Origin of the sequence: Ferrimonas sediminum, assembly GCF_900100175.1 — a bacterium.
GTDB lineage: Bacteria > Pseudomonadota > Gammaproteobacteria > Enterobacterales > Shewanellaceae > Ferrimonas > Ferrimonas sediminum.
Map to the genome: position 1 here is coordinate 115,344 of NZ_FNEM01000004.1, position 227,447 is coordinate 342,790.

Below are 227,447 nucleotides of genomic sequence, written 5' to 3' on the forward strand. Positions count from 1 at the left end.
AATCATCTGCACGCCGAACTCTTCCAGGACGCCGTGTTTCTCCAGCTCCAGGGCACAGTTCAGTGCGGTCTGGCCGCCCATGGTGGGCAACACGGCGCAGGGGCGCTCCTTCTCGATGATTTTGCGCACCACCTCCCAGTGAATGGGTTCGATGTAGGTGGCATCGGCCATCTCCGGGTCGGTCATGATGGTCGCCGGGTTGGAGTTCACCAGAATGACCCGGTAACCCTCTTCACGCAGGGCCTTACAGGCCTGGGCGCCGGAGTAGTCGAACTCACACGCCTGGCCAATCACGATGGGGCCCGCGCCCAGAATCAGAATGCTTTTTAAGTCGGTACGTTTTGGCATTGTTCTATCTCTTAACGCTCTGTTATTGGGCCGCGTTGCGGTGCTGCATCAGTTCAATGAAATGATCGAACAAGGGTGCCGCATCGTGGGGTCCCGGGCTGGCTTCAGGGTGGCCCTGGAACGAGAAAGCCGGCTTATCGGTTCGGTGAATTCCCTGCAGGGAACCATCGAATAAGCTCTTATGGGTGGCTTTCAGGTTGGCCGGCAAACTGGCTTCATCCACGGCAAAGCCGTGGTTCTGGGCGGTGATCATCACCTTGCCGCTGTCCAGATCCTTGACCGGGTGGTTACCGCCGTGGTGACCAAACTTCATCTTCAGGGTCTGGGCGCCGGAGGCCAGGGCCAACAGCTGATGCCCGAGGCAGATGCCAAACAGAGGGGTATCGGTTTCCAGCAGCGACTGAATGGCACTGATGGCGTAATCGCACGGCTCCGGGTCTCCCGGGCCATTGGACAGGAACACCCCATCCGGATTCATCGCCAGTACCTCGGCCGCCGGCGTCTGGGCCGGAACCACGGTCACGTCACAGCCACGATCCACCAGCATCCGCAGGATGTTCTGCTTAACACCGTAGTCGTAGGCCACCACCTTGTACTTCAGTGCGTCTGCCGGGGTATCGCTGGGCAGTCCGCCCACCAACTTCCAGCTGCCGTTGCGCCAGTGGTAGGGGGCACTGACGGTGACTTCCTTGGCCAGGTCCATGCCTTTGAGGCCGGGAAAGCCCTGGGCCTGTTCCAGCGCCCGGGCCGCGTCGGCCGCGACCCCGGTCATGATGCAACCGGCCTGGGCGCCCTTTTCACGCAGAATGCGGGTCAGTTTACGGGTATCGATATCCGCGATGCCAACCACATTGTGCTGCTTCAAGTACTCAGACAGAGACTGTTCATTACGGAAGTTGGATGCCAGCGCCGGCAGGTCACGAATGATCAGGCCGGTGGCGTGGATTGCAGAGGATTCAACGTCTTCGGAATTGGTTCCGGTGTTACCGATGTGAGGGTAGGTAAGAGTAACTATCTGACGTGAATAGGAAGGATCGGTCAGGATTTCTTGATAACCAGTCATAGAAGTGTTAAAAACGACTTCTCCGACAGCAGATCCGTCGGCACCTATGGAAGTACCGGTGAAAACTGTGCCATCCTGGAGCATTAATAGGGCAGTTTTGTTCAACTTGACCTCCCACCAGAAGAATTATAAGTTATTGTTTTACAATGATTTAGGGTAAATCTCTCCAACTCGCCAAACTCAAAAAGTGAATTTTTGACAAATTCCGGCGATTATAGCGACCAAAGTCACATTTGTATATAGGTAATCAATAAAAAAGGGCTAAAAAGCCCTATTTTTATTTTAAATCCAATACTTGGTGCATGTCGTACAGGCCGTTGGGCCTCTGAAACAGCCATTGCGCCGCCCGCATGGCGCCATTGGCAAAGGTCATTCGACTCGAGGCTTTATGGGTGATCTCCAGTCGCTCACCGATGTCCGCAAACAGCGCCGTATGCTCACCGACGATGTCGCCGGCCCGAATGGTGGAGAAGGCGATGGTGTCGCGGTCACGCTCGCCGCTGATGCCTTCGCGGCCATAGATGGCACACTGCTCCAGATCCCGGTTCAGGGTCTCGGCAATCACCTCGCCCATCCGCAGCGCGGTGCCCGACGGGGCGTCTTTCTTGTAACGATGATGGCCTTCGATGATCTCGATGTCGGTGTAATCCCCCATCACCTTGGCAGCGGTTTCCAGCAGCTTGAACAGCAGGGTCACGCCCACCGACATATTGGGTGCCAGCACGATAGGCAGATCCTGCGCCAGCTCGGCGATGCGCTCTTTCTGATGGCTGCTGAAGCCGGTGGTGCCGATGGCGATGGGTTTGCCGTGCTGGGCACACCAGGCGGCCATCTCCAGGCTGGTTTCCGGGTTGGTGAAGTCGATAAGCACATCGAAGTCATCCACCACCAGCTCCAGTTTATCCACCAGGGTCACGCCGACGGCGCCGTGGCCGATCAGCTCTCCGGCATCCACCCCCAGCAAACTGGCACCGCTGCGCTCAATGGCGGCCCCCAGACGAATCTGCGGGTGCGCCAGGGCGGCCTCAATGAGTGTGCGTCCCATGCGGCCGCTGGCCCCGACAATGGCTACTCGGATCTGTTCCATCTGTTACTGCTCCCAATCGGCTCTATGCATCTGGATAATCATATGATTATTGACCGCCGACATAAAGATCTCTGTCCCAATTCGCAGACCAAAAAAAAGGGAAGCAACCGCTTCCCCTTTTTGACTTACTTAATGTCCAGCAACTCGACTTCGAATACCAACGCCGAGAACGGTGGAATGGCACCACCAGCACCACGCTCGCCGTAGGCCAGCTGGTGAGGGATGTACAGTTTCCACTTGGCGCCTTTGTTCATCATCTGCAGTGCTTCAGTCCAGCCGGCAATCACGCCGCTGACCGGGAACTCAACCGGCTCACCACGATCCACGGAGCTGTCGAACACACCACCATGGGTGAAGGTACCGTGGTAGTGACAGCTCACAGTGCTGTTCAGACCCGGCTTGTCACCTTCGCCTTCGGAGACGATTTCATACTGCAGGCCAGATTCGGTAGTGATCACGCCGTCACGCTTGGCGTTTTCAGCCAGGAAGGCTTCGCCTTCACCGGCGGCTTCGGCAGCCTTGGCTTCGCGGGCTTCAGCCAGACGCTGAGAGATAACCGCAAACGCCTGCTGCAGCTCAGCCATTTCAACCAGGCTGTCTTTGCCTTCAAAGGCATCGGCCAGACCCTGCTGAACCGCAGAGATCTCAATGCCTTCAAAGCTGTTGGCGGCCAGTTGCTCACCCAGCTGACGACCTACGCCGTAGCTTGCTTGCTGTTCTACTGTGTCGAACTTCATGATGTGTGTTCCAGTATGGAAAAAACTGCTGCGGAGTGTACCACTTGTGGGGCAATTAATACCAATGCAATTGAGTCTCTTTTGACCACCCCGACCCAGTCAGGGTGGTCAGGGTCAGCGACGGCAGCGTGGTTGAATCCCGGCGCTTTTCGCCTGGCGGTACAGCGGCTGCACCTGCCCCTGCAATCGCTCCAGATCCGAGATACGGGTGCGGTGTGAGGGATGGGTCGACATCAGCTCCGGCGGCGCACTGCCACCACCGGCTTCGGCCATGTTGTGCCACAGGGCCACCGACTGCAGCGGGTCGAAACCGGCCCTGGCCATCAGATCCGCCCCCATCACATCGGCCTCGCTCTCCTGGGTTCGGCCATAAGGCAGGGTGATGCCCACCTGCACCCCCAGCCCCAGGCCGGCCATGTACAGGTCGCGGTTGGCGGTGCCCTGTAGAAACACGTCGGCGATCTGCAGCCCGGCATTGCTGAGCTGGGAGCGGGACACCCGCTCGTTGCTGTGGCGCGCCAGCACATGCGCCACCTCGTGCCCCATGACGGCAGCCAGTTGATCCTGGTTTTCCGCCACCTCCAGCAAGCCGGTGTAAACGCCGATGTGCTTGCCCGGAAGGGCAAAAGCATTCACCTGCTCGGAGTCAAACACCACCACCTCCCACTCGGCCGGAGTATCCCCCAGGGCGGTGATGATGCCGTCGGCCACACACTGCACGTAGGCGATGGTGGCCTTATCGGTGGCGCGGGTTTCCTTCTCCTTGATCGCGGCAAAGGATTTCTCCCCCATCTGCGCCATCTCCGAGCCGGAGAACAGCAACATCTGATCCCGCCCGGTCGGCGACTGGTGGGTGGCACAGGAGGAAAGCAGCCCCAACAGGACCACAGCACCAAGCTTTCGCATAATCTACTCCATTAAAAAAGGGATGCGTGTGCATCCCTTAAGGTTACCCCATTCGCCGGTGGGTTAAAAACTCACAGCGTCAGGTGCTGGTCCAGGAAGCTGAGCATGGATTTGTAGGTGCTTACCCGGTTTTCCTCGTTGAACAGGCCGTGACCCTCTTTGTCCAACTCCAGCCACTGATAGGGGTGTTGACGTTTATCCAGCGCGTCACGCAGCTCCTCGGCATGATCGATGGGTACCCGCTCATCCTCTCCACCGTGAATCAACAGCAGCGGTACTTTCAGCTTATCGACGTTGTACACCGGCGAGAACGCCTTCATATTATTAGTGTCCTCACCGATCACCTCCTGCAGGTAGTTCACCCCGGATTGGTAATCCGGTATGTCGCCCACCTCGTACATCAGCTCCAGATCGTAGACCCCGGCAAAACCGATAGCACACTGAAACAGATCCGGCGCCAGAATGGGCGCCTGCAGGGCGGAGTAGCCGCCAAAGGAGCCGCCGTAGATGCAGACGTTGTCTTTGTTGGCCACACCGGTGTCGATCAGGTGACGGGTGGCATCGATGATGTCGTACTGAATCTTGCTGCCCCAGTTGCGGTAACCGGCCACCTCGTAATCCAGGCCATAACCACCGGAGCCGCGAAAGTTGACCTGCAGCACCGCCATGCCGCGGCTGGCAAACAGCTGCGACTCACTATTGTAGCTCCAGTAATCCCGTGGACCGTGGGGGCCGCCGTGGGGATTGACCAACAGCGGCAGATTCTTGGCTTCCTTGCCTGCCGGCACCGTCAGGTAGCCGTGAATGGTCATGCCGTCACGGGCGGTGAAACTGATGGCCTGCACCGTAGCAGACTGCTTGGGGTCCACCCAGCCACGGCTGTTCAGCAGCAGGCTGACGCTGCTCTTTTCGGTATCAAACAGGTAGTAGCTGCCCGGGTGGGTGTCGCTGTAAGCCAGCACGATGGCCAGCTTGCCATCCAGAGTCTGGCTGGTCAGTGCCACCTGCTGGCCGGGAAAGGCCGCCAGCAGCCCTTTGAGGCGTTGACTCTCCGGCCGGTTCTTGTCGATGAAGACGTAACTGGGGTAACCCGACTCCAGCTCCAGGGCATACAGGGCTCGGTCTGCCACCGACAACCAGGACTGGGAGGGATCCACGGTGTCATCGCGATAGATCAGCGAGCTGGTGCCCTTGGACAAATCCAGTTTCTTCAACCCCTGTATGCTGGCATCGGTGTTATCCAGCACATAGACCTCGTGATCACTGGCAAAGGCCACCGGCATAACACTGCCCCGCCCCCGGTTATTGGATCCAAACAATGTCCACGGTTCACCGCGCTTGTTGCGGTAGTAGATCTTGCCTTCGCCCTGCTTGTCGGTGCCGGTGACAAACCGCACCTCGCCCTTGGCGTCGGTCAGGAAGTTGGCAAAGGACACCGGTGCGTAAGCGATCTTCTTACGTTTGCCATTGTGGATATTGACCCGGAATACGGTGGCCTTCTTGTCCTGTCTGGCGCCCATGGGCACCGAGTTGATCAGCACGTGATCCTCATCTTCCGGAAGGGGATCGATCATGTAGCCCCAGGCCCGAATGGCGCCGCCGCCCTTGTTGAGGCGACCGCCGGTGTTATTAGCCTGCTGAAGACCAAAAAGATACTCAGGATTATCACCGTTATAATCCACCGCCATCATCTCGCCGTAATACTGCGGCGCTTCGCTCCAGCTTTTGAGGTACTGTTTGGTGACCACGATGCGGTCGTTGCTGGCCCAGTAGTAACTGCCCACTTCGGCCCGCATCGGGAAATAGACGGCATGCAGTAACTTTCGGGTCTTCGTATCCAGAATCACCACCCTCTGCTTGCCGTCGACCTTGGTCATCAAGGCCAGATGGTCGCCCTTAGGAGACAACTTAATGGAGTTCGCCTGGCTGGGCTTGGCAAAATCTTCCACCGGAATCTGGGCTGCCAGCGGCAGGCTCAGCATCAGCAGCAGGGTGAGTAACATCCTTGACATCGAACAGCTCCTAAACGGGTATTTTTCAAACGACAACGTTGTCGCAATGTTAATTCAAGGTGGTGAAATGGCAAGCCGATTTTGACAATTGGTTAATTTAAATCACAATAAAATGAGTAACTTCCGAGGAAAGGGTGACTCCTGGAGGGGATCTCTAAGCCCATAAATGCAACAAGGCCGCTGTAAACAGCGGCCTTGACGATAACACTCAGTCTGCGACAGCAGTGTTAGCTGGTCAGATCATCGAAGAACTTCTTCACACCATCAAAGAACCCTTCCGCCTTAGGACTGTGCTTCTTGGAGGAGCCCTCCATGGTCTGGTCGAACTCCCGCAGCAGCTCTTTCTGACGCTCAGTCAGGTTCACCGGCGTTTCGATAATCACCTTGCAGATCAGGTCGCCGACGGCGTGGCTGCGAACCGATTTCACGCCCTTGCCACGCAGACGGAACATACGCCCGGTCTGGGTTTCGGCGGACACTTTCAGGTTAACCCGGCCATCCAGCGTCGGTACCTCGATGTCGCCGCCCACGGCCGCAGTGGAGAAACCGATTGGCACTTCGCAGTACAGGTTGTTGCCGTCGCGCTGGAAGATGGGGTGATCCTTGACGTGCACCTGTACGTACAGGTCGCCCGCCGGCGCCCCCATCTCACCCGCTTCTCCTTCCCCGGACAAGCGAATGCGGTCACCGGTATCGACGCCGGCCGGAATCTTCACCGACAGGGTCTTGGTCTTTTCGACCCGACCCTGGCCATGACACTTGTTGCACGGATCCTTGATTACCTTGCCCTTACCATGACAGGTTGGACAGGTCTGGTTCACGGCAAAGAAGCCCTGGCGCATCTGCACCTGGCCCTGACCGTGACAGGTACCACAGGTCTGGGCGCTGGACCCCTTCTTGGCGCCACTGCCGTGGCAGCTGTCGCAGGAGGTCAGCACCGGAATGCGAATCTCCTTGGTGATGCCCTTAACGGCTTCCTCCAGGGACAGCTCCATGTTGTAGCGCAGGTCATTGCCCCGGCTCGGACCGGAACGGCCACCGCCACGGCGACCGCCACCAAAGATATCGCCAAACACATCGCCAAAGATGTCGCCGAAGTCACCACCACCGCCGCCGAAACCGCCGCCACCGCGGTTAGGATCGACACCGGCGTGACCAAACTGGTCATACGCGGCGCGTTTTTCAGAGTCGGTCAGGATCTCGTACGCTTCCTTAACCTCTTTGAAAGATTCTTCGGCTTGGGTGTCGCCCGGATTGCGATCCGGGTGGAACTTCATCGCCAGGCGCTTGTAGGCCTTTTTAATGTCTCGCTCGCTGGCATCTCTCGCCACACCAAGCACTTCGTAGAAATCGCGTTTGGACATATCTCTAGCCAATAGTTGTTTCGCAAAAAACGGGCGATCGGTGGTACCGAACGCCCGTTGCTTTCATTCAGGTCAAAGGACGTCAGACTTATTTCTTGTCGTCTTTCACTTCTTCGAACTCAGCGTCAACCACGTCGTCTGCTGGCTGAGCCTGCTGTTCACCGGCTTCGGCACCGCCCTGGGCTTGCTGGGCCTTGGCCTGAGCAATCTCCATCAGCTTAGCAGAGGCTTGAATCAGCTCCTGGGTCTTGGCTTCGATGGCTTCCTTATCGGAACCCTTAGTCGCTTCCTCAACCTCGTTGATGGCCGCTTCAATCTTCTCTTTCTCGTCTGCAGGCAGAGCCTCACCGGCTTCTTCAATCTGCTTACGGGTAGCGTGAGCCAGACCATCAGCCTGGTTACGGGCCTGAACCAGCTCTTCGAACTTCTGATCCTCTTCCGCATGGGCTTCGGCTTCGTTCACCATCTTGTTGATCTCGTCCTCGGACAGACCGGAAGACGCCTGGATGGTGATCTTCTGCTCTTTGCCAGTGCCCTTGTCCTTAGCGGACACGTGCAGGATGCCATCGGCATCGATGTCAAAGGTCACTTCAATCTGTGGCAGGCCGCGTGGTGCCGCCTGAATGCCTTCCAGGTTGAAGTTACCCAGAGACTTGTTGGCGCCGGCTTGCTTACGCTCACCCTGCAGCACGTGGATGGTTACCGCAGACTGGTTGTCTTCGGCGGTGGAGAACACCTGCGACTTCTTAGTCGGGATGGTGGTGTTCTTCTCGATCAGTGCGGTCATGACGCCGCCCATGGTTTCGATCCCCAGAGACAGAGGGGTTACGTCCAGCAGCAGCACGTCTTTCACGTCACCGGCCAGTACACCACCCTGAACCGCGGCGCCCATGGCAACGGCTTCATCCGGGTTCACGTCTTTACGAGGCTCTTTACCGAAGAAGTCAGCCACCGCCGCCTGAACTTTAGGCATACGGGTCTGACCACCCACCAGAATCACGTCCTGTACGTCGGACACGTTCAGGTCGGCGTCACGCAGAGCCACTTTCAACGGCTCCAGAGAACGGGTGATCAGGTCTTCAACCAGGGCTTCCAGCTTGGCGCGGGTTACCTTGATGTTCATGTGCTTAGGACCGGTGGCATCTGCGGTTACGTACGGCAGGTTCACTTCGGTCTGCTGAGTGGAAGACAGCTCAATCTTGGCTTTTTCAGCGGCTTCTTTCAGGCGCTGCATCGCCAGGGGATCGTTCTTCAGGTCGATGCCCTGCTCTTTCTTGAACTCTTCAACCAGGTAGTTGATCAGACGGTTATCGAAGTCTTCGCCACCCAGGTGGGTATCACCGTTGGTCGCCAGTACTTCAAAGGTCTTTTCACCTTCAACGTCGTCGATCTCGATGATGGAGATATCGAAGGTACCACCACCCAGGTCGTAGACGGCGATGATGTTGTCACCGGTGTTTTTGTCCAGGCCGTAGGCCAGGGCCGCCGCAGTCGGCTCGTTGATGATGCGCTTCACATCCAGACCGGCGATGCGGCCGGCGTCTTTGGTCGCCTGACGCTGAGAATCGTTGAAGTAGGCTGGTACGGTGATGACCGCTTCGGTCACCTCTTCACCCAGGTAATCTTCGGCGGTTTTCTTCATCTTCTTCAGAACTTCCGCAGACACCTGAGGTGCAGCCATCTTCTTGCCCTGGGCTTCTACCCAGGCATCGCCGTTGTCGGCTTCAACAATCTTGAACGGCATGATGTCGATGTCACGCTGAACGACTTCGTCTTTGAACCGGCGACCGATCAGTCGCTTAATGGCAAACACGGTGTTGTGCGGGTTGGTAACGGCCTGACGCTTGGCGGGCTGACCTACTAAGGTTTCATCATCGGTGTAAGCAATGATAGAAGGAGTAGTACGGTCGCCTTCCGCGTTCTCAATTACTTTTGGCTTGTCGCCATCCAGGATAGCCAAACAGGAGTTAGTGGTACCCAGGTCGATGCCGATGATCTTGCCCATCGAAAGCCTCCAAATGCGTTTAAATCTAATGCGAAAATTTGCGTTAACACCTATTTGGGGTTGCCGTCTCTGCCTTTCAAGGGCGACGGCTAAAAAAATTCCCCGCTGATGTCAGGGATATGGGGGCTGGGTCTGAGATTCCAATGGTCATCGACAAATAATTTGATCTGACGCTTTGCAACCACAGGATTGTATACAATATAATAATCGCCAATCCTGTGGTTTCGTCAATCAAGTTGTGTTTCGAATGGTCAAAAATCAGCGTCGTGCGGTTCAGTACGGAGCCGCGGCGGTGTTTGCCTGGTCCACCGTGGCCACCGCCTTTAAGTTATCGCTGGGTTACATGAGCCCCAGCCAACTGCTGCTGTATGCGGCGCTGTTCTCCTGTCTCGCCCTCGGCCTGATCGTGGTGCTGCAGAAAAAAACCCACCTGCTGCGAACCCAGCTGCAGGCCACCCCCGGTCGCTACCTGCAAAGCGGACTGCTCAACCCCTTCCTGTACTATCTGGTGCTGTTCGGTTGCTACGACCTGCTACCGGCGCAACAAGCGCAGCCACTCAACTACACCTGGGCGATACTGTTCAGCCTGCTGGCGGTGCCGATGCTGGGGCAGAAACTTCGCAGTTGGGATGTGATGGCCGCCATCATCGCCTACGGGGGTGTGGTCGTCATCGCCACTGGCGGCAATCTGCTCGACTTTCAGATGGAGAGCTACCTGGGCTACGGGCTGGCCCTGCTGTCGACCCTGCTGTGGTCGCTGTATTGGATCGTCAACACCAGGGACAAGGGCGATCCGGTGGTCAGCCTGTTGTTGAGTTTTCTGGTGGCACTGCCCTTCATTCTGGTTACCAGCGGTTACCGGGATGGCTGGGCAATGCCTCAGTGGCAGGGGATCGCCGGCGCCGCCTACGTCGGCCTGTTTGAGATGGGGTTCACCTTCGTACTGTGGCTGATGGCCCTCAAAAGCGCCGAGCGCACCGCTCCCATCACCAACATGGTGTTCCTGTCACCGTTTCTGTCGCTGTTTTTTATCGCCACCTTTGTCGGTGAAACCATCGCTCCGGCGACCTTTATCGGCCTGGCGTTGATCGTTTCCGGGCTGGCGACCCAGCAACTGGGGCCGCGACTGGTACGCAAGCCCGCCGCCGGCGAGACCAAACCCAATGTGGAGGATGGCGCCTAACCGCACCATTCCCCGCACGCCGCCAGCAAGGCCGCCTGTGCCGGCTTGGTGCTGGCGCTGGCCGGCAGCGTCAGACCGATGCGGCGGAACATGCGCGGCGCATCGAGCTGGACCTGGGCCAGGTCGGCGGCCGTTTCCAGCACGCCGGTGGGCAGAAACGAGATGCCGATACCCGCACTCACCAGGTGGCGAACCTGGGTTTTGTGCTGCGCCTTGGCCACCAGATTAACCGCAAAGCCTTCACTGGCCAGCAAACTCAGAGTTTGCTGGTGGGCTTCACACACCACACACTCGATAAAATTAAAGTCATTAAGATCGGCGATGCCCACCGACGGCCTTTGCGCCAGCGGGTGGTGATTGGGGACACACAGCACGTAGTCCTCCTCCCACAGCGGTACAAACAGCTCGTCCTCCCTCTTGAACACATCCAGAGTGATGCGGGCCTGAGCCGCGTCATCATCATGATCCAGCAACTCGAAACTCAACTGGGGCGATGCCTGACTGCAATGACCCAGAAAGCGGGCATAGGTGGCCGGGCTGATGTCATGAAAATTGGCCAGTGCCAGTGGCAGAGACGCCTCCTGACTGGCAAACAGCCGGCTCATCTTCTCCATCTGCCCCAGAGATTGCAGCGCCAGCGGATACAGCTGATGGGCCTCATCGGTCAGATCCACCCCGCGCTTGTGACGCACAAACAGCGCCACCCCCAACTCGGACTCCAACTGCTTAATGGCCGATGACAAACTCGGCTGGGACACAAACAAGCGTTGCGCCGCCGCCGTAATGGACCGCTCCTCGAACACCGCCACAAAGCTGCGCAATAACCGCACATCCATACAAAATTCCTATGTTAACCCTCAGTGAATCAGCACGCCCCACGCCGACGGCACCCGTCGTCGCCCAAGCCCGCTCAACGTCGGCCCGCCCCCTGTCATCGCCTTATCATAAGCTTACCCTATATCAGGCAGAGGAAATTAATATTTTAAGACTATAGCTAGCCCCTCTATAGTAATCGCCATCGCAACGGCCAGCGCCTTGCTACCCTTAGACACAGCTTTATTGGAGAACCCCTATGTCTCAGCCTCTGATCGTGATTACCGGCGCCAGCTCCGGCATTGGCGAAGCCACCGCCCGCACCCTGTCCGCCCAAGGCCATCCGCTGCTGCTGCTCGCCCGCCGTGTCGACAAGCTGGAAGCCCTGAACCTGCCCAACACCCTGTGCCGCAAGGTGGACGTTACCGACCGCGACAGTTTTGCCGCCGCCATTGCCGACGCCGAAGCCCAGTTTGGTCCGGTGGACTGCCTGGTGAACAACGCCGGTGTGATGCTGCTGGGCGACGCCGACTCACAGGATCCGGCTGAGTGGCAGCAGATGCTGGACGTCAACGTCATGGGCCTGCTCAACGGCATTCACCTGGTGCTGGCCAAGATGCGTGAGCGCAAGTGCGGCACCATCATCAACATCAGCTCGGTGGCCGGTCGCAAAACCTTCCCCAATCACGTGGCCTACTGCGGCACCAAGTTTGCGGTTCACGGCCTGTCGGAAACCCTGCGCGAAGAGGTGTGTGGCGATGACGTGCGGGTGATCACCATCGCCCCGGGAGCGGTGGAAACCGAACTGCTGGGTCACACCACCCGTCAGGACATCAAAGACGGTTACGGCGAATGGAAAGACAGCATGGGCGGAGTCCTGGCCGCCCAGGATGTGGCCAACGCCATTGAGTACGCCTATCATCAGCCTCAGAATGTGCACATTCGTGAAATCGTGCTTACCACCACCCGCCAGCCGGCGTAATCCCCACTGGCTCCTGCACCGCCTGCTGTTGGCGGTGCTGTTGCTGCTGCCCCCGGGGGCGGCGTCGGCCGCCGGTGATCTGGACGCAGCCCGTCAACGCCTGACTCCGGCACTGCAGCGCATGCCTGAAGGCCGGCTGCCTCAGCGATTGCTGCTGCTGGCGATCAAGCAGAGCTACCGGCTGGAGCTGTGGGGTGGTGACGCCGACGGCCACTGGACCCGGCTACGTACCTACCCGATCATGGCCTTCAGCGGCGGTCCGGGCCCCAAACTGACGGAAGGCGACCTGCAGGTGCCCGAGGGGGTCTACCGCCCGGTGGCCTTCAACCCCAACAGCCGCTACCACCTGTCACTGAAACTCAACTACCCCAACGCCTTTGACCGACGCATGGCGCTGAACGACGGCCGCCAGGATCCCGGCAGTGACATCTTTATCCATGGCCAGGAGGCCTCCAGCGGCTGCCTGGCCATGGGCAATACCGTCATTGAGGAGCTGTATTGGCTGGTCTCGGTCGTCGGCCTCAACGACACCCAAGTGGTGATCACCCCGGTGGATCCCCGTACCACAGTGCTGCGACGCTGGCCCTCCAGCCCCGGTTGGACCGACGACAAGTACCGGCGCATCGAAGCGGCTGTGGCCGAACTACAGCCACAAAAAAAGCAGCCATAAAGGCTGCTTCATCGGGCGGCGGAGCGATCAGGCAGTGGTATCCACGCTGGGCTGCTCGCTGCCTTTGGAGATCATCACCATCGCCGGGCGCAGCAGGCGACCATTGAGCTCGTAGCCTTTCTGCATCACCGCCATCACGGTATTGGCGGCGAACTCCTCGGACGGCTGCATCGCCATCGCCTGATGCTGATCCGGATTAAACGGCTGACCCAGGGGATCAATCTCTTTAATGCCGAACTTATCCACGCTGCTCAAGAAGCTCTTGCGAGTCAACTCAACGCCTTCGATCAGCGGCTTAACCGCCTCATTGTCGGCATCGGCGGTTTGCAGGGCACGCTCCAGGTTATCGATAACCGGCAGCAGTTCCCCGGCAAACTTCTCCAGGGCAAATTTACGGGCTTTTTCCACATCCTGTGCACTGCGACGGCGAATGTTTTCCATTTCGGCATGGGCACGTACTACGCTGTCTTTCTGGCCATCGATGGTGGCTTTGGCAGCCGCCAGCTGTGATTCCAGTTCATCAATGCGGGCGGCCTGTGGATCCTGCTCAGTTTCAACTTGCTCTTGTTCCAGTTCAACCTGTTCTGGCTGCTCCACTTTTTGCTGCTCGTCGCTCATTTCAACTCCGGCTAAAATACTCTGTTACCATTGGCTCTGAGCCTATTATGGGGACTGATTTTGTGACTTCAAGGGCTAACGGGGCAATATCCCTGTCTGCGGAGGGATTCTGTGCTTTCAGCGCCGACGCCGACAGTCCTGAGGTGACAAACCCTCGATCCCCGTATATCGTTGACCTAAGTAGAGTAACCCGTCATTACGGCGCGCCTGGCGGCGCATTCCGACACGAGACCAACATGCAAACAGCATTTAAGACCATCGGCCTTATTGGCAAACCCCGCCACCAGGGCGCCAACCAAACCCTGGCGCAACTGTTTTACTGGCTTAATAAGCAGGGCTATGAAGTGCTGATCGAGTCCGACATCTCCAAAGAGCTGGGCTGCGACAAAGCCGAGGCGGTGGAGATGATCGAGATCGGTGAGCGCTGCGACCTGGCCATTGTGGTGGGTGGTGACGGTAACATGCTGGGCGCGGCGCGAGTGCTGGCCCGCTATGACGTGGCGGTTCTGGGCGTCAACCGGGGCAACCTGGGATTTCTGACCGACGTCGACCCGGAACAGTTCAAAGACACGTTGACCAAGGTGCTGAGTGGCGAGTTTGAGACCGAGCAGCGCTTCCTGTTGCACACCGAAGTGCATCGCCACGGCGAACAGAAAAGCCATAACGTGGCGGTGAACGAAGCGGTACTGCACGCCGGCAAGGTGGCGCACATGATCGATTTCGAGGTCTACATCGATGGCCGCTTCATGTACAGCCAGCGCGCCGACGGTATGATTGTCGCCACCCCCACCGGCTCCACCGCTTACTCGCTGTCGGCGGGCGGCGCCATCCTGACCCCCAACCTCAACGCCAACATTTTGGTGCCGATGTTTCCTCACACCCTCTCCTGCCGCCCCATTGTGGTGGACGGCGACAGTGAGATCACCCTGCGGGCCTCCTGCAGTTCCAGCTCACCGGAGCTGGAGATCAGCTGCGACAGTCAGGTCACCCTGGCCTGTCTGCCCGGCGATGAGATTCGCATTCGCAAATCCCCCTACGCCCTGCGGCTGATTCACCCCAAGGGCTACAACTATTTCGAAGTGTTGCGCAGCAAACTGGACTGGGGCAGCAAGTTGTTCTGATCCCTTTGTCTCAAAACTCGATGGGCTGACCGTCACGCAGAAAGGCACCACTGGGGCCATGATCGTCCAGAGTGGCCGCCCAGGTGATCCAGCGCGCCGAATCGGCCGGCTCCCGGCTGGCCTGAGGCCCGCCCATGTCGGTACGGGCCCAGCCCGGACACACGGCATTGACCTTGATGCCATCATCGGCGGTTTCCGCCGCCAGCACCCGCGTCAACGCATTCAGGCCGGCCTTGGACACCCGATAGGCGGCCTGATGCTCGCCCATCTCCGCCAGCGAGCCGTAACCGGAAGAGACATTGACGATGCGGCCGTAATGGCTGGCCCGCATCAATGGCAGAATCATCTGGCACATCAGCATCGCCCCGGTCAGATTCGTGTCCAGGGTCCGCTGCCATTGTGACAAGCTGATGGCCGACAGCGGCAACCCCTGATCCAGCAGGACGCCAGCGTTATTGACCAGCACCTCGACGCCGCCGAACAACTCAGTCAGCCATGCCGCCAACTCCTGAATCTGCTCCGGATGGGTGACATCCAGGGCAAACGGGCTGGCCTCGCCCCCCTGCTGACGAATGGACGCCGCCACCGCCATGGCATCCTCATGCCGGCGGGCACAGGCCACCACATGATACTCCTGACCGGCCAACTGGTGGGCCACGTGCCAGCCCAACCCCCGGTTACTGCCTGTTACCACCGCAATCATACGGACTCTCCCGTTAGTCACCGCCACCGCGGCTCTTTGAAAACATAGGAAGAGTTGGGCCGCTGTACAACTTTTTGCCGCTGGTGCTTTACTGAACAGGGAAAATACATATACTGTTGTTCTATACAGTATGTCTATTCATACAGGGCAGAGAGATGCTGACTCAACTTACGGTTTCCAATTTCGCCATTGTTAAGTTCCTGGAACTGGATTTTCACCAGGGCATGACCACCATCACCGGAGAAACCGGTGCCGGTAAATCCATCGCCATTGATGCCCTTGGCCTGTGCCTGGGTGCCCGGGCCGAGGCCGCCATGGTTCGCCCCGGCGCCGGCAAAACAGAGATCAGTGCCTGTTTCGATCTCCGGCTTATCGACGCCGCCCGCCGCTGGCTGGCGGACAACGACCTCGATGACAATGACGAGTGCATTCTGCGCCGCAGCATCAGCAGCGAAGGCCGCTCCAAAGCCTGGATCAACGGCCAGCCGGTGCCCCTGGCCCAGCTCAAGGCACTGGGCCAACTGTTGATCACCATCCACGGCCAACACGCCCACCAGGGACTGCTGCAGAGTCACACCCAGCTGTCACTGCTGGATCAATACGCCGGCCACCGGGCCCTGCTGGAGGGATGCAGCGACGGCTACCGCCGCTGGAAACACCTGGATAACGAGCTGGCACGACTGCAGCAGGAGCAGCAGCAACGCCAGGCCCGCCAGCAGCTGCTGGAGTATCAGGTGCAGGAGCTGGATGAGTTTGCCCTTGAGCCCGGCGAGTTCGAAACCATCGAAACCGAGCACCGTCGTCTGGCCAACTGCACCACCCTGATGGAACAGAGCCAACGAGCGGTGTATCTGCTCAGCGACGGCGATGAGGTCAGCGCCGTCGGCTTGCTGCAGCAGGCCATTGCCGAGGTGGAGTCCCTGGCCGGTGACGATAAGGCGCTGGAGCCGGGTCTGGCACTGTTGCACGAAGGCCTGATCCAGTTGCAGGAGGGCGCCAACGAACTGGCTCACTACCACCAGTCGCTGGAGCTGGATCCACAACGTTTCGACGAGCTGGAGCAGCGCCTCTCAAGGGCGATGACCCTGGCCCGCAAACATCAGGTCAAGGCCACCGAACTGGCGCAGCTGCATCAGAGCCTGGCAGACGAGCTGAAAAGCCTCAGTGCCAGCGAGCAGCGGCTGGATGAGCTGGAGGGGGAGCGGCAGCAGGCCATGGACGCCTACCTGCAAGCGGCCCAACGCCTGAACAAGAGCCGCCAGCGCTACGCCAAAGAGCTCAACAAGTTGGTGACCGCCAACTTGCGCGAACTGGCCCTGCCCCACGCCAAGTTCCAGATCGGGGTGCAGTTCGACGACGGCAGCGTGTCTCCGGCCGGCGGCGACCGCATCCAGTTCCAGGTCTCCACCAACCCGGGCCAGCCGCTGCAGCCTCTTGGCAAAGTGGCCTCCGGCGGTGAGCTGTCACGAATCAGCCTGGCCATTCAGGTGATCACCGCCAAGAAGGTCTCAACCCCAACTCTTATTTTTGACGAAGTGGACGTGGGGATCTCCGGTCCCACCGCCGCCGTGGTCGGTCGAATGTTGCGTACTCTGGGAGACGCCACTCAGGTGTTCTGCGTGACCCATCTGCCTCAGGTCGCCGGCAACGGCCACAACCACATGTTTGTCAGCAAATCCACCAAGGGCAAGGTGACCGAAACTCAGATGGCGGCGCTGTCGAACGGCGACCGCCTGGACGAATTGGCGCGTCTTCTGGGAGGCGACAGCATCACCGAAAACACCCTGGCCAATGCTCGAGAGTTGTTGATGGAGCCTCAACCTCAGACCTGAATGCCACTCGGCGCAACTTTCCGCTGATCGGGCGCATCGCCCGATCACACCCCGCCGCCAAAACCCGACCCAGATCACAGCTTTTGCGCACGTTATTCTGATTTTTGCCACCCAAGTCGCCGATATTACTTCTTTTTTTACATCCGTAGTATTCTCGCCATTTTCTGTAATTTTCACACAGAAATAGGTGCCATATCACACAAAACCTACCTGTTTAACGTTATTTTGGCCCCAGATAGAGATTTTATTTCACTTTGATAGGAGACTGGCCATGTCAGTTGCAAAGTTCTTCATCCCATCAGTCAATACTCTGGGCACCGGCGCGGTAGACTCCGCCGCCGACGATATCGCCGCACTGGGTTTTAAACGCGCTTTGGTCGTAACCGATAAGGTTCTGGTTGAAGTGGGCCTGGTTGCCAAGGTGACTGCCAAGTTGACTGCCAAAGGGGTGGAAACCGTGATTTTTGACGGTACTCAACCTAACCCAACCGTGGGCAACGTTAACGCCGGTCTGGCGCTGCTGAAAGAGCACGACTGTGACTTCGTTATCTCCTTGGGTGGCGGCTCCCCGCACGACTGTGCCAAAGGCATCGCCCTGGTCGCCGCCAACGGTGGCAGCATTGCCGACTACGAAGGCGTGGATAAATCTCCCAAGCCGCAAATGCCTCTGGTGGCCATCAACACCACCGCCGGCACCGCCTCTGAAATGACCCGCTTCTGCATCATTACCGATGAAGAGCGTCACATTAAGATGGCCATCGTCGACAAGAACACCACCCCACTGCTGTCGGTGAACGATCCTGAGCTGATGCTGGACAAGCCTAAGGCGCTGACTGCAGCCACCGGTATGGATGCGCTAACTCACGCCGTGGAAGCCTACGTATCCATCGCCGCCAACCCCATCACCGACGCCTGTGCAGAAAAAGCCTTTACCCTGATCGCCGACAACCTGCGTGATGCGGTAAACAACGGTCAGGACATCGCCGCCCGTGATCAGATGGCCTATGCCCAGTTCCTGGCCGGCATGGCCTTCAACAACGCCAGCCTGGGTTACGTACACGCCATGGCGCACCAACTGGGTGGTTTCTACGACCTGCCACACGGCGTATGTAACGCCATCCTGCTGCCTCACGTACAGGCGTACAACGCTCAGGTTGTGCCAGAGCGTCTGGCCAAGGTGGCCCAGTTTATGGGTGTCGACATCAGCGGCATGACCGACGAGCAAGGCGCCGAAGCGGCTCTGGAAGCGATTCGCACTCTGTCCAAGGACATCGGCATCCCTGCCAACCTGACCGAACTGGGTGTGAAAGAGGAAGACATTCCGACTCTGGCAACCAACGCCCTGAACGACGCCTGTGGCCTGACTAACCCTAAGCAAGCCACACACGAAGAGATCTCTGCCCTGTTTAAAGGCGCACTGTAATCCCACTCCTTCCTCATGAGTGAACCCAAGGGCCGGCTTTGCCGGCCTTTTTTTATCCCTGACCGTCACCGACGAAAGAGCGGCGGGGAACCATAGTGACCTTTACGAGTCTCAGTTTGGTAACATTTTCCCTTTGTGCCACTTCAAGGCTGGGGTATCATCGGGGCTCACGTTTAGGGGACAAAAACAAACAGCATGAAGCAGTTCAAACACTTGTTACTGGCGGCAGTGGCCGCAGTAACCCTCAGCGGATGTTCGGTTTTCGACTGGATGGTGTACAAGATTGACATCCCACAAGGCAACTTCATCGAAGACAATCAGGTTGAAAAACTGCGCATTGAGATGACCCGGGAGCAGGTTGAATTCATTCTTGGCCGACCGGTACTGCGCGACAGCTTTGCCGATGACACCTGGTACTACGTGTACCAGTACAAAAATGGCCGCACCAATGAACTGACCCGCAAAGAGCTTGTGGTCAGATTCCACGACGACAAGGTTACCCAGATCACCGGTGACTACACCCTGTCAGAGCAGTTCAATACGCCACTGCACGATTCGGCGCTCACGCCCCCCGGGGTCACCACACCCTAACGAAAAAGCCGGCATCGCCGGCTCTTTTGATCCCGGCCTTTGCAATCCCGCCCCTGATTAATGAGAATTATTCTCAAAGTCATCAATTAAGGGATCCCATGCCCCCCATCTCCATCATTGGCTGCGGCTGGCTTGGCCTGCCTTTGGCCCGACACTTCGCCGAACTCGGCCACCCGGTACTGGGCAGCACCACCCGCAGCGAAAAACTGCCCCTGCTGCAACAGGCCGGTGTCACCCCCCACCTGCTGAAGTTGACCCCTCACAGCGACCTGGACGGTCATCCCCTGCTCAACGCACGGGTGGCGGTGGTCACCATTCCCCCCTCTAAGGGGGACGGTAAACCTCGGTTCTACCTACACCAGATGGCCCACCTGGCGACCGCCATCGAGGCCTCGGCCATCGAAAAACTGGTGTTCATCAGTGCCACCTCGGTGTACCCGCAAAACAACCGCGAAGTCACCGAAGCGGATGCCGAGCGGATTGAGTCCCCCTTTAGCGACTGCCCCTGGCTGGACATCGAAGCCTGCTTTACCTCGCTCAAGCGTGTCGCCACTACCGTAGTGCGCTTCTCCGGCCTGATTGGCGGTGACTACCAGCCAGGGCGCTACTTTTCCGGACGCGAACTTGGCGGCGCCGATGACCCGGTTAATATGATTCACCGCGATGACTGCATCGGCATCATCAGCGCCATCATCGAACAGGGGGCCTGGGGTGAGGTGTTTAACGCCAGTGCCTGCGAGCACCCCAGCCGGCGGGAGCTGTACAGCCGCTCCTGCGAACTGGCCGGGCTGGCGCCACCGATCTTTATCGCCGATCCGCGCCCCTACCGGCTGGTGAACTGCGACAAGCTAAAACGCCAACTCGGCTACCGCTTCCGCCACCCCAACCCGGTGGACGCTCTGGGACTGAACTGGGCCCCATAACCAAAACAGGCTCCCGAGGGAGCCTGTTATCAATGCAATAAAAGCCAGTCTAGCCCGCCTTGGGGGCCTTCGCCTGTTCGGCGCGGCGTTTGCGCACCTCTTTAGGGTCGGCAATCAACGGCCGGTAGATCTCGATCCGCTCACCGGGTTGAACCGAGTAATCGGCTTTAATCTGACGGCTAAACACTCCCAGCTTGTTCTTGCTCAGATCGATCTCCGGGTGACGGGCCAGCATGCCGCTGTCACGCACCAGTTGCTCAGCGGTGTTGTCCGCATGAGCCTGCACCGAAATCACCGTTGCCCCATCCGGCAGGGCATACACTACATCAACAGAAAACCCTTCAACCACGGTAAACCTCCTTGGCGCGTTCGGAAAACGCCATCACCATATTCTGAGCCAGGTCGTTAAAGATCTTACCAAAGGCTTTTTGCGCGACCGGATTGGCAAACTCAAACGACAGGCTCAACTCCACTTTGCAGGCACTGTCGGTCAGTGCCTTAAAGTTCCAATCACCCTGCAGACTGCTGAAGGGCCCCTCCTTTAACTTCATCGACACCTTTTCATTCTGGGTCAGGCTGTTAATGGTGGTAAAACTCTGAGCGATGCCCGCTTTCTTCACCGCGACAGTCGCTACCATCTGTTCGGCTTCGTGGCTGTGCACTTCGCCGCCGACACACCCGGGAAGAAACTGCGGGTAAGACGCCACGTCGTTGACCAGGTCGTACATCTGCTGCGCACTGAATCGAACCAGTGCGCTGCGGTTTATCTGCGGCATTCACTCAATCTCCCATCAATATTCTGCCGCCATTGTACCAATCCAGCGTCTAAGGTCATACCAAATCTATCTAAGACGGGTATAATGGTGCGCCTATGGCTAAGAAAAATTCAAAGAAATCCAAGCCCACCTCCTCAACCATCGCCCTGAACAAAAAGGCGCGACACGAGTACCACATTGAGGAGAAGATTGAGGCGGGTCTGTCCCTGCAGGGATGGGAAGTTAAATCCCTTCGGATGGGCAAGGTAAACCTGACCGAAGGCTTCATTCAAATTAAAGATGGCGAGGCTTACCTTCACGCCTGCACCATCACGCCACTGAACACCGCATCCACCCATGTGGTGGCGGATCCGCTGCGCCTGCGCAAGCTGCTGCTGAAACGCCGTGAGCTGGATCGGCTCATGGGCCTGGTGGAGCGAAAAGGCTACAGCATGGTTCCGATCGCCCTGTATTGGAAGAAAGCCTGGGTGAAGCTGGAGTTTGGTCTGGGCTTCGGTAAGAAGCAGCACGACAAGCGTGATGACGCCAAACAACGTGACTGGGACCGCGAAAAAGCTCGGGTCATGAAGGGTTCAAACCGCTAACCGCTTAAACCTTGTTCAAGCCGGACTTGGAGCCAGCGTGCTTTCGGTGGTATACTGCAACTTCCTGGGGTCGATTTTGGATTCGACGGGATTCTTGAAACCCAAGGTGCATGCCGAGGTGCGGTTGGCCTCGTAAAAAAGCCGCATTTTAATAGTCGCAAACGACGAAAACTACGCAATCGCCGCCTAAATAGCGGTTAGATCGCCTACCTCCAACCCCCCGCCTATTGGGTGAGGAATCAGGTAGTCAAGCCATATAGGATCGCGTGGCGTCTTCTCCAGTAGACAAAGCGTTAAAACTAATCTGGATCGCCCTAGCAAAGCCTGCCGCTCGGCGCTGCGAAGGGTTAACTAAAAGAGTCGGCTAAGCATGTAGTACCGAGGATGTAGGTTTTTCGGACGGGGGTTCAACTCCCCCCGACTCCACCAAACATCACTACTGGATACTCTCCAGTACACTTATAAGAGGCCGTAGCTCAGTGAGTTACGGCCTTTTTTATTCCCCGTCACTCCCCATGACATTGCCATAGACCTGGTCGAATAGGCATAGAATCTGTAGTATATTTTTTATCCATGGCATATCTACAGGGAACCACTATGGGCCGCAGGACGCTTCCACTTACTGATACCCAGATCCGCCTGGCAAAGCCGACCAAGAAAAATCCGACGCTTTACGATGGCCAGGGGCTGGAGTTAAAGCTCGACACCTCTGGATCCAAGCTGTGGCGTCTGCGCTATCAGCACCCCTTCACCCGCAAGCGCAAATACATCTCACTGGGAGCATACCCAGCGGTGACACTGGCCAACGCTCGGGACAAACGTAGTGAAGCCCAAGCGCTACTGGCCCAGGACATCGACCCACATCAGCACTGGAAAAGTGAGAAGGTTCGTCGGCAGCTGGCACACGCCACCAGTTTGAGAGCAGTAGCCGAACAATGGTTCGAGGTGAAGAAGACCAAAGTCACTGACGATTACGCCACTGACATCTGGTCCTCGCTGGAGCTGCACGTCTTCCCCGAGCTTGGCAGTACTGCCATCGGGGAGATCACTGCCCCCCTATTTATCGACGTCCTGCGCCCCCTGGCCACCAAGGGCACCCTAGAAACCCTGCGTCGCGTCTGCAGCCGCGTCAATCAGATTATGACTTTTGCCACCAACACCGGAGTAATTATTGCCAATCCACTGGCAAAGGTTCAGGAAGCCTTCCCGGCACCGAAAAAACAGCACTTGCCCAGCATCCAGCCGGAGCAGCTACCGGTGGTTCTGGCGCAGATAGCCAACACCCAGGTATCCCTGGCCGTGCGCAACTGCTTCTTCTGGTCGTTACACGCAATTGCCCGACCCGGTGAAGCGGCCAACCTGCAGTGGGATGACATCGACTGGGACAATCAGCTGGTGTGCATTCCCGCCGAACGCATGAAACGCCGACGCCGCCATGTGATACCGCTTACCCCACCAATGATCAAAATCCTGGAGACCATGAAGCCGGTTTCCGGCAAGGACCAGTACGTATTCAAAAGTCCAAACAAGCCCACCGGTCCCATCAACAGCCAGTCCGTCAATGCGGCACTAAAACGGATGGGACTAAAAGACACACTTTGCTCTCATGGCCTGCGCTCCATCGCCTCGACCGCCCTCAATGACCATGGATTCGAACCGGATCTGATCGAAACCGCACTGGCCCACCTGGACAAGAATGAGACCCGCGCCAGCTACAACCGCAGCGAGTACGTCCAACGTCGTCGGGCGATGATGGAGTGGTGGAGTAACTTCATCGTCCAGGCTCAGGTGGATGCCATCACCCAGGAAACTGACACCATCGCATAACCAGGGAGGTTACCAATGACCAAAAAACGCCTTAGCTGGATGGCCTACGGAAATACAGACCTGCAGCCAACCAGTATCAGCCCCGATCTGTGCCAGCATATAGAGCAGCAACTGCTGGCCACCACCGATCTGACCTCAATACCGGATCAGTTCTTCTGCGACCTGGAGCGGGCCATCAACTTTTATCAGGGCCAGGAGGAGATCAACCGCACGGACTCCCCGGCACGAGTCTACGCCGAGCTAAAGGGCGTCACCGCCGCCTCAACGGCACTGCACCAAGCGCTACAGGCGCTGTCTCCAATGGCCCGAGAGTGCATTGATTCTAACGTCTCAGACTACCTTGCCAGATCCACCACGCAGGAGATGCTAACGCGGACGGGTGCCTTTGAGGGGCAAGCAATCGAAGCCGAGAATGCAATCGCACCTTATTGTGCCAGGGGCAAATTACCTAAGTCTGCGCTGCATCAGTTAGCCGTGGATATTGCCAACGGCTTGGAGCAACACCTGGGCATCAAGGCCACCACTACCCGAAACGGCCCGTTTGAGGCTGTACTCGCACTCGTCTTAACTGCTATCGATCAGCGTCGGGCCGAGCCTCACCTATTGGTATGCAAAGCCATCGCTTTGAAAAGGGGCGCTAATTCCTAAGAATCGCCATTATTAGCGAGGACACCCTTTTTTTCAGGACATTTAAGGTGTAGCCAGAACCACAGAGGAGTCTGAGCTATGACCGTTCGCTTTATCAAAATCAAAGATATCGTTAACACCACCAGCCTTTCTGAGTCCAACATCTACGCCCGCATGGCCAGCGGAAACTTTCCCAAGAGCATCAAGCTGGGTCCTAGAACCTCAGTCTGGGTGGAGTCCGAAGTCCAGGCATGGATGGAGCAGCAGATCCCCTCCCGCCCTCAGGAGGAGGAGGTCTAATGCTGAAATTCGCCCATCGCTACCGAGAGCTGGGGTACACCCCCATCAAGCTGGCACAGGAATCAAAAATACCTGCCGGTCCCTGGAAGCACTGCCAGGGCCAAAAAATCACCGAAGAGGAGGTCCAGCAGTTTCAGCCCCACTCCGGCAATCTCGGCATAATCACCGGGCAGCCGTCTGGTTTGTTGGTTGTCGACATCGACCAGGCGACGCCAGAGCTGCAGCAGCAAGCCCGGCAACAGATCGACCAGCTTGTTGGCAGCCCCCTCCCCTGGGGTCTGGCCCCCCTGGTACTCACCTGTAATGGTGGCCTGCACTACTGGTTCCGAAGCCCGATCCCTTCTGGCAACCGTGCTGGAGTCGTCGACAAAGTAGACATTCGTGGCGATGGCGGCTATGTGGTAGCTCCCCCGTCCAGAGTCAGGAATCGCCAGGGAGAGTTAAGCCAATATCGGTGGCAACAGAATCCCAGTGAGGCCACACCTCCAGAGCTGACCGAGGCCCAGGTGCAGAAGCTGTGCAATACCCAGAGGGACTCCCGCTTCAGTGACGACCCGGAAACCGATTACAACCACCCGAATCGACAACTGGTGCGTCAGGGTTGTCCGGAGGCCGTTCCCCCTGATGAGCTTACGCAGCTGTATCTGGAGGTAAGCAGTGCCACAGAGGGCGTACGCAACGACACCCTGAACCGCTGCGCTTTCGAGTGCGGCAAGATCGCCTACCGGGAATGCCTCCTCCTTGAACCCATCACGCAGGAGTTAATCACCGCGGCGACGATGGCCGGACTGCCCCCCTCGGAGATCAGCGCCACTGTGGATCGCGCCTTACAGGACGGTAAGGCGGCAGCCCAGAGGGCCGTTCAGCCATCCGAGCTGCCTGAGCAGGGTTGCTTTCCCTTCACCATCGGCTCACAAGGGTACGACTATCAGGCCAATTACCTGATTAAGGGACACCTTCCCGCCGATAGCTTCGGTTTGATCTACGGTCCCTCCGGGCACTTTAAGAGCTTTATCGCCCTATCCATAGCCTGCCACATTGCCGCAGGGCGGGACTGGAACGGCTATCGCACCCAACAAAGCAAGGTCATTTACATCGCCGGAGAGGGGGGGATTGGTGTCCCCCGCCGCATCAAGGCCTGGGAGGAGTCGGTCAACGATGGCCGCCCCATCCAGGATCTGGCGGTTATTACCCAGCCGGTTTACGTCACCGAACCCCATCAGCTGACCACCCTGGTGGAGACAGTAAAGCAGTTTGGCCAGGACGAGCCGGTGGGACTGATCATCCTCGACACCCTGGCCCGCTGCTTCGCCGGTGCCGACGAAAACAAGACCGCCGACATGAACCAGTTCATTGCCAGGTGCGATGAGCTACGCCGCCTTACCGGGGCAGCAGTGCTTGTTATCCACCACAGTGGTAAAGATGCCGACAAGGGAGCCAGAGGCAGCTCGGCGCTTCGAGCTGCTGCCGATTTTGAGTTCTCCGTGTCCCGGTTGGAAGGCTCCCAGCTGGCCGCCACCCTCACCTGCACCAAGATGAAGGATGACTGCGGGGCAACTCAGCTGGCCTATCCGCTGCGCCCGGTCACCCTGTTCGAGGATAACGATGGCGATCCCGTCACCAGCCTCGTCGTCCTCGATGAGGGTTTCATCGTCGAGGAGAGTGACAGCGAGCCGCAACCCCTGACCCAGAATCAGATGGCCGTCTGGCAGGCTGTACGCTCTCGTCAGGCCAAAGGGGACGGCACTGACCGCAAACTCATCATCGACGACTTGAAGAAACTTGGCATGAAAACCGCCAACTTCAGCCGCTGGCTTGAGGCGCTGGTAGTAAAGGGCAAGCTCCGCATCGACGATAACAGCCTGACCGCCATATGACCCCCACCATTTTTGCTCCTCGGCTCGGTCTCTGTGTAGGCAGGGAAGCGAACCGAGGAGATGAACAAAACTCAACTCCGGATTTAAGAAAAACTAACCACAGACAGTGCTACCGGCACCTGTCAACGTGTTAACATCAGGCGATTTCCTCCATTACGAGAACCGAACATGGCCAAAAAGCCAGCGTCCAAGGCCAGCAAAGGCTTTGAAGAGTCCCTCTGGGACAGCGCCAACAAGCTGCGTGGCAGCGTCGAGTCCGCCGAATACAAGCACGTGGTGCTGAGCCTGATCTTCCTCAAGTTCATCAGCGATAAGTTCGAAGCGCGCAAGCTCCAGGTCGTTGACCAGTACGGCGCAGACTTTGTCGATATGGTCGACTTCTACACCATGGAGAACGTGTTCTACCTGCCGCAAGAGTCGCGCTGGAGCCACATCCTCAAGCACGCCAAGCAGGACAATCTGGCGCTGGTCATCGACACCGCCATGAACACCGTAGAGAAGAACAACAAGGCGCTAGTGGGTGCCCTGCCAGACAACTACTTCTCCCGTTTAGATCTGGACAGCAGCAAGCTGGCGTCCCTCATCGACACCATCAACAACATCGACACCATCGCCAACGATTGCCACCTCAGCGAGCAGGACGTGGTAGGCCGGGTATACGAATACTTCTTGGGTAAGTTTGCCGCCAGTGAGGGCCAGCGCGGCGGTGAGTTCTACACCCCTAAGTGTGTGGTCACCCTGATCGCCGAGATGCTGGAACCCTACAAGGGCAAGATCTATGATCCCTGTTGCGGCTCCGGCGGCATGTTCGTGCAGTCGCTCAAGTTCATTCAGGCACACCAGGGCAACCAGAAAGACGTGGCCATCTACGGCCAGGAGTACGCCAACACCACCCGCAAACTGGCCAAGATGAACCTGGCCATCCGGGGCATTGCCGGTAATCTGGGCGACGTGGCGGGCGATACCTTCTTCAAGGATCAGCACCCGGATCTCAAGGCCGACTACATCATGGCCAACCCGCCTTTCAACCAGAGCAAATGGCGCGCCGATGCCGAGCTGACCGACGATCCCCGCTGGGCCGAATACGAGGTGCCGCCGGTGGGTAACGCCAACTACGGCTGGATCATGCACATGATCTCCAAGCTGAGCACCCAGGGCACCGCCGGTTTCGTGCTGGCCAACGGCTCCATGAGTTCCAACACCAGCGGCGAAGGCACCATCCGTCAGCAGATCATCGAAGACGATTTGGTTGAGTGCATGATCGCACTTCCGGGCCAACTTTTCTACACCACCCAGATTCCTGTGTGTCTGTGGTTCCTGACCAAGGATAAGTCCGCCAACGAAGCCAAGGGCTACCGCAAGCGCACAGGTGAGACCCTGTTTATCGACGCCCGTAACATGGGCAGCATGATCAGCCGCAAGCAAAAAGAGCTGACCACCGATGACATCGCCGAGATCGCCCGTACCTACCACGCCTGGCGCGGCGAAGCCAAAGACGGTGTCTACGAGGACCAGGCCGGTTACTGCAAATCCGCCAGCTTCGATGATATCAAGGCCAATGACTTTGTCCTGACTCCGGGCCGCTATGTCGGTGCCGCCGAGCTGAAAGACGACGGCATCCCCTTTGAAACCAAGATGGCAGAGCTGACCGCCAAGCTGGGTGGTCAGTTTGCAGAGTCCGCCAAGCTGGAAAAGCAGATTAGACAAAGTTTGATGGAGTTGGGTTATGATATTTAACTTACCCAAATCTTGGGCCGCCCTTTCCATTGAAGAGGCAATGGAAGCTATTATCGATTACCGGGGAAAGACGCCGAAAAAGTCAGACAGTGGTATTCCCCTTATTACAGCAAAGATCGTTAAAGGTGGGCGGTTAACACCACCGACTGAATTTATCCCCGAAGAAAATTTCGACGAATGGATGGTGCGAGGCTTGCCACAGGTTGGTGACGTTGTATTAACAACCGAGGCACCTCTTGGAGAGGTGGCTCAGCTTGACAGTGCCAATGTTGCTTTGGCTCAACGAATTGTCACCTTGAGGGGTAACCCCAGTGTTGTTGAAAACGACTACCTAAAGTATCTGTTGCAATCTCACTCAGTTCAGCATCAGCTAGAAGCAAGGGCATCTGGCTCAACAGTCAAGGGAATTAAACAGAGTGAATTACGCAAAGTTATTTTGCCATTACCACCATTAAGTGAGCAACGACATGTTGCTGGCGTCTTAAGAGCACTGGACGACAGAATCAATATTAACACCCAAACCAACCAGACCCTGGAGCAGATGGCGCAGGCGCTGTTTAAGAGCTGGTTTGTGGATTTTGACCCAGTGATCGACAATGCCCTGGCGATAGGCAATCCCATCCCTGAGCCACTGGCCAAACGCGCCGCACTACGTCAGGCATTGTTTGCAGGTGACACTCAAACTCAGCCTCGGCGATTGCCCGAGGCCACCCGCGCCCTGTTCCCCGACAGCTTTGAACAGCACCCCGACCTAGGCTGGATTCCGGCAGGCTGGATGACCATGGAGGCAAACAAAATTGCGGATGTCGCTATCGGCAAGACCCCTCCACGCAAAGAGAGCCAGTGGTTTAGTGAACAAGAGACTGGCAACTACACTTGGATATCCATTAAGGATATGGGGAATTCTGGCCCCTTTATTTTGGACAGCAGCGAATACCTGATACCAGAAGCAGTTGAAACTTTTAACGTGCGGACGATACCGGAAGGGGCAGTTTTATTGAGCTTTAAGCTTACGTTAGGGCGCGTAGGTATGACGACGAAAGTGCTAACCACCAATGAAGCTATTGCCCATTTTGTAAACTATGAGCAAGGTTTGAATAAAGAATATCTGTACTGCTATTTGAAGCAATTTAATTATGGCAGTCTCGGAAGTACTTCCTCGATCGCAACCGCTGTCAACTCGAAAATTATCAAAAGTATGCCTGTACTTGTGCCCGATAACGGATTGGCAGATATTTTTTGCTCACAAACAAAAATCTGGTTCGAAATGTTACTTCTTAACTCGAAAGAAATAGAAACACTTTCCCGGATGAGAGATACCCTTCTACCTAAACTTCTTTCCGGTAACTTGCAACCGCCGGAAGTCGAGGCTCATATAGAAGAAGCGCTGGAACACTAAACAATACGGACAGGACGACCATGAAGAAGTTTGACGAAGCCCAACTGGAAAACGCCATTATCGCTCTGCTGGGTGAGCAGGGCTATCCCCATACCCTGGGTGCGGAGATTGCTCGGCGATCTGACAGCGTGCTGTTGGAGGAAGATCTGCGTACCTTCCTGGCCAAACGCTACGGTGATGCCGGTATCACCCAGAGCGAAATTCAGTCGGTCATTCGTCAGCTTCAGTCCCTCCCTGCCAGTGACCTGTACGACAGCAACAAGATATTCTGTCACTGGCTGTCCGACGGCTTCCTGCTGAAACGGGACGACCCCAAGCAAAAGGATCTGCACATTCAGTTGCTGGATTACACCGGACTGGAGCAACTGGGCGCCAAAGTGGGTGAGTCGTTGGCAAAAGTGGCAGGACTTACCTCCAGTGATAATGCAGACACCAACATCTACCGGCTGGTCAACCAACTGGAAATTGAGGGCAAGGAGACCACCCGCATCCCTGACGGCATTCTGTATGTCAACGGCCTGCCTCTGGTGGTATTCGAGTTCAAGAGCGCCATCCGTGAAAATGACGCCACCATCTACGATGCCTGGAAGCAGCTGACCGTCCGCTACCGCCGAGACATTCCGCAGCTGTTTGTGTTCAATGCCCTATGCGTCATCAGCGACGGCGTCAACAACAAGATGGGCAGCCTGTTTGCCCCCTACGAGTTTTTTTACGCCTGGCGCAAGATCACCGGTGACGAGTCGGTAGAGAAAGACGGCATCAACTCCCTGCACACCATGCTGAACGGCCTGTTTGATAAGGCCAGGTTGAGACTGGTGATGCGGGACTTCATCTTCTTCCCCGATGTCTCCAACAAGGAAGAAAAGATCGTCTGCCGCTACCCCCAGTTCTACGCGGTGAACAAGCTGTACCACAGCATCAAGGCGGCCCAGCGCCGGCCTGACGGCACTGGCGGCGACGGTAAGGGCGGCACCTACTTCGGGGCCACCGGCTGCGGCAAAAGCTTTACCATGCAGTTTCTGTCACGGCGGCTGATGAAAAGCCTGGAGTTTGAAAGCCCGACCATTGTACTGATCACCGACCGCACCGATCTGGACGACCAACTTTCGAGGCAGTTCACCAACGCCAAGGGCTACGTGGGCGATAATGTCATCGAAACCGTTACCAGCCGTGCCCACCTGCGAGAACTGCTGAAAGGGCGCAAGAGCGGCGGCGTGTTCCTGACCACCATCCACAAATTCACCGAAGACACCGAGCTGCTGACCGAGCGCAGTAATGTTATCTGCATCTCTGACGAAGCCCACCGCTCCCAGGTCAATCTGGATCAGAAACTGGTGATCACCGACAAGGGGGTCCGCAAGACCTATGGCTTTGCCCATTACCTGCATCAGTCACTGCCCAATGCCACCTACGTCGGCTTTACCGGTACGCCCATTGACGCCACTTTGGATGTGTTCGGCCAGGTGGTGGACAGCTACACCATGAGCGAGTCGGTCAACGATGAGATCACCGTGCGCATTGTCTACGAAGGCCGCGCCGCCAAGGTGATACTCGATGACGCCAAGCTGCAGGAGATCGACAAGTACTATCAGGACTGCGCCGACGCGGGCAGCAATGAACACCAGATCGAAGAGAGCAAGAAAGCGATGGCCTCCATGGGGTCGATTCTCGGCGACCCCGACCGCATTCAAGCCCTGGCCAAAGACTTCGTGGCCCACTACGAGCAGCGGCTGTCGGAAGGCTCCACCATCAAGGGTAAGGCGATGTTTGTCTCCAGTAGCCGCGAGATTGCCTGGCAGCTGTATCAGGAGCTACGGGAGCTGCGACCGGATTGGTTTACCGTGTTGGACTGCGAAGCGGGCAGCAGCCTGACCGAGCAGGAGCGTAAGAGCGTCAAGCCAATGGAACGGGTCAAGATGGTAATGACCCGTGGCAAGGACGACGAAAAGGCGCTGTACGATCTGCTGGGCACCAAGGAATACCGCAAAGAGCTGGATCGCCAATTCAAGAACGATAAGTCCAACTTTAAGATCGCCATTGTGGTGGACATGTGGCTGACAGGTTTCGACGTACCGTTCCTGGACAGCATCTACATCGACAAGCCGGTGCAACAGCACAACCTGATCCAGACCATTTCGCGGGTGAACCGCAAATTTGAGGGTAAGGACAAAGGCTTGGTGGTGGACTACATCGGCATCAAGCGACAGATGAACCAGGCGCTGGCCAAGTTCTCCAAAGCCGACGAGTCCAACTTCGAGGACATTCAGGCGTCGGTGGTGGTGGTGAAAGATCACCTGAGCCTATTGGGCAAGCTGATGCACAAGTTCGACGCCAGCGACTATTTCAGCGGAAAACCTGTGCCACAACTCAACTGCCTCAACCGGGCGGCGGAGTTTGTGCTGAGTGTAGGCAAGCTGGAAAAGCGGTTCATGGCGCTGGTAAAACGCCTCAAGGCCGCCTACGACGTCTGCTGTGGCAGTGACAAACTCAGCCAGAGTGAGCGCGACCAGATCCATTTCTACCTGGCGGTTCGTTCCATCATTTTCAAGCTGACCAAAGGCGAAGCACCTGATACGGCACAGATGAACGCCAAAGTCAGGGAGATGATTGCCGAAGCGATCCGTGCCGACGGGGTGGAGGAGATCTTCAACCTTGGCGAAGACGGGGCCGAAAAGATCGACATCTTCGATGAGGACTATCTGGCCCGGCTGGACAAGATTAAACTGCCCAACACCAAGATCGAGCTGCTGAAAAAGATGCTGGCCAAAGCGCTGGGCGAGTTTAAGAAAACCAACCAGCACCAGGCCATTGAGTTTGCCAAAAAGTTCCGCTCACTGGTGGATCTGTACAACGAACGCAAAGAGGAAGACGCCTTCACCGTCGAGGTGCATCAGGAGGCCGTAGACAGCTTCCTGAGCCTGATGGCCGACCTCAAGCAGGAGATGGGGTCGTTCAAAGATCTGGGTATCACCATCGAAGAGAAAGCGTTCTACGACATTCTCAAAGCGGTAGCGGTGAAGTACCAGTTCAGCTATGACGAAGTCCGACTGCTGAAGCTGGCAACCAAGGTAAAAGCGGTGGTGGACGATAAAGCCAAGTATCCGGACTGGAACAACCGCGAAGACATCAAGTCGGCGCTGAAGGTCGAGCTGATCATGCTGCTGTCCAAAAATGGGTATCCGCCGGTAGCCATTGATGATGTCTACCACGACGTGTTCGAGCAGGCGGAGAACTTCAAGACGCACCATCACTACGCCTGACACCGTAAATTGCCCGTATTTTTTTGCCTCGGTAAAAAATGGGCCTCGTTACGAGACCATATTTAATACCCAGGGGGGGGGGGATGCCCGTTTGCAGCCCCTCCCCCTAGGCATGGATAAATGCCTACACGGCCTCCTCCGGTGAAGAGGGTACTTCCGAAAAATCCTCTCGCCTCGGAATCGGCCCGTAGACTTCCGTCATCAGATAGCTGATGTGGTCCAACGCTTTGGTCAAATCATCGTCAGTCTGATCCAACTTCTTTTCCAATCGTTCCATACGAACCTCCAGACGTTTCATGATTGCTCCTTCAATTTCGCTTCCAGTTGCCCCAACCGACCTTCCAGCTCTACCACTTCACGTATACGCTGCACTGACATCAGTCCCTCAATCAGGGAACGACCTACATCTGCCGGCAATTCACCCTGAGCAATGGCCTGCATCACCGACTGGGCACCGGCCAGAGGGTCCTGTGCGTTATAACTGAAAGGGGTCGGAGGGTAGGCAGATTTGGTTGGAACAGCGACATAACGGGCAGCCAGAGACAGCGCTGTGGTATCGCCTTCAACGATCTTTCGCATTAGAGTTCGATATACCAGCTGAACGTCGTCGTCAGTAAACAACCTGGCCAGCTGACGGCCCCGATCTTTATACCCACGTTTTGCCTTGGCAGCGGTATTTCCTGCACAAAAGCGTCCATTGCTGTCCCTGGCCATCTAACCACCTATACTGGAGCTGGAGATTGTGAATAAATTTGGATGCCACTTTTTTTCTTTTGGCATTTAATTTGGCATATGGCAATAAATAACAAGAACCAAGCAGTATAATTATTAAGCATTTAGCTGCATTATTCAACTCCCCCCGACTCCACCAAACATCTGAAAAAGCCCACCGCAAGGTGGGCTTTTTTTTGCCTGCTTCACTGCCACCCGGCTGCCTTGATACCGAAACCGCCCCATACCCATCCAGGCCTCCGTCACCTTGGGCTGCTGAATCCCCCGCTCCCTCAAAGCTCCCTGACAAGCCGAAAGCCACCAGCGCAATGAGGCCTCACTGTCATTGCGAGGCTGCCGACTCAATGCATCGAAAAATTCATCGCGCCCAGGGGCTGTCTAAGATGGAAAGTCGGCCGAAAAAACGCAATAATGGATGCAAATGATAACCATTAGCGAAATCAGATGTCGTCATCGCTGAAGAAGTTAAAGAAGCTGGCCAAATCGGGCCGCGCTGTCGCGCCTAAGGCGTCGCGCATTCTGCCGCGCCCCTCGTCGGCGGTACGCAGCGAATTACTGTCCATTACCCAGGATGCCGGGCTGTCTGCGGCCCGGGAGTTGATGGGGCCACTGAATCCGCTGCTGTCTTGGTTCAATGAGGGGGCCAACCTCACCTTTCGGCCAATGGCTGCGAACACGCCAGTACCTCAGCCAGGTGCCGCCACCAATAACCTTTCCCTGGCACGGCTACCACTGAAGTCTCCACCCTGTAAACGCTGTCCGGCCAGGATGGGCGGCATCTGCAACTGCGCCCGCAAAAAATTCGCACTGTAATCAAATAAAGAAACAAACAGAAAAGAAAATACGCTGCCGAGCCCCTAACGGCATCAACCTGGGGCAGGGAACAACAAGAGACAGGCATCTGAGAAACCAACCCGAACGGGGTAAATGGTTCGAGGTAGCGTGGTCAGCGAGGAGATGAGGTGCTCAGGCAAACGCCAGTGCGCGCACCACGGTCGGGCCAATAGCACGTTTTAGCGCCATCATCGCCACCCCTTTCACCAGCGTCTTGGAACCGTTCTTCACCGCATTTTCCACAAAGGCGCTGCGCTGCTGACTGCGCAACCAACCGTGGCTCTCGACGGTTTCCAGCAGTGAGTCGGCATCGATCTCATTATGATCAAACACGATGGCCACCGAGCCGGCATAACGCTTGTGAGTTACCCCCAATACCGCATCAATCTCATTAAGCTGCTCAATCAACTCGGCCACCTGCTCAGGATGATTAAGAATGAACTCGGACCGAACCCGCAGTCGACGCTCTGTCTTGTGAATGTAGGTACTCATAACAACACCATGAATGAGATTGATTATCAATTATACTAGCTTGTTTCTTACAGGAAAACAACGGAAATTCTTTGATCCAAAACAGGTTTTTGGATGCTTTTTCGTGTGAGAATCCGCCTTATTCTTCCTGCCACTAGTTAACTGAAATTTATGACCGAATGGACTTCTGAAGTCTTGAAACTGAGACAGTGGGTGCACGTCGCCCACCACATCCCCGGGCGCATAAGACTGAAGTTCAATTCCACGCTGATCACCCAGATGGCGCGGTTTAAAGCCGAAAAAGCGATGGAGCAGGCTACCCAGTTTCCGCCGCTGAAACGCTACCAATTGAACACCAGCAGCAACAGTCTGATCCTGGAATACGACCACGGCGTGATTCAGCCGGATCTGTTGGACCAGCTGTTCAGCCCCTGCGAACAGCAAGCCAGCAACGCCTGCACCACGCTCATCACTACCCTAACCCCAATTTATCAAGCCGGAGTCAATCACAATGAGTAACAAGGACGAGCAAAACATGGCGTACCCTCCCTACGGTTACCCCCATATGCATCCTCACTATCAGCATCCGGCCATGTATCCATACCCGCCGCACATGCACCAGCCGATGTACCCGCATATGCAGCAGCAGATGCCGCCCCAGATGCAGCAGATGCACCAACAGATGCACCAGCAGCAAATGCCCCATGGTCACCACCCCCACTATGCCCAGCCGCCGCACCCGGGCCAGCAGCCTGAGTCAGGCTTCGACCCGCTGATGGCACAAGGCCAGCAGATGCTGGAAGGGCTGATGGGTGACCAGGCCGGTGTGTTCAAAGACCTGATGCACAAGCTGGGCGTCGACGATAAAGAGTTCTGGAAAGGGGCGATGATCGGTGCCGCAGCGGCGCTGATCCTCAGTAACGACAACGTCCGTGGCAACCTGATGAACCTGGTCAGCGGTGCTGGCGACATGCTCAAGACCGGTACCGACAAGGTCAAGCAAACCGCAACCCAGACGGCGTCCAATGTCAGCGACAATGTCTCCATGACCAGCGATGTGTTTAAAGACACCTTCGCCGCCGGCAAGGCCGGATTCAAGGAGTCGGTAGAGCGTCATCGTCATCCCGAGGCTACCGAGGCACCACAAGCCGCCGCGCCACAGGCCGACGCCCCGGTAACCGAAGCGGGCAGCCCCAATGAGTAATGGCTCCAACCAGTTGAGCCCGGCCAGCCGCACCATGATCGCCAGCGCCCTGCTGGGGGGCACGGCATCGGCGGTATCACAGTGGTCCCAGTACCAGAGTGGCGAACTGGCGGTGAACGACATGACCACCAAGGTACTCAAGGATGCGGCCAAAGCCGGCCTGGCCGGTGGCGTGGCCACCGCCGTCGCCGGACAGATGGCCGGCAGACCGGTGCTGTCTCTGGCCACGGTGCTGTGCGCCGGTGCCGCCAGTCTCTACCTAATTGACGAATTAATGGAAAATCGCAATGAACAAAACACCTAATCCCTACTACTACCCCTACGCTCAGCAGCCGGTGGCGCCACAGCCCGCGCCCTACCAGAGCCAGAACTCCCGCACCCACCTGCTCACCGGCCTGGTTGCCGGTGCCGCCGTGGCCTACCTGCTGTCAAACAAGAAAGTACAGCAGGGCGTGGCTAACACCGGCACCAAGGTGTGGTCAACGGTTCGCGGTGAGGTGGAGGAGCTCAAGGAGCGTCTGGAAGACACCCAAGCCGAACTGGAGTACTACCGCAACCTGCATAAGGAAGACTGATGACTCACGTTGTGGTCAAACACCACATTCCCGGACGCGTCCGCTTCAGACTGGGGGCAGCCCAGCCGTTAGACGGCCTGTCTGAGTGGCTGCGACTGGGGTTGTTGTCGGTGCAGGGCGTGCAGTCGGTCCGGGTCAACGAAGCGGCCCAGTCACTGGTGGTCAGCTACGACGCCGACCTGATTCAATACCAGCAGATCAGCGAAAGGCTGCAACAGCTGGACTGGCAACAGGCGGTTGCGGGCGACAGTGAGCACCAGTTTACCCGGGGCGACATCGCGCTCAATACCCTGGGGCTGCTGGCCGCCTGCTTCATCCCCAAAGGCTACGCCGCCGCCTCGACTCTCACTCTGATCACGCCGACACTTGGCGAAGGGCTCGAGCAGCTCAAGGACAAAAAGCTCGGGGTCGAAGTGCTGGACGCCATCGCCATCGGCCTGTCGGCCTGGCGCGGCGACTACAAGACCGCCATGCTAACCCAGACCCTGCTGTCCACCGGCGAGTACATGGAGCAGGAGACCAGCCGCAACAGCGACAACCTGCTGGCGGAGCTGATGCAGCCAAAGCACAGCACCGTATGGGTGGCCCGTGATGGCCAGGAGCAGCAGATCAGTTCTGAAGAGTTGGTGCTCGGCGACGAGGTGTTACTGGGTCCCGGTGACATGGTGCCCGCCGACGGTCACATTGTCGACGGCACCGCCCTGGTGAATCAGGCCAGTCTCACCGGCGAGTCGGTGCCGGTACGCCGGGAAGACGGCGCCTACCTCTATTCCGGAACCGCCATCCACGACGGCAAAGTCAGGATGCGTATCGATAAGGTCGGCAGTGAAACCACCACCGCCCAGATCGCTGCCATCATCGCCCAGTCCCTGGGAGAGAAGAGTCAAACTCAGCTGGCAACCCAGGAGATGGCCGAACGGCGGGTGAAGATCACCCTGGCCATCGGTACGGCGGTGTTTGCCATGACCCGGGATCTGGAGCGGCTGGCATCGGTATTCCTGGTGGATTACTCCTGCGCCCTGAAGCTGTCCACACCGGTCACCTTCAAGTCGATGATGTACCGGGCTGCCAAACAGGGGCTGCTGCTCAAGGGCGGCCGCGCCATGGAGAACCTGGCCCAGGTCGACACCTGCGTGTTCGATAAGACCGGCACCCTGACCTATGGCGATCTGGAAGTGACCGACGTCATCTGCCTGCGTGAGCAGGAGAACGCCAAGGAGTTGCTGGCCATGGCCGCCTCGGTGGAGGAGCACTGCAACCACCCGCTGGCGCAGGCCATTGTCAACGCCGCCAAGCACCACGCCCTGCCCCATATCGAACATGGCGAAGTGGATTACGTCATCGCCCATGGACTAAAAAGCTTCATCAACGAGCACCCGTTGGTGATTGGTAGCCGCCATTACCTGGAAGCCCACGAAGGGGTCGACTTCTCCAGCCTGGAGCAGACCATCTCCCGGCTGGAGTCAGAAGGTAAGCACCTGCTGTTCATGGCCAATGAACATCAGCCCATTGGGGTTATCGGCCTGCGGGATACCCTACGCGAAGAGGTGCAGCAAACACTGCAACAACTGCGCGACAGTGGTATTCGTAATCTGGTTCTGCTTACCGGTGACACCGCCTCCAAGGCTCGTCAGCTCACCGAGGAGCTGGGCTTTGACCTGTACTTCGCCGAAGCCACCCCGGACAGCAAAGCCGAGGTGGTGGACACGCTGCAACAGCAGGGACACAAGGTGTTGTTTGTCGGCGACGGCGTCAACGACGCGCCGGCACTGTCTCAGGCCGACGTCGGCCTGGCCATGGCCACCGGAACCGATCTGGCCCACCTGGCGGCCGACGTTGTCCTGCTGCAGGACAACTTGCAGGGCATCGCCCAGGCCCGTCAACTGGCACAGGAAGCGATGACGCTGATCAACAGCAACATCCGCCTGACCGAAGTGGTCAACAGTGGCATTATGCTGGCGGCAGCCATGGGGTGGCTCAACCCGGCCGCCAGTGCTCTGCTGCACAACGGTACCACCCTGGCTGTACTGACCCGGGCCATGGCCGCCCGCAACGGCTAACCCGGCTTCACCACCCCACAAGCGGCGCTGCGGCGCCGCTTTTTTTATGCCCGTCCCCCACTAGCACCGGCGCAGAAAAATTGTGCGCTGCTGCTGGGTTATTCACCAGCACGGCAACCCGGCTCTCGCCGTCAGCCAGAACCACTGGTCAGACCGACGCAAGCGCATAATGTAGTTGCTTGATCATCTTTAAATCCTTGCGGATGTGCACAAAAACCCACCCAAACACCACCAATGTCACACAAATTACTGATTAAGAAGGCTAAAACTGCCTATCCATTAACAAATCAGAAAAAATGCCCCGCCTGATCTCGTAACTTTACAAGTAAAAACTTTCAATTTGAGTGCCAAAATGTGACATCTCTATCGGAAGTCTGCCCGAGTGTGATTTATCATTTTTCGTCCTATTTCTAACGGTTGATGTTTGCGATGGCGAGTTCCTCAGACCAGGTAAAAACAATAACGAAGGGCCTTGATGTGCCCATTGCCGGCGAGCCCCGGCAAATCATTGAATCCAGCCTGAGCCCATCCCACGTAGCCCTGCTTGGCGAAGAGTACGCCGGGCTCAAACCCACCATGATGGTGGAGGTGGGTGACGTGGTGAAGAAGGGCCAGCCTTTGTTCGAAGACAAAAAGAACAAAGGGGTGATCTACACTGCGCCCGCCAGCGGTGTGGTGACCGCCATCCACCGTGGTGCCCGCCGGGTGCTGCAATCGGTGGTGATCCGCGTCGAGGGCAACGAAGCGATTCAGTTCGATGCCTACGATGATCTGGCCTCGCTGTCCCGCACCCAGGCGCAAACTAACCTGATTCGCAGTGGCCTGTGGACCGCCCTTCGCACCCGTCCGTTTTCCCGGGCACCACAGCCAGGCAGCGCTCCGGCAGGCATCTTCGTCACCGCCATGGACACCAATCCCCTGGCGGCAGATCCCCGAATCATCATCGCTGAACAGTCCAAGGCGTTTGCCGACGGGCTGGCGGTCCTGACAGCACTTACCGACCACAGTGTCCATTTGTGCCATGACGATCAGGGCAGCCTGCCCGGTCACGATCTGCCCGGGATCGAGAGTCACCGCTTCGGCGGCGTCCACCCGGCAGGCCTGGTGGGCACCCACATCCACCACATTCTTCCAGTCAGCCTGGAGCGCCAGGTATGGCACATCGGTTATCAGGACGTCATCGCCTTCGGCAAGCTGTTCACCACCGGTGAGCTGTGTACCGATCGGGTGGTGTCCCTGGCCGGCCCCAACGTGACCCAACCGCGGCTGGTACGGGTCCCACAGGGTGCAGAACTGACGCCGCTGCTGCAGCAGGAACTCAAGCCGGGATTCTCCCGTGTGGTCTCCGGCTCACTGCTGTCCGGCCACACCGCCGCCGGTCCGCGCGACTTCCTGGGGCGCTACCACACCCAGATCTCGGCCCTGACCGAAGACACCCAGCATAAGCTGCTGTCCTGGGCACGCCCCAGCCACCAACGTTTCTCCATTGCCCGGGCAGTGACCTCGCTGTTCACCCGCAACAAGAAATTCGACCTGACCACCCACTCCGGCGGCTCCAAACGCGCCATCGTGGCCTATGGCCAGTTTGAAAAAGTGATGCCGCTGGACATTCTGCCGACGCTGCTGCTGCGTGACCTTATCTGTCAGGACACCGACGAAGCCCAGGCCCTGGGGGCACTGGAGCTGGACGAAGAAGATTTGGCCCTGTGCACCTTTATCTGTCCGAGTAAATACGACTTCGGCAAAGAGCTGCGCACCTGCCTGGACATTATTGAGAAGGAAGGGTAATGACTGATCACAACCAACGTGGCCAGGACGCCTACTACGCCCACGGTAACTCCATGAAGGATTACCTGCGTTCGCTGTTTATCGTTTACGCCCGCCCGACCTCGGGCAAGGTACACGTTCGCGATGGCATCGATGTGAAACGCACCATGCACGTGGTAATGCTGTGCCTGATGCCGGCGATGCTGTTTGGCATGTACAACCAGGGTTTGCAGGCACAACTGGCCCTGCAAGCCGGCGCTGCCGCCGTCGACGCCTGGCAACTGGGGCTGTTCAACACCCTGTTTGGCCCCCTCAATCAGGACAGCTCCGCTGTGGCCCTGTTTAGCTACGGCGCCAGCTTCTACCTGCCTATCTACGTCACCGCACTTCTGGTTAACCTGTTCTGGGAAGTGGTGTTTGCCCGGGTTCGTAACCAGGAGTTGCACGAAGGCTTCTTCGTGACCTCCATGCTGTTCGCACTGGTGTTGCCGATCTCCACCCCATTATGGATGGTGGCCATGGGCATCAGCTTCGGCGTGGTCATGGCCAAAGAGGTGTTTGGCGGCATGGGCTGCAACTTCCTCAACCCCACTCTGGCGGGTCTGGCATTCCTGTACTTCGCCTACCCCACGGTCTTTGGTGCCACCGGCCAGATAGTGGCAGTGGATGGCTTCAGCGGTGCCACCACCCTGGCCCAGGCTGCAGCAGGCAAAGTTTCCTTTGCCGACTACCCCTGGTATCAGGCCTTCAGTGACGCCGCCTGGTGGGATGCCTTCCTCGGCTTCACCCCCGGCGCGATCGGTGAAACCAGCACCCTGGCCCTGCTGATCGGCGGAAGCCTGCTTATGCTGTCCAGCCTGGCCTCCTGGCGCATTGTCGGTGGCGTATTCATCGGCATGGTCGCCACCGCGACCCTGTTTAACCTAATTGGCTCCAGCACCAACCCCATGTTCGCTATGCCGTGGACCTGGCACCTGGTCACCGGCGGCTTTGCCATCGGCATGCTGTTTATGGCCACCGATCCGGTCACCAGCACCTACACCCGTAAGGGGCGCTGGGCCTACGGCGTACTGATTGGTGTGATGGCGGTATTGATTCGCGTCATCAACCCCAAGATGGCCGAAGGCATGATGCTGGCGATTCTGTTCAGCAACCTGTGGGCACCGATTTTCGATTACCTGGTGGCGCGAGCCAACATCAAACGGAGGCAGGCACGCAATGGCCTTTAATAAAGATTCTGTGCTCGGCACCATGACCTTCAGTGTGGTGCTGTGCCTGCTGTGTTCCTTTATGATCACCGGCACCGTCGAAGTGCTGAAAGAGCGCAAGCTGGTCAAAAAACGCAGCGAGCTGAAGCGCTACGTACTGGTGGCCGCCAATATTCAGGGCGACGTCGAGGAGATGTTCGACAAGCACGTTACCCCGATGCTGGTGAACCTGGACAGCGGCGAGACCGCCGACCTGAGCGAAAAAGAGATTCTCGATTTCGATGACCGTATGGCGGCCATCAATCCGGACACCTCGGTCAAACCCAAGAAAGATCTGGCCCGCATCAAGCGACGCGCCAACCAGGCTCGAGTATTTAAGGTGGTGGACGACAACGGCCAGCTGACCAGCGTGGTGATGCCGATTCATGGCAAAGGGCTGTGGTCTGTGGTGTACGGCTTCGTGGCGATTCAGCCCGATCTGAATACCATCGAAGGCATGGTGGTCTCCGAGCACGGCGAAACTCCCGGCCTGACCGACTTCCTTAAAGACCCGCAGTGGCTCAAGGGCTGGCACGACAAGCAGATCTTCGATGACAGCGGCAAACCGGTACTGGCGGTGGTCAAAGGCGGTGCCAAAGCCGGCGACAGCCACGGCGTTGATGGCGTCAGTGGCGCGACCAAAACCGGCCGAGGCCTGCAAAAAGCCGTGCGCTTCTGGTTCGGCCCCGAAGGCTACCAGACCTTCCTGAACACCTTACACAAGGAGGCCTGAGGTGAGTAACGCAACCAAACAGGTTCTGACGACCCCGATTTTCGCCAACAACCCGGTTGCCATGCAGGTGCTGGGGGTGTGTTCCGCCCTGGCGGTCAGTAACTCCATGGAAACCGCCGTGGTCATGACCCTGGCAGTCACCTTTGTACTGGTGTTTTCCAACCTGATTATCTCGCTGATCCGCAAGATGATCCCCAACAGTGTGCGCATCATCGCCCAGATGACGGTCATCGCCTCTCTGGTGATTGTGGTCGACATGGTGATGCAGGATGTGGCCTATGAGCTGTCACAAAAGCTGTCGGTGTTCGTTGGCCTGATCATCACCAACTGCATCGTCATGGGGCGGGCGGAAGCCTACGCCATGAAGCACGGTCCGCTGATGTCAGTGGTGGACGCCCTGGGTAACTCCATGGGCTACGGCGTCATCCTGATCGGCGTCGGCTTTGTCCGCGAGCTGCTGGGCAGCGGCACCCTGTTCGGCCACGAGGTGATCACCACTGCCGAAAACGGTGGTCTGTACCTGGCCAACGAGATGTTCAAGATGCCCCCCAGCGCCTTCTTCCTCATCGGGCTGATGATCTGGGCCATCCACGTGATTCAGCGTAAAAAAGGCTAAGGAGCTCCCATGGAACATTACATTAGCCTGTTTATGCAGGCGGTCTTCATCGACAACATGGCACTGTCCTTCTTTATGGGCATGTGTACCTTCCTGGCCGTCTCCAAGAAGGTGTCCACCTCCTTTGGTCTGGGCGTGGCGGTAATCGTGGTAATGGCACTGGCGGTGCCGGTAAACCAACTGATCTACGTTAACTTTCTGAAGCCAGGCGCCCTGGCCTGGGCCGGCCTGCCCAACCTGGATCTGAGCTACCTGAAGCTGATCACCTTCATCGGCGTGATTGCCGCACTGGTGCAGATTCTGGAGATGGTGCTGGATAAGTACGCACCGGCCCTGTACCAGACTCTGGGGATCTTCCTGCCGCTGCTGACGGTCAACTGCGCCATTTTTGCCGGGGTGATCTTCATGGCCAACCGCGACTACAACATGACCGAGTCGGTGGTGTTTGCCCTGGGTTCCGGCACCGGCTGGGCCATGGCCATTGTGCTGCTGGCCGGTCTGCGGGAGCGGATGAAATTCTCTGCCATCCCGGAAGGGCTGCAGGGGATTGGCATCACCTTTATTTCTACCGGATTGATGGCGCTGGGCTTTATGGCCTTTGCCGGCGTCTCTCTGTAACCGAATCACCAGATTAAGAAGGTAACGTAATGGAAATGGCAATCGGCATCAGCATGTTCACCGTGGTGGTGTGCCTGCTGGTCGCGGTGATTCTGTTCGCCAAGAGCAAATTGGTCGCCAGCGGCGATGTCACCATCGGCATCAACGACGATCCGGACAAAACCGTCACCACCCCAGCGGGTGACAAACTGCTGGGCGCGTTGGCGGGCCAGGAGATCTTTATCCCCTCCGCCTGTGGTGGTGGTGGTACCTGTGGTCAATGCCGGGTAACTGTAAAAAGTGGAGGCGGTGAAATTCTGCCCACCGAGCGCGATCACATCACCAAGAAAGAGGCCAACGAAGGCTGTCGTCTCGCCTGCCAGGTGGCCGTGAAAGACGACATGGAGCTGGAGCTGGAGGAGGAGATCTTCGGCGTTAAGAAGTGGGAGTGCGAAGTGGTCTCCAACGACAACACCGCCACCTTCATCAAGGAGCTGCGCCTGAAAATTCCGGAAGGGGAAGAGGTGCCGTTTAAGGCCGGCGGCTACATTCAGATTGAGGCGCCGGCGCACCACGTGAAGTACAGCGACTTCGACATTCCGGATGAGTACCGCGACGACTGGGACAAGTACAATCTGTTCGAGCTGGAGTCGAAGGTGGAGGAAGACGTACTGCGTGCTTACTCCATGGCCAACTACCCGGATGAGAAAGGCCTGATCATGCTGAACGTGCGTATTGCCACGCCGCCAAGCAATGACCTGCCTCCGGGCAAGATGTCGTCGTTCATCTTTAACCTGAAGGCCGGCGACAAGGTCACCATCTCCGGCCCCTTTGGCGAGTTCTTCGTTAAAGAGGACAGCGACGCCGAGATGATCTTTATCGGCGGTGGTGCCGGTATGGCGCCGATGCGCTCGCACATCTTCGATCAGCTCAAGGGCAAACAGACTAAGCGCAAGATGAGCTTCTGGTACGGCGCCCGATCCACCCGGGAGATCTTCTATCAGGAGGATTTCGATACTCTGGCGGCCGAGAACGACAACTTCGAGTGGCATGTGGCGCTGTCGGATCCGTTGCCCACAGACAACTGGGAAGGCTACACCGGCTTCATCCACCATGTGCTGTTGGAAAACTACCTGAAGAACCACAAGGCTCCGGAAGATTGTGAGTTCTACATGTGCGGACCACCAATCATGAACTCCTCGGTGATCACCATGCTCAAAGAGCTGGGCGTCGAGGATGAGAATATTCTGCTGGATGACTTCGGCGATTGATCTCTGCGGGCAGCCTCATGGCTGCCCCTTTCTCTGTTAAGGAGCGGTTATGACAGCTTTTATTGCCACCTTTTCCCTGATGTTGCTGGTGATTCTGATCATGTCAGTCGGTTACCTGTTCCGGCGTAAATCCCTTGCCGGCTCCTGTGGTGGCCTGGCCGGTGTGGGCATCGACAAAGCCTGCGATTGTCCCGAGCCCTGTGACAAACGCAAAGCCAGAATGGCCGCCGAAGCGGAGCAGCAACGGCATCAACAGTACCTGCAACAACGGATCCTGTAACCGAACATGCCTAGGTAACTGCATAAACATTCAGGCAATTCAATCGCTTGACCTATACTCCCAACGGCTGTTTTTTGCTAACATCCCGACCATCTTTCTTCGCTGTTGCACAACCTGGACTCAACAGTGTTACCAGTCGGGAGTCGAAATGAAACCCTTATTTGCCCTGATGCTGGCCGCCCTGGCCTCTCAGGCATCTGCCGCCACCGTTGACGTCAGCATCGAGCTGTCCCTGCCTGGCAGCGACCCTATGACCCTGCAGGTCAGCCCCGAAGCCAATGAATGGGCCCATTACCCACTGGGCGACTATCAACTCTCCATCCGTCCCAGTACCAGTTCCGATCAGAAAGACGACATCATCACCGTCGACGCCATCCTGACTCAGGGGGCCGGCAACAACACCAATCAGCTGCTGATGCCCGCCATTACCGTGCTGTCTGGCGACAAGGGCGCCATCGAATTGGGCAAGCCTCCCCGCTCGGTCAATTTTGCCGTCAGCGCCACGCTGGCAGACTGATTTCTCACCGTATCTGCAGGACGCGCACGCCATGGCCAAACCCAACAAAAAGGCCCCTGGACGCTCGGTCGATGTGTTTTGCAGCGGCTGTAACCAGAAGTTGTACCGTTATAAAAAGGGCGGTAATGGCGCCCTGGTAAAGTGCTTTAAAGAGCGCATCAGTGAAGACTACACCGTTACCCCCTGTATCTGCCCGGGGTGCGGCGTCACCTTTGCCCGCGACACGCTGATCCGAGGCACTCCGGCATTTAAGATGATCGGTGGCAAAGTGCGGATGAAGTAGGCCGACCGTACCTGCCCCCTCGTAACTGCCGGCTCTTGCTCAACCGAATAAATCTCGCTCAAGTCAATGCATCAGCGATTCCTACTGCCGTCAGCGCCCCCCGCCAGTGACAGCAACGCCCAGCCTCTGAAGTCTGGACAAGCCGTTCATAGTTAACAGAGTGCGTTAGCAGTGGGAGCCAGATCTCACTTTGCGTCAATTGTTTTAATTTTATTACCTGTTTGTAGTTCTTTTCCTTTTTTACCTTTGCCTTGATGAGTCAGTAGTGATAGCGTTTCGCGTCTAATATTAACTTCATGGCGAAACTTTAGAGCCAACTAATTTACATAACTTTAATTGTAATAGGCCTAAAAAAGGTAAACATAATGAGAATTGGCTTACTTTTAGTCGCTCCCATTTTATGGGCTGCGTCTTTTTTGGTGCACGCCGAAAACATTCAGGACCGGTGGGAAACTCCAGAGAAAAGTCGCTGGTCTGGTTTTATTAGCTTTGACTACACGCAAAACAAATACAGCGCAAACGCATATCTATCTGAGCGAATATATTCTGGTACCGCCATTATAAGATACGCACTTAATAAAGATTCTAGGCTCCAGGCGGTTATCTCCGGCTATCATTCAAACGACGGTGATGACTACCGCAGCCAGGGAGACTTCTGGAACGACACCTCCCTGTCATGGTCAGAAAATAACGTTTGGAATCCGTCGGATAGTGTAACAATGAGCACGGAACTGCGGGCCATCTTCCCCACCTCAAGGCTGTCGCAGCGACAGGATCTTGAGTTCTCTGTGCGAGGTGGAGTGCGATTCAGTTTCGACCTCAGTAAATACGTAAAGGGGCTTTATATAGGCAACAATGTAAGACTGAGAAAGAACTTCCATGAATACGAAAGTGCGGGTGGCCAGTTGATGACTGAATATCAACTCAGCAACCTATTCACTGTGGATTACTTTTTTGCAAAACGATTCAATTTCAGTGCCTATATTATCGCTCGCCAGAGCTGGAATTACGACGGTGGAGATTTCTACCCGGATCTGATTCACGGCGAAGAGTTCGGTTATCAGTTATCCGACAATATCGACCTCGCTTTAGGTATGACCAATGGCATTACCTATTACAACCAAGAACGCGGCACGAATCCAATTCACGACCTGATTGACTTGGACAAAATGAACTTTTATTTCGTTGCCAACTACCAGTTTTAAATGAACAGGAAATCACCCATGTTTAAAAGGATAGCGATTGCCGTCGCCATCAGTGCCGCATTGGCGGGCTGTGGCACCGAAGAACGGCCCTATGACGTCTACGAACGACCGGCGGAGGAGATCACCACCGCCTCTCTGGATACCGAGTCGCTGTGGCTGTACATGCCCTCTACCGGCGAAGCCCCGCGCTACGCCATGACCCAGCGCGGGTTCTTCCAGGGCGATCCCAAACTGGTGACGCTAAAGTTTGATAAAAAGAACGGCATCTTCGCCGAAGAGGTGGACCGGGATAAGCTCAGCGCCGACAGCGACAGTCGCTGGGATGCCGACATCAACAAAGCCCCGGTGCTGCGCATTCCCGGAGAGTTCCGTCAATACCGCTGTGCCCTCAACGCCTACGACGAGTGCACCAACAAAGAGGAGGTCAACGAAGACGAGGATCTGCTCTGGAGTGACGCCACCCACTTCGTGCCCGAGTATGAGAAGATCGAGTCCATCGCTCAGGACAGTGTGCGCGCCTGGTTTACCGCCAGCAACGTCGAAGAGACCGCCGATCCCCGTGTGGTGTCCTATGAGTACAATCCGGAAGAGGGGGTGATCAACGTCGAAGTTGAACGCACCTTTACTGCCGATCCCGAAGACCAGTACCAGTTCGGCCCGGACCTGAAAGACTACTCCTTCAAAACCAAGTTCTACTACTCGTTGGTCAAGCTGGATAAGCTGACCACCCCGGGGTATGAGCCGGTCTATTATCAGGGCCGCGATCGCGCCTTCTACGGCTTCTTCAACGACGCCAAAGAAAAGAGCACCGACACTGGCGAGACCAACGTTCAGGGCAGCGTCTACAGCCTGCTGAACCGCTTCGCCCCCGGCAAATCCAGCATCGATTACTACCTGAGCGACAGCTATCACGACGATGGCAACGAGCTGTACAAACAGGTGACGCTGGACAGCATCGCCGACATCAACACGTCGCTTCAGGGCACCGGTGTACCGCCCATTCGCATCGTCAACCCCGACAGCAAAGCCGGCGTGCACACCGGTGATCTGCGCTACAACGTGCTGAACCTGATCACCGATCCTGTGGATAGCGGCCTGTTGGGCTACGGCCCGTCCGCCACCAACCCGCTGACCGGCGAGATCGTTCACGCCCACGTCAACCAGTACGCTGGCGTGATCCGCTCCGCCACCCGTCGCGTCTGGAATGAGCTGGTGATGCGCTACAACCGCCAGGAGATTGTCCGCCCTGACGAATACACGCCAACTGGCAACACCGCGGCCGACGAGGAGAGCGTCAATACCGAAGTCGCCGCCTTCGCAGAGATGCTGGCCGCCGATCGCGGCGCGCCTATCGGTACTCCCGAGTTCAGCAGTGATGAGATCAGCCTGGTCGCCGGCCAGGTACTGACTCCCCAGATGGCAAACCACAACGTCGTCGATGACCATGCGTTCAATACCCGGCACCCGGACCTGGCGATTCAGTCGTTCAACAAGGATCAACAACGCCTGAAGAACCTGTCTGAGCAGAACGCTTACTCCATCGATTTCATGTGGCTGAGCACCCAGTCTAAAGGCTTGATTGACGGCATCGACTACGCCGCCGGTGGCTACTTCGCCGATGACCAGAACCTGACTCTGAAGGACTGGAACAGCCTGAGCAAAGCCCAGCAATCCAGCATCAGCGACGCCGTCGCGGCCCACATGTTCCGCTCCACCCTGATTCACGAACTGGGCCACAACCTGGGTCTACGCCATAACTTCATGGGTTCGGTGGATAAAGCCAACTTCTACTCACAGGCCGAGGCCAAGAGTAAGGGGATGGACAAGGTTCCGGCCTACAGCTCCATCATGGATTACGCCGCCTCGGTGTTCGATGAGCTGCCCAACTACGGTAAGTACGACATCGCCGCCCTGCGTTTCGGTTATGGCCGTCAGGTCGAAGCCAACCTCACCACGGAGCAGGTCAATCCGGAAACCAGTGCCACCGAGCGGGTTACCGAGAAAAAGTATCTGTCACTGTCGAATCTCGACGCCAAACTGGCCCAGGACTTCAACGCCTTCCCTCGTGGCACGGTTCAGTACATGCGGGACAACTACCAGGACAGCGATGAGCTCAAAGAGATCGATCTGGGTGACAACCAGACTCTGGGACTGGCCCTGTACAACTTCTGTACCGACGAACACACCACCACCTCGGTACTGTGTAATCGTTTCGACGAAGGGACCGACATCAAGGAGCTGACTGAATTCCGCATTCAGAAGTACCGTGACAGCTATGACACCATGAACAAGCGCAACGGCCGTCAAAGCTTCTACCAGTTCCACCAGTACAACTACTTCCTCGCCCGTTGGAACGAGTTCCTGCAGATTCGCGATGTGATCGAAAACGTCGAGGAGATCGATTACCTGTTTGCCCGTTACCTGGGGGTCAGCAACACCAATGGCCGGGTCTTCAGCGAGATCTACGCCAACAGCTGTCGCGGTGTCGATCGCAGCACCATGAACAGCAACTTGAAGAATCTGTGTGACACCTACGACGCCGCCGTCACCGCCGCCGACTTCTTCCTTGAGGTCATGACCACGCCCGACATGGTGTGCGAGCTGGAGGAAAAATCCGGTGTCCCCGGCGTCCCTAACCGCTACCGCTTTGCCACCCTGTCCGATCTGTGGCGCACCTATGGCCCTGGCATGTCCGACAACCGCGACATCCCCACCAGTTGCTATGACGATGAGTTGGTCAGCGTATTGGCCAACCAGCAAAATGAGATCGTGGTTCGCTCCCAGACCCGTGATGGCCACATCGAGGCCAGCCTGCAGGCCAACAACCCACATCAGAGCTCGGTCTCCTCGGTGGATCTGCTGGGGACCTGGCCGGACAAACTGCTGGCGGCCCAGATGCTGGTACGCCGGGACAGCCCGTTCGTGGACACGGAGAACTCCAGCCTGGCGCTGATCGACATCGAGGGTAAAGTGGAAGAGATCTTCAGCCACCTGTCTTACCTGACCGGCAACCCCACCTCCCGTCAGCCGGTATTTGTGGACAACAACGGCGACTATGTCAAAACCGTCGATCGTTATGTGCCGGCCTTAGGCAAAATGGTCGATCAGGCGCCGTCCTACCTGTGGCCGATGAAGCGCTTTTTTGGCCTGACTGGCGGCGATCAGTTGAACTACTGGTTTGACGCCTCGACTCCGGATACTCCGACGCCGATGTTGCGCGCCCTGCTGACCAACCTGCATACACACGCCTATGCCCGTGAATACGGCCTGAGTGACAATGCGGTTGGGCTCATCGACGGCATCAGCCTGCGTAAAGCCGGACCCTATGTGGACACCACGGACGCCCTCACCTTCTCCTGGAAAGCCGATAACTTTGTGGCTTCCCGTCGTAACCTGCTGGCCAAGGCGATGGCCACCCGCGCCCTGTACACTGACGATCAGAAAGCCAAAGTCGAGCGCCTGGGTAAGGTCGGCTACCGGGTACGCAACGCCCTGAACGTGTTCCGCGAGACTCATGATCACCATGAGAGCCGTCTGGTCGCCATCGCCGATGCCGACGCCCTGAAGCTGATGAAGGAAACCACCGGGTTCTCCCGCTTCTTCCTGATTCGAAACAGCTTTAAGGAATACACCGATGCCGACACCGGCACCAAGTGTCGTCGCCTGGAGGTGGACAGTGAAACGGAAGCGCAGCGCCTGAGTCGCAAGTGTAATTCACAAGCCAGTCTGGAAAACGCGCTGCAGTCCATCGACCGTGTCGAAGAGGACCGCCTGCCGGCCCTGTACGAACTGGCCACCATTTTTGGCGATGCCATTGCCTCCAACAACGGCATCAGCAGCTACGCCAAGGATAAAGAGGTTTACGACTACGATTCCGAGTTGCTTCGCCTGTGGAGCACCAACAAGTACGTCGAGTACCGCCGTGCCTTCGAGCAGTTCCCTCTGCTTAACTAAGTCGTACCACTAAAACACAAAGCCGGACCCCAGGGTCCGGCTTTTTTATGCCTCGATGACGTTATGCCTATCCTCAATCCGGCTTTCGTGCCCGCACCAACAGGTTTCTCGGGGTCATCTGCCTGTCGCAGAAGGTGCTGATCTCCACCTCATAGCCCTGCTCTTCCAGATAACAGACCCGATCCAGCACCAGCCACAGCTCCAGAGGACGGCGGAACAGCTGACGCACCGTCTCCATCTGCTCCACCAGATGCAGCCGTGACTGGCCCTGATCCAGATAGGACTCGAACTCAAGCCCCTCCACAGGCAACGCCAGCCCTTTGCGCTGCGCCGCCCACTGACAAAACGCCTCAAACCCCTCACCGAGCAGCGACTTGGGCACGTTAGGCAGCGGCAGGTAGCGATCCTGGCCCGTCAACTGGCGCTGCAGGCAGTCAAAGCCGAGGCGATAACTCAGCTCCAGCTGCCGCTGGCGCTTTACATGGCCCGGGGCAGTGACGGTTTCCTGCAGCGGCAGCTTTAGATCCAGCTTACTCAGATCCAGATCCAACCCTTGGGCCGCTTGTGATAACGGCTGATAGCGGTCACTGCGGATCAGGTGATAACAGCAGGGGGAGAAAGAGATCGCTTCGGTGCCGGCCCTGGCCCCGTGGCGCAGCAGCGCCACATGAAGATCGCCGCAGGCGTGCAGGGCCACCGCATGCTGATGTTGCCTAAGGTGGCCGGCCGCCGAGTCGTCGAAGGCATCGCCATTAACGAACGTCATCGGCAGGCCAAAGCGGGTCGCCAGTGCCTGGCCCTCTTCACACAGACCCGCCTGCCACTCCAGGCTGACCACAGGCTGATCGCTGGTGGCCGCCAGGGCGCGCCCGAGGTGCCCCTTGCCGGCGCACCACTCCAGCCAGGGCCGGTGACGTTCGGGCAAGGCATCGGAAAACGCGGTGATCTGCTGCCATTTGCGACCGGGAATCTGCCAGTCGAGCCGGGGCGGATAGGCCTGGGCAGGCTGTTGAACCGGATTGGCCTGAGCCAGCTCGGTCAGTTCCGCCAGCCAGGGCAGCATCGGCGACAGCTGGGCCTGAAGCTGCGAGGCATCCTGGCGCAGTGCCGTTAACTCTGACAACGAGTGCTGCTGCAACCACTGACACAACGCCGGCTCCTGCCACGGCAGCGCCAGGCAATCGAAGGGCACAAACTGCCAATAGGGCTTGAGCTCAGCCAGCAACAGGCTCAGGCGCGTAAAGCGATCAGAATGGGACATAACCAGGGCACAATGAGTGAGAGGGCGACGATTGTAATGGCTTCGAAGGCAAAGATCCTCTGTTGCCTTCGATTGGGTTGAACCGGGTCACCCTCAAAAGCAGACGGGCTCAGGCCGCCTGGCCATAGCGCTGCTCCAGGTAGGCAATGATGTCACCGGACTCCAGCATCCACTGGCTTCCCTGGGCATCATCGATGCGCAGACAGGGCACTTTGACCTTACCGGCATTGTGCTCCAGTTCCTGACGGAACTGAGGGTGGCGATTCACATCCCGGGTTTCTATGGGCAGGTTGAGGCGATGCATGGCCCGGCGCACCTTGATGCAGAAGGGGCAAGCGTAAAACTGATACAGAGACAGCGACTGCAACTCCTCGGCAATTCGGGCCTGCTGCTCCTCAGAGCGTTTCATTTTACTGCCGCGGGTAACGAGGTCCCCAAGGGCAATGGCCCGTCCCAATCCTTCGCGTACAATCTTAACCAGCATGAATGAGTCCTATTCGGTATTTAGCTGGCGCCATTGTACCCCGAACCTGGACAAAAGGGCAGAGATCACAAAAACCACCAAAATCAATCGGGGCGCACAAGGCACCCCGACTCCCGGCCACACCGTTACAGCACCGGTGGCCGCTCCGGCAGCTGCTGAACGTGCAGATCCATCTGCGGGAAGGGGATGCCGATGCCGGCGTCATCCAGCGCCCGCTTGATGTTGGCCATCAGCTGGAAGTAGGCGTCCCAGTAATCCTCACTCTTCACCCAGGGGCGAACCACAAAGTTGACGCTGGAGTCCGCCAGCTCAGACACTTCCACCCGGTAGGCGGGGTCTTTCAGGACATACTCACTGGCTTCCACCACCTGGCTCAGCACCTCCCGAGTCTGGCGCAGATCGGCGTCATAAGCCACGCCAATCACCAGGTCTACCCGGCGAGTGTCCTTGGCACTGTAGTTGACGATGACGCCATTGATCACCGCCGCATTGGGCGCGATGACCTTTTTGTTGTCCGGGGTGATCAGGGTGGTGGAGAAGATGGAGATCTCCTCGACCACACCGGCGGCGCCCGCCGCCTCAACGTAATCCCCGGCCCTACAGGGGCGAAACACCACCAGCAGTACGCCGGCGGCAAAGTTGGACAGCGAGCCCTGCAATGCCAAGCCCACCGCCAGGCCGGCGGCACCGAGTAGTGCCACCAGAGACGCGGTCTGCACCCCCAGTTGAGCCAGTGCGGCGATAAAGGTGAAGGCCATGATAATGGTGGACACCAAGGCGCCGACAAAGCCGACCGCGGTGGCTTCCACGTTGCGCCTTTCCATCATCTTGCGGACCATCGAGGCTACTAATTTGCTGACCCAGCGACCCACCACCACGATCAACAGCGCGATCAGGATGCGCATCCCGTAGGCCATCGCCAGCGCGGGTAACTGCTCTAACCATTGTTCCATATCATCACTCTCCTTTGACTAATTGCAGCCGAATTGGCCGTGCCACCACTTCCACGCGGCGGTTCTCGGCCAAACCGGATTCGGTTTCCAGTTGGGATGCGGGGTCGGTCTCCCCCAGGGCATGAAGGGTCAGGCGGCGGCGACTGATGCTGTACCGCAGGGCCAGCACATTGGCCACCTCGTTGGCACGGGCCAGGGACAAAGCCTGGTTGATGTCGCCACTGCCACGCTCGTCGGCATGGCCCTTGATCAACAACTCATGGCCTTGCCACTTGGCCAGCCAGGGCTCCAGCTTTTGCAACTGAGCGTCAGACAGGCGTGAGGATTGGCTGTCGAACAACAGCACTAAAATTCGATCGGCGGACACCGCATCGGAGGGGCAGCCATTGCCGCTGCCCAGGGTAGCAGGCTGGCGCGGACAGGCATCCTTTCCATCAGGGATGCCATCATCGTCTCTGTCCGCCGCCCAGGCTCCGGCGCTCAGTACGAGGCCAAAACACAAGTATTTGAAATTGATTGTCATCTTTTCCTCCACGTCCCTGCAGAAAAGATAGCTCATGGTAACGCTGTTTGGGTTAAAACAACTGTCCTTGAATGGGTTGACCCGTCGAGTGGTAGGCCGTCACCGAGACGGGATCCGGCAGGCGCTGTGGCATTCGCCCCTGCTGCAGCCAATCCCGGGCAGCAGCGCCTCGCACCAATACCGGCATTCGATGATGATACGCCTTAAGCGACTCGGTGGCCGCCTGGGTCACCAGCACCAGCGCACCGTCTGGCCGAGAGGTCGTTGCCGGCCACCACAGGCCGGCAAAACTGAACAGTGGCCGGGCACTGACAAAGCGATAGGGCTGCTTGCGCCCCCCTTCTGTTCGCCACTCATACCACCCTGAGGCCGGCACCAGACAACGGCGGCTGGCATAGGCCTCTTTAAACAGCGGTTTCTCTGCCAGGGTTTCACTGCGGGCGTTGATCACCGGCCGCGACAACGACGGATGGGACAGGCCCCACTGCAATTGCCGCAACTGCAGCTGGCCCTGGTTCAGGGTAACGCCGCCCAGCAACTGGGAAGGGCGAATGTCGTCGCAGGCATCCAGCAGGAAGCTCAGGCCGTCCATCCCCAGCTGCTCACAGCTGTCAAAGCCAGTGGCCAGGCTGAAAAAACGGCCACACATGGGGTTACTGTCCGAACCTGGGGCCACCATCGGCCAGATACAGGGACTCGGCGGCCGAATTTTGCCGCTTCAGCACCCGGTTGCGATGGGGAAAGCGGCCAAAGCGTTCGATGATCTCCAGATGCAGTTGCTGGAACTTCAGGGTTCCCTGAGCCTCCTGAAGCGCCACTCCATCGAGCCCGTCGCACATCGCCGTCAGCAGGGCCACACCCAGGGCCTGATCCTGGAACGATTCGGAGTGTTGCAACGGCATATAGAAAAACTGTTTCTCGGACAGCTGCAACGCCTGATCCTGGCCGCCCTCTATCCCCGCCTTACACAGGGCCAGTGCCTTCTCATCACCGGCAAAGGCCAGAGACGACCCGCGATAGAGGTTGCGGCTGAATTGATCCAGCAGGATGATCAACGCCAACCGCCCTCGGGGCTCCTCGGCCCAATGATCCAACTCTCCCTGCAGGGCTCGGGCATGCAGATCGCCAAAATGGGTGCGAATCTCTTCGTCGATCACCTCGCCGGCGCCAAACCAGAGTTTGCCTTTCGGCTGTTTTGGCAGCCCCCCTTCCAGCTCTCCAAACCAAAAAAACAGCACCTGACTGATCTCAGGATTCATGCGGCCTCCTTTGCTTGCCGTTCGTCACTGCCCACTTAAAAGCAAAAAACGGGCCGATTAACTCGTCCCGTTTCAGGAGTTACTTCTCTTTGCCCGGTGGATAGCCTTCCAGGATGGCCATCACTACTTTGTTCACATGCTCGGTGCGTTTTTCCGGAGTCAGGTTCTTTTTCAGCGTATCGGTGCCGCTGCCCCGCCACAGCAACTGCTTGCTCTTGGCGTCGATGATGTCAACGATCAGGGTACCCTCTTTGTACTCGCGCACCCGGGTATCCGCCTGAACACCGGTGCCCCAGTAGGAACCGCGACCGTGGTAATAGGGGTAATAGCCGAAATTGGTGTAGAAGGTATCCACATCGATTTTCTTCTCCACCTGGGTCAGATAGTTCACCAGCACCTGGGCATCGCTGACGGCCACCTGCTGCAAACCAACACCGCTCAACTGATCCGCCAACGCCTTGCGAATGCGGCGGTCGTTGAGGCCATCCATCTGATACTGGGCTGCACCCGTATTGGCACTGGCTTCCACCCAGGCCCAGCGGGTATAGTCGGCGAAATTCACCTGCTCATCGTAATCATACTCTGTACTGACCGAGCTACAGCCCGCCAGAACAACGACCGCAAGCATCGCACTCAGTTTTTTCAGCATACAGGGCTCCGTTTCATTACTGTCTTATGTAACAGACCTTAACACACTCAATCCAGTTCCCTAAACCCGCCTCATACCACGGCAAGTTCAGGTTCAGCTTATTGCAACTACACTAACCAGTAGTTTCTGAATCGACACCTGAAATATTCCGATTAGCGACGTAAAACAGCGGAAATTCGCTAGCCAATCAACATCATCGATGGAGAGTCCATAATGACCCGATTCCTGCTCTGGCTGACCGCCAGCCTGACTCTGATCTTCAGCCTGAGCGCCGGCGCGGCCTCCAAGACCGAAATCGACGCCAAGGTCTCCGGTGCCCTGCAGCAACTGTACGCCGACTCTCCGGCTGCCAAGGAGCTGGCAGGCAAAGCCCATGGCATTCTGGTGATGCCAGAGGTGTTAAAGGCGGGGTTTGGCATCGGCGGCGAATATGGTGAGGGGGCGCTGCTGATCAATGGCAATACCCACAGCTACTACTCCACCGCTGCGGCGTCATTTGGCTTTCAGATTGGTGCCCAGATCAAGAGTCAGGTGGTGATGTTTATGACCGCTGATGCTCTGGCCGCCTTTCAGGGCAGCAGCGGTTGGAAGGCCGGTGTGGATGGCAGTGTGGCCTTGGCGACACTGGGCGCCGGAGGCACCTTTGACAGCAACACCCTACGTCAACCTATTATCGGCTTTATCTTTTCCAACAAAGGCCTGATGTACAACCTGACCTTTGAAGGCGCCAAATTCACCCGGATTGAACGCTAGTCCAACAACAAATGGTTCAGGTGTCTCGGCAGATCGGCCACCAGCTCCGGTGTCAGCAATAATCGCTCCCTATCGCCGCTTTCCGCCAGTATCCGGCTGACGGCGGCGGCCATGCCACGTCCGGTGCGGGTCACCTCCGCATGCAGGTAGACACCATCACTGGCAGGCACCAAAGCCAACTCCATCTCCTCGATTCGACCGCTGAACTCGCCGCTGCCGGGCTGATAATGGAACATCTGCAGATAGGGAGCCGAAACCCGGGCCATGGACGACACCGCTTCGGTATGCACCAGCGTCTGCACAAAGCCCAGCTCCTCAACCTTATGCAGCAATTCTGCCGCCAGAGGCTCGGGCACCACCTGCAGGTAATCCCGGTCTTTTGGATCCACCGCCTGGCGAATGTCCAGCCCGGTGGCCAGCCACACCCTGGTTTTCCCCAGGGTCAGCGGAGTAAACTCCGGCAGCACAAACTCAATGGGTAACTCCCACTCCTCTCCCGCCGCCACCTTAAAGGCATCGGCCAGTTGAAAGTGGGCCAACTCCACCTCCAGCGTCTGAGTCTGCCCCTCCGCCACCTGCTCGTAGCTGCAATGCAAAGAAAAATAGACACCATGAATCCGTTGGCCGACATTTCCGGCCTTGATCCGAACCCGTGCAGACACGGTTTCACCAGGAAAGTAGCGCTCTTTTTGCAGCAAGGTATCCACCTCGCATGACCCCATTCCAACGGAAGAAAGCAAACGATTGAACAACGACATGGGCGAGGTTTTTCCTTTTTTAGCGATGAATTTGTTAAACTGGCAGGCCCGTACCTGATAAGCCGCAAGATATGATCTCTAATCAAGACTCGCAACTGGTATATAGCACCGACATCGGCCGCATCGACCAGGAGCAAACCAAAACCGCCCCACCCGCCGGCGATGGCTGGGTGCGTATTCACCTGGATCGCAAAGGCCGCAAGGGCAAAGGAATGATGATCGTAAAGGGACTAGGCTTAGAGGATAAAAAACTCAAGAAGCTGGCCGCGACACTGAAGAAAAAGCTGGGTGTCGGCGGTGCCGTCAAGGAGTTCGACATCGAGATTCAGGGCGACAAACGGGAGCAGCTGAAGCAGCTGCTGGAGCAGCAGGGATTCAAGGTCAAACTGGCCGGAGGGTAAGGAGCAGTCCATGAACAGTCTGAAGAACCATCTGTTGATCGCCATGCCTTCACTGCAGGACAAGTATTTTAAGCGCTCGGTCACCTATCTGTGCGAGCACGACGAGGAGGGCGCCATGGGACTGATCATCAATCAGCCCATCGGCCTGGATCTCGATGACCTGCTGAAAAAGATGAAACTGCAACAGGCCGATTTCGTGCTGCCCACCAACCTGGCCAACCAGGTATTGCTGGGTGGCCCGGTCACCCCGGATCGCGGCTTTGTGCTCCACAGCGGTTCCACCCAGTATGCCAACAGCCGCCGCATCAACGACCAGTTGACCGTTACCTGCTCCAAGGACGTGCTGGACAGCTTTGGCAGCGACCAGGCTCCCGAGCAGTACCTGGTGGCCCTGGGCTACGCCGGCTGGGAAGCCGGACAACTCGAGCAAGAGATTCAGCAAGGCTCGTGGCTGACCATTCCTGCAGAGCCCGAGTTGTTGTTTGATGTGCCCCATAAACAGCGCTGGGAGACCGCCACCAAGCGGCTGGGCATCGACATCTGGCAGTTGTCCGGGGAGATTGGCCACGCATGAACCAGACCATTCTCGGCTTCGATTTCGGCACCAAGGCCATCGGCCTGGCCATTGGCCAGAGCATTACCGGCACCGCCCAGCCCCTGTGCGGCATCAAGGCCAATGACGGCATTCCCAACTGGGATGAGATCGGCAAGATCATCAAGGAGTGGCAACCGCAGTTGATCGTGGTCGGCCTGCCCCTGAACATGGACGGCACCGAACAGGAGATGACCCTGAGGGCACGCAAGTTCGCCAACCGTCTCCATGGCCGCTTCGGCATCGAAGTGGTCACCCAGGATGAACGCCTGACCACCACCGACGCCAAGGCGCACCTGTTTGAGCGTCGCGGCTTTAAAGGGCTGAAAAAAGACAGCATCGATGCCACGTCGGCGGCGCTGATCGTGGAAGACTATTTCGAGTCCCAGTACCAGTAACCGCAAAGACAACAAAGGGGCCAGACGGCCCCTTTTTACTGCTGGCAGCGAACGCTACTCAGGCTTAAGCAGGTAACTCCGCAGCTGATCATAGTCCGCCGCCATGGCATCACTCAGCAGCGGCTTCACCGCCGCCTGTGCCAACGCCTCAGGCAGTGGCAGATCCAGATCCAGCAACTCATCCACCGACTCTTTGAACTTAGCCGGATGCGCGGTACCGAGGAACACCCCCACCTCATCCCCCTTCAGTGAACAGGACAGCGCCCGGCTGGCGATGGCCGCGTGGGGCTCGGACAGATATCCCTGTTGGTGGAGCGCCTGCAACTGCAGTTCACACTCCCGCTCGGACACCGCCGCGCCCTCGATGGTCGCCAGGGGCCAACTGTTGGCTCGGCACAGCGCTTCAACCCGGGGCCAGTTGTTGGGCGCCGACACGTCCATGGCGTTGGAGCGGGTAGCCACAGTGGGGTTCACCTGCCAGTGGCCGGAACGCAGATAGCGGGGCACCGTGTCGTTACTGTTGGTAGCGGCGATAAAACGCTTTACCGGCAAGCCCATGGACTTGGCCAGCAGGCCGGCGGTGAGATTGCCAAAATTGCCACTGGGCACCGCCACCACGGCTTGGCGGCGCTGGGCAGCGGGCAACTGGGCGATCGCCTCGAAGTAGTAACAGATCTGCGCCAGCAACCTGGCGATGTTGATGGAGTTGGCGGAGTTCAGGCCGATGGCCTGCTTTAACTCCTCGTCTTCAAACGCCTGCTTCACCAACGCCTGACAATCGTCGAAGCTGCCCTGCACCGCCACGGTGCGGATGTTGCCACCCAGGGTACAGAACATCTTCTCCTGCAGCGGGCTGATGCGCCCCTGGGGATAGAGAATCACCACCTCAATGTTCTCTAAGCCAAAGAAGGCATCGGCCACCGCCGCACCGGTGTCGCCGGAGGTGGCCGTCAATATGGTCAGTTTCTCATCACCGGCCAGTTGCGACAGCGCCCGGGCCAGGAAACGGGCCCCAAAATCTTTGAACGCCAGGGTCGGGCCATGGAACAGCTCCAGGCAATACTGGTGGTCGCTGGCGGCCACCAGCGGACAGGCAAAGGTAAAGGCATCCCTCACCAGCGACTCGACATTGTCCCGACCCAGCTCATCGGCCAACCAGGCACTGAGAATGGCAACGCTGCGATCGACAAAGTCCATCTCAAGTAAAGCATCGACGTCATCAAATTCCGGCAGCTGAGACGGGAAAAACAGGCCCCGATCACGCCCCAGTCCCTGGCGCACGGCCTGGGAAAAGCTGACCTTCTGCTGTGGGTGTTTCAGGTTATACAGTTCCATTTCAGTTCTCGCTTGTGTAGATGACGCCATCGGATGCCAGTCGGCAGACATGGGCAAAACCCCGGGCATTGGCCAGGTAACAGTGATTCAGATAGTGGTGCGCCCGCTCGGCGCTCTGCGAATCGCGACACACCGCAAACAGGGTCGGGCCGGAGCCGGAGATTCCCACCGCCTCGGCCCCCAGATCCGCCAGCGCCGCCTTGGCCGCCAGAAATCCAGGAATGTGGGGCGCCCGGTAGGGCTCCGCCAGTTCGTCCGTCAGTACCGACAGCGCCTGTTGCTCATCCTGTCGGTAACAGGCGTCCACGAAGGCCGCCAGCTTCTGGCCAAACGCAATGCTGGTGGCCTTGTCATACTGATCCGGCAACAGCGCCCGCATCTTGGCGGTCGACAGGCTGATGCCGGAGTAGGCCACCACCCAATACCAGTTGCTGAACTCCGGCAGCTTGCGGGCGTAGTCTGCCACCATCAGCTGCACTCCCCCCAGGTAGCTGGGGGCCACGTTGTCGTAATGCACCGAGCCGGAGATCTTGCCTTCCAGTTGCCCCATCAGGTGCAGCAGCGCTTTGGGCTCGAGGGCATCGTCAAAATAGCGGTTGAGAGCGGCACAGGCCGCCACCACCGAACTGGCACTGGATCCCAGTCCGCTGCCCACCGGCAAGTTTTTCTCCAACGTCAGCTTCAGTGGCACCGGCGCCAGGCCGCTGGCCTCAAAATAGGCGGCCATCGCCTGATAGACGATGTTGTCCTGCTCATTGACAGGCAGGACATCGGCATAGGGGCCCCGGCACGCCAGACAGGTCCGTTCCGCCGACTCGACGCTGACCCGGTCGCCCAACACGCTGCCGTCCACCGGCTGCAGCGCCGCCCCCAGCAGATCAAAGCCGACGCTGACGTTGCCCATGGAAGCCGGCGCGTACGCAGTTACTCTGGCCATGTTACGCCTCCTTCTGCCAGGCTTGAGTGCGCAGGATATCGGCAAACACCCCGGCGGCTGTCACCGCCGTACCGGCACCGTAGCCACGCAGTACGAAGGGCAGTGGCTGATAGTAGCGGCTGTAGAACGCCAACGCATTCTCACCGCCCTTAATGGCGTAGAGCGGGTGTTCCGGCCCCACGGCCTGAACCGAGACCCTGCAGCCGCCGTCATCATCGATGGCCCCGACGTAGCGCAACACCTTGCCTTCGCTGCGGGCGGCCTCAACCCGGGCGGCCACATCGGCATCGGCCTTAGGCAGGTTGGCCATAAAGGTGTCGGTATCACCGCTGGCGTCAAATACCGCCGGCAGCACACTGTCCACCTGAATCTGGTCCATCTCCAGCTGCAGACCGGCTTCACGGGCCAGGATCAATACCTTTCTGGCCACGTCCAGGCCGGACAGATCCTCACGGGGATCCGGCTCGGTAAAGCCTTTATCCCTGGCCTGGGCCGTAGCCTGAGACAGGCTGATCCCCTCCTCCAGCAAGCCGAAGATGTAAGACAGAGAACCCGACAGGATGCCGCCGAAGCTGTGCAGCTGATCACCGGCGCGAATCAGCCCCTGCAGGTTATCGATCACCGGCAGACCGGCGCCGACATTGGTTTCATACAGGAACTGGCGTCGCTGCTTGCGAGCCACCTGACGCAGCTGCTGGTAGTACGCCATGGAGGCGGTATTGGCTTTTTTGTTGGGGGTCACCACATGCAGTCCGGCGTTCATGGCATCCAGATAGCGCTCCGCCAGGGCATCACTGGCACTGCAGTCCACCAATACCGGGTTGGTGAGTTTGGCATGATGGGCAAAATCGAACAGCGCCTGCAGCGCCATCGGCTCATCACAGCGACCCAGCTGGTCACGCCAGTCTTTCAGATCCAGACCGCGGGCGTTGAGCAGCATGGTGCGGGAGTTGGCGATGCCACACACCCTCAGGGCCACATGCTGGTCACTGAGTACCTGTTGCTGCTGCTGAATCTGGCTGAGCAACTCCGCCCCCACCTGACCGCAGCCCACCAGTAACACATCCACAAACAGGCGGCTGTCGAAAAAGTTCTGGTGGCAGATGCGCATGGCGGCCGCAGCATCCTCATTGGCCACCACCGCCGAGATGGCGCGCTCCGAGCTGCCCTGGGCAATGGCAGCGATGTTGATGCTGGCCTGTGCCAGAGAGCGGAAGAACCGTGCTGCCACCCCTTTGCGGGTCTTCATGCCATCGCCCACCAGGGTGATGATGGCATGGTGGGGCATCAGCTCCAGCGGATCGAGCATGTCGCTCTTCAACTCCAGGGCAAAGGTCTCCTCCAGCGCCTGCACCGCCCGCTCCTGATCCGCCTGTTCAACACAGAAAGAGATGGAGTACTCGGACGAGCTCTGAGTGATCAAACTGACCGAAACCCCCGCCAGGCTCATGGCATCAAACACTCGGGCGGCCATGCCAACCATACCTTTCATGCCGGGGCCGGAGACGCTGATCATAGTCTGATCCGCCAGGTGGCTGACCGCCTTGACCGCATCACTGCCGGCGCCTTCCTGATGGATCAGGGTACCCGGAGCCTGGGGGTTGAGGGTGTTGCGAATGCGGCAGGGGATCTGATGCTGGGCGATGGGGGAGATGGTTCGGGGGTGAAGGACCTTGGCACCGAAATAGGACAGCTCCATCGCCTCCTTGTAACTCATCTCGGTAAGCAGGCGGGCATCGGGCACCAGCCGTGGGTCAACACTGTAGACACCATCGACATCGGTCCAGATCTCGCAGCTGTCGGCGTGCAGACAGGCCGCCAGTGCCGCCGCAGAGTAATCGGAGCCGTTACGGCCCAGGGTCACGGTCTGGCCCAGCTCATTGCAGGCGGTGAATCCGGGCATCACCCAGAAACGGTACTCCCCCACCGGCAGCGATGCCAGTCGCTGACGGCTGGCTTCGATGTCCACCTGGGCATCCAGCGTCTCACCGCGGGCCACCAGGTAACGACGGGGTTCCAGCAGGGCACAGCGCTCACCGGCCCCCTCGAGCAGCGCCATCATCAGGTGCACCGACAAGCGTTCGCCCACCACCATCACCTCGGCGACCACCTCATCGGGGCAGCGCCCCAGCAGTGACACCCCCTGCAGCTTCTGCGCCACCGACTCCAGCTCCTGCTGCCACAATTGCTGCAGCGCTTGTCGGGCATCCAGGCTCAGTTCGGCACCCTGGATCAGCTGACTCAGTTTGTCCTCCACCGGCGCCAGCAGCTGGTCATGGAAACCGGCCACCGCCTGTCGAACCGCTTTCTCCAGGGCGTTGGTCACCCCCTGAGGGGCCGACAGCACCAACGCCAGCGAAAACCCTTCGACGCTGTCTCTTGCCAGCTGTGCCACTTGAGCAAACCGCTCTGCATTGGCCAGGGAGGAACCCCCAAACTTCATCACCTTCATCGTGCCTCTCCTGTATGCCCTAACCCTGAAACGAAGAAAGCCCGCTCAGGGAGCGGGCTTTCTAATATTCGGATGGTGTTTATCCAGATACTATCAGCCCGTCCCGCCACCGGTACCGGTGCCAGTAATCACAGTAATGGTTGTGATTAGAGCTGCGTGAATTAGCATAGTATTCTGAATAAACTCCTAAAACTTGTCCTTTTAACTTGGATCAGATGGCCCCCTTGAGTCAAGGGTTATTTTTTCAACGCCTTGTTGATGTCGCCAATCAGGGTGTGGGCCATGGCCACATCCCGCTGATTCGCCAGCCCCAAGGTGTCCTGAAGCCACAGCCGCAGGGGATCATCTCCATCGAGACTCAAGTCATTCATCAGAGTTATGGCCCGGCGCTTCAATGCCGACAACTGCGGCACCTCTGCCTGCGGCTGTTGCTCGGGCAACGACAACTGCGAAAATTCATAGGCGTACAGCATGGCCGCCTGAGCCAGATTTAACGACGGGTAGGCGTTCACCAGTGGAATGGTGGTGAGACGATCCGCCAGCGCCAGATCCGCATTGCTGAGGCCGGATTCCTCACAGCCAAACACCAACCCGACCCGGGGCGCCGCCGCCCCCAGTTGCTGCACCTGAGTGGCCGCCTGTGCCGGCGTGTACAGCGGCCGCTTATCGCCCCGACGGCGGGCGGTACTGGCAATCACCAGGTCCAGATCCGCCACCGCCTCGGCCAGAGTGTCATGCTGCGTGGCATTGCTCAGAATCTCCTGACTGCCATGAGCCACCCAGCGGGCTTCGTCACTCAAGTGAGCCTGTGAGGCCACTACGCTCAGGCGTTCAAAGCCCATAGTTTTCATCGCCCGGGCCACCGCCCCGACGTTTTCGCCCCTGGCGGGCGCCACCAGAATAAAAGTCAGTTCCACAATCTCTCCTCGCGTTTGCCGCCAGAGTAGCGAAATCCTCACCAGAGGCAAGCCCTAAGCTCGATGGTGTCGCCACAAAAACAAACCAGGCACAGAGCACAACCGAATAGTCATCAACCAATGAATGAGTTAGGTTAAATAGTGGACGATGGACAGCGTCAACTTTGAGTGGGTCACAGGAGTACCAGCATGGATCAGGGAACGCCCAAACGGATCGCCTATCGGATTTTAACCGGCTTTGATCAACATTACCGACTGTTTTCCCGCATCAATGCCGGAGCACCGGAACGCTTCCTCAATGCCGACTGGCATGGGGTTCAGCGGGCGCAGAAGGAGCGGATACGCTACTACAGCCGCCGGGTATCGGAAACCGTGGCGGTATTGATGCAGCAACTGGACAGCCCCACCATCTCCACCGAGCTGTGGCGGGCCACCAAAACCGAGTACAGCCAACTGCTGCAGGGGCACCCGCAGGCCGAGCTGGCGGAAACCTTCTTTAACTCGGTGTTCGCCCGCCTGTTCCGGCACCGGGGCCTGGATAACCAGCACTTGTACATCCACACCAGTTGTGCCCGCCGCTCCCCCTTTGCCCCGCACCTGCTGTGCTACCGGTTTGCCCTGCGCCACGAGCCCAAAGCCGCATTTCGAAAGGCGATCGGCTACGCCCGGCTGCAGCTGAAATTTGCCGATCTGGATGCCGATCTGGCCCGCCTTGAGCAGCGTCTTAGCACGCTGCTGAAGCGCATCGATGCCCACGACGTGGAGTTCCTCAAACCGGTGTTCTACCGCAACAAAGGCGCCTACCTGATTGGCCGCCTCATCGGCCGGCGCGGCGAATCGCCGCTGATTCTGCCGATCCGCCATGGCGAAGGTGGGCTGAGTATCGATGCCGCCATTACCCGTCAGGACGACTGCTCGGTGATCTTCAGCTTTACCCGCGCCTATTTCATGGTTGACACCGATCGGCCGGCGGCGCTGCTGCGCTACCTGCGCCACCTGATGCCCAACAAATCCTGGGCTGAGCTGTACAGCGCCATCGGCCTGCAGAAACACGGCAAGACCGAGTTCTATCGGGATTTCCTCAGCCATCTGAATCACAGCAGTGATCAGTTTGTTATCGCCCCGGGGATCAAAGGGATGGTGATGAGCGTGTTCACCCTGCCCTCCTATGATGTGGTATTCAAACTGATCAAAGACCGGTTTGCCCCACCGAAGGAGAGCAACAAAGAGGAGGTACAGCAGAAATACAACCTGGTTAAGGAGCACGACCGAGTCGGCCGAATGGCCGACACTCAGGAGTTCCGTAACTTTGCCTTTCCCCGCCATCGCTTCAGCCCGGCGCTGCTGGAGGAGTTGCTGGAGGTCGCCCCGTCCGAAGTGGAGCTCGATGGCGACCGGGTGATCATTCGCCACCTGTACATCGAACGGCGCATGACCCCGTTGAACCTGTTTCTGGACAGTGCCGAGGATCTGGAGGTTCATCACGCCATTGGCGAGTACGGCCACGCCATCAAACAGCTGGCGGCGGCCAACATCTTTCCCGGCGACATGCTGTTTAAAAATTTCGGCGTCACCCGTCATGGCCGGGTGGTGTTCTACGACTACGACGAGATCGATTACATGACCGACTGCAACTTCCGGGTCATTCCAGAACCGCGCTATCCGGAAGATGAGATGGCCGCCGAACCCTGGTACTCCATCGGCCCCAAGGACATCTTTCCGGAGGAGTTCGGTCGCTTTCTGCTGGGCCGGCCCGCCATTCGAAAAAGCTTTATGGCCCAGCACCGGGATCTGCTGGATGCCCGCTACTGGCAGGCACTGCAGCAACAGATTCGGGATGGCCAATACCCGGAGATTCGCCCCTATCAGGAGTCCTGTCGACTGTAAATGCCCAGCACACAAGCCTCATAGGCAAAAATGTTGGCTCAATCATGGTGCCGGGGCAGTGAAATCCGTATGATTTGGGCCTTTCACACCGAATTGTTTTGGAGACCCGGATGAAAATTGCTGCGAATACCGTAGTAACCATGCACTACCGCCTGCGTGATGGTGACGGTGAACTGATCGAAGATTCCTTTGATGGCAAGCCTATGCAATACATGCACGGCACCAATAACCTGATCCCGGGTTTGGAAGCGGAACTCAACGATAAGGCCGCTGGCGACAAGATGAGCGTTAGCGTAGCCCCTGAACAAGCCTATGGCCCATACCAGGACGGCCTGAAGCAGGAAGTGCCTATGGCAGCCTTTGCCGGTGTCGAGGACATCGCACCCGGCATGCGCTTTATGGCGGAAACCGATCAGGGTCCGACCCCGGTTACCGTAACCGAAGTCAACGACGACACCGTTGTGGTTGATGGTAACCACCCTCTGGCTGGCGTTACCCTGAACTTCGATGTCGAAGTGGTTGAGGTTCGCGCCGCGACCGAAGAGGAGATCGCTCACGGTCACCTGCACGCCGAAGGCGGATGCTGTGGCGGTGGTTGCTCCGGTGAAGACAAGGGCGACGACCACGAATGCTGCGGCGGTACCGGTGAGTGCGGCGGCGAAGGCCACGAAGGCAAAGGTGGCTGCGGCTGTCACTAAGCCCCACAGACCTGAACAAACGGCAGCCTGGGCTGCCGTTTTTTTATGGGTACTCCGCTGTCATCTAGCTCTCAGACCCAGGCACTACCAGCAGGTGACTGCGCATGCGGTGCAATATCGCTTCGGCGGTATTACCGATAACAAACCCCAGCAATCCCCGGCGCTGCCTGGCACCGATGGCAAAATAGCCAACTCCCAGAGTCGCCGCCAACTGCGGCAGGCACTCGCTGGCGTCACCCACCTGCACATGGATCTGCTCCTTGGGCAAAGCCAGCGACTCTAACAGCAACCCATGCTTGCGATAGACCTCTTTTAGCAGGTGGCGGGTGTCGATGATCTCCAGATCCCTGATAACCCTGGACAAGCGGACCACAAAAGCCACGTGCAACTTACCACCGGTCGCCTTGACCAACTCCCGGGCCGCATGCAGCACCTGCTGATTCAACCGCTGCTTGACCTCATTACTTGTACCAAGATCCAGCGCCGCCAGCACATCCTGGCCCTGAGCCGGCTGGTGATCGGTGAGCAGCATCAATGGCACCCGCGTCTGACGAATAAGGTGCCAATCGGTAGGCAGCAGGTGGTCACTCTGCCGGTAGGCCTTCACCACCATGGTAAAACCGTTGTTCACCAGCTCACTGATATCATCGGCGATGGCTTTGGCCCAGCGCACCGATATCGGTGCGGTCTGTCCCAAGGCCGCCACCCGTTGTTTGAGCTCGGCACTGCGATTGGCCATCAGATCCGACTTAATACCATTGACCACCTCAGTGGGCGTCCCCTCCATGACCGACAGTGGCTCATAGCAATAACCCACCACCTCCGCCTTGGCGTTCAGCGCCTGTGCTAACTCCAATCCCTTTTTAATGGCATCAAACTGCTGCTCCAGCGCCGGTGCAATAATCAATAACTTCTGCATAGTGACCCCGCATCTATTCAAACCAAAAGAGCGATCCCCTACCTTTAGCCTAATGGCTGGATTTCAACTTGCAGAATATTTTACGCTTTTCTTCCAAGCGTCGAGATGAAAGCGGTCCAGGGGACGCCAAATTACGTCCCCCCGGGGATCGGGGCACGCGGTAACGACTTACTCGCCGCGAAGGGTTTTGGCCAGCTTCTCCACCGCCTTGTGGGCATGCTGCTCGCTGGCTTGCTCTCCCGGCTCCAGTTCCAACTCGGCCCGCTTATGCAGACCGGTCATGTCTTCGGCAATGTGCAGCCAGTCCGGGTGCCAGTACAGGGTGGTTTTCTCATCCACCTGCCAGCGATGAACGCCACTGTCTTTGCCCTGATAGTTGATGTTGCCCGGTTCATAATCCATGGTCATGCTCTCCTATTTAAAAGGCTCAAATTAAGCGTAGCGCCATTTTTCACCCTTAAGCCAGATCCACTTCATAAACACCGACCCCGCTGATATCACTGCCACCAAAACGACACAACCCGGCACCAGGGCCGGGTTGTGTTCACTGAGCCAAAGTCGCTATGGGAAGGTCGGCAACATCTTCAGCAGCGCCAAGGATTCGCACAACATCACCAACACCCCAAAGGCCAACACCGAGTACAGACGGGCGTTACCGCCGCCAACCCGAAACGACTGACTCTGACCTCGACGGCGCAGCACCAGGGCGATGGAGCAGGGCAGAATCAGTACAAAGATACTGGCCAACAGGGACGCATAACCAATGGCGACAATAAATCCATCGGGAATGGCCACCCCGAGGATCATCGGTGGCAGGAAGGTGATGGTCCCGGCGATGGCGGTATCACGGTTACTGTCTCCCAGGCCACATTGATCTTTAACGAAATCCAGCAGGCCCAGTGCCACACCCAGGAAGGAGCTGGCCAGGGCGAATTTAGCAAAGAAGCTCAGCAGGGTATCGATAAGGTTACCATCGACGGCATCCCCCACCGCCGCAATCAGGGCACCGACGTTACCGCCGTTGGACACCACCTCACCGAAGTCATCTCTGGAGACGGTACCCAGGATGGCCAGCTGCCATACCCCATAGATGGCCAGGGCCAGCACACTGCCCATCAGGATGGCAGAACGGGATTTTGCGATGTCCTTGTTGTAGTGCTTCACAATGCTCGGCACGGTGCTGTGGTAACCGAAGCTGATGGCCAGCACCGGAATGCCCAGCCAGATGTAGGGCAGGGTTTCCGTCATTCCCGCCGCCGGAAACAGCTTGTCAGTGCTGACCTCCGAGGCCAGCATACCGGTGGAGGTGATAAAGGCGATCACCATGGCACCGATCATGATGGTACTGACCCGGTCAACCGCCCGGGAACCCAGCAATACGATGCCACCGAGTACGGTGCCAAAAATCAGCCCCGCCTGCCAGTTGGCCAGGCTAAGGCCGAAGCCGGCATTGAGGCTGGAAGCCAGCACCGACGACCCGCCGGAGATGTAGGCATAACACAGAATGTAACTGACAAAGCCCACCGAACACAGAGAGGCAATCACCCCCGGCTTACCCAGGGTATCCTGGGCCATGGTGGCGTAGCTGGCACCACTGCGGTAGTTCATGTTGGCCTCCGCCAGATACATGGCGGAGCTGTAGGAGCAGAAGCAACAGATAGCCAGGATGATCATCGACCACCCAAACCACATGCCGGCACTCATCACTGGCAGAGACAGCATGCCTGCCCCTATCGCCGTACCGGCAATGATCATCGCCCCACCCAGAACACTGGGTGAGGCCGGTTTTGTTGATGTCTCTAATACAACTTCTGACATCGGTTACTCCACTTCTTTAATTGTTATGGTGCCGAGAGAATCAGGCTCTGCAGCCGATCCCGCTCCGCGTCGGATAGATTCTTTAATGTGTTTGAGCAACGAGTGATGGTGGCGATGCTGACGTTCAATGTTGCGGCGATCTGGCGTTGGGTCAGTTTTCCGGCCAACAACGCCCGGAACACCGCCAACCGGGCGCCGATGGCCTCCCGTTCATCCAGGGTTAACAACAACAAAAACAACGACGCCAACGATTCCTTTCGGCCTTGCTCAGTGATAAGTCCCAGCGCCTTATCCCAATACTCAGATTCCATAAAATGTTTACTCCACATGTAATGCCGTAGCATTACACCGTTACAGCAGGACAAAAGCGAATGTCATTCTAAAAAAGCGAGAATCAATCGACACTTTCAGACACAAATGAGAGATTGGTCACGGCGGGTATTTGGCGGTATTATTCACATCGGAACAACATACTTAGGGAAAACATAACAATGACAAGATGTTCAATGCTGTTGGCCGCCCTGCTCGTCTCTACCAGTGGCAGCGCCATTGCCGAGGGTGCTTTTAACAGCGCCAACGACGCCATCGCCTACCGACAACACGCCTTTGGGCTGATCAAAGAGAACTTTGGTGACATGTACGCCATGGTCAAGGGGAAAAAAGAGATGGACGCCGACGCGTTTCAGCGCCGGGCTCAGCACCTGGCTCTGTTGAGCCAGATCCCCTTTGAAGCGTTCAAAGTACCAGGCTCCAACCAGGGGGATACCGAGGCTCTGGCCTCAGTCTGGAGTGACAGCGCCAAGTTCGCCCAGATCGCCAAGGAGTTCCAGGACGCTTCCGCCAACCTGGCCAAAGTCAGCACCAATGGCGATGCCAAGGCGATTAAACAAGCCTTTGGCGCGACCGGCAAAGCCTGCAAGAGCTGCCACGATCAGTTTAAGCAGGACTGATAACCACAAAGGGCTGCCCATGGCAGCCCTTTCCCTGTGCATCTTTGCCTTACCATAACGGCAATATCAGCCAATACAGCACCGCCATCCCAACCAGCATCAAGGGCACCAGCCAACAGATGGGCGCCACCGCATTGGATCGCCGCCCGCCAGCGGTCATGCCGTAACCGGTGACCATCGCTTCCACCAGGTTCACCCCATTGAATCGATAAAATACGATGGCGCACAGGTGCATCGCCACGGTCGCCAGAATCAGATTAAATAGCCAGTGGTGCAGACTGGTCATGGTTCCGGCCAACGCACCGCTGACCGACGACGACAACGGCCCTTCCGCCAAAATGTCATCGGTAGCGAACAAACCGGTCATCACCTGAGCCATCAACAGCAACATCATCACCACCACCATATAACCTCCGGCCGGATTGTGGCCAAAGTAGGGGCGCTCATGGGCATGCCAATTAAACAGGTAGTGCAGAACCGCGCCAGGACGGCGGACGAAATGATTGAATCGGGCCGTAGTGGTACCGATGAACCCCCACAACAGGCGCACCAACAGCAGCACCATCAGCAGGTATGCACAGGTCATGTGCCACTCCATCATCCCCTGCTCGGCGGTCAACCAACACAGAGGCAGGAGCGCAACCGAGCCCCAGTGGAACAGCCGAACCATGCCGTCCCAGATCTTAACCTTCACCTTAAACTCCTTGGAATCTGGTCAGACAAGGAGATCTCTAATGCGGTCAATTAACACTCAAACCGCGGCACTCCTTCGCCCTAAATCCCACCCATAATGCGCTTGTTTCGGTTATCCCTCAAGCAGAAAAGTGTGTTTTTTTAACCCCAGTTGAACCGGTTGGGTAAGTTTGCAGCATTCAGCAAAAAGGTGATCCAGATCACTTTACCCGAACCCTGTGGTAGGGGTAGTCTGAAGTTGAACCTGATTTTGGGTTAACAGAAGGGGAACTCTATGAGAATTGAAATTACCAGCAAACAACTCACCGTTACCGACCCCATTCGTGAGCGCATCGAGAGCCGGTTTGAGAAACTGGAGCGTCATGAAGTCAACCTGATTACCCCACACGTCATCATTACCCAAGAAGGACCCGAATTTCAGATTGAAGCCTCAATGGGCATCCCCAGCGGTAAACTGTTTGCCAAAGCGTCTCATGAGAACCTGTACAACGCCATCAACCAGATGGGACAACGCCTGGAACGTCAACTGAATCGACACACCCATAAAGACCAGTCCAAGCGTCATATCAAGCCTGCCGCCATCGATATCGATGTCGATGCAGAAGAGGCGGAATCCGCCGCCTGAACGACCCCGGGTTGAGGTTTCGACCCACATAGGAAAGGAGTGGCGCCGGCAAACAGCTGGCGCTTTTGGTTTATTGACAACCGCCCTAACAAGCCGCTAGTGTAAGCCCATGCAAACTCTGCCACAGCACGACCTGTTTATTTTCTTTTTTACACCCCCCAAATAGGGAGGCGGGACTCGGGTGTCAAAAAGAAAGTAACCAACCCAAGCAAGCCTCCCCAACCGGGGAGGCTTTTTTGTATCAGCCAGCGCCATGGGCTCACTAAACCGAGGATGAGATGGACCTAAATAAAATCAGAACCGACATCAACAACGTCGATGGCGAACTGCTGTCCCTGCTGGCCAAGCGTCGACAGCTGACACTGAATGTGGCCCGCAGTAAAGAGATTGACCTGAAACCGGTGCGGGATCAGGAGCGGGAGCAGCAACTGCTGGAGAAACTGGTTGCCCTGGGTAAAGAGCAGGGGCTGGACGCCCAATACGTCGTCCGCCTGTTTCAAACCATTATCGAAGACTCGGTATTGCGCCAGCAGGCCTGGCTGCAAGGACAGCAAAACACCTCTCAGGATCTGGTGACCGTGGCCTATCTCGGTGCCAAAGGCAGCTACAGCTACATCGCCGCCCATGGCTATTTTGCCCGCCGCGACCACTCACTGGTGGAGTTAGGCTGCGCCAATTTTGATGACGTGATTCAGGCGGTGGAGCGTGGCAATGCCGATTACGGCATTCTGCCCATCGAAAACACCTCCTCCGGCTCCATCAATGAGGTCTATGATCTGCTTCAGCAGACCCATCTGCAGATCGTCGGTGAAACCACCGAAACCATCGGCCACTGTCTGCTGACCCTGCCCGGAGCCGACCTGTCGGCCATCTCCACCATCTACGCCCATCCTCAGGTGATCTCCCAATGCAGCAACCACCTGCGTCAGTATCACGGCGTAAAACTGGAGTACTGTGCCAGCTCCGCCCACGCCATGGCACAGGTGAAAGACAGCCAGGATCCCACTCGCGCCGCCATTGCCAGCAAAGCCGGTGGCGAGTTGTACGGGCTGGAACCCCGTCAGGAGAAACTCGCCAACCAAGCGGAAAATGAGAGTCGTTTCATCCTGGTGTCCCGCAAAGCCAAGGACGTCCCGGTTCAGGTGCCGGCCAAAACCACCCTGATCATGGCCACCGGCCAGAAAGCCGGTGCCCTGGTGGACGCCCTGCTGGTACTGAAAAACAACGGCCTGATCATGAGCAAGCTCACCAGCAGGCCGATTCCCGGAAACCCCTGGGAGGAGATGTTCTACCTGGACATCGAAGCCAACATCAACAGCGATAACATGAAGCAGGCTCTGGCCGAGCTCGTGCCAATCACCCGCTTCATCAAGATCCTAGGCTGCTACCAAAGCGAGCGCATCATGCCCACCGAACTGGAGTGACGCCAGCAACCAGAACAAAAACGCCGCCCTGGGGGCGGCGTTTTTTTATGACGGAGAAAGATCAGGCTTCACTACGATTATCGTTAGCGCTGAGTAACATATTGCCACTCTCACTCTGAAACTGTTTGGCGAAGTCGCCAAACCAGTCGGCGATGTCATTGAACTGAGCCTCAAAGCCGGCTTTGTCGCCATGCTCCAGCATCTTTAGCGCTTCCTGATAGCGATCCATATAGTGCCGCGCTCGGGCCAGGGTATCGGGCTGGGAAAAGATGATGTCGCCATACAATTTGGCATCCTGGGCAAACAGGCGGCCCACCATCGCCAGCTCCAAGCGGTAGATGGGAGAGCTAAACTGCAACAACTGATCCAGATCCGCCCGCTCCCGGCGCAGGTGAGCCCCATAGACAAAAGCGGTAAAGTGACGCATCGCCTGCACCAGTTGCATCGCCTGATCGTGTTCCGACGCCGGGGCCTCGTGCAGACGGGCCCCCCAGATGCGAATCTGCTCCAGCAACCACTGGTAGCGGGCTTCGTCGCGGCCATGACAGACCACCACCACCTGCTTGGCCAGACTGGACAGATCCGGGCCAAACATCGGGTGCAGACCGACCACCGGCCCCTGATGCTTGCTGAGCATGGCCGCCAGGGGGGCCTGCTTGATGCTGGTCAGATCCAGCAGCACACACTCCTTCGGCAGTGTCGGCAATTGAGCGATGACCGCATTGGTATGGTGAATCGGCACACTGACCACCACCACACCGGCACCGTCAAGGATGGCATCGGCATTGGGCCAGTCGTCCTTATCCAGAATCCGCACTTCGTAGCCGGACAGGCGGAACAGCTGGCTGAACAGGGTGCCGAGCTTACCGGCACCACCGACAATGACGATGGGGCCGACATCGGGGTTGATGCATTTGAAGCCGACGTCATTTTCGCTGGCATAAGATTCACGCATGATGCGCCGCAGCAGATCTTCGATCAGTTGCGGCGGCACCCCCATCAGGGTCGCCTCTTCACGGCGCTTCATCAACATCGCCGCTTCCCGTTTCGGGGCATAGATAGGCAAGCCCTGCTCGTGCTTGATGCTGCCCACCTCACCGACCAGATCCAGTCGGCGGCGTAACAACGTCAGCAGGTCTTTATCGACCTCGTCGATGCGGTCCCGCAACCGGTCCAGCTCCTGGCTGCTTCGTTCTGCCATCATTGACCTCCAAAGCGCGTCGGCAAGATCGGCGCCAGTTCCCGGGCGCCCTGACGCAGCAGTTGCTCGGTGTCGTCCCAGTCGATGCAGGCATCGGTAATGGACACCCCGTACTCCATCTCCGCCTTCGGCAGTTCCGAGGACTGGCTGCCCGCTTTCAGGTGGCTCTCCAGCATGATGCCGATGATGGAGGTGTTGCCCTCCTGAATCTGATTAAAGACGTTTTGGGCCACCAGAGGCTGGCGACGGTGATCTTTGGAGGAGTTGCCGTGGCTGCAGTCCACCATCAGGCGGGAGGTCAGCCCCGCCTCATGCAGCTGACGGGTGCACAGCTCGACATTGACCGAGTCGTAGTTCGGCTGCTTGCCCCCCCGCAGGATCACGTGACCATCCGGGTTACCCTGGGTCTGCATCAACGCCACCTGGCCGGCCTGGTTAATGCCCATAAAGCGGTGGCCGCTGGCAGCGGACTGCAGCGCATTCATGGCCACATCCAGCTTGCCGTCGGTGCCATTTTTAAAGCCCACCGGCATCGACAGCCCCGAAGCCATCTCCCGGTGAGTCTGTGATTCTGTGGTACGTGCGCCGATGGCGGACCAGGAGAACAACTCCCCGAGATACTGGGGGCTGATGGGATCCAGGGCTTCGGTGGCGACCGGCAATCCCAGCTCCGCCAACCAGATCAGCAACTCACGAGCATTGCGCAAGCCCTTTTCGACGTCGAAGGAGTTATCCATGTCCGGATCATTGATCAGCCCTTTCCAGCCTACGGTGGTGCGCGGCTTTTCAAAGTAGACCCGCATCAGAATGTACATCTGATCGCTGAGATCATCGTGCAGGGTCTTCAGTTTCAGGGCGTACTCTTTGGCCGAGGCCACATCGTGAATGGAACAGGGGCCGGTTACCACCAGCAGTCGGTTGTCCCGCTTGTGTACGATGTCGGCGACCTTGGCACGGGCGCCGTTAATATATCGATAAGCCTGCTCGGAGAGGGGGAGCTGTTGCTTCAGCTGTTCAGGGGTGGTCAGGACCTGTTCGGACTGAATGTGGATATTGTAAATACTGTCCTTTTGCATTACTGCTTCTCCAAGTAGTACCTATCTGTGGCTTATTAACGATAGGTTTGTGAACCCAACCGGTGCTGCCGGCCTGAGTTCAATGTGCCTTGTCTACTGTGAAGATGCAAGTAAATGCTCATCTGTGAGCGAATTCGAGTTCAAAGGGTTATAAAACGAAAAAAGCCCGCCATAAAGGCGGGCTTTTCCTGCTTCGAGACTAAATAAAATTTAGCCCAGACGCTCGCGGATACGAGCCGCCTTACCAGTACGTGTACGCAAGTAGTACAGTTTGGCACGACGAACGCGACCACGACGCTCCAGCTTGATGCTTTCTACCAGCGGAGAGTGAGTCTGGAACGCACGCTCTACGCCTTCACCATTAGAGATTTTGCGAACTGTGAACGCAGAGTGCAGGCCACGGTTACGCTTAGCGATAACTACGCCCTGGAAAGCCTGAAGACGGGTCTTGTTACCTTCGGTTACGCGAACCTGTACGGTAACAGTGTCACCAGGGCCAAATGCAGGTACGTCCTGCTTCATCTGCTCTTGTTCAAGCTGCTTGATGATATTGCTCATAATGTCTCTCTTCCTAGATTAAACTGAAAACTCTAACGCTCGTCCTGCCCCTGTTGGGCGGCAAACTCTGCAAGCAACTGGGCTTGCTCGTCAGTCAGAGCTAGGTTGTCAAGTAACTCGGGTCGTCGCTGCCAGGTGCGTCCAAGGGACTGCTGCAGGCGCCAACGCCGAATTGATTCATGATTGCCGCTTAATAACACTTGCGGAACCTGTTGACCGTCCAGAACTTCCGGACGGGTGTAATGAGGGCAATCCAGCAGACCTTCCGAAAAAGAGTCCTGCTCTGCCGAAGCTTGCTTGCCCAACACCCCAGGCACCAGCCTGGATACGGCATCGATCAAGTTCATCGCCGGCAGCTCACCACCACTGAGAACGTAGTCGCCAACGGACCACTCCTCATCAACTTCCGATTGGATGATGCGCTCATCGACACCTTCGTATCGACCACACACCAGCACCAGGCGTTTGTTGCTGGCCAACTCCTCCACACCCGACTGGGTAAGGGGACGACCCTGAGGCGACAGGTAGATAACCTTGGCCTCATCACCCGCTTCGGCTTTCGCCGCACGGATGGCATCACGCAGGGGCTGCACCATCATCAACATCCCGGGACCACCACCATAAGGCCGGTCATCCACAGTGCGATGTTTATCATGGGTGAAATCGCGAGGATTCCACGTCTGCACTCCAAGCAAGCCGTTTTTCACGGCGCGACCAGTAACGCCAAACTCGGTTACGGCACGAAACATCTCGGGAAACAGGGTCACGACCCCTAACCACAGTGCGTTCGGTTGTGCCATTAAAAGTTGGGATCCCAGTCAACGGTAATGTGTTTTTCGGATGTGTTCACCTCAATGATGAACTGTTCCGGGACAAAGGGGACCATACGTTCCCGTTTGCCAAAGGCGTCTTTTGCGTTCGCCTTGATCTCCAGTACGTCATTGGCGCCGGTCTCCAGAATTCCGGAAACGGTTCCCATGTCGTAGCCTTGCTGGTTAACAACTTTACAGCCAATCAGATCGCGCCAGTAGAACTCGTCTTCCGGCAGCTCAGCCAATTGGTGAGCGAAGATAGAGACATCGTTGTTGGTGTACAACGCGGCCGCATCGCGGTCCTCAATCCCTTCCAAGCGGACAATCAGGCCGTTATTCTGACGACGCCAATCCACCACTTTCACTTCTTGCTGTTGACCACCATGGTTGATCAACCAAGGACGGTACTCAAAGATACCCTCTTTATCATCGGTAAAGGAGGTGATCTTCAACCAGCCCCGAATGCCATGTGGTGCGCCAAGGCGCCCGACTAACATTAGTTCTTGCTGACTCATCAACTTACCCTACCAATACCCATTAAGCCGCAGCTTTACGGGCGTCCTTAACCAGAGTAGCAACACGGTCAGACAGAGACGCGCCCTGTGCAACCCAGTGATCTACACGGGCCAGGTCCAGACGCAGCTTTTCAGCTTGGCCGGTCGCTACAGGGTTGAAGAAACCAACTTTCTCGATGAAGCGGCCATCGCGCTTCATACGGCTGTCGGCAACAACCACTTGATAAAACGGACGCTTTTTGGCGCCGCCACGAGCTAAACGAATGGTTACCATACGGTAATTCCTCTAATGGTATTTATAGCAATAGAATTGGGGCCGCAGGGGCCCCAAGGTAGAAAGCCCGCCGATTTTACCTGAATGCATCCGCAATGCAACCATTTCGACGGGTTTGTAGCCACCACACTGGAGTGTAGCAGCTGTAAAGACGGGAAATATCAGCGAGGCATCTTCATTCCGGGGGGCAACATGCCGCCCATACCGCGCATCATCTTCTTCAGGCCACCGCCCTTCATCTTCTTCATCATCTTCTGCATCTGGGTGAACTGCTTCAGCAACCGGTTCACATCCTGCAGTTGAGTGCCGGAACCGGCGGCGATGCGGCGTTTCCGGGATCCCTTGATGATGTCGGGGCGAGCGCGCTCACCGGGCGTCATGGAGTTGATGATCGCCTCCATCCGCTTGGTCATCTTGTCGTCCTGCACCTGGGACAGGGCTTCGGTAGGCAGTTGACCGACACCGGGCATCTTCTCAAGCATGCCCATCATGCCTCCCATGTTGTGCATCTGACGCAGTTGATCACGGAAATCGGTGAGGTCAAACCCCTCCCCTTTCTTGATCTTCTTGGCCAGTTTTTCCGCCTGGGATTTATCAACCTTACGCTCCACCTCTTCGATCAGAGACAGTACGTCCCCCATCCCCAGGATGCGTGAGGCCACCCGATCCGGGTGGAACGGTTCCAGGGCGTCGGTCTTTTCACCCACCCCCAAGAATTTGATCGGCTTGCCGGTGATGTGACGGATGGACAGGGCCGCACCGCCGCGGGCATCACCGTCCACCTTGGTGAGGATCACCCCGGTCAGTGGCAGCGCTTCATCAAAGGCCTTGGCAGTATTGGCCGCATCCTGACCGGTCATGGAGTCGACCGTAAACAGGGTTTCCACCGGGTCGACGGCGGCATGCAGCGCCTTGATCTCGTCCATCATGTCGGCATCGACGTGCAGACGGCCGGCGGTATCGACGATCACCACATCGATGAATTTCTTGCGGGCGTGGTCCACCGCCGCACTGGCGATGGCAACCGGCTTCTGGCTGACGTCGGACGGGAAGAACTCCACACCGATGTCATTGGCCAGGGTCTCCAGCTGCTTGATCGCCGCCGGACGATAGACGTCGGCACTGACCACCAGTACCGATTTCTTCTCTCTCTCTTTCAGCAGCTTGGCCAGCTTACCCACACTGGTGGTTTTACCGGCCCCCTGCAGGCCCGCCATCATTACCACCGCCGGTGGCTGACTGGCCAGGTTGAGGGCTTCGTTGGACTGGCCCATGGCCGCTTCCAGTTCACCCTGAACAATTTTAATGAAGGCCTGACCGGGGCTCAGGCTCTTGGACACTTCGGTGCCCACGGCCCGTTCGCGCACCTTGGCAACGAAGTCACGGACCACGGGCAGGGCCACGTCGGCCTCCAGCAACGCCATGCGCACTTCGCGCAGGGTGTCTTTAATGTTGTCTTCGGTAAGACGACCACGGCCGCTGATATTTTTCAGCGTCTGGCCTAAGCGTTCGGATAGATTCTGGAACATCGCCTGCTGCATCGGTTAATGGGGAGTCACCGCATTATAACGGCGTGCCGATTACAAACACAAACCCACCCCGGCAGCGAGGCCACCCGCTCACCGACGCCAGGACCGAGTTTGATCCGGGCCAAACAAAATGCAACTCAGCACCGAAAATGCGATTTCAACCGCTGCCCAAACTTAATAGTGCATGATAAGCTTGAGAAAATAGGGTAATTACCCACTGAATCAACGATGCAATAGGTGAGGAACAAGGCATTATGGAGTTTTTTGCCATCAGCGCGATTTTGGGTTACGGCGTGGCCTTCTATCTGGTTGCCAGCAAGTTGCTGCACTCAGACGGCCCTAACCGTAAGCTGGCAACCATTGCCGGCGCCGTCGGTGTCATCTCTCATGCCGCCGCCCTGGCGCCGATGATTATCGAGAACGGCGGACAGCACTACAGTCTGGTGAACACCGCCTCTCTGGTGATGCTGATGATCACCACCGCCATTACCATGATGCTGCCACGCATCAAGGTGATTGTTGTGGTACCCGCGGTCTACATCTGCGGCATTTTCGGGGCCGCCGGCATGGTGCTGCTGCCTCAGAATGAAGGCTATCTGTTTAACGACCCGGCGCTGTTCACCCACGTGGGCACCTCGTTGCTGTCCTACGCGGTATTTTTCATCGCCGCCCTGTATGCCATTCAGCTGGCCAGCATCAACCGCCGGCTCAAGGATCGCAAACTGATGCTGGAGTCGCCTCTGCCTCCGCTGATGACGGTAGAGAAGCAACTGTATCATCTGATCATGATCGGCTTCGCCCTGCTGACCTTTGCCCTGGCCACCGGATTTATCTTCCTGGAAGGCTTTTTCGGCAGCGGCCAGGCCCACAAAACAGTATTCGCCTCAGCGGCTTGGCTGGTGTACGGCACCATGCTGTATCGGCAACGAACCCGCGGTATGCAGATCCGCAGCGCCATCATCTACAGCATGACCGGCGTGGTCCTGCTGACCCTGGCCTATTTCGGCAATCGCCTGGTGCGAGAGCTGTTCATCGGTTAATGCCTGCGGCCGCCCTTGACACGGGGCGGCCATTTCCTAATTCTAGGACCTTAACCGACATAAAGGATTGCCCCATTTGGACGACATATCCACCGCAGGCCTACTGATTACCCTAGGCCTGCTGATTCTGCTCTCAGCCTTTTTCTCCGGTACCGAAACGGCGATGATGTCGCTCAACCGGTACCGCCTGCGACACCTGAGCCAACAAGGCCACCGCGCAGCCAAGCGCGCCAACACCCTACTCGAGCGCCCGGATCGCCTGATAGGGCTGATCCTTATCGGCAACAACCTGGTCAACATTCTCGCCTCCTCCATTGCTACCGTCCTGGGCCTGCGCCTGTTCGGCCAGTGGGGACTGGCCATTGCCACCGGCTCACTGACCCTGGTGATTCTGATTTTTGCCGAGGTCACTCCAAAAACCCTGGCGGCCCTGTACCCGGAAAAACTGGCCTACCCCAACAGCCTGGTGCTGCGGCCGTTGATGACCCTGTTCTACCCACTGGTGTGGCTGGTGAACCTGATCAGCAATGGCCTGCTGCGCCTGCTGGGAGTCAGCACCCGCTCTTCCGGCGACGACGACCTGTCTGCCGACGAGTTGCGCTCGGTCCTCAATGAAGCCAGCGCCATGATTCCCCGCCGCCACCGGGAGATGCTGGTATCGATACTGGATCTGGAGAAAGTCACCGTCGAGGATGTGATGGTGCCGCGCAATGAGTTGTACGCCATCGACATCAACGATGACTTCAAGACCATGATGAAGCAGCTGACCCACAGCCCCCACAGTAAGGTGCTGTTGTATCGGGATAACATCGATGACGTGGTCGGGTTCCTGCATCTGTCGGATCTGCTGCGACTGATGGCTCGGGAGCAGGGGGTGACCGACAAGGCCACTCTGCTGCGGGAGGTGCGGGAGATCTATTACGTGCCCGAGGGCACGCCGCTGAATGTGCAACTGCTGAAATTCCAGCGCGCCAAGGAGCGACTGGGGCTGGTGGTGGATGAGTACGGTGACATCCAGGGACTGGTGTCTCTGGAGGACATTCTCGAGGAGATCGTCGGCGACTTCACCACCGGGCTGCAACCGGCCACCAGTGAGGAGATCAGCAAACAAGACGACGGCAGTTATCAGGTGGACGCCAGCATCAACATTCGCGACATGAATCGCGAAATGAACTGGCACTTCCCCACCGACGGCCCCAAAACCCTCAATGGCCTGGTCCTGGAAGCGCTGGAGGAGATTCCGAAGGAACACACCAGCCTGTCCATCGGCCCCTATCAAATCGAGGTACTGGAGGCCAACGAAAGCATGGTCACCACAGTCCGGATTGAACCTAAATAGGGCTCAGGCAAACCCTCTAAAAAATCTGAACTATACTGAAAGGCCGGCGCCCCGAAAGGAGCCGGCCTTTTGGTTGCCAGGGAGGATGGAGGATGCAGGGGAATTTACTATTGGGCCACAGCGTCCTGTTCGGGCTAGCGCTGGTGGCGCAGCCGCTGCAGGCCGAGAGCCAGTGGGTTACCGCCCCGACCCTGGCCTACCAGAACCCCAACTTTACCCAGATCCCTCTGACCCTCGAGCAGCGCTGGGGCAATGGCCCCTGGTATACCCAGACCTCGGTCAGCGTGACCGAGTCCCACCTGCCGCAACTGAATCACCCGACAGAGAACGGTCTCGGCGCCCGTATCGGTGGTGGCCTCAGGCTGGGGCCAGTCAACATCTCACTGGATCTGCAGTACCAGCAACAGAAGCAGCAGAGCCTGACCGTATTGGGATTTCGAACTGAAGTGAATTTCTAGCCCGGCAGAGCGCCCGACTAACTGAGCACCACCGTAGCCACGGCATAACGACGCTCATCCGCCAGGCTGATATGAGCGTCGGTCGCCCCCAACGCCTGCATGCGGGCTAAAGCTCCGCCGCTCAGATGCAGAACCGGTGCGCCATCATCGTTATGCCCCAGCTCGATGTGCTGAAACGATACGCCGCGACCAATGCCGGTCCCTAGCGCCTTGCCCACCGCCTCCTTAACCGCAAACCGCTTGGCCAGTAGCCTCGCCGGCGCCTTACTGGCCATCAGCTCATTACGCTCATTATCGGTGAGGATGCGATCGGCAAACCGTTGACCTAGACGCTGAAACTGCGCCTCAACCCGCTCGATTTCGACAATGTCGGTGCCCAGCCCCTTGATAGTCATCAGATCCCCTGACGGCCTTCTAACATCAAGCTGCGCATGTCACGAACTGCGGTTTCCAGGCCATCGATGGCCGCGCGGGCGATGATGGCATGGCCGATGTTCAGCTCATAGATCTCGGGAATGGCGGCGATCGGCTTAACATTATGGTAGTTCAGGCCGTGGCCGGCATTCACCACCAACCCCTGAGCGGCAGCGTAGTTGGCGCCTTCGGCAATGCGGGCCAGCTCCTGCTGCTGCTCCTCTTCGGTGGCGGCATCGGCATAGGCACCAGTATGAATCTCGATGTAGGGCGCCCCAACCTTAACCGCAGCATCAATCTGCGCCTTGTCGGCATCGATGAACAGCGACACCTTGATACCGGCAGCCTTAAGGCGCGATACCGCGTCCAGCATCTTATCCAGCTGACCGGCCACATCCAGGCCCCCCTCGGTGGTCAGCTCTTCCCGCTTCTCCGGCACCAGGCAGACGTAGACCGGCTGCACACCGATGGCGATGTCCAGCATCTCCTCGGTCACCGCCATCTCCAGGTTCATGCGGGTCTTCAAGGTCTGTGCCAACACCTGCACATCACGATCAATGATGTGACGGCGATCTTCACGCAGATGGATGGTGATGCCGTCGGCACCGGCGTGCTCCGCCACCGCCGCCGCATGCACCGGATCAGGGTAGTCGGTGCCCCGGGCCTGGCGCAGGGTCGCGATGTGGTCGATATTGACACCCAGTAAAATGCTCATGATGTGCTTGTCCTTGGTCTGGTTTTTCTTTGAAACAGTTCACGACTGCGCAGTGGTTTGTTGCCCAGCAGCGGCTTCAGCAGGGTTCGTGCCAGGTGCTTGGCTTGTTGCAGGTGCAGAGGGTCGCTCAATTGCTGCTGCTGCAGTGCCAGCAACATCGCCCCGAGATAACCGCGATCCCCGGCCACCGGCATAAACCCCTGCTCGGCGACCAGGCTATAGCGACCATCGGCGTGCAACGGCTCACCACAGGCGTCCTGACCCAGCAAGGGGGCGACACCGAGGTAGTCCAGCAGCATCCATTCAAAATAGCGCAGCACCGCTTCGTTGCTGTCGGCCATAGCCAGGGTTAACAGACTCTGATGGTAGCCTTGGTACAACGACGGGCACTCCTGCAACTCTGACAGTAACCGGACTGTCAGCTCGTTACAATACAAGCCGCAAAACAACTTTTGCCCCTGCAGCGGTACCGGCAGGCTCAGGGTTTCCACCTGTTTGAGGGTTTTCAGTGAACCGCTGCCGGAGAGGAAAATTTTAAGAGGTTGAAAGGGTTGCAAGGCAGCCTTGGTCAGGCCGCCCTGCTTGCCACTGCTGCGGGCCACCGCCGCCACCTTACCGTCCTGCTCGGTCAGCAGGGTGATCAGCTGGCTGCGCTCACGATAAGGGCGGGCGTGCAGCAGATAGGCAGACTGCCAACCCGCGTCCAATCAGTCGTCCCCGTACCCCAGACTGCGCAGCGCCCGTTCGTCGTCCGCCCAGCCGGATTTCACCTTGACCCAGGTCTCCAGGTACACCTTGGTCTCGAACATGTTTTCCATCTCGATCCGCGCCTCGCGGCCGATGGTACGCAACTTGTCGCCCTTGTTGCCGATCACCATCCGCTTCTGGCCTTCCCGTTCAACCAGGATCAGCGCATGAATGTGGAAGGTGCCCTTTTCATCGACCTTAAACTGCTCGATCTCCACCGTGGCGGCATAGGGCAGTTCGTCGCCGAGGAAACGCATCAGCTTTTCACGCAGAATCTCGGACGCCATAAAGCGCTGGCTGCGATCGGTGACATAATCTTCCGGGAAGTAGTGAATCGACTCCTGGATGCTGTCCAGAGACAGCGCCATGATGGGGTCCACATTACCGCCCTTGCCGGCGGCCACCGGGAACACCGCATCAAACTCAAACTTGCTCTGCAGCTCCTGCAAGTGCGGCAGCAGCTCCTCTTTGTCCTTGATCTGATCAACCTTGTTGACCACCAGGGCCACTTTGCGACCCTCGTTGCCTTCACGGCCAAGCTTCTTCAGCACCATTTCGTCGTCCGGGGTCCATTTGGTCCCCTCGACCACAAACAGCACCAGCTCGACATCGGCCAGGGAGGTCGCCGCCGCCCGGTTCATCAACCGGTTGATGGTGCGCTTCTCTTCGATGTGCAGCCCCGGGGTATCCACAAAGATCACCTGACGGGGGCCTTCGGTGTGGATGCCCATAATGCGATGCCGGGTGGTTTGCGGCTTACGGGAGGTAATGCTGATCTTCTGCTTCAGCAGACGATTGAGCAGGGTCGACTTGCCCACATTGGGGCGGCCGACAATGGCAACAAAGCCGCAGTAGGTGGTATCGGTCATACTTTCAATAACTCCAGGACCTTACCGGCTGCGTCCTGCTCCGCCTTGCGTCGCGAGCTGCCTTTACCCAGTACCGGGTCGGCTACCTCGCTTACCAGGCAATGCACGGTAAACTGTTGGTTGTGGGCATCACCGGTAACGGTAACCACCTCGTAATTGGGCAGCGGCTTCTTGCGCGCCTGCAGCCACTCCTGCAATCGGGTCTTGGGATCTTTCTGCCCGGCACCGGGCACAATGGTCTCCAATCGCTGCTTCCACAGGTTCAGCAACAGCGGTTTACACACCTCGATGCCGTCGTCCAGGAACACCGCTCCGAGAATGGCTTCCACCGCATCGGCCAAGATGGAATCCCGACGGAATCCTCCGGATTTCAGCTCGCCGGCGCCGAGGCGAATGTAATCGCCCAGGTTCAGCTCACGAGCGATTTCCGCCAGGGTCACCCCCCGTACCAGCGTGGCCCGCATGCGGGTCATGTCGCCTTCCGCCGCTTGCGGGAAGCGATGATACAGCTCCTCGGCGATCACCATGGATAGCACGGCATCACCCAGGTATTCCAGTCGCTCATTATGGCGACTGCCGGCGCTGCGATGAGTCAGCGCCTGTTGCAACAACTGAGGCTGCTTGAACTCATAGCCAAGCAGTCTCTGTAAACGATTTAAATCAGCCACAGCTAACCTTTATTGTAATCCGCCGATGCGATTAAAGCGCACGCCGGTAGGCACCCATCCGGGCAGAATACTGCTGCTATCGCGGTCAAACTCAAAAGAGATCCAGATTCCGGTGGCCTGGCCGACCAGGTTTTCCTCGGGCACAAAGCCCCAGAAACGGCCATCGGTGCTGTTGTCACGGTTATCACCCATCACAAAGTAGTGCCCTTCTGGCACCACCCATTCACCGGTACGGCGGCCCTGCTGCTGATAATAGTAGCGCAGAGGCTCCGAGCGACGGGGATTGATCAGGGTATCGTGGGTAATGCCCATCAGATCTTCTTTCAGACGCAGCAACGGCGTGCCGTTTTGCGAAAACTCACCACTGTTGACCTTGGCGCTGTTGATGGCGGTCAACTCAGGACAAGGAGAGACCCCAGCCTCACATTTCTGCTGCACGAACAACTGTTTGTTGCGGTACACCACCTTGTCACCGGGCAAGCCGATCACCCGCTTGATGTAATCAATGCGAGGGTCTTTCGGGTACTTGAACACCACAATGTCGCCGCGTTGCGGCTCATTGTTGTCCCAGAACTTATAACGGAAAACCGGGTCGCGCAGACCGTATTCGTGCTTGTTCACCAGGATGAAGTCACCCACCAGCAGCGTTGGCATCATGGAGCCGGACGGAATCTGGAAGGGTTCCCACAGGAACGAACGCAAAATCAGCACGAAGGCGATAACCGGGAAAATGGACTTGGAAGTTTCCACCAACCAAGGCTCCTGGACCAGCTTTTCCTGGGCTTCCTCCGGCAGGTCGCCTGAGGTTTGCTGGCTGGCAAAAGCCAGTTTTTCCTGACGTTTTGGCGCCAGGTAAAAATGATCGAGTAGCCAAACCAGACCCGACCCAAGGGTGATCAACACCAGGATCAGTGAAAACATTGCCGCCATCTGCGCTTATTCTCCTACTTTCAGTACGGCCAGGAAGGCCTCCTGGGGAACCTCTACGTTACCCAGTTGCTTCATCCGCTTCTTGCCCTCTTTCTGCTTCTGCAGCAGCTTCTTCTTACGGCTCACGTCACCGCCATAACACTTGGCCGTTACGTCTTTACGCAGCGCTTTCACGTTGCTTCGAGCCACAATCATGCTGCCGATGGAAGCCTGAATGGCAATGTCGAACATCTGCCGCGGAATCAATTCCCGCATCTTCTCCACCAGCTGACGGCCGCGGAACTGGGCGTTCTCTTTATGGGTGATCATCGCCAGCGCATCGATACGCTCGCCGTTGATCATCACATCCAGACGCACCATCTCCTCTTCCTGGAAGCGGGTGAAGTTGTAATCCAGCGAGGCAAAGCCGCGGCTGGTGGACTTGAGTCGATCGAAGAAATCCAGTACCACTTCCGCCATCGGCAGTTCATAGGTCACTGCCACCTGATTACCGTGGTAGGCCATCTTAGTCTGAACCCCGCGCTTTTCGATACACAGGGTTATCACATTACCAAGATATTCCTGTGGAACCAGAATGTTGGCTTCGACGATTGGCTCGGCAATGGTTTCGATGTTGTTCAGCGGCGGCAATTCGGACGGGTTGTCCACCAGCAGGGTTTCCCCCTTGGTGGTGCTCACCTTGTACACCACGGTCGGTGCGGTGGTGATCAGATCCAGGTTGTACTCCCGCTCCAAGCGCTCCTGGATGATCTCCATATGCAGCATGCCCAGGAAGCCTACCCGGAAGCCGAAGCCCAGAGCCGACGAGGTTTCCGGCTCGAAGAACAGCGAGGCGTCATTCAGGGACAGCTTGTTCAGGGCGTCGCGGAAGGACTCATAGTCTTCACTGGAGATCGGGAACAGACCGGCATAGACCTGTGGCTTCACTTTCTGGAAGCCCGGCAGCACCTCGTCAGTGCCGTGCTTGGCGGTAGTCAGGGTATCACCCACCGGTGCACCGTGAATCTCTTTTATGCCACACACCACCCAGCCGACTTCACCGGTATTGAGGACGGTGGTGTCTTTCTGCTTCGGCGTAAAGATGCCGAGGCGATCGACGCCCCACACCTGGCCGGTACTCATCACCTTGATCTTGTCGTTCTTCTTCAGAACGCCATTTTTAATTCGAACCAGCGACACCACACCCAGGTAGTTGTCAAACCAGGAATCGATGATCAGCGCCTGCAGCGGCGCCTCAGGATCCCCTTCCGGTGGCGGGATCTTGTCGACGATGCATTCCAGCACCTCATCGACGCCGATGCCGGTCTTGGCTGAACAACGCACCGCTTCGATGGCGTCGATGCCGACGATGTCTTCAATCTCTTCCGCAACCCGCTCCGGATCTGCCTGTGGCAGATCGATCTTGTTGAGGATCGGTTGAACCTCGAGATCCATCTCGATGGCGGTGTAACAGTTCGCCAGGGTCTGGGCTTCTACCCCCTGACCGGCGTCCACCACCAGCAAGGCGCCTTCACAAGCCGCCAACGACCGGGATACTTCATAGCTGAAGTCCACGTGCCCGGGAGTATCGATGAAGTTCAGCTGATAAGTTTCACCGTCCTTCGCCGTGTAATCCAGAGTCACACTCTGTGCTTTAATGGTAATGCCGCGCTCACGCTCAATGTCCATGGAATCGAGCACCTGGGCCGCCATCTCACGCTCTGACAAACCACCGCAAACCTGGATCAATCGATCGGAAAGCGTCGATTTACCGTGGTCGATGTGGGCGATGATACTGAAATTTCGAATATGCTTCATCTAGTCCGCTTCTTGCAAAAACTACAGGAATAAATTATCTACGATAGCTATAGGGGGGGGATTTTAACGGATTTTATGCCCGGCGGCTATGCATCCGGGCATTGCAGGCTCAGCGCCCCTGAAAAACCGGCACCGGGCGCGCCATAACCGGCTAATCAGACGTTGTCGACGCCCCCAGCACCCTGAGGATCCGCGGAGTCGGCGTGTAACGGTGCGACACTCCACGAGCCAGTAAAAAGCCACCGATGGCCAAAGCAACCCCGCTCAACAGGGACAGCCACTCAGGCCCGCTCCACAGAGCCCCCAGCCCGGCCCCTAACAATAAGCCTAGCAGCGGCAGCAGATACACCAAGGCCGCGGCGGTTAACAGCTGCTGCTCGGGAATGCCAAGGCTGACCTGAGTCCCCACCGACAACGGCTTGCCATACGCCAACGTCAAGCGCTGCGCTTTGGCCGCCACCGCCTTGGCCACCACGCCGGAGCCACAAGTATCCGCTTCATGGCAGTGGCCACAGGCGCTCTGGCTCTGCCAACTGACGGTCACCTGTCCGTCGGAACACGCTTCCACACGAGCCAGCGCCTCGATCACTGCTCCCCCTTGGCGGGGTAGATGGAGTTAGCCACGTTACTGAGGCTTTCCACCGGCAGTTTGCCTACCGCCACCACCTCGACCTCACCATGGCGAGCCGACGCCAGAGATAAGCCACTGCCGGTCGACAGGTTATCCGGCATCTCAATCTGGCCGGCCAGGCCGATATACACCGACATTTCAGTGAGACCATCACTGAGCGATAGGTATTGGACCGGGTCATTAACGCCAAACAGCCGGTGCTGATCCACATGCGTCACCTCAAAGCCCTTTGGCAACCAACCGAAACGCCACTGTGGCGCGTCTTTCGCTGACGCCGATGCCACTACCGGAGGCCAGATCTGTCCCGCCAACTCCGACAGAATCGGTGGCGGCTCACTGAAGGTCACCAGTTCAATAACCAGATACTGCTCCAGCAACTGACCATCGGCATTGATGGTGTCGATACGAAGCGGCAGACCAGATTTCACATCCAGCCACAACTGATAGCTGTAACGGAAGCGGTCGGTGGAGACAATGCGGATCACTTGGGAGGTGCGCCCGGCGATGCGATCCCGGCCCCCCATGGCCAATTGATAGAAGGGCGTAAACGCTTCAACGCCAGTGCCAAAGGCCGGTGGAATAAAGCCGCTGATGCGGGCACTGCGCACCGAATAGGGTTTGACCTCATGCTCCAGATAGATCACCTGTTCATCCACCCGAACCACGTTTTTCTGCGGACCGTTCAAGTGTTCCAGGTAAGCCACCTGTTGATCATCCACCACCCCGTGCAGGTAGCGCAAAGGACGGATGTGATCCATCTGCAGGTGAATAAGTGAATATTGAAAGTGGGATTGAGAGAGCGCTTGCTGCATCCGTTGCAGCCAGCTGATGGCGGAGTCGCCAGTCGCGGCATGGGCTGGCAGTACCAGCAACCATGCCATCAGGAACCATATTTTACGCAAGCCTTGCCTCGTTACTGTTGGCCTTGGTCATTATCCGCCACATTATGCCCTTTCAGGCGCTGCTGCAACAGGTGGTCGCGCAGATAGGCATTGACCCGACGACGCTGCTCCTGAGCCTGCTGCTCAGAGCTTTGAGCCTGACGGGCAGACGGAGTATTCGCCTGATAGCTGGCCGGGGTCGGAGCCCCCATCACCGGCAGGGTATTCAACACTGGCAATGGGCTGTTTTGCTGCTCGGCACCGTACTGCTGCACTCCCACAACCGCAATGGCGGCCACCGTGGCGGCAATGGCGTATTGACCGAAACGACGGGACAGCTGAACCACTTTGCCCTGTAGGGCCTGTGCTCGCTTGGCCTGTGGTTTCGGCGCCAATACCGTCGGCTCCTGCTCCAGTGCCGCAGCTACGTTTGCAGCGATGTCCAGATCCATTTGCTGAGGCAGTTCGTTTCGCATCGCATCCCCGATGAGATGGTAACGCTCCCAGCTCTGTTGCATCGGTTCATCGTTCAGCCACTGCCCAAGTTCCCGATCACTTCCCTGACCGTCCACCCAAGCCGATACTGCTTCTTTACGTTCTGTACCCATGGTTCACCCTGATTGATGCTACCGTTCTAATAACGGTTGAATACGCTTATCAATTGCTTCTCGCGCCCTGAAGATTCGGCTTCGCACCGTCCCCACGGGACACTCCATAACAGTGGCAATCTCTTCGTAACTCATCCCTTCGAGTTCCCGAAGGGTAATTGCCACCCTTAACTCTTCAGGCAGTGTTTCGATGGTATTGAACACTACCTTCTTAATCTCTTCTGACAGCAGCTGGCGTTCTGGCGACGCGTCTTCCCGCAATGCATCGGCACCGTCGTAGAACTCCGCTTCCTCGGCATCCACGTCACTCGCTGGTGGACGCCGCCCCTGGGATACCAGATAATTTTTGGCGGTGTTGACCGCAATCCGGTACAGCCAGGTGTAAAACGCACTCTCGCCACGAAAATTGGGCAAAGCCCGATACGCCTTAATAAACGCCTCTTGTGCTACGTCGGCGACATCGCCCTGATTCTTCACGTAGCGGCTTATTAAGTTGGCCACCTTATGCTGATACTTCATTACCAGCAGGTTAAAAGCTTGCTTATCACCTTGTTGAACGCGTTCGACTAGCTGCTGGTCGCTGTTTGGCTCACTCACTTAAGAGCTCTCTCCCATAACTAAACTGCTAATTTTGCTTTTACTCGTCTCCGCGCACTTTAATAGACTGCGTCTTTTGGTAAAAGTTCGTAAAAAAATGTGATCCATTTTAAATTTACCCTCTCTGGGACCGATTCTTTGGCCCTGGCCCCCGAAACGAGTAACATAGTGCGCAAATTTCCAAACCCCATGATACCTAATGAAAGCCGGGATTGAACACAGCACAGACGTTTTGGTAATTGGCAGCGGCGCCGCCGGACTGACGCTGGCCCTGAAACTCGCCAAGCAATGCCGGGTGACGGTCGTCGCCAAAGGCAACCTCGCCGAGGGCTCCACCTACTACGCTCAGGGTGGAATCGCCGCCGTATTTGACGAAGATGATACCGTTGAATCCCATGTAGAAGATACCCTTATCGCCGGGGCGGGGTTATGTGACCGACAGGCGGTGCAGTTTACCGCCCAGGAAGCGCGGGCTGCACTGGAATGGTTGATTCGCAAAGGAGTGGACTTCGACGAAGAGGAACACGATGGCGAATCCCGTTACCATCTGACCCGGGAAGGGGGCCACAGCCACCGCCGCATTCTGCACGCCGCCGATGCCACCGGCAAAGAGGTACAGCTGACACTGGAGGAGCAGGCCCACCGCCATCCCAACATCGCTCTGCTGGAACGCTACAACGCCGTCGATCTGATCACCACCACCAAGCTGGGATTAGCGGGTGACAAGCGGGTGGTGGGCGCCTATGTCTGGAACCGTTCGCAGGAACACGTCGAAACCATCCGGGCCCGGTTCGTGGTGCTGGCCACCGGCGGCGCCTCCAAGGTCTATCAGTACACCTCCAACCCGGACGTGGCCTCCGGTGACGGCATCGCCATGGCCTGGCGAGCCGGTTGTCGAGTGGCCAACATGGAGTTTAACCAGTTTCACCCCACCTGCCTGTACCACACCGAAGCGCGCAACTTCCTGCTGACCGAAGCGCTGCGCGGCGAAGGGGCACTGCTGAAGCGCCCCGACGGCAGCCGCTTTATGCCGGATTTTGATCCCCGGGAGGAGCTGGCGCCACGGGACGTGGTGGCCCGGGCCATCGATTTCGAGATGAAGCGCCTCGGTGCCGACTGCATGTTTCTGGACATCAGCCATAAGGATCCGGCCTTCGTTACCAAGCACTTCCCGACCATTTACCAGCGCTGCCTGGATCTGGGCATCGACATCACCCGTCAGCCGATTCCGGTGGTCCCGGCGGCGCACTACACCTGTGGCGGCGTCATGACGGATCTGGATGGCAAGACCGATATCGACGGCCTGTACGCCGTCGGAGAGGTGGCCTACACCGGTCTGCACGGCGCCAACCGCATGGCCAGCAACTCCTTGCTGGAATGTCTGGTGTTTGCCCGGGCAGCCGCCAGATCGATCTTTGCCCAGTTGGACAGCACCGAACTGCTGGACACCATTCCCGACTGGGATGAAAGCCAGGTCACCGACTCCGACGAGCACGTGGTCATCGCCCACAACTGGCATGAGTTGCGGCTGTTTATGTGGGATTACGTTGGCATCGTCCGAACCGACAAACGACTGCAGCGGGCGCTGCGGCGAGTGGAGATGCTCAAGACCGAGATTCACGATTATTACTCGGACTTTAAGATCAGCAACGACCTGCTGGAACTGCGCAACCTGGTGCAGATTGCCGAGCTGATCATTCGCTGTGCCATGAGCCGAAAAGAGAGTCGCGGTCTGCATTACACCCTGGATTATCCCGAGCAACAGCCCGAACCGACCCCCTCTATCCTGACTCCGGATCCCTGAGCCGAGCCGCCAGCACAATGCGACACAACCGGCGCCAGCCGGTTGTGTCCAACTGCGACCGCCGCAGCCACCACAGCCGGCGCTCCGGCCTGACCACCAGCATCACCGCCCCGGGCAACACCAGGCTCCAATGGCTGACTTCGATGGCCTCGCCACTGTCCAGCCGTACCCCCTGCCCCAGCTCATTCAGTGCAAATGACGGCGGCCGCTTGCCAGACCGCAGTAGCGGCAACGCCAGTGCCACCACGGCCACCACCCCCTGCCACAGCCCTTGAGCCGGCAGACGGTTGTCCGGCCACCAGAATAGACTGAGCAGCACCAGGCAACTCAGGCACCACGGCAGCGGCGCCCATTGGGAGCGAGGGGCAGGAAACGGATAGCGAGGAAGGTCGTCCATGACCGGCTTAACGCTGAGAGCCCGGACTCAGTGAGGCCGGGCCGCGTCATCAACGAAGCAGTTCGCGGTTACGCTCAAGGATCAGCGCCACCATGCTGGCCAGCGCCGGATCGTTACAGCGCTCGTGGCCCATGAACCAGGCAAACAATTCGGGGTCATCGCAAGTCAGCAGTCGCTCGAAGTCTGCCTGTTGCTGTGGCGCCAAATCACTGAAATGGTGCTCGACAAAGGGTTCCAGCAACACATCCAACTCCAGCATGCCCCGGCGACAGGCCCATTTCAGGCGCGCCACATATTCCCTGTTTTCGGTCATTTTTTATCCTTAACGGCTTTGGGTACCACGTTTAATGTGTACCAATAATACCCCAAGGCCGCCAGTGAACATACCGCCATGCCGATCAGCATCGGCATCGGCGATTGCGGCTGAGTCAGGCTGAGCAACACCCCGGCCAGGGCACCGGAGATAAAGCGGATGGCGCCACCCAGGGCCGCCACCGATCCCGCCGCACCGTCAAAGGAGTCCAGCGACAACGAGGTGGCATTGGCGGACACCATCCCCAGCGGCCCCACCATCAGCATCACCGGCAGCACCACCAACCACAATGGCGGCGTACTCAACGACGCCGCCAGCAGAGCCAACACCGCCCCTGCCCCGCTGATGGACAAGCCGGTGGCCAACATCTTGAGGGTGCCAAACCGGGCCACGTAACGGGCATTAAAGGAGGTCAGCAGCATCATCAGGATGATGTTGATCCCGAACAGGTAACCAAAGTGCTCCGGCGCCACCTCAAAGTAGCGAATGTAGACGTAGGAGGAGCCGGTCACAAACACAAACAGCGACCCGGACACCAGGGCGCCTATTCCCAGATACATCATGGTTTGCCGGGTCGACAAGATGCGCCGGTACAGCCCCAGTGCCGACCTCAGGTTGAGGTTGTGGCGCTTCGATGCGGGCAGGGTTTCGCCGATGCGGGTAGCGATCAACACCACCAGCAGCAGCGCCAGCAGCGCCAGCAGATAGAAAATCGCCCGCCAGCCGCTGTGGGTCAGCAGGTAGCCACCGACAATGGGCGCCGCCAGGGGAGCGAGATTCATCACCAGCATCACGAAGGACATGGCCCGGGCGAACTGCTCACGCTGGAACAGATCCCGAAGGATGGCCATCACCACCACCGAGCCGCCGGCCCCTCCCAGCGCCTGCAACACCCGGGCGGCAATCAGCCCCTCCACCGAACTGACAAAGGTGGCCAGCACACTGGCCAGGGCAAACACCCCCAAGCCGCCAATCAGTACCGGAATGCGGCCCAATGCATCGGTTACCGGGCCGTAGAACAGCTGCCCCACCGCAAAGCCCACCAGAAAGAAGCTGACGCTCATCTGAGTCAGGGATACGGTGGCATTGAGCTCATCGGCAATGGCAGGAATGGCTGGCAGGTACATATCGATGGCCAGCGGCGTCATGCCAGCCAACGCGCCCAGCAACACAATTAAGGCCAGGCCGGTGGTTTTCGAAGTTTGGGTCATCGATACCGTCTTAGGGACGGGCCCGCGGGCCCGACCATCATTTGAAGCGGCTGAAAGCGGGCTCTTTGCCGGAGAACAGCGCGGTAAAATCGGTTTCCAGGATTCGCTTCACGGCCGGATGCTGAATCATCCGTTCGGCAAACATCACGTGGTATTGTTCAGTGACATCGACCGTTTCGCCAATCAACTTAACCCCCTGGGCCAGAATCTCTTCCCGGTACAGGGTCGGTGCCACAAAGATCCCCTGCCGGTACATGCCAAAGGCCTTCATCATGGCGGCGTCATCGAATTCGCCCAAAATCACCGGTGACACGCCCACCTCGTCGAACCAGCGCAGCAGCTGCTGACCTAGGGCGGTTTTGCGATGAGGCATCAGGATGCGGGAGCCATCCAGATTGGCGGGGAAGCGGCCCTCAACCTCATCTACGGAGAAGAAGCTGATGCCGGTTTCCCCCAGCTTTTTGCTGAGAATTTCCGGGTACTTCAGGGACTCTGACTCACTGCCGGACACCACCATGTCGAGCTTATGCTGCGACAGACGTTCCATCAGATTTTCATCGGTGGACTCATAACAGCACAGGTGGATGGAGCCGTCATCGGGGATCACCGACAACAGCAGCCGGCTGGCCAGCGCCTTGGACAGGGCATCGGAGTTACCCACCTCAAACAGAATGGAGCTGTCCTGATTGTAATTCAGCAGATCCAGCATCTCGTAACTGAGGCTGAACATCTTGTCCGCATAGCGAAACACCAACTCACCGAGGTCCGACGCCACCAGTTGTCGCCCCTGGCGGCGAAACAACTTGCCCCCCAGGCGGTGCTCCAGGTGACGGATCTGACCGGTAACGGTCTGGGGCGTCAAAAACAGCGCCTCGGCGGCTTTAGTGACCGAGCCCTTCTTGCGGACCATCCAAAAGTAGTACAAGTGGTTGTAATTAAGATGCGCCATAACAATCGATTCTGCCCCAACAGGGAGAATCACTCCATAAATAGAAAAACATGTCGAGGAAACGACTCTATATCCAGGCCAGGCACCGTCGGGCACCATGGTAAATCAGGCAGCCTTAACCGGGAGTTAAGGACTCATAAATGCGTATATCAGCCTACCACAAAGCCCCGAACAACAAAGAGCTAAATTTGTAAGTTCCGGTTATCAACTGATAGTCGAATACTGATGAGTCTGGCACAGAATCGGTGTGCCAAAAGCCTGGAGACGAAAAAACGCCTGACAGCGACGCGTCAGGCGAATTTCATTGGCCGGCATCGCTGTGACCGGCACTACACCGAGAACGGATAGGCGATGGGATCGTGGTGCTGATACCCCTCAACCTGAAAATCATCCAGGGTAACCCAGGTCTCCAGATCTTCCAGCGAGCGGATCGCCGGGTTGATGATCAACCGGGGCGAAGCATAGGGCTGCCGCTTCAGTTGCACTTGTGTCATCGGCCCCAGCTGATCTTCATAGATGTGGGCATTGACGATCTTATGGTAGGCCTTACCCGGCTTGTGGCCGGTGATCTGGGCTACCAGCGCCAACAGGGTAAACACTTGCACCTGGTTGAAATTGAGCCCCAACGGCACATCGCAGGAGCGCTGATAGGAGGTCAGGAACAACCGCTCTCCCACCAGAGAGAAGGTGTGGGTATGCATGCAGGGACGCAGGCAGCCAAGGTGGAACTCACCCGGGTTATAAAACGTCAGGATCTCACCGCGGTCGTCCACCCCCTGACTCAGGTCATCGACTATCTTGCGCAGCTGGTCGATGCTGCGACCGTCCGGCCCCTGCCAGGCCCGGCCCTGAACGCCGTAGACCCGGCCCATGTCGTCCTCGCCTCGACGATGCGGATTGGCGAGCCAGGCCGCGTTGTCGTTGGCATTGGCGTTCCAGGTATTGCAACCAATGGCACGGAACTCGGCGGCGCTGCTGTACCCTCTCAGGTATCCCAGCAGCTCAGCAATGGCCGCCTTCCAATAGCTCTTCCTGGTGGTAATCAGTGGAAAGGCATTGCCACCGACGTCGTACTCCAGATCGGCATTAATCAGCGTCAGGCACCGCTTGCCGGTACGGGCGTTGTCCACCCAGGTACCCTCATCGACTATTCGCTGACACAACTGCAGATACTGCTTCATGAATCGACTCGCCCCTCGTGGTTGTATGGGTCGTTAAAAGGTGGAGATCAGTGGCTAGGCTTCACCGGTCTCAGGATCAGGTACAGACCATAGGCCAGCATCGGCACGGTCAGCAGTTGGCCCATGGAGAAGCCCCAGTACAGGCTCATGTGGGCATCGGGTTGGCGTACATACTCAATCAGGAAACGGGCACAGCCATAACCGATGAGGAACATGCCTGCCACCGCGCCCGGCTTGTCGGTACAGCGCTTATACCAGGCCAGCAGGAGGAACAGCACCAGGCCTTCCAGAATCGCTTCATACAGCTGCGACGGATGGCGCGGCAACGGTCCGGCACCGGGGAAGATCATGGCCCAGGGCACGTCGCTCACCCGGCCCCACAGCTCACCGTTGATGAAGTTACCGATGCGACCGGCCCCCAGACCAATGGGAATGGTGGGTGCCACCAGATCCGCCACCTGCCAGAAGGTTCGCTTCTGACGCTTGGCAATAAACACCATGGCCGCAATCACCCCCAACAGGCCTCCGTGGAACGACATGCCCCCTTCGGTAATGCGGAACAGGTACAGCGGGTCTTCCAACAACCATTGCCAGCCATAGAAGAACACATAGCCCAGCCGGCCTCCCAGCACCACTCCGAGAAACGCGTAAAACAGCAGGTCGGAGACCTGGTCACGACTCCAGCTGGAACCGGGTTTGTCGGCATGGCGGTTCAACATCGCCATGGCGCCTAAAAAGCCCACCAGATACATCAGGCCATACCAGCGCAGCGCCAGCGGCCCTATCTCAACGATCACCGGATCGATGTGGGGGAAAATGAAGTAGGACTCAGTCATGATGGGTTCTTCTGTTCGTTCGTCGCCCGGTTAAACCGGAAAAGTGGTCGTTAGAATAAAGGGATGCGCCGGACATTGCCATGCCCGGCCTGAAAAAGGGCTGCATAAGGCCGGCGGCTGTCAGAGATCCTGATACAGTTCAGACAAACCGTGGACATCCATCCACTGGCGGGCCAACTGCCGCACCTCGGTGCACTCTCTGGCCTGCAGCAGTGCCACCTTAAGTGGCTCCAGCTGCTGCGACCGCAGGTGGCGAACCAGGTGGTGAATCCGTCCCAGGCTGCGGCGGTTCATACTCAACTGACGCAATCCCAGAGCCATCAAAATCAAGGCGCCCTCGGGTTCACCAGCCATCTCGCCACAGACGCTCAGTTCGCTGTCGCCCACATTGATGGCCACCTGAGCCAACGCCTGAATCACCGCCGGATGATAGTGGCTGAACCGATCCGCGACCTGGGCGTTATTCCGGTCCACCGCCAGCAGATACTGGGTCAGGTCGTTGCTGCCGACGGAGAAAAAGTCCACCAGGGGACGCAATTGCGGCAACAGATAGATGCTGGCCGGCACCTCAATCATCACCCCTACCTGCACCGGCGACAACTCGCGGTCCAGCTCCTCTTCCAGCTCCAGCCGAGCTTGCTCAATCAGCTTGCGGCTCTGTATCACCTCATCCAGGTTTGACACCATCGGCAACAGAATGCGCAGGTTGTTGGTGCCCACATTGGCCCGCTGCATCGCCTTCACCTGCACCAGAAACAGCTCTGGGTGATCCAGGGTCAGTCGAATGCCGCGCCATCCCAGGAAGGGGTTGTCTTCCCGAATGGGGAAATAGGGCAACGGCTTGTCACCACCGATGTCCAGGGTACGGATGGTCACCGGCTTATCGCCCAGCGCCTGCAGCACCCGCTGATAGGCTCGCTCCTGGGTCTGTTCGGTGGGGAAATGGTTTTGCACCATAAACAGGGTTTCGGAGCGATACAAGCCGATGCCGCCCACATAAGCGGGGTCCAGCTGCTCCCCCTCCGCCACCAGGCCGGCATTGACCTGCAGGCAGACCGCCATGCCATCCTGAGTCTGACAGGGTTGGCTAAGACCACGCTCATAGCGGGCGTCCTTCTTGGCCAACGAAGACTGAAAGCGGTGAAACTCCTGCACCACGGTTTGGGCCGGCTCCACCAACAACTGGCCGCGAACCGCATCGAGAATCGCCCGTTTGCCCGCCAGCGCTTGCATCGGCAGGCCCTCGAGACCAAACAGGGCCGGAATCGACATCGCCCGCGCCAAAATGGCAGCGTGGGAGCTGGCGCCGCCCTCGACACTGACGATGCCCGCCAGTTTACTGCGCGGCACTTCCGCCAGCATGGTGGCGGTAATCTCATTGGCCATCAGAATCACCGGCTTCACCGGTGGCTTGCCGCTTTGACCAGGGCGGGCTAACTGCCCGAGAATGCGCTGGCCAAGATCCTTGAGATCCGAGGCCCGCTCTCTAAGGTAATGATCGGTCATGGCCTCGAACCGGGCCACGTAGCTGACAAAGGTGTTGGCCACCACGGTTTCCGCCGACCAGCCCTCGTCACAGCCGGTCATCAGATCCTGCTGCAGCACCGGATCGGCAATCAGGTATTGGTAGATATCAAAGATGGCACTGATCTGGGATTCCATTTCGCCGCTGAGGCGCCCGCTCAGTGCGGTCATGTCGTCCTGGGTGGCCAACAGGGCCCGCTCCAGCCGCAACCACTCTTTGTCACTGCCCTGCCCCTGCACAGGCTCAACGTCCAGTGACAGTCGCGGCCGGGCCAGCAGAATCTCGGCGTCGGCGATGCCTGGGCTGGCCACGGTAGCGCTCCAACGTTTGGGGGTGGAGCTGGCCAGCTCGGTGGCTTCCCGGCTTTGACGCAGCTCAGGCACCAGCTGGGAGGCCAGAGTCACCAGAAACGCCTCCTCCTCTTCGTTGAATTGACGGGCCACCTTCTGTTGCACCACCAGCACCCCCAGCACCTTGCTGCGGTGGGTAATGGGCGTGGCCAGAAAGGCACGGAACTCGTCCTCTTCGACCTCGGGCAGCCGCTTAAAAGCCGGATGTGACGGGGCGTCGGCCAGGTTGATGGGTTCCTCTCTGCGCATCACCATGCCGACGATGCCCTCGCCGGCATTGAGTCGGGCACGGCCGATGGCCTGGGCCGCCAGGCCATCACTGGCTTGCAGAATCAGCCCCTCACCGTCCACCAGATACAGGGAGCAACAATCGGTATTCATGGCACCACGGGTCTGTCGGACCAGTTCCGCCATCGATTGCTCGATGGAGTCCGCATCCGCTACCCGCTGCACGATAGTACGCAGAGTGGTTATCATCGGTTTCTTCTTCGCCGTCTTGCCCTAAAGTTTCCATCCCGGTTGCGCTTAGTATGGTCGCTGCGCTCCTGAAATGGCATGGCGACAGGTGAAAATTCCTTCATCACCTTTCTGTACACGTCCCGCTTGAAAGAGACAACCTGCCGTACTGGATACCAATAGCTTACCCAGCGCCAGTCATCAAATTCCGGGTGGCCGCTGCGGCGCAAATCAATGCGCTTTTCATCTGCAACCAACTGCAAAAGGAACCATTTCTGTTTCTGGCCAATGCAAACAGGTTTGGAGTCCTGTCGCACCAGGCGCTTGGGCAACCGGTACCTTAACCAGGAACGGCTGCTTGCCAGCACCTTTACATCCTCTTTCTGCAATCCGACCTCTTCATAGAGTTCCCGGTACATCGCCTGTTCCGGAGATTCTCCCTGGTCGACTCCTCCCTGAGGAAATTGCCATGAATGTTGGCCAAAACGACGGGCCCACATAACCTGGCCGCGTCGGTTGCAGATGATGATCCCGACATTGGCCCTGTAGCCTTCATTGTCGATCACGTTGTCATCCGATTGAATTTTAACTTGATGTGATTGTTCCACAGATTACCCCATGGGGGCAAACCGGAAGCCGCTGAGACGGACAGTGGGTAACTTGTAAAATTATTCACAGTTATAAACAGCCCAAACCAGTGACAGGGCCGCTCGACAAAAGTTATCAACCGCATCTGTGGATAAAGCTGTTTGTAAATCGGTATGCGGTGGAGATATCCGCCAAAGGCGCCCAATTCTTGCACCACCGAAACAATTCGAACGCCATTTAAATTCATAAAAATCAAATATATAAATCAACAGCAAAACGATCTACCGACAAGATTGAAACGATCGCTTAAAAAATGCACGACCCCGCTATTGACGACAGTTACCCACTTATGGGTCGGCTTTCGATCCTCAAACCGGCTCTGCCTCGACGGTTCATTTCACTGCCTGTGGATCAATCTAAGAAAGTTATCCCACCAATCTGTGCATAACTCTGTTAAGAAAAAACGAGTAACTCAGGGATAACCTGAATAACTTGGTTCACCAACCGCCGGCAACTCCAACTATTATTTTTTATTTTCATGAACTTAGCCTCATTTAGGCCGGATTTGTGTTGGCTGTATTACCGCGACCAAAATATCTGTACAAAAAATCGCCCCCGATAATTATCCACACCGTGAACCTCAATTGAGAGCCGCTGTCATTAAAGGTACAATCCCGCCATGATTACCGTTCCCTTTATCCCCGAATCCGAATCCCAGCTGCTCGAGCGTGCCGAAGCCATCGCGGGCTGGTCCCTGGGTGAACTCGCCGACGCTCTGGGTGTGGCAGTTCCCGCCAACCTGCTGCATCACAAAGGCTGGGGCGGACAACTGCTTGAACGCTACCTGGGTGCCGATGCCGGTTCCAAGCCAGAACCGGACTTCTCCCGTCTGGCGATTGAGCTTAAGACCATTCCGGTGAACAGCAGTGGCAAGCCGCTGGAAACCACCTTCATCAGCGTCTGTCCGCTGACCCGGTTGCGGGGCCTACGCTGGCAGGAGAGTCCGGTTTTCCACAAGCTGCAAGCCATTCTGTGGATACCTATCCTGGGAGAGCGGCAGATTCCGGTGGCCAACCGGTTGATCGGTATGCCGGTGCTGTGGCGACCATCCCCTTCAGAGTGGCAGCTGCTGCAGCAAGACTGGGAAGAGATCATCGAGCGGGTCGCCCTCGGCGAGGTGGAATCGATCACCGCCCGCCACGGCGAGGTGCTGCAGCTGCGACCCAAAGCCGCCAACAGCAAGGTACTGACTCAGGCCATCGGCCCCGGCGGCACCACCATAGAAACCCTGCCCCGGGGCTTCTACCTGAAGATTCCCTTTACTCACGCACTGCTGCAACGGCACTTTTCTGCGCAGGGATGAAAAAGCTGTGGGAAAGTTGACACAGGTTTGGGTTAAAGGGGTAAAACTTGTATAATGTCTCGTTATTACAAATATAAACAGTTTTGCTGGGAACCTTTCGGCAAGGCCGTCTCGTTTTTACACAGAGTAAATTGAGCTAGAGTGCAGTCGCGGCAACAACTTCAAAAACTGATCTTTGCAATCATCGCCTGGTCACTGGCGATGATGGCTTACGTCACTTTCCGCTATGCCCAGGGCGATGAACGCCCTTACTGGGCCATTACTGCGGCCGATCTGACCACACTCTCCATCTATATGGGGTTGATTTTCGGCTGCCTGCACTGGCTGTCGAACCTGATCACCGACGTCAGCGGTATCCGCCGGCTGCCCTACGCCTTCATTGTGGCCTTTAAAGGCCTGTTCCTGCTGCTCGGTGCTCTGACCCTGGCTTACATCACCAACTGGCTGAACTCCTGGGACAACTCTGAACAGTTTGCCGCCACCAGTCAGATCCTGACCGCCCATGTGCTGAATGCCCCGTCCGCCCAGACGCTGATCGCCTACCTGGTACTGGTGCGCACCGGACTGGCGTTCATCGAGCAGATGGGATTGTTAGTTGGGCCCCGGGTACTGCTGAATATCGGCATGGGCAAATACCACAAGCCCCGTTACGAAGACCGGACCTTTCTGTTTCTCGATATGGTGGGTTCTACCGCTCACGCCGAAGCACTGGGCGACTATCGCTTTAGCCGCCTGATTCAAGATTGTTTTGACCTGCTGTCTGATGTGGTCACCAAGAATCAGGGCGAGATCTACCGCTACGTCGGCGATGCCGTGCTGATCAGCTGGCCTCAACGTCATCGATCCCGGGCCCGCCTGTGTCTGAATGTCTATTTTGACTTCGTTCAGACCCTGTATTGGAACCGGCACTATTTTCAGAAAGAGTATGGCTTTATGCCCAGGTTCAAAGCCGCGGCCCATGGCGGGCAGGTGGTGGCGGCACTGGTCGGGGTGTACAAACAGGAGATCAGTTTCTTCTCCGATGTCATCAACACCCTGGCACGGTTGCAGGACCAGTGCGGCCCCCTGGGCTGCCAGATGCTGATCTCCGATCAAGTCAAGGATTCTCTCGATGACGAGCACAGCTATGAATTGCTGTCGCTGGGTCCGATTCGGCTCAAAGGCAAACAGCATGAAGTAGAGGTGTTCTCTGTGACCCGAACCTACACCAGCGACGACTCAGACTGCCCCTCCGAGCAATTCTGAGCCACCGGAAAGGCGCCCGCCGGGCGCCCTTTCAGAGAGTTACTCGCCCTTACTTGGCAATAGGTCCCCAATCATCTCTCCCAGGGTACGGAAGGTTTTCAGGCGGCTGGTGGTCTGACGCCACACCAGCCCGATCTCCCGAAACGCCTGTTGATCCTCCAGTTCGTAGGTGGCCAACTCGGTCCCCTTAAGAATCCCGGAATCGATGGCCATCTGCGGCAGGAAGGTACTGCCCAGGCCGGAGTCCACCATCTGCACCAGGGTGTGCAGGCTGGTAGCGGCAAACGGATTGATCTTTTCCCGGTTCTGCAGGTTACAGGCGCTGATAGCGTGACCGGTAATGCAGTGTTCACGCTGCAGCAGGAAGATGCTTTCATCGGGCCAGTCTTCGTATTCCAGCTTGACTTGGTCGGCTGCGTCTTTGTGAATCACCACCTGGAAAGGATCGATGCCCACCGCCATGGTATGGAAGCCGGAGGTGTCCACCGGCAGTGCCAGCAACAGCAGGTCCAACTCCCCATTGCCCAGCATCGACAACAGGTTTTCCGTGGTGTCTTCCCGCAACAACAGCGTCAGATCCGGGTATCGCTGCTGCGACTCCTTGACCACCCGGTTAAGCAGAAACGGGGCAATGGTGGGAATGCAGCCTAACCTCAGGGTACCGCTCATCGCCTCACCGGCACTCTGGGCCAGATCCGTCAACTCCTGCACCTGAGCCAGCAACTCCCGGGCACGGCCCACCACCTCTTCACCGGTGGCCGTAAACAGGAAGGATTTATGATCCCGCTCAATCAGCTGGCATCCCATCTGCTCCTCCAGATTCTGGATGCCGCTGCTCAGGGTTGACTGACTGACATGGCACGCCTTGGCGGCACGATTAAAGTTCTGGGCCTTGTGAAGGTGAACCAGATAATATAGGTTTTTAAGACTAGGCAGTCTGCGCATCGTTCTCTCCGGAACAATCGATTGTTTTAATCTATTTTATTCGATTCTACGAAGGAACACACCCCCCTATAATGTGCACAGTTTCACACGACAACCGCATTAAAAATGGGCGTGGTCGAGACACTTAGCACTGATTGCCGTCCAATTTAACCGTTTTAAGAAGGAAAGAAACCATGTCTGTATTAGTTGGCCGTCCTGCTCCTGATTTTACCGCCGCAGCCGTTCTGGGTAACGGTGAAATCGTTGAGAACTTCAACCTGAAAACCGAAATCGAAGGCTCTGCAGCCGTGGTGTTCTTCTACCCACTGGACTTCACCTTTGTGTGCCCATCCGAGCTGATCGCCTTTGACAAGCGTTTTGAAGAGTTCCAGAAGCGCGGCGTTAAGGTAATTGGTGTCTCCATCGACTCCCAGTTCAGCCACAACGCCTGGCGTAACACCGCCATCGAAGACGGCGGCATCGGCCAGGTGAAGTACCCTCTGATTGCTGACGTCAAGCACGAAATCTGCCAGGCCTACGACGTTGAGCACCCAGAAGCCGGTGTGGCGTTCCGTGGTTCTTTCCTGATTGACACCCAGGGTGTCGTTCGCCACCAGGTGATCAACGACCTGCCTCTGGGCCGTAACATCGATGAGATGCTGCGTATGGTTGATGCCCTGAACTTCCACGAGACTCACGGCGAAGTGTGCCCGGCTCAGTGGGAAGAAGGCAAGAAAGGCATGGACGCGTCTCCGAAAGGGGTTGCAGCCTTCCTGTCCGAGAACGCCGACGACTTGTAAGCCGATGCCTTAGTCGCGCCTTCGAGCGTGACCTAAGACAAAAACGGGGCCCTCGATGAGGGCCCCGTTGTCGTTTCTCTCTCAGAAAGCGATGGCTAGTCGGTGTCACCCACCAAGGCGGCGTCCACCAGATCGTCGATGGTCATCTGAAACGCCGGCACGCAATGCTCCATAAACCAGGAGACCTCGGGCATGACGTCGATAAAAGGGGTTAAGGCCGCCAGCACCTTACGTTCGGTGCCCTCAAACTCCATATTGCCGGCCCTCAGCTCTGCCAGCGCCTTGGTGTAAGCGGACAGCAGATCCGCTGCCTTGACGAAACGGGCGGTCTCGGCGTCGTCTTCGTGTTCAATCAGCCCCTTGTAGGTGGACTGCAGCGGCTTGGGCAGGGTGGTCACCAGCATGTGCGAGGCGATGGCCTCCATCTCCCGACACAATGCCAGCATCCGTTTGTCGCTGTATTTGATGCCGCTGTTGACGTCCTCGGTCAGCACCTCTGCCGAATCATGAAACATCGCCACCACCGCCAGGTGGTTGGCATCCACTTTGGGTTGATCGGTAAACACCTGGTTACGAACCTCTCCCAGAGCGTGGGCAAACATCGCCACCTGGAAGCTGTGTTCTGCCACGTTCTCCGCCCGGGTAGGGTTTGACTTGCCCCAGCGGTGAACGTTCTGCATGCGTGACATCAACGCGAAAAAGACTGGCTGCACAGTGACTCTCCCTCACAAAAAAGGCAATTCTCACCCCATGCTAGGGTTGGCGCCCCCCGGGCGCAAGCTTTTCCAGACTAACCGGCCTGCTGCTCACCCAGCTCATCGGCATCGTGCAGGGTAAATCGACATCGAATCTGGCTGCCCCCCAGTAACTGGCTGCGGCCAATGCTCAGTTCACCCTGGTATTTGCTGACGATAGTCCGCACGATCAATAACCCCATGCCCGCCTCGAAGCGATTGCTCTTGGCTATCGTAGCGGCATCGTTGAACTTGTCCCGATCCAACCCGGGCCCCGAGTCGGCAACGGTCAGCGACACCTTGCCCGGCCCGGCCTCACGAACGGAAACGATGATCTCGCCGTCATCCGGGCTGGCCTTAAGGGCATTGTCGATCAGGTTATCCAGCAGCGCCTCTACCATGGTGCAAGGCAGGGCCACCAGTCCCTCCCGCGACAAGCCCCTGAGAGTCAAACTCTGCCCACGGGCCACCGCGGCCTGGTAGTGGCGGGCACAGCTGAGGGCGGCCTCTCGATACAGGTTGCTGTAGGCCACCTCCGCTTCGAAGGGACGATCAAGTTCGTTGAGGGTACTGCCGTTGGCCATCAAACGCTCGGCACGCTTGAGCTGCAACCGGGCTTTCTGGTTGCTCGGACCGGAGTCGGCCAGTTGATCCTGAATAGAGTGCAGGTACTGGATCATCCGCTGTGACAACTGGGCAATGGTGGAGTGTCGCTGCAGCTCGGCCTGCACCAACGACGTCTGGCTCTTGGTCAGCGCGGTGACCGTGGAGTGCAACTCCTTAGGCATGCTGGAGGTGGCCGGCAGAGTCATATTGGGCCAGCTCTGCAAGCGCCGGCTGAAGCGCCGCAGTGGACTCATATTGATCCCTACCACCACACTGCACATCAGGATGGTCAACGGCGTCAACAGCATCATCTGGGTACCCCAACTGGCCCACATGGCACTCTGCAACACATCCCGGCCGAGGGAGTTGGGGTAGCCAACCGTGAGATATAACTGTTGCTTGACGCTGTAGATAGTAAAGGTGCGCCACTGTTCCTGATGATAACGTTGATCGGAAAAACCGGCATTGATGTTATGGAACGCCCCGCCGTCCTCACAGGGTAGGCCGTTAACACTGACGCACTGACCCTGTTGCCAGATCTGGTACTGAACCAGAGGGGTGTCGGCATAGTCACCGTGTTCAGACAGCAACCAGCCCTGGCGGCCGGTCAAGTCGAGCTGCACAAAGCGCTCCCGGGCCTGACGCACGGTGGCCTGAACGTCTCCGGAAGGAGTTTCGTTGATCAGCTGCAGCATGATCCTGGCTCGCTGCGCCAGGTTGCCATCGTAGACTTTCTGGTAGTAGCCCTTGGCCGTCCACAGGGCGTTAATGAACCCCAGGCCGTTGGTAACCAACAGCAATATAGCCAACCAGACAATCAGGTTACTGCGAATTGAATTCATCCTTGGCCACTCTAGTTATCTGCCCCGATAAGGGTAAACGGTAACGCATCAACTTTCTGTTGATAGGCGGCGCATTCTGCCAGTAATTGATGCAGAAATCGTCGAAACAGATCACAAATCACCGTTTTGTGTGAATTGGGTTCAGAAAATAGTTCTGCATGTCACTCCCCCCAAACGGCAAAAAAAATTTGCTCCGGTTCAAACCCTTTGCCAACTTAACCCTGTCTTATTTATCAACAGTCACTCAATTCAAGGAGCGCCGGTGAACCAAGCAGCCCCCCCGCTTGATGCGGCCACAGATAGCCTGAACCAGGATGTCCGTCTGGCCCAGCAAGGTGACAAGCGTGCATTTGCCAGGCTGTACCGACAACTGAGCCCGCGGGTCTATGCCCTGTGTCTGAGACTCAGCGGCCGGGTAACCTGCGCCGAAGAGGCGACCCAGGAGGTGTTTATCCGCCTGTGGCAAAAACTGCCTCAGTATCGCTTTGAGGCCCGTTTCACCACCTGGTTGCACCGGCTGACGCTGAATCACACCCTCAACTACCTGAAAGCCCAGCCCCAACTCACCGAGTTGACCCAGGCCGACCAGGAGAGCCATCAGGAGATGGAATCTCTGAATCTGGTCGATCGGTTGCTGCCCAGGCTGCCGGCCCGCGCCCGACAGGTGTTCGTACTGCATGCCATCGAAGGCTACCGACACCATGAGGTCGCCGAACTGCTGGAGATCAAACCCGGCACCAGCAAGGCCCAATACCATCGGGCCCGCCAACTGTTACAGGAGATGCTGTCATGAGCCACAAACTGGATGATTTGCTGGACACCCTGCAACCGGAGATCACCCCGCAGCGCGACCTCTGGGCCGGCATCGAACGGCAGCTGGACCGGGCTCCACTGGAGCCTAAACGCCCCGCACCGGTCAGCCGGCCGTGGCTGCCATGGGCCATGGCAGCCAGTCTGCTGCTCACCAGCCTCGGCAGTTTCTGGCTGGGTCAGCAGCAGGGGGGCAACCAGGATCAGCAGTTTCAGATGATGCTGCAGTTGATGGCCAACCAACATCAACAGCAACGACAGCGGCTGCAAAGCCGATTTGAACTGAGTCAGTTCGATGCCGTCAATGACACCCTGCCGGATGCCGAAAGTTCGGGCATTCAAACCCTGAGGGACGCCGCTGAACAGCTGATCGGCGCCCTCAAACAGGACCCTTACAACCCCGATCTGCTGGAGCTGTGGCTCTGGGTACAACAGCGGGAACTGGAGCTGATGCAAAAACAACAACAGCGCCAACAACGACTTCACCACCTTTAGGAGAACGCCATGAAGCACATTTTTTTGGGTGCCACCCTGCTAGCCACCTCAGTCTCCGTACTGGCGGGGGAAGCCATTGACAGCCGCATGGATGCGGACGGAATCCGCACCCTGAACCTGATCGTTCCCAGCGGCGACGTCATCCTGACCGGTGGTGACCACAACCAGATCAGCATTCTCGGTGAACTGGACGATCAAGCCGAACGCTGGGTGTTTGAGCGTGACGGTGACACTCTGGTGGCGGAGGTCAAGATGCCACGCAACTGGCGGGGCAACAACGAGGGCAGCCGCCTGACCGTCACCCTGCCCAGCTCCATCCGCTTTAAGGGCGAAGGGGTCAGCACCGATTTTAACCTGGCCAACCTGCAGCGCGGCCTCAAGATCAACAATGTCAGCGGCGAGATCACCCTGGAACGGATCCAGGGCGAGGTGGACGTCGAGGTGGTCAGTGGTGACATCAAGGCCCACGAACTGTCCGGTGAGATTGAGCTGGAAACCGTCAGTGGCAACATCGATGCCAGCGATCATCAGGGCAGCGGCAGCTACGAGTCGGTCAGCGGCAACGTCAGCCTGAAGCGCGGCGGCCACCAGGTGGAGGTGGAAAACGTCTCCGGCGACATTCAACTGAGCCTGGACCGGGTTCGTGAGCTGGAGGTCACCAGCGTCAGTGGTGACATCGACGTCACCGTCGCTGCCCTCGATACCGGCGCCGAACTGGAGTTTGAAACCGTCAATGGCGACACCTCACTAGCACTGCCTAAAGACGCCTCGATGCGAGTGCGCCTGGAGACCGGCCCCGGAGGCGACATCAGCAACGGTCTGACCCAGCATCAGCCCAACCGAGGCAAGCACGTGGCCACGGAGAAGCTGCACTTCGACCACAATGGCGGCGACGCCAGGGTGGAGATGCAGACCGTCAATGGCAACCTGAGCCTGTCGCCGCTGTCTCTGAAGTAAGCCACAAAAATCGGTGATGGCGGCAGAATCTGGTATTCTTGCCGCCATGAACCTATCACCCCCTGACAGCACCGACAACCAGCAGCCGGATTGGGCCGCGCTGGCGTCGGAGATCAAATCCTGGGCCCGGGAACTGGGCTTTGCCGACGTCGGCATCACCCGCCTGGATCTGGCCGATCAGCAACCCGCCCTATCCACCTGGCTCAATAACCACTACCACGGTGACATGGAGTACATGGCCCGCAATGTGGCGATGCGCACCCAGCCAGGGTTGCTGCACCCCGGCAGCGTTACCGCCATTGTGGTCCGCCTCGACTACCTGCCCCCCCACGCCGGTTTTGCCGATGCCCTTAGGGAGGGGGAGCGGGCTTACATCAGTCGCTACGCCGGCGGCCGCGACTATCACAAGCTGATGCGCAACCGCCTCAAGCAACTGGGCAACCGCATTCGCCTGCAGGTTCAGGATTACGATGGCCGCCCCTTTGTGGACTCAGCGCCGATCCTGGAGCGGCCGCTGGCCAATCAGGCCGGACTGGGGTGGGTCGGTAAGCACTCACTGCTACTGAGTCAGGAGGCGGGAAGCTGGTTCTTCATCGGCGAACTGCTGACCAACCTGCCTCTGCCTGAGGATGTCCCCCATCAAGGCGACTGTGGCAACTGCAAAGCCTGCATGACCCTGTGCCCCACGGCAGCCATCGTCGAGCCCTATGTGGTGGATGCCAAGCGCTGCATCTCCTACCTGACCATCGAGTCGGATGCGGCGATTCCTGAACCCCTGCGCCCGGCGCTGGGCAACCGCATCTACGGCTGCGATGACTGTCAACTGGCCTGCCCCTACAATCGCGACGCTCCGCTGACCCGGGAGCCGGATTTCCATACCCGTGGCCCGCTGACGCAGCCTGAACTGCTGACCTTGTGGCACTGGAGCGAAAGTGAGTTTCTCAGCGCCACCGAAGGCTCCCCCATCCGCCGCATCGGCTATCGTCGCTGGCAACGTAACCTGGCCGTGGCGCTGGGCAACGCGCCGACATCGACGGCCATTATCGAGGCTCTGACTCAGGGCCTGGGGCAGGTGGATGCCATGGTGGATGAGCACATCCGCTGGGCCATCGCCCGTCAGCAGCAACGGCTGGGGCAGCTGAGCAAACAGCAGCAACGGTTGATTCGGGTGGTGGAGAAAGGCTTACCCCGAGACGCCTAAGCGGGCGCCGACCGGTTTACTATGCTAAAGTATTCAATCACTTTCGACTGGAAATGGCTGAATCAGGACCCCGGTATGCTTCCCCTGAATGACCACCCCCGCCTGCTGGTGCAGCAGGTGCACGAATTGGCAGAGTTCATCGGTTTCGAAAGCCGCAACAAGTATCAGATTCTGGCCGGCGATCAGCAGCCACTGGCCTTCGCCGCCGAGCAGAGCAGCGGCCTGTTGGGGACACTGGCCCGCCAGGCCCTCGGCCATTGGCGCCGCTTTGACCTGATCTTTTTCGACGGCCAGCGCCAGCCCTTCATGCGCGCCCACCATCCATTTCGCTGGCTGCTCCAGCGGCTGGAGATCAGCGACCATCAGGGGGCGCCCCTGGGCGCGATTCAGCAACGCTTCTCGCTGCTGCACAAAGAGTTTGATCTGCTGGACGTTCAGGGGCAGGTGGTATTACGGGTGGCATCACCGCTGTGGAAATTGTGGACCTTTCCCTTTGTGGATGAGCAGCAACGGCAACAGGCTCTGGTGGCCAAACGATGGTCCGGGGCGTTCTCGGAACTGATGACCGACAGGGACAATTTTCTGGTCGAGTTTGAGGCCGGCCTGAACCCGGCTCTGCGCCACCTGGTGCTGGCGGCGGCGGTGTTCATTGATCTGCAGTATTTCGAAGCCAAGGCGAGCGGCTGATTCCAGCGTCTATAGCAGCATGTCGTCGCCGATAGGCACAAACTCCGACGCCGACTCCATCAGCGAATGGGCGGTCAAAGACGGGACCCCAAACACCATGGCCTGCACGCCGTAGTCTTTACGGATCTTGTTGAGCAGCATGTCAAAATCGCCATCGCCAGACAGCAGCACCACGGTATCGACCTTGGGTGCCGTTTCCATCACATCGATGGTGATGCCCACGTCCCAGTCTCCCTTGGCAGAGCCGTCAGCCCGCTGGATAAAGGGTTTGAGTTTGACCTCAAAACCGATGTGTTTGAGGGCATCCTGAAACTTGCGCTGGCCATCGTCGCCTTTATGAGTGGCGTACGCCGTCGCCGATACGATGTTGCCCAACTGACTCAGGTGCTGCCACAGTCCACGGTAGTTAAACTGGCGGCCAAATGCCTGACGACAGGTGTAGTAGATGTTTTGTACATCCACAAAAACAGCGATGCGGTTCAAAGGCGCTCTCAAATATTCAGGAGGTAAGTCACTAGACTAACGAATATTCCCCGCGCGTGACAGCATCCTTGGGCAAAATTCAGACACCGCCACCACAAATGGCCGCCCGCGCTGATTAAACTCTGCCCAAACAGTGCCCCGGGGGGGTTGCCGTTTCGGCAACGGCGATAAATACTGGTTCGGTGCAATACCAAACTGACTGCCCGCTTTGCCTGAGCGACCACGAGCCAGTGCGCAGTCACATTGGCATTCAAAGGAGGCCCCCGTGGAGATGAACCTGACCCTCAATGAGACCCGCATCATTGGCTGTTTACTGGAAAAAGAGACCACCACCCCAGACCTCTACCCACTGTCATTAAACGCCCTCAAAGGCGCCTGCAATCAGAAAAGTAACCGCGAACCGGTGCTGTCCCTCAGCGACAGTGAAGTCAGCCAGACCCTGAATCAACTGATGGATCGCCGTCTGGTCAGTGAAGAGGGCGGCAGTCGAACCAGCAAATACAAACACCGATTCTGCAACACCGCCTTTGGCGGACTGTCGCTGACCGACAAGGAACGGGCACTGGTGTGTGTACTGCTGCTGCGGGGACCGCAAACCCCGGGTGAACTGCGCAGCCGCACCAACCGGCTGGCCAGCTTCAGCGACGTCGGCGACGCCGAGGCCGTATTAAAGGGGCTGGCGGAAAAGGAGATGGTGGTGCAACTGCCCAGAGAGGCCGGCAAACGGGAAGCCCGCTATGCCCACCTGTTCTCCGGCGCCGTCTCCATGACCACCACCGCCGAGGTGATTGCCGACGACAAAGCCCGTATCCGCGATCTGGAGCATCAGGTCATGGTACTCAAAGCCGAGATTGAACGGCTCAACGGCGAACTGGCCCAGCGCTGATGGCGCCGCATCCCGATTAATCCAGTACGGAGTGGCGCCCCCAGGGAATTCGGCGCCGCTTCTGATCCCGAATCAGTAACCACAGCACCCAGCCAATCAACACCACATTGGAGAGGGGCACCGCCAGCCATACCCCTTGCACGCCAAGCCACAGCGGCAGCAACAGCAGAAACGGCAGTTGAATCCCCATATTGGCAAAGGTCACCCAGCTGGCCCGGTGGCCATCGTTCACCGACTGGAAATAGGCAGCAATCACAAAGATCACCCCATCGAGATACAGTGCCCAGGTGTGCCACCTCAACCCCTGAGTGGTGGCCTGAAGCAGCGCCTCATCCTTGCGGTTAAAGGCGTGGGTGAACAGCTCGGGAAACAGCAGAAAACTGATAGAAAACACCAACCCGCTGATCAGGGTCAGGGTCAGAGCCCACACCAGTGCCCGCTGCATCTGTTTAAGACGACCGGCGCCAAACAGATAGCTGAGCAACGGCTGGACGCCGTTGGCCACCCCCTCCGCCAACAGGTAGTACAAGGTACACAGGTAGCCGACGATGGCAAAGGCCCCCAGCGCAGTGGCATCACCGTAGGTCAGAAACTGGCTGTTGTGTACGGCGGTGATGAAGCTGAAATAGAGGTACATGGCCCAACTCGCCAGCCCCAACCCCAGAATCTGTTTGCTCTCCCGCCAACTGAGGCTCAGCCGGGTCAGCGACAGCGGCACCTGGCACAACGACGAGCGAAAATAGGTGACGCCCAGTACCAGCACCACTGCCTGAGCCAGAGCGGTGGCCAGCGCGGCCCCGGTCAGTTGCCAATCCCACAACACAATAAACAGATAGTCCAGGCCGATGTTGATCACCGCGCCGGCCCCGATCAACAGGGTTGCCAGGTTGGGGGCGTCATCATTGCGGATCAGAAAGGGTAAGGCGATGCCCCCCAGAGCCACCGGGCTGGCCCAGATAAGCACCTGCAAGTAGTCTTCGGCCAGAGCCAGCACCGGCCCCTGGGCCTGCTGCAATCGAAACAGCGGCTCCCCCAGCCAGGCCAGCAACACCCCGCAGGCGATCCCCAACAGCAACAGTAACCACAACCCCGCCGCCAGCCATTGACTGGCCCCGGGCAGATCACCTTCGCCGCGGGCGATGGAGCTCAGGGCGCCGGCACCGATGCCCACCATGATCGCCACCCCGTAGGTGATGCCGATCACCGGCCAGGCGATATTGATGGCGCCGAGGCCGTCGGCACCGATGACCTGGCCGACAAAGATGCCGTCCACCAGTTGATAGAGGCCGTTCACCAACATGGCGGCGACCGTAGGAATGACAAACCGCCAGAACTGGCGGCCTAATGTGTGGGTCATCGAGGACTCAGAAGAGTGATGCTCAGGTGGCAACAGTCTACCAGTCGACGCCTTTGCGCGCCTTAATTCCCGCTTCGAACGCGTGCTTCACCGGCCGCACCTCGGACACCGTATCTGCCAACTCCTCCAGGCGACGATGCACCGCCCGTCCGGTAATCACCACGCTCTGCTCCGGCGGTCGATTGGCGATGGCCTCCACCACCTCGTCCAGATCCAGGTAATCGTAGTTGGTCATGTAGGTCAGCTCATCCAGCAGCACCAGATCGACACTGGCATCGGCCAGGGCCGGTTTCAGCTGTTGCCACACCGCCTGGGCCGCCTTCGTGTCCGCTTCCCGGTCCTGAGTCTCCCAGGTAAAGCCGGTGGCCATCACGTGGAAGTCCACGCCGTGCTGCTCCAGCAGCGACCGCTCACCGCAGTCCCAGGTGCCCTTGATAAACTGGCCGACGACGCAGCGCTGGCCGTGGCCCACCGCGCGGGCAACGGTACCAAAGCCGGCGGTAGACTTGCCTTTGCCGTTACCGGTCAGCACCAATACGATGCCACGCTCCTCCTGAGCACTCTCCACCTTGGCATCGACTTTCTGCTTCACTTTCTGCTGTCGTTGCTGGTGACGTTCGTCTTTGGTGGTCATCCTTTTTTCTCGCATAATTTAGGGGAACAGGCCCGTCAGTGTGGCGCGAACCTGCCGGGGTTTCAAGGTGGGTTCCCACAGTCATTTTAACCGAATTGATTGACTGCCAGGCCCGTTACAGGGTGCAGCACTCCGCCTTCAGGTAGTCGATCACCTCATCCAGGGCGTCCATGTCCACCTGACAACGCAGAATCCGCCCCTCACGGGTCTGCTGCACCAGCCCGGCCTGAATCAGCCGGCTCAGGTGGTGGCTCAGTGTCGACCCGGGAATGCCCAGCTGCTGCTGAACGTCGCCGACGGTCATGCCGGTCTTGCTGCCCTTGACCAACAGCCGATACACCGCCAACCGGGTCGGGTGCCCCAGCTCCGACAACCGTTGAGCCACCGCTTCATCACTGATCATAATTGCTCTCCTGTGGTTTTGAACAATTCTATAGTTGTCGAAATTGTTAGCCAAGTCCCCGGCAGACGATTTCCGTGGCCGGTCATCGCCATCGGCTATGAATCGATAACAGCGGCTAAAAAAGTTGCAACAAGGGCTATTCAGTGGCCGCCGCCTTAGCTAAGATAGACGTCTAAACGGATAAATGTCTATTTGAAGTGAATAGGGACGGCATCATGGCGACAACACTGCAACACCTCCTCGAGCAACGCATTCTGATTCTCGATGGCGCCATGGGAACCATGATTCAGGGCCATCGACTCGAGGAGGACGACTTCCGGGGCGACCGCTTCGCCGATTGGCCCTGTCAGCTCAAGGGCAACAACGACCTGCTGTCGCTGACTCAGCCCGAGATTATCCACGGTATTCACCGTCAATACCTGCTGGCCGGTGCCGATATCATCGAAACCAACACCTTTAATAGCACCACCATCGCCATGGCCGACTATCAGATGGAATCGCTGTCGCGGGAGATCAACTATGAATCCGCCCGGCTGGCGCGCCGGGCCGCCGACGAGGTGGCCGCCGAAACCGGCCAACCCCGCTTCGTAGCCGGGGTCTTGGGCCCCACCAACCGAACCTGCTCTATCAGCCCGGACGTCAACGACCCCGGCTACCGCAACGTCAGTTTCGATCAACTGGTGGACGCATTCAGCGAGTCCGCCCGGGCGCTGATCGACGGCGGTGCCGACCTGCTGTTGGTGGAAACCGTGTTCGACACCCTCAATGCCAAGGCAGCCCTGTTTGCCATCGACAGCCTGTTTGAGTCGTTGGGACGGTCCCTGCCGGTGATGATCTCCGGCACCATCACCGATGCCTCCGGCCGAACCCTGACCGGCCAAACCACCGAGGCGTTCTATAACTCTCTAAATCACATCCAGCCCGTGGCCATCGGCCTCAACTGCGCCCTGGGGCCCAAGGAGTTGTCCCCCTACATCGAAGAGTTGTCCCGCATCGCCGGCTGTCCGGTATCGGCCCACCCCAATGCCGGCCTGCCCAACGAGTTCGGGGAGTACGACGAAACGCCGCAGCAGATGGCCAAAATCATCGGTCAATGGGCGGCAGAGGGCTGGCTCAATATCGTCGGTGGCTGCTGCGGCACCACCCCGGAGCACATTCGAGTGATTCGTGACGCGGTATCGAACCATTCCCCCCGGATAATTCCACAGATTCCGGTGGCCTGCCGACTGGCCGGCCTGGAGCCCTGCACCATCGGCGCCGACTCGCTGTTCGTCAACGTGGGTGAGCGCACCAACGTCACCGGCTCGGCTCGGTTCCTGCGGCTGATCAAAGAGGGAGACTACGAAACCGCCCTGTCGGTGGCCCGCCAGCAGGTGGAAAACGGCGCCCAGATCATCGACATCAATATGGACGAGGGGATGCTCGATGGTGTGGCCGCCATGGAGCGGTTCCTGAAACTGATCGCGTCGGAGCCGGAGATCGCCCGGGTTCCCATCATGATCGATTCCTCCAAATGGGAGGTACTGGAAGCGGGGCTCAAGTGCATTCAGGGTAAAGGGGTCGTCAACTCCATCTCCATGAAGGAGGGAGAAACGGAGTTTATCCGTCAGGCCACCCTGATTCGCCGCTATGGCGCCGCCGCCATTGTGATGGCCTTTGACGAGCAGGGCCAGGCCGATACCTACCAGCGTAAAGTGGAGATCTGCAGCCGCGCCTACCGGGTGCTGACCGAACAGGTGGGCTTTCCTCCCCAGGACATCATCTTCGATCCCAACATTTTTGCCATTGCCACCGGCATCGAAGAGCATGACAACTACGCCGTCGATTTCATCGAGGCCTGCCGTACCATCAAACAAACCCTGCCCCATGCGCTGCTGTCCGGCGGTGTCTCCAACGTATCGTTCTCCTTCCGGGGCAACAACCCGGTTCGGGAGGCGATTCATGCGGTGTTCCTCTATCACGCCATTCACGCCGGACTGACCATGGGCATCGTCAACGCCGGTCAGCTGGCGATCTTCGATGACATTCCCGAGGCGTTGCGGGAGCGGGTGGAGGACATCGTCCTCAACCGTCGCGAAGACGGTACCGAACGGCTGCTGGCGGTGGCCGACGACTACCGCGGTGACGGCAAGCAACAGCAGGATCCTAAAGACGCCCAATGGCGCAGTCTGCCGGTAAATAAGCGGCTGGAGCACGCCCTGGTCAAGGGCATCACCGATTTCATCATCGAAGACACCGAGCAGGCACGGCTGCAGGCTCAAGAACCCATCGAGGTGATTGAAGGGCCATTGATGGACGGCATGAATGTGGTGGGGGATCTGTTCGGCGATGGCCGCATGTTCCTGCCCCAGGTGGTCAAGTCCGCCCGGGTGATGAAGCAGGCCGTCGCCCATCTGACCCCTTTCATCGAGGCTTCCAAGAAGGAGGTCAGCTCCGCCGGCAAGGTGGTGATGGCCACGGTCAAAGGGGATGTGCATGACATCGGCAAGAACATCGTTGCGGTGGTACTGCAGTGTAACGGCTACGAAGTGGTGGATTTAGGGGTGATGGTGCCGGTGGAGAAGATCATCGACACCGCCATCGCCGAAAACGCCGACGCCATCGGCATGTCCGGGCTGATCACCCCGTCTCTGGACGAGATGATTCACAACGTCAAAGCCTATCAGAAGGCCGGCCTGGACATTCCCTGCTTTATTGGTGGCGCCACCACCTCCAAGATCCACACCGCCGTCAAGATTCATCAGCACTACCCGGCCGGCGCGGTATACGTCCCCGACGCCTCCCGGACCGTGCCCGTGGTGGCCAAGCTGATCGACAAAAGCCAGCGACGGGCCTTTGTGGATGAAGTCTATGCCGACTACGCCGAACTGAAAGCCAAACGCGAGGCCCAGGGACGACGCAAAACTCTGGTGAACCTGCAGCAAGCCAGAGACAACCGCAATCAGATCGACTGGGATCACTACACTCCTTTTGTTCCTAAGCAAACCGGCATTCGAGTCTTTAATGACTACCCTCTGGACGATCTGATTGATCGCATCGACTGGACACCGTTTTTCCGCAGCTGGGGGCTGCATGGCCGCTACCCGGATATCTTGGACCACCCCAAGGTGGGAGAGGAAGCCCGGGAGCTGTATGACAACGGCCGCACCATGCTGGCGACCCTGGTGGCGGAGAAGTGGCTGACCGCCGCGGCGGTCATCGGCCTGTTTCCCGCCAACAGCGTCGATCACGACGACATCGAGATCTATGAGGATGAGTCCCGGCAATCCACCCTCACCACCTTGCACATGCTGCGACAACAGATCGAACGGGCCGGCAACAACAACTTCGCCCTGTCGGACTTTGTGGCCCCCAAAACCAGCGGCAAGGGGGATTACATGGGCGCCTTTGCCGTCACCGCCGGCATTGGCATCGAGCCTCACGTCAGCCGGTTTGAAGCCGCCGGCGACGACTACAGCGCCATCATGCTCAAGGCGCTGGCGGATCGACTGGCCGAGGCCTTTGCCGAGCGGATGCACGAACGGGTCCGCAAAGAGTTCTGGGGCTATGCCGCCGACGAGCAGTTGGACAACGGCGATCTGATCCGCGAACGCTACAAGGGCATCCGTCCAGCCCCCGGTTACGCCGCCTGCCCGGATCACACCGAAAAAGGGCTGTTATGGCAACTGCTGCAGCCGGAGCGGCGCATTGGATTGGCAATCACCGAAAGCTACGCCATGTACCCGACGGCGGCGGTGTCAGGCTGGTACTTCGCCCACCCGGAGTCCCGTTACTTCGGCATCACCGACATCGGCGAAGATCAGCTCGAGGACTACGCACGCCGCAAAGGCTGGAGCCTGGAGCAGGCTCGAAAATGGCTGGCGCCGCTGCTGCACGGCTAAGACGGAGCCCGCCTCAGCGCCAATCCATCCAGATAAAATCCAAGGGGACCGTCCAGGTCCTCCAGGCTGAGGGCGCCGGGGGCCGCATGCAGCGCCAAGGCAAAACCATGCAGGTAATCCACCAGCAGGCACAGCGCCTGCTGGCGCTGCTCGCTGTCCAGCGCCAGCGGGGCCAACGCCTGCTCAAACCGCTCACCAAACACCTGCGCCGGGCCGGCACTGGTCATGGACAACAGGGTCTGCAGCAAGCCACTGTGATCGGCAAGCAGTTGCAGGTAGCTGCGACTTAAGCGGGTTAGCTCCTGACGCCAGTCCTGCCCCGCCTCGGGTTGATAGACGCCGGACACCAGGGTGCAGCACAGCGCCTCCAGCAACGCAGCCTTGTTAGGAAAGTAGTGGTACAGGGCCATAACATCCACCTGCAACTGCGCTGCCAGAGACCGCAAACTGGGCACCCTGGCCTCGCTTAACAGTAACTGGTGCGCCTGTTCGATGATCCGCTCTGCCGACAACCCCGGCTGGCTCGACACCGGTCGTCCGCGCCGTTTTCCCTTGACAGCCATCGATGCACCTCTCTATGCTTACTCAATAATTCTACATTGTAGAATTACCTTATCCCCATGTAAATGCCTAAGGAGCATCAATGAACACCGTCTACCTCGGAATCAGTCTCGATGGCTACATCGCCGATCGCCAGGGAGGACTGGAGTGGCTGCACAGCACCCCGAATCCGAATCACAGCGACCTTGGATTTGCCGACTTTATGGCGCGCGTGGACGCCCTGGTGATGGGCCGAAATACCTTTGAAACCGTGCTTGGATTCGACAGTCCCTGGCCCTACAGCAAGCCGGTGTTTGTCGCCAGTCGCACCCTGACCTCGGTGCCCGCCCACCTGACCGATAAAGTGCGGTTGATTCAGGGATCACCGGCTCAGATCTGCAGCGATCTCAAGATGCTGGGCTACCACAACCTCTATATCGATGGCGGCGTCACCGTACAGCGCTTTCTACAGGCGGGGCTAATCGACGAACTGATTCTGACCCAGATACCGGTGCTGCTGGGGGGCGGTGTCCCACTGTTCCGCGAGCTGGAGGCACCGCAGGAGTTTGACCTGATCGGCTCCGAGGTGCTGCTCAATGCCCTGGTAAAAAGCCACTACCAGCGCAAACTGGCACCAAACGACACCGCCTCTCAGTAACGTCGACGCCAAGAGATTACGCTTGAGACAGCGGCCCCTTCTGCAAGGCTGGCGCCCGGGCCGCCCAGGCCTGGATCGGGGCGCTGAAGTAGATAGTCAGGCAGAGAGCATCGGGGCATTTGTGCTCAGCAACACCCCAGGCGCCATTTCAGGGAAGCGGGTAACAGGGCCAGTGTGGCTCAGGGGGCGCCAAAGTGATCAGCTGCCACATCGAATCAAAAGGGGTTTGAACCGCTGGGCAACAGACCACAAAATCAGGCATACCCACCGTAATGGTGGGTATGCCTCTCATTCCAATTTTGTCGTAATAAGTTGGATTCGATGAGATCAAGGCGCAGACAGCTCGCAGCCTTGATCATTAAGGGAATTGATAAAGGTCAGTTCCCCCAGGGGCTCAAAGTCGGCCACTTTTACAACCCCGCCAAGAGTATCAGCCATGTAGTCGGCCAATACCTGGGCATCGACGAAACCGGAATCGATCACATCACCGAGAACCGGGTAGCCATCGCCCCCTGCGGCACTGAAGCTGGGAATGGAGAAGGTATATGTTTCAGCCTCATTGAAGCCCCGCCCGCCAAGATCGGTGATCTCTACGGTTTGCGCTTCACAATCCACCGTCATGGTGACCCCGGCAAACTGCGGGTAACCACCGTTTTGGCCCACATTGGTTTGAGTAGCCACCTGAGCCAGGTAGGCGGCAACTTCACTACCGGTCATCTTGGCCTCGGCTACAGTATTGCCGAAGGGTTGCACGGTAAGTACCTCGCGGTAAGCGATTTCACCAGCTTCGATGGAGGCCCGCACGCCACCGGAGTTCATCACTCCGAACTCAGCCCCCTGGATAAAGGCACTTTGGGCGGTGGCAATCAACCGGCCAAGGTTGGTTTGTTGACTACGAACCACGGCCCGATCGCCTTCCAGCCTGCCATCGGAGCTGGCAATCACGACATCCAGTAGCTCGCTGCCGGCATCCTGATAAGGCTGCAAAATGTCTATCACTTCGGCATTGGGCTCGATAGGTTCACCGATAACATTCCCGTCTTCATCCAGAAGGTTAACTGGAATTAGGGTGTAGTTCGTCAAAGTCAGCTCACCTTTGAGGTACTCAAAATCGGCCCGCCCCAAGTATTTGCCCCAGTCTTCGGCCTGCACGATATAGGTTCCGTTCTTCATGTCCGGTACGCAGGGTTCACCGGGGGCAAAATCGCTATAGGTGCCATCTGGATTTACGCAAACCGGATTCTGGGAGTGGCCACCGACGATGAGATCCAGCATCCCCTCGTCCAGGAACTCAGCCAGGGCCACATCACCGGGGGCATTATTACCGCTATTGCCGTTGGCATAGTGGCCCATATGGGTAACAGCAAACACCAGATCAGGTTTCTCCTCTTTCATGATCTCGGGGATCAAGGCCGCCGCTTCGCTTTTAGGATCCTTGAACACAAGCCCAACCATGTTGTCCGGGTTAGCCTTGATGGGAGTGTCTTCCGTGGTCAGGCCGATTACCGCAATGGTCAGACCGTTGATGGCGAAAGTAGCGTGACTGTTGAAAACTCGGGTGTCCGTGGTTTCGTCGTAAATATTGGCGGAAAGGAAAGGGAAGCTCACCAAGGTTTGCTGCCAGCTGAGAATATCTCGGCTGTTGTCGAACTCATGGTTACCAACGGCCATGGCATCGTAGCCAAGCAGTTCCATGCCAATGAAGTCAGGCTCGGCATCCTGCAAATCTGATTCCGGCACCCCGGTATTGATGTCACCACCGGACAGCAGCAACACGTCACCACCTTCTGCTTGCACCTCGGCGATAATTTGGTCGATCAGCGTCTTGCGAGCGGCCATGCCATATTCGCCATCGCTATTAGCCCAAAAACGACCGTGATGGTCATTAGTATGCAACACAGTAAAACCGATGACTTTTTTGGCGAGTCCCGGGGGAGTCGAGGGTGGCCCGGGGGGATCAAACGGTGGGCCCGGTATCTCCACCGGCTTACCGAAAGCAACAGGCAGGTACAAAGAAACAAGCAACAACAGGATCACTCGATAGATCATCATCCACTCCTTCAGTCAGCATTAGGAATAAAGTAGCAGTCAAGCAAAAGGGCTGCAGGATAAACATGCGATCGAAACCGCCTCTACCAGAGAGATCCGCCGGTAAGCACCAGGCGTGATATTCAAATAGGGTCGCCATTTCAATGAAATGACACAATGAGAGGTAACGCATGACACGACAGTATTATTCCGATGCCGCAATTAAAACACGCCAGCCAGGCCGGAAGTTCATCGGTAAGCGGTTGTCCGGCCCCCGCAGCCCAGACAATTCAAGGAAACTGAACAGGAACCGGTTTAGGTTATTGCATTCAAAAATGACCAGTTCGAGCCTAAGTGGCCACACTTCGCCGCACTCTTGTGAAAAATGCGGTGAAGTGCGCTCCCGGATTGCAGCAGTGTTTTTTAAAATCTGCTAGTCTGCGGCAAGAATCATTTCAAGGACCCCCGTATGCGAAGCAAGCTTGCTCTGGCCGCACTGGCGCTGCTGATGGCCACCAGCGCTCAGGCCGCCGACCAAATTCTGACTCTGGAGGATGGCCGACAGGTCATTCTTCGAGACGACTTTACCTGGCAGTATCTGGCCCCGGCCAATGAACCTGAGGAGACCGTCAGAGAAACCAGTACCACGCCAGATGCCATACCGCCTGTGGCTGCAACCATTCCCGTCATTGCCACAGCCCCAACAGCCCCTTCCAAGGGGATGCCGGCCAAACCGATGTCCAGTGGCGTAAAAGTGGTTCCGGGACAAGACAAAGACGTGATGCAGTTATCGGACTCCGGTGCAGACATTCTCCTTGGCCACGCCAGCTACGAGGGCGGTGAACTGGTGATATTCACCGCCATCACCAACCAGGGACGGGAATCGATCATCGAGATCGACCTCAGCGTCCGGGTCATGGATGAGAATGGCCAGATTCTGGCCGATGAAACGGTTCCGGTATGGCGATCCATCAAGCGCATGGCCGATACCTACCTGCGCCCCGACAGCAGCAAGCCAGGGCTGGTGATTCGCATCCCGGTGGAGCAACGTGAGGTCTACCAGCTGAAGGTGGAGGTGGAAGCGCTGTCCACCCGCTAGTCCCCACAGTAACAACGGCGCCTGGGCGCCGTTGTTGTTAACCCCTTAGCGACATCAAAACCGCTTCACTACGCTGAAGGCGCCGCGAACCTGCCCCAACTCATAGCCCCGGGCCTGATCATCGGGGTAGTGGCTGTCGAGGGCTTCTGCCAGTTGCGGCGCCACCTTGGCCCCATGGCACGTCAGGCATGGCCCCTGAATGCCGATGGCTTTCATCAACCGGTACTCCTGTTCATCGAACCGGCTCGTCACTAACTCAGACACCGGTTCGCCAGCGGCGTGACGCCGCTCAAATTCCAGCAGACTCTGGCGCTCCCAGCCATCGATCGCAGCCGCCTGAGGGTTTCTCGGCTTCAGGCTAAGACGGGTTATCTGCCAGCCACTGCGCGCCTCCAGTTCGGCGGCGATTTGCGGCGCCCGTTCCGCGCACACGGACACGGCGGCAACCGGCCCCCCCTGCTGCATCGCCTGCATCAATGCCGGCTTCAGGGTACCGGCAAAATCAGCGATCAGTGCCAACCCTTCCGCCCGCAGTGTTTGCTGCTCCGTTGGCGTTGCCTGCCCCGTCAGGGGCAGCAGTGCACCCGCCAAAACCACCCAAGCGCACCCAATGCAATCCTTCGCTGTCATCGTCCCTTTCCTTGTTCTGCGGCTCATACGGCCAACTAGTAAATTAGATATATCTTATCAACAATTGCCTAATTAACAATCCTCACGGTGGGATACCGATGCCAGAGGGCCCGTGCCGTTACTTCAATGCCCGCCATGGCCAGAGGGGTCATCAGCACCTTCAACCTGTTGTGGGACAACCGATAGCCGCTCATTTAAAAGGCTCAGCTTCAGCGTCCCCAACCAGAATCGATACAGCCCCTGGCTCGGGTCGCGTCGAAGGGCCTGCCACTCAGGCGGGCAACCATCACATTCATCAACACCAGCCCATGGCTCACAACCCGGGCGGGGCATGGGACCGCCAGTAGGGGTAACAGAGCGCAGCAGGGCCACACCGTTCCCCCAGTCCCGGCAGTTTTTACTGACATTAAGCCCATCGAAATGAAAATCGTTCAACTTTAGTTTAACAATCTGAAAATAAAGCTAATTCAGCTTTTATCACCTTGATGGGTAGCGCCGGATAATTGAGCATTATAAAAAGCACAACGGATGGCATAGCTTTTCTTTATCCAAGTAGCATTTTCGTACACTCCCGTTTGAAAAACCGATACAAAGAGAGTAAAACCAAAGCCGAAAACGACAGAAGTGACCAACATAGAGTCATTAAGCAATATAAAAACCCAAGCATTCCAACATTTTCGCAACAAAGGTGTTACCCGTGCAAAAGACGAAAGGCCTGTTAGGCAACATTGGCATCCAGGTGGTCATCGCCATGATCATCGGTACCCTGGTGGGTATTGCCATGGGAGAAAGTGCAGCGGTATTTGCCCCGCTGGGTAGTATCTTTATTCACCTGATCAAGATGCTGGTGATCCCCCTGGTGGCCGTGGCCATCATCAGTGGCGCCGCCGGATTGGGCAACAGCCACGCCGCCGGTCGGGTCGGTCTGACCACCCTGGGCTTCTTCGGCCTAACCTCCGCCGTAGCGGTCGCCCTGGCCCTGGCCATGGGCGAGATCTTCCAGCCGGGTATCGGTATCGACTTCTCCTCCGTCAGCGCCATGTACGAAGGCAACCTGGCAGCGAAGGGTGAACTGCCTACCTTCTGGGCCACCATGATTGGCATGATCCCCACCAACGTATTCTCCTCTCTCAATGACGGCAACATTCTACAGATTCTGGTGTTCTGCCTGTTCTTTGGCATTGGCCTGTCGAAAGTGGAAGCCGCCCGCTCCAAGCCACTTATCGACGGAATCAACACCGTTGTCGATGCCTTCGTATGGATGATCAACGTAGTCATGAAGATCGCCCCCATCGGCGTCTTTGGCCTGATGGCAGAAGCGGTCGGCACCTTCGGCTTCGCCGCCCTGAGCACGGTGATGAACCTGTTCCTGGTGTACGTGGCCACCATCCTGATTTACGGCTTCCTGTTCTACCCGGCGATGATCAAGACCCTGACCCGAATCCCGGTCAACAAGTTCATCTCCGCCATGAAGAAGCCACAGGCCGTCGCCCTGTCCACCGCGTCGTCCATGGCGACGCTGCCGGTGACCATGGATGTGTGTGAAAAAGAGCTGGGCATTCGCAACTCCACCTCCAGCTTCGTATTGCCACTGGGCGCCACCATCAACATGAGCGGCAACGCCATCTACTACGGCCTGGTCGCGGTGTTCTTCGCCCAGGCGTTCCATGTGGATCTGGGACTGGGCGCTTATGTGGCCATCATCCTGACCTCCACTCTGGGTGCCGTCGGGCAGGCAGGCGTACCTGGCCCGTCTTTCCTGGTGGTGGCCGTACTGCTGGCCGCCGGTATTCCAATCGAAGGTCTGCCGCTGCTGTTCGCCCTGGATCGTATCTTTGACATGATCCGTACCGCCCTCAACATCACCGGCGATGCGGTCTGCGCCGCCATCGTTGATGAGATGGCCGGCGAGGTGCCCCAGAGCCAGCAGCAAGATGCCATCGACCTGAGGTAACCCGAATTCCGGTTAAACTCTGTTCAGGCCACCCTTGCGGTGGCCTGTTTGTTTTTTATGCGGGCAGTGATACAGTGAAACGCTCATTCTAAACAGGTGTTTTAAAAGTATGGACGCTTTCAAACGGGACTTTCCCATCCACACGCCCATTACCGTTGCCTGGGGCGAAATGGACGCCCTTCAGCATGTAAACAACGTGGTCTACTTCCGCTATTTCGAAACCGCGCGCATCGATTTCTTTAATCAAATCGGCCTGATGGAAGCGCTGCAGGCCACCGGTATCGGTCCCATTCTGGCCCAGACCCAGTGCCGCTTTAAGCGTCCGGTCCTATTCCCTGATACCCTGCAGGTTGGCACCCTGATCAAGGATCTTCAGGACGACCGTTTCACCATGGAATACCACATCTTCAGTGAAGCGCAGCAGTGCGTGACCACCATCGGCAGTGCCGAAGTCGTGGTGTTCGACTTTAACAATCAGCGCAAAGCCACACTGCCCGCCGCCATTCGGGCCCGGTTGGAAAACTACAGCACCAGCTAACCCTTTCTGTCGGATGGCGCGGACTGCAGCTGATGCCGCAGCCAGCGCCATGGTCTTGTCGAGACAGGCCAGCCGCTAAGCGGCACAACCGCAGGCGACACCTCCACCTCTTTTCCACCCGGCACTGGTATACTGGCGCCAATATCGATTGAGGAGAGCACCATGAAGCACCACCCGCGGATGCTGGCACTGGCCGGCATTCTGGCCTTAAACGCCCCGGCCCAGGCCGGCTGGGACGAACTGAAGGCCAAAGCCAAAGCGTTGAGCGAGCAAGCCGCCGACGCCGGCAAAGAGGCCTGGGAAACCACCGCCGATGCCAGCAAAGACGCCTGGGACGCCACCTCGGAATGGAGCAGCGATACCTGGGAAGCCTCCTCAGAATGGGCCGATGGCGCCCTGGACCAAGCTGGCGAATGGAGCGACGACGCCCTGAAAAAAGGCAAAGTCTGGGCCGAGCAGGGCGAAGCAAAACTGGACGATATGCTGGAACCCGACAGCCCGCAGCAGGCCCGGGATGCGTTAAACACCATGTCGGAAGTCACCCTGGTTCGGCTATTCAGCGAGCACCCCGAGGTCAAGCCGCTGTTTGATGAGGCCTACGGCTATGCGGTGTTCGATTCAAGAAAGTTCTCTCTGATGCTGCACACCAACGGCGGCTCCGGGGTGGCGGTGAATCGCCACAGCCACAAGCGTACCTACATGAATATGTTCGGCGCCGGCCTGGCCCTGGGTGTGGGGGGGAAATTCTACCAACAGGTGATGCTGTTCGAAGACCAGATCCATTTCGATAAGTTTGTGAATGATGGTTGGGAAGCCAGCAGTGAAGCCGGTCTGGTCGCCTGGGATGAGTCCGCCGAAGTCAGCGCCAAGTACAACGGCGGCATGGCCATCTTTGTGCTCAACGACAAAGGCATCCTGCTCGACGCCAATGTCACTGGCAGTCGCTACTGGCAGGACTCAGACCTGAATTAAAGACAAAAAAAGGGCGGAGAAGACTCCGCCCTGATTCCCTATCCGTAATTGACCCTGACCGGCGTATCATGCGCCTCCCAGGCTCGCTGATACAGCTCGCTGGATTGCTGCTTAAGCTTGCTGATTCGGGCCAGTTCAAACTCCGCCAAGGCCCGTTGTTGCTGGGCGGCGTGTCGCTCAATCTCCTGAATCTGGGTATAGATATCGTGCTCGGCACCGCTTTTAATGGCGGCAATGTCCGCCAGGTGAATCTGAACCTCGGCCACCAGCTCAGATTGCGGCAGACGTACCAATACGTTCATGTCTCGATAGCCATTGGCCTTGGGGGTCTGAAACCGGTTTTTGACCTTCACCACCTGACCATGTTGATTGAGGTGATGATAGGCTCGAACCACCCCTTCCACATCCGACGCCACCAGCGTGGTGCGCGCCAGATCCGTCAGTAAACGAACATCGCCATCCAGTTTCCCCTCCAACTTCGCCAGCGCGCGCTCTCGACTCTTCACATCGGGGACGCTGGCCTGGGTGGAGGACAGGTAGGCTACGCGATGGGTCAGCATGGCCAGTTCGTTTTGGGCCATCTGCGCGTGTTGATACAGGTTTTCGAAATCTGTGGTCGGCTGAATTACCGAAGCGTACTCCTGGCTATTGATGGCCATCAGTTCCGGCAGGCCCTTCTGGGCCTTGGTTGCGCGCTCCAGTCCGGGGAGCTCGGTCAGAGATTGATTGAGAGACAGCGGCGTTGCGGCCTGAACCGGGGCTTGCCCGACCATCAGCATCATTAACGCCGTTTTTAAAAACTTACCCATTCTGACTCCTATTCCAGAGAAACGAATCCACCGACAGCTGGGTGGACACTACTAGCATCTGGGCCAGGTGGGGCTTTTTCAACCTCGACGAGGTCACAAAAAAAACCGCCAGCCTCAAAAACTCAGAGTCTTCAAGGGCTGGCGGAGTTCCTACAGAGTACTGAAATCCTTCACTGAGTCAGCTTAGATTCAGTATTACGTCAGAATGTGATTCTGATAAGACTAGCCTCCGGGCTTAAAGAACAGCTGACTGAACGGGTTCAGCGCCCGTGCCAACCCGGAGGTGAAGTGCAGTGGTGCATCGATGGCCGCCAGACACAAACAGCCGTTCTTTGAATAGGGGGCATGTTCCACCTGGTCATCACACTGAATCAGGTCGCCGGGATGAAAATCGCCGCGGTCATCGGAGAAAGTACCGTCGAGCACCAGGGTCCACTCCAGCCCTTTATGGGCGTGGCTGGCGATGCTGCCGCCGGGCTCCATGTAGATGAAGTTTAATTGATAGGGTAACTGATGCCCCTGAATGGTAGCACTCCACAGCCGGCTCACTACCCGGCTCCAGGGCCCGGCCCTCTGCACCATCGTCGCCAGCGCTGGCGGTACCGATACCGTTCGGCCCTGAAACTCCAACTGGGTGGGCAGGCTGGCCTCGGCCTCTGTCAGATCCTCACCACGATCCAGCTGGTCCAGCATCCGATCCAGATCGGCGTCGTTAAACGCCTCTGTCTCCGCCACGGCTACCAGAGCGTGACTCGCCTGTTGCTGCTGACACTCTTGCGCCAATTGGCTGCACTGCTGGCATGCCCCCAGGTGTACCGACACCATAATGGCCTGTACATCATCCAGGTCGCCCTGAATGAACTGCTCTATCTGAGCCAAGGTTGGATGACGTTCAGTCATAGCCCAAAGCTCCTTTGTTAAGGCGTAACGCCAGTTTCTCCATAGCCAGCCGCAGCCGGCTCTTCACGGTGCCCACAGGCAGTTGCAGATGCTGGGCCGCCGCCTGATGACTCATCTCTTTCAGGTAGACCAGCGACACCACCTGACGCTGGGCTTCAGGAAGACTGGCCAACAACTGGTGCAGACGATTTTTCTCACTGGCCAACTGCAGGATGCGATCACTGTCGTGGGACTGGGGGGCCGGCTCGCTGTACAGATCGTCAGAGCTCACCAACACCGGCCGGGACAGCTTCTGTCGGCCGAGATCAAAGCAGCGGTTGCGGGCAATGGTGTAGATCCAGGTGGACACGTTGCCCTTATCCACATCAAAACGATGCGCCTTTTGCCACACCGCCAGCATGGTGTCCTGAGCGACCTCTCTTGCCAGCTGGTCATCGCCGACCTTCTTGAAACAAAACGCATGCACCCGGTTTGCGAAATGCTTAAACAGCATCGCATAGGCTCGTTTATCTCTGTCGTTGGCAACCTGAATCATCGCCTGCGACAGGGCTTGGGGGGAGGGGTCATTGTTCGGCGAAGTCACCATACCACTCTCGGGTTGGTTGGTTGAAGCCGAGGGCGCGACACCTTGCATTGAGCGCTCCTTGTCGTTACGCACTCGCCTCACAAACGGTTGATTATGAATCATACCAGCTTCCTTTCTCACCATAGGTCAACGAGCGGATACACGCAATACGGGCGGCGGCTTAAGATGGATCACTGCGATCAATGATGGAGTGGATCAATGCCAATGCCATCTCCGGAGAGGGCCGGGTCAGAATGTGAGCCTTGGCCTTGGCATCGATAGGCAACAACTCCAGCCACCTCAGCATGCACCAATCCAGCGGTCGCCGCTCGGCACCGGGGTACAGATCCCCAATCTCCGGGTACTCTTTAAAAAGCCGTAACAGGGCCGGTTTGATGCCGTCGTCCTCGCCAGGGGCCGCGTCGGCCCAGATGGACACCGACTCATATCGAGCCCAGCGCAGACCGTCTGCATCGGTGCGCATTTGGCTAAGCCGCACCAATTCGACCCCTTCCACCGTGATTCCCAACAAGCCGTCCTGCAATTGGTCGAAATCAACGATGTTGACCAGGGTCGCCAGGTCAAGCACGTCGCCGCCAGCCTCGCCGTCCACCAGCATGCCCATGGCAAAGCCATCGGGCCTGCCGGCGCGCTCACGCACCATGCGCAGATATCTGGCCTCAAAGATGCGCAGGCTCAGTCGCCCCTCGGGAAACACATGGGCATTAAGGGGAAATACTGGAATCATCATCACAGGGCCACACTGGCAAAGGGTAGCAAGCACTACGTCTATCAGCGGCAAGCGGTTCACCGAATTCCCTGATCCCCTCGCCAAAAGCTTCGTATAACCCAGTATCTTCGGCCCCAGGAGTCATCATGTTCACCCTGACCTTCCCTTTACGCTGGCGCCGGCAGACCTGCCGCCTGATTGTAGACAGTGTGGTTTTTCAGCTGTTCTGGCTGGCCACCATGCTGGCACCGCTTCCTGTCTGGCAACTGCCTGCCCTGTTGCTCTGGGCTTGGCTGTCCCCCTTCGGCCGACGCCAGTGGCTGATCGCCCTAGTTTTGGCGAGCCTTGGCATCATGGTCGATGGGCTGTGGCTAAACATCGGCTGGCTGAGCCTGACCGAACCGGCCGCCCTGGTGGCCGGCGTGCCCCTTTGGCTGGCGCTGTTGTGGTTGGCCTGTTGCCGTTATCTGTTGATGCTGGTGGCAAGCGTGCGCTGGCCGCTGTGGGCGCTGAGCCTGTTTGGCGCCTTGGGAGGACCGGCCAGTTACGCCGCCGCTGCCGCCTTTGGCCACGCCAGCATTCACTGGTCACAGTTGGTCATTACCCTGCCATTCGTGGCGTGGTGGGCCTTACTGCCGTTGCTCGTTCATCGCCTGGGAGAGACCCATGATCCGCTTTAGCCTGATTCCATTGTTGCTTTGGGTGGGATTCCACCCGGCTTCTGCCCTAGACCGCATCGGAGAAAGCACCTTCTCGGTGCTGTTTTGGGACATCTACACCGCCCAACTGTTCAACCAGGATGGCCGCTATCAGGGGCTCAACGGTCCGTTGCGGTTGTCATTGACCTACCACCGGCAGATTGACGCCAATGACCTACTTGAGGCCACCGAATCCCAGTGGCAACGAATGGGCTACCAGGACGCCGCCAGTCGGCAGTGGCTGCAACAGATGGGTCTCTGCTTTCCCGATGTGGATACTGGCCATACCCTCAGCTTCTACCTGGCTGAAGACAGCAGTGCCAGACTGGACTGGAACGGGCAACGACGCTGCGACTTTGATCGCAGCGAAGGCAACCGCCAGTTTCTTGCCATCTGGTTATCACAGGACAGTGCCGACCCCGACTTTACCCGGCAGTTAACCGGTGAACCGGGAGACCAGCCATGATTCGTCTGTTGCTGATTGCACTGCTGCTGGTGGGCTGCAGCCAGGATCTTTCCCCCTACCGTGACTGGCAACCGCCCATGAGTCTGGAGACCTTCTTCGATGGTGAGGTAATGGCTTACGGCATGGTCACAGACCGCTCCGGCGAGGTTATGCGCCGCTTTCGTGTCCGCATCGACGGCCGCTGGGACGGTGCACAGGGCACTCTGGACGAGTATTTTTTCTATGCCGACGGTGACACCCAGTTCCGGCAATGGCGCATCGAACGGCTGGAGGACGGCAGTTATCGAGGCCGGGCAGACGACATCATTGGCGTAGCTCAGGGCCGGGTCGGCGGCGCGGTGTTGCACTGGATCTATGACATGGAACTGAGTACCGACAGCGGCAACTGGCAGGTCAGCTTCGACGACACCATGGTAATGATCGATGCCAACCACATGTTAAATAGAGCGAAAATTAAAAAATTCGGCATTACCGTGGCCGAGGTGTTTTTGTCTTTCGAGAAAAAGGCTCCCCCATCGGCAACAGATTTCTGATCTGCTGCCGAAGCGACGGCGTAATGGTTCGGGCTTATCGAAAACTGGAGCATAACCATGAAAGCCCTACTTAAAGCCACCTTGGTGGCGAGCAGCTGTATGTTGATTGTTGCCTGTGACGATGATGATGATCTGCCGGTCACCCCGGTTCCGCCAACCCCGCCCGCAGATCAGGGGTACGTCCGGGTCATCCATGCCTCTCCCGACGCGCCCAAGGTGAATGTGCTGGTGAACGGCAGTGCGGTACTCACCAACGTGGACTACCAACAAGCCTCCTCCCTGCTGGCTTTGGACGCAGGCAGTTACCAGATTCAGGTGGACGGCATTCTGGCCGACGGCACCACAGCCACCGTGTTTGACGGTACCGTGGACGTCGATGCCGACACCGAGTACAACGTCGTCGCCACCGGCCTGGTGGCCTCCCTGCTCGCCGGCAACGGCGACACGCCATTCGCGCCAGTAGTCGTACCGCGTCCGGCGCTGGGCAACGATGCCCTGACCCAGTTGCGACTGCAGGTACTGCACAGCGCACCGGCCGTCGGCCGGGTCGGTGTCCACGTCACCGGCGCCGACGACCCGCTGTCTGCCGCCACCGAGTTGACCGAGCTGAGTTTTGGCGAGTTCACACCGGCTCCGGTGACGGTGGATCCCGGCACCTACCGCGTTCGCCTGACGGATCCCGATGACCCCAGCGTAGTGGCCTATGACAGCGGCACCCTGGCACTGACCAGTGTCGCCGATCTGTTCATTGCGGCCGTCGCCAATACCCAGGCCGGCCCGGCACCGGTCAATCTGCTGGTGGCCGACAACAGTGCCGATGAGTCCGGTAACGATGCCGCCATCATTCAGGACAGTCAGCTGATGGCCGGGCTGCGAGCCAGCCACGGCATTGCTGCGGTCGGCGGCGTTGACATCTGGGTCAATGGTCAGGCTCCGGATGCCGCGTCGCCCCTGTACAACCTGACTTTCGCCAACACCACGCCGGCGCAAGGCTTCCTGAGCCTGGATGCCGACACCTATCAGATACAGGTTGCCGCCAACGCCACCTCCACCGTGCTCATCGACATCCCCGAGCTGCCACTGGCTGCCGGCACCGCCTACAGCGCCATCGCAGTCATCGACGCCATGGGAATGCCGACGCTTTGGGCGGTAGAGGAAGATCTGCGAGCCATCGCCACCGAAGCGCGACTGCGGGTGTTTCACGCCAGCGCCTCGGCGGGCAATGTGGACATCTATCTCAGCGCCGACATGATGGCCGACGACGGTGACATCAAACTGGCCGGCGTGCCCTATCTGGCGGAATCCGGCATCCTTGGCATTCCCCCGGGCAATTACTACCTGTTGATTACTCCGGAGAATACCCCTGAGGTCATCGCCGTGGGGCCGGCGATGCTGGAACTGCAAGCAGGCATGCGCTACACCGCCATCGCCGTCGATGACCCGGACAACACCACCGGACTGGCCACACCGGGCATCGATATCGGCGTGATCACCTTAGACGGCCTGGCGCCTTAGTCCGGCTCACTGACGACCACCTCAAGGGGAGACCGGTGGCCTCCCCTTTTCTTTGTTTCCCGCCGCCAGCCATACTGTTCAGTATTGCACCTGTTATGCTAGTGTTTGCTGTTCGCCAAACAGAGAATAATCATAAGGAAACAGGATGTTCGCTTTCCAAAGGCTCACAGCCGGGTTGTGCCTGCTGGCCAGTTCCATGGCCGTTTTCGCCACCGACAGCGGTGACTTCAACGACACCAACCTGCACCAGCACATCAAAACCCTGGCCTCAGACCAATACGGCGGCCGCGGCCCCCTGAGCCCGGGTGAGCGCCTCAGCATCGACTACATTGCCGGTCAGTTTAAACAACTCGGCCTCGAGCCCGGTTATCAGGGCCAGTACCTGCAACCCGTGCCTCTGGCCCAGGTCACCGCCGATCAGGCCATGACCCTGACCGTCGGTGAACAGCAGTTTAAAGTGGGCAGCGACTTCACCGCCCGCACCCATCAGATGCGCGACCACATCGAACTGAAGCAGTCCGAACTGGTATTTGTGGGCTATGGCATCAACGCACCGGAATACCAGTGGAACGATTATCGGGGTGTGGACGTCACCGGCAAGACGGTGGTAATGCTGGTCAATGACCCGGGCTTTGCCACCCAGGATCCGACCCTGTTTAAGGGCAACGCCATGACCTACTATGGCCGCTGGACCTACAAATACGAAGAGGCTGCCCGTCAGGGGGCCGCCGCCGCGTTGATCATCCACCAGACCGATGCCGCCGGCTACGCCTGGGGTGTGGTGGAAAACTCCAACACCGGCAGCAAATACACCCTGGTGGACAACCAGGGCAATGCCGAACAGCTGCCGGTGATGGGTTGGTTGCATCAGGAGGCCGCCAAGCGGCTGTTTACCTCTGCCAAGCTGGATCTCAATGCCCTCAGCCGCCAGGCGGCTCAACCGGGTTTTAAAGCGGTTAAGATGAACCAGGCCGCCAGCCTGAGCTTTGCCAACCGCAGCACCCAGGCCACCTCCCACAATGTGCTGGCCAGCATTCCCGGTGGCGAGCGGCCGGACGAAGTGGTGATGATTCATGCCCACTGGGATCACCTCGGCACCAACGAAAGCGATGGCCACATCTACAACGGCGCCATCGATAACGCCACCGGCGTCGCCGGCATTCTGGAACTGGCCCGGGTCCTGAAAGCCCAGCACGCCATCACCCCGTTTAAGCGAACCCTGATGTTTGCCAGTTTCACCGCCGAGGAAACCGGCATGATCGGTGCCCAGCAATTTGCTGAGCATCCTCCCATTCCCACCAAACAGATAGTGGCCTTTCTCAACATCGATGGCATGAACGTCGGCGACCAGTTAAGCTACATCCTTCGTTACGGAGACGGGGTCTCGGAACTGGAAGCCTACCTTCAAAAAGGGGCGGCCGAACAAGGACGTACCGTTAAACCCGACCCTCGCCCCCAGGCCGGATTGCTGTACCGCAGCGATCATTTCGCCATGGCCAAGCAGGGGGTTCCCGGCCTGCTGTTTATGAGCCTGGGTGATAACGATCCGGACTACATTCCTCATCGTTATCACAAACCGGCGGACGATTACGATCCTCGCTGGTCACTGGCGGGCATGAAACAGGATCTGGCGCTGATGGCCACTATGGCCGCCGACCTGGCCAATAACTCTGACTGGCCCAAATGGTTGGAAGAGTCTGAATTTAAAACACGTCGAGCCCAAGACGGGCGTTAAGGAGATCGGGTGAGCAGTCACTCTCTGTCAATGAGGCACGTCGGCCTGACCGCCGGCTTTGAACTCAAACGGTTATTTCAAACCAAACGGGGGCTACTGTGGTTGCTGGCCTTCGCGTTGGTGTGGGGACTGCTGCTGCGTTACCCCATCCTTCAGGCCAGCGATCTGCTGAGAAATCCGCAGATGCAGGAGTTTGTCACCGCCCTGCTCGGGGAGGGGGGTATCGCCGCCCTGTTTGACTGGCCCCACCCGGAGCTGGCGGTATACTGGGGGCTGGCGCTGTTGCTGTACCCCATGACCGCCATCGGCCTGTGCGCCGACCAGATGGCCTCGGATCTGCAACGGGGCACCCTGCGGTTTCTGACCCTGCGCTGTAGCCGCGACAGCCTGCTGCTGGGTCGGTTTCTGGGGCTGATGCTGATCCAGATGGCGATGGTCCTCAGCTCGGTAATGGCCACCATCGGCCTGGCGCTGTACAACGGCGATACCCAACTGATGTCTCTGCTGAGCCACGCCCTGCTGATCAGCCTTAACCTGCTGCTGGTGCTGTTGCCGTTCACCGCCACCATGGCCCTGCTGTCGCTGATCGCCAAATCCGGACGGCAGGCGGTGGTGCTGGCCAGCCTGTTCTGGCTGTTCACCCCGTTGCTGATCGGCCTGCTGGCGATGATCTATGCCCCGCTGGAGACGCTGCGCTTTCTGGTTCCCGGTGGCCAACTCGGCGACCTCATCGGCACTTCGCCGGCCCAGGCTCTGTCACTGGCCTGGCTACCGGTCGCCCAGGCCCTGCTGATGCTGGTGCTGGCCCAGATGACCCTGAAGAGGACGGCCCTGTAATGTTGATTCATGCACACCAACTCAGTAAAAGCTACGGCAGCAAGCTGGCCCTCGACCGGGTCGACCTGACGCTCGATGGCAGCGACAGCATCGCCCTGGTCGGCCCCAACGGCGCTGGCAAAACCACACTGATGTCGCTGATTTGCGGCTACCTTCAACCCAGCAGCGGCTCGCTATCAGTGTTGGGCCAGGCGCCGGGCAGCAGTGAACTGCTGGGTCAGCTCAGCGCCCTGCCTCAGGACGCCCAACTGGATCCCGGCTTCAGCATCGGCATTCAGCTGCGCCACTTCGGTGCCCTGCAGGGGATGAGTAAAAGCGAGGCGGACCGAGAAGCCCGGCGGGTACTGGATCTGGTGCAGCTGGCAGACACCTTTTCCAGCCGCCCTCAGGACCTCAGCCACGGCATGCGCAAGCGGGTAACCATTGCTCAGGCCCTGATGGGCCAGCCCAAGCTGGTCCTGCTGGATGAACCCACCGCGGGGCTGGATCCAGCCAACGCCCGCGCCGTCCGGGAGCTGGTCAACAACTTGCGGGGGCAGTGCCACTTTCTGATCAGCTCCCATAACCTGGAAGAGCTGCAGAAGATGTGCTCCACGGTATTGCACATCGAGCAGGGCCGCATCAGCCAGACCCTGGAGGTGCATGGTGGCCAGAATGACGCCATCTTAACCCTGACCCTGGCACCGCAATCCGGCAAAGACGCCGGACGCTGGCTCGGGCAGTTGCCGGGCGTCAATGAGGTGACTCACAAGGGGCAACAGGAGTTTCTGCTCAGGTACGACAACAACGCCCACCCCCAGTTCGACATCGAACTGTTGCAGGCCTTGCACCAACAGCAGATGGAGTACCGGCAACTGGGCCGAGGACTGAGCCTGGAAGACCGGCTGTTCAGCGGCTCAAGTACCGAATAATCCACAACAAAAAAAACGCCGGCGCAATGCCGGCGTTTCATTTCAGCTCTAGGAAGTTAACGACGTCGGCCCCAGATAACAAAGCCGGTACAGGCTATGGCAATGGCCATCAGGGCCACGATCGTCATTAACCATTCCCCTACAGCACCGAAAATTCGGCCACTGTGCAATGACAACAGCAGTCGCTCAACGCTGACACCGATCCCCTCCACGTCGAGTCCCTCAGGCAAGCGGGCTTCGCTCGCGGTCGCGGCGGGTGTCATGACTGTCAGTTCGGACACTTCGGGTGGCTGCTCCAACCACCAGTCCAGCTGCCACAAGGCGCCGGAGTGGTCGGAGAGCAGAGGCAAACCCTCGGCAGAAACCCCGGCCAGGCGACGCCCAGACAGCGGAATGGTATCCACCAACTCCCCTTCAAGGGTCAACAGCCACAGCTGACTCTGATCGCTGGCCAGCAAAGACTCCGCTCCGGCCAAAACCCCGGAGAGATCCCCATCCAAGACGCCAATCTTTCCCTGAGCGGTAACCAATAGGTTATCCACCTGATACAACTGGTGCTCCACCACTCCCTGAACCGTGGGCACAGGCAAATCGGCCACGGCATACCAGAGAGATTCGGTTAACACCGGTTTATCCAGCCCCAGGCGGTGGCTGTGTTGTAACATCAGGCCGGTGGTCGCCAACAACAGTATCCAGGCACACACCAGGATGCCGATTTTGCTGTGCCAACGGGTCAGGGTTCGGATTTTCATTGGGTCACATGTTCAGCCAGGAAAAGCGCCATTTTAGCGGTTCTGTTCATGGCGTAAACCGACAGGGTTGCACCACTGATACCGTCAATAGAGTCCGACAGCTTACTGTCCTCCAGAGAAACTCCATGATACTGCTTGGTGAAGGCATCTCGGTGGATCTCCCAGCCCCGGTGTTCCCGGAAAACCAGTACTTTAGCTTGAACGATGGCGTTGTTCTCCACCACATAGCCAAAGGTAATGGGCTGATCTTTACCGATGGACTCCAGGATCCAGGCGGTGCGAGCCCCCTGTAGCCAGTAACGAACCCGCAATTTGGGGTAACGCTCACCCATCAACTCTGTCAGTTCGGACTTGAGATCACCCTTAAGCCACAGGGTCCCTTTCTCTGCCTCGCCGCCCCCAAACGCCTGGGACAGGAACGCCTCCTGACTCAGGTACTCGGAAGCCGCGTGCGCCGTGATTAACAGCGAAGGCAGCAGGGTCATCAATAAAGCAAACAGGGGGCCTCGGCCCCCTTTCAACAACGTCAGCATCTTAGAAAGAATAGCCTACGCCCAGGTTGAAACCATTCTGGTTCTTGTCGCTGTCGTTGTCCTGCCACTGGTAATCGGCCTTGAACACAACGCGAGGGTGAATCCAGTAGTTCACACCGATATCGGTCTGAGCCTTGGCACTGTCGGCACTGTCGCCGGCCTGGTTATCCCAGGTGCTGTAACGGGCGAAGACACCCATCTTGTCAGTCACCATGTAGCTTGGCTCCAGGTACCAGCCATTCTGCTCGTCGGCACCCATGGACTTAGGACCGTCGCCATCCAGCATCCACATGCCGTACAGGCCACGCAGACGGAAAGCCTCATACTGCCAGTCCACGTGGGCTTCCAGCATGGTCGCGCTGCCAGCATCGGCATCCTGGGACTGAGTCACGTCTTCCTGGTATTGAACGCTACCGCCCAGAGTCAGGCCAGGGATACCGGCGTAGGATACGGCCAGGGTAACGGCCAGATCTTCGGCATTGGCCTTGGCCACTTTCTGACGACCGGAACGGATAGAGTATTTGGCATCGGCATTGGTCTCCAGACCACTGTGCACGAAGCCTTGCAGGGTAACGCCATTATCCAGGCGACCAATCAGGCCGGTACCGGCTTCCCACCAAGTGGTCGGCAGAATGTACTTTTCGACGTTGTTACGCTCAACGCCGTAGAAGGTATCCGGTTCGTGGGTTTCGTTCAGCAGGCCCACAGGCAGCAGGAACAGACCGGAACGCGAGGTCAGGTTAGAGGACAGATCCCAGTCGATGTAGGCCTGTTCCAGCTCCACTTCACCAGGCTTGTCGTCACCGGACAGGGAGTGCTCCAGTTCCACCTCAGAGAAGAAGCGGATGGTATCGCTGAACTCATAGCCGAACATCATAACGAAGCGGTGGAAGTCGACAGACTTCTTGTCACTGGCTCCGCCTTCGCCTTGCAGGTTGTTATAGTGCAGTTCGCCATAACCACCAATGGACAGCTTGTCCAAAGCGCTCTTACCACTGTCGGCTTCAACCGCTTCCACGGCGGCTTCGACCGCATCCTGGTTCTCTTGAACCTGACGGCTAAGTGCTTCAATCGCTGCGGCTTGCTGCTTAATCAGATCCTGCTGTGCTTTCAGCTGGGCTTCAACAGTGTCGGCGGCAAAGGCGCTGTTGGCCATCAGTGCCAGGGCAATACCGGTAACCAGTGGTTTCAGTTTCATGTGCATCATCTTCCCCAAGGGTAAATTAGCCAAAGTGGCTTCTCTTTAAATTTTCCCAAATGATAGCCATTTTCATTTGCATTACCAGTATTTTTCACATTTTTTTCACCGCGCCAGCAATCGGCTTCACTAGCCTCTTCCCCAAAAAGAACACAATTCACCGTACATTGATCACATCCCGCTTTGCTGAAACAAAAAAACAGCTAAATATCAGCAATATGAAAACAGTCATTCAAACTGAATATTCAGATATGCGAACGTGATCGTGGTCGCATTCGCATCAAAAAGATGCGTTTCTCTGATGAGAGGCCAAAACTTAAGGTCATGATTAAGAAGGGCTAATCTTAAGCGAACAGGTCATACCCGGAGGAGTAAGCAAACAACATTCAGAAAATTCAGCCGGGATTCAGGCCGCTGCTATCATCATTATCAGGGTAAATTCTTTGTTAGGAGTGTTGCATGCTGCGCACCATTTTGGCCCTGACGTTGGCCACTCTCTCCCTGAGCACCGTGGCTCAGGATTACATCATCTACCCGGCGGCCGGCCAGGACGCCGAGCAACAGAAACAGGACACACTCGAGTGCCAGGCCTGGGCCACTGAAAATACCGGGGTGGATCCGGTGCAACTGGCCAGCCAACCTGCCCCAGCCAGTCAGCAAACCGGGGGTGAACGCGCCCGTGGTGCCCTGGGCGGAGCGGCGGCGGGAGCCGCCATTGGTGCCATTGCCGGCGATGCGGGTGAAGGTGCAGCCATCGGTGCGGCAGTCGGGACAATGCGAGGGGGGTCTAAGAGGCGTCAAGCCGAAGCCGCCAACCAACAAGCCCAGGCCAATGCCCAAGCCGATAAAGACAGCCAGATGGCGATGTACACTCGAGCGTTCAAAGCCTGCATGGAGGGGCGCGAGTACAGCCTGCAATAATAGTGAACTCCTTTGGCCTGAGTGCACTCAGGCCAAAGAGATGGCCTGAACCGCCACGAACACGCAGATGGCCAGGCCTGCGGTCACCGTCAGAGAGCGGGCCAGCGCCCAATCGGCCAGGTAACACACCGGGTGCAGAATCCGCGTCAGCAGGAAACCCAGCGCTGGCAGTGACAACACCGCCTCCGTCACTCCGGCAAAATGAGCCACGGCAAACACCGCGCTGTACAGCGCCAGAGCCTCCCAGGCGTTGGCCTGCGCCGCCCAGACCCGGGCCCCGACACCGGTCAGTTGACGCGCCTGCAATCTTGGGTGGTGGTTATCCAGACGCCCCAACTGCCGAAGTTTCATGACTCCGCCTGCGGCGGCCAGCCCATAAGGCAGCAAGGCCAGTATCAGCCACACCCACAATGACGTTGCCATGTTTCACTCTCCTTAGATCACCCACGGATGTTCCCCCTGCGGCACCGGCTTATGCCAGTACCTCGCTGGCTTCCAGTTCCTCATACAAGCTGACAAACTGGCCGGTCAGCTTATGGCCCGGCGCCAGATGGATCAATGGCAGCTGCTGATGGTGGGATTCTTTCATCTTTACCGAGCTGCCCAGATAGGTGGCAAACAGAGGCACCGTATCCTGGGCCGCCAGCTCCGCCACCAGCGCCTGGGGCAGCCTCGCCTGAGGATTAAACTGATTCACCACGATGCCTTCGGCCTCAAGTTTGCCGTTATGATCCGCCTTGAGCTCCAGCAAGTTGTCCATCAGCCTAGAAATGGCTTGGGCAGAGAACCCGTCACAATCAAATGGAATCAGCACCTTATCTGCTGCTATCAGGGCTGACTTAGAATAGAAGTTAAAGTTTGGCGGGGTATCGATGTAGATGCGATCAAACTCGCTTTCCAGCGTTTTCAACGCATCCCGAAGCTTGTAGATCTTATAGCGCATCTCCAGTTCCCGCTCCAGAGTGGCCAGCACAGGGCTGGCCGGCAACAGGCTCAGGTTGTCAAACGGGGTCTTATGAACGAACTGCTCCGGGGCCGGCATGGAGCCAAACCAGCCAACTGTCTGCTTCAGCAGATCCGCCACCGTCTTGCCCTCCGGCAGGTTGGCTTCATCCACCCCAAGGTAGTGGCTGCTGTTGCCCTGAACATCCAGATCCACCAACAGCGTCCGGTAGCCCCTGGCCGCACTGATGGCTGCCAGGTTGACGCTGATGCTGGATTTTCCGACTCCGCCTTTCTGGTTAAACACGACCCGTTTCATTGACTCTTCCTTAAGCGTTCAATTTTCAGTCAATACTACGGTACCCTTACACTAAAGTCAGCCCTTGAGACGGTTATCTTTGAGCATTGCAACCCGCTTGAAATCCCTCACCAAAAGCGACCCTGGCTCACGGCCTCCGGGCAAAAAAGGCGCTACACTGAGCAACAGATTCTGTCAGAACATGATAACGGCGATGAGCAAACTTCGAGAGTTTTCCAAGCGACGCTGGGAAGGCGCCGATCTGGCCACCGGACTGGAAGAGTTTATGGCCCGGGATGTCAGCATCCATGCCCTGTTCCACGGGGCCACCAATTTATCCCAGGTCACCAACCTGTTGACCCAGCAGGTGCTGGCCGAAGAGCCCGGCCTGCTGAGAGAGCAGGAGCTGAATACCGGTACCCTGCTGCAGATTCTCAGCCTGGGGCTGCGCCAGATGGTGATCAAAAGCCTGTCCGATGGCCCTCTGAGCCAGGCGGAGCATCTGATCTGCCTGCTGGCCCGCCACGTCGCCCAGCACCAGTCTAAAGAACCAGAGGATCCCAGCTACCAGGCGATCAGTGAGCAGATACTGGGTCTGTATCAACAGTGGGATGAGGCGATGCGGCAGCAACGGGCATCCCGGCGGAATATGATGCGCTGATAAGCACACAAAAAACGCGGCCAGGCCGCGTTTTTTTATCGGGGTTACGGCGCCCTGATTATGCAGCCTCCCACCCGCAGCGCCTGGCCGTTCATGGCTCTGCTGCTGGTCGACTCATGATCGCTAAAGTGGTTACCGGTTAACTCCGCCACCGGCTTCCCCTCAGTGGCTGGCAAGGTATCAAAATAATTTTCCACACCTTCGATCCTGATTGGGCCAGGCAGGACCGAGTTCACCGTGACGTCCTGCCCCTTCGTGAGCCTGGCCACCAGCTGACTGGGTTGCTGATCGCGACCATGAATGAACACCTGTGCCCCCTCTTTCAGATAGGCACTGGCAATGGCAATGGCGTCGACCACTACCTGCGGTTGAACTGCAGCCATCCGCTCCCAAGCGCTGTACAGGCTGATCCTGGTGTAAAGGGGAAGGAAGTGGCTCATGGCGACTCAAAAACAGCGGCGTGCTGGCGGTGCTGCAGCAACTGCAACGTCAGCCGTGATATGGACGAGGTGGTGCACTCCTGCATGGGGAGATCCTCGCCCCCTTCAGAACCGAGGAGATGAATTGGATGGCACAGGACTACGCCGACCAGCTCCTGCCCCTGACGAGGGAGCCCCCAAAGCTGATGCTCCTGGGGCTGTTCAACCTCTGAGCCGGTGATCGCTTCAACGTTAATGGTAGAGCGGACACTCCCGAGGAGTCACCGCCAACTGCCGCAGCAACAGGCCCAGATGCCACTGCGCCAACTGCGCCGCCCCCTGAAACAACCCGCAGCGGCCATGCTCCACCACCCGCTCCAGGAACCGCGGCGCCCAAGGCCACAGGTGATCCCCGAGCAGTTCGGCGGCGGCAACCTGGCGATCCTGCTCCAGCAGCAGCGCCAGAGACGCCAGCATCAGGCCGAAGTGGTCCCAGGGCCCCTGTGAATGCAGAGTCATGGTCACCCCCTGAGCCTGGCACAACTGCTGAAACCTCCGGGTACCCTCCCCACACACCAGGTTATCTCTATCCAGATAGACCGAACCATAGGGACTGGCCAGTGCCGGACCCGGACCGATAAACAAGGCGTAGAAGTCACGCTCAATCTGCTCGAGGCGATCACCCGTTAAAGAGCGCTCCATCTGCAGCAGCCCCCGCTCAACGTCGTCATCGGTACCACGGCCGGGCCAGGCGCTGAGCAGGCCGCTGTCCCTTAGCTCCGCGAGGCGCTCCTTGGAAGGTTTATGATAGAACAGGTTGTGCAGCACCCTCAGGGATGCTGCCGTCAATGCCATCTCAGTGTCGCAGGACATAGCTCACTCCGTGTTGCTTCCCGGCCGGCGCCAAGGCGTCGGCCGGGTGTGCTGGGTTATCAGACCTCAAACTCGTTCAGAACCCGGCCGCCGGGCTGGGCGGCACGATTCACGGTGATCACCAGGTTGGGGCTGGTGATCGACGAATCGGGCAGAGGCTGGATGTCGGCGTTGTCACCGTGCCTGGCGCGCAGCTCCTCAATGGGCCCGAACTCCAGCGTCCGTAGCGGGCAGGACTCGACGCAGCTCGGCTTTTTCCCCTGCTTCAGGCGGTCGTAGCAGCCGTCACACTTGGTCATCACCCCGCGCTCGCTGTCGAACTGGGGCGCGTCGTAGGGGCAGGCGCGGGCGCAGCTGTGGCAGCCGACACAGATGGCGGCGTCCACGTGCACCAGGCCGTCACTGCTGCGCTTGTGCATGGCACCGGTGGGACAGGCCTTGACGCACACAGGGTGGGAGCAATGGTTGCAGCCCAGGGAGACATAATGGGCAAACACCGACTGGTTGAGGGTGCCGTCGCCGTTGTCACTCCAGGCGCCACCGCCATACTCATACACTCGGCGCCACTTGACCCCCAGGGGCAGGTCACTGCGATCCTTGCAAGCGATCTGGCAGGTCTTGCAGCCGGTGCACTTGCTGGTGTCGACATAAAAGCCGTATTGAATCTTATCTGTCATCTGTTACTTCTCCGCTTCAGGCAGGGGTGATCTCGACTAGGTTGGTGTGTTGGGGGTTGCACTTACCGATGGCGGTTGGGCGCATGGCGGTCAGGGTGTTGACGCAACCGCCATCATCAACCTCACCCGCGTTATTGCGCCACGCCCCCTGAGGCAGGGACACCACCCCGGGCATGATCCTGGGAGTAATTCGGGCACGCACCCTCACCTGGCCACGCTTGGAACGGATCAGCACCAGACTGCCGGACTGAATCATCCGCTCCTGGGCATCCTTAGGGTTGATCCACACGCAATCCTCCACCGCTTCCCGCATCCAGCGGTTGCTGTGGAAGCTGGAGTGGGTACGCCCCTTGGTGTGGTGGCCGATCAGCTGCAGGGGGTACTCCGCCCTGGTGTCGACATCTTCATAGCCTTCCCAGGTACGGACATAGCTGGGGATGGCGGGGATCTCATCCCCCTCCGGCAGAACCCAGCTCTGCGCCATCTGCGCCAGGGTTTCGGAGTAGATCTCGATCTTGCCGCTGGGGGTGGCCAGCGGGTTGGCCTCCGGGTTGTCGACAAACGCCTCCAGTCCGATCTTGGGTGTGGTGTCCTGCACCCGGTAGATCCCCATCCTCACCAGCTCGGCGTACTCGGGGTACCCCTTAGAGGCGGCGAAGCCGTTGTAGAGATGCTCCAACCACTGCTGATAACTGCGCCCCTCGGCGTACTCCCGCTCCACCCCCAGGCGCCTGGCCACCTCCAGGCACACCTCGAAACAGCCCTTGGCCTCGAACGGGGTACGGATGGCGCTGGTCATGGCGGTGATGACGCCGGCGTGGGTGGCCGGGTTGCCGCTGATGTCGTTCACCTCGACGTCGGTCAGATCCGGCAGCAGGATGTCGGCATAGCGGGCACTGGGGGTCATCTGCACATCGTGCACCAGGATGAACTCGCACAGGGACTCATCCTCGAGGATCCTGTGGGTGCCGTTGGCATCGGAGTGCTGGTTGATCAGGGCGTTGCCGGCGTAGTTCCAGATAAACTTGATGCCAGTGCTGAGCTGATCGACACCGCGCACCCCATCCTTGAGGGCGGTCATCTCCTCACCCCGCGCCACCGCCTCACTCCACATGAAGCAGGGGATCTGCGCCTTGGTCGGATTGGCGCCGGTGGGGGACAGCGTCAGGGGAAAGACATTCTTGGCCGGGGTAAAGCCGGTGCTGGTGCCCGGCAGGCCCACCTTGCCCAGCAGCAGCGGCAACATGGTAATCGCCCGAACGGTCTGCTCACCGTTGGCCTGGCGCTGGGGGCCCAACCCCTGGCCAATGAAGGGGGCCTCGGCGGCAATCAGCTTGGTGGCCAGGGCGCGAATCTCATCTGCAGCGATGCCGGTGATGGGAGCGGCGTACTCCGGGGTCTTGGCGACACCGTCCGGCCCGCCCCCTAGGATATGAGATTTAAAGTCGGCGTTGGCCGGCGCCCCCTGAGGCAGGGTCTGGTTGTCATAACCGACACAGTAGCGGTTGAGAAACGCCTCGTCGGCGGCACCCCGGGTGATGATCTCGTAGCAGAGCGCCTCACACAGGGCGGCGTCGGTACCGGGACGGATCGGCAGCCACTTGGCCTCTTTGGACACCAGGGTGTCGGTGTAGCGGGGATCGACGATCACCGTCTCCAGCCCCTTGGCCAGAACGCTGAGATCGTATCCGCCACCGGCACCGCTCATCTCGGTCTCGCCGGGGTTGTGGCCGAAGCTCAGATAGAAGTCGCTGTTCTGCAGCTCGGCGTAGCCGCTGACCGGACGACCGCCAAAGGTGTACTGGCCGGCATTGGAGGCCTGGCCGCTGCTGTAGGTATTGTATTGGCCCAGGTAGCCGCCGAGGAGGTTAAGCAGCTTGGCGCCCCAGCGACCGCCGCCGTTCCAGTGGCCGCCGGAGAACCAGGAGTAGAGCCGGCCGGAACCGTACTGGCAGTAGACCGCCTCGTTGCCGTAGGTGTCGATCACCCGACGCAGCTCGGCGGCGATGGTGTCAAACGCCTCCTCCCAGCTGATCTCGACAAACCTGCCCTCGCCGCGCTTGCCGATGCGCTTCATCGGCGCCTTGAGGCGGTCGGCGGCGTACACCTTCTTCTTGAAGGAGCGCCCCTTGGCGCAAGCCCGCGACTGGTGGCTCTCCCAGCTGTCATCCCCCAGGTTGTCCGTCTCGATACGCACGATATCCCCATCCCGGGTCACCACCTGCAGGGGGCAGGAGTGACCACAGTTGCAGGTGCAGGATCCCCAGTTAACCTGCTCCTGGGCGTCGGGTTGCGGCGGCGTTACCGTCTCCGCGGTCTTGCTGCCGCAGGCGGTCACACAGGAGACCGCGCCGGCGGTGGCGCTCAATTTCAAAAAGTCACGTCTTTGCATCAGGTTTTCCTTAATGTTCGTTGATTACAGGGCGTAGCTCAGGGTCAGCATCAGCTGGTGGGCGTTGTAGTTGGCGCCCATCTCCCCCAGAGTCACCAGGCCGGGGATGGCGCCGGGGGCGACATCGGCGTAGTCGGTGTCGTAGTAGCGCTCATAGCGGTAGTCCGCCCGCAGCCGCGCCCGCTTGGAGAGCCGGTAGTTGGCGTAGAGGGTGACGTTGTGGGACCAGGCGGTGTAGTCGCCATAGGGGCTCTGGCCGCTGACTGGTCCAGTAACCTGGGTGTCGGACTGCGACTCGCTGTACTGGTAGTCCAGCCCCAGGCTGAGCCGGTCCTGTATCAGGCCGGAGTAGACGGCGCCGCCACCGATGTGGCTGAAGCTGTCCTCGGTGTCACCGAGCCAGTCGGGGCTGACAAAGCCCTGGCTGCCCGCCTGGCTGGCGTCAATCCACTGCTGGCCGCCGAACAGGTAGAGCTCGGTGTTTGAGGTGGGGTGATAACTCAGCGACAGGTCGTAGCCGTTGTCGGTGGATTCAGTCAGCCCCAGCTCGCTGGCGTCGTAGTCGTCCCTGGCGTAGCGGTAGCTCAGCTCTAGCCCTAAGTTGGCCAGCGGCGTGTGGCTCACCTTGACCTCGACCTGGTTGCGGTCGCGGTCGGCCAGGTGGTACTTGCGCAGCAGCGGGTTGTCCTCGCTGGAGGTGGCGGCGGTGGCGTCGTAGCGGGAGCCGTCCCGGCGGCCCAGCTCGCCCTCAACACTGAAGGCCCAGTTGGCCAGGGCCGAATAGCTCAGCCTGGCGAACAGCCGGTCCTCATCGGTCTGCTCGCGCACCGTGTTGCTGCGCTCGAGCTCGACCCGCTGGTAGCCGCCACTGAGACGCAGCCCCTTGGCCAAGCGGTAGTTGCCGTCCAGCAGGTAGGCGTGGCGGCCGGAGTCCAGCGGCACATTCGCCGTGGCCTGGCCGGAGTTGGGGTCGTAGGCCACGGTGGAGAACAGCTGCACCGGGGTCTTGTTGTCGCGGTCGCGGTAGTCGGCCTTGAGGTTGACCCTCAGGTCGCGGCTGACCCGGGTGGTGAGCTTGAGGTTGGCGTCCCAGGTTTCCACCTCACCGTTTAAGTGGGTGATGCCCGGCGGCACGCCCAAAGTGTCGACGTAGTCTTCGTTCTGGTACTGCCAGCCCTTGACCAGCCGGCCGCTGAGGATGCTCCGCTGCCAGCGGTACTGGCCGCTGGCCAGCAGCTGGTGGGCCTCGTTGCCCGGCTCCAGGGCGGTCAGGGCACCGCGCTCGCCGTTGTAGAGGGCGTCGTGGCCGTTGTCGAACAGGCTGCCCTGATAACTCAGCCCCGCCAGCCACCGCGCCCCGCTCAGCTCGGCGCCGGCCTTGAGCTTCTGGGTGGTGTGGTCGATGGGCTTGACGATGTTCACCGGACTCTTCAACAGGGCGGTGGAGCCCGCCTGCTGGCCGGTTTTGCTCTGGTACTCGTAGTCGATGAAGCTGCGCCAGTGGTCGCCCTTGTACTGGGCGCCCAGCAGCCAGCTCTCGCGCTTTTTCGACAGCTCTGTGGTGCGCAGCTCGCCGCTGTCCACCAGGTCATTGCCACTTAAGCCGTAGCGGGTCTGGGCGTGGCCGCTGTCCACCTGCAGGTTGCTGCGGTAGCCGGCGTGGACCCCGACCTGGTCGTTGTCGAAGCGGATCTCAGCGGCGCCGGTCTCCATGCCCAAATCGTCTGCCTGCACCCGCAGCCGGCCGTCATCCTTGCTGGTGTAGAGCAGGTCCGCCTGCAGGGCGGCGACCAGATCGCTCTCCTCTCCGAGGCGGTTGGCCGCCCTGGGGTCGTCGGCGTCGGTGCCGACCACCGACACACCCAGCTCGCCGGAGGCGTGGGGCACGCTGCAGCGGCTGCAGTTCCAGCGGCTCTTATCGACCCCCTGGGTGTTGGCCTGATTCAGGTCGAAGCCGGCCGCCTGAGCCATGCCCAGGTTAGCCAGGGCCAGGGCGACGACACTCAATTGAAATCTCATGGTGAGTCTCCTTAGCGCTGCAGGGCCTGGCCCGCGGGGTGGTTGGACCCGTGGATCTGGCTGTGGCAATTGAGGCAGCTCTGGCCGCCGCTGAAGGCGTTGTCGTCGCCGTGGCCGCGGCTGGCATGGCCGTCACTGGCGTGACAGCTCTGGCACAGCATCGGGGCGCGGCGCTCGAGCATGGTGTCGTTGACGCTGCCGTGGGGGGTGTGACAGCTGAGGCAGTTGTCGGTCACCGGCTGGTGTTCCCACAGGAAGGGGCCGCGTTTTTCCGCGTGACACTCAAAACAGCTGTCGTTGACGCTAACCTGCTTGAGGCTGGCTTCAGACAGCGAGCCGTGGGGGGCGTGACAGTCACTGCAGGCCATCTGGCCCCACTGCATCGGGTGGGCGCTGCGCTTGGCCATATCCAGCTTCTGCTCGGTGTGACAGCCGGTGCAGACCGCCACCTCGCTGTTACGATTGAGCACCGGGTCGGCGGCGGCGTGGACGGTGTGGCAGCTGACGCAGCTGAGCTTCTCCTGCTGGTGCATCGAGCCGTGCCAGGCCGTCCGCTCGCCATCCTGGTGGCAGGAGAGACAGACGCTGTCCTGCAGCTCGGCGGAGACGTTGCCGTTGTCGCCGAAGGCGATCATCGGCTCGTTCTTGCCCTTGTGCTTGCCCTGAGGGCCGTGGCAGGACTCGCACTGCAGCTGCCCCATGGGGCCCCTGCTGCCGCTCATGTCACCGTGTACACCCTGAAACAGCGCCCTCACCGTATCTGACTTGCGGTGGCACATCAGACAGCTGTCGGCGCCTTTTCGGGAGTAGTGGCCGGCCTGGAACTTCTCCAGCAGCAGCGACTCCGCATCCGTGGCGTAGACGTTCAGACCGATACAGGAAGCGAGTCCAATTAGGAGGCAACTCCGGCGTATTCGTTTTTTTTGATTCATAGTTATTCCGCAGCGTTTAGTATGAGAACCGGTCGCCATAAGTCGATGCCTTATGACCCCGGGTTCATCGTGCGTTGCGGAATATAGTTACTGTGTCCGTTTTATAAATTCGTCAGGATCACAGAACTTCAGAGATAATTTGGCCACCCAATGGACGAAGGTGGGCATAACTCTAAATCATTGCACTTATTAATCAGTTGCTTAGAAAAAAACTGGGTGGGTAATTATTAAAAACACGAACTAAAATGCCAATTTCAACAACTGAAAATGAATTTTCAATTATAGAAACTCACCCAGATTGTCCTTGAGCCATTTATCAAGTTGCGGATCCCGATAGATATCGTGGCCCATATAAGCACTGATCAGCTTTTGATACTCTTTTTTCAGGTATTGGCCGAGAGACTCAATTAGGCTTCCCTTGCGGTTCGAAGGCAGGTATTGGATGCAAAGCTCGTGGAAACGGTAGCCTTTACCGCCCCCAAGGGCCTGGACATAAGGGGCAGAGAACTCCAAAAATTCGAGCTCTTGATCATCCTTAAACAACTGATGGGTAAACAGTGACGGCAGTATGGTCAGTTCGTCACCGCCTTTGACTCTGTCGATAATGTGGCCCATGTGCGAGGAGATGTGGCAGATGGATCCCATCATATCGTGCCGTTGGGCGTACTCCTCCAGCGGGTGGCGGTGCTGACCACACATGGCATAATTGAAGGGAATGAGGCCATGACGGAAGATATCATCAAACCGCGGCGTCGCCGCAAACACCGGATGGCCTCGGCGACCAATCAGGAACAGCTGGTCGGCAAAGGCAAAGGGATACTCTCTCAGTTCAGGCTGAGAACAGCCGATCTCCCGAACAGCGATAACTCCATCGAGCTGGCCCCGCTGCAGTTGTTCGTCACTGCTGGCGGTCCACGAGTGGAGATCCAGCACGCATTTAAACTGACAGGATCGGTTGATTGCCTGAACCGCCGCACAAACATAATCATGCAGATGTTCCCTACAGGCAATTTTCAACGTCACTACCGACGCCCTGCCCAAAGATACATCCTGGCTCAAAACCCCTATTTCAGCATCGATCTTTCTTGCCGAGTTATATAACTTTAGTGCAGTCATATTGGCTTTGAAACCACTGGCACTCCTGACAAACAGCTCATCGCCAAATACCTCCCTCAGTTTCGCCAGAGAACGACTGACTTTAGGCTTCGACAGTGACAGTTGATTGGCAACCTCGGTGGCGCTCCCCAACTCAACCATCAATACAAATACTCTGATTGTGAGAAAATCCAAGCTCAGAAGCTCTTTACTCATCAAGGTGTTCCAATATCAATCTCTTCAGTTGAGGATAAGCTTAACGTAATTCGCTGACCGGCATCCATCCGTTTATTAGTAACAACAAGCCAGTAAGAAAGTCACCCTCTGCTCCCTTAGGCGCCTAAGGCACGATCATCCACCCACAAAAAACGGCCGCCACAGGCGACCGTCTTTAAACTCAATGCTGGTACTCGATTAGCGCAGCAGTTGCGCCAGTGCGGTTTCCAGCCCTTGCGGCGTCTGCCCTTCGATGCGGCCAATCTCTTTGCCACCCTGACGCACAATAAAGGTCGGGAACGCAATCACCTGAACCCCCTCCATCAGCGGCGTCTCTCCGGCACTGCCCTTCTTATCGACGCCGACGTATTCGGCGGTAATATTGGGATTATCGAGGATTTTCAAAATCTTCATCATTCGAGGCACCTGTTGCTGGCTGACCTTATCCCAGGTTCCCAGTACCGCCAGAATTTCAACCTTGTCTTCCCGCTTTACCAGCGGGCTTAGGGCTTCGGTATTGACCTTATAGGCCAGATACTCGCGCCCCATGGGGATCATTTCAAAGATCAACTGCTGGCTGGTGAGCTTACCCACCATTACGGCATCTTCCATGGGCACAGCGCCATGTGGATTGTTGCCTTTGAGCCCATCCATGCTCGCATTGCCATTCCCCATGCCTGGCATCGCAGATACACCACTGCTCATTACCAGAGCGCCCAGAATCAATCGTTTCATCATTGCAGATACCTTCTAAACGCCAACAGTCTGCTGCACCCAACCGGGGCAACCCATACGTTACCTATCGTAGAACATTAGGTACGTCAACGGCGCTTTGGTTCTCAATTTAATACAACTAATTTTCATTTGGTGCAGTAGATCACAAAGCCGCAGTCGCGAGGGAAACAAACCCTTCTCAGAAACCTCGCCAAAGCCGGTCCGAGAGGCGGATCATCCCCATCCAAACGCCACTGTGGTACCCTTTGGCAAATTTTTTCAGCGGACACCTCCATGGCCAAACACTCCTTCCTCTCGGAAAAACAGTTCTGGATTCAGCGACTCAGTAAATCCAGCCTGAGAGCCCTGCATGTTCTAGGGATCATTGGTGCCAGTGGCGGTTTCTTCTACAGCGTTGATAAGTCCCTGTGGCTGCCCTGGTGGATACTGGCCATGAGCACCGGCCTGATTCTGATGGTGTGGGAAGTGGTGCGTTCGCCGTTGTGGCTGGTGCAGATGAAAGGGGTGCTGACTCTGCTGAAGGTAGTATTGGTGGCGCTGTGCTATCCGCTGCCCCAGTACAAGGTGGCACTGTTTTGCACCGTAGCACTGATCTCGGTCATCACCTCCCATGGCCCGGCGGGCCTGCGCCACTACTCAATCTGGCATCGTCGCCGCATCGACGGTCCCAAAGAGGTCAAGGGCTGACGGCGCCTGCCGTCCCCCCGACAACGCGCTATACTGGGCGTCCTTTCCTCACCATGGACGCCCACATGCACAGCAGCCACTCCCCTTCGACTTTTCTGGTCAAACACCATACCCTGTTTGATTCCCTGCCACCGGGGCCGGTACTGGATCTGGCCTGCGGATATGGACGCAATGCCCTCTTCCTGGCCCGAAAAGGGATTCCGGTCTGGTGTGCCGACCGTAACCCCGAGGCACTGGCCGCCATTGCCGCCGTCGCCGAGGTCGAGCGTCTGCCCATTGTCTGCTGGCAACTGGATCTGGAGCAGCCTGGCAGCCTCCCCCTGGCCGGCCGGCAGTTCGCCGCCATCGTGGTCTGCAACTACCTGCACCGGCCTCTGATGCCGGCACTGAAGGCGTCCCTGCTACCACAAGGGGTGATTTTCTATGAAACCTTTCTCAGTCAGCAGGCTCAAATCGGCAAACCCAGTAATCCGGACTTCCTGCTACAGCCCGGTGAATTGAAACAACACTTTGCATCTTTGCAGCCCCTGCATTACGTTGAAGGGGAGCACCGACAACCGCATCGCTACAGCGCGCAGTTGATCGCCAGAAAATAATTCCCACTAAGGAGACGCCGTGCTGCAGTGGTACCCAGACAGTTATCGCATCGGAATCGCACCGATACTGACCCTGTTGATGGTGTTCTTTGCCATTGGCGTTCGCGTGCTGATACCCGAGGGCAATACCGCCTTTCAATGGCCACTGAACATCGCCATGGGACTGATCGCCCTGGTGCACCTGTATCTGATTATTGACGATAGGGTCATGAAGCGGGGCGATGCGTTGATTTACGGCCTGGTGCACATCTGCATGGCCTTCACCGTCTGGATTTTTTCCCTGATGGTGGTCACCGGCAACGACCTGTTTTAAGAGGCGAGTTACGCCAACCAGCCAGCACCAACCTCGATGACCCGGACGCCGCTCAGTTGGCGCTGCCAGTCCTGATAACGCTCCGAAGATGCCACTACCAGCACTTTCTGGCCCGGCTCAAGCGCTGCGGGAAGGCACGCCAGTCGCTGGGCATCACGGCGACACAACTCATCCAGGCGCCCCGGTAAAACGCCGTCAAACCACAGCGCGTCGCACTCCTGCATCAGCATCGCCGCCTTCAACGGTAGCAGCTCCGAATCCACCTCGGCGGACAGCAGCAGTGCCCATCCGGTTCCAGCCTGCTGCTCCATAGCCTGCTCGAGCCGCGTCTCGGTCTGCTGATCATACGCCAGGCCATTGCTACCCAAAAACCGCTCCCAAACCCGGCGCCGGTTGGCCAACGGAATGCGGTAACGCGCCTCGCTCATGAACCTGGCCAGCGGCGATAATGACGACGGCAGCAACGACTCCAGTCGCCGCCTGAGCTCTTTCACCAGTACCGGTGCTCCCCCTTCACTGCCGATGGCCACCACCACCGGGCTGCGATCGACAATGGCCGGAGTGATCACCGTACAAGCTCCGGGATCGTCCACCACATTCACCCAGGCGCCCTGCTCTTTCGCCAGTACGCTGATGCGACGATTCAGCCCCTCATCGTCGGTGGCAGCAATAACCCCGTCAAAGCCGGGAATCAGGTCATCATCAAAGTGCCGCGACACCCAGTGAAAACCATCCTGCTGCGACCGCAGCTCGGCGCACAACTGCGGCGACACCAGAGTAATGGTCATTTCGGTGCGGCGCCACAACGCCAGTTTGCGGGCGGCCACTTCCCCCCCGCCGACAATCAGCAACCGTTTGGCCTTAGTATCAAAGAACAGGGGGAAATAACGCATCAGCTCTCCACCGGCAACTGCCGGTTCATCCAGTCTCGGCGACCGCCAATAAGGGAATACACCCGGGTATACCCCATCAGGTTGAGGTTCACCGCCGCCAGCACCGAGCGGTAACCGCCGCCACAATAGAGCACCAGTACCTGATCTTTATCCGGGTACAGGGACTCGATGTCCCGCTCCATCACTCCGCGCCCCAGATAACGGGCTCCGGGCAAGCGATCCCGCTGCCACTCATCCTGTTCACGCACGTCTATCAGCTGATGGGGCTGGCCTATGGCCTGCCAGTTGAGGAGAGTATCGATGGAGAGTTCATTAACTTGGGGCCGAAAGGTGTCGACCAGGGCGTCAAAGCCAGGGTTATGTTTCATAGCAACCTATTTCTGGGGAAAGCCCCCACAACGCCAACAGGTTTCGAAATGACCATCATTCTGCTCGTCGCAACTGGGGCACTGCCAAGGCGCCTGACTCTGATGATAGTGTTCCAACACCGCATTGGCTTTATCAAAATGACGACGTTGCACCAACAAACCGACCTCCTGGCTGTCTATGGGAAGCTCTCCGGTGCCTCCTGCCAGGGCTTCTCCCAGCAGGCGTACCATGACTCCCTGTTGCTCCAACGCCCCTTTCAGGGCATGGGCTTCTAGGGCATTACTGGCCCGGTACAACTCTACGAAGCTATCCATCATCCATTCCTCGTATAAACTCGGCCCCATACACAGTCCGATTTTCCGTTACCAAAATCGGCAACGCGACCGAACTGGGTGCCTCACCTTAAGGATATTTCAATCCGCCAGAATGCACCTGAAATTCGGCCACTTGGGCACTCCCTGATATTCGTTGCGCATCGACATCATCTACAAATTGCTAACAAAAAGCCACCCCGGAGGGTGGCTTTAAATAAAATTACCGTTGACTGGCCGAGTGTTACGGCAACAGGCTTTCCTGGTCGGCGCCCTCTTTCTCAATCACCACCGGCATCATATGCTCACGGGTCAGACCCAGCTTGATGGAGGCGTAACTGGCCACATAGATGGAAGAGAAGGTACCAAAGCCGATGCCCAACAGCATCGCCGTGGCGAAGCCATGAATCATCGAACCACCCTGAATAAACAGGGCGATGACCACAAACAGGGTGGTGCCTGTGGTAATGATGGTCCGGCTCATGGTCTGAGTCACTGAGGTGTTGACCACATGCTCCGGGCTGCCTTTACGCATCTTGCGGAAATTCTCCCGCACCCGGTCAAACACCACAATGGTGTCGTTGAGCGAGTAGCCCACCACCGCCAGGACCGCCGCCAGAACCGTCAGGTCAAACTCCAGGTAGAACGCGGAGAACACCCCGAGCGTCACCACCACGTCGTGCACCAGAGCCGCGACGGCCCCCAGTGCCAGACGCCATTCAAACCGGAACGCCACGTAAGCCAGGATACAGATGATGGCGGTCAGAACGGCCAGGCCACCCTGTTCAGCCAGCTCTTTACCCACCTGGGGACCGACAAACTCGACCCGCTTAATGACCGCGCCACTTTCCAGGCTGCGGGCCGCCTCTTCGATTCGGACCACCATTTCATTGCCTTTACCGGCCTTGGGCGGCACGCGAATCAACAGGTCGGTCGCAGCACCAAAGTGCTGCACGATGACGCCGTCGATACCTTGGGCTTCCACCGCTCTACGCAGTTCGGCGGTGTCTTTCGGCTGCTGGTAGACGATCTCCACCACGGTACCGCCGGTAAAATCCAGGCCCCAGTTGATGCCCCGGGTCGCCAGAGAGACCACCGAGGCGATCATCAGCATCACCGAGATGGCACTGATCACGCGGGCATGGCGCAGGAAATCGATCGTTTTATTTAGGGATAACAGTTCAAACATCGGTTTCCACTCCTTAAATCGACAGCTTCTTGAGACGTTTACCGCCCCACAAAGCGTTCACCACAGCACGGGTACCGACAATGGCGGTAAACATGGAGGTGGCAATACCGATCATCAGGGTGACGGCAAAGCCCTTCACCGGCCCGGTACCCACGGCGAACAGAATCAGCGCCGTCAGCAGGGTGGTGATGTTGGCATCGGCGATGGTTGAGAAGGCGTTGGCGTAGCCTTCGTGAATCGCCTGCTGGACGCTGCGTCCGGCCTTAAGCTCCTCACGGATACGCTCGAAGATCAGCACATTGCCATCCACCGCCATCCCCACGGTCAGCACGATACCGGCAATACCCGGCATGGTCAGGGTGGCACCGGGAATCATCGACATCACGCCCACCATCAGCACCATGTTCGCCGCCAGGGCGCCCACGGAGAGGAGGCCGAACTTACGGTAGTACACCGCCATGAAGAAGATCACCGCCACCAGGCCGGAGATCATCGCCGCCAGACCGTTGTCGATGTTTTCCTGACCCATGGAGGGACCGATGGTACTTTCCTGAACGATGGTGATCGGCGCAATCAGGGCTCCGGCACGCAATAGCAGCGCCAGTTTTTGCGCTTCCTGAGGCGTATCCAGGCCGGTGATGCGGAAACTGCGACCCAGGCGAGCCTGAATGGTCGCGGTGTTGATCACCTCTTCATGCTTTTCGAATTCCGGCGAGCCGTCAGGCTTACGCTTACCGGTCGACTTGTACTCGATAAAGACGGTGGCCATCGCCTTACCGATCTTGTCACGGGTCCAGTCCGCCATCTTGTTACCACCGGTGGCATCCAGGTTGATGCTCACCTGAGGCTGGCTGGTTTCGCTGAAGCCGGACTGGGCACCGGTGATGTGGTCACCGGTCAGAATCACCCGCTTATCCAGCAATACCGGACGGCCATCGGCACTTTCAAACAGTTGAGAACCGGCGGGGATCTGACCACGAAGGGCGGCGCCGAGATCGGCCCCTTCCGATACCATGCGGAACTCCAGGGTTGCCGTAGCACCCAGAATCTCCTTGGCACGAGCGGTATCCTGTACCCCGGGCAACTCCACCACGATGCGGTTGGTGCCCTGCTGCTGAACCACAGGTTCAGCCACACCCAACTCATTCACCCGGTTACGGAGAATGGTGATGTTCTGCTGCAGCGCGTACTTCTGCACTTCTGCCAGATAGGCTTCGCCCATACTGACGTGCAGGGTCATGTCGCTGTCATCAAACACCAGGTTGGGGTTGCGCTGCTTAAGAAAGTCCTCAGCCTTGACCAGGGTCTCCTGATCGCGGAAGCGAATCTCAATGCTCTTGGCACCGGCACGGATACCAGCATAGCGCAGGCGCTGCTCGCGCAGATCGGAACGAAAATCGGTGACCAGCTGGGTTTCCTGCTTGCGAATCGCTTCGCTCATGTCCACTTCCATCAGGAAGTGCACACCGCCACGCAGGTCCAGACCCAACTTCATTGGGCTACCGCCCACTGCCGCCAGCCAGTCCGGCGTCGCCGCTGCCAGGTTCAGCGCCACAAAGTAGTCACTGCCCAGTTCGTTGGCCACCAGAGCCTTGGCTTTCAGCTGATCCGGTGCACTGTTAAAGCGCAGCAGGATCTGGCCGTTTTCCAATTCCGCCCGCTTGATGCTCAGGCCGTCGTCCTCGATCACCTGCTGCAGACGCGTCAGGGTCGCCGGGGTCACCTCGGCGTTGCGGCCGGCAGAGATCTGCAGTGCAGGATCTTCACCAAACGCATTCGGTAAGGCATAGAGCGCACCGATGGCGAGGATAAACACCACCATCAGGCTCTTCCATAAAGGATATTTATTCAGCACCGCTGTGCCCTCTTAATACGATCTTACAGAGATTTCAGGGAGCCTTTAGGCAGTACCGCTGAGACATAGCTCTTCTGAATAGTCACTGTGGTATCTTCATTCAGAGCCAGTACCACGAAGTCGTCATCCTCTTTGATCTTGGCGATCTTACCCACCAGACCACCGTTGGTCAGCACTTCATCACCCTTGCTCAGGGAGCTCATCAGTGACTTGTGCTCCTTTACGCGCTTGGCCTGAGGACGGTAGATCATGAAGTAGAAGATCAGACCGAACACCGCCAGCATGATCAACATCTCTACACCGCCACCCTGGGGGGCCGCACCGGTTTCAGCGTATGCCTTTGCAATAAACATATCGGTTCTCTTTTAGTTATCAGTTAATCAATCAATTACAGGCGGCACAGGGCGGCCTTGCTTGGAATAGAACGTCTCGACAAAGTCGTCTAATTTACCTTGCTCGATGGCGCCTCGCAAACCTTCCATCACTTTCTGGTAATAACGCAGGTTGTGAATGGTATTGAGGCGCGCACCTAGAATTTCGTTACAGCGATCAAGATGATGCAAGTAGGAACGGCTGTAGTTCTTACAGGTGTAACAATCGCACTCGCTGTCCAGCGGGCTGGTATCGTCCCGGTGCTTGGCGTTGCGAATCTTCACCACCCCTTCGGCGGTAAACAGGTGGCCGTTACGGGCATTCCGGGTCGGCATCACGCAATCGAACATATCGATGCCACGACGCACCCCTTCTACCAGATCTTCCGGCTTACCGACACCCATCAGATAGCGGGGCTTATCTTCCGGAATCTTAGGACAGATGTGCTCAAGAATGCGGTGCATGTCTTCCTTGGGTTCGCCCACGGCCAGACCGCCGACGGCGTAACCGTCAAAGCCGATGTTCATCAGCCCTTCCAGAGACTCGTCGCGCAGATGCTCGTACACGCCGCCCTGAATAATGCCGAACAGCGAATTCGGGTTCTCCAGTTTATCGAAGGCATCGCGAGACCGCTGAGCCCAGCGCATGGACATCCGCATCGATTTGCCCGCTTCCTCTTCCGTGGCCGGATAGGGGGTGCACTCATCGAAGATCATCACGATGTCAGATCCCAGGTGGTACTGAATCTCCATCGATTTTTCCGGGTCCAGGAAGATCTTGTCGCCATTGATGGGATGACGGAAATGCACCCCCTCTTCGGTGATCTTACGAATGTGACCCAGGGAGAACACCTGGAAACCACCGGAGTCGGTCAGAATCGGCTTGTGCCAATTCATGAAGTCATGCAGGTCACCATGCTTCTGCATGATCTCGGTGCCCGGACGCAGCCACAGGTGGAAGGTGTTGCCGAGACAGATTTCGGCGCCAGTGGCCTCCACCTCTTCCGGCGTCATCCCCTTCACGGTGCCATAGGTGCCTACCGGCATAAACGCCGGCGTTTCCACGGTACCCCGTTCAAAGGTCAATCGACCGCGGCGGGCGCGTCCTTGGGTGGTGATCAAATCAAATTTCATTTCTACCTCTTGCCAGATAAACAGTCTGACTGAATAAAAGCCCTGGGGCATTGAATACACAATGTGGATTAAGGTGCCTGTTTTCAAGGGAGGGCGGTCATTTGCGGAGAAAAAGATCCAATTTGGCACCCTGATTGAAACCACAGGAAACAGACTGCCAATATTTCACCAAAATCCCCTCAACAACCCCCGATTAAACCAGTTAACTGTAACCGGTTTGGTCTTGATAGTGAGGCCGGTCGGCGAGCCGACCATTCCGCATCGGCCCCAGCACCGACACGGTTATTGCGAGTGAGTCTAGCCGATCCGCCCGAAAATTAATCCAGGCAATCTTCCTGGCTGTGAAGCTTCTCATCCCGATTGATGAACATTGCATCGCCATAGCTGAAAAAACGATACCGGTTATCAACCGCATGCTGGTAGGCCGCCATCACCTTATCCTGACCGGCAAACGCCGAAACCAGCATGATTAAGGTGGATTCAGGCAGGTGAAAATTGGTCACCATGGCGTCCACCAGTTGGAAGCGGTAACCGGGATAGATGAAGATGTTGGTGTCGCTGGCAAAAGGTTGCAGCTCGCCGGTTTTCACCAGCGACGCCTGGGCCGCGGACTCCAGTGACCGTACCGAGGTGGTGCCCACAGCCACCACCCGGCCACCGTCAGCCTTGGTTTTTATGATGGCATCCACCACCTCCTGAGGCACTTCGGCCCACTCGGAATGCATATGATGGTCTTCGATCTTGTCGACCCGCACCGGCTGGAAGGTGCCCGCCCCCACATGCAGTGTCACATAGGCAAAGCGCACCCCTTTGGCCTTCAGCTTTTCCAGCATACCGTCATCGAAGTGCAGGCCTGCCGTCGGCGCCGCTACCGCGCCAGGCCGGCTGTTGTAGACGGTCTGATAACGCTCGCGATCGGCCTCATCGTCCGGGCGATCAATATAGGGTGGCAATGGCATATGCCCGATGGCATCGAGAATGCTGAGTACCGGCGTGCTGCCCTGAAACTCAAGCTCAAACAGCGCATCGTGACGGGCCACCATGATCGCTTTGACGCCCTGCTCAAACTGCAGTTCGGTGCCGACCTTGGGGGACTTGGAGGAACGGACGTGGGCCAGCACCCGGTGGGCGTCCACCACCCGCTCAACCAGAACTTCGATTTTACCGCCGCTGGCTTTCTTGCCAAAGACCCGCGCCGGAATCACCCGAGTGTTGTTAAACACCAGCAGATCGCCGTCATGGAGGAGATCCAGCAGATCCGGAAATTGCCCATCCACCAGGTGGCCGCCGTTGCCATCCAGGTGCAGCAGTCTCGACGCGCTGCGCTGGGCCATGGGGAAGCGGGCGATTAGCTCATCGGGAAGGTCAAATTGAAAGTCAGCAACCTGCATTGATATCAGTCTCATTCTTGCGCCGCGAGGCGGGGGGGCAGTAGTCTAAACCCATTCAGAGTCGGGATCTAGCCTGTGGCTCCAGGACGGTGCGCTCTTTTTTGTCCACAACTCGCCCGATCCCTGCACAACAATTCACCAACCCCGCCCCTTTTCAAAACTTTACCGTCTCTCGACACTCACCGATGTCCCCTTCGCTACAGTGGTCCCCCCCGAACTGTTGGAGACTCCCCATGGCCCCTAAGGTGAGGCCACTGCGCTGACCCACCCACCGACTTTGACCGGGCCGACTCTGGTCGGCCTTGCCCCACTGCGCCCCTGCCGCTAAGGTAAAGCCATGACCCAGGCAAACGAACCCTCATGAACTTTCTCGCCCATCTGCATCTGGCGGATCTGACTCAGACCAGCCTGGCTGGCGCCCTGGCCGGAGACTTTGTCAAGGGCCGCTTCGATGACCAACCTGAGGCACTGAAACAGGGGATCTGGCTGCACCGCCAGGTGGACAGCCATATCGATGGCCACCCTTTGCTGCTGCAACTGAAATCCCGCTTTCCCGGCCACTACCGCCGCACTTCGGGGATTCTGCTGGACATGGCTTTTGATCACCATTTGGCCCGACACTGGGATCAGTACCACCCGTTGCCCCTGCCCCAGTTTTGTCAGCATACCTACCGAATCCTACTGAGCGACCCGCAACTGCCTCCTCAGTGCCGGCCCCTGGCCACTCACATGTCCCAGGGTGACTGGCTCGGCAACTACGCCCACCATTCGGGGCTGACCCGGGCCATCAACGGCATCGCCCAGCGCCTGTCCCGGCCGCAGATGCTGCTGGGAGGCGAGCAGGCCTTGGCACAGCTGGAACCGGAGATCCTCAGCACCTTCTCCCGCCTCTACCCGCAAATCATCGACTTCGCCCACGACGCCGCCCGCCGGTATCCACAGTTCTGACCCAGGGGGCATCACTCAAAAGGATCGCCGTACACCTCTTTTTCGGTCAGCCACAGGCGGGTATCGAACTCCAGCTGATGGTAATCGGGCAGCATATGCAGGCACAGCTGGTAGAAGCCCTTGTCGTGTTGCTTGTGCTTAAGGTGGGCCAGTTCATGGACACAGATCATCCGCAGCAGCGGTTCCGGGGCACGCTTAAACAGCGCCGCAATGCGAATCTCATTATGGGTTTTGACCTTGGCACCCTGACGGCGCTGCACGTAGCTGTGGGTACCCAGGGCGTTATGGATGACATGCAGACGGGTGTCGTACTGCACCTTATTCAGCACCCCGGCTTTTTTCATGTGCTGCTGTTTCAGCTGCTGCAGGTAGTCACGCAGGGCACCGTCGCTGCCCACCTGGTGCAAACCGGGATAGCGGCGCCGAAGGCGCTCGCCGAGTTGGCGTTGCTCCAGCAACTGCGATACCTGCTGCACAATCTCAGCCGGATAGTGGTTCAGGTAGGGCAGCGAGCGCTCGATTACAGCCATTCGTTCATCACCACATGAGTGGTGATCTTCACCACCGTCGGCAGGGCATCCAGCTCGGCGCGAATCTCATGCAGTCGCTGCATCGAGTCCATTTTGACAAACACCAGCAGGTCGATGTGGCCGCTGATACCATGACAAGTGATCACCTCGGGAATCTGACGAATGTTATCGGCGATGTCCTTGCAACTTTTGTCTTCATGGACAATCTCGAAATAAGCGCTGATGCCGGACAGCATCGACTGCTGCAGCTGCGCACGGTAGCCGCGGATCACGCCGCTTTGCTCCAGCTTTTTAATCCGCTCCGACACCGACGACCGGGCCAGGTTAACCTTGTCGGCGATGGCGGCCACCGGCTGGCGGGCGTTAAGTTTTAACTCCGCCAGTATGGCCTGATCAAAGCGGTCCAGTGACGATCCCATGCTGCTGCTCCTGAGGTACTACTGCCGACGATTCGTCGGCAAACTCCGATAATCTGACTGCCAATTCCGACAGCTCAGGCGACGGATTGCAAGTACAATCTTCATATTGCACGCCTACTGAAGACCCGTTATGACGCATTTAAAAGGAAGCATCGGCCGCTGGCAGGGTGTCGGCCTGATCACCACCTCACTGCTGGGCACCAGCGTGTTCATTCTGCCCCAGGTCACCGTCGACATCGCCGCTTCCGGGGCACTGTGGTCCTGGGTACTGCTGGTTCTGGTGATTCTGCCGGTGGCGCTGATCTTTGCCGAGCTGGGCAAGCGATTCCCCAACGCCGGCGGCCCATCCCACTTTGTGCACCGCGCCTTTGGCCGGCGACTGGGCACCACCATCGGGGTGCTGTTCCTGTTTGCCGCGCCGGTCGGCACCCCGGCGGCGATCATGATGACGTTCGAGTTTATCCAGCCTCTGGTGAACCTAGACGGTGGCGCGCTGCTGGCGGCGCAACTGGCCATGTTGGCCTTGCTGTACCTCATTAACGTGGGCGGCATTCAGCTGTCCAGTGTGCTGCAACTCGGACTGACCTTGGCAATTCTGGCTGTGGTCATCGCCCTCGCCCTGGGGGCGCCACTGCCTCAGGCCAGTCACCTGCAGCCCATGGTGAACACCGGCGTCTGGAGCGCCTTTGGCATCGCTCTGTGGGCCTATCTCGGGGTCGAAGTCGTCAGCCACCTGTCCGAGGAGTTTAAACGGCCACGGCAAGATTTTGTGCCTGCCATGGTGATCGCCACCCTGTTGGTGGCAGCGGTTTACCTGGTCTGCACCCTGATGGTGCTGGAGCGACCCCATGACAGCACACTGGCCATGGTTAGCCTGTTCAATGACCGATTCGGCCAGGGTGGCGAGTGGGTCATCGGCCTGCTGGGCACCGCCGCCGGTTTTGCTACCGTCAACACCTACCTGGCCTCTATGTCCCGGTTGGCGTGGCGACTGGCCCAGGACGGGCAACTGCCGGCGGGTTTTGGCCGCCTGAACCGCCACAGGGTTCCCACCTTCGCCCTGGCGATGCTGCTGGCCGTCGTCGCCCTGTCCCTGTCCCTGTCCCACGGTTTTGGCTGGCAGTTTGAGGTGCTGCTGGAGTGGGTCAACGGAGTATTTGTGATGATCTACCTGTGCTCGATGCTGGCGGCACTGAAGCTGCTGAACGGCCGCTTTCGCGTCAAAGCGCTGCTGGGGGTTGGCGGGTGTCTGTTGTTTGCCTGGTCACTGGGCTGGAGCATGCTGTATGGCGTCGCCATCTTTATCACGGTGTGGTTGCTGGGAGGACGGACAGTCGTTGCTGGCCAACCCCGGCCCCTGTCGTAAGTCGACCGGGACTGGAAGCAAAAAAATAGAAAAAAAAGAGGGGTGGCCGCAAGATCCACCCCGAAGCACAAGCAACGTAGCTAAATTGGAAGGATGCCCCCATAGCCCGGGGGCCTGACTCCCGAGGAAGCCAGATGGCCAACGGTCGGGGACTGCCTTGACCGTTGCCCGCGGCGCCGACGGCATGACAGCGCCACAGGATGGATCCGCGAAAGCGATACCGCAGGCCTTCGCGCTGCCCCGTCGCCAGTGGCGACGGGGACACCATTAGCCGAACTGGTTCATGGTGTTGTCTTTACCCGAGGCCTTCAATGCCGCCTCGCCGGAGAAGTACTCCTTGTGATCGTCACCGATGTCGGAGCCGGCCATGTTCTGGTGTTTCACACAGGCGATGCCCTGACGAATCTCCTGACGCTGGACGTTCTTGACGTAGCCGAGCATTCCCTGCTCACCGAAGTATTCCTTGGCCAGGTTGTCGGTAGACAGAGCCGCGGTGTGGTACGTCGGCAGGGTGATCAGGTGATGGAAAATTCCCGCTTCCCGGGCCGCATCGGCCTGGAAGGTACGAATCTTTTCATCGGCCTTGGTCGCCAGTTCGCTGCTGTCGTACTCGGCACTCATCAGGTTGGCACGATCATAGGCCGACACGTCTTCACCGGCTTCCTGCATGGCATCAAACACCTGCTGACGGAAGTTGAGGGTCCAGTTGAACGACGGGCTGTTGTTGTACACCAGCTTGGCATTGGGAACGACTTCACGGATGCGGTTCACCATGGCGGCGATCTGACCCACGTGCGGCTTCTCGGTTTCAATCCACAGCAGGTCGGCACCGTTTTGCAGTGAGGTGATGCAATCCAGAACCACCCGGTCTTCACCGGTGCCTTTACGGAACTGGAACAGGTTGCTGGCCAGGCGCTTAGGCTTGAGCAGCTTGCCGTTGGCCTTCACCACCACGTCGCCATTTTTAATGTCATCGGCGCTGTTGACGTAGTCGCCGTCCAGGAAGCTGTTGTACTGATCACCCAGATCCCCTGGCTCGTTGGTAATGGCGATCTGCTTGGTCAGGCCGGCGCCCAGCGAGTCGGTGCGGGCCACAATCACGCCGTCGTCCACACCCAACTCCAGGAAGGCGTAACGCACGGCTCGAATCTTGGCCAGGAAGTCTTCATGAGGCACGGTGACCTTACCATCCTGATGACCACACTGTTTCTCGTCCGACACCTGATTCTCAATCTGGATACAGCAGGCACCGGCTTCGATCATCCGCTTGGCCAGCAGGTAGGTGGCTTCCGCATTACCAAAACCGGCATCGATGTCGGCCACAATCGGCACAATGTGAGTCTGATGGTTGTCAATCTGAGACTGAATCTGGGCGGCTTTGCTGGCATCGCCGGCGGCCTTGGCATCATCCAGGTTGCGGAACAACCCACCCAGCTCACGGGCGTCGGCCTGGCGCAGGAAGGTGTACAGCTCCTCGATCAACCCCGCCACCGAGGTCTTCTCGTGCATCGACTGATCCGGCAGAGGGCCAAAGTCAGAGCGCAGGGCCGCCACCATCCATCCGGACAGGTACAGATAGCGACGATCGGTGCTGTTAAAATGCTTCTTAATGGAGATCATCTTCTGCTGACCGATGAAACCGTGCCAGCAGCCCAGCGACTGGGTGTACTGAGTCGGGTCATTGTCGTAGCGCTCCATATCGGCACGCATAATGCCGGCGGTGTATTTGGCAATGTCCAGGCCGGTCTTAAATTTATTCTGGGCCTTCATGCGGGCAGCGTATTCCGGGCTGATGGCGTTCCATGCGTTGCCCTGTGACTCGATCAGCGTCGCCGCGGTGTCGATGTCAGATTGATAGGTGGACATATTCATACTCCTTGAAATTCAGTGCTTCTTAAGAAATCGTTTCTTGCGTCAAAATCTGATAGCCCGGCAGCGTCAGGAAGTCGGCCAGCTCATCCGAGGTGGTCAACTCCTCAAACAGAGTGGAGGCTTGCTCAAAGGCGCCGTGATCAAACCGCTCCTCCCCCAGCTCCTGGCGAACCACCTTCAACTCCTGCTCCAGCATGGAGCGGAACAGGGCCGGCGTGATCAACTGGCCGTTGTCCAGGCTCTTGCCGTGCTTGATCCACTGCCAGATGGAGGCTCGAGAGATCTCGGCAGTGGCGGCGTCCTCCATCAATCCGTAGATGGGCACACAACCATTACCGGTGATCCAGGCTTCGATGTATTGCACCGCGATGCGAATGTTAGCCCGCATGCCGGCTTCGGTGGCCTGCCCCTCACAGGGCTGCAGCAACTCTTTGGCGGTGATGGGGGCATCCACATCGCGGCTGATGTGCAGCTGATTGTCCATCTCCGGCCCGATAAACTCGTTGAACACCCCCATAGCGGTGTCCGCCAGACCGGGGTGAGCCACCCAGGTGCCGTCGTGGCCATTGCGGGCTTCCAGCTCTTTATCCTGAGTCACCTTGTCCAGCACCTTCTGCTGCAGCTCCGGATCCTTAGCTGGAATGAAGGCCGCCATGCCGCCCATGGCCAGTGCGCCCCGCTTGTGACAGGTCTTGATCAGCAGGCGTGAGTACGCCGACAGGAACGGCTTCTCCATGGTGACCTGTTGCCGGTCCGGCAATACTCGATCAGAATGGTTACGCAGGGTTTTGATGTAGCTGAAGATGTAATCCCAACGGCCGCAATTCAGTGCCACGATGTTGTTGCGCAGTTCATACAGGATCTCATCCATCTCGAACACCGCCGGCAGGGTCTCAATCAGGCAGGTCACCTTGATGGTGCCCGGCTGAAGACAGAACCGCTCCTCGGTGAAGGCAAACACCTGAGCCCACCAACGCGCCTCCAGATGACTCTGCAGCTTGGGAATGTAGAAATAGGGACCGGAGCCCTTTTTCAACAGGGTTAGGTAGTTGTGATAGAAGTACAGGGCGAAGTCCACCAACGCCCCCGGCAGCGGCTGGCCGTCAAACAGGATATGATTTTCCTTCAGGTGCAGACCTCGGACGCGGGCGATCAGCACCGCCGGGTCCTCATTCAGCTGGTAGTGCTTGCCATTGCCTGGATTGGTGAACTCGATGGTGCCCTCTACGGCGTCCTTAAGGTTCTGCTGCCCTTCGATCACCTTTTCCCAGCTCGGTGCCAGAGAGTCTTCGAAGTCGGCCATAAACACCTTCACCCGGGCATTGAGGGCATTGATGATCATCTTACGGTCCACCGGGCCGGTGATCTCGACCCGGCGATCCTTCAGATCATCGGGAATGCCGAGAATTTTCCAGTCACCATCGCGGATGTCTTTGGTCTCAGGCAGAAAGTCGGGCAACTGGCCGGCATCGACAATGGCCTGCCGCGCTTCCCGCCCCGCCAGCAGCTGATTGATCGCCGGCGCAAATCGACTGCCCAGCTCTGCCACAAATGCCAGAGCCTCTTCAGACAAAATCGCTTTGTATTCCGGCTTTTGAGGGCCGATAACCTGAATCCCTTGCGCTAACTCTGTAACCTGGCTCATATGACGCACCTCCAGTGCAACTTTCATTTGTAACTATAAAACCACCTAACCCAGCCACCAGTTTAGACGATTCCTGGTTAAGTTTTGCCCTAAGCGACCTGTATTAAACCTGCACCAGCCCCATTTAAAGATCAATAGCCAATTCATGGTTTTTTTACATACCAATAATAAACACCTGATAAAAAACAACTTTCAGTTAGAACAAACACTTTAAACGGCAGTTTTAATTGATTGATTCAATTTAGACTAAGGTCGTATTACACCAAGGTCTAATTTTGTAGTTGCTTTACTACAAAAGAAATCTTTCGAAGGACAAAAATGCCAATAATTGATATTTAGTGATGAATCGATGCGGAATGATTAATTTATTCAAAAAAATTAACTATCTACATTTTTGCAGTTATAGCATTGATTTATTTAGAAAATATGCAACCAAGGGCGACCGAGACCCAACATCGACTCGAGGGGCTGTCAAATTGAAGGGGTGAGACTTTCATCAAAAAATCTGAATGCGTGTGACGAAAGATAACATCTTAACCACAGTACAGAGCAGCCGCCGCTACCAGGGAAACCACAAAAAAGCCGCAGACCTGAATCTGCGGCTTGGTGGACGTCCTCTAAAGTAACAGCAGCCTCAGCCCGCCTTAATGACGCTGGCTTTGACCTTTTCTCTCATGGTTTGCAGCAGGTAATAGAATACCGGTACCAACAGGGTGCCGACCACCCCGGCCATCAGCATGCCGCCAAATACCGCATAGCCCAGGCTGTTGCGACTCTCTGCACCGGCGCCGGTCGCCACCACCAGAGGCAATACCCCCAGAATAAAGGAGAACGCCGTCATCAATACCGCCCTGAACCGCATCCTGGCTGCGGTGACGGCGGACTCGACAATACCGTTGCCCCCCTCCCGCTGCTGCTTGGCAAACTCGACAATCAGGATGGCGTTCTTCGATGCCAGCCCGATCAGCAACACCAGACCAATCTGGGTATAGAGGTTGACCTCGGCTCCCGCCAGCCACACATAGGTAAAGGCCCCCAGTATCGCCACCGGCACCGCCAACATCACCGCCAGCGGGATGGTCCAGCTTTCGTACTGCGCCACCAGGAACAGGTAGGTGAACACCAGTGCCAGGCTGAAAATCAACGGCGCCAGGTTCCCCGCCTTGATCTCCTGGTAGGTCTGGCCGGTCCAGCTGAAGCTGTAGCCCGCAGGCAGGTTACCCGCCGCCACCTGCTCCATGGCCGCCACCGCCTCACCGGAACTGTAACCCGGGGCAGGGATGCCGTTGATCACCGCTGAACCATAGAGGTTGTAGTTGTTGACCACCTCAGGGCCCAGGATCGGCTCCACTCGTATCAGGGTAGAAAGAGGCACCATCTCCCCCTGGCCGGTACGTACATAGAAGCGGGCAATGTCCCGGTCGGAGTTGCGATACTCCTCCTCCGCCTGCAGCATGACCCGGAATACCTTGCCAAAACGGTTGAAGTCGTTGACGTAGTTTCCGCCCAGCTGAGTCTGCAGTGTGGAGAACACCTCGGTCAGCGGAATACCCAGGGCCTTGGCCTGGTTTCTGTCCACATCCACGAACAGCTGAGGCGTATCGGCACGGAAATTACTAAACGCCATAGCGATCTCAGGACGACCATTGGCTTCGATGATCAGCCCTCGCATCACCTGGGCCAGTTCAGCGGCGCTGCGCCCCATGGTGTCCTGCAACACAAACTCGAAACCGCCGACGTTACCCACACCGGGCAGAGGCGGCAGGGCAAACACCATCGCCTGAAGCAGCGGATTCTGGGCGTAGAGCCCCTGCAGTTGACGCATGATCGCCTTGTCAGTCAACTCCGGCGCCTGACGCTCATCCCAGTCCTCCAAGACCACCACCAACAGCCCCCCATTGGAGGAGACCGAGCCGGAGAGGACCGAGAAGCCAGAGGCGTGGATGACGCTGTTGACCCCGGGCACAGCCAGGGTCTGCTCCACCATCTGCGCCATCGCCTCCTCGGTTCGGTTGAGAGAGGCACCATTGGGCAACTGAACATCGACCAGGAAGGATTTCTTATCTTCCGCCGGCACAAAGCCGGTGGGCAGCGAGGCCCCCAGCCAGGCGGTGGTGCCGATAGCGGCCACAAAGGCCAGCATCGCCAGAGCGCTGCGACGGATCAGGATCCCAACCCAGCCGCTGTACCCCAGAGTCAACTTGTCGAAGTTGCGGTTAAAGGCGCCGAAGGGGCCGGTGGTCTTGGGCTCTGGTGCCTTGAGCACCGAGGCACAGATCGCCGGGGACAGCGTCAGGGCGTTCACCGAGGAGATCAACACCGCTACACAGATGGTCACCGAGAACTGGGCGTACATCTGCCCGGTGATTCCCGGCATCACCGCCGTGGGGGCAAACACCGCCAACAGCACCAGGGTGGTGGCCACCACCGGACCGGTGACCTCCTCCATCGCCTTGATGGTGGCCGCCCTGGCATCCAGCCCCTCCTCCGCCATGATGCGGCTGACGTTCTCCACCACCACGATGGCATCATCCACCACGATGCCGATGGCCAGGATCAGGGCAAACAGGGAGATGGTGTTGATGGTCATCCCCCCCACCAGCAGGAATACAAAGGTACCCACCAGGGAAACCGGAATGGCGATCCCCGGAACCAGGGTGGCGCGAAAATCCTGCAGGAACAGGTACACCACCGCAATCACCAGGGCGATGGAGATAAACAGCGTCTGCACCACCTCCTTGATGGAGACAGTCACAAACTCGGTGGTGTCGTAGAGAATGGTGTATTCCATATCCTGGGGAAAGTTCTGGCTGAGCAGAGCCATCTGCTCGCGTACCGACTGGGCTACCTCCAGGGCGTTGGCATCCGGACTCTGGTAGATGGCAATAATGGCACTGGGTGCATTGTTGAGCTGTCCCTGGGCATCGTAGGTCTGGGATCCCAACTCTACCCGGGCGATATCCCCAATCACCACCTTGGAGCCGTCCTCATTGGAGCGCAGCACCACCTGCTCAAACTCCTCCACCTCAACCAGCCGGCCCCGGGTCTGCAGGCTCAGCTGAAACTGCTGATCCCGGGAGATGGGGGCGGAGCCGATGCGCCCCGCCGGCACCTGAATGTTCTGCTCCTGTAGAGCCGCCTGCACATCACTGGCGGTGATCGCCAGGGCCGCCATTCGGTCCGGATCCAGCCAGATCCGCATGGCGTAATCCAGACCACCGATGATCTGCACCTCGGACACCCCGCCCTGACGGGCCAGCACATCCTTCACATTCAGAGTGGCGTAGTTGGTGAGAAACAGGGAATCCAGGCTGCCTTGAGGCGCCACCAGGTTCACCAGCATCAGGAAGTTGGGGCTCTGTTTCTTCACCCTCACCCCCTGCTTGGTCACCGTCTCAGGCAGCCTGGGCAGCGCCTGCTGTACCCGGTTCTGAACGTTCACCTGGGCGTCGTCGGCGTTGGTGCCCACCTCGAAGGTCACCGTCAGGGAGTAGCTGCCGTCGTTGGCGGACTTGGAGGACATGTAGATCATATCCTCCACCCCGTTGACCTCGGCTTCGATCACCTGTGCCACGGTATCTTTCACTACCTCGGCACTGGCGCCCGAGAAGCTGGTGGTCACGTTGATCTGCGGCGGTGACACATCGGGAAACTCGGCCACCGGCAACAGTGGAATCGACAACAGCCCCGACAGCGTCAGGATGATGGAGATAACGAAGGCAAACTTGGGCCTGAAGACAAAAAAGCGACTGATCATGTTGCCCCCTAGCCCTGGTTAAAGGGAGTAGCACTGCGCTCGGTGGCCTTGACCTCCACCCCGGGGCGGATCTTCTGCAAGCCTTCCACCACCACCTTTTCGCCATCCTTGAGGCCGTCTCGAACCTCCCAGTCGATGCCGAACTGCTGACCCAGGGTCACCAGGCGTTTCTCCACCTTGTTCCCGGCCCCCACCACGAAGACATAGCGCCCCTGCTGATCCTGCTGCACCGAGGCCTGGGGCACCAGCAACGCCATCTCGGTCTCCGGCGCCTTCACCACCAGGGTGACATAGGTACCGGGCAGGACAAACTCATCGGGGTTGGGGAAGGTGGCTCGCAGTTCCACCGTGCTGGTGGCGGCATCCACCCGGTTGGAAACGTAGTCCACCTTACCTTGGTGGGCATACTCATCGCCGTTGGGCAGCCTGAGATAGAGAATCAGTTCCTCCAGCCTCGGCAACGCATTGGGGTTTTCCTGCATCACCCGGTAGGCGTTGGACATCTCCCGGGCGGAGACCCGAAAGATGACCCGGATGGGGTCCACCTGAACCAGAGTGGCCAGGTCCTGCTGCAGGTTGACCAGATCCCCCTGAGAGATCAGCGCAGTGGAGATCTTGCCAGCGATGGGGGCACTCACCTTGGTGTAGGAGAGCTTGAGCTCGGCGGCCTCCAGGGCGGACTGTGCCTGCACCACCTGGGCTTCTGTCTGCAGCTTGTTGGCGGTGAGAGAGTCCATGTCGGTGGCGGAGATCATGCCGTCAGGCAACAGTTTCTTGCCCCGGCGCCAGTTGAGGATCGCCACATCACGAGCGGCGACGGCCCTCTGCAGCTCGGCGGCCACCTGGGCACGCTCCGCCTGGTAGGGGGCCGGATCAATTTCAAACAGCAGCGCCCCCTGCTCCACATGGTCCCCTTCGATGAAGTGGCGTTTGAGCATGGGACCTGACACCTGGGCCTGGATGCTCACATCCTCGCTGGCCTGGGTCCGGCCCACGTATTCCATGCTGTAGGTCACCGGCTTCAAGGCCACCGTGGTGGTGGTGACACTGGGGGGAGGCGGAGGAGGGGCCGTGGTGGCCTGGTTACAGCCTCCCAACAGGGCCAACGACACGAAACCTAACCAGGCTATCCCTCTCATAGAGCTGCTCCTTACCCTTGGAAATCTGCATACTTGCAACTTCCATGAGCATATCACAGCTCATCTATTGACCAAGTTTCAACTTACTGAATTGATCAATTTTTTTACGCTTGTGACAGCACTTCCAGAGTAAGCAGTCCCATGTATCCCGCAAAGCCAATAAGCAAGAGAGCCCCCGCCAGCCGGTTCATGGGCACATAGGGCGCCCGGCCGTGACGGTAACGGGCCAGCAGGAAGAACAACCCTGGGATCAGGGTCAGGGCAAACATCGCCGGCACGTCCCTGGCCATCACCTGCTCAGGCAGGGTCATACCGTCGCCGATCAACCCGGGAAACGCCAATACCCCGAGCAGGTTGAAGATGTTGGAGCCCACCACGGTGGCCAGGGTCATGTCATACAGGCCCCGGCGCACTCCGGCCACCGCCGCCGCCAGCTCTGGCAGGCTGGTACCGAAGGCGATCACCGTCAGGCCGATCACCAGCTCACTGACCCCAAAGGCCCGGGCCAGCTCGACACTGCCCCACACCATCACCTGGGAACTGGAGAGCAGCAGTACCAGCATCAGCACGGTCTCCGCCACGGCGCGCCCTTGACCAACCTGCAAGAACTCCACCTCCAGCTCCTCGTCGCTGTTATGGCTGCGCCCGAGGTAGATGCCATAGACGATCATCGCCCCCAGCAGCGCCAGTCCCTGAGGCCACCCCAGAGATCCGCCCATCAGCACCAGTACGGCATAGGTCATCACCAGCAGCAGGATGGGAAACTCCCGCTTGAGAAAGCGTCGGCTGATCATCAGCGGCGTCACCAGGGCGCAGAGCCCGAGCACCAGGCCGGTATTGATGATGTTGGAGCCGATGGCATTCCCCACTGAAAGACCTTCGGCGCCATTGAATGCGGCCACAGCGCTCACCAGCAGCTCCGGCGCCGAAGTGCCAAAGGCGACAATGGTCATACCGATAAAGACAATGGACAGCCCCATATGCTTAGCCAGGGTCGCGGCAGCGGCAATCAGACGATCGGCACTGAAAGTCAGCACGATAAAGCCACCGATGACGGCCATTAGGGGAAGAAACAGAAAAGACACGATTAACACACTCCGAGGGCCATGCACACGAACACCTCACCCCCTGCCCTCGCCGGAGTTAAGCTGTTCGAGTCTCATCAATCCGTAATGCCACAAGGTTGTGGATTACGCCGACAGTGCCAAGCCGACAGGCTGAGGATGTTGACACTGCCCCCTGCTTTAGCGCAGAGCGACTACTCCCCCGAAATTTGGAGCGAATTATAGCCAGCGTCATCGGTAAACACCAGCCTTGGCTGCGGCGATCGACAATAAAAATCTCCGACCCCGGCACTCGTTCCAGCGCGGAATCGGAGTATAATTATCCGGTCTGCCGTCCCGCGCCTGTTGGCGCCCTCTAGGAGTACCATGTCCAGCCACCGCCCCCTGCGCCTGACCCTCGCCCACATCAACGATACCCACTCCCAGTTTGACCCGACCACCCTGGCCCTGACTCTGCCACAACTGGGGCAGGTATACGCCCCCTGCGGTGGTTACCCCCGCCTGTCGAGCGCCCTGAACCAAGCCAGGGCACAGGCCAGGCGCACCGGCCGGCAACTGTTGGCGCTGCACGCCGGCGACTGCTTTCAGGGCTCGTTGTACTTCTCCCATTACAAGGGCCGCCTGAATGCCATCCTCAACAACCAGCTGGATCTGGACGCCATGGTGTTGGGCAATCACGAGTTCGATCTGGGCAACCCGCTACTGTCGACCTTTGTCCAGCGGCTGCAGTTTCCAGTGCTGGCGGCCAATATGGACCTCAGCCAGGAACGCCCCGACAAAACCAACCCCATGCGCGGTTTGGCTAATTTGCTCGACTACGATCCACAGCAGGCCCGGGGCCGTTACCTGGTCAAACAGCTGGACGGCGAGCCAGTGGCTCTGTTCGGGCTGACGCTGGACAACATGCATGAGCTGGCCTGTGCCGACAGCGACACCCTGTTTCACTCCAGTCTGGAGGTGGCCCGGGCCACCATCGACGCCATCGAGCACGCGGGCATCAACAAAATCCTCATTCTCAGTCATCTGGGCTACGATCGGGATCTGCAGCTGGCCGAACAGCTGGACGGTGTGGCCGCCATCATTGGCGGCCACACCCACGTGTTGCAGGGAGATTTTCACAACCTGGGGCTCGGCGGACGAGATCACTACGCCGTGGTCATCAACAACACCGCCGTGGTTCAGGCCGGCAGCAACGCCCTGTTTCTGGGGCAACTTCAGCTGGATCTGGATGCCGACGGCATCCTCAGGCGTGTCGATGGCGGCAACGCCCTGCTGGTGGGGCAGGCGCTCAGTTCAGACCCCGAGGGCCACCAGCCTCTGGCGCCGGCACAAAAGGAGCGCGCCCTCAACTACCTGGGCCAGCAAGCCAACGTTACCCTGGTGGACAACGATGCGACCCTGCAGACCTTGTTGCAGCAACACTACAAACCGGCCCTGCTGGAGTTTGAACAGCGCATCATTGCCCGGGCACCACAGCCACTGCGCCACCTTAGAATCCCCGATGACCAGGGTGGCAGCCAGGTAGCACCGATGCTGGCCAGAGCCATGCGCTGGCAGGCCAGGCAGTTAGGACACCAGGTGGATTTCGGCCTGCACAATGCCGGCGGCACCCGGGCCTCCATCAGTCCGGGCCCAATCAGTGCCGGTTGGATCGCCGGCACCCTGGCCCCTTTTGCCATCGGCGTGGTCAAATACCGGGTTCGCGGCGATGCCTTAAGCGCCACCCTGGAGTCGGCCATCAACAATGCCCTCAACAACGGGGTAGTCGGCACCGGAACCGGCAGCTACCCTTACGTCTGGGGACTGAAATTCCACTATGATGCCGAGGCCGAGATGGGCCAGCGCATCGTACGGCTGCAGTGCCGTCATCAGGGACACTGGGTCGATGTCGAGCCACGGCGTCAGTACATCGGCGTCTCTACCGGTTATACCGCCGCGGGCAAAGAGGGCTACTACCCGCTGGCACATCTGCCTGAGCCTCCCCAGGAGCTGCAGCTCACCATCGCCGAAGCGGTAATCAACCACTGGCGCCATCTGGGACAACTAGAGCCAATAAATTAAATCCGCAGAGGTGATCGGGGAGTTACTCCCCGCCGAGCGGCGGTGTTACCCTCTCGCCCAACGCCTACCGAACTGATGATGTAAAAACCGGTCCGAAGGCACAAAAAAACCGGGCCAGGCCCGGTTGTAGGCTGCCACCAGCGACTTAGCGCAGCAGGTCTTCCATATCGTCGGTGTCCATATGGCGAACGTCTTTGCCTTTGACGAAATAGATGACGTATTCACAGATGTTCTGACAACGGTCGCCGATGCGCTCCAGTGCCCGGGCCGCCCATAGCACATCGAGAATGCCAGGAATGGAGCGGGGATCCTCCATCATGAAGGTCATCAGCTGGCGAATCACCGCTTCGTACTCACCATCGACCTTGACGTCTTCCTTGTGAATGCGGAACGCCGCATCCACATCCATGCGGGCAAAGGCGTCCAGGGTTTCATGCAGCATCCGCGCCGCATGCCGGCCCATGGCTTCCATGGACACCAGCGTGCCTTTACGGCTGCCGCCCTTAGTCTCCAATACGGTGCGGCCGACCCGCACACAGGCATCACCGATGCGTTCCAGATCGGCAGTGGTTTTGGAGATGGCCAGCACCAGACGCAGATCCGACGCCGCCGGCTGGCGCTTGGCAATGATGCGGGTGCACTCCTCATCGATGGCCACTTCCATGGCGTTGATCTTGCGATCCGTGGCCATCACCTTCTTGGCCAAATCCTGATCCCCGGTTTGCAGGGAGTGCAACGCGTCATGGAGTTGCTGCTCCAGCAACCCGCCCATGGCCATCACTTGGCTGCGGACATCCTCCAGCTCCAGATTGAACTGACCGGAGATGTGTTTTCCCAAGTTATTGTTATCCATTGCCTACAATCCTTATCCGTAACGACCGGTGATGTAATCTTCGGTCTTTTTCTTCGCTGGGGTGGTAAACAGAGTATTGGTGTCGGCGTACTCGATCAACTCGCCCATGTACATGAACGCGGTCTGATCCGACACTCGGGCCGCCTGCTGCATGTTGTGGGTCACAATCACCACGGTGAACTGATCTTTGAGGGTGTGAATCAGCTCCTCGATGGTCAGGGTGGAGATGGGATCCAGGGCCGACGTCGGCTCATCCAGCAACAGCACTTCCGGCTCAATGGCGATGGCGCGGGCGATCACCAGACGCTGCTGCTGACCACCGGACAAGCCGAAGGCGTTGTCATGCAACCGGTCTTTCACCTCGTCCCACAGGGCGGCGCCTTTCAGGGAGCGCTCCACCGCTTCGTCCAGATCGCGGCGGTTGTTGATTCCCTGCAGGCGCAGACCATACACCACGTTCTCATAGATGGATTTGGGAAACGGATTGGGGCGCTGGAACACCATGCCTACATTGCGACGCAGCGAGGCCACGTCCACATGGCGACCGTAGATGTCATCATTGTCGAGCAGGATTTTCCCGTCCACCCGGCAGCTGTCCACCAGGTCGTTCATGCGGTTCAAACAACGCAGCAGGGTGGATTTACCACAGCCTGACGGGCCGATGAAAGCGGTAACCTGGTTGCGCGGAATCTTCATAGTGATGCCCGACAGCGCCTGCTTGTCGCCGTAGTACAGGTTCAGGTTGTCGATGTCGAAGGCAGTCATCTCTGGCGACAGCTGTTTCAGATCCAGCGGCGCCGAGGATTTGTTCAGGGCTTCAATTGCAATCATGGTCATTCTCTCGGCTTAGTGTTCCAGGGAACGGAATTTTTCACGCAGGTGGTTTCGCACCCCGATGGCAGTCAGGTTCAGCGCCACAATGACACTGACCAACAGGAACGAGGTGGCGTACACCAGCGGTCTTGCCGCTTCCACGTTCGGGCTCTGGAAGCCCACATCATAGATGTGAAAGCCCAGATGCATAAATTTACGATCCAGGTGGACGTATGGCCAGTTGCCGTCCACCGGCAGGGTCGACGCCAGTTTCACTACCCCCACCAACATCAGCGGTGCCACCTCGCCGGCAGCACGGGCCACCGCCAGGATCAGGCCGGTCATGATCGCCGGGCTGGCCATGGGAAGGATGATCCGCCACAGGGTCTCGGCCTTGGTGGCCCCCAGCGCCAGTGAACCATGGCGAACACTGCTGGGGATTCGGGACAAGCCCTCCTCGGTAGAGACAATCACCACCGGCAGAGTCAGAATTGCCAGGGTCAAAGCCGACCAGATCACCCCGGGGGTACCAAAGGTCGGGTTTGGCAGCGCTTCCGGATAGAACAGCTCATCCAGTGAGCCGCCCACCATGTAAACGAAGAACCCCAATCCAAACACGCCGTACACGATAGAGGGCACACCGGCGAGGTTGATCACCGCGATTCGAATCAGCCGGGTCAGACCGTTCTTGGCCGCGTACTCATGCAGGTACACCGCCGCAATCACGCCAAATGGCGTCACAATCACCGCCATAAGCAGCACCATGAACACGGTACCGAAGATGGCCGGGAACACCCCGCCTTCGGTGTTGGCTTCCCGCGGATCGTCGCTGACAAACTTGCCGATGGCATGGAGCCAGTGGCCCACCTTGCCCATCAGGCCCAGCTGGTTCGGGTAGGCCACATCCAGCACGCTGTCCATCGGCAGGGTCACCCGCTCACCACGCATGTCCCGCACCACGATGGCATCCTCGGCTGCCTGATCGCGCAGATCAAACAGCTGCTTCTCCAGTACCCGATACTCCTGGTTCAAGGCGTTACGCTTGGCATCGAGATCCGCCAGCGCCTGAGCGGTCAACTGGTTGTTCAGCTCCAGCTTACGCTCATCCAGGCGCAGGCGCTCCAGTTGGTAGTTGATGCGGCCAATGTCCACTTTCTGTAGCTCTTCCGCCTGCTCATGCAGTTCGGCGGTCTTGTCGATGGCCAGTGCCAACTGCGGCTTGAGAGCCTCTCCATCGTAGCGTTTGCCGTCAAAGATCAGCTCCACCGGGTAGCCATAGAAGTTGCCGTTCTTGTTGCGCTCAAACACCGCAATGTCATCCGGCAGCGTCTGCGCCTGAATGGTCGGCTCGATGATCCAACGGAAGTCCAGTGGCACATACTCTCGGTTGCCGGTCTTCACCAGGTAACGGGTAATGAACTCGCCCTCCACCTCAATGTCGATGCCCGACTGCTGCAACCGCTCCAGTGGCACCTGCTCCCGATCGTAGATCTCACCGATGACGCGCTCGATCTGGCCGTTGTTCACCTCAAGATCGAACTGATGCACCGGCGAAGGCCAGAAATACACCAACCCCTTCCAGGCGATCATCAACAACAATCCCAGCACCGCAATCAAGCTTAGGCTGACGGCACCCGCCGTCATCCAGATCCAGGGAGAGCCCGATTTAAACCACTTACCCATTGTCTTATTCCCTTCCATTACAGGGTGCTGTACTTATCACGCAACCGCTGACGGACAAACTCGGCCAACGTGTTGAACATAAAGGTGAAGATAAAGAGCACAAAGGCCGTCAGGAACAATACCCGATAATGGGAACTGCCAATGGCCGATTCCGGCATCTCAACGGCGATGTTGGCGGACAGCGTGCGCATCCCCTCAAACAGGTTCCACTCCATCAGCGGGGTGTTACCGGTGGCCATCAGTACGATCATGGTTTCCCCCACGGCCCGGCCAACCCCCATCATCACCGCAGAGAAGATGCCTGGACTGGCCGTCAGCATCACCACCCGGGTCAGGGTCTGCCAGGTGGTCGCACCCAGCGCCAACGAACCGTTCACCAGGTGTCGGGGCACCGAGAACACCGCGTCTTCGGCAATGGAGAAGATGGTCGGAATGACCGCAAACCCCATGGCAATGCCGACGACCAGGGCATTACGCTGATCGAAGGTGATGCCCAGCTCATTGGTCACAAAGCGACGGGCATCGCCGTCCATAAAGATCGTCTCTACCGCCGGGCTCAGCGACATGGCGCCCCAGCCCACCAGCAACAGAAAGGGCACCAGCATCAATTCACGAAGCTCACCCCAGCGGGAACTTTGAAGGTTGCGCGGCAGGCAGTTCCATAACAGGGCCGCCAGCAGCACCGACAACGGCAATGACAGCATCAGCATAAAGATGCCCGGCAGGTTGTCCTCCACCAGTGGCGCCAGCCACAAGCCCGCCAAAAAGCCGAGAATCACCGTCGGCAGAGCCTCCATGATCTCGATGGTGGGCTTGACAATGCTACGTACCCGACCCGACATGAAGTAGGCGGTGTACACCGCGCCGGCCAGAGCCAGGGGCGTGGCGAACAGCATGGCGTACAACGCCGCCTTCAGAGTTCCGAAGGCCAGCGGCATCAGGCTCAGCTTGGCTTCAAAATCGTCGGAACCCGAGGTGGACTGCCACACGTAGGCCGGCTCGGGATAGCCCTCATACCAGACCTTCTGCCACAGGGCACTCCAGGACACTTCCGGGTGGGCATTGTCCAGTGAGGCGAACCGGAGTTGGTTACCGGACTGAATCGCCAGACCATTGCCCCTTGGTGAAAAAGCCATCAGGGTCACCGGCGTATCACCAAAGGATTCGCTCAGCAGCATGTTCTCGCTGGTGGTGTAGAACAACCGCATCTGGCCGTCGGCGGTGCCGGCCACAAAGCTCTTGCGAAAAAACTCCGAGGCCAGGCTGCGGGTGTCGCCCCCGGAGGAAAACTCACGAATGCGCTCGAAGCGGCGCCCCTCTTTGCTGGCAACCTGAAACCATTGGGAGATCACACCGTTGTCGTTGGCCACCATCAGCGAGCTGGCGCCGGCCAGCAGTTCAATATCGCTGATGACGGCGCCGGATTCCGCCGCTTCCAGTACCTGTTCGATGTGTGGGGAATCGCCCTCCTCGACATTCAGCACCGTCACCCGGTTGCCCGCCAGAATAAACAGCCGGGCCTGATCCGGGGTCAACAACAGCTTTTTGATGGGTTCGGAGGAGCTGGGCAGAGGGTAGTCATTACGGGCCCACTCCACTTCATCGGTGAGAAAGTCCACTTCGGCGCTCATTCGGGTCAGCACCAGATCATTGGAGTCGCTGTCACTCCAGATAAAGGTGCTGCCCTCCGCGCTGGCGGCAAACACCAGCTGATCAATCGCCTCGCCGTCACTCAGCTGCAGCGCTTCAGGTCCGAGAGGATAGCGCAACTGCGGCGTCACTGTGCGCACATCATTGGGGTAGCTGATGGCAAAATCCGGTTGAACCACCCAGACACTGCCATCATCAAGTGCCAACGCCGCACTGCGTTCAGAGGGGTTGCTGCGGGAAAAGCCGGTCACACGAATGCCCGGCGCCATGGGGATCGACAAGGTCGAATCCATGTTATTGGATGTTAATGAAAAAAACTGAACATCCCCAGAAGACGTGATACGGTAAAGGTATTCACGCTGCTCATCGGTACCCAGTTGCACCGTCGATTCGGTGCCCGTTAAGGTGGTGGTAAACCCCGGGGTCAGACTGGCCCCTTTAAATACCGGCGCTACCACATAGAGCAGATAGAAAAAGATCAGTAACAGGGCGATCAGCACCATGATGCCGCCCGCGGTGACACCGTATCTCGCAAGCCGGTCCTTGATCAGGCGCCGATGACTTGCACGGTATTTGTCAGCAATCGTCTGTTCCATCAATATCCTCTAACAAGTGGGAGCAGTCGTTTTTGAATTGGTGTGGAGTATATGTCTGTTGTATGACACTAGTGTTACACCGACCTTCGTAATTCGTTTTAGGAGCCTGTATGGAAAAGTGGATTTTGAGTGTAATCGGCGAGGATTATCCGGGGATTACCGAAACCCTGGCCCAGGCCATTCAGGATAATCAGGCCAACTGGCTGGATGCCAGCCTGCGCCGCATCGGCGATCGCTACGCCGGCATCATCGAGCTGGAAGTGCCCGCCGCCAATCTCCAGCCCCTGAAACAACAACTGGGCACAGTTCGTGGCCTGAGCATCGAGCTGCAACGGGTCACCCCCAAGGTCGCCCCCAGCCTGCAGTTCCATCTGGAGGTGATCGGCAACGATCGCCCGGGCATCGTCGCCAGCGTCACCGAAATCATTCGCGGGCACCGGGCCAACATCGACCAACTGGAAAGTAACCTGGATACCGCCAATCACACCGGCGTGCCGCTGTTCCGCCTCAATATTCTGCTGACCGCTCAGGATGAAGAGCAGCTGGATCGCATGGAGCAGTCGCTGTTTACCCTGGGTGATGACCTGATGGTGGAGTACCAACGCATTACCTAAAGCATGGCAAAAATGTTCTACATTTCATCTTGATGACATTTTTCAGCCAGAGAATGCTGCGCACACTCAATGTAAGGGACGGAAACGATGTCTGCGCAATCCCATTTTCCCTATACCGACAAAGAGCTCAGTTGGCTCGCGTTTAACGAACGGGTACTGCAGGAAGCGGCTGACCCCAGCGTGCCCGTCATCGAGCGGGTGCGGTTTCTGGGCATCTATTCCAATAATCAGGATGAATTCTTCCGGGTACGGGTGGCGGACGTGCGTCGCCAGATCCTCATCGACGAATCCAAGGGCGGCGGTGAGCAGGCCCGGGCTCTGTTGGCGGCCATCAACGCCAAGGTGCTGGCACTGCAGACCAAGTTTGACGACATCTACCTGCAACTGATCCACGATCTTGCCCGACGTAACATCTTCCTGGTCAACGAGAAACAGCTCAGTCAGGAGCAGGGCAAATGGCTCAAGCGCCACTTTAGGGAACGAATTCGCCGCCATATCGTGCCGCTGATCGTGGATCCACACACTGAACTGGCCCGCAGTCTCAATGACGGTACCACCTATCTGGTGGCTGGCATCCGTAAAGGGGAACGCATCACCTACTGCCTGCTCGAAGTACCGACCCTGCAGGTCCCCCGCTTTGTGCAACTGCCTGCCGAGGGCAGCAAAAAACGCAAAACCCTCATCCTGCTGGACAACATCATCCGCCACTGCCTGGAAGAGGTGTTCACCGGCTTTTTCGATTTCGATGCGGTGGAGTGTTTCTCCATCAAACTGACCCGCGACGCCGGATACGACCTGTCCGATGAGATTGAGATGAGCCTGCTAGAGAAGATGTCCTCCGGATTGAAGCAGCGACTGACCGCCGAGCCAGTCAGTTTTGTCTACGACCGGGAGATGCCCAGGCACATGCTGGAGATGCTACAGGACAACCTCAGCATCGCCGGGATCGACTCGATGATTCCCGGCGGTCGCTATCACTGCTTCCGTGACTTTATTGGCTTCCCCAATCCCGGTCGGGCCTATCTGGAGAACCCCAAGATCGCCCCGATGCGAAGTCGCCAGTTCAGCGAATACGCCAACACCTTTGCGGCGATTCGTGCCGGCGACATCCTGCTCTATTACCCCTATCACACCTTCAATCATGTGACCGAGATGCTGCGTCAGGCCGCCTTCGATCCGGCGGTACGCTCCATCAAGATCAACATCTACCGGGTCGCCAAGCACTCGCAGATCGTCCACTCGCTGATCGAGGCGGTAAAAAACGGCAAAGAGGTGTCGGTGGTGGTGGAGCTGCAGGCCCGTTTCGACGAAGAAGCCAACATCGAGTGGGCCAAATTCCTCACCGATCATGGCGTACGCATCAACTTTGGTATTCCGACCCTGAAGATCCACTCCAAGCTGATACTGATCAAACGGCTGGAACAGGGGCAGCTCAAGCACTACGCCCACATCGGCACCGGCAATTTCCATGAAAAGACCGCCAAGATCTATACCGATTTCGCCCTGTTCACCTGCCACGAGGAGATCTGCAGTGAGGTCGACAACGTGTTTGAATTCATCGAACACAGTTATAAGAAATTCAAGTTTAACCACCTGTTGGTGTCGCCCAACGACGCCCGCCGTAAACTGTACAGCCTGATTGACCGTGAGATTCAGAACCAGCTGGCTGGCAAGTCCTCTGGCATCACCCTGAAGATCAACAACCTGGCGGATAAGGGGCTGATCAAGCGCCTGTATGATGCCTCCCGCAACGGCGTCAAGATACGGCTGCTCATTCGCGGCATGTGCTCACTGCAGCCGGGAGTCAAAGGAGTATCAGACAACATCACCGCCATCTCGGTGGTGGATCGCTTCCTCGAACACCCAAGGATCATGGTGTTCAACAACGGGGGCAATCCCAGGGTATTCCTCTCCAGTGCCGACTGGATGACCCGCAACATCGATAAACGCATCGAAGTGGGCTGTCCCATCTACCAACCGGAACTGAAACAGCTGATTCTGGACATCCTTGACCTACAGTTCAAAGACACCACCAAGGCGCGGGTGCTGGACAAGCAACAGCGCAACCACTACGTGAAGCGGGGTAACCGAAAGAAAATCCGATCGCAGATCGCCATCTATGATTATCTATTCGACTATGAAAAACGACTGACCCTGAAGGCACCCGGCCTATGGACCCCAAAATAGACACCACAGACGGCCGCATCCTGGCGGCCATCGATCTCGGTTCCAACAGCTTTCACCTGGGCATCGCCCGGGCGATCGCCGGCGACATCCAGCCCATGCACCGCCTGAAGCAGCGGGTACAGCTGGCAGAGGACAGCGACGACGACGGCAACCTGTGTCCCGCCGCCATCGATCGCGGCCTGGAGTGCCTGAAGCAGTTCAGCCAGCGCCTGAGCGAAATGCAGTTCGACCAGATTCGCATCGTCGCCACCTATGCCCTGCGTCAGGCCCCCAACCGCTACCAGTTTATCGAACAGGCCCGAGCCATTCTGGATCACCCCATCGAGGTGATTCCCGGGCGGGAAGAGGCGCGGCTGATCTTCCACGGCGTCTGCCAGAACCAAGTGGTGGAGCAGCAGACTCTGGTGATCGACATCGGTGGCGGCAGCACCGAGCTGATCATCGGCCAGGGACACACTCCGATCGAACTGGAGAGCCTGTCCATGGGCTGCGTCAGCTTTCAATCGCGGTTCTTCCCCGAGGGAAAACTGTCGTCCAAACGGATGAAACGGGCAATTCTGGCTGCCGAGCAGCAACTGGAACTGTTGCAACAGCGTTATCTTCGCACCGGTTTTCAAGCCGCCATCGGCTGCTCAGGCACCATCAAGGCCATCGCCCTGCTGCTCAATGACGGCGATCTCTCCGCCCCGATCCACCGCCAATCCCTGCAGCAATTGGCGCGGCAGATCGGCGACTGCGATCATGTCGACCAGTTGCCGTTCGAACAGTTGGCCGAGCTGCGGCGTAAGGTGCTGCCATCCGGGCTGGCCATCCTGCTGGCCTGCTTTCGGCAACTGGAGATCGAGCAGATGCAGTACAGTGAGTTTGCCCTGCGGGAAGGGGTACTGAGCGAACTGGCCAATCAACAGTCGCACCTGGACATTCAGGCCAGAACCATCCACTCGCTGCAACAACGCTATCAGCTGGACACCCGCCACAGCGCCCGCATTCAGGCCAGTGCCCAGCAGCTGTACCGCCAGTTTGAGGTCGGTAAGAAACGGCTGGAACGGTGGCTGGAGTACGCCGCGGCCCTGCACGAAATTGGCTTGCAGGTAAACTACCGCGGCATCCACAAACACGGCGAGTACATCCTCAGCAACGCCAACCTGTCCGGCTTTAATACCGAGGAGCAGTGTCTGCTGGCCTTCCTGGTCCGCTGGCAGCGTAAAAAACTGACCGGCTGCCCGTCGCCACAATTGCAGATGCTAAGCAACAGCCAGTTATGGCCGCTGCTGATCGCCCTGAGGCTGTCGATCATGCTGCATCTGGGGCGCCGTCATCACATCGTCCTGCCGCAGTTACAGCAGCAGGCCAAGACCCTGACGCTGACGTTTTCGGCCCAGCTATCCGACGACGACCTGCTGGTGGCGGATCTGGAGCAGGAGCAGCAGCACCTGGCGGAGCTGGGCTGGAAACTGCAATGGCAATGAAGCATCGGAGCCGGCGTTGATGGCCTTGGTACCACTTGGGACAGAACACAAAAAAACCGCCTTATGGCGGTTTTTTTCGGCTTCGGCGAGCGTTACAGCTTGATGCCCAACTTGGCCATGTCCTTGGCAACCACCACCTCAGGCAGTGGCACATAACCGTCTTTGTCGACGATGGTCTGGCCCTGCTTGGACAGTACAAATTTCAGGAACTCCTGAGTCATTGGATCCAGGTCTTTGTTGGGGTGCTTGTTCACGTACACGTACAGGTAACGGCTCAAAGGGTAGCTGCCGTTGGCGGCGTTGGCAGTGGACGCTTCGATGAACTTGCCGCCCTTCTTGGACAGCGGCACCGCTTTGACGCCTGCGGTCTTGTAGCCGATACCGGAGTAACCGATGGCATTGAGGCTGGTGGACACAGACTGGACCACGGAAGCGGAACCGGGCTGTTCGTTGACACTGGCCTTGAAGTCTCCTTTACACAGGGCTTTTTTCTTGAAGTAGCCGTAGGTACCGGATACCGAGTTACGACCGTACAGCTGCACGTCTTTGCCGGACCAACTGGCACTCAGGCCCAGGTCGCCCCAACGGTTCACATCCTTGCCGCCACACTTGCGGGTGGAGGAGAAGATGCCATCCACCTGCTTGATGGTCAAACCGTCAATGGGGTTGTCCTTGTGAACAAACACCGCCAGGGCGTCGATGGCAACGCGTACCGGCGTTGGCTTATAGCCGAAGCGCTTCACAAAGGCTTCCTCCTCGTTTGGCTTCATCTTACGGCTCATCGGGCCGAACTGGGAGGTGCCTTCGGTCAGGGCCGGTGGCGCCGTTGAGGAGCCGGCGGCCTGAATCTGGGGGTTCACGTTGGGGTACAGGCGCTTAAACTCTTCCGCCCACAGGGTCATCATGTTCGCCAGGGTATCGGAACCCACAGAGGAAAAATTACCAGAGACACCGCTGGTCTTTTGGTAGGTTGCCAGGGCCGGATCGATGGCCGCAGAGGTAGCCGAAGCGAAAAGGGTGGCTGCAGCAAAGCCGAGTGCACTAGCAAGTTGTTTGATTTTCATTTGGATTACTCCAGTATTTTTCGTAATCAGGTTTCGTTGACGGCTGCCAGTATCGACCGCGAAGATGACACTTATGTGACTGCGACATGATCCATAAATGACAGTCATGCCTTTTCAGTCTGTTGGACCACAATCAGGTTGGCGGGAATGGAAAAGCCAAAGCGACTTCCCTTACCCGGAGTGCTGTGGATGTCCAACTGGCTGTTGTGATGACTCAGGGCGTGCTTAACAATGGCCAGTCCCAGGCCACTGCCGCCGGTCTGGCGGGAGCGAGCCCTATCGACCCGGTAGAATCGCTCCGTAAGCCGGGGAATATGCTCCAGCGCAATCCCTTCACCGCAATCCTGCACCTCGAAACGACCCACGTCGCCAAGGCGGCGCCAACTGATTCGAACCTCGGTACCCGCCGGCGAATAGTGCACGGCGTTTTGTACCAGGTTGGCACAGGCGCTGCGAATCTGCAGTTCATCACCGTACATATGCAGCCCGGGATCAATATCCAGCACCAGTTGATGCTTACCCGCCGACAACGCCAGCGCTTCATCATGGACCTGGTTCAGTACCTCGGTCATGTCGATTCTGTGTTCCGGATCCACCTGGGTCGACACTTCAATCTTCGACAGCGTCAGCAGTTGATCCACCAGGCTCTTCATCCTCTGGGTCTGATCCGTCATCGCCGATACCTGCTTTTCGTCCATGGCCGGCGACATGGCCATCATCTCCAGGTAGCCCTGCAGCACAGTCAATGGCGTCTTCAACTCATGGGACACATTGGCCACAAAATCCCGGCGCATCTCCTCCAGTTGCCGCAGCCGGGTTACGTCCCGGGCCAGCAGCAGTTTCTGGTTGTCGCCGTAGGCCATGATTCGAATCTCCAGCAGCCGGGATTCCGACGCCGACGAGGTCATCTCAATGGGATCGTCATACTGGTTGCTGTGCAGGTAGCTGGAAAACGCCGGATAGCGAATCAGGTTGTCAATCCGCTGACCCGCATCCTGAGGCCAGTGAATCCCCAGGTGCAGCTCCGCCAACTTGTTGCACCAGGCGATCTGCCCCTCGTGGCCCATCACCACCGCCGCATCGGGCAGGGCCTCAGCCCCCTCACGGAAACGGGACAACAGTCGTGCCAGTTGCGAACGACGCCGGCGATTTTTCCCCTGCAGCCGGTAGATGCCATTGAAGATCGGTTCCCAGCTGCCAGTGCCGTGGGGCGGAGTCAGGCGACGATCTTTCCACAACCAGTGGGCCAGCCGCGCCAGATGGCGATAGTGGTATCCCAGCAGTACCCAGGTACCGATCAGCAACAGCAGGGTGACCTGGTCCAACAACAGCCCCACCAGTCCCCACAGTGAGAACCAGATAGCCAGACGGCCGGCGAGTCGGTAACCTGAGTACTCTTCAAACATTCAGTCAATAGCCTTGTTGAGTGACGCGTCCTGAAACGAAAAACCCATTGCCTCGAAGCTAACGCTGTCGTCGCAATGGGTCAATCTCTATGGCAACCGGTTACCCCTTGGTAGAGAACCGGTAGCCGGCTCCACGAACGGTCTGAATCAGGCTGTCGTGACCATTAAGCTGAATCGCCTTACGCAGACGGCGAATGTGCACGTCGACGGTGCGATCTTCCACATACACGTTGGTTCCCCAGACGTTATCCAGCAGCTGCTCGCGGCTGTAGACCCGCTCCGGGTGAGTCATAAAGAAGTGCAGTAACCGGAACTCAGTCGGGCCCATCTCCAGCAGGCTCTCATCGACACTGACCCGGTGGCTGACCGGGTCCAGCTTGAGACCTTGTACCTCAATCACTTCCTCCAGCCGGGTCGGCGCACTGCGCCTGAGCACCGCCTTGATGCGGGCCACCAACTCCTTAGGAGAAAACGGTTTGGTGATGTAATCGTCGGCGCCCACTTCCAGACCACGGACCCGATCCTCCTCCTCACCACGGGCGGTCAGCATGATGATGGGGATTCGGCGGGTGTGCTCCTGACCGCGCACCTGCTTGGCCAGCTGGATACCGCTGCCTCCCGGCAGCATCCAGTCCAGCAACACCAGATCCGGGTAGGGCTCGGCCAGTCTTTGAACTCCCTGTTCGAAATCCTCGGCACTTACAGTTTGAAAGCCATGTTGCTCTAACACAAAGGTCAGCATGTCACGGATGGCAGATTCATCTTCAACAATTAAGATGCGGGCAGTCATTTCCTTCACTGTCCTTCCTCTGAAAAAACTGAGGTGATTATGGGTCAATGATATGACAGAAATATGACTGGGTGACAGCCGGGTTCAATAAAAAAAGGGCCTAAAGGCCCCTTTTCAGTGCGCTACACTGCCACCGTCGCCATCCTCAGAATTTGTGCTCAAGGCCGATGCCGAAGTAGTCATCCGCGCTGTTGGCGGATTCCAGGTCGCGCTGGGTGTAGTAGGCGAACAGTTTGGTTGGCTTACCCAGCTTGTAGTCGGCCCCCGCAGAGATCGCTTCCCCCTTGGTGTCCATGTCCTGGTATTGAGCCTTGAGGGTCACCGCGGACAACTGGTAGCCGGCACTGACCATGAAACCGTCCGTGCTGTCTTTACCCGCTTGCTCCTGGTCCTGGTACATCGCCCCGAGTTTCAGATCGCCGATTTTGCCCTGAACCGTGGCCCGCAGGATGCTGTCGAAGCCCTTAACGTCGGTGTCGTAGGCAACGGAAGCGAACAAGGCAGACTTCTTCAACTTGGCATCGCCGTACAGGGCGGCGACGGAGAAGCCGTCGTCGCCGTTCTTCTGGCTGCCGGACTCTTCGGCAACGTAGGTGGCGCCGAACTTGATGCCGGCAAACGAAGGCGACAGGTAGGTAACGGTCTGTTCCATACGGTTTTCACCCTTGAACAGGTGCTTAATGTCCCCCTGCAGGTCTCCAAACAGATCCGCCTTGCCCTGAGATTTCTTCAGCATGGTGTCGTTGCGGCCCAAAGACACTTCACCAAACACCCCCCGCAGGCCGACAAACTGGTTACGGGCCTCGAAGTTGTCCTTGTCTTCATCGCTGGTGTTCACTTCGTACTCGATGGTGTAGAACGCTTCCAGTTCGGCGCCCAGTTCAAACGCCCCCTTGACCCCCAGACGAGAGGCGTTGGAGTGAACGCCGGTGGTGCTGTCACCATCCACATCGAACGCGTCCACGGATACGTTCAGCTTACCGTAAACGGTAACAGGGTCAGCGGCAGCGGCAGTCACAGGCAGGGCAGAAGCGATCACGGCGGCAATGACAGAGGGTTTGATCAAGTTCATCTCAGTTTTCCTTTAAACGTAGGATTTGCTTTTTAATTGGCCGCAGTGTGCCAGCGACATGTGACAGATTTATTGCGTGTTTCAATAGCATTTCACTTTCTAATGAGCGGGATTCGAAGGCGGCGTTGCGAAATCGGCAACGGCCACAACCCGGCTTTGGGTTGCCACTGGAATAAGAACTCAATACACTGCCCAGCCATCCAACCCGCCTGAAACAGGACAACACCATGTGGTTTAAAAATTTGCTTCTCTACCGTCTCACCAAGCCGGTGGAGTGGGATGCCGACGCGCTGGAAAAGCAGCTGGAACCCTTTATCTTCACGCCGGCGGGCAGCCAGGACATCAGTAAGCTGGGCTTCGTTAAGCCCCTGGGCAAGGTGGGGGAGAGTCTGGTGCACTCCGCTCAGGGCAACCTGCTTCTGGCCATCGAGAAAGAGGAAAAGATGCTGCCGGCATCGGTGATCCGCGAGGAGATGGAGCAGAAAGTCAGCCTCATCGAAGATGAGCAGGGACGCAAAGTCACCAAGAAGGAGAAAGACGGCATCAAGGATGAGATTGTTCATACCCTGCTGCCCCGCGCCTTCAGCCGCAAGAGCCGCACCCGCGCCCTGGTGCTGGCGCCACTACAACTGGTCGTGGTCGAAGCCACCAGCCACAACAAGGCGGAAGAGCTGCTGAGCCTGTTGCGCAAAGCCATCGGTTCTCTGCCCATCGCTCCGGTCAGCATGACCGCCCTGCCGGAAGAGAAGATGACCGAGTGGGTCACCAAGAATCACGTCGGCGAAGGCTTCACCCTGCTGGACGAAGCCACCCTGAAAAGCCCGTTGGAAGATGGCGGCAGCGTCACTCTGAAACAGCTGGCGCTGGACAGCGACGAAGTCGCTGCCCATATCCAACAAGGGATGGAGGTCACCAAGGTGGCGCTGGAGTACCGGGATGTGCTGTCTCTGGTATTGCAGAGTGACCTGTCGGTAAAGCGTCTGAAATTCAGCGAGGAGATTCGCGACCAGAACAGCGAGTTTGAAAAAGAGGAGCTGGCCGCCCGACTGGATGCCGATTTTGCCCTGATGTGCGGGGAACTGACCGGCTTCCTGCCCGATCTGTTCGCGGCTCTGGGGGGACAGGAGCAGCAGGACAGCTGATCACCAGAGTAACAAAAAAGGGCAAGCCGACGGCTTGCCCTTTTTTATTGGCTGAGGCTCCGGTTAGTAGGGCCAGTCGATGCCAGCCCAGGCTCGAAACGCCGCCTTCTGCGCGGGGCTGACGCTGGCTTGGGCTTCCAGCACCAGTTTGCCCGGTTGCCGCCGCTCCGGCGTCAACGACAACGTCATCAACCGATCACGGCGGAACAGCGTTAGCGACACCGGTGCATCCAGAGGCAACTCCGCCAGTCGATCCTGCCACTGAGACTCGGGTACCCTCATGCCATTGATAGCCACCACCCGATCTTCGGTCGTCACTCCGGCTTGCCAGGCCGGACCCTCACGACGCACATGGGTCACGGTCGCCAACCCCTCATCGTCGCTGACACGGATGCCCAGTTCCGCCACCTCATCCTCATCCGACGCTTTACGCTGCAACCCCACCTGGGCCAGCATGGCATCAAACTCCAGGACGCTCGGAGCATCGATGGCCTGCCGCCACCAGGATTCAAAACTGCTGCCGGTCAGCAAGCGTAAGCCGTCTTTGACATCCTGCTCGGTAAACCCGGCCGGCAGGCGGTGGTTCTGATACAGGTAGCGGTGCAGATCCCGATAGCTCTTATCGGCGCCAGTGCGGTCGATGATCGCCAAATCCAGTGCCCAGGAGGCCAGATACCCTTCCGAATAGATGTTGACGCTGTGGTTACGGGCGTAATCGCCGCCGGTGGCAATCCACTCGTTGAAACTGGCGTCCGCCACGCTTTGCCACTGCCGTCCAGGAGTCTGCTCACTGCGCTCGATGCGACGGGCAACATCCTGCAAAAACTCCTCGATAGTGATCACCCCGGCTCTAAGCAACAACTGGTTCTGAAAATAGCTGGTGGAGCCTTCGGCCAACCACAACAGCCGAGTGTAGTTCTCCTGCTGATAGTCATAAGGCGTCAGCCCCGCCGGCCGGTAGGCTTTGACGTTCCAGGTGTGCACAAATTCATGGGAGGCGGTGGCAATAAACGGCAGATACTCTTCCCGCTTCCTAAAGCTGTTGCGAGTGCGCTGAATCACCGTCGAGTTCAGGTGCTCGGTGGCACCGCGGACGCCGCTGGTGGCATGAATCATAAACACATAGCGCTCATAGGGGTATCCGCCCCATAGCGCCGCGCCCTCCGCCACCAGGCGCCGCAGATCATCGACGATGGCATCCACGTCGTAATTGCCCTCGCCCCAGAACAGCACCTGATAGTCGCGGCCGTCCACCATAAAAGAGACCGACTGGTGCACTCCGGTCTCGATAGGGCTGTCCACCAGCACATCGTAGTTATCGGCCACAAACTGGTGAGGAGCCGGACTGTGCATGCCGGAAACACTGCGCCACGCCTCGGGCACGCTCAGTTCGACCCGCAAGGGCTGGTCACGAAACTCGGGACTGTACATAAACACCGCCGATGCATCCAGAAAGCCATGACTGTCATCGATATGGCGGGAGCGATCCCCCAGTTCGTTGGCGTACAGCTGGTAGCGAACCGTCACCTGAGTGGGGGCCGTCAGAGAAACCCGCCAGCTGCCGCGGGCCACCTTCTGCCACTCCAGCGGGCGTCCCTGGGCATCAACCACCTGAAGCCGCCGCACGCCGTCGGCCAACGGCAGCAACTGATAGCGTCCCGTACGCCAGTTGGGCATCTGCAGCGTCAAGGTGTCGCCATTTGCCTTCGGGAACTGCACCTCTACGTCGGCCAGATGATGTTGGGGCTGGGTGATGGCCAGTCGATAGTTCACCGGTGCCGCCAGTGATGAGGGCGGAAGCATCAGCAACCCGAGTAAGAGTACAAAGAGGTAGTGCATAGTTGTCCTTGTTATCGTTATCGCTCTCCTGAACAGCCCTCAAGTATAACAACTCCGGCGATGGATTTAATCTCGGCAACGACATGAATAAACGTTGTGAATAACTAAACCGTCTCAAGCGGCGGTCAAAAACTGGCCTTGCGGATTTTTAATGTTTATTTAAGGGCTGGCTGCAATTTAGCTAAATGGAATGAGTCAGTGACGACTGCGTCTGACGACCTCGCCTCTGCCATTTGCCAAATCCGACCAATACCGACCAATAGCGCCAAAAATTGGAACATATGGGTGAAATTAGAAACTTATTAAGAGAATGATCACAAACATAGCCACCCTGCCGGAGGATTATTCGAGGTTAACTACAAACATAAAGAGCACTTAAACTCACAATGTAGAAATAAAGAATCCCTTTATCCCTTGGGCGCTTGCACTTATAACCAAAGAAGTTACGATACATCTAACAGCCCGAATAACAATTGAGACTAAAGAAGTAACTAGGGCTCGCCGGATTGAAGGTAGCAACGTAAATGAATATGGTCACTGACGCCAAATCTCAGCTGGAGCATATGCAGAAAAAGCTAGATAAAGTACGCGATGAGTATCAGGAGCTCGAAGACGTACGTGCAAAACAGCTTCAGGGACTGATTCAATTTTCCATGCGCCTGGGCCTGTGCTGCAAAGGACAGAATCTGGAGCTGGACAACCGTCTGGCCAAAATCCGTCATCTGCTGTCCGACACCAGTAACCTGGATACCGCCCTGCCGGAGATGGGTGAACTCAGCCGCGCCCTGCAAACTCAGTATCAAAACACCCAGCGTGACATCGAACACAACCAGCAGGCGATGCAGCAGCTGGCTCGCCAGCTCTCCAGCCTCAGCGGCATTCCCGACAAACTGAAGCGGGAACTCAAATACTACCAACTGGATATCCAGAAGCCGATTCACACGGTGTGGGAGATCATCCCCCGGGTCGAGAAACTGGTTAAGTACTACGAACAGCTGCTGCAGGAGCGTTTGGCCAAAGAAGACCGCATTCCGACCACCCCCAAACACCGGCAACTGGCCCACGAACTGTCGCAACTGCTGGCGGAGATCGAATTTCCCGGCCAGCATGGTGAAGTGATCAATGCCATCAAGGCGATGCTCAGTGGTGACGTTCAGGTGGATCAACTGCTGGAAGCCTACAGCCAGGTACTGAACATCCTGGTGGGCGAGATGGCCAAAGAGAAGAGTGCCTCGCAGCAGTTCCTCTCCGCCCTGACCGATTCGCTGTCGGTCGTTCGCCAGGCCATGAATGAAAATTGGCAAGCCTCCAGCAACAGCTACAAATCCAGTAAATTATTCAACCAGAAACTGAATAGCCATGTAGGCCAGTTCAGTGAAAAGGTGGCCGAAGCCGAGGAATTGTCTGCCCTGAAGACTCAGGTGATCAACGAGCTGACGTTCATCCGCCAGCAGTTGAGCAAACGAGACAATCAGGATCAGCAAGAGTTTATGGCGATGAAGCAAAGCATGCAGAAGATGCAGGCCGAGATCTCCGCCCTGGCCAGTGAAGCCGCCAGCTACAAAGACAAACTGATTGAACAGCAACGCCTCAATCAGGTAGACGCCCTGACCCAACTCCCCAACCGGGCGGCGCTGGATGAACAGCTGAAACGCTCTTACCGACAGTTTAAACGCTACGGTCACGATCTGTGGGTGACCGTGGCCGACATCGATCGCTTTAAAAGCATCAACGACAACTTTGGTCACTCCACCGGTGACAAAACTCTGCAGGTGGTGTCCATGGCCCTGAAGAACTCCCTACGCAAAGAGGAGTTCGTGGCTCGATATGGTGGCGAAGAGTTTGTGGTGCTGTTGCCGGGTCTGGATAAAGAGCAGGTGCAGCAGGTACTCAATCGAATTCGTGAACGAATCAAGGCGATCCCATTTAAATTTCGCGATGAGCGTCTGTCCATCACCGTTTCCATTGGCGCCGCCAAGGTGGGGTCGAACGAGACTATCCAGGAGACCTTTGAACGCGCCGATGCCGCCCTGTATCGGGCCAAGCGCCAGGGCAGAGATAAGGTTGAGCTGGACGACTAACTCCAAATGGTTAGATACAACATTGAAAAATAAAGGCTATCCTCAATGGGTGGCCTTTTTTAATGGGCTGCCCTGATAATAAAAATGAAGGAGGTGCCCATGCAGGTACAGATTAGCCCTCGAGGAAGCCTGGTGCAGCTGTCTCAGCTGGAAGTGGAGCGGTTGCAGGAGAGTGCCGCCTCAGACCTTCACCAGCTCTACCGCAACTGCTCACTGGCGGTGCTGGCTTCCGGCATCCACAGCGACGACAGCACCCAGCTGTTCCAGATGTTCCATGATTTTCGCATCCGCATTCTCCGCCGCGAGCGGGGCATCAAGCTGGAGCTGAACAACCCGCCAATTCAGGCCTTCGTCGATGGCGAGATCATTCGCGGTATTCAGGAGCACCTGTTTGCGGTACTGAGGGACATCCTCTACATCGGCGACAAACTCGACAGCCTGAAACACATCAACCTGACCAACTCCTACCACATCACCAATGTGGTGTTTGAAACCCTGCGCAATGCCAAAGCCCTGCCACTGCTGCCCGAACCCAATATGATCGTCTGCTGGGGCGGCCACAGCATCAACCGCACCGAATTCCAGTACACCCGGGAGGTGGGTTACGAACTGGGATTGCGGGATCTGAATATCTGTACCGGTTGTGGCCCTGGCGCCATGGAAGGTCCGATGAAGGGCGCCGCCATCGCCCACGCCAAGCAGCGCATCAATCACGGTCGCTTCGTCGGCCTGACCGAGCCATCGATCATTGCCGCCGAGCCACCCAATCAGATCGTCAACGAACTGATCATCCTGCCGGACATCGAAAAACGGCTGGAGGCTTTTGTGCGCCTGGGCCATGGCATCATTATCTTTCCCGGCGGGGTGGGCACCATGGAGGAGTTGCTGTACCTCATCGGCATTAAGCTCAACCGCGACAACCACGATCACCCGCTGCCGCTGATCCTCACCGGCCCCAAAGAGAGCGCCGACTACTTTGAGGAGATCGATCGCTTCATCGCCACCACTCTGGGCGAAGAAGCCCAACAGCACTACCGAATCATCATCGACGACCCGGTGGAGGTCGCCCAGCACCTGAAGCGACAGATGGAGGTGATCAAGCAGTACCGCCGTGACGTGGGCGACTCCTACTCCTACAACTGGTCACTGAAGATCGAGCCGGAATTCCAGCTGCCGTTCCAGCCGGACCACGATGCCATGGCCAACCTCAAGCTGGTGCCACAGATCAATAATGCGCTGCTGGCAGCGGATCTGCGGCGTGCGTTCTCCGGCATTGTCGCCGGTAACGTCAAACCGGAAGGGATCACCCAGATTCGGCAACGGGGCCCGTTCCAGCTTCAAGGTGATCCTAGGTTTATGAAAAAGATGGACAAATTACTCGCAGCCTTTGTCAGTCAAGGTAGAATGAAACTCGATGGTACCTACAAACCCTGCTACGAGATTCGCAATGCCCGTCACAGCTCTGCTCATTGACGCCCTTAACCTAGTCAGACGCATCTATGCCGCCGTCCCCGACGGCGACACCGATGCCCTGTATCAACGCACCCAGGCCGCCTGTCAGAAGATGGTACGGCAGCATCAGGCCACCCATGTCGTCATGGTGTGGGACGGCGACAACAGCCACCAATGGCGCCAGAGCCTATCCCCCGACTACAAGGCACACCGCTCGCCCATGCCCGAGCCCCTGGCCACCACCCTGCCCAACCTGAAGGCCAACCTGGCCAAGCTGGGCATCCACTCCCTGGCCTGCGACGGCATCGAAGCGGACGATGTCATGGCCACCCTGTGCCACAAGATCGAGCGCCGCGGTGGCCGGGTCATACTGGCATCCACCGACAAAGGCTTCGTGCAGCTGCACTCCGACAACGTCAGCCAATGGCACCACTTCGATCAGTGCTGGCTGGATCGGGACTACTTTCTTGACCGCTTCCAGATGCCGCCAGAGCGGATGCTGGAGTACTGGTCCTTGGCCGGCGACAGTGGCAACGGCATCCCCGGCATCGCCGGCATCGGTGCCAAGACCGCCCACAAGCTGCTGAGCCAGCACTCCATCCGGGCCCTGTTTACCCCGGGCACCGTCGACGGCAAACTGGGGCAAAAGCTGATTGAAGGCCATGAGCAGGCTCAGCTAAGCTACAAGTTAGCCAAGCTGCGTACCCAGTTGTCGCTGTCCGCCAGCCTCACTCAATTTCGGGTTTCGGCCCCCACAACATAAGGATCCATTCCATGACCACCTTAACGTTGATCACCGGAGCCAATCGCGGCATCGGCCTGGAGTTTTGTCGTCAGTCCCTGGCCCACGGTGATACCGTCATCGCCTGCTGCCGTCAACCGGAACAGGCCGACGCACTGCAGCAACTGGCATTGTCCCACCCGAATCAGCTGGAACTGGTGGCGCTGGAGCTGGGGGAACCCGCACAATTCGACAATCTGTGCGCCTATCTGGGGGAGCGTAAGCTTGACCGGCTGATCTGCAATGCTGGCGTCTATGGTCCCAAGGGGTTGCCTCTGGGTGAGTATCAGGCGGATCATTTCGAACAGGTGATGAAGATCAACGTCACCGCCCCTATGCTGCTGGTCCAGGCCTTGCATCCTCATCTGGCCGGCGACGCCAAGGTAGCCCTGCTCTCCTCCAAGATGGGATCCATCACCGACAACGGCAGTGGTGGCAGCTACGTTTACCGCGCCTCCAAAGCGGCCCTGAACGCCATCGGCAAGAGCCTGGCCATCGACTTGCAACCTCAGGGCACCAGCGTGGTGCTGTTCCACCCGGGCTGGGTACAAACCGCCATGGGCGGCAGCAACGCCCTGATCACCCCCGAAGTCTCGGTGCGGGGCATGCGCCACGTACTGGAACAACTGTCCCTGATCGACAGCGGCAAGTTCATCAATTACGACGGTGTCGAACTGCCCTGGTAGCCAGGCTGAGGCGCACCTTCCTGTTGCTCCCAGGCCGGCGGCCTGAAGCCAGGGTGCCACCCCCGCCAGCGACCGCTCCCAGCCTCAGGTTGTCGCCATATCCCCTTACATCCTGGGCTGGAATTGCTGTCACTTCGGGTTTAAAGTAATACTCTTGGCGCGGGGCGCGTTTTCGCGGCCCGGTTCAAGACATCCATCGCGTTCAAGGAAGTGAACATGCAAGCCCGTCGTCCCAAGTCCACCAATATGTTTAAAGTCATCAGCCTGATCGTCGGTGGCTACCTGATCTTTGCCGGTCTGCTGATCGCCCTGTACGAACCCAGCCCGGAAGACGCCAACGCCATGGATTGGGAAGATCGCCAGCAACTGAATCAGCAGGTCATCGCCACCCTGTCGCTGGGCACCAGCAAGCAGGAGGTGCTGCAGCAGTTGGGCGCGCCCAACTTCAATGACGCCCAGATCGTCGACGGCACCCAGGTACAGCTGATTCGCTACCGCACCCACCATGTCAGCAGTGATGGCGAAACCACCCCGGACGAGTGCACACCGCTGCTGTTTGTGGCCAATGAACTGGTGGGCATCGGTGACCAGGCGGTGGCCCGCTATCAAAACGCAGACCGACTTCAGACCTCCGCCAGCCACTGATGAACCGCAATAAAAAAAGCGCCCTGTCGGGCGCTTTTTTTATTACCGCTATCACCGCCTATTCGGCGGGACTGGCCTTCAGATACGGCACCCCTTCAGACCACCAAGTGGGCGCAGGCGCGCCCTTGAGGTAGTGATCGAAAAACTGCTTCATCTTGATGCTGTAGTCCAACTTGTTGGGATACTGCTTAAGATGGTGCGGCTCCCCTTCATACTGCAGCATCACCACCGGCTTGCTGGCCCGGCGCATGGCCATATACAGCTCCACCCCCTGGGAGTAAGGCACCGCATCGTCCTCATCACCAAACATGATCACCAGGGGCGTATTGATGCGATCCACATGGAACAGCGGGCTATTCTCGATGTACAGGTGCGGCGCTTCCATCAGGGTCTTGCCGATGCGCGACTGACCGGACTCGTACTGGAACTGGCGGGTCAGGCCAGTGCCCAGCCGAATGCCGCCGTAGGCGCTGGTCATGTTGCTCACCGGCGCACCGGAAACGGCGGCGGCAAACAGATCGGTTTGAGTAATCAGGTAAGCGTCCTGGTAGCCGGCCCAGGAGTGACCCTGAATGCCGATGGCGTCGGCCTTGGCGATGCCGAGATCGATGATCTTCTGTACCCCGGGCAGCATCGATGACAGCGACGACTGGCCCGGATGACCGATTTCAAAACGAATGTCCGGCAGGAAGATGGCGTAGCCGTCATTGACGTACTGGGCAAAGTTCGGCCTGTGATTCAGTGCCATCTGCGGAAAATTATTCAACCGTTGACTCATGAAGCGGTAGAAGTACACCAGCGTTGGCAGGGGTTTGTCGCCTTGGTACCCCGGTGGTGTAATCACCACACCGGACAACGGCCGGTTGTCGTTGGAGCGCCAGTGCACCAGCTGTGCCTGGCCCCAGGACAGATCATCCAACTGCTTGCCCAGCTCACTGACCGCGGTTAAACGGCTCACTTTGCTGTCGGTCGCCAGCAGGTCCGGATACAGGTCGTAGCGCTGCTTGCTGAACAGCAGGGTGTCGCTGTCTTGTGCCTTAGCCACAAAGCTCAACTTGTACTCTCCCTGCTGGGCAGCCTGAAGCGCACCTGAGGTCAGGTTGAGCCGATACACCCCTTCACGCTTGTCGAAGTCGTTATAACCATGCACCAGCAGCGGCGTGGCCATATCCTGGCTGTAGGCGCGGGGATCGGTGTCGATGGCCCGGTACTGCCATTGCTGCTGTCGTCCCGAGGTCAGTTGGCTCAGGCGGCCGTCATCCAGACGCCAGATGTCGAACTTGTCGTACACCAGCACCCCGTTGCCGTCGCTGAGCCAGGGGCCAAAGCCATAACCCGGTGCCGGCGACGGGTAGTCGTGGTCCTCATCGGCAAAGCCGGCTTTCGGGCCACCACTGAGCAACTGACTGTTGCCGCTGGCGATGTCGTGCCAGTACAGGCGGCCACGGACATACCAGGCCACCGCCTTGTCATCCGGGGCCAGCGTCGGCTCATCGTCACTGCCGGCCTGGGTGACCAGCATGCGGCGCTCACCGGTGTGCAGGTTCACCAGGTACCAGTCCCGGTAGAAGCCCGCCCAAGAGATCATCTTCAGGTAGGGGCGGTCGCTGCTGGCCAGCAGGTAGCCGCCGTTGTCGGCCACCTCCACGTCCGGCAGGTCGGCGTCCGCCAGCTGCACAAATTGCTGATCCTCAATGTGCAGCACGCCGACGTAGTTGTGCTTGCGAGCCTTGCTGTACTCTTTAATTTCATTCGGCTTGATGCGGGGATCGTCGCCGTGCCAGACGTTCAGCCTGGTCCGGGACAACAGGGTGTCCACGTCGGTGAGCGAGGCGTTATCACCGAACTCCTGAATCACCTCCTCTTCCGGCAGCGGCAACTGGCGTCCGACAAACAGTCGCTGACCGTCGCGACTGAAATGCAACTTGCTGTGCTCGGTAACCAGCATGCCATCCTGTGGCATCGCCACCCGGTTGCCGGGTTTGGCCCCGCTCGCCAGCCACAACTCATGCGGCAGCTGATGGGGCTGATCCGCCTTCAGGTAGGCAACCGCCATGGCCACCTGCTGGCCGGCTTCGTCGATACTCAGGCTGGCGGCCCCCCAGTCCTGACGCTGCCACAGCACGGTATCGCTGCCGCTATCCAGTTGCCGGCGCACCACCGCATTGGCGATGCCGTCGCCGTGGCTGGTGCTGTACACCAGCACGTTGGCCTCACGGGCCAGAGCGAAATGGCTGACGTCGTTCAGGGCCAGTTCACTGCCCTGACGCAGATCCAGCAGCAGGGCCCGAGTGCCCAGCTTGTCGGTGTCGATCGCCGATTCATCGCCCTCAGGCTCCTTGGCCTCCTCGTCGCTGTCATCAGCCTTGAACTGCAGCACCAGGTAGCGGCCGTCGCTGCTGAAGTCGGCCTTGGTCACCGCCTCAAACACCCGCTGCTCACCGGTTTTGGTGTTCAGCAGCACGCTGTCTACCGCCAGTTTGGCGGCCTTTTTCTTGCCGGTATTTTCCCGCTCCCACAGTGGCGCCTTTCGCTCAAACAGGGCAAAGGCACCATCGGTGCTGAGCAGGGGATCGCTGCCGCGCTCCACCGTCCACAGGGTGCCGCCGAGGCTGCGGACCCGCCCCTGTGGCTCGCCGCGATCGGGCTGAGCCACAAAGGCCACCCACTGACCGTTGTCGGCGATCACTGGATCTTTAAGGGTTTGAAAATTCATTATTTGTTGCAATGACAGGGGCGCAGCCACGACGGTGGCGGTGGCCAGCCACGTCAGAGCGGCCAGGGGATGCCAGAACCTCAAGGGGGGTCTCCTTATAGAATTATTCTTCCTTTCGACCTTTCGCTAGCTGTAACCACAGCGTTAAAAAAGGTAAGATGGCGCCCGACTATGCTAACAAAGCCCCCGGTCTCTGTCACAAAATAGAGGGGCTGGCTCATTAAGTCCGAATCCCTTGCCTTGCCAATGACAGCACGCAAACCACAAGGGTTTGGAATCAGACATTGTGGAAGGATGTATCCATGTCTCAACGTAATATCACGGTAATCCCAGGAGATGGGATCGGTCCCGATATCATCGAAGCCACTCTCAAGGTCCTGGATAAGGCCGGCTGTGACTTCAACTACGAATTTGCCGACGCCGGGCTGACCGCCCTGGAGAAACACGGCGAGTTGCTGCCCCAAAAGACCCTCAACCTGATTGAGAAGAACCGCGTCACTCTGAAGGGTCCGCTGACCACGCCGATTGGCGAGGGCTTTACCTCCATCAACGTGACTCTGCGTAAGAAGTTCAACCTGTATGCCAACGTGCGGCCGGTGCTGTCCCTTAAGGGCACCCAGGCCCGCTACGACGACATCGACATCATCACCATCCGGGAGAACACCGAAGGGATGTACTCCGGTGCCGGTCAGCGGGTGACCAATGACGGCGAAACCGCCGAGGCGATGAGCATCATTACCCGTGAAGGTGCCGAGCGTATCGCCACGTTCGCCTACGAACTGGCCCGCAAAGAGGGTCGCAAGAAGGTCACCGCGGTTCACAAAGCCAACATCATGAAATCCACCTCAGGTCTGTTCCTGAAAGTGGCCCGTGAAGTGGGTGAGCGCTACCCGGACATCCAGTCTGAAGAGATGATCGTCGATGCCACCTGCATGAAGCTGGTAATGGATCCCAGCCAGTTCGATGTGATCGTGACCACCAACCTGTTTGGCGACATCCTGTCGGATCTCTGTGCCGGCCTGGTGGGCGGACTGGGGATGGCCCCGGGCGCCAACATCGGTAAAGACGCCGCCATCTTTGAAGCGGTTCACGGCAGCGCACCCGACATCGCCGGTCAGAACCTGGCTAACCCGACGGCACTGCTGCTCGGTGCCATCCAGATGCTGGAGTATCTGGGCATGTCCGATAAGGCCGGTCGTATCCGCGACGCCGTTCGTGACACCATCGCCGAAGGCGACCACGTCACCCGCGACCTCGGCGGCGAATCCGGCACCAACGAATTTACCGACGCCATTCTGGCACGTCTGTAATTCGCTTTTGCCACACAAAAAAGGGGCCATCCGGCCCCTTTTTTTGTTCATCGCCCGGTTACAGGCGATACAGGTGTACGGTGATCTCTTCCCGATCGTGGTACAGGTGTTTGGCCTGCAGGCCATAGCGAATCCCGGCCTTTCGCAGCATCGCCGTCATCTCGTCAAAGCATTCCGCCACCGCCTGGTAACGCTGCTTCATCGGCAACTTGAGGTTAAATACCGTCTCTTTACACCAACCCTCGATGATCCAGGTCGCCATCCGCGCCGCCACCCGGTGAGGCTTGTCGGCCATGTCGCAGACCATCCAGTGAATGCGGGGATCTTCCGGTACGTACTTAAAACCGTCCTCCGCCAGGTGGGTTACCTGACCGGTCTCCATCAAGCTGTCGGCCATGGCACCGTTGTCCACCGAGTAGACGAACATGCCACGGCGTACCAACTGATAGGTCCAGCCGCCGGGACAGGCACCCAGATCGACGCCGTAGAGGCCGCCGCACAAACGCTCCTCGGCTTCCTCTTCACTCAGGAACACATTGAAGGCTTCATCCAGCTTCAGAGTCGAACGGCTTGGCGCCTCACTGGGGAATTTCAGGCGCGGAATGCCCATAAAGAACGGCGAGCCGTTGTCTGAGCGGCTGTAACCCACGTACCCATTCTGGTTGTCAGTGAGGAAGATGTGGATGCGGGGCATCTTGTCTTTCTCTTTGGCGGTCAGCAGTCCCTGCTTACGCAACGCCTGACGCATGGGCACCGCCAGCTTCTTACAAAACGGCAGCACCTGACGATAGGCATCGCCGTCGGCAGACTCGACCCATAACAGGCCCGCTTTCGGCAGGCTCTTGGCGTGCGCCAGCACCGCACCGACCCGATCGCCCAGCGGCATGTCACTAAGCTGACCCGCCACGCAGAACCAGCTGCGGGCAAAGATCAGACGGCTGAAATCCAGTTCGTTGATCAACCGCTCGGCGTCACCGGTCTGGTAGCACTCAAACAGCACAAAGCCGCTATTGGCCTCCAGGCGGGAAAAACCAAACACCTCCAGGGTAGCGGCACTGTCCTGAATCTCAGCCGCGCACTCCTTTTCAAAGCCGGGACGGCAATGCAGTAACACCGTATTCATTTCACTTTCTCCCATCGCCACACGGCAATGAACAATAACAACCAACCCAGCATCATCAGCAAGCCGCCCATCGGGGTGATCATGCCAATGCCCTTGGTGCCCAGCAGCACCAGCGAGTAGATGCTGCCGCTAAAGCCCAGCATACCGGCGATCATCAGCGCACCGGCCCAGCCAAGCAGCCGCGACGCGTTCTGCCCCATCCATACCACGATGGCCATCAACGCCAGGCAATGGAAGAACTGATACATGACTGCGGTATTAAAGCTCTCCACCAGGTGCGGCGGCGCCACTTTTGCCAGTCCGTGGGCGCCGTAGGCCCCGAGCCCGGTCGCGGTCAACCCGCCTAAGGTGGCACACGCCATCAATATTCTCCGCATCTCTATGCCTCTAACGTCAAAATAAACTGCCGGCAGGCCTGCGCCGCCCGGCTCAAATTCTCTGCTTCGGTAACCCCACTGGCTTTTCTCGGCTTAAGGCCATGATCGCCATCGGTCAGGTAGTTCAGCTGCACCGTCGGCGACAGTGTCACTTCGGACAGCTCCTGACGGTTTCCAAAGGGATCCCGTTCCCCCTGCAGAATCAGCATCGGCACCCGCGCCTGTTGCACCGGCTCCAACCGCCAGCGATCCGGTTTACCTACCGGATGGAACGGGTAGCCCAGCGCCACCACGGCGTCGACGGGGTTTTCCAGTGCCCACTGGGCCGATACCCTGCCGCCGAGGGACTTGCCCCCCAGCACCAGCACCCGCCCCGGCTGGCGGTAACGGGCCACCCACTCATCGAGCGCTTCCAGCAGGCGCGGCATTCTATCAGGAGGGCGGCGCTTTTGCGTAGCCCGAATGGTCTGCATATAGGGAAATTCATAACGAATCACGCAAAGATCCTCTCCCGCCACCGCCTCAGCCAGGGTGGCCATAAAGGGGTGGTCCATGCCGGCACCGCTGCCATGGGCCAGCAACAGGTAGTGGCGGGCGTTGGGGTTACCGTCTTGACGTATCATCATATTGCCTCTGTTACTCAGGAGCGGGAATCGGATCCGCCTGGGTCTCTTGACGGAAGGTGTCCACCATCCACTCCCTGAAGGCGCTGATTTTACCCAGATCCGACTGCCCCTCCTGGCACACCAGGTAGTAGGCGTTCTTGCTGGTCAGCACCTGATTGAACGGACACACCAGACGACCGGCCTCGATCTCCGGCCGGGCCAGCACCGAATACCCCAGTGCCACCCCGTGGCCATGAATGGCCGCCTGCAGCACCAGCGACGAATGGCTGAAAATCGGCCCTTGGTTAACATTGGTCAGTTCCACTCCGGCCTGCTTCATCCACGCCTTCCAGTCGCGGCGGGACATGTCATGCAGCAGGGTGTGTTGGTTCAGATCCGCCATCTCCCGCAGCGGCTTGGGGCCGGACAGCAGCTTGGGCGAACACACCGGCACCATGCTCTCCGCCCGCAGTTTGTCCGCCCGCAGGCCGGGCCACTTGCCGCGGCCGTAATAGATGGCGATATCAACGTCGTCAGACAAGGATCCCTCATCCATATCCACCGCCTTGATGCGCACGTCCACCTCGGGATGAAGCTCGGAAAATCGCGCCAGACGCGGCACCAGCCATTGAATGGCAAAACTGGGTGACAACGACACCGTCAGCGAGCCGGTGGCGCTTCGGGCCAGCAACCGTTCGGTGGCATCACTGAGTTGGGTAAACAGATCTTTAATATCCAGGAAATAGCTTTGCCCCTCTTCTGTGAGCAGCAGAGAGCGGTTACGACGCCTGAAAAGTTTTAATCCAAGAAACTCCTCCAGCGCCTTAATCTGATGACTGATTGCGGCCTGGGTCACAAATAACTCTTCTGCTGCCCGAGTAAAGCTTAGGTTGCGTGCAGCGGCTTCAAACGCCTTAACCGCGTTGAGAGGAGGCAGACGGCGGGACATAGGGTTTCCTCAAGGTTACCGGATAAGATTTTCTAATACCGAATATTATATTAAATCGTTTGTTATCACTATCCCGAGAGGCTATTTTTCACCCCGAAAGCGAACAGACTTTAGACCTTCTTCCTAGGCATACTATGAGGCCGAACATGACTACTTTAAGCCTGCTAATCCCAACCGTCGTTGCCGTTGCCATGCACAACCCACTGGCACAGCCAGAAGCCGTAGAATTTGATGTGGCTGAGATTCATCAGCAGATTGAGTTGCAACTGGACCAACAGATGCAAGAGATGCAGCGCCAGCAAGCCAGCATGGATGTGGGAGAAACTCTGGAGCTGGCGACTCAGCCAGCCCCGAACAGCACCATCACCGAGTAACTGGCGTCGCAAGGAAGAAGTCCTGCCGCCAACGGCGGCAGGAGCGACACCCAGTTAAGAGATGGCCAGGTCAGGCTGATGCTTGATCAGGTCATCCAGCGCCTTCATCTGCGCCAGGAAAGGTTCCAATACCGCCAGCGGTAAGGCACTCGGGCCATCGCACTTGGCCGAATCCGGATCCGGATGCGCTTCCAGGAACAAGCCAGCCAGCCCGGTAGCCAGGCCCGCTTTGGCCAGCTCCACGGTCTGATGACGACGACCACCGGAGGCGGCCCCCAGAGGATCCCGGCACTGCAGTGAGTGAGTCACATCGAAGATCACCGGCAGTCCGCCACTGCACTCCTTCATGGTACGGAAACCCAGCATGTCCACCACCAGGTTATCGTAGCCGAAGTTGCTGCCGCGTTCGCACAGAATCACCTTGTCGTTACCGCATTCGTTAAATTTCTCAACGATGTTTTTCATCTGCCCAGGGCTCAGAAACTGCGGCTTTTTCACATTGATGATGGCACCGGTATCGGCCATCGCCTTGACCAGATCGGTCTGACGAGCCAAAAACGCTGGCAACTGAATCACATCCGCCACCTCGGCCACCGGCTGACACTGTTCAATTTCGTGAACGTCGGTGATCACCGGCACCTGAAACTGGGCTTTGATCTCTTCAAAGATTCTCAATCCCTGCTCCATACCCGGACCGCGATAGGAGTGAATGGAGCTGCGGTTGGCTTTATCAAACGAGGCCTTAAATACATAGGGAATGCCCAGCTTGCTGGTCACCTCTACATAATGCTCGGCGACCTGCATGGCCATATCCCGGGACTCCAGCACGTTCATGCCACCAAAGAGCACAAACGGCTTGTCGTTGGCGACCTCGATCTTTCCGACTTCAATAGTGCGATGTTGCATAGCTACTCTCTTCACTTGTCCGGGCAGAGGGCTTACCCCACTGCCAATGTTTGCAGTATCTGACCACAGAACCACGCCATGTACGTCCCCACAGCGTAGCCCAGAACCGCCAGCAGCACGCCCACCGGCGCCAGACTGGGGTGGAAGGCACTGGCAACGACCGGCGCGCTGGCAGCGCCGCCGACGTTGGCCTGGCTGCCCACGGCCATGTAAAACAGCGGCGCCTTAATCAATTTCGCCATCAGCAGCATCAGGCTGGCGTGCACCAGCATCCAGATGCCACCCAGCAGGAAATAGACCGGCGACTCAATAATAGCCCTGATGTCCATGTGCATGCCGATGGTGGCCACCAGCACATAGATAAAGGCCGAACCGATTTTCGACGCCCCCGCCTCCTCCAGCTTGGCCGCCCGGGTCATGGACAGAGCAATGCCGACGGTGGTGGCAATCACGATCAACCAGAAAAACTTGGAGTGCAGGCTGTAACGCTGCAGCTCTGGATAGTTGTCGGCAAAATAGGGCGCCAGTAGATCGGCACCAAAATGCGCCAGCCCGGTGACCCCGAAGGCGATGGCACAGAAAAACATCAGGTCATTCAGATGGGGAATGCGGGCGTGATTCGCCTCCCAGTGAGACATCTTCTCTTTCAGCGCCTCAATGGCGCTGGCATCGGCGCCATTGCCGGCATCGATGCGCTTGGCGCGCCCGGCCATAAACAGCAATACCGCCATCCACAGGTTGGCGACAATCACGTCGACGGCGATCATCGCCGAGAAGATGGTGTCACCGACCCCGTAGATCTCCTTCATGGCGGTCTGGTTGGCGCCGCCGCCAATCCAGCTGCCAGCCACCGTGGTCATGCCACGCCAAACCGCATCCGGGCCGTGGCCCCCCAACAGATCCGGGAACATGGCCGAGGTCACCAGCAGAGCGATGGGGGCGCCGATGACGATGCCCAGGGTGCCGGTGAAGAACATGATGATCGCCTTGGGGCCCAGCCGGGCAATGGCACGCAGATCCAGCTTCAGGGTCAACAACACCAAACTGGCTGGCAACAGATAACGCGACGCCACGTAGTACAGGGTGTTGTCCGATCCGTCGATCACCTCGAAGCTGTTGAGCAGCGACGGAATGAAATAACACAGCAGCAACGCCGGAACGAAGGAATAGAACTTGCGCCAAAACGGGTGGTGGCTCTGGTGGGTGTAGAACACCGCCCCCAGAACCAGCATCAAAATGCCCAGCACCGTGGCCGGGTTGGTAAACATAACCTGTTGCATAACTTCCTCTTTGTTATTATCGCCAGTCTCAGCCGGCTTCTTTTATTGCGATGGCGCCATCGGCGCCATCGTGTGTCCCTGGCCCCTAAGGGCGTCGTGCCTTTACGGTTGTGTTTCCACTTAACTCATCAGGATCGGGGTCTTGGTCATCGCCACCTTGGCGATCATCCCCAGCCAGCCCAGTGCACCCAGAAAAGCGAGAGCCTTAAGCAGCTTACCCTGACTCTTCATGGCAAACACACCCAGCAGTATGTACGCCACCAGGCTCAGCAGCTTTTCGGTCAGCCAGGGGCTGCTGCCGGGGAACTGCTGAATCAGGAAACAGAGGCTGGCCCCGGACAGCAACAGCAGCGTGTCCACGGCGTGCGGGGTGATCTTCACCCACTTGCGCTGCAGCATACCGGAGCCGGTCATGCTCCAGAAAAAGCGCACCGTCAGCAGACTGACGCTGAGCAGAATAGTCAGCATGTGGAAGTGTTTGACTCCCGGGTAAAGAATGTCCATTAACTCTCCTTGGAGGCCGCATTCCAACGGCCAAAACTGTAACGATCGCGACCAGCCAGATCCTGGCCGGTGCCGACCTCTTGATACCCGAAACGGGTGAAAATCTCTCGAACGGCCTGCCCCTGGCGATACCCGTGTTCCAGGATCACCGTGCCGCCATCATTGAGGAAAAGACGACCATTTTCAACAATGTGAATAATGTCCGCCAATCCATCCTCCGCCGCCACCAATGCCGACAGGGGTTCAAAACGCACATCACCCCGGCTCAGATGGGGGTCATCCTGCTCGATATAGGGGGGATTGGAGACAATCACATCGAAGCGCAGGCCCTGCAGCGCGTCATACCAGTCGCTCTGCTCAATCTCCACCGTCAACCCCAGAGCATCACGGTTTCGTCGGGCCAGAGCCACCGCTTCAGCCATCCGATCCACCGCATGTAGTCGCCATTTTGGCCGCTCCGACGCCAGCGCCAGGGCGATGGCCCCGGTTCCGGTCCCCAGATCCACCACCCTGGCATCCTCAGCCATTGGCAGTGACAATACATACTCCACCAACGACTCGGTATCCGGCCTGGGGATCAGGGTGCTGGGATTCACCGCCAGCGGCAGTGACCAGAACTCCCGCTCGCCAATCAGGTGCGCCACCGGCTCACCGCTGTGACGACGGCTCAGCAGCGCCTCAAACTGACGGCGCTCTGCCTCGGCCAGCGGTTTGTCCGGCCAGGTGTACAGAAAACTGCGCGGTTTCTGCAGCAGGTGACACAACAGCAGCTGTGCATCCAGCTGAGGGGTGTCGCTGACGCCCTCCAGGCGGTCATAAGCGGCCGCCAGCACCGCATCAATGCGCACCCTAGTCTTCCGCCAGGGCGGCCAGCATGTCGGCCTGATATTCGTGCAGAATTGGCTGCGACAACGCGTCCAGGTCCCCCTCCATCACCTCGGACAGGCGATACAGGGTCAGGTTGATGCGGTGATCCGACACCCGCCCCTGGGGGTAGTTGTAGGTTCGAATCCGTTCGGAGCGATCGCCGGACGCCATCAGGTTACGGCGGGAGCTTTGCTCCTCGGCGCGGCGCTTCTCATCCTCGGCGGCCTGAAGGCGGGCAGACAGAATCGCCATCGCCCGGGCCCGGTTTTTATGTTGCGACCGCTCATCCTGGCACTCCACCACCACTCCGGTCGGCAAGTGAGTAATGCGGATGGCAGAATCGGTTTTGTTGACGTGCTGGCCACCGGCGCCGGAGGCGCGGAAGGTATCCACTTTCAAATCCGCCGGATTGATTTCGATGATCTCCGCTTCCGGCAGTTCCGGCATCACGATCACGGTACAGGCGGAAGTGTGGATCCGTCCCTGAGATTCGGTGGCCGGCACCCGCTGAACCCGGTGACCACCACTCTCAAACTTCATCACGCCGTAAGCGCCGTCGCCGGACAACTTGGCAATCACCTTGGAGAAGCCGCCATGCTCACCCTCGGTGGCCGACATCAGCTCGATGCGCCAGCCTTTGGTTTCGGCAAAGCGGCTGTACATGCGGAACAGATCACCGGCAAAAATCGCCGCCTCATCGCCACCGGCACCGGCTCGAATCTCGATAAAGGCGTTGTGATCGTCTTTGGGGTCCCGCGGCAACAGCAGAATCTGAAGCTCATCCTCAAGCTCAGCCACCACGGCCTGAGCCTCTTTCAGCTCCTCTTCAGCCATCTCCTTCATATCGGGATCGCTGAGCATCTCGCGGGCGGTTTCGATGTCTTCTCCAGCTTGCTGGTAGCGGCGGAATGCGTTCACGACCTCTTCCAGCTGGGAGTATTCTTTTGACAGGGATCGGAATCGATCTTGATCGGAGATCACATCGGGCTCGCTCATTAACGCTTGAACTTCTTCATAACGTTCGAGCAAGCCCTCTAGTTTTGCATATACGGAAGGCTTCATGGTTTCATCTTAGACAAAAAACGCTGGGTCTAATTGTCGTTGATGGCGAGGGCCTTACGCAAGAGGTCTATTGAATTCAGATCACCGGCACGGGCTGCCTGAGACAGCGCCTGGGTCGGTGCGTGGATCAGACGGTTGGTCAGTTTGTTGGCCAACTCGTTCAATACCGACTCGGCATTGGCACCGGACTGCAGCTTGGCCATCGCCCTTTCCAGCATCTCCTGCTTGGTCGCCAGGCTCTGATCCCGGTACTGTTTCAAGGTATCGATGGTATCGAGACTGCGCAGCCAATCCATGAACTCGGCCGACTGCTCTGAGGCAATCTGCTCCGCCTGCTCGGCGGCTTCCAGCCGGGACTCCATGTTCTTTTGCACGATCCCCTGAAGGTCATCAACGGTGTACAGGTAGGCATTTTCCAACTCACCCACTTCGGCCTCAATGTCCCGGGGCACGGCAATGTCCACCAGTAGCATTGGTTGCTGACGACGGGCCTTAAGGGCATTTTCCACCATCCCTTTGCCGAGGATTGGCAGCGGTGACGCAGTGGAGGAGATCACGATGTCGGCATCAGGCAAGCATTCAGGGATTTGTGGCAGGGTAACCACCCGGGCGCCAAACTCCTCCGCCATACCTTCGGCACGACTGACGGTACGGTTGGCCACGGTCATCTTGGTAACACCGGCCTCTTTCAGGTGACGAGCTACCAGTTCAATGGTTTCTCCCGCCCCCACAAGCAACACATTGGAGTCGCCCAGGTTGTCAAAGATGTGCTTGGCCAGGTTGACGGCCGCAAAGGCCACCGACACCGCCGAGGATCCGATTTCTGTTTCGGTACGAATCTTTTTTGCCACCTTAAAGGTGTGCTGAAACATGCGATCCAGAGTATGGGATACCGTGCCGTGTTGCTGGGCATTGCCAAAGGCCTGCTTAATCTGCCCCAGAATCTGGGGTTCCCCCAGCACCAGAGAGTCCAGTCCGGCCGACACTCGCAACAGATGTTTAACCGCCGCCTGATTCTCATGCAGATACAGGCTCTCCCGTACCTCTTGCTCTGGCAGATTATGGTACTCCACCAGCCATTGAACCAGGGCTTCACTTTCGGCACGGTTCACATAGAGTTCGGTACGGTTACAGGTGGACAGGATCACCGCCTCACCGGTAGGGGTTACCTTTGATACGCTGCTCAGCGCATCGGCAAGGATATCCGGTCCAAAAGCCAGTTTCTCCCGCAAAGAAACACTGGCGGTCTTGTGATTGATCCCAATTGCTACTAACGTCATGGCTCTCCAGCTTCACCCCGAAAATTGAACTTGGGTCGAGACTTGGGCAATTCTATGCTCAAACGCGCAACCTGAAAACAGGTTGACGACTCTAAACAATGGTTATGTCGCTGATTGTGGTGCAGTGCACAAAACAGGTAATTTATGCTTAAAGGCCAAACTCAACTTTATTCTATTTTATTAATTTTGCTGTGGTTGTCAGGCTGCGCGGTAGCACCCCACGCCTCGAAAGACTCAGCTCCCCCTTCAGAATTAACCCATTGGCAACTCAAAGGTAAGCTCGCCATTATACAGCCTGACGAGCGCCTGTCTGTGAACTTGCACTGGCAGCACCACAATGAACGGGACGATCTTAGACTGACCAACCTGTTTGGCTCAACCCTGTTGTTACTGAATGCCGATGCTCAAGGCGCCAGTGTCACCTTCGATGACCAGATCCACACCGGCAACAACGCCAGCGAACTGATCGCCCGCCTTACCGGCTGGTCAGTGCCCCTGACCGAGTTGTCCGGCTGGATTCTTGGCCAGCACACCCCGGATGGCGCCCAGGTCACTCTGGATGAACAGGGCTGGCCGGCCACCGTGACCCTGTCACTGGCCCCTGGTGAGGCGCAGTGGCAGATGAGTTATCAGGGTTGGCAGCAGGTCGAAGGCTACCGAATCCCCAGAATGGTCAGCTTGCGCCAGGGCAGTAAACGGTTAAAATTGGCCCTTTCTGACTGGCAACCGGAGTCACCTAGGTAATGCCAACTTCCAGCCGTAACTGGCCCGCCCCCGCCAAACTGAACCTGTTCTTGCACATCAACGGCCGCCGTCAGGACGGTTACCACGAGTTGCAGTCGCTGTTTCAATTCGTCGATCACTGCGATCAGCTGCACTTCCGCGCTCGCCGCGACGACGGCATCACCCTGAGCCCCGCCATCGACGGCGTCGCCAACGACGATAACCTCATCGTCCGCGCCGCCCGCCTGTTGCAACGCCACTGCGATTGCCCCTTTGGTGCCGACATCGAGCTGGAGAAGGTTCTGCCCATGGGGGGAGGCCTGGGTGGAGGCTCCTCCAACGCCGCCACCACCCTGGTTGCGCTGAACCGTTTGTGGCAACTGAACCTCAGTGAAGATGAACTGGCCGAACTGGGGCTGAGCCTGGGCGCCGATGTACCGGTGTTTGTCCGGGGCCTGGCCGCCGTCGCCGATGGAGTCGGGGAGATTCTTCGGCCGGTGGAGATCGACCAACCCTGGTATCTGGTGGTGGCGCCCAATGTGGCCGTTTCAACCGCGGAGATCTTTCAGGCACCGGAGTTGACCCGCAATAGCCCTAAGCTGGCTCAGCCAGAGCTGAGACCCAGCCAATGGCACAATGATTGCGTTGGGGCCGTCATCCAACGTTACGGCCAAGTTGCAAACGCCTTGGGCTGGTTGATACAATACGCGCCGTCTCAAATGACCGGCACCGGTAGTTGCATTTTTGGTACTTTTTCCTCACAGGAAGAAGCCTTGGTTGCGCTCGCCGATCTGCCCGATGAGTGGCGAGGATTCGTTGCTCGAGGCTGCAATCGTTCACCCCTGCTCGATCGAGCTTTGCAGCCCTAAACTGGAGTAGCGCTGCGCGCCTCCCAAACAAATTAAAATAAGCCTAGCCTGAGGTTAATACTGTGCCCGACATCAAGCTTTTTGCCGGCAACGCCACACCGGAACTGGCCAGCCGTATCGCCAATCGTCTGTATTGCTCCCTGGGTGATGCCGACGTAGGTCGCTTCTCCGATGGCGAAATCAGCGTTCAGATCAACGAGAACGTTCGTGGAGCCGATGTCTTTATCATTCAATCTACCTGTGCCCCAACCAACGACAACCTGATGGAATTGGTGGTCATGGTAGACGCCCTGCGCCGTGCCTCTGCTGGTCGTATTACAGCCGTAATCCCCTACTTCGGCTACGCCCGCCAGGATCGCCGCGTACGTTCCGCCCGTGTGCCAATCACCGCCAAAGTGGTTGCCGACTTCCTATCCAGTGTCGGCGTTGACCGGGTACTGACCTGTGACCTGCACGCCGAGCAGATTCAGGGGTTCTTCGATGTACCGGTAGACAACGTGTTCGGCAGCCCGGTTCTGTTGGAAGACATGCGCGCCAAGGCGCTGGACAACCCAGTCGTGGTATCCCCGGATATCGGTGGCGTTGTTCGTGCCCGTGCCGTCGCCAAACTGCTGGACGACAGCGATCTGGCCATCATCGATAAGCGTCGTCCCCGTGCCAACGTATCCCAGGTGATGCACATCATCGGTGACGTGCAGGATCGCGACTGCATCATCGTCGATGACATGATCGACACCGGCGGCACTCTGTGTAAAGCCGCTGAGGCGCTGAAAGAGCGTGGTGCCCGCCGCGTCTTCGCCTACGCGACTCACCCGGTGTTCTCCGGCAACGCGCCGAAAAACATTGCCGAGTCCGTGATTGACGAAGTGATCGTGACCGATACCGTACCACTGAGCGATGCCATGAAAGCCACCGGTAAGGTCAGCCAACTGACCATGTCGTCGGTGATGGCTGAAGCGATTCGCCGGGTCAGTAACGAAGAGTCCATCTCCGCGATGTTCGAGCACTAAAAGCAGACTCTGCCGCCCCACCGGGGCGAGCGAGACTGAACAAAAAAGGCGTTCTGAAAAGAACGCCTTTTTTATTAAAAATACAAAAATATGATTCATTTACTGATGGTGAAGGGTAGTTATTCACCCAGACTGGCGATGAATTCACTTCACTTACCCGAATGAATTTTTTTCACAATTTGTTAATGTTACTTTAGCGTTTCTGAATTCTCTCCAGTGTGACCTGGATCACCTGCCCCATCCCCCCTTTAGTGATATTTTCCCACCAGCCAAGGTCGGCTCAAAATCTATAAAATAAATCAACGAGTATCCAGTATGATGAAACTTCAAAAATCCTTAATTGCGGTCTCACTGCTTGCAGCGCTGACTGCCTGTTCGGACGACAACAACACACCTGCACCGGAAGTCTGCGGTGCCGACAACTGCACCAAATTTACAATTCTGCATACAAACGATAACCACGGTCGCTTCTGGGAAAACGGCTACGGCGAATACGGCATGGCTGCCCGTAAGACCCTGGTCGACCAGATCCGTGACGAAGTGGAAAGAGACGGCGGTTACTCCCTGCTGCTGTCCGGCGGCGACATCAACACCGGTGTGCCCGAGTCCGATCTGCAAGACGCCAAGCCCGACTTCATCGGCATGAACATGATCGGTTACGACGCCATGGCAGTGGGTAACCACGAGTTTGATAACCCTCTGGATGTTCTGGAAAACCAGCGTGACTGGGCCGACTTCCCCATGCTGGCTGCCAACATCTATGACGCCGATGGCGAGCGTTACTTCCAGCCCTATAAGATCTTTACCCTGGGTGATCTGCGCATCGCCGTGGTAGGCCTGACCACCGAAGATACCGTTAAGATCGGTAACCCCAACTACATCTCTGAGCTGACTTTCACCGATCCTAAAGAGGAGCTGAAAAAGGTCATCGCCGAGATCGAAGAGAGCAAGAGTGCTGACCTGGTGTTCGCTACCACCCACATGGGTCACTACGCCAACGGCGACCACGCCTCCAACGCTCCTGGTGACGTCGCCCTGGCTCGCGCCATGCAGGAGGGTCAGTTGGCGGCCGTGATCGGCGGTCACTCCCAGAACCCAGTGTGCATGAGCGCCGATGGCAACAGCTACGACGCTGACTTTGCTCCTGGCAGCAACTGTAAACCGGATCAGCAGAACGGCACCTGGATCATGCAGGCTCACGAGTGGGGCAAGTACGTTGGCCGCGCTGACTTCGAATACTTTGGCGGACAACTGCACCTGGCCAGCTACAAGCTGATGCCGGTTAACCTGGCAGTATATGACGGTTACAGCCCGGCCAAAGACGACCAGGGCAACATCATTCGTGTCGCCGAAGAGATCAAGCCTGACTCCTTCGTTAAAGAAACCCTGAGACCTTACCAGGAAGCCGGCCAAGAGAAACTGGATGTAGTTATCGGCTCTACCGATCTGACCTTTGTGGGCGGCGACCGTAGCGTGGTTCGTGCCCGCCAGGCGGCCATCGGCCAGCTGCTGATCTCCGCCCAGCGCACCCATCCACAGATCAATGCTGACTTCGGCATCATGAACGGCGGCGGCATCCGCGCCGACATCGCAGCCGGTGACATCAGCTACCGTCACGTATTGAAGGTTCAGCCATTTGGCAACGTGGTTTCCCGCGCCGCCATGAAGGGCAGCGAACTGACCAGCTACCTGGCGTCACTGGCCACCATCGAAGGTGCCGGTAAGAACGGCGGCTACGCTCACTTCAGCAACATCGAGATGACCGTAAACTGCGGCGAGAAGAGCGTGGAGATCGAGAAGATCAACGGTGAAAACTACGATGCCACCAAGGAGTACACCTTCTCCATTCCAGACTTCAGCGCCGCAGGCGGTGACGGTTATCCTAAGATTGACGTGATCAACACCGGTCTGGTGGATGCGGACATCCTGAGAAACTACGTAGAAACCAACTCCCCGCTGAGCTGGGCTGACTACGAGCCTCAAGGCGAAGTCGAGTACGTAAACAACGACAGCGGTTACACCGGCGGTTGCGGCGCAGCACCTGCTGAGTAACAACGCAGCCTGTCCGGCAACACCGAGGCCAGAATTCCCTTATGGTCTTGAGTAATCCGCCGGGGTAATCCGATGCAATCCAATCCGAGTTCTGAATCTCAGAACTCGGATTTTTTATTCCATGCTGCCATCCTACCCCGAGCCTGAGACCGGGCTGTGCATCCCCCGGCCGTCCCGGCAAACCCCGAATTGAGAAGTTTGCCCGCAAAGTGGTAAACTGCGCTGCCTTTGACTAAAGGATATAGTCATTCATCTTGCTGCGAAGCGGCAAACCCTCAAGGAGAGAACCATGTCTGAATTAACGTTAGATGCACAACTGCGCCCCCATCACGGTACCGGAGCCAGCCGGCGATTACGCCACCAGGGCGACGTACCGGGCATTGTCTACGGCGGCAACGAGGACAACGTCTCCATCACGCTGTCCCACAACCAGCTCATGAAGGCGCAGGAGCAGGAATCGTTTTACAGCCAGGTCATCAACCTGAAGTTAGACGGGAAAAGCGTACCGGTGATCGTTAAGGCACTGCAGCGCCACCCCTATAAGCCAAAGGTGATGCACATCGACTTGATGCGGATTAACCGCAACGAGCCGATCAACGCCATGGTGCCGATCCATTTCGTTAATGAAGAGAGTGCCGTTGGCGTCAAAGCCGGCGGAAGCGTCAGTCACCACCTGACCGAGTTGGAACTGCGCAGCCTGCCTGCCGATCTGCCTGAATTCATCGAGGTCGACACGCAACATCTGGGCACCGGGGAGACCCTTCACCTGAGCGACATTACACTGCCTGCCGGTGTCGAGTCGGTCACCCTGGCGAAAGGTGAAGACTACAACGTATCCGTTGTTACCATTCAACCACCACGGGGTGGTGAAGAGGACAGCGACGAACAAGGTGAGAGTCAAGAAGACAGTGAGTAACACCATTCGACTGATTGTGGGCCTGGCGAATCCCGGCCCTGAGTACAGCCGTACCCGCCACAATGCGGGTGCCTGGCTGGTGGAAGAGCTGGCACGCATGCACAATGTGTCCCTCAAAAGCGAAAGTAAGTTTTTCGGCCTCACCGGCCGCATTCAACAGGGCAGCAGCGATCTGCGCCTGCTGGTGCCCACCACCTTTATGAATCTGTCCGGCAAAGCCATTGCCGCCATGGCCAACTTCTACGGCCTGGAGTCGGAACAGATTCTGGTGGTTCACGACGAACTGGACTTGCCTCCCGGGGTGGCCCGCTTTAAGAAGGGCGGCGGTCATGGTGGTCACAACGGCCTCAAAGACACCATCAGTAAACTGGGCAACAACAAAGAATTCTATCGCCTTCGGATCGGCATCGGCCATCCGGGGGACAGAAACCGGGTGAGCGGTTACGTCCTGGGCAAGGCTCAGGAAAATGAGCAACGCGCCATGGATGACGCCATTGATGAAGCCTCACGCTGCATCGATGTTCTGCTGAAAGACGGCATCACCAAAGCAATGAATCGTCTCCACACTTTCAAGGCCGAGCCGGCCTGAGCGTTAACAGAAAGGTTTTCTTACCATGGGTTTTAAATGCGGTATCGTCGGCCTGCCTAACGTAGGCAAGTCCACCCTTTTCAATGCACTGACCAAAGCGGGCATCGAAGCAGCCAACTTCCCGTTCTGCACCATCGAGCCAAATACCGGTGTGGTTCCGGTGCCGGATGAGCGTCTGGACGCCCTGGCTGCCATCGTCAATCCAGAGCGGATTCTGCCAACCACCATGGAGTTTGTGGACATTGCCGGCCTGGTAAAAGGGGCCGCCTCCGGTGAAGGCCTGGGCAACAAGTTCCTGGCCAACATCCGTGAGACCGATGCCATCGGCCACGTCGTGCGCTGCTTCGAAAACGACAACATCGTTCACGTTGCCGGCGGCGTTAACCCCGCCGACGACATCGAAGTGATCAACACCGAACTGGCGCTGGCCGATCTGGAAGCCGTAGAGCGCGCCCTGCTGCGCCTGGGCAAACGCGCCAAAGGCGGCGACAAAGACGCCAAGTTCGAAATCACCGTGCTGGAGAAGCTCCAGCCGGTACTGGAAGAGGGCGGCATGGCCCGCTCCGTGGATCTGGACGAGAACGAAGCCAAGGCCATCGACTACATGGGCCTGCTGACTCTGAAGCCCACCATGTACATCGCCAACGTCAATGACGACGGTTTCGAGAACAACCCCTACCTGGACAAGGTTCGGGAGATTGCCGCCACCGAAAACGCCATCGTGGTGCCAGTGTGCGCCGAAATCGAAGCCGAAATTGCCGAACTGGACGACGACGAACGGGACGAATTCATGGCCGATCTGGGCATCGAAGAACCCGGTCTGAACCGAGTCATTCGCGGCGGCTACAGCCTGCTGACGCTGCAGACCTACTTCACTGCCGGTGTCAAAGAGGTTCGCGCCTGGACCATCCCTGTCGGCGCCACCGCACCTCAGTCGGCCGGTAAGATTCACACCGACTTCGAAAAAGGCTTTATTCGCGCCGAAGTCATCGGTTACGACGACTACATTACCAACAAGGGCGAGTCCGGCGCCAAAGACGCCGGTAAGTGGCGCCTGGAAGGCAAAGATTACGTGGTCAAAGACGGCGACGTTATTCACTTCCGCTTTAACGTCTAGTTGACTCCCCTACCCCGGCTTTATGCCGGGGTATTTTTTGTCCGTTCGAACGAAACTCGTCTACAATTTCCAGCGTCTTTTTCGCCGTTCCTGGTCAGGCAACCGCCATCGGCTGGCCACAGGGGAATCGAATCGTTCAATTTGCAGCCGAACGATTCACCAAACAAGAATTCCCTGAAAAAAAGCGGTTGACCCAATCTCCGGTTCTACGCATAATACGCCCCGCTTCCCAAGACGGGGAGAGAAAACAAAACGATGGCTACGTAGCTCAGCTGGTTAGAGCACAGCACTCATAATGCTGGGGTCGCAGGTTCAAGTCCCGCCGTAGCTACCATCCTTTTTAGAAGGTGGTATTCAGCGCAGAAAGAGCGCCGCACTCAGCTAACACTGAAGTGTCGCAGTTCAAATCTCGCGCTCGCTGCCAGCCTTTTTCAAGAAGGCGTTTTGTTGCTCTGTTGGGCTATCGCCAAGCGGTAAGGCAGCGGGTTTTGATCCCGCCATTCCCAGGTTCGAATCCTGGTAGCCCAGCCATATTTTCGAATGCTGCACCCAAGGTGCGACATTCAAAGAAACTTCGGTTTCAAACCACTTTTAGTGGCTACGTAGCTCAGCTGGTTAGAGCACAGCACTCATAATGCTGGGGTCGCAGGTTCAAGTCCCGCCGTAGCTACCATTTTTAAAAATGGTGAAGATGCATCGACCTTAGGGTTCTACCATCAGCATCTTCATCAGCAAAGAACTCCTGTGCGGGAGTGGCGGAATTGGTAGACGCGCTAGATTTAGGTTCTAGTATCGCAAGGTGTGAGAGTTCAAGTCTCTCCTCCCGCACCATTTATTTTGTTGGGCTATCGCCAAGCGGTAAGGCAGCGGGTTTTGATCCCGCCATTCCCAGGTTCGAATCCTGGTAGCCCAGCCATTTTAAAAGTGGCTTCGTGAAAACGGGCCAGTTGCCATCGGCAACGACAATTTGTTGGGCTATCGCCAAGCGGTAAGGCAGCGGGTTTTGATCCCGCCATTCCCAGGTTCGAATCCTGGTAGCCCAGCCATCTTCATTAAAACCTGCTTTTTAGCAGGTTTTTTTGATCCCGGCGTCTACTCCCAGGTTCGAATCCAAGGGCGTATTGACCTTTGGTGGTGGCAGTTTGGCCGAGGATGACGGCTACCAATCAAGGAGTTCGGTTGCAGGCATAGTGGTTCTACGTCCAAATCGAAGGACGTCGAGTGGTAGCCGTCAGTCCGGCCCCGAAGGGCGTCAACGCCCTTCCCCATTATCCAGTGTCACCCCGATTAAAAGAGCGTTGGCGCAAAGAAAATCACCAATGGCCAACACGCCCTACTGCCCAGCCATCTTCATTAAAACCTGCTTTTTAGCAGGTTTTTTTATCCCGGCGTCTACTCCCAGGCTCGAGAATCCTGGTAGCCCAGCCATAAAAAGAAAAAGCCTGCTTTCGAGCGGGCTTTTTTGATTCACGGTACCTGCTCCCGGACTCAAGCCTAAAGACGCGTTGACCTGCGCTGGTAACACACCGGAATAAAAAAGGGCCAGCGTAGCTGGCCCTGTCTGTGTCACCGTCGCGACTGTTTATCCGGTGCCGGCGTACCGGCAATGGCATACAGTTGCTGATAACGCTCACCGATAAGGTTCAGTTGATACAAAATGAACGAGCCACGATCGGCCTCACTGTCCTGAGTCAGCCGGTACATCGCCTGCCGGTTCGCTTCCAGTTCCGAAGACCAATCTCCAAGCTTACCGGAAAATGCACTTAATACCGCCTCAGAGGCATCCAGAAGCGTTTGCCTGACCAAGGCAGAGTGTTCGGCAGGAAGATGCCTGCCTCGACGCGCTGCTGGCGCCAGTGCATTCAGGTGTGATTGAGTCTGCTTGTAGATTCGAATCAGTTCGGCACTGTCACGGTGACGGCTGTAGTTGGGCTCCTGCTGCATCTGTTCAAAGCTGCTGGTCAGTGCCACCCCCAACTCATAGGTAAATCGCCGCGCCCTGGCCAGGGAAACCGGGGTCACTTCTCGGCCACTGAAGGCATCCAGCACCAGTTTCAAATACCCATTGAGTTGCCCCACCGCCTGCTGCCGCAACTGGGCCTGGCGGCCGCCCTGCCACTGCGGCCACAGATAGCGATACCCCAGCAGAACCAGTGAACAGCCCATTACCGTTTCCAACAGTCTCAGAGGCATCACCGCCATCCCCTGGGCTCCGATGTACTCAAACACCATGATCAGGATGACGGTTCCCAATGTGCAGGAATACCCATGGTGAACCGGGATCAGCGACAGGGTCGGCGGTACCAGCAGTAACCCCAGCAACAAGGCTGCATTACCGGAGATGCCGGCCACAATCAGCGCCGCCGCCAAGGCCAGTCCCGCCAGGGTGCCCCAAATCCGTTGCCAGGCCCGGCGGCGGGTATCCACAATGCCGCCTCGCACCACCAGCAGCACGCTGAGCAGCGCCCAATAGCCCTTATCCCACTGCCACCACTGCACTATCGCCATGGTCAGGGCCAACAAGATGCCCTGGCGAACCGCGCCACGAAATACTGGCGAGCGCCAGCGAAAATGCAGCCGCCACTGACGCCAGTAGTCCGGCCGTTCATCCGGGGCAAACATTTTGCGTTGGTACAGCGGCGCCACCCGTTGCGCCAATCGGCTGATGCGCTGGGCATTGGAGATAAAATAGGGCGCAAGCTGGCTAAACTGATGCTGCTGCAGCGGCTTCAGGGCCGCCACCAATGCCGCTTCGGCCGCCTCCAGTCGCTCATCGGCCTGCAGGGGTTGCAGCGTCATCAGGCCATCGGCTATCTGTCGCAGGCGTTTGCTGGTGACCGCCACCCACAACCGGTAGCTGGGCAACACATCCTCGGCATTAAACAGCTGGCGGCTAAGCTCTGGATTGGGGATCGCCTGCAGCCGTTCCTGTAGGTCGATTGCCGCCATAAATGCCTGATACAACTCCGGGTTAAGCCGGTTTCTGGATTTCGACACCCCCACATAACGGCGCACCAGTGCCAGTTGCTCCGCCAACGGCAGATCAAACCGCTCTCCCAACTGGGGATCTTCAATCCACTTCACCCGGCTGGCCAGGATCACCGCCAGGCGCCGATAACTCAATGCCAACGCCTGACGCAGCGGATAATCCCCTTGCAACCGGAACCACAGATCAGAGAACAGCACCACCCACAGGCAGTTTATCATCACCGCCAGGGCAAACAGCCACGGCGATTCAATACCGACTGGTACCTGAGCCATGGCCGCCAGCACCAGGGCGGCCAATCCCAATCGACCGGATAGCTCGTCCCAGGCCGCCAGAGAACCAAACAGCACCCCGCCCACAAACAGCGCCGGAATCAAGCCTACGGGCCAATACTGGCCGATGCAGCCAAACAGCAGCGCCGAGCCCCCAAGTAGCGGAATCGACCAGCTCAGTCGATGCAGCCAGTGGGCACTGGGTTGATCAATGCCTGAGATAAACACCGCCGGAATCGCCAGCAACGACAACAAACCAAGCTGAAACAGATCCAGACACCAGGCCATCGCCAACCAGGCGGCCATGGCCAGGCTGAGCCGCAACGCCAGGTTGACATGGCCATTGAACCACCAACGACGAATCGCACTGCCCACCCTAGAGACCCATCGCGTATTTCATCACCTGATTTTTGATGGGACCCGAGTTCTGGGCCAGCGTCAGCCCCAGATTGCGCAGCACCTTGAGCGGCATGTGATCATTGCTGAACATCAAGTAAAAGGCATCCATGGCAGATTGCATCGCCAGATTATCCGGACGCCGGAACCGTTGATACCGCCCCAGTACCTTGCTGCTGTGCAACGACTCCCCCCGTTGCAGGGCATCCGCCAGCACTTCGGCCAGCATGGCCACATCCTTAAAGCCCAGGTTGACGCCCTGTCCGGCCAGAGGATTGATGGTGTGGGCCGCATCCCCGAGCAAGACAACCCGATCTTTGTAATACTGTTTGGCGTGTTGGCGGGTCAGCGGGAAGCTGGCGAAGCGCTCAATCTCAAACTCGCCCAACCGCTCGGGAAAGGCTGCGACTATGGCCTGCTTCAACTCCGGCAGTGGCAACCGTTTCAGCGCCGCAATACGTTGTGGGGAGTCATACCAGACCAGAGAGGCATGCTGGCCAGCCAGAGGCAGCAGTGCCCTGGGGCCGGTTGGAGTGAACTCCTGCCAGGTACCGCTTTGCTGGGGTGCCTCGGTGCGAATATTGATGGCCAGGCAGTGTTGACGGTATTGCCAGCCGCTGACCCCAATGCCTGCCTGCTGACGCACCTGAGACTGGGCGCCATCGCACCCGAGCAGCAGTTGCCCCTGATAGAACTGGCCATCGAGCTCGGCGTACACGCCCTGCTCATCCTGCCAGTAGCGCTGTGGCCGGGCGCCAGTCAGCAATTCGATGCGCGGATGACGCCGAAGCGTCTGCCACAGCGACAGTTGTAAAATTCGGTTCTCGACGATGTGTCCCAGGTGCGACAACTGCAGCTCGGCAGCATCAAATACAATGTTGGCTCCCTGCCACTCCCAGGTTTCCAGAGTGCAGTAGGGCGCGCTGCGCATCGACTCCACCCCCTGCCAGCCGTCGAGCTCTTTCAGCAGCCGCTCGGACGCCTGGCTAATGGCACTGACTCGCAGATCCAGAGGCTGGGTCGCATCAAACTCCTCGGGGGCCTGGGCTTCAAACACCAGTACCGTCAACCCCAGATTCGCCAGCGCCAGGGCGCTGGCCGCCCCCACCATGCCACCACCGGCGATCAGAATATCCACTTGCCGCATCTTTCTTCCCCGAATCAGAAACTGAATTAGGCCAATAATATCATGACCAAATCTTACCGGCTGTAACCGAATATGTGTTTAAGCCGCTTTTCACACACTCCCTTACACTGCCCCGGTGGCGAACCCTCAAAGCCACCTAGACTTAGCCCATCCACTGGTTAAGTCATCATCAAAAAACAAAAGAGGTGTACCATGAACGCTGCCGCTGCCCTGTTGATTACCCTGCTGGCCCCGACCGCCGTCTTTGCTGCCACCGAGTCCGTCACCCGGGTGGACTACGCACTCAACGTCTACGCCCCTAAGCTGCCCATGGTGACCCATACCCAGCTGGAGATTGCCGCCGACTTGCGTCAGGACATTTTGCGTCAATCCAATGAGGCTCTGGAGCAGGAGGTTGAACAGCAACAGCGTCAGTTTGCTCAATCTGATGAGACGGTTATCTCCCGGGCCAGCAGCCCGAGTGGTCACCAGAAAAGCCGCAATACCGCGTTATGATTGGAGTTTGACTGTACATCAACTAGCCACAGCCGCTTTTCAGGTTTAGAATAGCCCGCTATTTTTTCTTTAGGCAACACGAGCGGCACTCTTTGATGAGCAAAAAACTGCACATTAAAACCTGGGGCTGTCAGATGAACGAGTACGACTCCGACAAAATGGCGGGTCTGCTGGAATCATTTGGCAACTACTCCCTGACCGAAGACGCAGCCGAGGCCGATGTCCTCCTGCTGAACACCTGTTCCATCCGCGAAAAGGCACAGGAGAAGGTGTTTCACCAACTCGGTCGCTGGAGACCTCTGAAAGAGGCAAACCCCGAGCTGGTTATTGGCGTCGGTGGTTGTGTTGCTTCCCAGGAAGGCGACGCCATTCGCGAGCGCGCCCCCTTTGTCGACATCGTCTTTGGCCCGCAGACTCTACACCGTCTGCCGGAGATGATCGGTCGCATTCAACAGGGTGAACATGGCGTGGTGGACATCTCCTTCCCCGAGATTGAGAAGTTTGACCGCCTGCCCGAGCCCCGGGCCGAAGGCGCCACCGCCTTTGTGTCTATCATGGAAGGTTGCAACAAATACTGCAGTTTCTGTGTGGTGCCCTACACCCGCGGCGAAGAGGTCAGCCGGCCTCTGGATGATATCCTGTACGAAATTGCCCAGCTGGCTGAGCAAGGGGTGCGGGAGATCAATCTGCTGGGTCAGAACGTCAACGCCTATCGCGGCGAACAGCACGACGGCGAGATCTGCAGCTTTGCCGACCTGCTGCGCTACGTGGCGTCCATCGACGGCATCGATCGTCTGCGCTACACCACCAGCCACCCGGTGGAGTTTACCCAGGACATCATCGACGCCTACGCCGACGTGCCTGAGCTGGTCGACTTCCTGCACCTGCCGGTGCAAAGTGGCTCCGATCGCATCCTGACTCACATGAAGCGCAACCACACGGCGCTGGAGTTCAAATCGATCATCCGTCGCCTGCGCAAGGTGCGTCCTGACATTCACGTCAGCTCCGATTTCATCGTCGGCTTCCCCAACGAATCCGATGACGATTTCCAGCAGACCATGAACCTGATCCAGGAGATCAACTTCGATCAGAGCTTCTCCTTCATCTACAGCCCGCGCCCGGGAACCCCGGCGGCGGATCTGCCCGATGACGTCAGTGACGACACCAAGAAGCAGCGCCTGTACATTCTGCAGGAGCGCATCAACCAACAGGCGATGCAGTACAGCCGCCGCATGTTGGGATCAGTTCAGCGCATTCTGGTGGAAGGCACCTCCAAGAAGAACGTGATGGAACTTCGGGGTAAGACCGAAAACAGCCGTACCGTTAACTTCGAGGGCGCACCAGAGATGATTGGCAGCTTTGTGGATGTGGAAATCACCGAAGTCATGCCGAACTCATTACGTGGTATAGTGGTCAGAACAGAAGATCAGATGGATCTGCGCCGCGCGCTGCGACCCGCTGAGATTCTTGCCAAGCGCCCCGCCGGCGAACCGGATGAGTTGGGCGTTGCCACTTTCCAGCCGTAACCGGAGACCGGCTTGAGCAACAAATTAGTCACCCATGATGTATACCTGGAGCCAGCCGACAGTGGTCGACTGGCAGCCCTCTGTGGCCCCTTTGACGACAACCTGAAGCAGATTGAACGCCGCCTTGGTGTTGAAATCAGCTATCGGAACAATCAGTTCCAGGTTGTTGGCCAACTGCAGTTTGTGCTTGGCACCATCGGCCTGCTGAAAGACCTGTACGTGGAAACGGCCCCGGTTAAAGGGGCGATGCCGGATCTGGAACCGGATCAGGTCCACCTGGCCATTCAGGAGTTCGTCTCTCTGGAAGCCGAGCAGGACGACAGTGCCATGGGGAAAGAGGTCTTCTTTAAGACCAAGCGGGGCATCCTTAAGCCCCGTAACCCGAACCAGGCCCAGTACATCCGCAACATCATCACCAATGACATCACCTTTGGTGTGGGCCCCGCCGGCACCGGCAAAACCTACCTGGCGGTCGCCGCCGCGGTGGATGCCCTCGAACGTCAGGAGGTCCGTCGCATTCTGCTGACCCGTCCGGCGGTCGAGGCTGGCGAAAAGCTGGGCTTTTTGCCTGGCGATCTGGCCCAGAAGGTGGATCCCTACCTGAGGCCCCTGTACGACGCCCTGTTTGAGATGCTGGGTTTCGAGCGGGTCGAGCGTCTGATCGAGCGCAATGTCATTGAAGTGGCACCTCTGGCCTACATGCGCGGCCGCACCCTCAATGACGCGTTCGTGATTCTGGATGAGAGCCAGAACACCACCACCGAACAGATGAAAATGTTCCTGACCCGAATCGGCTTTAACAGCCGGGCGGTGATCACCGGCGACATTACTCAGGTTGACCTGCCGCGCAACGTCAAATCCGGCCTGCGTCATGCCATCGAAGTGCTGCGGGACGTCGAGTCCATCAACTTCAACTTCTTCCAGAGCGGAGACGTGGTCCGCCACCCGGTGGTGGCCCGCATCGTCGACGCCTACGAAAAACACGATCAGATTCAGCAGCGTCAGAAGATCGAACAGGAAAAAGCCCGCAAACGTGAGGAGGCCAAGGCCGATGGAACTGATTCTTGATCTGCAACCGGCGGTAGATGGCTTTGATCTGCCGTCA

General features: G+C 58.1%; 219 protein-coding genes, 6 tRNA genes, 1 other RNA gene, 2 pseudogenes and 1 other annotated feature (2 of these 229 cut by a window edge). Of the genes and pseudogenes, 105 read left to right on the top strand and 123 right to left on the bottom strand.

Translation table 11 applies throughout. The features are described 5' to 3' along the window. From carB to dnaK, 8 genes are all read right to left on the bottom strand, one after another. A protein-coding gene (gene carB / locus BLT77_RS06520) for a carbamoyl-phosphate synthase large subunit (protein ID WP_090363752.1) crosses the window boundary here: on the bottom strand, positions 1 to 348 show its start. Its footprint begins 2,874 nt before the window's first position; the window shows 348 of its 3,222 coding nt (coding positions 1-348); the start codon lies at positions 346 to 348; its stop codon lies off the left edge, out of view. A gap of 22 nt (positions 349 to 370) precedes the next feature. Beyond that, entirely contained in the window at positions 371 to 1,495 is a 1,125-nt protein-coding gene (gene carA / locus BLT77_RS06525; protein WP_090363755.1) for a glutamine-hydrolyzing carbamoyl-phosphate synthase small subunit, read from the bottom strand. A gap of 193 nt (positions 1,496 to 1,688) precedes the next feature. Next, positions 1,689 to 2,498, bottom strand: a complete 810-nt coding sequence (dapB, locus tag BLT77_RS06530) for a 4-hydroxy-tetrahydrodipicolinate reductase (protein ID WP_090363757.1) — start codon at positions 2,496 to 2,498, stop codon at positions 1,689 to 1,691. A 125-nt stretch (positions 2,499 to 2,623) separates the two neighbouring features. Beyond that, positions 2,624 to 3,235: a BamJ family beta-barrel-assembly machinery protein gene (gene bamJ / locus BLT77_RS06535; RefSeq protein WP_090363760.1), complete on the bottom strand. Its 612-nt coding sequence runs from the start codon at positions 3,233 to 3,235 to the stop codon at positions 2,624 to 2,626. Between the two features lie 114 nt (positions 3,236 to 3,349). Continuing rightward, on the bottom strand, positions 3,350 to 4,141 hold the full coding sequence (locus tag BLT77_RS06540; RefSeq protein ID WP_090363762.1) for a M48 family metallopeptidase: 792 nt from the start codon (positions 4,139 to 4,141) through the stop codon (positions 3,350 to 3,352). 71 nt (positions 4,142 to 4,212) lie between these two features. Further along, positions 4,213 to 6,153, bottom strand: coding sequence for an alpha/beta hydrolase family protein (locus tag BLT77_RS06545; RefSeq protein ID WP_090363765.1), 1,941 nt, complete (start codon positions 6,151 to 6,153; stop codon positions 4,213 to 4,215). A 227-nt stretch (positions 6,154 to 6,380) separates the two neighbouring features. Next, on the bottom strand, positions 6,381 to 7,517 hold the full coding sequence (gene dnaJ / locus BLT77_RS06550) for a molecular chaperone DnaJ (RefSeq protein ID WP_090363769.1): 1,137 nt from the start codon (positions 7,515 to 7,517) through the stop codon (positions 6,381 to 6,383). A gap of 88 nt (positions 7,518 to 7,605) precedes the next feature. After that, positions 7,606 to 9,522, bottom strand: coding sequence for a molecular chaperone DnaK (gene dnaK / locus BLT77_RS06555; protein WP_090363772.1), 1,917 nt, complete (start codon positions 9,520 to 9,522; stop codon positions 7,606 to 7,608). A gap of 247 nt (positions 9,523 to 9,769) precedes the next feature. Here dnaK and BLT77_RS06560 point away from each other — a divergent pair, with 247 nt between their 5' ends. Further along, on the top strand, positions 9,770 to 10,705 hold the full coding sequence (locus BLT77_RS06560) for a DMT family transporter (protein WP_090363775.1): 936 nt from the start codon (positions 9,770 to 9,772) through the stop codon (positions 10,703 to 10,705). Here BLT77_RS06560 and BLT77_RS06565 read toward each other — a convergent pair. Beyond that, entirely contained in the window at positions 10,702 to 11,541 is an 840-nt protein-coding gene (locus BLT77_RS06565) for a LysR family transcriptional regulator (RefSeq protein ID WP_090363778.1), read from the bottom strand. The genes BLT77_RS06560 and BLT77_RS06565 overlap by 4 nt on opposite strands. Before the next feature lie 236 nt (positions 11,542 to 11,777). Here BLT77_RS06565 and BLT77_RS06570 point away from each other — a divergent pair, with 236 nt between their 5' ends. Together BLT77_RS06570 and BLT77_RS06575 are read left to right on the top strand one after the other, a co-directional pair. Further along, on the top strand, positions 11,778 to 12,500 hold the full coding sequence (locus BLT77_RS06570) for an SDR family oxidoreductase (RefSeq protein WP_090363781.1): 723 nt from the start codon (positions 11,778 to 11,780) through the stop codon (positions 12,498 to 12,500). Next, entirely contained in the window at positions 12,463 to 13,170 is a 708-nt protein-coding gene (locus tag BLT77_RS06575; RefSeq protein WP_176819213.1) for a L,D-transpeptidase family protein, read from the top strand. The genes BLT77_RS06570 and BLT77_RS06575 overlap by 38 nt, the downstream gene beginning before the upstream one ends. Positions 13,171 to 13,197: 27 nt before the next feature. On the opposite strand, the gene grpE is transcribed toward BLT77_RS06575, so the two are convergent. Beyond that, positions 13,198 to 13,788: a nucleotide exchange factor GrpE gene (gene grpE, locus BLT77_RS06580; protein WP_090363787.1), complete on the bottom strand. Its 591-nt coding sequence runs from the start codon at positions 13,786 to 13,788 to the stop codon at positions 13,198 to 13,200. Positions 13,789 to 14,024: 236 nt separating this feature from the next. Here grpE and nadK point away from each other — a divergent pair, with 236 nt between their 5' ends. After that, positions 14,025 to 14,909 carry an NAD(+) kinase gene (gene nadK, locus BLT77_RS06585; protein WP_090363790.1) on the top strand — a complete coding sequence of 295 codons (885 nt, stop codon included), beginning with the start codon at positions 14,025 to 14,027 and terminating at the stop codon, positions 14,907 to 14,909. A gap of 10 nt (positions 14,910 to 14,919) precedes the next feature. Here the strand turns inward: nadK and BLT77_RS06590 are convergent, their stop codons facing one another. Beyond that, positions 14,920 to 15,612: an SDR family oxidoreductase gene (locus tag BLT77_RS06590; RefSeq protein ID WP_090363795.1), complete on the bottom strand. Its 693-nt coding sequence runs from the start codon at positions 15,610 to 15,612 to the stop codon at positions 14,920 to 14,922. A 155-nt stretch (positions 15,613 to 15,767) separates the two neighbouring features. Between BLT77_RS06590 and recN the strand changes: the two genes are divergently transcribed. The 4 genes and pseudogenes from recN to BLT77_RS06610 all read left to right on the top strand — a co-directional run bounded on the left by recN (position 15,768) and on the right by BLT77_RS06610 (position 20,381). Next, a complete protein-coding gene (gene recN, locus BLT77_RS06595) occupies positions 15,768 to 17,444 on the top strand; it encodes a DNA repair protein RecN (RefSeq protein WP_090363798.1) in 1,677 nt (558 codons plus the stop codon). A gap of 271 nt (positions 17,445 to 17,715) precedes the next feature. Then, a complete protein-coding gene (gene yiaY, locus BLT77_RS06600; RefSeq protein WP_090363801.1) occupies positions 17,716 to 18,867 on the top strand; it encodes an L-threonine dehydrogenase in 1,152 nt (383 codons plus the stop codon). Positions 18,868 to 19,062: 195 nt separating this feature from the next. Beyond that, positions 19,063 to 19,452 (top strand): annotated as a pseudogene (locus BLT77_RS06605) (outer membrane protein assembly factor BamE); the annotation flags it as partial. Positions 19,453 to 19,556: 104 nt separating this feature from the next. Continuing rightward, positions 19,557 to 20,381, top strand: coding sequence for a Rossmann-fold NAD(P)-binding domain-containing protein (locus BLT77_RS06610; protein ID WP_090363806.1), 825 nt, complete (start codon positions 19,557 to 19,559; stop codon positions 20,379 to 20,381). 49 nt (positions 20,382 to 20,430) lie between these two features. On the opposite strand, the gene BLT77_RS06615 is transcribed toward BLT77_RS06610, so the two are convergent. After that, on the bottom strand, positions 20,431 to 20,730 hold the full coding sequence (locus BLT77_RS06615) for an RnfH family protein (protein WP_090363809.1): 300 nt from the start codon (positions 20,728 to 20,730) through the stop codon (positions 20,431 to 20,433). After that, positions 20,723 to 21,157: a type II toxin-antitoxin system RatA family toxin gene (locus BLT77_RS06620; RefSeq protein WP_090363811.1), complete on the bottom strand. Its 435-nt coding sequence runs from the start codon at positions 21,155 to 21,157 to the stop codon at positions 20,723 to 20,725. Before BLT77_RS06620 ends, BLT77_RS06615 begins: the two co-directional genes overlap by 8 nt. A gap of 95 nt (positions 21,158 to 21,252) precedes the next feature. On the opposite strand from BLT77_RS06620, the gene smpB reads away from it, so the two are divergent. The 9 genes from smpB to BLT77_RS06665 all read left to right on the top strand — a co-directional run bounded on the left by smpB (position 21,253) and on the right by BLT77_RS06665 (position 32,768). Next, the gene (gene smpB, locus BLT77_RS06625) at positions 21,253 to 21,741 is read left to right on the top strand and encodes an SsrA-binding protein SmpB (RefSeq protein ID WP_090363813.1); all 489 of its coding nucleotides are present in this window, start codon (positions 21,253 to 21,255) and stop codon (positions 21,739 to 21,741) included. Between the two features lie 66 nt (positions 21,742 to 21,807). Next, positions 21,808 to 22,170: a transfer-messenger RNA gene (gene ssrA, locus BLT77_RS06630) on the top strand. A gap of 168 nt (positions 22,171 to 22,338) precedes the next feature. Then, entirely contained in the window at positions 22,339 to 23,568 is a 1,230-nt protein-coding gene (locus tag BLT77_RS06635) for an integrase domain-containing protein (RefSeq protein WP_090363816.1), read from the top strand. A gap of 15 nt (positions 23,569 to 23,583) precedes the next feature. Further along, on the top strand, positions 23,584 to 24,216 hold the full coding sequence (locus tag BLT77_RS06640) for a hypothetical protein (RefSeq protein ID WP_090363819.1): 633 nt from the start codon (positions 23,584 to 23,586) through the stop codon (positions 24,214 to 24,216). Positions 24,217 to 24,294: 78 nt separating this feature from the next. Beyond that, positions 24,295 to 24,495 (top strand): helix-turn-helix transcriptional regulator, encoded by a 201-nt coding sequence (locus tag BLT77_RS06645; protein WP_090363822.1) that lies wholly within the window; start codon positions 24,295 to 24,297, stop codon positions 24,493 to 24,495. Next, positions 24,495 to 26,372: an AAA family ATPase gene (locus BLT77_RS06650; protein WP_176819214.1), complete on the top strand. Its 1,878-nt coding sequence runs from the start codon at positions 24,495 to 24,497 to the stop codon at positions 26,370 to 26,372. The genes BLT77_RS06645 and BLT77_RS06650 overlap by 1 nt, the downstream gene beginning before the upstream one ends. A 168-nt stretch (positions 26,373 to 26,540) precedes the next feature. After that, on the top strand, positions 26,541 to 28,109 hold the full coding sequence (locus BLT77_RS06655; protein ID WP_090363828.1) for a class I SAM-dependent DNA methyltransferase: 1,569 nt from the start codon (positions 26,541 to 26,543) through the stop codon (positions 28,107 to 28,109). After that, positions 28,099 to 29,508 carry a restriction endonuclease subunit S gene (locus BLT77_RS06660; protein ID WP_090363830.1) on the top strand — a complete coding sequence of 470 codons (1,410 nt, stop codon included), beginning with the start codon at positions 28,099 to 28,101 and terminating at the stop codon, positions 29,506 to 29,508. Before BLT77_RS06655 ends, BLT77_RS06660 begins: the two co-directional genes overlap by 11 nt. A 20-nt stretch (positions 29,509 to 29,528) precedes the next feature. Beyond that, positions 29,529 to 32,768: a type I restriction endonuclease subunit R gene (locus BLT77_RS06665; RefSeq protein WP_090363833.1), complete on the top strand. Its 3,240-nt coding sequence runs from the start codon at positions 29,529 to 29,531 to the stop codon at positions 32,766 to 32,768. Between the two features lie 124 nt (positions 32,769 to 32,892). Here BLT77_RS06665 and BLT77_RS20230 read toward each other — a convergent pair whose 3' ends face one another. Both BLT77_RS20230 and BLT77_RS06670 read right to left on the bottom strand, forming a co-directional pair. Then, complete coding sequence (locus BLT77_RS20230; protein WP_176819215.1) at positions 32,893 to 33,066, bottom strand: hypothetical protein; 174 nt, start codon at positions 33,064 to 33,066, stop codon at positions 32,893 to 32,895. Continuing rightward, the gene (locus BLT77_RS06670; protein WP_143026579.1) at positions 33,063 to 33,347 is read right to left on the bottom strand and encodes a hypothetical protein; all 285 of its coding nucleotides are present in this window, start codon (positions 33,345 to 33,347) and stop codon (positions 33,063 to 33,065) included. Before BLT77_RS06670 ends, BLT77_RS20230 begins: the two co-directional genes overlap by 4 nt. 597 nt (positions 33,348 to 33,944) lie before the next feature. Here BLT77_RS06670 and BLT77_RS06675 point away from each other — a divergent pair. Continuing rightward, complete coding sequence (locus tag BLT77_RS06675) at positions 33,945 to 34,313, top strand: hypothetical protein (RefSeq protein WP_090363839.1); 369 nt, start codon at positions 33,945 to 33,947, stop codon at positions 34,311 to 34,313. A 153-nt stretch (positions 34,314 to 34,466) separates the two neighbouring features. Here the strand turns inward: BLT77_RS06675 and BLT77_RS06680 are convergent, their stop codons facing one another. Continuing rightward, positions 34,467 to 34,826, bottom strand: coding sequence for an HMA2 domain-containing protein (locus BLT77_RS06680; RefSeq protein WP_090363841.1), 360 nt, complete (start codon positions 34,824 to 34,826; stop codon positions 34,467 to 34,469). Positions 34,827 to 34,976: 150 nt separating this feature from the next. Here BLT77_RS06680 and BLT77_RS06685 point away from each other — a divergent pair, with 150 nt between their 5' ends. From BLT77_RS06685 to BLT77_RS06760, 16 genes are all read left to right on the top strand, one after another. Then, positions 34,977 to 35,324: an HMA2 domain-containing protein gene (locus tag BLT77_RS06685; protein WP_090363844.1), complete on the top strand. Its 348-nt coding sequence runs from the start codon at positions 34,977 to 34,979 to the stop codon at positions 35,322 to 35,324. After that, on the top strand, positions 35,317 to 36,009 hold the full coding sequence (locus BLT77_RS20235; RefSeq protein ID WP_176819216.1) for a YtxH domain-containing protein: 693 nt from the start codon (positions 35,317 to 35,319) through the stop codon (positions 36,007 to 36,009). The genes BLT77_RS06685 and BLT77_RS20235 overlap by 8 nt, the downstream gene beginning before the upstream one ends. Next, positions 36,002 to 36,313, top strand: a complete 312-nt coding sequence (locus BLT77_RS06695) for a magnetosome protein MamC family protein (RefSeq protein ID WP_090363846.1) — start codon at positions 36,002 to 36,004, stop codon at positions 36,311 to 36,313. The genes BLT77_RS20235 and BLT77_RS06695 overlap by 8 nt, the downstream gene beginning before the upstream one ends. Next, the gene (locus tag BLT77_RS06700; protein WP_090363849.1) at positions 36,297 to 36,584 is read left to right on the top strand and encodes a YtxH domain-containing protein; all 288 of its coding nucleotides are present in this window, start codon (positions 36,297 to 36,299) and stop codon (positions 36,582 to 36,584) included. The genes BLT77_RS06695 and BLT77_RS06700 overlap by 17 nt, the downstream gene beginning before the upstream one ends. After that, positions 36,584 to 38,644 (top strand): heavy metal translocating P-type ATPase, encoded by a 2,061-nt coding sequence (locus tag BLT77_RS06705; RefSeq protein WP_090363852.1) that lies wholly within the window; start codon positions 36,584 to 36,586, stop codon positions 38,642 to 38,644. The genes BLT77_RS06700 and BLT77_RS06705 overlap by 1 nt, the downstream gene beginning before the upstream one ends. A 429-nt stretch (positions 38,645 to 39,073) precedes the next feature. Next, positions 39,074 to 40,432, top strand: a complete 1,359-nt coding sequence (locus BLT77_RS06710; protein WP_090363855.1) for a Na(+)-translocating NADH-quinone reductase subunit A — start codon at positions 39,074 to 39,076, stop codon at positions 40,430 to 40,432. Then, complete coding sequence (locus BLT77_RS06715) at positions 40,432 to 41,640, top strand: NADH:ubiquinone reductase (Na(+)-transporting) subunit B (RefSeq protein ID WP_090363858.1); 1,209 nt, start codon at positions 40,432 to 40,434, stop codon at positions 41,638 to 41,640. Before BLT77_RS06710 ends, BLT77_RS06715 begins: the two co-directional genes overlap by 1 nt. Then, positions 41,630 to 42,391, top strand: coding sequence for a Na(+)-translocating NADH-quinone reductase subunit C (locus BLT77_RS06720; protein WP_090363861.1), 762 nt, complete (start codon positions 41,630 to 41,632; stop codon positions 42,389 to 42,391). The genes BLT77_RS06715 and BLT77_RS06720 overlap by 11 nt, the downstream gene beginning before the upstream one ends. A 1-nt stretch (position 42,392) precedes the next feature. Continuing rightward, a complete protein-coding gene (locus BLT77_RS06725; RefSeq protein ID WP_090363864.1) occupies positions 42,393 to 43,007 on the top strand; it encodes an NADH:ubiquinone reductase (Na(+)-transporting) subunit D in 615 nt (204 codons plus the stop codon). Between the two features lie 9 nt (positions 43,008 to 43,016). Further along, positions 43,017 to 43,625: an NADH:ubiquinone reductase (Na(+)-transporting) subunit E gene (gene nqrE, locus BLT77_RS06730; protein ID WP_028113951.1), complete on the top strand. Its 609-nt coding sequence runs from the start codon at positions 43,017 to 43,019 to the stop codon at positions 43,623 to 43,625. A 29-nt stretch (positions 43,626 to 43,654) separates the two neighbouring features. Then, entirely contained in the window at positions 43,655 to 44,875 is a 1,221-nt protein-coding gene (nqrF, locus tag BLT77_RS06735) for an NADH:ubiquinone reductase (Na(+)-transporting) subunit F (protein ID WP_090363867.1), read from the top strand. Between the two features lie 49 nt (positions 44,876 to 44,924). Then, complete coding sequence (gene nqrM, locus BLT77_RS06740) at positions 44,925 to 45,155, top strand: (Na+)-NQR maturation NqrM (RefSeq protein WP_090363871.1); 231 nt, start codon at positions 44,925 to 44,927, stop codon at positions 45,153 to 45,155. A gap of 148 nt (positions 45,156 to 45,303) precedes the next feature. After that, complete coding sequence (locus tag BLT77_RS06745; RefSeq protein WP_090363873.1) at positions 45,304 to 45,672, top strand: hypothetical protein; 369 nt, start codon at positions 45,304 to 45,306, stop codon at positions 45,670 to 45,672. A gap of 31 nt (positions 45,673 to 45,703) precedes the next feature. Further along, the gene (locus BLT77_RS06750; RefSeq protein WP_090363878.1) at positions 45,704 to 45,955 is read left to right on the top strand and encodes a hypothetical protein; all 252 of its coding nucleotides are present in this window, start codon (positions 45,704 to 45,706) and stop codon (positions 45,953 to 45,955) included. Positions 45,956 to 46,320: 365 nt separating this feature from the next. Then, complete coding sequence (locus BLT77_RS06755) at positions 46,321 to 47,160, top strand: hypothetical protein (protein WP_090363881.1); 840 nt, start codon at positions 46,321 to 46,323, stop codon at positions 47,158 to 47,160. An 18-nt stretch (positions 47,161 to 47,178) separates the two neighbouring features. After that, positions 47,179 to 51,114 (top strand): zinc-dependent metalloprotease, encoded by a 3,936-nt coding sequence (locus tag BLT77_RS06760; protein ID WP_090363884.1) that lies wholly within the window; start codon positions 47,179 to 47,181, stop codon positions 51,112 to 51,114. Between the two features lie 73 nt (positions 51,115 to 51,187). Here the strand turns inward: BLT77_RS06760 and BLT77_RS06765 are convergent, their stop codons facing one another. The 7 genes from BLT77_RS06765 to BLT77_RS06795 form a co-directional block, all read right to left on the bottom strand. Next, the gene (locus tag BLT77_RS06765) at positions 51,188 to 52,375 is read right to left on the bottom strand and encodes a methyltransferase (RefSeq protein WP_090363887.1); all 1,188 of its coding nucleotides are present in this window, start codon (positions 52,373 to 52,375) and stop codon (positions 51,188 to 51,190) included. A 109-nt stretch (positions 52,376 to 52,484) separates the two neighbouring features. Further along, positions 52,485 to 52,859, bottom strand: a complete 375-nt coding sequence (locus BLT77_RS06770; RefSeq protein WP_090363889.1) for a glutathione S-transferase N-terminal domain-containing protein — start codon at positions 52,857 to 52,859, stop codon at positions 52,485 to 52,487. A 125-nt stretch (positions 52,860 to 52,984) separates the two neighbouring features. Further along, complete coding sequence (locus BLT77_RS06775) at positions 52,985 to 53,812, bottom strand: mechanosensitive ion channel family protein (RefSeq protein WP_090363892.1); 828 nt, start codon at positions 53,810 to 53,812, stop codon at positions 52,985 to 52,987. Positions 53,813 to 53,816: 4 nt separating this feature from the next. After that, complete coding sequence (locus BLT77_RS06780; RefSeq protein ID WP_176819217.1) at positions 53,817 to 54,335, bottom strand: OmpA family protein; 519 nt, start codon at positions 54,333 to 54,335, stop codon at positions 53,817 to 53,819. A gap of 52 nt (positions 54,336 to 54,387) precedes the next feature. Continuing rightward, positions 54,388 to 54,984, bottom strand: coding sequence for an SOS response-associated peptidase (locus tag BLT77_RS06785; RefSeq protein WP_176819218.1), 597 nt, complete (start codon positions 54,982 to 54,984; stop codon positions 54,388 to 54,390). Between the two features lie 4 nt (positions 54,985 to 54,988). Continuing rightward, entirely contained in the window at positions 54,989 to 55,594 is a 606-nt protein-coding gene (locus tag BLT77_RS06790) for a DUF924 family protein (RefSeq protein ID WP_090363902.1), read from the bottom strand. 79 nt (positions 55,595 to 55,673) lie between these two features. Further along, positions 55,674 to 56,243 carry a DUF4136 domain-containing protein gene (locus BLT77_RS06795; RefSeq protein ID WP_245709885.1) on the bottom strand — a complete coding sequence of 190 codons (570 nt, stop codon included), beginning with the start codon at positions 56,241 to 56,243 and terminating at the stop codon, positions 55,674 to 55,676. Positions 56,244 to 56,456: 213 nt separating this feature from the next. On the opposite strand from BLT77_RS06795, the gene BLT77_RS06800 reads away from it, so the two are divergent. Next, on the top strand, positions 56,457 to 56,996 hold the full coding sequence (locus BLT77_RS06800; RefSeq protein WP_090363904.1) for a BPSL1445 family SYLF domain-containing lipoprotein: 540 nt from the start codon (positions 56,457 to 56,459) through the stop codon (positions 56,994 to 56,996). On the opposite strand, the gene BLT77_RS06805 is transcribed toward BLT77_RS06800, so the two are convergent. Further along, positions 56,993 to 57,754 (bottom strand): sporulation protein, encoded by a 762-nt coding sequence (locus BLT77_RS06805; RefSeq protein ID WP_090363907.1) that lies wholly within the window; start codon positions 57,752 to 57,754, stop codon positions 56,993 to 56,995. The two genes, BLT77_RS06800 and BLT77_RS06805, sit on opposite strands and share 4 nt — an antisense overlap. A gap of 71 nt (positions 57,755 to 57,825) precedes the next feature. On the opposite strand from BLT77_RS06805, the gene yciH reads away from it, so the two are divergent. The 3 genes from yciH to ruvX are packed head-to-tail and all read left to right on the top strand — an operon-like array spanning position 57,826 to position 59,145. After that, complete coding sequence (gene yciH / locus BLT77_RS06810; RefSeq protein WP_176819219.1) at positions 57,826 to 58,155, top strand: stress response translation initiation inhibitor YciH; 330 nt, start codon at positions 57,826 to 57,828, stop codon at positions 58,153 to 58,155. A gap of 10 nt (positions 58,156 to 58,165) precedes the next feature. Then, positions 58,166 to 58,729, top strand: coding sequence for a YqgE/AlgH family protein (locus BLT77_RS06815; protein WP_090363909.1), 564 nt, complete (start codon positions 58,166 to 58,168; stop codon positions 58,727 to 58,729). Next, entirely contained in the window at positions 58,726 to 59,145 is a 420-nt protein-coding gene (gene ruvX, locus BLT77_RS06820) for a Holliday junction resolvase RuvX (protein WP_090363912.1), read from the top strand. Before BLT77_RS06815 ends, ruvX begins: the two co-directional genes overlap by 4 nt. A 54-nt stretch (positions 59,146 to 59,199) precedes the next feature. Here the strand turns inward: ruvX and thrC are convergent, their stop codons facing one another. The 4 genes from thrC to BLT77_RS06840 all read right to left on the bottom strand — a co-directional run bounded on the left by thrC (position 59,200) and on the right by BLT77_RS06840 (position 64,786). Then, positions 59,200 to 60,480: a threonine synthase gene (thrC, locus tag BLT77_RS06825; protein WP_090363915.1), complete on the bottom strand. Its 1,281-nt coding sequence runs from the start codon at positions 60,478 to 60,480 to the stop codon at positions 59,200 to 59,202. A gap of 1 nt (position 60,481) precedes the next feature. Then, complete coding sequence (gene thrB / locus BLT77_RS06830) at positions 60,482 to 61,417, bottom strand: homoserine kinase (RefSeq protein ID WP_090363918.1); 936 nt, start codon at positions 61,415 to 61,417, stop codon at positions 60,482 to 60,484. 1 nt (position 61,418) lies between these two features. Then, complete coding sequence (thrA, locus tag BLT77_RS06835; protein WP_090363921.1) at positions 61,419 to 63,869, bottom strand: bifunctional aspartate kinase/homoserine dehydrogenase I; 2,451 nt, start codon at positions 63,867 to 63,869, stop codon at positions 61,419 to 61,421. Positions 63,870 to 64,105: 236 nt separating this feature from the next. Further along, positions 64,106 to 64,786, bottom strand: a complete 681-nt coding sequence (locus BLT77_RS06840; protein WP_090363923.1) for a tRNA/rRNA methyltransferase — start codon at positions 64,784 to 64,786, stop codon at positions 64,106 to 64,108. A 189-nt stretch (positions 64,787 to 64,975) separates the two neighbouring features. On the opposite strand from BLT77_RS06840, the gene aceK reads away from it, so the two are divergent. Next, positions 64,976 to 66,673, top strand: coding sequence for a bifunctional isocitrate dehydrogenase kinase/phosphatase (gene aceK, locus BLT77_RS06845; protein WP_090363925.1), 1,698 nt, complete (start codon positions 64,976 to 64,978; stop codon positions 66,671 to 66,673). A gap of 110 nt (positions 66,674 to 66,783) precedes the next feature. Continuing rightward, entirely contained in the window at positions 66,784 to 67,371 is a 588-nt protein-coding gene (gene slyD, locus BLT77_RS06850; protein ID WP_090363927.1) for a peptidylprolyl isomerase, read from the top strand. 64 nt (positions 67,372 to 67,435) lie between these two features. On the opposite strand, the gene BLT77_RS06855 is transcribed toward slyD, so the two are convergent. The 4 genes from BLT77_RS06855 to trpR form a co-directional block, all read right to left on the bottom strand. Continuing rightward, positions 67,436 to 68,290 (bottom strand): universal stress protein, encoded by an 855-nt coding sequence (locus BLT77_RS06855; RefSeq protein ID WP_090363930.1) that lies wholly within the window; start codon positions 68,288 to 68,290, stop codon positions 67,436 to 67,438. 168 nt (positions 68,291 to 68,458) lie between these two features. Next, complete coding sequence (locus BLT77_RS06860) at positions 68,459 to 68,698, bottom strand: hypothetical protein (protein ID WP_090363933.1); 240 nt, start codon at positions 68,696 to 68,698, stop codon at positions 68,459 to 68,461. Positions 68,699 to 68,851: 153 nt separating this feature from the next. Beyond that, the gene (locus BLT77_RS06865; protein WP_090363935.1) at positions 68,852 to 70,108 is read right to left on the bottom strand and encodes an amino acid permease; all 1,257 of its coding nucleotides are present in this window, start codon (positions 70,106 to 70,108) and stop codon (positions 68,852 to 68,854) included. 23 nt (positions 70,109 to 70,131) lie between these two features. Further along, positions 70,132 to 70,419 (bottom strand): trp operon repressor, encoded by a 288-nt coding sequence (gene trpR / locus BLT77_RS06870; RefSeq protein WP_090363938.1) that lies wholly within the window; start codon positions 70,417 to 70,419, stop codon positions 70,132 to 70,134. A 180-nt stretch (positions 70,420 to 70,599) separates the two neighbouring features. On the opposite strand from trpR, the gene BLT77_RS06875 reads away from it, so the two are divergent. Then, entirely contained in the window at positions 70,600 to 71,058 is a 459-nt protein-coding gene (locus tag BLT77_RS06875) for a c-type cytochrome (protein ID WP_090363940.1), read from the top strand. 49 nt (positions 71,059 to 71,107) lie between these two features. Here BLT77_RS06875 and BLT77_RS06880 read toward each other — a convergent pair whose 3' ends face one another. Further along, positions 71,108 to 71,752 carry a cytochrome b/b6 domain-containing protein gene (locus BLT77_RS06880; RefSeq protein ID WP_090363942.1) on the bottom strand — a complete coding sequence of 215 codons (645 nt, stop codon included), beginning with the start codon at positions 71,750 to 71,752 and terminating at the stop codon, positions 71,108 to 71,110. Between the two features lie 273 nt (positions 71,753 to 72,025). On the opposite strand from BLT77_RS06880, the gene hpf reads away from it, so the two are divergent. Both hpf and BLT77_RS06890 read left to right on the top strand, forming a co-directional pair. Continuing rightward, entirely contained in the window at positions 72,026 to 72,376 is a 351-nt protein-coding gene (gene hpf, locus BLT77_RS06885) for a ribosome hibernation-promoting factor, HPF/YfiA family (protein WP_090363944.1), read from the top strand. A gap of 114 nt (positions 72,377 to 72,490) precedes the next feature. Continuing rightward, positions 72,491 to 72,616, top strand: a sequence feature (Phe leader region). Positions 72,617 to 72,654: 38 nt separating this feature from the next. Then, a pseudogene (locus BLT77_RS06890) lies at positions 72,655 to 73,794 on the top strand (chorismate mutase); the annotation flags it as partial. 67 nt (positions 73,795 to 73,861) lie between these two features. Here the strand turns inward: BLT77_RS06890 and tyrA are convergent. From tyrA to ffh, 7 genes are all read right to left on the bottom strand, one after another. Beyond that, positions 73,862 to 75,001, bottom strand: coding sequence for a bifunctional chorismate mutase/prephenate dehydrogenase (tyrA, locus tag BLT77_RS06895; RefSeq protein WP_090363950.1), 1,140 nt, complete (start codon positions 74,999 to 75,001; stop codon positions 73,862 to 73,864). Further along, positions 75,001 to 76,077, bottom strand: coding sequence for a 3-deoxy-7-phosphoheptulonate synthase (locus BLT77_RS06900; protein WP_090363953.1), 1,077 nt, complete (start codon positions 76,075 to 76,077; stop codon positions 75,001 to 75,003). The genes tyrA and BLT77_RS06900 overlap by 1 nt, the downstream gene beginning before the upstream one ends. Positions 76,078 to 76,287: 210 nt before the next feature. Then, positions 76,288 to 76,635: a 50S ribosomal protein L19 gene (rplS, locus tag BLT77_RS06905; RefSeq protein WP_028113983.1), complete on the bottom strand. Its 348-nt coding sequence runs from the start codon at positions 76,633 to 76,635 to the stop codon at positions 76,288 to 76,290. Between the two features lie 32 nt (positions 76,636 to 76,667). Continuing rightward, positions 76,668 to 77,417, bottom strand: coding sequence for a tRNA (guanosine(37)-N1)-methyltransferase TrmD (gene trmD / locus BLT77_RS06910; RefSeq protein ID WP_090364394.1), 750 nt, complete (start codon positions 77,415 to 77,417; stop codon positions 76,668 to 76,670). Positions 77,418 to 77,434: 17 nt separating this feature from the next. Continuing rightward, positions 77,435 to 77,965 carry a ribosome maturation factor RimM gene (rimM, locus tag BLT77_RS06915; protein ID WP_028113985.1) on the bottom strand — a complete coding sequence of 177 codons (531 nt, stop codon included), beginning with the start codon at positions 77,963 to 77,965 and terminating at the stop codon, positions 77,435 to 77,437. Between the two features lie 19 nt (positions 77,966 to 77,984). Then, positions 77,985 to 78,236 carry a 30S ribosomal protein S16 gene (gene rpsP, locus BLT77_RS06920; protein ID WP_028113986.1) on the bottom strand — a complete coding sequence of 84 codons (252 nt, stop codon included), beginning with the start codon at positions 78,234 to 78,236 and terminating at the stop codon, positions 77,985 to 77,987. A 161-nt stretch (positions 78,237 to 78,397) separates the two neighbouring features. Continuing rightward, positions 78,398 to 79,765, bottom strand: a complete 1,368-nt coding sequence (ffh, locus tag BLT77_RS06925) for a signal recognition particle protein (RefSeq protein WP_090364397.1) — start codon at positions 79,763 to 79,765, stop codon at positions 78,398 to 78,400. Between the two features lie 254 nt (positions 79,766 to 80,019). On the opposite strand from ffh, the gene BLT77_RS06930 reads away from it, so the two are divergent. From BLT77_RS06930 to BLT77_RS06940, 3 genes are all read left to right on the top strand, one after another. After that, positions 80,020 to 80,805 carry a cytochrome C assembly family protein gene (locus BLT77_RS06930; protein WP_090363958.1) on the top strand — a complete coding sequence of 262 codons (786 nt, stop codon included), beginning with the start codon at positions 80,020 to 80,022 and terminating at the stop codon, positions 80,803 to 80,805. A 76-nt stretch (positions 80,806 to 80,881) separates the two neighbouring features. Further along, the gene (locus BLT77_RS06935) at positions 80,882 to 82,144 is read left to right on the top strand and encodes an HlyC/CorC family transporter (protein WP_090363961.1); all 1,263 of its coding nucleotides are present in this window, start codon (positions 80,882 to 80,884) and stop codon (positions 82,142 to 82,144) included. Positions 82,145 to 82,236: 92 nt separating this feature from the next. Next, positions 82,237 to 82,602 (top strand): hypothetical protein, encoded by a 366-nt coding sequence (locus tag BLT77_RS06940; protein ID WP_090363964.1) that lies wholly within the window; start codon positions 82,237 to 82,239, stop codon positions 82,600 to 82,602. A gap of 17 nt (positions 82,603 to 82,619) precedes the next feature. On the opposite strand, the gene acpS is transcribed toward BLT77_RS06940, so the two are convergent. The 11 genes from acpS to rpoE all read right to left on the bottom strand — a co-directional run bounded on the left by acpS (position 82,620) and on the right by rpoE (position 91,459). Next, the gene (gene acpS, locus BLT77_RS06945) at positions 82,620 to 82,997 is read right to left on the bottom strand and encodes a holo-ACP synthase (RefSeq protein ID WP_090363967.1); all 378 of its coding nucleotides are present in this window, start codon (positions 82,995 to 82,997) and stop codon (positions 82,620 to 82,622) included. After that, positions 82,997 to 83,731 (bottom strand): pyridoxine 5'-phosphate synthase, encoded by a 735-nt coding sequence (pdxJ, locus tag BLT77_RS06950; protein WP_425431721.1) that lies wholly within the window; start codon positions 83,729 to 83,731, stop codon positions 82,997 to 82,999. Before pdxJ ends, acpS begins: the two co-directional genes overlap by 1 nt. Next, a complete protein-coding gene (gene recO, locus BLT77_RS06955) occupies positions 83,728 to 84,438 on the bottom strand; it encodes a DNA repair protein RecO (protein WP_090363972.1) in 711 nt (236 codons plus the stop codon). Before recO ends, pdxJ begins: the two co-directional genes overlap by 4 nt. Further along, positions 84,439 to 85,347 carry a GTPase Era gene (era, locus tag BLT77_RS06960; RefSeq protein WP_090363975.1) on the bottom strand — a complete coding sequence of 303 codons (909 nt, stop codon included), beginning with the start codon at positions 85,345 to 85,347 and terminating at the stop codon, positions 84,439 to 84,441. Then, positions 85,344 to 86,015 (bottom strand): ribonuclease III, encoded by a 672-nt coding sequence (gene rnc / locus BLT77_RS06965; RefSeq protein WP_090363977.1) that lies wholly within the window; start codon positions 86,013 to 86,015, stop codon positions 85,344 to 85,346. The genes era and rnc overlap by 4 nt, the downstream gene beginning before the upstream one ends. A gap of 9 nt (positions 86,016 to 86,024) precedes the next feature. Beyond that, a complete protein-coding gene (gene lepB / locus BLT77_RS06970) occupies positions 86,025 to 86,945 on the bottom strand; it encodes a signal peptidase I (protein WP_090363980.1) in 921 nt (306 codons plus the stop codon). A gap of 6 nt (positions 86,946 to 86,951) precedes the next feature. Beyond that, positions 86,952 to 88,742 (bottom strand): translation elongation factor 4, encoded by a 1,791-nt coding sequence (gene lepA / locus BLT77_RS06975; RefSeq protein WP_090363983.1) that lies wholly within the window; start codon positions 88,740 to 88,742, stop codon positions 86,952 to 86,954. 151 nt (positions 88,743 to 88,893) lie between these two features. Continuing rightward, positions 88,894 to 89,331 (bottom strand): SoxR reducing system RseC family protein, encoded by a 438-nt coding sequence (locus BLT77_RS06980; protein WP_090363986.1) that lies wholly within the window; start codon positions 89,329 to 89,331, stop codon positions 88,894 to 88,896. Continuing rightward, a complete protein-coding gene (locus BLT77_RS06985) occupies positions 89,328 to 90,275 on the bottom strand; it encodes a MucB/RseB C-terminal domain-containing protein (protein ID WP_245709887.1) in 948 nt (315 codons plus the stop codon). Before BLT77_RS06985 ends, BLT77_RS06980 begins: the two co-directional genes overlap by 4 nt. Positions 90,276 to 90,286: 11 nt before the next feature. Beyond that, a complete protein-coding gene (locus BLT77_RS06990) occupies positions 90,287 to 90,862 on the bottom strand; it encodes a sigma-E factor negative regulatory protein (RefSeq protein ID WP_090363992.1) in 576 nt (191 codons plus the stop codon). 18 nt (positions 90,863 to 90,880) lie between these two features. Then, positions 90,881 to 91,459 carry an RNA polymerase sigma factor RpoE gene (rpoE, locus tag BLT77_RS06995; RefSeq protein ID WP_028114000.1) on the bottom strand — a complete coding sequence of 193 codons (579 nt, stop codon included), beginning with the start codon at positions 91,457 to 91,459 and terminating at the stop codon, positions 90,881 to 90,883. Between the two features lie 199 nt (positions 91,460 to 91,658). Here rpoE and nadB point away from each other — a divergent pair, with 199 nt between their 5' ends. Continuing rightward, positions 91,659 to 93,263 carry an L-aspartate oxidase gene (gene nadB / locus BLT77_RS07000; protein ID WP_090363995.1) on the top strand — a complete coding sequence of 535 codons (1,605 nt, stop codon included), beginning with the start codon at positions 91,659 to 91,661 and terminating at the stop codon, positions 93,261 to 93,263. Here nadB and BLT77_RS07005 read toward each other — a convergent pair. From BLT77_RS07005 to rppH, 8 genes are all read right to left on the bottom strand, one after another. After that, positions 93,241 to 93,660 carry a hypothetical protein gene (locus tag BLT77_RS07005; RefSeq protein ID WP_090363998.1) on the bottom strand — a complete coding sequence of 140 codons (420 nt, stop codon included), beginning with the start codon at positions 93,658 to 93,660 and terminating at the stop codon, positions 93,241 to 93,243. The two genes, nadB and BLT77_RS07005, sit on opposite strands and share 23 nt — an antisense overlap. 49 nt (positions 93,661 to 93,709) lie before the next feature. Further along, complete coding sequence (locus BLT77_RS07010; protein ID WP_090364001.1) at positions 93,710 to 93,973, bottom strand: FAD assembly factor SdhE; 264 nt, start codon at positions 93,971 to 93,973, stop codon at positions 93,710 to 93,712. Beyond that, positions 93,970 to 95,184, bottom strand: coding sequence for a Bcr/CflA family multidrug efflux MFS transporter (locus BLT77_RS07015; protein WP_090364005.1), 1,215 nt, complete (start codon positions 95,182 to 95,184; stop codon positions 93,970 to 93,972). The genes BLT77_RS07010 and BLT77_RS07015 overlap by 4 nt, the downstream gene beginning before the upstream one ends. A gap of 37 nt (positions 95,185 to 95,221) precedes the next feature. Further along, complete coding sequence (nhaR, locus tag BLT77_RS07020; protein WP_090364011.1) at positions 95,222 to 96,133, bottom strand: transcriptional activator NhaR; 912 nt, start codon at positions 96,131 to 96,133, stop codon at positions 95,222 to 95,224. A 329-nt stretch (positions 96,134 to 96,462) separates the two neighbouring features. Further along, a complete protein-coding gene (locus BLT77_RS07025) occupies positions 96,463 to 97,314 on the bottom strand; it encodes a thymidylate synthase (protein WP_090364014.1) in 852 nt (283 codons plus the stop codon). Between the two features lie 47 nt (positions 97,315 to 97,361). After that, positions 97,362 to 98,150 carry a prolipoprotein diacylglyceryl transferase gene (gene lgt, locus BLT77_RS07030; protein ID WP_090364016.1) on the bottom strand — a complete coding sequence of 263 codons (789 nt, stop codon included), beginning with the start codon at positions 98,148 to 98,150 and terminating at the stop codon, positions 97,362 to 97,364. Between the two features lie 120 nt (positions 98,151 to 98,270). Continuing rightward, positions 98,271 to 100,502 carry a phosphoenolpyruvate--protein phosphotransferase gene (ptsP, locus tag BLT77_RS07035; protein WP_090364019.1) on the bottom strand — a complete coding sequence of 744 codons (2,232 nt, stop codon included), beginning with the start codon at positions 100,500 to 100,502 and terminating at the stop codon, positions 98,271 to 98,273. Beyond that, positions 100,499 to 101,047, bottom strand: coding sequence for an RNA pyrophosphohydrolase (gene rppH, locus BLT77_RS07040; RefSeq protein ID WP_090364399.1), 549 nt, complete (start codon positions 101,045 to 101,047; stop codon positions 100,499 to 100,501). Before rppH ends, ptsP begins: the two co-directional genes overlap by 4 nt. A 701-nt stretch (positions 101,048 to 101,748) precedes the next feature. On the opposite strand from rppH, the gene mutH reads away from it, so the two are divergent. Together mutH and BLT77_RS07050 are read left to right on the top strand one after the other, a co-directional pair. Next, a complete protein-coding gene (gene mutH, locus BLT77_RS07045) occupies positions 101,749 to 102,432 on the top strand; it encodes a DNA mismatch repair endonuclease MutH (protein ID WP_090364022.1) in 684 nt (227 codons plus the stop codon). 141 nt (positions 102,433 to 102,573) lie between these two features. Then, positions 102,574 to 103,677, top strand: coding sequence for an adenylate/guanylate cyclase domain-containing protein (locus BLT77_RS07050; protein WP_090364025.1), 1,104 nt, complete (start codon positions 102,574 to 102,576; stop codon positions 103,675 to 103,677). 39 nt (positions 103,678 to 103,716) lie between these two features. Here the strand turns inward: BLT77_RS07050 and BLT77_RS07055 are convergent, their stop codons facing one another. Beyond that, complete coding sequence (locus BLT77_RS07055) at positions 103,717 to 104,622, bottom strand: hydrogen peroxide-inducible genes activator (protein ID WP_090364028.1); 906 nt, start codon at positions 104,620 to 104,622, stop codon at positions 103,717 to 103,719. 173 nt (positions 104,623 to 104,795) lie between these two features. Here BLT77_RS07055 and BLT77_RS07060 point away from each other — a divergent pair, with 173 nt between their 5' ends. Beyond that, on the top strand, positions 104,796 to 105,401 hold the full coding sequence (locus tag BLT77_RS07060; RefSeq protein ID WP_028114011.1) for a peroxiredoxin C: 606 nt from the start codon (positions 104,796 to 104,798) through the stop codon (positions 105,399 to 105,401). Positions 105,402 to 105,496: 95 nt separating this feature from the next. Here the strand turns inward: BLT77_RS07060 and yfbR are convergent, their stop codons facing one another. Next, positions 105,497 to 106,114: a 5'-deoxynucleotidase gene (gene yfbR, locus BLT77_RS07065; RefSeq protein WP_090364031.1), complete on the bottom strand. Its 618-nt coding sequence runs from the start codon at positions 106,112 to 106,114 to the stop codon at positions 105,497 to 105,499. 77 nt (positions 106,115 to 106,191) lie between these two features. After that, positions 106,192 to 107,583, bottom strand: a complete 1,392-nt coding sequence (locus tag BLT77_RS07070; protein WP_090364033.1) for a sensor histidine kinase — start codon at positions 107,581 to 107,583, stop codon at positions 106,192 to 106,194. A gap of 262 nt (positions 107,584 to 107,845) precedes the next feature. On the opposite strand from BLT77_RS07070, the gene BLT77_RS07075 reads away from it, so the two are divergent. From BLT77_RS07075 to BLT77_RS07095, 5 genes are read left to right on the top strand one after another with little or no spacing between them, the layout of a single operon-like run. Then, positions 107,846 to 108,376, top strand: coding sequence for an RNA polymerase sigma factor (locus tag BLT77_RS07075; protein WP_090364036.1), 531 nt, complete (start codon positions 107,846 to 107,848; stop codon positions 108,374 to 108,376). Beyond that, positions 108,373 to 108,888, top strand: coding sequence for a hypothetical protein (locus BLT77_RS07080; protein ID WP_090364039.1), 516 nt, complete (start codon positions 108,373 to 108,375; stop codon positions 108,886 to 108,888). The genes BLT77_RS07075 and BLT77_RS07080 overlap by 4 nt, the downstream gene beginning before the upstream one ends. 9 nt (positions 108,889 to 108,897) lie before the next feature. Then, on the top strand, positions 108,898 to 109,845 hold the full coding sequence (locus BLT77_RS07085; protein WP_090364041.1) for a DUF4097 family beta strand repeat-containing protein: 948 nt from the start codon (positions 108,898 to 108,900) through the stop codon (positions 109,843 to 109,845). A 46-nt stretch (positions 109,846 to 109,891) separates the two neighbouring features. Next, positions 109,892 to 111,046, top strand: coding sequence for a tRNA epoxyqueuosine(34) reductase QueG (gene queG / locus BLT77_RS07090; protein ID WP_090364044.1), 1,155 nt, complete (start codon positions 109,892 to 109,894; stop codon positions 111,044 to 111,046). A 21-nt stretch (positions 111,047 to 111,067) separates the two neighbouring features. Next, positions 111,068 to 111,733 carry a phospholipid scramblase-related protein gene (locus BLT77_RS07095; protein WP_090364047.1) on the top strand — a complete coding sequence of 222 codons (666 nt, stop codon included), beginning with the start codon at positions 111,068 to 111,070 and terminating at the stop codon, positions 111,731 to 111,733. A 9-nt stretch (positions 111,734 to 111,742) separates the two neighbouring features. Here the strand turns inward: BLT77_RS07095 and BLT77_RS07100 are convergent, their stop codons facing one another. Then, positions 111,743 to 112,216, bottom strand: a complete 474-nt coding sequence (locus tag BLT77_RS07100) for an NYN domain-containing protein (RefSeq protein WP_090364050.1) — start codon at positions 112,214 to 112,216, stop codon at positions 111,743 to 111,745. A 271-nt stretch (positions 112,217 to 112,487) separates the two neighbouring features. On the opposite strand from BLT77_RS07100, the gene BLT77_RS07105 reads away from it, so the two are divergent. Beyond that, entirely contained in the window at positions 112,488 to 113,102 is a 615-nt protein-coding gene (locus BLT77_RS07105; RefSeq protein WP_090364402.1) for a YceH family protein, read from the top strand. Positions 113,103 to 113,118: 16 nt separating this feature from the next. Here BLT77_RS07105 and BLT77_RS07110 read toward each other — a convergent pair whose 3' ends face one another. From BLT77_RS07110 to BLT77_RS07120, 3 genes are all read right to left on the bottom strand, one after another. Beyond that, on the bottom strand, positions 113,119 to 114,459 hold the full coding sequence (locus tag BLT77_RS07110; protein WP_090364054.1) for an MATE family efflux transporter: 1,341 nt from the start codon (positions 114,457 to 114,459) through the stop codon (positions 113,119 to 113,121). A 37-nt stretch (positions 114,460 to 114,496) separates the two neighbouring features. Beyond that, complete coding sequence (gene cobO / locus BLT77_RS07115) at positions 114,497 to 115,093, bottom strand: cob(I)yrinic acid a,c-diamide adenosyltransferase (protein WP_028114022.1); 597 nt, start codon at positions 115,091 to 115,093, stop codon at positions 114,497 to 114,499. A 115-nt stretch (positions 115,094 to 115,208) separates the two neighbouring features. Next, complete coding sequence (locus tag BLT77_RS07120; protein ID WP_028114023.1) at positions 115,209 to 115,496, bottom strand: ArsR/SmtB family transcription factor; 288 nt, start codon at positions 115,494 to 115,496, stop codon at positions 115,209 to 115,211. Between the two features lie 215 nt (positions 115,497 to 115,711). On the opposite strand from BLT77_RS07120, the gene metH reads away from it, so the two are divergent. Then, the gene (gene metH / locus BLT77_RS07125) at positions 115,712 to 119,377 is read left to right on the top strand and encodes a methionine synthase (protein ID WP_090364057.1); all 3,666 of its coding nucleotides are present in this window, start codon (positions 115,712 to 115,714) and stop codon (positions 119,375 to 119,377) included. Here metH and BLT77_RS07130 read toward each other — a convergent pair. Continuing rightward, positions 119,374 to 119,940: a TetR/AcrR family transcriptional regulator gene (locus tag BLT77_RS07130; RefSeq protein WP_090364060.1), complete on the bottom strand. Its 567-nt coding sequence runs from the start codon at positions 119,938 to 119,940 to the stop codon at positions 119,374 to 119,376. The genes metH and BLT77_RS07130 overlap by 4 nt on opposite strands. Before the next feature lie 80 nt (positions 119,941 to 120,020). Here BLT77_RS07130 and BLT77_RS07135 point away from each other — a divergent pair, with 80 nt between their 5' ends. Then, the gene (locus tag BLT77_RS07135; RefSeq protein WP_090364063.1) at positions 120,021 to 120,575 is read left to right on the top strand and encodes a dihydrofolate reductase family protein; all 555 of its coding nucleotides are present in this window, start codon (positions 120,021 to 120,023) and stop codon (positions 120,573 to 120,575) included. 327 nt (positions 120,576 to 120,902) lie between these two features. Here BLT77_RS07135 and ushA (BLT77_RS07140) read toward each other — a convergent pair whose 3' ends face one another. Further along, the gene (gene ushA / locus BLT77_RS07140) at positions 120,903 to 122,627 is read right to left on the bottom strand and encodes a bifunctional UDP-sugar hydrolase/5'-nucleotidase UshA (protein ID WP_090364066.1); all 1,725 of its coding nucleotides are present in this window, start codon (positions 122,625 to 122,627) and stop codon (positions 120,903 to 120,905) included. Between the two features lie 445 nt (positions 122,628 to 123,072). Between ushA (BLT77_RS07140) and BLT77_RS07145 the strand changes: the two genes are divergently transcribed. Next, entirely contained in the window at positions 123,073 to 123,702 is a 630-nt protein-coding gene (locus BLT77_RS07145; protein ID WP_090364070.1) for a DUF3157 family protein, read from the top strand. A gap of 54 nt (positions 123,703 to 123,756) precedes the next feature. On the opposite strand, the gene BLT77_RS07150 is transcribed toward BLT77_RS07145, so the two are convergent. After that, positions 123,757 to 124,332, bottom strand: a complete 576-nt coding sequence (locus BLT77_RS07150; RefSeq protein WP_176819222.1) for a Tll0287-like domain-containing protein — start codon at positions 124,330 to 124,332, stop codon at positions 123,757 to 123,759. A gap of 697 nt (positions 124,333 to 125,029) precedes the next feature. Here BLT77_RS07150 and BLT77_RS07155 point away from each other — a divergent pair. The 3 genes from BLT77_RS07155 (at position 125,030) to BLT77_RS07165 (ending at position 127,796) form a co-directional block, all read left to right on the top strand. Beyond that, on the top strand, positions 125,030 to 126,286 hold the full coding sequence (locus tag BLT77_RS07155) for a dicarboxylate/amino acid:cation symporter (RefSeq protein WP_090364077.1): 1,257 nt from the start codon (positions 125,030 to 125,032) through the stop codon (positions 126,284 to 126,286). A 109-nt stretch (positions 126,287 to 126,395) separates the two neighbouring features. Further along, the gene (locus tag BLT77_RS07160; RefSeq protein WP_090364080.1) at positions 126,396 to 126,824 is read left to right on the top strand and encodes an acyl-CoA thioesterase; all 429 of its coding nucleotides are present in this window, start codon (positions 126,396 to 126,398) and stop codon (positions 126,822 to 126,824) included. Positions 126,825 to 126,986: 162 nt separating this feature from the next. Continuing rightward, on the top strand, positions 126,987 to 127,796 hold the full coding sequence (locus BLT77_RS07165) for a lipid-binding SYLF domain-containing protein (protein ID WP_090364082.1): 810 nt from the start codon (positions 126,987 to 126,989) through the stop codon (positions 127,794 to 127,796). 38 nt (positions 127,797 to 127,834) lie between these two features. On the opposite strand, the gene BLT77_RS07170 is transcribed toward BLT77_RS07165, so the two are convergent. The 4 genes from BLT77_RS07170 to BLT77_RS07185 form a co-directional block, all read right to left on the bottom strand. Next, positions 127,835 to 128,605, bottom strand: coding sequence for a nucleotidyltransferase family protein (locus BLT77_RS07170; protein WP_090364084.1), 771 nt, complete (start codon positions 128,603 to 128,605; stop codon positions 127,835 to 127,837). Positions 128,606 to 128,827: 222 nt separating this feature from the next. Then, complete coding sequence (locus tag BLT77_RS07175) at positions 128,828 to 129,505, bottom strand: ChrR family anti-sigma-E factor (RefSeq protein ID WP_090364087.1); 678 nt, start codon at positions 129,503 to 129,505, stop codon at positions 128,828 to 128,830. Next, entirely contained in the window at positions 129,498 to 130,193 is a 696-nt protein-coding gene (locus BLT77_RS07180; RefSeq protein ID WP_245709888.1) for a sigma-70 family RNA polymerase sigma factor, read from the bottom strand. The genes BLT77_RS07175 and BLT77_RS07180 overlap by 8 nt, the downstream gene beginning before the upstream one ends. A 58-nt stretch (positions 130,194 to 130,251) precedes the next feature. Continuing rightward, positions 130,252 to 130,821, bottom strand: a complete 570-nt coding sequence (locus BLT77_RS07185) for an LON peptidase substrate-binding domain-containing protein (RefSeq protein WP_090364090.1) — start codon at positions 130,819 to 130,821, stop codon at positions 130,252 to 130,254. Positions 130,822 to 130,946: 125 nt separating this feature from the next. On the opposite strand from BLT77_RS07185, the gene BLT77_RS07190 reads away from it, so the two are divergent. The 7 genes from BLT77_RS07190 (at position 130,947) to BLT77_RS07220 (ending at position 137,495) form a co-directional block, all read left to right on the top strand. Further along, on the top strand, positions 130,947 to 131,480 hold the full coding sequence (locus BLT77_RS07190) for a DUF2878 family protein (RefSeq protein WP_090364093.1): 534 nt from the start codon (positions 130,947 to 130,949) through the stop codon (positions 131,478 to 131,480). Continuing rightward, positions 131,467 to 131,964, top strand: coding sequence for a chalcone isomerase family protein (locus tag BLT77_RS07195; RefSeq protein ID WP_090364096.1), 498 nt, complete (start codon positions 131,467 to 131,469; stop codon positions 131,962 to 131,964). Before BLT77_RS07190 ends, BLT77_RS07195 begins: the two co-directional genes overlap by 14 nt. After that, positions 131,961 to 132,497 (top strand): DUF3833 domain-containing protein, encoded by a 537-nt coding sequence (locus BLT77_RS07200; protein WP_090364099.1) that lies wholly within the window; start codon positions 131,961 to 131,963, stop codon positions 132,495 to 132,497. The genes BLT77_RS07195 and BLT77_RS07200 overlap by 4 nt, the downstream gene beginning before the upstream one ends. Positions 132,498 to 132,554: 57 nt before the next feature. Continuing rightward, on the top strand, positions 132,555 to 134,012 hold the full coding sequence (locus BLT77_RS07205) for a DUF4397 domain-containing protein (RefSeq protein ID WP_090364102.1): 1,458 nt from the start codon (positions 132,555 to 132,557) through the stop codon (positions 134,010 to 134,012). Positions 134,013 to 134,157: 145 nt separating this feature from the next. After that, positions 134,158 to 135,747, top strand: a complete 1,590-nt coding sequence (locus BLT77_RS07210; RefSeq protein WP_090364104.1) for a M28 family metallopeptidase — start codon at positions 134,158 to 134,160, stop codon at positions 135,745 to 135,747. A 9-nt stretch (positions 135,748 to 135,756) separates the two neighbouring features. Continuing rightward, positions 135,757 to 136,584, top strand: coding sequence for an ABC transporter permease (locus BLT77_RS07215; protein ID WP_143026580.1), 828 nt, complete (start codon positions 135,757 to 135,759; stop codon positions 136,582 to 136,584). Beyond that, positions 136,584 to 137,495, top strand: coding sequence for an ABC transporter ATP-binding protein (locus BLT77_RS07220; protein WP_090364110.1), 912 nt, complete (start codon positions 136,584 to 136,586; stop codon positions 137,493 to 137,495). The genes BLT77_RS07215 and BLT77_RS07220 overlap by 1 nt, the downstream gene beginning before the upstream one ends. Before the next feature lie 56 nt (positions 137,496 to 137,551). Here the strand turns inward: BLT77_RS07220 and BLT77_RS07225 are convergent, their stop codons facing one another. Genes BLT77_RS07225 through BLT77_RS07235 form a run of 3 tightly spaced genes read right to left on the bottom strand, consistent with a single transcriptional unit; the run spans position 137,552 to position 139,978 of the window. Continuing rightward, a complete protein-coding gene (locus BLT77_RS07225) occupies positions 137,552 to 138,247 on the bottom strand; it encodes a PepSY-associated TM helix domain-containing protein (protein WP_090364113.1) in 696 nt (231 codons plus the stop codon). After that, positions 138,244 to 138,780 carry an FMN-binding protein gene (locus tag BLT77_RS07230; RefSeq protein WP_218126909.1) on the bottom strand — a complete coding sequence of 179 codons (537 nt, stop codon included), beginning with the start codon at positions 138,778 to 138,780 and terminating at the stop codon, positions 138,244 to 138,246. The genes BLT77_RS07225 and BLT77_RS07230 overlap by 4 nt, the downstream gene beginning before the upstream one ends. Position 138,781: 1 nt before the next feature. Then, entirely contained in the window at positions 138,782 to 139,978 is a 1,197-nt protein-coding gene (locus tag BLT77_RS07235) for a porin (RefSeq protein WP_245709889.1), read from the bottom strand. Between the two features lie 459 nt (positions 139,979 to 140,437). Between BLT77_RS07235 and BLT77_RS07240 the strand changes: the two genes are divergently transcribed. Further along, positions 140,438 to 140,899 carry a YMGG-like glycine zipper-containing protein gene (locus BLT77_RS07240; RefSeq protein WP_090364117.1) on the top strand — a complete coding sequence of 154 codons (462 nt, stop codon included), beginning with the start codon at positions 140,438 to 140,440 and terminating at the stop codon, positions 140,897 to 140,899. 27 nt (positions 140,900 to 140,926) lie between these two features. Here BLT77_RS07240 and BLT77_RS07245 read toward each other — a convergent pair whose 3' ends face one another. Then, positions 140,927 to 141,322, bottom strand: a complete 396-nt coding sequence (locus BLT77_RS07245; RefSeq protein ID WP_090364119.1) for an MAPEG family protein — start codon at positions 141,320 to 141,322, stop codon at positions 140,927 to 140,929. Between the two features lie 49 nt (positions 141,323 to 141,371). After that, positions 141,372 to 142,160 (bottom strand): ParA family protein, encoded by a 789-nt coding sequence (locus BLT77_RS07250; RefSeq protein ID WP_090364122.1) that lies wholly within the window; start codon positions 142,158 to 142,160, stop codon positions 141,372 to 141,374. 193 nt (positions 142,161 to 142,353) lie between these two features. On the opposite strand from BLT77_RS07250, the gene BLT77_RS07255 reads away from it, so the two are divergent. Beyond that, a complete protein-coding gene (locus BLT77_RS07255; protein ID WP_090364125.1) occupies positions 142,354 to 142,800 on the top strand; it encodes a hypothetical protein in 447 nt (148 codons plus the stop codon). A 44-nt stretch (positions 142,801 to 142,844) separates the two neighbouring features. Here BLT77_RS07255 and BLT77_RS07260 read toward each other — a convergent pair whose 3' ends face one another. From BLT77_RS07260 to BLT77_RS07295, 8 genes are all read right to left on the bottom strand, one after another. Next, on the bottom strand, positions 142,845 to 143,183 hold the full coding sequence (locus tag BLT77_RS07260; RefSeq protein WP_176819223.1) for a hypothetical protein: 339 nt from the start codon (positions 143,181 to 143,183) through the stop codon (positions 142,845 to 142,847). Between the two features lie 288 nt (positions 143,184 to 143,471). Beyond that, positions 143,472 to 144,092 (bottom strand): TorD/DmsD family molecular chaperone, encoded by a 621-nt coding sequence (locus BLT77_RS07265; protein WP_090364128.1) that lies wholly within the window; start codon positions 144,090 to 144,092, stop codon positions 143,472 to 143,474. Between the two features lie 59 nt (positions 144,093 to 144,151). Further along, the gene (locus tag BLT77_RS07270; protein ID WP_090364131.1) at positions 144,152 to 144,769 is read right to left on the bottom strand and encodes a DMSO/selenate family reductase complex B subunit; all 618 of its coding nucleotides are present in this window, start codon (positions 144,767 to 144,769) and stop codon (positions 144,152 to 144,154) included. 16 nt (positions 144,770 to 144,785) lie between these two features. Next, positions 144,786 to 147,161, bottom strand: a complete 2,376-nt coding sequence (locus BLT77_RS07275; RefSeq protein ID WP_090364133.1) for a DMSO/selenate family reductase complex A subunit — start codon at positions 147,159 to 147,161, stop codon at positions 144,786 to 144,788. Positions 147,162 to 147,185: 24 nt separating this feature from the next. Further along, positions 147,186 to 149,180: an MtrB/PioB family decaheme-associated outer membrane protein gene (locus BLT77_RS07280; protein ID WP_090364135.1), complete on the bottom strand. Its 1,995-nt coding sequence runs from the start codon at positions 149,178 to 149,180 to the stop codon at positions 147,186 to 147,188. 11 nt (positions 149,181 to 149,191) lie between these two features. Beyond that, positions 149,192 to 150,112, bottom strand: coding sequence for a DmsE family decaheme c-type cytochrome (locus tag BLT77_RS07285; protein ID WP_090364138.1), 921 nt, complete (start codon positions 150,110 to 150,112; stop codon positions 149,192 to 149,194). A 279-nt stretch (positions 150,113 to 150,391) separates the two neighbouring features. Further along, on the bottom strand, positions 150,392 to 151,423 hold the full coding sequence (locus BLT77_RS07290; protein WP_090364141.1) for a LysR family transcriptional regulator: 1,032 nt from the start codon (positions 151,421 to 151,423) through the stop codon (positions 150,392 to 150,394). Positions 151,424 to 151,621: 198 nt separating this feature from the next. Further along, a complete protein-coding gene (locus BLT77_RS07295; RefSeq protein ID WP_090364145.1) occupies positions 151,622 to 152,161 on the bottom strand; it encodes a YbbN family protein in 540 nt (179 codons plus the stop codon). 270 nt (positions 152,162 to 152,431) lie between these two features. On the opposite strand from BLT77_RS07295, the gene BLT77_RS07300 reads away from it, so the two are divergent. The 3 genes from BLT77_RS07300 to BLT77_RS07310 all read left to right on the top strand — a co-directional run bounded on the left by BLT77_RS07300 (position 152,432) and on the right by BLT77_RS07310 (position 153,754). Next, positions 152,432 to 152,845, top strand: coding sequence for a hypothetical protein (locus BLT77_RS07300; RefSeq protein ID WP_090364148.1), 414 nt, complete (start codon positions 152,432 to 152,434; stop codon positions 152,843 to 152,845). 65 nt (positions 152,846 to 152,910) lie between these two features. After that, positions 152,911 to 153,441, top strand: a complete 531-nt coding sequence (locus tag BLT77_RS07305) for a class I SAM-dependent methyltransferase (protein WP_176819224.1) — start codon at positions 152,911 to 152,913, stop codon at positions 153,439 to 153,441. Between the two features lie 19 nt (positions 153,442 to 153,460). Further along, positions 153,461 to 153,754: a hypothetical protein gene (locus tag BLT77_RS07310; RefSeq protein WP_090364153.1), complete on the top strand. Its 294-nt coding sequence runs from the start codon at positions 153,461 to 153,463 to the stop codon at positions 153,752 to 153,754. Positions 153,755 to 153,762: 8 nt separating this feature from the next. Here the strand turns inward: BLT77_RS07310 and BLT77_RS07315 are convergent, their stop codons facing one another. From BLT77_RS07315 to queA, 8 genes are all read right to left on the bottom strand, one after another. Continuing rightward, positions 153,763 to 154,647 (bottom strand): precorrin-2 dehydrogenase/sirohydrochlorin ferrochelatase family protein, encoded by an 885-nt coding sequence (locus BLT77_RS07315; RefSeq protein WP_090364155.1) that lies wholly within the window; start codon positions 154,645 to 154,647, stop codon positions 153,763 to 153,765. After that, a complete protein-coding gene (locus tag BLT77_RS07320; RefSeq protein WP_090364158.1) occupies positions 154,647 to 155,015 on the bottom strand; it encodes a rhodanese-like domain-containing protein in 369 nt (122 codons plus the stop codon). The genes BLT77_RS07315 and BLT77_RS07320 overlap by 1 nt, the downstream gene beginning before the upstream one ends. A gap of 6 nt (positions 155,016 to 155,021) precedes the next feature. Continuing rightward, positions 155,022 to 155,330, bottom strand: coding sequence for a putative signal transducing protein (locus BLT77_RS07325; protein ID WP_090364160.1), 309 nt, complete (start codon positions 155,328 to 155,330; stop codon positions 155,022 to 155,024). A gap of 241 nt (positions 155,331 to 155,571) precedes the next feature. Then, complete coding sequence (gene secF / locus BLT77_RS07330; protein ID WP_090364162.1) at positions 155,572 to 156,516, bottom strand: protein translocase subunit SecF; 945 nt, start codon at positions 156,514 to 156,516, stop codon at positions 155,572 to 155,574. Between the two features lie 13 nt (positions 156,517 to 156,529). Continuing rightward, entirely contained in the window at positions 156,530 to 158,371 is a 1,842-nt protein-coding gene (gene secD, locus BLT77_RS07335) for a protein translocase subunit SecD (protein WP_090364165.1), read from the bottom strand. A gap of 23 nt (positions 158,372 to 158,394) precedes the next feature. Continuing rightward, positions 158,395 to 158,724, bottom strand: a complete 330-nt coding sequence (gene yajC, locus BLT77_RS07340; RefSeq protein ID WP_090364168.1) for a preprotein translocase subunit YajC — start codon at positions 158,722 to 158,724, stop codon at positions 158,395 to 158,397. Positions 158,725 to 158,751: 27 nt separating this feature from the next. Beyond that, positions 158,752 to 159,876 (bottom strand): tRNA guanosine(34) transglycosylase Tgt, encoded by a 1,125-nt coding sequence (gene tgt / locus BLT77_RS07345; protein ID WP_090364171.1) that lies wholly within the window; start codon positions 159,874 to 159,876, stop codon positions 158,752 to 158,754. 317 nt (positions 159,877 to 160,193) lie between these two features. Continuing rightward, entirely contained in the window at positions 160,194 to 161,267 is a 1,074-nt protein-coding gene (gene queA, locus BLT77_RS07355) for a tRNA preQ1(34) S-adenosylmethionine ribosyltransferase-isomerase QueA (RefSeq protein ID WP_090364178.1), read from the bottom strand. A gap of 360 nt (positions 161,268 to 161,627) precedes the next feature. On the opposite strand from queA, the gene BLT77_RS07360 reads away from it, so the two are divergent. Next, positions 161,628 to 162,215, top strand: a complete 588-nt coding sequence (locus BLT77_RS07360; RefSeq protein WP_090364181.1) for an acyl carrier protein phosphodiesterase — start codon at positions 161,628 to 161,630, stop codon at positions 162,213 to 162,215. Between the two features lie 11 nt (positions 162,216 to 162,226). Here the strand turns inward: BLT77_RS07360 and BLT77_RS07365 are convergent, their stop codons facing one another. After that, the gene (locus BLT77_RS07365) at positions 162,227 to 162,745 is read right to left on the bottom strand and encodes a M48 metallopeptidase family protein (protein WP_176819225.1); all 519 of its coding nucleotides are present in this window, start codon (positions 162,743 to 162,745) and stop codon (positions 162,227 to 162,229) included. Then, a complete protein-coding gene (locus BLT77_RS07370) occupies positions 162,736 to 163,152 on the bottom strand; it encodes an Lrp/AsnC family transcriptional regulator (RefSeq protein ID WP_090364412.1) in 417 nt (138 codons plus the stop codon). The genes BLT77_RS07365 and BLT77_RS07370 overlap by 10 nt, the downstream gene beginning before the upstream one ends. A gap of 142 nt (positions 163,153 to 163,294) precedes the next feature. On the opposite strand from BLT77_RS07370, the gene yjeH reads away from it, so the two are divergent. Next, positions 163,295 to 164,530: an L-methionine/branched-chain amino acid transporter gene (gene yjeH, locus BLT77_RS07375; protein ID WP_090364184.1), complete on the top strand. Its 1,236-nt coding sequence runs from the start codon at positions 163,295 to 163,297 to the stop codon at positions 164,528 to 164,530. Positions 164,531 to 164,797: 267 nt separating this feature from the next. Here yjeH and BLT77_RS07380 read toward each other — a convergent pair whose 3' ends face one another. From BLT77_RS07380 to BLT77_RS07400, 5 genes are all read right to left on the bottom strand, one after another. Then, positions 164,798 to 166,396, bottom strand: coding sequence for an isocitrate lyase (locus BLT77_RS07380; protein WP_090364187.1), 1,599 nt, complete (start codon positions 166,394 to 166,396; stop codon positions 164,798 to 164,800). Between the two features lie 28 nt (positions 166,397 to 166,424). Further along, a complete protein-coding gene (gene aceB / locus BLT77_RS07385) occupies positions 166,425 to 168,047 on the bottom strand; it encodes a malate synthase A (RefSeq protein ID WP_245709890.1) in 1,623 nt (540 codons plus the stop codon). A gap of 634 nt (positions 168,048 to 168,681) precedes the next feature. Further along, positions 168,682 to 171,804, bottom strand: a complete 3,123-nt coding sequence (locus BLT77_RS07390; protein ID WP_090364193.1) for an efflux RND transporter permease subunit — start codon at positions 171,802 to 171,804, stop codon at positions 168,682 to 168,684. Between the two features lie 8 nt (positions 171,805 to 171,812). Next, positions 171,813 to 172,943 carry an efflux RND transporter periplasmic adaptor subunit gene (locus BLT77_RS07395; RefSeq protein ID WP_090364196.1) on the bottom strand — a complete coding sequence of 377 codons (1,131 nt, stop codon included), beginning with the start codon at positions 172,941 to 172,943 and terminating at the stop codon, positions 171,813 to 171,815. A gap of 104 nt (positions 172,944 to 173,047) precedes the next feature. Beyond that, positions 173,048 to 174,028: a calcium/sodium antiporter gene (locus tag BLT77_RS07400; protein ID WP_245709891.1), complete on the bottom strand. Its 981-nt coding sequence runs from the start codon at positions 174,026 to 174,028 to the stop codon at positions 173,048 to 173,050. Positions 174,029 to 174,373: 345 nt separating this feature from the next. Here BLT77_RS07400 and BLT77_RS07405 point away from each other — a divergent pair, with 345 nt between their 5' ends. Continuing rightward, positions 174,374 to 176,068: a bifunctional metallophosphatase/5'-nucleotidase gene (locus tag BLT77_RS07405; protein ID WP_090364201.1), complete on the top strand. Its 1,695-nt coding sequence runs from the start codon at positions 174,374 to 174,376 to the stop codon at positions 176,066 to 176,068. A gap of 145 nt (positions 176,069 to 176,213) precedes the next feature. Here BLT77_RS07405 and phoU read toward each other — a convergent pair whose 3' ends face one another. Genes phoU through BLT77_RS07425 form a run of 4 tightly spaced genes read right to left on the bottom strand, consistent with a single transcriptional unit; the run spans position 176,214 to position 181,663 of the window. Next, positions 176,214 to 176,921: a phosphate signaling complex protein PhoU gene (phoU, locus tag BLT77_RS07410; protein ID WP_090364204.1), complete on the bottom strand. Its 708-nt coding sequence runs from the start codon at positions 176,919 to 176,921 to the stop codon at positions 176,214 to 176,216. 12 nt (positions 176,922 to 176,933) lie between these two features. Further along, entirely contained in the window at positions 176,934 to 177,752 is an 819-nt protein-coding gene (pstB, locus tag BLT77_RS07415) for a phosphate ABC transporter ATP-binding protein PstB (RefSeq protein ID WP_090364418.1), read from the bottom strand. A gap of 15 nt (positions 177,753 to 177,767) precedes the next feature. Further along, a complete protein-coding gene (gene pstA, locus BLT77_RS07420; RefSeq protein ID WP_090364206.1) occupies positions 177,768 to 179,417 on the bottom strand; it encodes a phosphate ABC transporter permease PstA in 1,650 nt (549 codons plus the stop codon). Between the two features lie 17 nt (positions 179,418 to 179,434). Continuing rightward, on the bottom strand, positions 179,435 to 181,663 hold the full coding sequence (locus tag BLT77_RS07425) for an ABC transporter permease subunit (protein ID WP_090364209.1): 2,229 nt from the start codon (positions 181,661 to 181,663) through the stop codon (positions 179,435 to 179,437). Between the two features lie 110 nt (positions 181,664 to 181,773). Here BLT77_RS07425 and BLT77_RS07430 point away from each other — a divergent pair, with 110 nt between their 5' ends. The 3 genes from BLT77_RS07430 to BLT77_RS07440 all read left to right on the top strand — a co-directional run bounded on the left by BLT77_RS07430 (position 181,774) and on the right by BLT77_RS07440 (position 185,933). After that, the gene (locus tag BLT77_RS07430; protein ID WP_090364212.1) at positions 181,774 to 182,277 is read left to right on the top strand and encodes a glycine cleavage system transcriptional repressor; all 504 of its coding nucleotides are present in this window, start codon (positions 181,774 to 181,776) and stop codon (positions 182,275 to 182,277) included. 87 nt (positions 182,278 to 182,364) lie between these two features. After that, on the top strand, positions 182,365 to 184,464 hold the full coding sequence (ppk1, locus tag BLT77_RS07435; protein ID WP_090364214.1) for a polyphosphate kinase 1: 2,100 nt from the start codon (positions 182,365 to 182,367) through the stop codon (positions 184,462 to 184,464). Continuing rightward, entirely contained in the window at positions 184,449 to 185,933 is a 1,485-nt protein-coding gene (locus BLT77_RS07440; RefSeq protein ID WP_090364217.1) for a Ppx/GppA phosphatase family protein, read from the top strand. Before ppk1 ends, BLT77_RS07440 begins: the two co-directional genes overlap by 16 nt. Positions 185,934 to 186,025: 92 nt before the next feature. Here the strand turns inward: BLT77_RS07440 and BLT77_RS07445 are convergent, their stop codons facing one another. The 4 genes from BLT77_RS07445 to BLT77_RS07460 form a co-directional block, all read right to left on the bottom strand. Next, positions 186,026 to 186,997, bottom strand: a complete 972-nt coding sequence (locus BLT77_RS07445; protein ID WP_090364220.1) for a PstS family phosphate ABC transporter substrate-binding protein — start codon at positions 186,995 to 186,997, stop codon at positions 186,026 to 186,028. 104 nt (positions 186,998 to 187,101) lie between these two features. After that, positions 187,102 to 188,403, bottom strand: a complete 1,302-nt coding sequence (phoR, locus tag BLT77_RS07450) for a phosphate regulon sensor histidine kinase PhoR (RefSeq protein ID WP_090364222.1) — start codon at positions 188,401 to 188,403, stop codon at positions 187,102 to 187,104. Positions 188,404 to 188,503: 100 nt separating this feature from the next. Next, positions 188,504 to 189,193, bottom strand: a complete 690-nt coding sequence (phoB, locus tag BLT77_RS07455) for a phosphate regulon transcriptional regulator PhoB (protein ID WP_090364225.1) — start codon at positions 189,191 to 189,193, stop codon at positions 188,504 to 188,506. 145 nt (positions 189,194 to 189,338) lie between these two features. Then, positions 189,339 to 190,265 (bottom strand): porin, encoded by a 927-nt coding sequence (locus BLT77_RS07460; protein ID WP_090364227.1) that lies wholly within the window; start codon positions 190,263 to 190,265, stop codon positions 189,339 to 189,341. A 227-nt stretch (positions 190,266 to 190,492) separates the two neighbouring features. On the opposite strand from BLT77_RS07460, the gene rdgC reads away from it, so the two are divergent. Beyond that, on the top strand, positions 190,493 to 191,407 hold the full coding sequence (gene rdgC / locus BLT77_RS07465; RefSeq protein WP_090364230.1) for a recombination-associated protein RdgC: 915 nt from the start codon (positions 190,493 to 190,495) through the stop codon (positions 191,405 to 191,407). A gap of 63 nt (positions 191,408 to 191,470) precedes the next feature. On the opposite strand, the gene BLT77_RS07470 is transcribed toward rdgC, so the two are convergent. Further along, entirely contained in the window at positions 191,471 to 193,246 is a 1,776-nt protein-coding gene (locus BLT77_RS07470; RefSeq protein WP_090364234.1) for a M61 family metallopeptidase, read from the bottom strand. 524 nt (positions 193,247 to 193,770) lie between these two features. Between BLT77_RS07470 and BLT77_RS07475 the strand changes: the two genes are divergently transcribed. From BLT77_RS07475 to BLT77_RS07495, 5 genes are all read left to right on the top strand, one after another. Beyond that, entirely contained in the window at positions 193,771 to 195,327 is a 1,557-nt protein-coding gene (locus BLT77_RS07475) for a GGDEF domain-containing protein (RefSeq protein WP_090364237.1), read from the top strand. Positions 195,328 to 195,426: 99 nt separating this feature from the next. Beyond that, positions 195,427 to 196,800 (top strand): nucleotide 5'-monophosphate nucleosidase PpnN, encoded by a 1,374-nt coding sequence (gene ppnN / locus BLT77_RS07480; protein ID WP_090364239.1) that lies wholly within the window; start codon positions 195,427 to 195,429, stop codon positions 196,798 to 196,800. Then, a complete protein-coding gene (gene xni, locus BLT77_RS07485; RefSeq protein WP_090364241.1) occupies positions 196,775 to 197,542 on the top strand; it encodes a flap endonuclease Xni in 768 nt (255 codons plus the stop codon). The genes ppnN and xni overlap by 26 nt, the downstream gene beginning before the upstream one ends. A gap of 11 nt (positions 197,543 to 197,553) precedes the next feature. Next, on the top strand, positions 197,554 to 198,246 hold the full coding sequence (locus BLT77_RS07490; protein WP_090364244.1) for an SDR family oxidoreductase: 693 nt from the start codon (positions 197,554 to 197,556) through the stop codon (positions 198,244 to 198,246). A 216-nt stretch (positions 198,247 to 198,462) separates the two neighbouring features. Continuing rightward, on the top strand, positions 198,463 to 198,891 hold the full coding sequence (locus tag BLT77_RS07495; protein WP_245709892.1) for a DUF3192 domain-containing protein: 429 nt from the start codon (positions 198,463 to 198,465) through the stop codon (positions 198,889 to 198,891). A 58-nt stretch (positions 198,892 to 198,949) separates the two neighbouring features. Here BLT77_RS07495 and BLT77_RS07500 read toward each other — a convergent pair whose 3' ends face one another. Continuing rightward, positions 198,950 to 201,691, bottom strand: a complete 2,742-nt coding sequence (locus BLT77_RS07500; protein WP_090364247.1) for a S9 family peptidase — start codon at positions 201,689 to 201,691, stop codon at positions 198,950 to 198,952. Positions 201,692 to 201,909: 218 nt separating this feature from the next. Here BLT77_RS07500 and BLT77_RS07505 point away from each other — a divergent pair, with 218 nt between their 5' ends. After that, positions 201,910 to 202,917, top strand: coding sequence for an isocitrate dehydrogenase (locus BLT77_RS07505; protein ID WP_090364250.1), 1,008 nt, complete (start codon positions 201,910 to 201,912; stop codon positions 202,915 to 202,917). Positions 202,918 to 202,975: 58 nt separating this feature from the next. On the opposite strand, the gene rlmM is transcribed toward BLT77_RS07505, so the two are convergent. From rlmM to BLT77_RS07525, 4 genes are read right to left on the bottom strand one after another with little or no spacing between them, the layout of a single operon-like run. Continuing rightward, on the bottom strand, positions 202,976 to 204,040 hold the full coding sequence (gene rlmM, locus BLT77_RS07510) for a 23S rRNA (cytidine(2498)-2'-O)-methyltransferase RlmM (protein WP_090364254.1): 1,065 nt from the start codon (positions 204,038 to 204,040) through the stop codon (positions 202,976 to 202,978). Further along, positions 204,037 to 204,402 (bottom strand): DUF423 domain-containing protein, encoded by a 366-nt coding sequence (locus BLT77_RS07515; protein WP_425431723.1) that lies wholly within the window; start codon positions 204,400 to 204,402, stop codon positions 204,037 to 204,039. Before BLT77_RS07515 ends, rlmM begins: the two co-directional genes overlap by 4 nt. Positions 204,403 to 204,419: 17 nt before the next feature. Further along, positions 204,420 to 205,043 carry an alpha/beta family hydrolase gene (locus tag BLT77_RS07520; RefSeq protein ID WP_090364261.1) on the bottom strand — a complete coding sequence of 208 codons (624 nt, stop codon included), beginning with the start codon at positions 205,041 to 205,043 and terminating at the stop codon, positions 204,420 to 204,422. A 10-nt stretch (positions 205,044 to 205,053) separates the two neighbouring features. Then, on the bottom strand, positions 205,054 to 205,971 hold the full coding sequence (locus BLT77_RS07525) for a transcriptional regulator GcvA (protein WP_090364264.1): 918 nt from the start codon (positions 205,969 to 205,971) through the stop codon (positions 205,054 to 205,056). A gap of 146 nt (positions 205,972 to 206,117) precedes the next feature. On the opposite strand from BLT77_RS07525, the gene BLT77_RS07530 reads away from it, so the two are divergent. Then, positions 206,118 to 206,345 (top strand): hypothetical protein, encoded by a 228-nt coding sequence (locus BLT77_RS07530; protein WP_090364267.1) that lies wholly within the window; start codon positions 206,118 to 206,120, stop codon positions 206,343 to 206,345. A gap of 54 nt (positions 206,346 to 206,399) precedes the next feature. Here the strand turns inward: BLT77_RS07530 and kdsA are convergent, their stop codons facing one another. The 6 genes from kdsA to hemA all read right to left on the bottom strand — a co-directional run bounded on the left by kdsA (position 206,400) and on the right by hemA (position 212,244). Then, positions 206,400 to 207,251, bottom strand: a complete 852-nt coding sequence (gene kdsA, locus BLT77_RS07535; protein ID WP_090364270.1) for a 3-deoxy-8-phosphooctulonate synthase — start codon at positions 207,249 to 207,251, stop codon at positions 206,400 to 206,402. Positions 207,252 to 207,283: 32 nt separating this feature from the next. Beyond that, the gene (locus BLT77_RS07540; protein WP_090364273.1) at positions 207,284 to 208,531 is read right to left on the bottom strand and encodes a DUF819 family protein; all 1,248 of its coding nucleotides are present in this window, start codon (positions 208,529 to 208,531) and stop codon (positions 207,284 to 207,286) included. Positions 208,532 to 208,651: 120 nt separating this feature from the next. Beyond that, the gene (locus BLT77_RS07545; RefSeq protein ID WP_090364276.1) at positions 208,652 to 209,035 is read right to left on the bottom strand and encodes a SirB2 family protein; all 384 of its coding nucleotides are present in this window, start codon (positions 209,033 to 209,035) and stop codon (positions 208,652 to 208,654) included. Continuing rightward, a complete protein-coding gene (prmC, locus tag BLT77_RS07550; RefSeq protein WP_090364278.1) occupies positions 209,035 to 209,883 on the bottom strand; it encodes a peptide chain release factor N(5)-glutamine methyltransferase in 849 nt (282 codons plus the stop codon). Before prmC ends, BLT77_RS07545 begins: the two co-directional genes overlap by 1 nt. Position 209,884: 1 nt before the next feature. After that, positions 209,885 to 210,964: a peptide chain release factor 1 gene (prfA, locus tag BLT77_RS07555; protein WP_090364281.1), complete on the bottom strand. Its 1,080-nt coding sequence runs from the start codon at positions 210,962 to 210,964 to the stop codon at positions 209,885 to 209,887. 29 nt (positions 210,965 to 210,993) lie between these two features. Next, on the bottom strand, positions 210,994 to 212,244 hold the full coding sequence (gene hemA, locus BLT77_RS07560; protein ID WP_090364284.1) for a glutamyl-tRNA reductase: 1,251 nt from the start codon (positions 212,242 to 212,244) through the stop codon (positions 210,994 to 210,996). A gap of 144 nt (positions 212,245 to 212,388) precedes the next feature. Between hemA and lolB the strand changes: the two genes are divergently transcribed. The 13 genes from lolB (at position 212,389) to BLT77_RS07625 (ending at position 220,566) form a co-directional block, all read left to right on the top strand. Then, positions 212,389 to 212,988, top strand: coding sequence for a lipoprotein insertase outer membrane protein LolB (lolB, locus tag BLT77_RS07565; RefSeq protein ID WP_090364287.1), 600 nt, complete (start codon positions 212,389 to 212,391; stop codon positions 212,986 to 212,988). Next, positions 212,988 to 213,836: a 4-(cytidine 5'-diphospho)-2-C-methyl-D-erythritol kinase gene (gene ispE / locus BLT77_RS07570; RefSeq protein ID WP_090364290.1), complete on the top strand. Its 849-nt coding sequence runs from the start codon at positions 212,988 to 212,990 to the stop codon at positions 213,834 to 213,836. Before lolB ends, ispE begins: the two co-directional genes overlap by 1 nt. Before the next feature lie 62 nt (positions 213,837 to 213,898). Further along, a complete protein-coding gene (locus tag BLT77_RS07575) occupies positions 213,899 to 214,846 on the top strand; it encodes a ribose-phosphate pyrophosphokinase (protein WP_028114112.1) in 948 nt (315 codons plus the stop codon). Between the two features lie 315 nt (positions 214,847 to 215,161). Further along, a complete protein-coding gene (ushA, locus tag BLT77_RS07580) occupies positions 215,162 to 216,898 on the top strand; it encodes a bifunctional UDP-sugar hydrolase/5'-nucleotidase UshA (protein WP_281241966.1) in 1,737 nt (578 codons plus the stop codon). A 289-nt stretch (positions 216,899 to 217,187) separates the two neighbouring features. Further along, complete coding sequence (locus BLT77_RS07585) at positions 217,188 to 217,814, top strand: 50S ribosomal protein L25/general stress protein Ctc (RefSeq protein ID WP_090364293.1); 627 nt, start codon at positions 217,188 to 217,190, stop codon at positions 217,812 to 217,814. Next, positions 217,807 to 218,403 (top strand): aminoacyl-tRNA hydrolase, encoded by a 597-nt coding sequence (pth, locus tag BLT77_RS07590; RefSeq protein ID WP_090364296.1) that lies wholly within the window; start codon positions 217,807 to 217,809, stop codon positions 218,401 to 218,403. Before BLT77_RS07585 ends, pth begins: the two co-directional genes overlap by 8 nt. Positions 218,404 to 218,428: 25 nt before the next feature. Beyond that, positions 218,429 to 219,520 carry a redox-regulated ATPase YchF gene (gene ychF / locus BLT77_RS07595; protein WP_090364299.1) on the top strand — a complete coding sequence of 364 codons (1,092 nt, stop codon included), beginning with the start codon at positions 218,429 to 218,431 and terminating at the stop codon, positions 219,518 to 219,520. Between the two features lie 257 nt (positions 219,521 to 219,777). Then, a tRNA-Met gene (locus BLT77_RS07600) sits at positions 219,778 to 219,854 on the top strand. Positions 219,855 to 219,976: 122 nt separating this feature from the next. Further along, positions 219,977 to 220,051 (top strand) — tRNA-Gln (locus BLT77_RS07605). Between the two features lie 65 nt (positions 220,052 to 220,116). Then, positions 220,117 to 220,193: transfer RNA gene (locus BLT77_RS07610), tRNA-Met, on the top strand. A 73-nt stretch (positions 220,194 to 220,266) separates the two neighbouring features. Beyond that, positions 220,267 to 220,351 (top strand) — tRNA-Leu (locus tag BLT77_RS07615). Between the two features lie 10 nt (positions 220,352 to 220,361). Then, positions 220,362 to 220,436: transfer RNA gene (locus BLT77_RS07620), tRNA-Gln, on the top strand. A gap of 55 nt (positions 220,437 to 220,491) precedes the next feature. After that, positions 220,492 to 220,566 (top strand) — tRNA-Gln (locus BLT77_RS07625). Between the two features lie 520 nt (positions 220,567 to 221,086). On the opposite strand, the gene BLT77_RS07630 is transcribed toward BLT77_RS07625, so the two are convergent. Continuing rightward, positions 221,087 to 223,153 carry an FUSC family protein gene (locus tag BLT77_RS07630; RefSeq protein WP_090364301.1) on the bottom strand — a complete coding sequence of 689 codons (2,067 nt, stop codon included), beginning with the start codon at positions 223,151 to 223,153 and terminating at the stop codon, positions 221,087 to 221,089. Between the two features lies 1 nt (position 223,154). Next, the gene (locus tag BLT77_RS07635) at positions 223,155 to 224,321 is read right to left on the bottom strand and encodes an FAD-dependent monooxygenase (RefSeq protein ID WP_090364304.1); all 1,167 of its coding nucleotides are present in this window, start codon (positions 224,319 to 224,321) and stop codon (positions 223,155 to 223,157) included. A gap of 192 nt (positions 224,322 to 224,513) precedes the next feature. On the opposite strand from BLT77_RS07635, the gene BLT77_RS07640 reads away from it, so the two are divergent. The 4 genes from BLT77_RS07640 to ybeY form a co-directional block, all read left to right on the top strand. Then, a complete protein-coding gene (locus BLT77_RS07640; RefSeq protein ID WP_090364307.1) occupies positions 224,514 to 224,816 on the top strand; it encodes a hypothetical protein in 303 nt (100 codons plus the stop codon). A gap of 95 nt (positions 224,817 to 224,911) precedes the next feature. Then, complete coding sequence (gene miaB / locus BLT77_RS07645; RefSeq protein ID WP_090364309.1) at positions 224,912 to 226,342, top strand: tRNA (N6-isopentenyl adenosine(37)-C2)-methylthiotransferase MiaB; 1,431 nt, start codon at positions 224,912 to 224,914, stop codon at positions 226,340 to 226,342. A gap of 12 nt (positions 226,343 to 226,354) precedes the next feature. After that, on the top strand, positions 226,355 to 227,410 hold the full coding sequence (locus tag BLT77_RS07650) for a PhoH family protein (protein WP_090364312.1): 1,056 nt from the start codon (positions 226,355 to 226,357) through the stop codon (positions 227,408 to 227,410). Further along, positions 227,394 to 227,447, top strand: partial view of an rRNA maturation RNase YbeY gene (gene ybeY / locus BLT77_RS07655; RefSeq protein ID WP_090364315.1) — the beginning only. It continues 399 nt past the right edge of the window; only the first 54 of its 453 coding nucleotides appear in the window; the start codon lies at positions 227,394 to 227,396; its stop codon lies beyond the right edge, outside the window. The genes BLT77_RS07650 and ybeY overlap by 17 nt, the downstream gene beginning before the upstream one ends.

Excerpts from the sequence above, each read along its gene's own strand:
- carA (WP_090363755.1), bottom strand. The coding sequence starts at position 1,495 with ATGCTCCAGGATGGCACAGTTTTCACCGGTACTTCCATAGGTGCCGAC.
- dapB (WP_090363757.1), bottom strand. The coding sequence starts at position 2,498 with ATGGAACAGATCCGAGTAGCCATTGTCGGGGCCAGCGGCCGCATGGGA.
- bamJ (WP_090363760.1), bottom strand. The coding sequence starts at position 3,235 with ATGAAGTTCGACACAGTAGAACAGCAAGCAAGCTACGGCGTAGGTCGT.
- BLT77_RS06540 (WP_090363762.1), bottom strand. The coding sequence starts at position 4,141 with ATGCGAAAGCTTGGTGCTGTGGTCCTGTTGGGGCTGCTTTCCTCCTGT.
- BLT77_RS06545 (WP_090363765.1), bottom strand. The coding sequence starts at position 6,153 with ATGTCAAGGATGTTACTCACCCTGCTGCTGATGCTGAGCCTGCCGCTG.
- dnaJ (WP_090363769.1), bottom strand. The coding sequence starts at position 7,517 with ATGTCCAAACGCGATTTCTACGAAGTGCTTGGTGTGGCGAGAGATGCC.
- dnaK (WP_090363772.1), bottom strand. The coding sequence starts at position 9,522 with ATGGGCAAGATCATCGGCATCGACCTGGGTACCACTAACTCCTGTTTG.
- BLT77_RS06560 (WP_090363775.1), top strand. The coding sequence starts at position 9,770 with ATGGTCAAAAATCAGCGTCGTGCGGTTCAGTACGGAGCCGCGGCGGTG.
- BLT77_RS06565 (WP_090363778.1), bottom strand. The coding sequence starts at position 11,541 with ATGGATGTGCGGTTATTGCGCAGCTTTGTGGCGGTGTTCGAGGAGCGG.
- BLT77_RS06570 (WP_090363781.1), top strand. The coding sequence starts at position 11,778 with ATGTCTCAGCCTCTGATCGTGATTACCGGCGCCAGCTCCGGCATTGGC.
- grpE (WP_090363787.1), bottom strand. The coding sequence starts at position 13,788 with ATGAGCGACGAGCAGCAAAAAGTGGAGCAGCCAGAACAGGTTGAACTG.
- nadK (WP_090363790.1), top strand. The coding sequence starts at position 14,025 with ATGCAAACAGCATTTAAGACCATCGGCCTTATTGGCAAACCCCGCCAC.
- BLT77_RS06590 (WP_090363795.1), bottom strand. The coding sequence starts at position 15,612 with ATGATTGCGGTGGTAACAGGCAGTAACCGGGGGTTGGGCTGGCACGTG.
- recN (WP_090363798.1), top strand. The coding sequence starts at position 15,768 with ATGCTGACTCAACTTACGGTTTCCAATTTCGCCATTGTTAAGTTCCTG.
- yiaY (WP_090363801.1), top strand. The coding sequence starts at position 17,716 with ATGTCAGTTGCAAAGTTCTTCATCCCATCAGTCAATACTCTGGGCACC.
- BLT77_RS06610 (WP_090363806.1), top strand. The coding sequence starts at position 19,557 with ATGCCCCCCATCTCCATCATTGGCTGCGGCTGGCTTGGCCTGCCTTTG.
- BLT77_RS06620 (WP_090363811.1), bottom strand. The coding sequence starts at position 21,157 with ATGCCGCAGATAAACCGCAGCGCACTGGTTCGATTCAGTGCGCAGCAG.
- smpB (WP_090363813.1), top strand. The coding sequence starts at position 21,253 with ATGGCTAAGAAAAATTCAAAGAAATCCAAGCCCACCTCCTCAACCATC.
- BLT77_RS06635 (WP_090363816.1), top strand. The coding sequence starts at position 22,339 with ATGGGCCGCAGGACGCTTCCACTTACTGATACCCAGATCCGCCTGGCA.
- BLT77_RS06640 (WP_090363819.1), top strand. The coding sequence starts at position 23,584 with ATGACCAAAAAACGCCTTAGCTGGATGGCCTACGGAAATACAGACCTG.
- BLT77_RS06645 (WP_090363822.1), top strand. The coding sequence starts at position 24,295 with ATGACCGTTCGCTTTATCAAAATCAAAGATATCGTTAACACCACCAGC.
- BLT77_RS06650 (WP_176819214.1), top strand. The coding sequence starts at position 24,495 with ATGCTGAAATTCGCCCATCGCTACCGAGAGCTGGGGTACACCCCCATC.
- BLT77_RS06655 (WP_090363828.1), top strand. The coding sequence starts at position 26,541 with ATGGCCAAAAAGCCAGCGTCCAAGGCCAGCAAAGGCTTTGAAGAGTCC.
- BLT77_RS06660 (WP_090363830.1), top strand. The coding sequence starts at position 28,099 with ATGATATTTAACTTACCCAAATCTTGGGCCGCCCTTTCCATTGAAGAG.
- BLT77_RS06665 (WP_090363833.1), top strand. The coding sequence starts at position 29,529 with ATGAAGAAGTTTGACGAAGCCCAACTGGAAAACGCCATTATCGCTCTG.
- BLT77_RS20230 (WP_176819215.1), bottom strand. The coding sequence starts at position 33,066 with ATGAAACGTCTGGAGGTTCGTATGGAACGATTGGAAAAGAAGTTGGAT.
- BLT77_RS06670 (WP_143026579.1), bottom strand. The coding sequence starts at position 33,347 with ATGCGAAAGATCGTTGAAGGCGATACCACAGCGCTGTCTCTGGCTGCC.
- BLT77_RS06675 (WP_090363839.1), top strand. The coding sequence starts at position 33,945 with ATGTCGTCATCGCTGAAGAAGTTAAAGAAGCTGGCCAAATCGGGCCGC.
- BLT77_RS06680 (WP_090363841.1), bottom strand. The coding sequence starts at position 34,826 with ATGAGTACCTACATTCACAAGACAGAGCGTCGACTGCGGGTTCGGTCC.
- BLT77_RS06685 (WP_090363844.1), top strand. The coding sequence starts at position 34,977 with ATGACCGAATGGACTTCTGAAGTCTTGAAACTGAGACAGTGGGTGCAC.
- BLT77_RS20235 (WP_176819216.1), top strand. The coding sequence starts at position 35,317 with ATGAGTAACAAGGACGAGCAAAACATGGCGTACCCTCCCTACGGTTAC.
- BLT77_RS06695 (WP_090363846.1), top strand. The coding sequence starts at position 36,002 with ATGAGTAATGGCTCCAACCAGTTGAGCCCGGCCAGCCGCACCATGATC.
- BLT77_RS06700 (WP_090363849.1), top strand. The coding sequence starts at position 36,297 with ATGAACAAAACACCTAATCCCTACTACTACCCCTACGCTCAGCAGCCG.
- BLT77_RS06705 (WP_090363852.1), top strand. The coding sequence starts at position 36,584 with ATGACTCACGTTGTGGTCAAACACCACATTCCCGGACGCGTCCGCTTC.
- BLT77_RS06710 (WP_090363855.1), top strand. The coding sequence starts at position 39,074 with ATGGCGAGTTCCTCAGACCAGGTAAAAACAATAACGAAGGGCCTTGAT.
- BLT77_RS06715 (WP_090363858.1), top strand. The coding sequence starts at position 40,432 with ATGACTGATCACAACCAACGTGGCCAGGACGCCTACTACGCCCACGGT.
- BLT77_RS06720 (WP_090363861.1), top strand. The coding sequence starts at position 41,630 with ATGGCCTTTAATAAAGATTCTGTGCTCGGCACCATGACCTTCAGTGTG.
- nqrE (WP_028113951.1), top strand. The coding sequence starts at position 43,017 with ATGGAACATTACATTAGCCTGTTTATGCAGGCGGTCTTCATCGACAAC.
- nqrF (WP_090363867.1), top strand. The coding sequence starts at position 43,655 with ATGGAAATGGCAATCGGCATCAGCATGTTCACCGTGGTGGTGTGCCTG.
- nqrM (WP_090363871.1), top strand. The coding sequence starts at position 44,925 with ATGACAGCTTTTATTGCCACCTTTTCCCTGATGTTGCTGGTGATTCTG.
- BLT77_RS06745 (WP_090363873.1), top strand. The coding sequence starts at position 45,304 with ATGAAACCCTTATTTGCCCTGATGCTGGCCGCCCTGGCCTCTCAGGCA.
- BLT77_RS06750 (WP_090363878.1), top strand. The coding sequence starts at position 45,704 with ATGGCCAAACCCAACAAAAAGGCCCCTGGACGCTCGGTCGATGTGTTT.
- BLT77_RS06755 (WP_090363881.1), top strand. The coding sequence starts at position 46,321 with ATGAGAATTGGCTTACTTTTAGTCGCTCCCATTTTATGGGCTGCGTCT.
- BLT77_RS06760 (WP_090363884.1), top strand. The coding sequence starts at position 47,179 with ATGTTTAAAAGGATAGCGATTGCCGTCGCCATCAGTGCCGCATTGGCG.
- BLT77_RS06765 (WP_090363887.1), bottom strand. The coding sequence starts at position 52,375 with ATGTCCCATTCTGATCGCTTTACGCGCCTGAGCCTGTTGCTGGCTGAG.
- BLT77_RS06770 (WP_090363889.1), bottom strand. The coding sequence starts at position 52,859 with ATGCTGGTTAAGATTGTACGCGAAGGATTGGGACGGGCCATTGCCCTT.
- BLT77_RS06775 (WP_090363892.1), bottom strand. The coding sequence starts at position 53,812 with ATGGAACAATGGTTAGAGCAGTTACCCGCGCTGGCGATGGCCTACGGG.
- BLT77_RS06780 (WP_176819217.1), bottom strand. The coding sequence starts at position 54,335 with ATGACAATCAATTTCAAATACTTGTGTTTTGGCCTCGTACTGAGCGCC.
- BLT77_RS06785 (WP_176819218.1), bottom strand. The coding sequence starts at position 54,984 with ATGTGTGGCCGTTTTTTCAGCCTGGCCACTGGCTTTGACAGCTGTGAG.
- BLT77_RS06790 (WP_090363902.1), bottom strand. The coding sequence starts at position 55,594 with ATGAATCCTGAGATCAGTCAGGTGCTGTTTTTTTGGTTTGGAGAGCTG.
- BLT77_RS06795 (WP_245709885.1), bottom strand. The coding sequence starts at position 56,243 with ATGCTGAAAAAACTGAGTGCGATGCTTGCGGTCGTTGTTCTGGCGGGC.
- BLT77_RS06800 (WP_090363904.1), top strand. The coding sequence starts at position 56,457 with ATGACCCGATTCCTGCTCTGGCTGACCGCCAGCCTGACTCTGATCTTC.
- BLT77_RS06805 (WP_090363907.1), bottom strand. The coding sequence starts at position 57,754 with ATGTCGTTGTTCAATCGTTTGCTTTCTTCCGTTGGAATGGGGTCATGC.
- yciH (WP_176819219.1), top strand. The coding sequence starts at position 57,826 with ATGATCTCTAATCAAGACTCGCAACTGGTATATAGCACCGACATCGGC.
- BLT77_RS06815 (WP_090363909.1), top strand. The coding sequence starts at position 58,166 with ATGAACAGTCTGAAGAACCATCTGTTGATCGCCATGCCTTCACTGCAG.
- ruvX (WP_090363912.1), top strand. The coding sequence starts at position 58,726 with ATGAACCAGACCATTCTCGGCTTCGATTTCGGCACCAAGGCCATCGGC.
- thrC (WP_090363915.1), bottom strand. The coding sequence starts at position 60,480 with ATGGAACTGTATAACCTGAAACACCCACAGCAGAAGGTCAGCTTTTCC.
- thrB (WP_090363918.1), bottom strand. The coding sequence starts at position 61,417 with ATGGCCAGAGTAACTGCGTACGCGCCGGCTTCCATGGGCAACGTCAGC.
- thrA (WP_090363921.1), bottom strand. The coding sequence starts at position 63,869 with ATGAAGGTGATGAAGTTTGGGGGTTCCTCCCTGGCCAATGCAGAGCGG.
- aceK (WP_090363925.1), top strand. The coding sequence starts at position 64,976 with ATGGATCAGGGAACGCCCAAACGGATCGCCTATCGGATTTTAACCGGC.
- slyD (WP_090363927.1), top strand. The coding sequence starts at position 66,784 with ATGAAAATTGCTGCGAATACCGTAGTAACCATGCACTACCGCCTGCGT.
- BLT77_RS06855 (WP_090363930.1), bottom strand. The coding sequence starts at position 68,290 with ATGCAGAAGTTATTGATTATTGCACCGGCGCTGGAGCAGCAGTTTGAT.
- BLT77_RS06860 (WP_090363933.1), bottom strand. The coding sequence starts at position 68,698 with ATGACCATGGATTATGAACCGGGCAACATCAACTATCAGGGCAAAGAC.
- BLT77_RS06865 (WP_090363935.1), bottom strand. The coding sequence starts at position 70,108 with ATGTCAGAAGTTGTATTAGAGACATCAACAAAACCGGCCTCACCCAGT.
- trpR (WP_090363938.1), bottom strand. The coding sequence starts at position 70,419 with ATGGAATCTGAGTATTGGGATAAGGCGCTGGGACTTATCACTGAGCAA.
- BLT77_RS06875 (WP_090363940.1), top strand. The coding sequence starts at position 70,600 with ATGACAAGATGTTCAATGCTGTTGGCCGCCCTGCTCGTCTCTACCAGT.
- hpf (WP_090363944.1), top strand. The coding sequence starts at position 72,026 with ATGAGAATTGAAATTACCAGCAAACAACTCACCGTTACCGACCCCATT.
- tyrA (WP_090363950.1), bottom strand. The coding sequence starts at position 75,001 with ATGGCAGAACGAAGCAGCCAGGAGCTGGACCGGTTGCGGGACCGCATC.
- BLT77_RS06900 (WP_090363953.1), bottom strand. The coding sequence starts at position 76,077 with ATGCAAAAGGACAGTATTTACAATATCCACATTCAGTCCGAACAGGTC.
- rplS (WP_028113983.1), bottom strand. The coding sequence starts at position 76,635 with ATGAGCAATATCATCAAGCAGCTTGAACAAGAGCAGATGAAGCAGGAC.
- rpsP (WP_028113986.1), bottom strand. The coding sequence starts at position 78,236 with ATGGTAACCATTCGTTTAGCTCGTGGCGGCGCCAAAAAGCGTCCGTTT.
- ffh (WP_090364397.1), bottom strand. The coding sequence starts at position 79,765 with ATGTTCCAGAATCTATCCGAACGCTTAGGCCAGACGCTGAAAAATATC.
- BLT77_RS06930 (WP_090363958.1), top strand. The coding sequence starts at position 80,020 with ATGGAGTTTTTTGCCATCAGCGCGATTTTGGGTTACGGCGTGGCCTTC.
- BLT77_RS06940 (WP_090363964.1), top strand. The coding sequence starts at position 82,237 with ATGCAGGGGAATTTACTATTGGGCCACAGCGTCCTGTTCGGGCTAGCG.
- acpS (WP_090363967.1), bottom strand. The coding sequence starts at position 82,997 with ATGACTATCAAGGGGCTGGGCACCGACATTGTCGAAATCGAGCGGGTT.
- pdxJ (WP_425431721.1), bottom strand. The coding sequence starts at position 83,731 with ATGAGCATTTTACTGGGTGTCAATATCGACCACATCGCGACCCTGCGC.
- era (WP_090363975.1), bottom strand. The coding sequence starts at position 85,347 with ATGACCGATACCACCTACTGCGGCTTTGTTGCCATTGTCGGCCGCCCC.
- lepB (WP_090363980.1), bottom strand. The coding sequence starts at position 86,945 with ATGGCGGCAATGTTTTCACTGATCCTGGTGTTGATCACCCTTGGGTCG.
- lepA (WP_090363983.1), bottom strand. The coding sequence starts at position 88,742 with ATGAAGCATATTCGAAATTTCAGTATCATCGCCCACATCGACCACGGT.
- BLT77_RS06990 (WP_090363992.1), bottom strand. The coding sequence starts at position 90,862 with ATGGGTACAGAACGTAAAGAAGCAGTATCGGCTTGGGTGGACGGTCAG.
- nadB (WP_090363995.1), top strand. The coding sequence starts at position 91,659 with ATGAAAGCCGGGATTGAACACAGCACAGACGTTTTGGTAATTGGCAGC.
- BLT77_RS07005 (WP_090363998.1), bottom strand. The coding sequence starts at position 93,660 with ATGGACGACCTTCCTCGCTATCCGTTTCCTGCCCCTCGCTCCCAATGG.
- BLT77_RS07010 (WP_090364001.1), bottom strand. The coding sequence starts at position 93,973 with ATGACCGAAAACAGGGAATATGTGGCGCGCCTGAAATGGGCCTGTCGC.
- BLT77_RS07015 (WP_090364005.1), bottom strand. The coding sequence starts at position 95,184 with ATGACCCAAACTTCGAAAACCACCGGCCTGGCCTTAATTGTGTTGCTG.
- nhaR (WP_090364011.1), bottom strand. The coding sequence starts at position 96,133 with ATGGCGCATCTTAATTACAACCACTTGTACTACTTTTGGATGGTCCGC.
- BLT77_RS07025 (WP_090364014.1), bottom strand. The coding sequence starts at position 97,314 with ATGAAGCAGTATCTGCAGTTGTGTCAGCGAATAGTCGATGAGGGTACC.
- lgt (WP_090364016.1), bottom strand. The coding sequence starts at position 98,150 with ATGACTGAGTCCTACTTCATTTTCCCCCACATCGATCCGGTGATCGTT.
- ptsP (WP_090364019.1), bottom strand. The coding sequence starts at position 100,502 with ATGATAACCACTCTGCGTACTATCGTGCAGCGGGTAGCGGATGCGGAC.
- mutH (WP_090364022.1), top strand. The coding sequence starts at position 101,749 with ATGATTACCGTTCCCTTTATCCCCGAATCCGAATCCCAGCTGCTCGAG.
- BLT77_RS07055 (WP_090364028.1), bottom strand. The coding sequence starts at position 104,622 with ATGCGCAGACTGCCTAGTCTTAAAAACCTATATTATCTGGTTCACCTT.
- BLT77_RS07060 (WP_028114011.1), top strand. The coding sequence starts at position 104,796 with ATGTCTGTATTAGTTGGCCGTCCTGCTCCTGATTTTACCGCCGCAGCC.
- BLT77_RS07070 (WP_090364033.1), bottom strand. The coding sequence starts at position 107,583 with ATGAATTCAATTCGCAGTAACCTGATTGTCTGGTTGGCTATATTGCTG.
- BLT77_RS07080 (WP_090364039.1), top strand. The coding sequence starts at position 108,373 with ATGAGCCACAAACTGGATGATTTGCTGGACACCCTGCAACCGGAGATC.
- BLT77_RS07085 (WP_090364041.1), top strand. The coding sequence starts at position 108,898 with ATGAAGCACATTTTTTTGGGTGCCACCCTGCTAGCCACCTCAGTCTCC.
- queG (WP_090364044.1), top strand. The coding sequence starts at position 109,892 with ATGAACCTATCACCCCCTGACAGCACCGACAACCAGCAGCCGGATTGG.
- BLT77_RS07095 (WP_090364047.1), top strand. The coding sequence starts at position 111,068 with ATGCTAAAGTATTCAATCACTTTCGACTGGAAATGGCTGAATCAGGAC.
- BLT77_RS07105 (WP_090364402.1), top strand. The coding sequence starts at position 112,488 with ATGAACCTGACCCTCAATGAGACCCGCATCATTGGCTGTTTACTGGAA.
- BLT77_RS07110 (WP_090364054.1), bottom strand. The coding sequence starts at position 114,459 with ATGACCCACACATTAGGCCGCCAGTTCTGGCGGTTTGTCATTCCTACG.
- cobO (WP_028114022.1), bottom strand. The coding sequence starts at position 115,093 with ATGACCACCAAAGACGAACGTCACCAGCAACGACAGCAGAAAGTGAAG.
- BLT77_RS07120 (WP_028114023.1), bottom strand. The coding sequence starts at position 115,496 with ATGATCAGTGATGAAGCGGTGGCTCAACGGTTGTCGGAGCTGGGGCAC.
- metH (WP_090364057.1), top strand. The coding sequence starts at position 115,712 with ATGGCGACAACACTGCAACACCTCCTCGAGCAACGCATTCTGATTCTC.
- BLT77_RS07130 (WP_090364060.1), bottom strand. The coding sequence starts at position 119,940 with ATGGCTGTCAAGGGAAAACGGCGCGGACGACCGGTGTCGAGCCAGCCG.
- BLT77_RS07135 (WP_090364063.1), top strand. The coding sequence starts at position 120,021 with ATGAACACCGTCTACCTCGGAATCAGTCTCGATGGCTACATCGCCGAT.
- ushA (WP_090364066.1), bottom strand. The coding sequence starts at position 122,627 with ATGATGATCTATCGAGTGATCCTGTTGTTGCTTGTTTCTTTGTACCTG.
- BLT77_RS07145 (WP_090364070.1), top strand. The coding sequence starts at position 123,073 with ATGCGAAGCAAGCTTGCTCTGGCCGCACTGGCGCTGCTGATGGCCACC.
- BLT77_RS07150 (WP_176819222.1), bottom strand. The coding sequence starts at position 124,332 with ATGACAGCGAAGGATTGCATTGGGTGCGCTTGGGTGGTTTTGGCGGGT.
- BLT77_RS07160 (WP_090364080.1), top strand. The coding sequence starts at position 126,396 with ATGGACGCTTTCAAACGGGACTTTCCCATCCACACGCCCATTACCGTT.
- BLT77_RS07165 (WP_090364082.1), top strand. The coding sequence starts at position 126,987 with ATGAAGCACCACCCGCGGATGCTGGCACTGGCCGGCATTCTGGCCTTA.
- BLT77_RS07170 (WP_090364084.1), bottom strand. The coding sequence starts at position 128,605 with ATGGGTAAGTTTTTAAAAACGGCGTTAATGATGCTGATGGTCGGGCAA.
- BLT77_RS07175 (WP_090364087.1), bottom strand. The coding sequence starts at position 129,505 with ATGACTGAACGTCATCCAACCTTGGCTCAGATAGAGCAGTTCATTCAG.
- BLT77_RS07180 (WP_245709888.1), bottom strand. The coding sequence starts at position 130,193 with ATGATTCATAATCAACCGTTTGTGAGGCGAGTGCGTAACGACAAGGAG.
- BLT77_RS07185 (WP_090364090.1), bottom strand. The coding sequence starts at position 130,821 with ATGATGATTCCAGTATTTCCCCTTAATGCCCATGTGTTTCCCGAGGGG.
- BLT77_RS07190 (WP_090364093.1), top strand. The coding sequence starts at position 130,947 with ATGTTCACCCTGACCTTCCCTTTACGCTGGCGCCGGCAGACCTGCCGC.
- BLT77_RS07195 (WP_090364096.1), top strand. The coding sequence starts at position 131,467 with ATGATCCGCTTTAGCCTGATTCCATTGTTGCTTTGGGTGGGATTCCAC.
- BLT77_RS07200 (WP_090364099.1), top strand. The coding sequence starts at position 131,961 with ATGATTCGTCTGTTGCTGATTGCACTGCTGCTGGTGGGCTGCAGCCAG.
- BLT77_RS07205 (WP_090364102.1), top strand. The coding sequence starts at position 132,555 with ATGAAAGCCCTACTTAAAGCCACCTTGGTGGCGAGCAGCTGTATGTTG.
- BLT77_RS07210 (WP_090364104.1), top strand. The coding sequence starts at position 134,158 with ATGTTCGCTTTCCAAAGGCTCACAGCCGGGTTGTGCCTGCTGGCCAGT.
- BLT77_RS07220 (WP_090364110.1), top strand. The coding sequence starts at position 136,584 with ATGTTGATTCATGCACACCAACTCAGTAAAAGCTACGGCAGCAAGCTG.
- BLT77_RS07225 (WP_090364113.1), bottom strand. The coding sequence starts at position 138,247 with ATGAAAATCCGAACCCTGACCCGTTGGCACAGCAAAATCGGCATCCTG.
- BLT77_RS07230 (WP_218126909.1), bottom strand. The coding sequence starts at position 138,780 with ATGCTGACGTTGTTGAAAGGGGGCCGAGGCCCCCTGTTTGCTTTATTG.
- BLT77_RS07235 (WP_245709889.1), bottom strand. The coding sequence starts at position 139,978 with ATGAAACTGAAACCACTGGTTACCGGTATTGCCCTGGCACTGATGGCC.
- BLT77_RS07240 (WP_090364117.1), top strand. The coding sequence starts at position 140,438 with ATGCTGCGCACCATTTTGGCCCTGACGTTGGCCACTCTCTCCCTGAGC.
- BLT77_RS07245 (WP_090364119.1), bottom strand. The coding sequence starts at position 141,322 with ATGGCAACGTCATTGTGGGTGTGGCTGATACTGGCCTTGCTGCCTTAT.
- BLT77_RS07250 (WP_090364122.1), bottom strand. The coding sequence starts at position 142,160 with ATGAAACGGGTCGTGTTTAACCAGAAAGGCGGAGTCGGAAAATCCAGC.
- BLT77_RS07255 (WP_090364125.1), top strand. The coding sequence starts at position 142,354 with ATGAGCAAACTTCGAGAGTTTTCCAAGCGACGCTGGGAAGGCGCCGAT.
- BLT77_RS07260 (WP_176819223.1), bottom strand. The coding sequence starts at position 143,183 with ATGGCTGCAGTTCAACCGCAGGTAGTGGTCGACGCCATTGCCATTGCC.
- BLT77_RS07265 (WP_090364128.1), bottom strand. The coding sequence starts at position 144,092 with ATGTCCTGCGACACTGAGATGGCATTGACGGCAGCATCCCTGAGGGTG.
- BLT77_RS07270 (WP_090364131.1), bottom strand. The coding sequence starts at position 144,769 with ATGACAGATAAGATTCAATACGGCTTTTATGTCGACACCAGCAAGTGC.
- BLT77_RS07275 (WP_090364133.1), bottom strand. The coding sequence starts at position 147,161 with ATGCAAAGACGTGACTTTTTGAAATTGAGCGCCACCGCCGGCGCGGTC.
- BLT77_RS07280 (WP_090364135.1), bottom strand. The coding sequence starts at position 149,180 with ATGAGATTTCAATTGAGTGTCGTCGCCCTGGCCCTGGCTAACCTGGGC.
- BLT77_RS07285 (WP_090364138.1), bottom strand. The coding sequence starts at position 150,112 with ATGAATCAAAAAAAACGAATACGCCGGAGTTGCCTCCTAATTGGACTC.
- BLT77_RS07290 (WP_090364141.1), bottom strand. The coding sequence starts at position 151,423 with ATGAGTAAAGAGCTTCTGAGCTTGGATTTTCTCACAATCAGAGTATTT.
- BLT77_RS07295 (WP_090364145.1), bottom strand. The coding sequence starts at position 152,161 with ATGATGAAACGATTGATTCTGGGCGCTCTGGTAATGAGCAGTGGTGTA.
- BLT77_RS07300 (WP_090364148.1), top strand. The coding sequence starts at position 152,432 with ATGGCCAAACACTCCTTCCTCTCGGAAAAACAGTTCTGGATTCAGCGA.
- BLT77_RS07305 (WP_176819224.1), top strand. The coding sequence starts at position 152,911 with ATGCACAGCAGCCACTCCCCTTCGACTTTTCTGGTCAAACACCATACC.
- BLT77_RS07315 (WP_090364155.1), bottom strand. The coding sequence starts at position 154,647 with ATGCGTTATTTCCCCCTGTTCTTTGATACTAAGGCCAAACGGTTGCTG.
- BLT77_RS07320 (WP_090364158.1), bottom strand. The coding sequence starts at position 155,015 with ATGAAACATAACCCTGGCTTTGACGCCCTGGTCGACACCTTTCGGCCC.
- BLT77_RS07325 (WP_090364160.1), bottom strand. The coding sequence starts at position 155,330 with ATGGATAGCTTCGTAGAGTTGTACCGGGCCAGTAATGCCCTAGAAGCC.
- secF (WP_090364162.1), bottom strand. The coding sequence starts at position 156,516 with ATGTTTGAACTGTTATCCCTAAATAAAACGATCGATTTCCTGCGCCAT.
- yajC (WP_090364168.1), bottom strand. The coding sequence starts at position 158,724 with ATGTTTATTGCAAAGGCATACGCTGAAACCGGTGCGGCCCCCCAGGGT.
- tgt (WP_090364171.1), bottom strand. The coding sequence starts at position 159,876 with ATGAAATTTGATTTGATCACCACCCAAGGACGCGCCCGCCGCGGTCGA.
- queA (WP_090364178.1), bottom strand. The coding sequence starts at position 161,267 with ATGCAGGTTGCTGACTTTCAATTTGACCTTCCCGATGAGCTAATCGCC.
- BLT77_RS07360 (WP_090364181.1), top strand. The coding sequence starts at position 161,628 with ATGAACTTTCTCGCCCATCTGCATCTGGCGGATCTGACTCAGACCAGC.
- BLT77_RS07365 (WP_176819225.1), bottom strand. The coding sequence starts at position 162,745 with ATGGCTGTAATCGAGCGCTCGCTGCCCTACCTGAACCACTATCCGGCT.
- yjeH (WP_090364184.1), top strand. The coding sequence starts at position 163,295 with ATGACGCATTTAAAAGGAAGCATCGGCCGCTGGCAGGGTGTCGGCCTG.
- BLT77_RS07380 (WP_090364187.1), bottom strand. The coding sequence starts at position 166,396 with ATGTCCACCTATCAATCTGACATCGACACCGCGGCGACGCTGATCGAG.
- aceB (WP_245709890.1), bottom strand. The coding sequence starts at position 168,047 with ATGAGCCAGGTTACAGAGTTAGCGCAAGGGATTCAGGTTATCGGCCCT.
- BLT77_RS07390 (WP_090364193.1), bottom strand. The coding sequence starts at position 171,804 with ATGATCAGTCGCTTTTTTGTCTTCAGGCCCAAGTTTGCCTTCGTTATC.
- BLT77_RS07395 (WP_090364196.1), bottom strand. The coding sequence starts at position 172,943 with ATGAGAGGGATAGCCTGGTTAGGTTTCGTGTCGTTGGCCCTGTTGGGA.
- BLT77_RS07405 (WP_090364201.1), top strand. The coding sequence starts at position 174,374 with ATGTCCAGCCACCGCCCCCTGCGCCTGACCCTCGCCCACATCAACGAT.
- phoU (WP_090364204.1), bottom strand. The coding sequence starts at position 176,921 with ATGGATAACAATAACTTGGGAAAACACATCTCCGGTCAGTTCAATCTG.
- pstB (WP_090364418.1), bottom strand. The coding sequence starts at position 177,752 with ATGATTGCAATTGAAGCCCTGAACAAATCCTCGGCGCCGCTGGATCTG.
- pstA (WP_090364206.1), bottom strand. The coding sequence starts at position 179,417 with ATGGGTAAGTGGTTTAAATCGGGCTCTCCCTGGATCTGGATGACGGCG.
- BLT77_RS07425 (WP_090364209.1), bottom strand. The coding sequence starts at position 181,663 with ATGGAACAGACGATTGCTGACAAATACCGTGCAAGTCATCGGCGCCTG.
- BLT77_RS07430 (WP_090364212.1), top strand. The coding sequence starts at position 181,774 with ATGGAAAAGTGGATTTTGAGTGTAATCGGCGAGGATTATCCGGGGATT.
- ppk1 (WP_090364214.1), top strand. The coding sequence starts at position 182,365 with ATGTCTGCGCAATCCCATTTTCCCTATACCGACAAAGAGCTCAGTTGG.
- BLT77_RS07440 (WP_090364217.1), top strand. The coding sequence starts at position 184,449 with ATGGACCCCAAAATAGACACCACAGACGGCCGCATCCTGGCGGCCATC.
- BLT77_RS07445 (WP_090364220.1), bottom strand. The coding sequence starts at position 186,997 with ATGAAAATCAAACAACTTGCTAGTGCACTCGGCTTTGCTGCAGCCACC.
- phoR (WP_090364222.1), bottom strand. The coding sequence starts at position 188,403 with ATGTTTGAAGAGTACTCAGGTTACCGACTCGCCGGCCGTCTGGCTATC.
- phoB (WP_090364225.1), bottom strand. The coding sequence starts at position 189,193 with ATGACTGCCCGCATCTTAATTGTTGAAGATGAATCTGCCATCCGTGAC.
- BLT77_RS07460 (WP_090364227.1), bottom strand. The coding sequence starts at position 190,265 with ATGAACTTGATCAAACCCTCTGTCATTGCCGCCGTGATCGCTTCTGCC.
- rdgC (WP_090364230.1), top strand. The coding sequence starts at position 190,493 with ATGTGGTTTAAAAATTTGCTTCTCTACCGTCTCACCAAGCCGGTGGAG.
- BLT77_RS07470 (WP_090364234.1), bottom strand. The coding sequence starts at position 193,246 with ATGCACTACCTCTTTGTACTCTTACTCGGGTTGCTGATGCTTCCGCCC.
- BLT77_RS07475 (WP_090364237.1), top strand. The coding sequence starts at position 193,771 with ATGAATATGGTCACTGACGCCAAATCTCAGCTGGAGCATATGCAGAAA.
- ppnN (WP_090364239.1), top strand. The coding sequence starts at position 195,427 with ATGCAGGTACAGATTAGCCCTCGAGGAAGCCTGGTGCAGCTGTCTCAG.
- xni (WP_090364241.1), top strand. The coding sequence starts at position 196,775 with ATGCCCGTCACAGCTCTGCTCATTGACGCCCTTAACCTAGTCAGACGC.
- BLT77_RS07490 (WP_090364244.1), top strand. The coding sequence starts at position 197,554 with ATGACCACCTTAACGTTGATCACCGGAGCCAATCGCGGCATCGGCCTG.
- BLT77_RS07495 (WP_245709892.1), top strand. The coding sequence starts at position 198,463 with ATGCAAGCCCGTCGTCCCAAGTCCACCAATATGTTTAAAGTCATCAGC.
- BLT77_RS07505 (WP_090364250.1), top strand. The coding sequence starts at position 201,910 with ATGTCTCAACGTAATATCACGGTAATCCCAGGAGATGGGATCGGTCCC.
- rlmM (WP_090364254.1), bottom strand. The coding sequence starts at position 204,040 with ATGAATACGGTGTTACTGCATTGCCGTCCCGGCTTTGAAAAGGAGTGC.
- BLT77_RS07515 (WP_425431723.1), bottom strand. The coding sequence starts at position 204,402 with ATGGCGTGTGCCACCTTAGGCGGGTTGACCGCGACCGGGCTCGGGGCC.
- BLT77_RS07520 (WP_090364261.1), bottom strand. The coding sequence starts at position 205,043 with ATGATGATACGTCAAGACGGTAACCCCAACGCCCGCCACTACCTGTTG.
- BLT77_RS07525 (WP_090364264.1), bottom strand. The coding sequence starts at position 205,971 with ATGTCCCGCCGTCTGCCTCCTCTCAACGCGGTTAAGGCGTTTGAAGCC.
- BLT77_RS07530 (WP_090364267.1), top strand. The coding sequence starts at position 206,118 with ATGACTACTTTAAGCCTGCTAATCCCAACCGTCGTTGCCGTTGCCATG.
- kdsA (WP_090364270.1), bottom strand. The coding sequence starts at position 207,251 with ATGCAACATCGCACTATTGAAGTCGGAAAGATCGAGGTCGCCAACGAC.
- BLT77_RS07540 (WP_090364273.1), bottom strand. The coding sequence starts at position 208,531 with ATGCAACAGGTTATGTTTACCAACCCGGCCACGGTGCTGGGCATTTTG.
- BLT77_RS07545 (WP_090364276.1), bottom strand. The coding sequence starts at position 209,035 with ATGGACATTCTTTACCCGGGAGTCAAACACTTCCACATGCTGACTATT.
- prfA (WP_090364281.1), bottom strand. The coding sequence starts at position 210,964 with ATGAAGCCTTCCGTATATGCAAAACTAGAGGGCTTGCTCGAACGTTAT.
- hemA (WP_090364284.1), bottom strand. The coding sequence starts at position 212,244 with ATGACGTTAGTAGCAATTGGGATCAATCACAAGACCGCCAGTGTTTCT.
- lolB (WP_090364287.1), top strand. The coding sequence starts at position 212,389 with ATGCTTAAAGGCCAAACTCAACTTTATTCTATTTTATTAATTTTGCTG.
- ispE (WP_090364290.1), top strand. The coding sequence starts at position 212,988 with ATGCCAACTTCCAGCCGTAACTGGCCCGCCCCCGCCAAACTGAACCTG.
- ushA (WP_281241966.1), top strand. The coding sequence starts at position 215,162 with ATGATGAAACTTCAAAAATCCTTAATTGCGGTCTCACTGCTTGCAGCG.
- BLT77_RS07585 (WP_090364293.1), top strand. The coding sequence starts at position 217,188 with ATGTCTGAATTAACGTTAGATGCACAACTGCGCCCCCATCACGGTACC.
- ychF (WP_090364299.1), top strand. The coding sequence starts at position 218,429 with ATGGGTTTTAAATGCGGTATCGTCGGCCTGCCTAACGTAGGCAAGTCC.
- BLT77_RS07635 (WP_090364304.1), bottom strand. The coding sequence starts at position 224,321 with ATGCGGCAAGTGGATATTCTGATCGCCGGTGGTGGCATGGTGGGGGCG.
- BLT77_RS07640 (WP_090364307.1), top strand. The coding sequence starts at position 224,514 with ATGAACGCTGCCGCTGCCCTGTTGATTACCCTGCTGGCCCCGACCGCC.
- miaB (WP_090364309.1), top strand. The coding sequence starts at position 224,912 with ATGAGCAAAAAACTGCACATTAAAACCTGGGGCTGTCAGATGAACGAG.